Raw genomic sequence first — 230,686 nt, 5'->3', positions numbered from 1 at the left:
CAACCGTCGATTTACCGGAGCCGGACAGCCCGGTAAACCACAGCACAACCCCACGGTGACCGTGGAGTTGCTCGCGCTGAGCGACGGTGACCGGATGAGGATGCCAGACGACGTTCTCATCATGGGCGGCCATTACTTGCCTCCCAGCAGATCGCGCGCACCCCAGTGCGGGAAGTGCTTACGCACCAGCGCATTCAGTTCAAGCTCAAAGGCGCTGAATTCCGACACCGCTGTCGCCTGTTGATTAGGCTCGCGCACCATGCCAGCACCGACGGTGACGTTGGTCAGGCGATCGATAAAGATAAGCCCTCCCGTTACCGGGTTTTGCTGGTATTTGTCCAGCACCAGCGGCTCGTCAAAGGTGAGATCCACCAGGCCGATACCGTTCAACGGCAACTCGCTCACTTCACGCTGGGTCAGATTATTGATGTCCACCTGGAACTGGATACCGTCCACGCGGGCGCGTGTTTTCTTACCGGCAATTTTGATGTCGTAGCTTTGACCTGCCGTCAGCGGCTGTTCAGCCATCCACACCACATCCACAGCAGCACCCTGCACCGCTGCCAGCGTTTCGTGCGCATCCACCAGCAGATCGCCGCGGCTGATATCAATCTCATCTTTCAGCACCAGCGTTACCGCTTCACCGGCGCCGGCTTCCTGCAGATCGCCATCAAAGGTGACGATACGGGCAATGGACGATTCCACACCGGACGGCAACACTTTGACGCGCTGCCCCACCGTGACGGAGCCCGAGGCGAGGGTGCCGGAGAAGCCGCGAAAATCGAGGTTCGGGCGGTTAACGTACTGCACCGGGAAGCGCATTGGCTGGGTATCCACCACGCGCTGAATTTCAACCGTTTCCAGCACTTCCAGCAGCGTCGGGCCGCTGTACCACGGCATGTTGGCGCTCTGGGAGGCGACGTTGTCCCCTTCCAGCGCGGAGAGCGGTACAAAGCGGATATCGAGGTTACCCGGTAGCTGTTCAGCAAAGGTCAGGTAGCTCTGGCGGATCTCCTCGAACGTCTCTTCGCTGAAGTTCACCAGATCCATTTTGTTCACCGCCACCACCAGGTGTTTGATCCCCAGCAGCGTGTAGATGAAGCTGTGACGACGGGTTTGATCCAGCACGCCTTTACGGGCATCGATGAGCAGGATCGCCAGCTCACAGGTTGATGCACCGGTGGCCATGTTGCGGGTGTACTGCTCATGCCCCGGCGTGTCGGCAATAATAAATTTGCGTTTTTCGGTGGAGAAATAGCGATACGCAACATCAATGGTGATGCCCTGCTCGCGCTCCGCCTGCAGGCCGTCCACCAGCAGCGCCAGGTCGAGCTTTTCGCCCTGGGTACCATGACGTTTGCTGTCGTTATGCAGGGAGGAGAGCTGGTCTTCATAGATCTGACGCGTGTCGTGCAGCAGACGACCAATCAGCGTGCTTTTACCGTCATCAACGCTACCGCAGGTCAGAAAGCGCAGCAGGCTCTTGTGTTGTTGCGCATGCAGGTATGCTTCTACGCCGCCTTCATTGGCAATTTGTTGGGCAATCGTGGTGTTCATGGCGGCTCCTTAGAAATAACCCTGACGTTTCTTCAGTTCCATCGAGCCTGCCTGGTCGCGGTCAATGACGCGGCCCTGTCGCTCGCTGGTGGTCGATACCAGCATCTCTTCGATGATCTCTGGCAGCGTTTGCGCGTTGGACTCCACCGCGCCGGTCAGCGGCCAGCAGCCGAGAGTACGGAAACGCACCATCTGTTTTTTGATCACTTCCCCAGGCTGCAGGTCGATACGATCGTCATCGATCATCATCAGCATGCCGTCGCGCTCCAGCACCGGGCGCTCAGCCGCCAGGTAAAGCGGAACGATTTCGATATTTTCCAGATAGATGTACTGCCAGATATCCAGCTCGGTCCAGTTGGAGAGCGGGAAGACGCGAATGCTTTCGCCTTTGTTGATCTGGCCGTTGTAGTTGTGCCACAGCTCGGGACGCTGGTTTTTCGGATCCCAGCGGTGGAAGCGGTCACGGAAGGAATAAATACGCTCTTTGGCGCGGGATTTCTCCTCGTCACGGCGCGCGCCGCCGAAAGCGGCGTCAAAACCGTACTTGTTTAGCGCCTGCTTCAGCCCTTCGGTTTTCATGATGTCGGTGTGTTTAGCGCTGCCGTGAACAAACGGGTTAATGCCCATCGCCACCCCTTCCGGGTTTTTATGCACCAGCAGTTCACAGCCGTAGGCTTTGGCGGTACGGTCGCGGAACTCGTACATCTCACGGAATTTCCAGCCGGTATCAACATGCAGCAGCGGGAACGGCAGCGTGCCCGGATAAAACGCTTTACGCGCCAGATGCAGCATCACGCTGGAATCTTTGCCGATGGAGTACATCATTACCGGGTTAGAGAACTCGGCGGCCACTTCGCGGATAATATGGATACTTTCCGCTTCGAGCTGTCGCAGGTGAGTAAGTCGTTTTTGGTCCATAACCGTTCCTTAAGCCAGATTCACCACAGAGGAGCCAAACCCCTCTGAGTCTGTTGTATGTTGAAACCAGGCGAGCGTGCTGTGCAGCTGTACCACTTCGCCCACCACGATAAGCGCGGGCATCGGGGCGTCTTTCGCCAGGATTGCAAGGTCTTGTAGCGTACCGGTCACCACACGCTGATCGACGCGGGTGCCGCGAGAAATAACAGCCACCGGCGTTGTCGCCTCGCGACCGTGCTGAATAAGTTGTTCACTGATATCCGCCGCCTTCATCGTGCCCATATAGATAGCCAGCGTCTGTCGGCTCTGTGCCAGATGCGACCAGTCAAACGGGGTGCTGTCGGCCTTATAATGGCCAGTCACAAAGGTCACGCTCTGGGCGTAATCGCGGTGCGTAAGCGGAATACCGGCATAGGCCGTAACCGCGGAGGCCGCCGTAATGCCCGGCACCACCTGGAACGGCACGCCCGCTTCGGCGGCCGCCTGCAGCTCTTCGCCACCGCGACCAAAGATGAACGGATCGCCCCCTTTAAGGCGCACCACGGTTTTACCCGCTTTTGCCGCGGCAACCAGCATCTGATTGGTATCGTGCTGCGGTACCGAGTGCTCGCCTGCGCGTTTACCCACGCAGATTTGCTCGGCATCGCGACGGATTAGCTCGCGCACGCCATCGGTGACCAGATGGTCATAGAACACCACATCCGCATCCTGTAGCACCTGCAGGCCGCGTAAGGTCAGTAACCCGGCATCACCCGGCCCGGCACCCACCAGAATGATCTCCCCGCCCGTGCTGCCGGGATTATCCAGTTCGTCTTCCAGGAGCTGCTGCGCCGCCGTTTCATTACCGGCATGCATCAGGCTGGCAAAGCGGCCACGGAATACCCGCTCCCAGAAGCGACGGCGCTCCGTTACGCTGGTCAGGCGGGTTTTCAGATGGTTGCGCCAGTAGCTCGCTTTCTCTGCCATACGGCCGAGACTGGTGGGTAACAGCGCTTCGATCTTTTCCCGCAGCACGCGCGCCAGCACCGGCGCGGTACCGCCGGAGGAGATCGCCACCAGCAGCGGCGAGCGGTCGACAATCGACGGGAAGATAAACGAACACAGCGGCTGATCGTCCACGACGTTCACCAGCCGGTGACGGGCCTGAGCCGCGTCGGAAATCCGGCGGTTGAGTGCGCTGTCTTCCGTTGCCGCAATCACCAGCACGACGCTGTCGATTTGTGACTCGTCGAACTCCGCCTCGTCCACGACCCGCACTTGCGCCCCTGCACGCTCAAGAAACGCGATTTTGCGATCGGCGATCTCACCCGTTCCGACAACCAGTACGGGTCTCTCTTTTATCGCGGCAAACAGGGGCAGATAGTCCACAAACGCACACTCACTCAAAATCAGGAATAGTGGGACTATAGGTGGCGGTTTAGACCGAATGAAATTACGAATTGGAATGAGTAGTTACTCAATGGAATAACGCTCTGGAAAAGCAAATATCAAAAAGTGCTTAACACGCGAAATTTCGGGCATTTAAGAGCAATTCAAATTGTGTCCAGGCGATCACAGTTTCATACTAAGCGGGTTAAAATTTTGCTCTGTTTTTAAGGACTCACTATGTTTTCCGCAACGCGCCACCGTATTGCAGCCCTGGCGCTCGGCGTTTGCTTTATCCTTCCGGCTCAGGCAAAAAATCAACCGTATGGTGAAATCGCCAATATGCAGGCGCGGCATATTGCCACCGTTTTTCCCGGCCGCATGACCGGCTCACCCGCGGAAATGCTCTCCGCTGACTATCTTCGCCAGCAGTTTGCCGATATGGGCTACCAGAGCGATATCCGGTCGTTTCACAGCCGCTACATCTATACCTCACGCAATAAAACCAAAAACTGGCATAACGTGACCGGCAGTACGGTGATTGCGGCACACGAAGGTAGCTCGGCTGAGCAGATCATTATTATGGCGCACCTGGACACCTACGCCCCCTTGAGTGACGCCGATACCGATAACAATCTGGGTGGGCTGACGCTGCAGGGCCTGGACGATAACGCGGCAGGTCTCGGTGTGATGCTTGAACTGGCCGAGCGAATGAAAGACATCCCGACAAAATACGGTATTCGCTTTGTGGCCACCAGTGGTGAAGAGGAAGGCAAACTCGGCGCTGAGAATCTCCTTAAGCGCATGAGCGCGGAGGAGAAGAAAAATACGCTGCTGGTGATTAACCTCGATAATTTAATCGTTGGCGATAAGCTCTATTTTAATAGCGGACAGAGTACGCCGGGTACCGTGCGTAAACTGACCCGTGACCGTGCGCTGGCGATTGCGCGCAGCCATGGTGTCTATGCCACAACCAATCCGGGTGGCAATCCTGCTTATCCGCGCGGAACGGGCTGCTGTAACGACGGCGAAGTGTTCGATAAAGCGGGTATTCCGGTGTTGTACGTCGAAGCCACAAACTGGGCGCTGGGCAAGAAAGATGGCTATCAGCAGCGGGCGAAAACGAAAGCCTTTCCTGACGGCACGAGCTGGCATAACGTGATGCTGGATAATCAGCAGCACATTGATAGCGCGTTGCCGCAGCGGATTGAGCATCGCAGCCGCGATGTGGTGAAAGTGATGCTGCCGCTGGTGAAGGAGCTGGCGAAAGCGGGGAAAGCTTGACGTCGTGCGGCCTGATGCCCTCACTCTAACCCTCTCCCACCGGGAGAGGGAGGAAAAATCATTACCCTTCGTGCAACCCGCACTCGCGCTTCAGCCCAAAGAATCGCGTCTCTTCTTCCGCCATTCCCGGTTCCCATTTACGCGTGGTATGGGTATCCCCCACTGACAGATAACCCTGGTCCCACAGCGGATGGTATTTCAGCCCGTGTTTTTGCAGGTACTGGTACACCGTCCGGTTATCCCAGTCGATGATCGGCAGCACTTTAAACACGCCGCGCTGCACTGCCAGCACCGGAAGCGTGGCCCGGCTGCCGGACTGTTCGCGGCGAAGACCGGCAAACCAGGTCTGCGCGTTCAGCTCTTTCAGCGCACGGTTCATCGGCTCGACTTTGTTGATCTCATTGTATTTCTCAATACCCTCAACGCCCTGCTCCCACAGTTTGCCGTAGCGTGCCTCCTGCCAGGCCGCGCTCTGCTCTGCGCGGTACACTTTCAGGTTCAGCTTAAGCTTGTCCGTCAGCTCATCGATAAACTGGTAGGTTTCCGGGAACAGATAGCCGGTATCGGTGAGGATCACCGGAATATCCGGGCGGATCTGATTCACCAGATGCAAACTGACCGCCGCCTGAATGCCAAAGCTCGACGAGAGCACGTAGTCACCCGGCAGATTTTCCAGCGCCCACGCCACGCGCCCTTCGGCGTCGAGCTTTTCCAGCCGGGCGTTAGTTTCTGCGAGCGCCAGAATACGTTCGACTTTTGGCAATGCGTTAAGCGCGTTTAGATCGAGTACGGACATAATTACCTCTCGTGGTTACTCCCAGAAATCCCTTGCGGGATCGAGCACCGGGCGAATAATGCCCGCACGCACCGTAAAGTCGCCGAAGCCTTCACCCGCTTCGCGCTCTTTCGCCCAGCGCCCGACAAGCTCGTCGATGGAATCGAGAATTTCTGGCTCAGTGATGTTCTCGCGGAACATACGCGGAATACGTGTACCGATACGGTTGCCGCCCAGATGCAGGTTATAGCGACCCGGCGCTTTCCCCACCAGTCCCAGTTCGGCCAGCATCGCGCGGCCGCAGCCGTTCGGACAACCGGTAACACGCATAACAATATGCTCGTCCGGAATGCCATGTTTTTCCAGGATCGCTTCCACCTTATCGGTGAAGGACGGCAGGAAACGTTCCGCTTCCGCCATCGCCAGCGGACAGGTCGGGAACGACACGCAGGCCATGGAGTTTTCACGCTGCGGCTTCACCGCATTCATCAGCCCATGGTCACGCGCCAGTTTCTCGATCTTCGCCTTCTGGCTCTCCGGCACGCCGGCAATAATCAGGTTCTGGTTGGCGGTAATGCGGAACTCACCTTTATGGATCTTCGCGATTTCCAGCAGACCGGTTTTCAGCGGACGCCCCGGATAATCCAGAATACGCCCGTTTTCAATAAACAGCGTCAGGTGCCATTTATTGTCGATGCCTTTGACCCAGCCGATACGATCGCCGCGACCAGTGAATTCGTAAGGGCGAATCGGCTCAAATTTGATCCCCGCGCGACGCTCCACTTCCTCTTTGAACGTGTCAACGCCCACGCGCTCCAGGGTGTATTTGGTTTTCGCGTTTTTACGGTCGGTACGGTTGCCCCAGTCGCGCTGGGTGGTAACCACCGCTTCCGCCACGGCCAGCGTGTGCTCCAGCGGCAGGAATCCGAACTCGCTCGCGGTGCGGGCATAGGTCTTCTTGTTACCGTGTTCAATGGACAGACCGCCGCCCACCAGCAGGTTAAAGCCCACCAGCTTGCCGTTTTCGGCAATCGCCACAAAGTTCATGTCGTTGGCGTGCAGATCGATGTCGTTCTGCGGTGGGATCACTACCGTGGTTTTGAACTTACGCGGCAGATAGGTCTGACCGAGGATCGGCTCTTCATCCGTGGTGGCCACTTTTTCCTGATCGAGCCAGATCTCCGCATAGGCGCGGGTACGCGGCAGCAGGTGCTCAGAGATCTTCTTCGCCCACTCATAGGCTTCAGCGTGCAGCTCAGACTCATACGGGTTAGAGGTGCAGAGCACGTTACGGTTCATGTCGTTGGCCGTCGCCAGCGCGTCCAGCCCGACGGAGTGGAGCATCTGGTGTACCGGCTTCACGTTCTTCTTCAGAATACCGTGGAACTGGAAGGTCTGACGGTTGGTCAGACGGATGCTGCCGTAAATCGTGTTTTCGCCGGCAAATTTATCAATCGCCTGCCACTGTTTGGTGGTGATCACTCCACCCGGCAGGCGGCAGCGCAGCAGCATCGCGTGACGCGGCTCCAGCTTCTGTTCAGCACGCTCGGCGCGGATATCGCGATCGTCCTGCTGATACATACCGTGGAAACGGATCAGCAGAAAGTTGTCGCCTTTGAAACCGCCGGTGAGACCGTCATTCAGATCTTCAGCAATGGTGCCGCGCAGATAGTTGCTTTCCAGCTTCATGCGCTCGGCGTCGGTCAGTTTACCTTCGACCACCAGGGGTCCTGGATGTTTTTCGCTCATTAGTAGACATCTCGCTGATAACGGCGCTCAACGCGCAGCTCACTTAAAAATTCATCCGCCGCTTCGGCATCCATACCGCCGAATTCGGCAATCACTTCCAGCAATGTCTGCTCAACGTCTTTCGCCATGCGATTGGCATCGCCGCAGACATAAATGTGGGCACCGTCATTGATCCAGCGCCACAGCTCTGCGCCCTGTTCGCGCAGTTTGTCTTGTACGTATACTTTTTCTTTCTGATCGCGCGACCAGGCCAGATCGATGCGGGTCAGCACCCCTTCTTTCACGTAGCGCTGCCACTCAACCTGGTAGAGGAAATCTTCGGTAAAGTGCGGGTTGCCGAAGAACAGCCAGTTTTTGCCCGGAGCCTCGTCCGCCGCACGCTGCTGCATAAAGGCGCGGAACGGCGCAATGCCGGTGCCCGGACCAATCATAATCACCGGTGTTTCCGGGTTCGCCGGCAGACGGAAGTTGTCGTTGTGCTCGATAAAGACGCGCACTTCACCCTCTTCCTCCACGCGGTCAGCCAGGAAACCTGACGCACCACCCGTACGCGGGCGGCCTTCGATGTCGTAGCGCACCACCCCCACGGTGATATGGACTTCGCTCTCGACTTCAGCCTGCGACGACGCAATGGAGTACAGGCGCGGCGTCAGCGGACGCAGCAGGCCGATCAGCGCATCAGCATCCAGCTGTGCCGGAGAGAAACGCACCATATCGACAATTGGCGTGGTCGCCGCGTAATGCTGCAGCTTCGCCTTATCACCAACTAACGGCAGCAGCGATTCGCTACGCGTTAAGGTGGCATAGTTCTCAACGATATTGGCGGTATTCACCGTCAGCTCGAAGTGCCACTGCAGCGCTTCAGAGAGCGGCTGCGTTTTGCCTTCGACGGTGACAGGCTCGTCGCCTTTCAGCCACAGCAGTTCAACCAGCTCCTTGACCAGCGCCGGATCGTTTTGATACCAGACACCTAACGCATCGCCCGGCTGATAGCGCAGACCGGAGTCGCCCAGATCGATTTCGATATGGCGAACATCTTTTTCAGAGTCGCGGCCGGTAATTTTTTGATTAACCGACAGGCTTGCTGCCAGCGGTGCCTCTTTGGTGTACGGGCTGGTGTGGATCTCGTTGACCACGCCGGTCGCGGTGATCGCAGCCTGCGCTGGCGTCTCTTTCGGTACGCGTGCTTTCAGCACGTCAACAATGCGCGCACGCCATTCGGCAGCGGCAGTCTGGTATTCCACATCCGCATCAACGCGGTCCAGCAGACGCTCTGCGCCCAGCTCCGCCAGTTTGCTGTCGAAATCTTTACCGGACTGGCAGAAGAATTCATAAGAGGTATCGCCCAGGCCGAACACGGCAAACGCAGTGCCATCGAGTCTGGGCGCTTTTTTCGAGAACAAGAATTTATGCAGCGCGACCGCCTCTTCAGCGGGTTCACCCTCGCCCTGCGTTGAGGCCACAACCACCAGCAGTTTTTCTGACGCGATCTGTTTGAATTTATAATCCCCGGCGTTCACCAGGTTCACGTTCAGTTTGGCGGCCAGCAGGTCGTCACGCAGCGCTTCTGCCACGCGGCGGGCATTGCCCGTCTGGGAAGCGGAGATAAGCGTAATGGCAGGAATTTCTACCGCCGTTGCCGGAGCCGCAGCCACAGCGCCAGGCTGCTGGTTGAGCATTCCCCAGAAATAGCCGGAGACCCAGGCAAGCTGGGTGGGAGAAAAATCAGAGGTGGCAGCCTGAAGGCGCGCCAGTTGCTCCGGGTTCAGGGGAAGCAAATTTGAAGGTGGGGCCTGTGTTGTCATGCGTCGTTATGTTCCAGTAGCCAAGCGGACTTTAAGCGAATAAATCCAAACTGAAGATAAGGTTAACGGCGAGGATAATAACAATTAAAGAAGGGATGGAAATAATAAATAACCAAATGGACTAACCTGTTTTAGTTATCGTTCTTAACGGTAAAAGCGATAAATTAAACCACTGTAATCTAAAGATAAAAATGGCATCAACGCGCCATTTTTGCCGGAGTGAAGGTAAAGACCGTTTTAGTTAATGCTAAAAATTGTGCTTTCCGGTACTATGCGGCGGTTTTTTCCGCATTACTGAGAGCGATCATGTCCACCACACTGTTTAAAGATTTCACCTTCGAAGCCGCCCACCACCTTCCGCATGTTCCTGAGGGGCATAAATGCGGCCGTCTGCACGGGCATTCGTTTATGGTGCGTCTTGAGATCACCGGTGAAGTTGATCCGCATACCGGTTGGATCATGGACTTTGCCGAGCTGAAGGCAGCATTTAAGCCAACGTACGATCGTCTGGATCACTATTACCTGAACGATATCCCGGGACTTGAAAATCCGACCAGCGAAGTGCTGGCAAAATGGATTTGGGATCAGATGAAACCGCTGGTGCCACTGCTGAGCGCAGTGATGATCAAAGAGACCTGCACGGCAGGCTGCGTGTATCGCGGCGAGTGATACTTCCCGGGTGGCGGCTTCGCCTTACCCGGCCGACAAAAGCCTCGAACCGTAGGCCCGGTAAGCGCGAGCGCCACCGGGCTTTTTTTAGGCAATATTCAGGTATTTGTGCGTCTGCATCGACAGGCGCCAGTTACGCGCGATACAGGTTTCAATGCACAGGCGCGTGGCGTCTTCTTTCTGGCTGATCGGCTGCAGCGCAATCACGCGCTGTTTTTCATCGGTCAGCGTGGCCAGCAGTTCATCCAGCGCTTCGATATCCCGCACTCGCCCTACCGGGTGTTTAATCTCATCAGCACGTTCCAGCGCCTGAGAAAGGACGTCGTAGCCGCCGCGCATGTTCACTTTAGGCGATACCGTCACCCAGGTGGTATGGGAGCAGCGCACTTCATGGGTGCCGCTGGTTTCAATCTGGCAGCTGTAGCCGTTCTTTTCGAGCAGTTCGGTCAGCGGCGTCAGATCGTGGATGCAGGGTTCGCCCCCGGTGATCACCACGTGGCGCGCCGTCCAGCCCTGGCGACCAATAATGGCCAGCAGATCTTCCGCACTGGCTGCGCCCCACTTATCGCTCTCTTTGGTTTTCGCCAGAACACTGAACAGTGACACTTCCCGATCTGCGAGTTTATCCCACGTATGTTTGGTATCACACCAGGCACAGCCAACCGGGCATCCCTGTAAACGAATAAAAATAGCGGGAACGCCGGTAAAGTAACCCTCGCCTTGCAGGGTCTGGAACATCTCGTTAATCGGGTACTGCATAGTCATCTCAGTTAAGGGGATAAACGATAAGTATCGCAGATCCCCGTGAGATGGTCATGCTCGATCGGTGCTTTGCGCGTCAATTGCCGCCATAAAACGCCCGGTAATCTGCTGCGGGCGGGTGATTGCCCCACCCACCACCACCATGTGCGCCCCCAACGCCAGACATCTGGCGGCGCGTTCCGGGGTGTCCACGTTACCTTCGGCCACCACCGGTACCGTGACGGCTGCCAGTACCGCTTTCAGAAACTGACAGTCATCCTCGGGTAAGGCGTGTCCGGTGGTCTGCGCGGTATAGCCGTAAAGCGTGGTCCCGACACAATCAAATCCCAGCGCCTGCGCCGTGACGGCCTCATCAACAGTGGCTATATCAGCCATAAGCAGCACCGAGGGGTAACGGGTCCGAATGCGCGATACCAGCGTTGCCAGAGACTCCCCGCCAGGCCGCGCCCTGTTGGTCGCGTCAAGCGCAATGATTTCCGGGGAGACGGTCATCAGTTCATCCACCTCTTTCATCGTCGCGGTGATAAACACCGCGCTGCCGGGATACTCCCGCTTGATGATGCCGATAACCGGCAGCGTGACCTGCTCTTTTATCGCCTCGATATCCACCACGCTGTTGGCACGGATGGCCGCGGCCCCTCCTTGCTGTGCGGCCAGCGCCATCCGCGACATAATAAACGGGCTATGCAGCGGTTCATTCTCCAGCGCCTGACAGGAGACGACCAGTTTTCCCTTCAGGGTATCCAGTACAGTTTTCATTACGATAAGATCTCTTCCACTTCGTTTTTGATAATCGTGACATGCGGGCCATAAATGACCTGAACGCCGTTCCCGCGCACAATCACGCCGCGCGCGCCGGTGGCTTTCAGCGCCGCGTCATTCACTTTGCTGCCGTCTTTGACCGTGACGCGAAGACGCGTGGCGCAGCAGTCCACTTCTTCCAGATTGCCTTTTCCGCCCAGTCCAGCGATCACTGCCGCTGCGCGCTCGCTCTGCGCAAAGGTCGCTTCATTGGCCATCGGCTCTTTTTCCCGACCCGGCGTGGCAAAATCAAAGCGATTAATCAGATAGCGGAACGTGAAGTAGTAGAGGAAGAACCACGGTACGCCCACCAGCGGCACTAACATCCAGTGGGTTTTGGCCTCCCCCTGCAAAATGCCGAACAGTACGAAGTCGATAAAACCACCGGAGAAGGTCTGCCCAATGGTGATGTGTAAAATATGCGCGAGCATAAACGCCAGCCCGTCGAAAATCGCGTGAATGACGTACAGCACCGGCGCGACAAACAGGAAGGAGAACTCGATGGGCTCGGTGATCCCCGTAAGGAAGGAGGTTAATGCCGCTGAAAGCAGCAAGCCCGCGACGCGTTTTTTGTTCTCCGGTTTAGCCGTGTGATACATCGCAAGGCAGGCCCCGAGCAAACCAAACATCATTGTGATAAAGCGCCCGGACATGAAACGCGACGTCCCTTCATAAAACTGGCGCGTCGAGGGATCGGCCAGCTGGGCAAAGAAGATCCGCTGCGTGCCTTCAACCAATTGCCCGTTGACGATCTCGCTGCCGCCAAGCGCGGTGGTCCAGAACGGAAGATAGAAGATATGGTGTAAACCGAACGGGCCCAGCATGCGCAAAATGAAGCCATACAGCAGTGTTCCCAGATAACCGGTCGCATCCACCAGCCCGCCCAGACCAAAGATCAGCTTCTGGAAATGTGGCCAGACTACGGTCATTAAGGCTCCGACCAGGATCGCAGCCAGGGAGCTGATAATCGGCACAAAGCGTGAGCCGCCAAAGAATCCCAGGAATTGTGGCAGCGCAATTTTATTAAACCGATGATGCAGCGCGCAGGTCACAAGACCAATGACCACCCCACCAAATACGCCGGTCTCCAGCGTCTGGATCCCCAGCGTCATGCCTTGCCCGACCGCCCCCGGATTCTCGTGCGCCAGTTTTCCGGTGAGGATCAGCAGTGCGTTAATGGTGGCATTCATGACCAGAAACGCGAGTAACGCCGCCAGCCCTGCCGTACCTTTATCATTTTTTGCCAGCCCGACGGCGACCCCAACGGCAAACAGCACCGACAGATTCGCGAATACAATCGAACCGGCACTGCTCATGATGGTGAAAATAGCCTGTAACCAGCCCACATCTAAAAACGGATATGCCGTAAGCGTATTGGGATTCGATAACGCGCCGCCAATCCCCAGCAGCAGACCCGCCGCAGGCAACACGGCGATGGGCAACATAAAGGATTTGCCAAAGCGCTGCGCTTTTTCAAACCATCCGCCGGACGAAGCACCACTGAACATTTGCATCATTTTTTCATCCCCTCTGTTAACGATGAATATTTTTTACCATAATTATTGTTGTTAGTGAAAATTACCACCAAAAACCAGGAGGACGATCATACTTTTTCGAAATGACTGGCATCCCTGCCCCGCTTTCCGCCACACTAGGACGCAGAGAAACGCATTAAGGATCTAGCATGTCAGACCATGAAAACCTGCTGCTGAAGCTGCGCCAGGAGGCCTCCGGGTACAGCCCCACGCAAAAAAAACTGGGCGAGTTTGTGCTCAACGATCCTGCCCGGGTGCTCTACCTGACGATCACCGAACTGGCACGGGAGAGCCACACCAGTGAAGCCAGCGTGACGCGTCTTTGCCGGACGCTCGGTTGCAAAGGCTATAACGAATTCAAGATGGCACTGGCGCTGGATATCCAGCAGGGCCAGCCTGCACGCGCGGCCGGAGACGATATTGATAACGTGGTCGATGAGTCTGTTCAGGCGTTGCAGGACACCGCCAGGCTGCTCGACAGAGCGCTGCTGGAACAGGCCGCTCAGGCACTGCATCAGGCACACGCCGTGCAAATTTATGGCGTGGCGGCCAGCGCGATCCTCGGTGAGTATTTGCATTACAAGCTGATGCGGCTCGGCAAACCCGCGCAGCTGTTTAGCGATATGCATCGTGCTGCCATGAATGCGACAACGCTTTCTGCACAAACGCTGGTGGTCGCCATCTCCAGTTCCGGTTCAACGCGGGATTTGCTCCACGTCGTAAAACTTGCACGCAAACGCGGCGTTAAGGTGTTATCCCTCAGCAATACGCCCCGCAGCCCGCTGGCTTCGCTTAGCGATATACAGCTGGTTGCCGCAAAACCGGAAGGCCCCCTCAGCGCGGGTGCGCTCAATGCTAAAGTTGGCGTAATGTTACTGGTCGAGTTGCTTACCACTTCCCTGATTGCGATTGATGCTCACTACAGTGACGTTAGCCAGCAAACCGCGAGCGCAACCCTTCCCTTATTACTGTAAAACCCTGCGCAGGTTATTAAAAAATAGCCTGCGTCTGAGTGAGGTTGATTTTACTTAAGCACGCAGGGCGTTATTAATGATGAAGAATGATGGTGTAACAAATTATTTTATTTATTACATTTTGAATTAGCATGGAAACATGAAAAATAAACATTAAAATCATAATGTTAAAATAAATTTATTTTAAAATTGAATTTTATCCATTGGGGCAATGTCCAATATCTCCACCTGATTTCCTTACCTTAAAATAAGCTTAAGACGCCGTCAGCGTTGCCATTTTTCTATTTAAATGCCGTTTACTTTTCCCTGCCTACAATCCGCCTCATCAATCATTATGAGACGGAATAGATTAATATGTTATTTATTACAGGCGTAACTGGTTTTCTGGGCGGTGCGGTACTTGAAAAAATACTTACCAGCAATAGTTCAGTAAAATTACTGCTGCTTGCGCGCGCCAGTGACCCGCAACAGGGGCTGGAACGCGTGCGGGACAACATGCGTAAATTCAAGGTTGCAGAGGAGACGCTGGCCGCGTTGAGCGAGGAGAATATCCTTATCGGCGATCTCAGCCAGCCGGAGGGGTTCCTGAACGACCCGCGTCTGGAACAGGTGACGCATGTTCTTAACTGCGCAGCCGTCGCGTCATTTGGTAACAATCCCCTGATCTGGAAAGTGAATGTGGAGGGGACGCTGGCGCTCGCCAGACGCATGAATCAGGTTGCCGGTTTGCAGCGCTTTCTGCATGTGGGAACAGCCATGTCGTGCACGCCGGAGCAGGATTCGCTGGTCGCCGAAAGCGCGGAGTTCAGAGAGAACGCTGAGCATCTGGTGGAATACACGTATTCGAAATCCACCATTGAACAACTGATGCGCCAGCACTGCCCCGACCTGCCGCTGCTCATCGCCCGTCCGTCCATCGTGGTCGGCCATACCCGTCATGGCTGTACGCCGTCGAGCAGTATTTTCTGGGTCTTCAGCATGGGGCTGATGCTGCAAAAATTCATGTGTTCAATGGAAGACAAAATAGATGTTGTCCCGGTGGATTACTGCGCCGATGCGCTGCTGATGCTGCTTAACAGCGCTGCGCAGCCGGGAGAAGTGGTACATATTTCTGCCGGAGAAGAAAACAGCGTGCGCTTTGCGGATATCGATAATGCGATGGCACAGGCGCTGGAGAAAGCCCCGGTCGGTGATAAGTATGCCCAGGTAAGCTACGAAACGCTGGTCAGAATGCGCCGTGAGTTGAAGGATATTTTTGGCCCCTGCAATGAACGTCTGATGCTGAGAGCAATGCGCTTGTACGGGGCCTTTGCCACGCTGAATGTACGTTTCAGCAACGATAAGCTGCTCAGTATGGGCATGCCTAAACCGCCGCGTTTTACGGACTATATTGCCCGCTGCGTACAAACTACCCGGGGGCTAAGCATCCCGGAGCAAATGGCGGTTGATTTCAAATAACCAAAAAAAATGCCAGTCTTTCGACTGGCATTTTTATTTTAAGGCTTAAGCAATTATGCCTGGCCTTTGATCTCTTTACGACCGTTGTATGGTGCTTTTTCGCCCAGCGCTTCTTCGATACGAATCAGCTGGTTGTATTTAGCAACACGGTCAGAACGGCTCATAGAACCGGTTTTGATCTGGCCAGCAGCGGTACCAACAGCCAGGTCAGCGATGGTAGCGTCTTCAGTTTCGCCAGAACGGTGAGAGATAACAGCGGTGTAGCCAGCGTCTTTCGCCATTTTGATCGCTGCCAGAGTTTCGGTCAGAGAACCGATCTGGTTGAATTTGATCAGGATGGAGTTAACGATGCCTTTCTCGATGCCTTCTTTCAGGATCTTGGTGTTGGTTACGAACAGATCGTCACCAACCAGCTGGATTTTGTCGCCCAGTACTTTAGTCTGGTATGCGAAACCATCCCAGTCAGACTCGTCCAGACCGTCTTCGATAGAAACGATTGGGTACTGTTTGGTCAGGTCTTCCAGGAAGTGAGTGAACTCTTCAGAGGTGAACGCTTTGTTGCCTTCTCCAGCCAGAACGTATTTACCGTCTTTGTAGAATTCAGATGCTGCGCAGTCCATCGCCAGCGTGATGTCTTTGCCCAGCTCATAGCCAGCGGCTTTTACTGCTTCAGCGATAACAGCCAGTGCTTCTGCGTTAGAACCCAGGTTTGGCGCGTAGCCACCTTCGTCACCCACAGCCGTGTTCATACCTTTCGCTTTCAGCACTTTAGCCAGGTTGTGGAACACTTCAGAACCCATACGTACTGCTTCTTTCAGGGTTTTCGCGCCAACTGGCTGAATCATGAATTCCTGAATATCAACGTTGTTGTCTGCGTGCTCACCACCGTTGATGATGTTCATCATTGGTACAGGCATGGAGTATTTGCCTGGGGTGCCGTTCAGTTCAGCGATGTGCTCGAACAGTGGCATACCTTTCGCTGCCGCAGCGGCTTTGGCGTTCGCCAGGGAAACCGCCAGGATTGCGTTCGCACCGAAGTTAGATTTGTTTTCAGTACCGTCCAGATCGATCATGATCTTGTCGATGCCAGCCTGGTCTTTAGCGTCTTTGCCAATGATTGCCTGAGCAATAGGACCGTTTACAGCGCCAACAGCTTTCAGTACGCCTTTGCCCATGAAACGGGATTTGTCGCCATCGCGCAGTTCCAGCGCTTCGCGGGAACCAGTAGAAGCACCTGATGGAGCAGCTGCCATACCGACGAAACCACCTTCCAGATGAACTTCGGCTTCAACGGTCGGGTTACCACGGGAGTCGATGATTTCACGACCGATGACTTTAACGATTTTGGACATTAGATTTTCCTCAGTACAAGTTAAACTAAAACTCCAGACAAACAACGCGTACCGAGGGTACGCGTTGCCGTTCTAACTTTTTTACTTCGCCTGACGCTTCTGATACTCGCTGGCGGCTTTCACGAAACCTGCAAACAGCGGATGCCCGTCACGTGGCGTTGAAGTAAATTCCGGGTGGAATTGGCAGGCGACAAACCACGGGTGGTTTGGCACTTCGATGATCTCGACTAACTGATCATCCCCGGAGCGGCCCGCAACACGCAGACCCGCAGCTTCAATTTGTTTCAACAACATGTTGTTGACTTCATAGCGGTGACGATGACGCTCAGTGATGACCGGTTCGCCGTACAGCTTACGAACCACGCTATCGTCAGACAGCTGGCAGGCCTGTGCGCCAAGACGCATAGTGCCACCCAGATCGCTCTTCTCGGTACGGACTTCGACGTTACCGTCTTCGTCGCGCCATTCAGTGATAAGCGCCACTACAGGGTACTTACAGTCTGGCACAAATTCCGTAGAGTTCGCGTTTTCCATTCCCGCTACGTTGCGCGCAAATTCGATCAGCGCAACCTGCATACCCAGGCAGATGCCGAGGTATGGAATATTGTTTTCACGCGCATAGCGTGCAGTGGCGATCTTGCCTTCTACACCACGGTAGCCGAAGCCGCCAGGGATGAGAATCGCATCCAGATCTTTCAGAATTTCGACGCCACGTGTTTCAACATCCTGCGAATCAATCAGCTTGATGTTCACGGAGACGCGGTTCTTCAGACCACCGTGTTTCAGCGCTTCGATAACGGACTTATAGGCATCCGGCAGTTCGATGTACTTGCCGACCATACCGATAGTCACTTCACCTGCCGGATTGGCTTCTTCATAAATAACCTGTTCCCATTCAGACAGGTTAGCTTCCGGACAGTTCAAGCTGAATCGTTTACAAATATAATCGTCCAGGCCCTGTGATTTCAACAGGCCCGGGATTTTATAAATGGAATCGACATCTTTCATTGAAATAACGGCTTTTTCCGGCACGTTACAGAACAATGCAATTTTCGCACGTTCGTTCGCCGGAACCGCGCGATCGGAGCGGCAAACCAGAATGTCAGGCTGAATACCGATGGAGAGCAGCTCTTTCACGGAGTGCTGAGTCGGTTTGGTTTTCACTTCACCTGCGGCTGCCATGTAAGGCACCAGCGTCAGGTGCATGAACAGCGCGTGTTCACGACCGATATCAACCGCCAGCTGGCGAATCGCTTCCAGAAACGGCAGGGATTCGATATCACCCACGGTACCGCCGATTTCAACCAGCACCACGTCGTGGCCTTCGCCACCCGCAATGATGCGTTCTTTGATAGCGTTAGTGATGTGCGGGATAACCTGAACGGTCGCACCCAGATAATCACCACGGCGCTCTTTACGCAGAACGTCGGAGTAGATACGGCCAGTCGTGAAGTTGTTACGACGGGTCATTTTGGTACGAATGAAACGCTCGTAGTGGCCAAGATCCAGATCGGTTTCAGCGCCGTCTTCAGTAACGAACACTTCCCCGTGTTGGATTGGGCTCATGGTGCCCGGATCGACGTTGATGTACGGATCCAGTTTCATCATGGTCACATTGAGGCCACGGGCTTCAAGAATGGCTGCGAGGGAGGCTGCGGCAATGCCTTTACCCAGAGAGGATACGACCCCGCCGGTCACAAAAATATAGTTCGTTGTCATGCTGAACCTGAGAAGTTAGGGTGAAACGATGGAATAACCAGGACGGGAAAGTAGTATACCCGAACACGGCGAGCGCCACAAACTTTCATTCTCCGTCTCCATTCCAGGCCATGACAAACATAAGGAGTGAGAAAATAGCCCCTTTTGGGTAAATGTTTTTGACGCAAATCAAGCGCTTGTCATTTAAAAAATCACACAAATTGCGCTTGATCGCAAAATTCCGTTAGAGATCAGATTCCTGGCGTTTTACTTCCTGCCAGACTTCTTCCATCACATCGAGGTCAATTCCGGTCATTTCCAGGCCGCGCGAGGCCACAATGCGCTCGACTTCGCGAAAGCGTCGCTCGAACTTAAGGTTGGCTTTTTGCAGGGCCGTTTCCGCTTTTACACCCAGGTGGCGCGAAAGGTTGACGGTGGCAAACAGCAAATCGCCCACCTCTTCTTCAAGCTTTGCTTCATCCACCACGGCCTGCTGCGCTTCGTGCATCACTTCGTCAATTTCTTCGTGGACTTTATCCAGTACCGGACCAAGTGAGTGCCAGTCAAACCCCACTGCCGAGCAGCGTTTCTGGATCTTATGGGCACGCATCAGGGCGGGCAGGCTCAGCGGGATGTCATCCAGCGCAGAGTGCTGGGATTTCTCAGCCCGCTCAGCGCTTTTAATCTGCTCCCAGCGCGCCAGTACCTCCTCGCTGTTGCCCGCTGTGGCATCGCCAAAGATATGCGGGTGACGACGCTCAAGCTTGTCGCTAATGGCGGCGCAGATATCGTCAAAATTAAAGCGCCCCTCTTCCTGCGCCATCTGCGCGTAGAACACCACCTGGAACAGCAGGTCACCGAGTTCGCCGCGCAGGTCGTCGAAGTCCTCACGTGAAATGGCGTCCAGCACTTCGTAGGTCTCTTCGAGGGTGTACGGGGCGATGGTCGCGAAGGTCTGCTCTTTATCCCACGGGCAGCCGTTTTCCGGGTCGCGCAGGCGTTTCATGATGCCGAGCAGGCGGTCGATTTGAGTCATAGTACTGTCCTGATGAAAAAATGCCGGGTGGCGGCGTTGCCTTACCCGGCTTACAGAAGAGGATGTTTAACCGCCGTGGAGACGACGCGCGTCAATCACATCCGGGACCTGGTTCAGTTTGCCAAGCACGCGGCCCAGCACCTGCAGGTTGTAGATTTCGATGGTCATATCGATGGTGGCAAGCTGCTCGCGGGTATCGCTGCGGCTGGCGACGCCCAGCACGTTGACCTTCTCATTGGCAAGAATGGTCGTAATGTCGCGCAGCAGTCCACTGCGATCGTTGGCGGTGACGCGCACCACCAGCGAGTAGCCGGCAGAGTAGCTTTCACCCCAGACCGCTTCAACGATACGTTCCGGCGCATGCGACTGCAGCTCAGCGAGCTGGTCACAGTCGGAGCGGTGAATCGAAATCCCGCGCCCCTGGGTGATAAAGCCAACGATATCGTCGCCCGGGATAGGCTGGCAGCAACGGGCAATGTGGTGCATCAGATTGCCGACGCCTTCCACCACCACGCGGCCATTGTCTTTGCTGCGCTGCTGCGGGGCGTAGGTTTTCTGCTGCAGCTGTTTCAGCGCCGCCGCATCCTGCTCCGCCGCACTTGGCTTGTTGAACTGCGCCTGCAGGAAATTTACCATCTGGTTGAGACGAATATCGCCGCCGCCAATCGCCGCCAACAGCTCATCGAGCTCGTTAAAGTTGTAGCGCGGCAGCAGGAACTTCTCCGCCTCTTTCAGGCTGATGCCAATATGCTCCAGCTCATCATCCAGGATCTGGCGACCAGCAAGGATGTTCTTGTCACGATCCTGTTTACGGAACCAGGCGTGAATTTTGGAGCGTCCGCGGCTGGTGGTGACATACCCGAGGTTCGGGTTCAGCCAGTCGCGGCTCGGGTTTGGCTGCTTCTGGGTGATGATTTCGATCTGATCGCCCATCTGCAGCTGGTAGGTGAACGGTACAATGCGCCCGCCGATTTTCGCGCCAATGCAGCGGTGCCCGACATCGCTGTGGATGTGATAGGCAAAGTCGAGCGGCGTTGACCCGGCCGGCAGGTCAACCACGTCCCCTTTCGGGGTAAAGACGTACACCCGGTCGTCGAAGACCTGGCTGCGCACTTCGTCGAGCATCTCGCCGGAGTCGGCCATCTCTTCCTGCCACGCAATCAGCTTACGCAGCCAGGCAATGCGGTCTTCGTGACCGGTGCGCGCTCCGCCCGAGGTCCCCTCTTTGTATTTCCAGTGCGCGGCGACACCCAGCTCGGCGTCTTCGTGCATCTGTTTGGTACGGATCTGGATTTCAACCGTTTTGCCGCCGGGGCCCAGCACCACGGTATGAATAGACTGGTAGCCGTTAGGTTTCGGGTTGGCGACATAGTCATCGAACTCATCCGGCAGATGGCGGAAGTGCGTATGCACGATCCCCAGCGCGGCGTAGCAGTCCTGCAGACGCTCCGCCACAATACGCACGGCACGCACGTCAAACAGCTCGTCAAAGGCGAGGTGTTTCTTCTGCATTTTGCGCCAGATGCTATAGATATGCTTTGGCCGACCGTACACTTCGGCGCGGACGTTCTCTTCCTTCATCGACTGGCGCAACCCGCTGACAAATTCTTCAATATAGTGTTCGCGGTCGATACGGCGTTCATGCAGCAGTTTCGCAATGCGCTTATATTCCGCCGGGTGCAGGTAACGGAAGCAGTAGTCTTCCAGCTCCCATTTGAGCTGACCAATCCCTAAGCGGTTCGCCAGCGGCGCATAGATGTTAGTACACTCTTTGGCGGCGAGTACGCGTTCGTCTTCTGGCGCGTCCTTCACTTCACGCAGGTGAGCGATACGCTCGGCAAGCTTGATCACCACGCAGCGGAAATCATCCACCATGGCCAACAGCATGCGGCGAACGTTATCGACCTGTTCAGAGGAGACGGAATCGGTATGCGCCGCTTTGAGCTGACGAATGGCCGCCATATCGCGTACGCCGTGGATCAGCGCCACGACCGATTTTCCGACGCTTTCGCGCAGCACGTCTTCCGTGACGACGTCCGCATCGGCAAGCGGGAACAGAAGCGCGGCCTGCAGCGTTTCGATATCCATATTGAGCATGGATAAGATTTCGACCATCTCCACGCCGCGCCACAGCAGCAGTTCGGCGTCCGGATGCCCCAGCGTGGTGCGCTGACAATAGGCCCAGGTTTCGGTTAAGCGTTCACACGACTGCTGGCTGGAAATTCCCAGACTTGCGATCCATTTTTGAGGGTCAAACTCACCAGCTTTATTAAGATGTGCACTTCTTACCGCAACCATCGTCCTCTCCTTTAGGGACCAGGGCCTGTCGAAGTCGACAAGCCAAACAAATTAGATGTGCTCGAACAACACCATCGATTCCAGATGCCCAGTGTGCGGGAACATGTCCAGCATTGCCAGACGCTGAATCTGGTAACCCGCGCTGAGTAATGCCTCACTATCCCGGGCAAGCGTTGCCGGGTTACAGGAAACGTAGACCACGCGTTTCGGGGCGAGTTTAATTATATGCTGCATCACGCCCGGTGCGCCTGCGCGTGCAGGGTCGAGCAGAATTTTGTCAAAGCCCTGTTTCGCCCAGGGCTGCTGCGTGACATCTTCCTCCAGATTTTGATGAAAGAATGTCACATTTTGCAAGCCGTTCTGTTGCGCGTTCTCCTGGCCTTTCGCCACCAGCGCCTCGACGCCTTCCACCCCCACCACACTTGCCGCTTTACGGGCCAGCGGCAGCGTGAAATTGCCCATGCCGCAGAAGAGATCAAGCACGCGGTCAGTCGGCTGGACATCCAGCCACGTCAGCGCGGTTTCGATCATCTGCTGATTGACGCCGTCATTAACCTGGATGAAATCTCGCGGACTGAACGTTAAGCGTAGTCCGTTTGACGCATACCAGGGCGCTTCACCTGTAACCTGCTCCAGTATCTCGCTTTGTGGGGCGAGAAAAAGCGCCAGCTCGTGGGAATGCGAAAAGCGTTCCAGTTTTTCGCGGTCTTTTTTTGACAGTGGCGCGGTGTGGCGCAGCACCATCAGCGGACCATTGTTTGCCAGGACCAGTTCCACGTGACCGAGGTGGCGAACATTGTCCAGCCCGGACAGACATGCGTGCACCGCCGGGAGCAACGCCTCAAGACGGGGCACCAAAATGGGGCACTGCCTGATATCGACGATATCGCTGGAGCCCGCTTTGCGAAATCCCATCTCCAGCCGCTCGTTTTTGGGCTGATAGCTGAGACTCAGCCGCGCGCGACGACGATAGCCCCAGGGTTGGTCGTCAATGATGTCGTCAACGTCATGCCTGAGCAGGCGTGCCAGGGCGTGACTCTTACTTTTTTGCTGTAAAACTACGCTGGCATGTTGTTGCTGGCAGCCTCCGCAGACGCCAAAATGAGGGCACCGGGGCTCTGTGCGCTCCGGGCTGGTGGTCAGACGGCGCGATACTTTCCCGCGTGCGTACTGGCGTTTATCTTCCGTCAGCGTAATTTCTGCTCGTTCTGTGGGCAGCAAACCTGTTATAAACAGTGTCTTACCATTGTGGCGCGCCACTCCCTGACCAAAAGGATCAAGGTCCGTGGCTTCGACAGTAATGATCTGACGCGTCGTCACGCGTCGCTTTGCAGAGTAGAATTGCGCCATCGCCGGGAATTTTCTCAAATATACATAATTATCTTAATTGTCCCATAACGGAACGCCATGACCAACTACAGCCTGCGCGCGCGCATGATGATTTTGATCCTCGCCCCCACCGTTCTCATCGGTTTGCTGCTGAGTATCTTCTTCGTTGTGCACCGCTATAACGACCTGCAGCGACAGCTGGAAGATGCCGGAGCCAGCATCATCGAACCGCTGGCCGTGTCCAGCGAATACGGGATGAACCTGCAAAACCGCGAATCGATTGGTCAGTTAATCAGTGTGTTGCATCGCCGCCACTCGGATATTGTGCGTGCGATCTCCGTCTATGACGAGCATAACCGCCTGTTCGTCACCTCTAATTTTCATCTTGACCCGGCAGCATTAAAAATTCCTGACGGTACGCCATTCCCGCGCCACCTCACGGTGATGCGACGCGGCGATATTATGATCCTGCGCACGCCGATTATTTCGGAGAGTTATTCGCCGGATGAGTCCGCGCAATCCGACGCCAAGTCCAGCAGCAATATGCTCGGATATGTGGCGCTGGAGCTGGATCTCAAGTCGGTGCGGCTGCAGCAGTACAAAGAAATTTTTATCTCCGGCGTGATGATGCTGTTCTGTATCGGTATTGCGCTTATCTTTGGCTGGCGCCTGATGCGCGATGTGACCGGGCCCATCCGCAACATGGTCAACACCGTTGACCGCATCCGCAGGGGCCAGCTCGATAGCCGCGTGGAAGGGTTTATGCTGGGCGAGCTGGACATGCTGAAAAACGGCATTAACTCGATGGCGATGTCGCTGGCGGCCTATCACGAAGAGATGCAGCATAACGTGGATCAGGCCACCTCGGATCTGCGCGAAACGCTGGAGCAGATGGAGATCCAGAACGTCGAGCTGGATCTGGCGAAAAAGCGGGCCCAGGAAGCGGCGCGAATTAAATCGGAGTTCCTTGCCAATATGTCGCACGAGCTGCGTACGCCCCTCAATGGTGTGATTGGCTTTACCCGTCTGACGCTGAAAAGCGAGCTTAACCCCACCCAGCGCGATCACCTGCACACCATTGAACGCTCGGCCAACAATCTGCTGGCCATCATTAATGATGTGCTGGACTTCTCCAAGCTGGAAGCCGGCAAGCTGATTCTGGAGAGTATTCCGTTCCCGCTGCGCAGTACGCTTGATGAGGTGGTCACGCTGCTGGCGCACTCGTCGCATGACAAAGGGCTTGAGCTGACGCTGAACATTAAAAACGACGTGCCGGATAACGTCATCGGCGATCCGCTGCGCCTGCAGCAGGTCATCACCAATCTTGTCGGTAATGCCATCAAATTTACCGAAAGCGGCAATATCGACATTCTGGTGGAAAAACGCTCCATCAGTAATAACAAGGTCCAGATTGAAGTACAGATCCGCGATACCGGCATCGGCATTCCTGAGCGGGATCAATCCCGTCTGTTCCAGGCGTTTCGTCAGGCGGATGCGAGTATCTCAAGACGTCACGGTGGTACGGGCCTGGGCCTGGTTATCACGCAAAAACTGGTTAAAGAGATGGGCGGCGATATCTCTTTCCACAGCCAGCCAAACCGGGGGTCGACGTTCTGGTTCCATATCAACCTGGATCTCAACCCAAACGTGCTGACGGACGGTCCGGTGACGGATTGCCTGAAAGGCAAGCGCCTCGCTTACGTGGAGCCGAACGCCGCGGCAGCCCAGTGCACGCTGGATATCTTAAGCTCCACGCCGCTGGAGGTGGTCTACAGCCCGACCTTCTCTGCATTGACCGTTGAGCATTACGACATCCTGCTGATGGGGATCCCAGTGACGTTTACCGGCGAACTCACGATGCAGCAGGAACGGCTGGCGAAAGCCGCGTCGATGACCGATTACCTGCTGCTGGCGCTGCCGTGCCATGCCCAGATCAATGCCGAAGAGTTGAAAAATGACGGGGCGGCTGCCTGTCTGCTTAAACCCCTCACCGCCACACGTCTGCTACCCGCACTGACGGCATATTGCCGTCTGAATCAACATGCCGTGGCGCTGGAGAATGATGAACAGAGGCTGCCGATGAGCGTCATGGCGGTGGATGATAACCCGGCAAACCTGAAGCTGATTGGCGTGCTGCTTGAGGATCAGGTCCAGCATGTTGAGCTGTGCACCAACGGTGCTGAGGCGGTTGAACAGGCTAAACAGATGCAGTTCGATTTAATCCTGATGGATATCCAGATGCCCGGGATGGATGGCATTCGCGCCTGCGAGTTAATCCGTCAGCTTCCTCATCAGCAGCAAACGCCTGTCATTGCCGTGACAGCGCACGCCATGGCCGGTCAGAAAGAGAAGCTGCTCAGCGCCGGAATGAACGATTATCTGGCGAAACCTATCGACGAAGAGAAACTGCATAACCTGCTGTTGCGCTACAAACCGGGACATATCGGCGGAACGTACACCTTATCAGCCGAGCCGGTTGAGATAAGTGTGAATCAGAACGCCACCTTCGACTGGCAGCTGGCGTTACGCCAGGCGGCGGGTAAGCCCGATTTAGCCCGTGAAATGCTCCAGATGCTGGTCGCATTCCTGCCGGAAATTCGTAATAAGGTTGAAGAACAGCTGGTGGGTGAAAACCCGGAGGATCTGCTGGAGGCTATCCATAAGCTGCACGGTAGCTGCGGTTACAGCGGCGTGCCACGGCTCAAAAATCTCTGCCAGCTGCTGGAACAGCAGCTACGCGCAGGGACTTCAGAATCTGAACTGGAACCGGAGTTCCTGGAATTGCTGGATGAGATGGATAACGTAACGCGGGAAGCGATGAAAGTGTTAGGAAACTGAGGTATAAGCCCGGTTGCGCTACGCTTACCGGGCCTGCACCCTCACCCCGCCCGTCTCCCACAGGGAGAGGGAGAACTACATCCCCTGCCCGACTTTCAGCACCGCCGCGATATTCCTTGCGGTCATCCTGACGTTCTCGCTGGCATTTTCCAGCGCATCTTCCAGCGAGCAGATGGTGTAAATCACGCTAAACACCGCATCAATACCATGATCGTGTACCACGCCAACGTCCGCCGTCAGGCTACCTGCAATGCCGATGACGGGTTTGTTAAAGCGTTTCGCTACTTTCGCCACGCCCACCGGGACTTTACCGTGGATCGTCTGGCTGTCGATGCGACCTTCTCCCGTGATCACCAAATCCGCATCGGCCACCTGGTCGGCCAGGTGTAGCGCATCGGTCACGATCTCAATGCCCTGGCGCAACTGCGCGCCGCAAAAAGCGTACAGCGCGGCCCCCATGCCACCCGCCGCGCCGCCGCCAGCAAGGTTCAGCACATTGATATCCAGATCCCGGGCAATCACTCTCGCATACTGTGCAAGCGCGTTGTCCAGGGTAACGATCATCTCGGAGGTAGCCCCCTTTTGCGGACCAAATACGGCTGACGCACCATCCTTTCCGGTGAGCGGATTCGTCACATCACACGCGACTTCTATCCGGCACTCCGCCAGACGTTTGTCCAGCCCGCCAAGGTCGATACGGGCAAGTTTCCCCAGCTCGCTCCCGCCCTGTCCAAGGGGTTGTCCACTGGCATCCAGCAGTTTTGCCCCCAGCGCCTGCACCATGCCCGCACCGCCGTCGTTGGTCGCGCTGCCGCCAATGCCAATAATGATGTGTTTAACCCCGGCATCCAGCGCATGGCGGATCAGTTCTCCGGTTCCCCAGGAGGTGGTTTTCAGAGGATTGCGTTGCGAAGGGACGACCAGTTCCAGGCCGCTTGCGGCCGCCATTTCAATAAATGCGCTCTGCTCATCACCGGATAGCCCATAAAATCCTTCCACACGCTCGCCCAACGGGCCGGTCACCGGGACATGCACGATTCGCCCTTGTGTTGCGGCGACCATGGCTTCTACGGTCCCCTCCCCACCATCCGCGACCGGTAGTTTGACGTAAGTCGCCTCGGGAAAGATCTCGCGAAAACCACGCTCTATGGCCGTCGCGACCTCAAGTGCACTCAAACTTTCCTTATACGAGTCCGGTGCGATAACAATTTTCATAAGCCATCCTTACGCAAATTCACTACTTTAAGCATACACCCACCGGGCTCCCGAAAATGCCGACTCCCGCAGGAACCGGCACGTCGCTTAACGCACCATGCAGGGGCGTTTGTTGTTAAAGGTCCATTCCGGAATTAAGTATTGCATCGCCATCGCGTCATCGCGCGCGCCCAGCCCGTGTTTCTGGTACAGCTCGTGGGCTTTCATCACCTGATCCATATCCAGCTCTACGCCCAGACCCGGTGTCGACGGAACCTGCACCATGCCCCCTTTGATTTCAAACGGCTCTTTTGTCAGGCGCTGATTGCCTTCCTGCCAGATCCAGTGGGTATCGATCGCGGTAATCGTGCCCGGCGCGGCGGCTGCCACGTGGGTGAACATCGCCAGCGAGATATCGAAGTGGTTGTTGGAGTGCGAGCCCCAGGTCAGGCCAAACTCATGGCACATCTGCGCCACGCGTACTGAACCCTGCATCGTCCAGAAATGCGGGTCAGCCAGCGGGATATCCACGGACTGCAGGGACAAGGTGTGCCCCATCTGACGCCAGTCGGTGGCGATCATATTGGTCGCGGTAGGCAAACCGGTGGCGCGGCGGAACTCCGCCATCACTTCACGACCCGAGAAGCCTTGTTCAGCCCCGCACGGATCCTCCGCGTAGGCCAGCACGCCTTTCAACTGCTTGCCGATGGCGATCGCTTCATCAAGCGACCAGGCCCCGTTCGGATCCAGCGTCACGCGCGCCTGCGGGAAACGTTTAGCCAGGGCGGAGATAGCTTCCGCCTCTTCTTCCCCGGCCAGCACCCCACCCTTCAGTTTGAAATCATTAAAACCATATTTTTCATACGCGGCTTCCGCCAGGCGCACCACCGCATCCGGCGTCATCGCTTCATCGTGGCGGAGCCGGTACCAGTCGCATTTCTCGTCCGGCTGGCTCTGGTACGGCAACGGCGTCAGTTTGCGGTCACCAACAAAGAACAGATAGCCCAACATTTCCACTTCACTGCGTTGCTGCCCCTCACCCAGCAGGGAAGCAACGTTAACCCCCAGGTGTTGGCCTAACAGATCCAGCATGGCGGCTTCGATGCCGGTCACCACGTGGATGGTGGTGCGCAGATCGAACGTTTGCAGCCCGCGGCCACCCGCATCGCGATCGGCAAAGGTATTCCGCACGGTATTTAAGACGTTTTTATATTCGCCCAGCGTTTTTCCCACCACCAGCGGGATGGCGTCTTCAAGCGTTTTGCGGATCTTCTCACCGCCCGGGATTTCCCCCACGCCGGTATGCCCGGCATTATCTTTGATAATGACAATATTGCGGGTGAAGAACGGCGCATGCGCCCCGCTCAGGTTCATCAGCATGCTGTCATGGCCGGCAACCGGAATGATCTGCATGGAAGTAACAACAGGGGTGGTCAACGTGCTCATGGTGCAATCCTTTTATCAGTGACGTCCAAAAACAGGGCGCTTACGGTCAAATGTCCAGCCGGGGATCAGGTACTGCATCGGCCCGGCATCATTACGCGCGCCGCCCGGCAGTTTTTTATACGCTTCATGAGCCTTGTGGACCTGATCCCAGTCAAGCTCCACGCCCAGCCCCGGCGCATCCGGTACGGCAATGGTGCCATTTTTGATTTCCAGGGGATTTTTCGTCAGGCGGGCCTCACCCTCCTGCCAAATCCAGTGTGTGTCGATAGCGGTTGGGTGACCCGGTGCCGCCGCGCCAACGTGGGTAAACATCGCCAGCGAAATATCGAAATGGTTATTGGAGTGACAACCCCAGGTGAGCCCCCAGTCATCACAGAGCTGCGCCACACGCACCGCGCCGGAAAGCGTCCAGAAGTGCGGGTCTGCCAGCGGAATATCGACCGCGTTCAGCATGACCGCATGGCCCATTTCGCGCCAGTTGGTGGCGATCATGTTCGTGGCGACTGGCAAGCCGGTGGCGCGTCGGAATTCCGCCATCACTTCGCGACCCGAGAAGCCTTGTTCAGCCCCAACCGGGTCTTCCGCATAGGTCAGGACATCCCCCAGCCCTTTGCACAGGGCGATCGCTTCGTCCAGCAACCATGCGCCGTTAGGGTCAACGGTGATGCGGGCATCCGGAAAACGTCTCTTAAGGGCACGCGCGGTTTCAATTTCCTGCTCGCCAGGTAATACGCCGCCTTTGAGCTTGAAGTCTTTAAAACCGTAGCGGTCCTGTGCCGCCTCGGCCAGCCGAACCACCGCGTCACTGGAGAGCGCCTCCTGGTGACGCAGGTGATACCACTCATGGTGACCCGGTGAGTGCGCCAGATAAGGCAGATCGGTTTTGTGGCGATCGCCAACGTAGAACAGATAGCCCAGTACCGTCACCGCATCACGCTGTTTGCCCGGTCCCAGCAGTTCGCAGACCGGAACGTTCAGCGCCTTTCCGAGTAAATCGAGCAGCGCGGCCTCCAGCGCGGCGACCGCATTGACGCGCAGTTCAAACGTCCAGGCGCCTTTGCCGAAGGTATCAAAGTCCGCCGACTGGTTGCCTTTGTGGACACGCTGAACCACTTTATTCAGACGGGCGACCTCCTGGCCGACTACCTGTGGAATGGCATCTGACAACGTCTGGAAAATCACCTCACCCCCCGGCGCTTCTCCAACACCGGTGTTCCCTGCGCTGTCGGTCAGCACCACGATATTGCGGGTAAACCAGGCGTTATGCGCGCCGCCAATGTTAAGCAGCATACTGTCCTGTCCGGCCACCGGGATGACCTGCATATCGGTGACGACCGGGCTCGATTGTGTTGTCATCAGCCACGCTCCCCTACAGGTTTGAGTTCAATACGTTTGATATCACCCACCAGCACCAGATAGCTCAGGACCGCCACCAGGGCGTGCACACCCACATAAATCAGCGCACCGTTGAATGAGCCCGTGGTCCCGACGATGTAGCCAATGGCAATCGGGGTGACAATACCGGAGATGTTGCCGAACATGTTGAACAGCCCACCGCTCAGGCCGCTGATCTCTTTTGGCGCGGTATCCGCCATGACCGCCCAGCCCAGGGCACCAATGCCTTTCCCGAAGAAGGCCATCGCCATAAAGCCGATGATCATCCACTCCGCGCTGACGTAGTTACAGAACACCATGGTCATCGAAAGCAACATGCCGAGCACAATTGGCGTTTTACGGGCGATGTTCAGCGAACCGGTACGACGCATCAGCCAGTCGGAAATCACCCCGCCCAGCACGCCCCCGACAAAGCCGCAGATAGCCGGTACAGAGGCGACAAAGCCCGCTTTCAGAATCGACATACCGCGCGCCTGCACCAGATATACCGGGAACCAGGTGATGAAGAAGTAGGTTAAGGCGTTGATACAGTACTGTCCCAGGTAGATGCCGATCATCATGCGTGAACCGACAAGCTGCTTGATCTGCGCCCATTTCTGGCTGAACGGGACTTTTGCTTTTTGGGTTTTCTGATCCATGTTGATCAGCGCCCCGCCTTCCGCAATGTACTCCAGCTCTTTCTTGTTTACGCCCGGATGTTGGTTCGGCTCGTGGATCACTTTCAGCCAGATAAAGCTGATGACGATCCCCAGTCCCCCCATGAAGAAGAAGACGTGTGACCAGCCCACTTCATGCGTCAGCCAGCCCATAATCGGCGCAAAGATCACCGTCGCGAAATACTGGGCAGAGTTAAAAATCGCCACCGCCGTTCCTCGCTCCTGTGCCGGGAACCAGGCGGCCACGATGCGGCTATTACCGGGGAATGAAGGCGCTTCCGCTAACCCCACCAGGAAACGGAGGGTAAAGAGCGCAATGATAATGCCGAAGCCGCTGAAGATATCGACGAAGCCCTGCAACAGGGTAAACATCGACCAGATAAAGATGGACCAGAAGTAGACGCGCTTGGATCCAAAACGATCGAGCAGCCAGCCTCCCGGGATCTGACCGATAACATAGGCCCATGAAAATGCGGAGAAAACATACCCCATGCCAACCGGATCAAGCCCAATGTCTTTCGCCATTTCAGAGCCGGCAATCGACAGCGTGGCGCGGTCACCATAGTTAAAGGATGTGACGATAAACAGCATCACCACTATCCAGTAGCGAGCATTAGTGCGCTTCTCCGCGCTGCTCGCCGCGTGGCTTAATGTACTCATTGTTGCACTCCTGAAACATAGCTTTCGCCTGGTTCACTCTGTACAGCACCGGTAGGGTAATCAGAATGAGATTGGTGTTTGTCGTTTTGGTACGGCCTGAAGCCGTTTTATTGTGACCGGGAAAGTATATGAAGGAGTGACACGTTCTCTCACCGTGCAAAAACACAACATTGAGGGGCATGAGAACGGTTGTTTGTGGCAAAAGCCTAAGAGAGTGGAAGATGGTTCACGGAATTGGCGTTTAGGGCGGACGTTATCGCCGGGTGGCGGCACCGCCTGACCCGGCCAGGAAAACCCGTAGGCCCGCGCAAGCGAAGCGCCGCCGGGCAGGATGTTATTTGAGAAGTGTGGCCCAGTTCTCAACCCACGGGTTTGACTCGCTTTCGGGTTCCGGGTGTTCACCGGCGTCAATCAGCAGCATCTCGCCCACGCGCTGGGCGCTCTGTTCCTGAAGGAGCGCGTCGAACTGCTTACCGCCGCCGCAGAAATTGGCGTAAGAACTGTCGCCCAGGGCGATGATGCCGTAGTGCACGTTCGGCTGATAGCCAAGCCGGTCTTTAATGCCCTGGAACAGCGGCACGATGCTGTCCGGCAGATCGCCCTGCCCGGTCGTGGAGGTGACCACCAGAATGTATTTATCTTGATACTTTTCCCAGTCTGCCAGCTCCGGGTCTTCATAAACCGTGGCTTTATGCCCGTGGCTTGCGAGTATCGCTTCAGCCTCTTCCGCTACCAGCAGCGAGTTGCCGTACATTGTGCCGACAAAAATGCCTACTTCAGCCATGATGTGTTCCCTTAATTATTGCGCTTGCTGTTCATCCTGAACGTTGCCTGAGACAAACTCAACCCTTTCATTTTTGGGGAGTTGCCCCCGCCAGCCAAACTGTGACAGCGCCTGCATCCAGACATCATCCAGACCCGCATGGATCGTCAGCGGTTCACCGGTAAACGGGTGCGTCAGGCTCAGTTCGCTTGCGTGCAGCATCAGACGATCGCAACCAAAATGTTCGGCCGCGCTGCGGTTCTGCCGCAGATCGCCATGCTTGCTGTCGCCGATAATCGGATGACGCAAATGCTTCAGGTGTCGGCGGAGCTGGTGTTTACGCCCGGTTTTGGGCAATAGCTCAACCAGGCTGTAGCGGGTGGTGGGAAATTTGCTGGTTGCCACCGGCATTTCGGTGGTCGCCATACCGCGATACCCGGTCACCGCGGGTTGCGGACCTTTGTCATCGCGGGCAAATTTATCGGCGATTTTGTCCAGCTCTTCCACCAGAGGATAGTCAAGCGTCGCGGCTTCTGTCAGCCAGCCACGCACAATCGCATGGTAGCGTTTCTGGATCTGATGCTGCTCAAACTGCTGCGCCAGCAGACGACCGGCTTCGCTGGACAATCCCATCAGCAGTACACCGGAAGTGGGTCGGTCCAGGCGATGGGCGGTAAACACATGCTGACCAATCTGGTCGCGCACGGTCTGCATCACGACCACCTTCTCGTCACGATCCAGCCAGCTGCGGTGCACCAGCCATCCCGACGGTTTGTTCACTGCCACCAGCCACTCATCCTGATAGAGGATCTCAAGCGTCATGCGTCATCACCGGCAAACAGCGCATCCAGCTTTTCCAGCTCAGCCAGCATGACAGCACGCGCCGGGTGGGTGGCCTCCAGCGCCATTTCATAGTAAGGCGAGACAGCAAACGCCTGCGGCAGCGGGTGTCCCCCTTCCAGCAGCGCATGCATACGGGGAATTAACACCCACTGAAGCCACTCAAACGGCGCCAGCGTATCCAGGCAGAACGGCTGGGTGCTTGCGAACGCTTCTGGCTGCGGCGCGGTCTCCTGCCACAGCTGATGTTGGCGCAAAAGAGCTTCGATGGCGTGCAACCGGGCACGAACGCTATCGTGTTGCGTCATAATAACCTCAACTGAAAAAATGAACGGCGCGCAGCATAGCATTGCAGGCAGCAGAAATAAAAAAAGGGAGCACTGTAAAAACAGTGCTCCCGGTTCGTTTCGCAGCATTCCAGCTACAATTCATGCTCCCTGCTCATCCGTGACAACTTTTCCTGAAGCCCGAAGGCCTGGTCATCCGTAAACCTTTTGCATCCCGCGCACATCGTCCTGATGTGTCTGTTTCATCCTGAAACGTCCTGGCCATCCTGACCCACCGTTCTTCCTGACCGGCTCTCGTTCTCCTTCCTGGAGGTGTCCCTTACGCATCCTGCGTTATCCTTTTGCTTCATCCTGAAGCCTTCCTGCAGCGCCATCCTGACGTGTCCAGTTTGAGTAACGCCATCATCCTGATGTTCGTTTCTCGTGTCGGCATCCTGTCGACAGAGATAGAATCCGCTATTCCGCTTCGTCTTACAACCCACCCTGTGAGGGTTGTAAGCTTAAGGATCGCAGGGATGATGAGTCAGAAACAGACTAATACCTTGATAGTTATAATAATATTATTCTTAATTCCGTAAGGTAATACTGAATGTTGCGGCGATCTCTCACAAACCGTGTAAGAGATCTCTCACACGCGCTGTAGCATGATGGATTACAGAAGCGGCTCAAGTCGGGTAAGGAAATCCGCAAGAGAGGGGGCGAGCGTCTCGCGATTGCGGGTGCCGATAGTCTCTTTGATCACCTCACCGGACAAGTTGCAGACGGAGATAACATCCAGTTCACTGTCCAGAGTGCCAATAAAGAGTGTCGGAGAAAGCTTAAGGCGTTTTTGCGTGACCAGATGACCAATCAGGTTTTCCTGAACACGCTGCAGATCGTCTTCGCTCCAGGTCTGCAACAGCGTCAGCGCCACATCACCAAAGCGGGCAGGCATATCCCCTGCAAACTGCGTGGTGTAAAACGCGTGAATCGCTGGTTGTACCACAAGGTCCATTGCGCGTTCAACCGCATTTACATTTTGCTCGCCACTCCAGGGCTGCGGTTGCCAGATAACGTAGTCATCCACCGAAGAGATAATGCAGGGCGACGGTACACCATATAAATCAGCACTTTGCGGCCACGTTTCGCGCGCATCATGCCAGGCGTCGCAGTAGCGGGTCGTGAAGGTCTTAAGGGCATTTGCAGTTTCGATATCCACCGATTTCTCTCTTCTGGTAAGACAGGATAAACTCAGCCCATAAGTGTACCTGTAAAGTGACTATGAAACATGTCTTACGAAAATCATCAGGCGTTAACCGGCTTAACGCTGGGCAAATCGACCGATTACCGCGACACCTACGATGCCAGCCTGCTGCAGGGTGTTCCACGCAGCCTCAACCGCGATCCTTTAGGATTACGTGCAGACGCGCTGCCGTTTGTCGGCGGTGATATCTGGACGCTGTATGAACTCTCCTGGCTTAATGCTCGCGGTCTGCCGCAGGTGGCGGTGGGCCAGGTTGAGCTGGACCACGCCAGCCAGAACTTGGTGGAATCCAAAAGCTTTAAGCTGTACCTCAACAGTTTTAATCAGACCAAATTCACCAGCCTGGAAGAGGTTCAGCACACGCTGGAGCGTGATTTACGCGCCTGCGCCCAGGGCGACGTGAGCGTTGCGCTGTATCGCCTGAATGAGCTGGAGGGACAGCCCATCGCCCACTTTAACGGCACCTGCATCGACGATCAGGATATCGAGGTGGATAACTACGAATTCAGCACCGAGTACCTCGAAACTGCGGCGAGCGGGAAGATCGTGGAGGAGACGCTGGTCAGCCATCTGCTGAAGTCCAACTGCCTGATTACCCACCAGCCGGACTGGGGATCCGTGCAGATCCAGTATCGCGGCCCGAAAATTGACCGGGAAAAGCTGCTGCGCTATCTGGTGTCGTTCCGTCACCACAATGAATTTCACGAGCAGTGCGTGGAGCGCATTTTTAACGATATCCAGCGCTTCTGTCAGCCAGAGACATTGAGCGTGTACGCGCGCTATACCCGTCGTGGTGGGCTGGATATTAACCCGTGGCGCACCAATACCGATTTTGTGCCTGCAACCGGTCGACTGGTACGTCAGTAATATAAATATTTTCACAATATGGGCGAGTAATGACGCGCTTTAGGTTGTGAAACGTCACACGCCAGGGCTATTGTAATCAACAGGGAATGACGATAATCGTCCCATAAGGAGCTCACTTGATTACACATATTAGCCCGCTTGGCTCAATGGATATGTTGTCGCAGCTGGAAGTGGACATGCTTAAGCGCACGGCCAGCAGCGATCTTTATCAACTGTTTCGTAACTGTTCACTTGCCGTACTGAACTCCGGAAGCCTGACTGACAACAGTAAAGAACTATTATCCCGCTTCGAAAGCTTTGATATCAACGTACTGCGCCGCGAGCGCGGTGTGAAACTTGAAGTCATTAACCCGCCGGAAGAGGCCTTCGTCGACGGGCGGATTATTCGTTCCCTGCAGGCCAACCTGTTTGCCGTGCTGCGTGACATCCTGTTTGTTAACGGGCAGATCCACAACGCGGGCCGCTTCCAGCATCTTGACCTGGAAAGCTCGGTTCATATCACCAACCTGGTGTTTTCTATTCTGCGTAACGCCCGTGCCCTCCACGTTGGCGAAGCACCGAATATGGTCGTCTGCTGGGGCGGTCACTCGATTAACGAAACCGAATATCTCTACGCCCGTCGGGTGGGGACCCAGCTTGGTCTGCGCGAGCTGAATATCTGCACCGGCTGTGGTCCAGGCGCGATGGAAGCGCCAATGAAAGGTGCCGCCGTGGGTCATGCCCAGCAGCGGTACAAAGAGGGACGCTTTATCGGCATGACCGAGCCGTCAATCATCGCCGCTGAACCACCTAACCCGCTGGTTAACGAACTCATTATCATGCCGGATATCGAAAAACGCCTTGAAGCGTTTGTCCGTATCGCCCACGGCATTATCATCTTCCCGGGCGGGGTAGGAACGGCGGAAGAGCTGCTCTACCTGCTGGGGATCCTGATGAACCCGGCCAACAAAGATCAGGTTCTGCCGTTAATCCTGACCGGGCCGAAAGAGAGTGCCGACTACTTCCGTGTGCTGGACGAGTTTATCGTTCATACGCTGGGTGAAGCCGCACGTCGTCACTATCGCATTATCATTGACGATGCCGCAGAAGTGGCGCGTCAGATGAAAAAGGCGATGCCGCTGGTGAAAGAGAACCGTCGTGATACCGGAGACGCTTACAGCTTTAACTGGTCAATCCGTATCGCGCCGGATCTGCAGATCCCATTCGAGCCTTCGCATGAGAATATGGCGAACCTGAAACTCTATCCGGACCAGCCGGTGGAAGTGCTGGCCGCCGACCTGCGACGCGCCTTCTCCGGCATTGTGGCGGGTAACGTGAAAGAGGTGGGGATCCGCGCCATTGAGCAGTATGGCCCGTATAAGATCCACGGTGACCCGGAGATGATGCGCCGCATGGATGACATGCTGCAGGGCTTTGTCGCCCAACACCGCATGAAGCTGCCGGGCTCAGCTTACATTCCTTGCTACGAAATCTGTACGTAACGTTTCAATCGTTCATCTGAGGGCCGGGTCGCGTTCTGTCGCTACCCGGCTTTTTTTCGCATCAATTCATAGCCATCTCTTATACGATTTACAAACAGGCAGCGAACGCAAACGATTACCTGGATTTTGAAACCATAAATTATAAGCCTTAAAGCAAATTACTTATCAGAAAATCCTAAAACCCACCGTCTTTACAGCGTAAGACACCTATCTTAGGGGCCACTCTTTCAGGTCACATGTTGTTAATGGTAGCCTTCGCGCCCGTAAATTCTCTTTGATGTTTTTTTAACAGAGAAATGGTCTAAATATACCCACATCATGAGTGGATTATTGCATTTGGGATCGCGATCACTGATACATTCATAAGTAGAATGTATCTTTCCGCCCGCCAATAGTTACGGGTGAAAATTATTAAAAAACCGTCACTGAACGAATTTCATATTACCGTCAGGCATTTTTTCATCGGATTTGACTACAAACCTGACAATTTGCTTCCTCCAGGAGATACAGATGGAAACCACTCAAACCAGCACCGTTGCTTCGATTGAATCCCGAAGTGGTTGGCGCAAAACGGATACCATGTGGATGCTTGGCCTTTACGGCACAGCAATCGGCGCTGGTGTACTGTTCCTTCCTATCAACGCAGGTGTCGGCGGTCTGATCCCGCTGATCATCATGGCCATCATCGCGTTCCCGATGACCTTCTTCGCACACCGCGGTCTGACCCGCTTTGTGTTGTCTGGTAAAAACCCGGGCGAAGACATTACTGAAGTGGTTGAAGAACACTTTGGTATCGGCGCAGGTAAACTGATTACCCTGCTCTACTTCTTCGCGATTTACCCGATTCTGCTGGTTTACAGCGTGGCGATCACCAACACCGTTGAAAGCTTCATGACGCACCAGCTGCAGATGACGCCGCCACCGCGTGCCATTCTGTCTCTGATCCTGATCGTCGGTATGATGACCATCGTGCGCTTCGGCGAGCAGATGATCGTGAAAGCGATGAGCGTTCTGGTGTTCCCGTTTGTTGCCGCCCTGATGGTGCTGGCCTGCTACCTGATCCCACAGTGGAACGGTGCAGCGCTGGAAACCCTGTCCCTGAGCAGCGCATCTGCGACCGGTAATGGTCTGATGATGACCCTGTGGCTGGCGATTCCGGTGATGGTCTTCTCCTTTAACCACTCCCCGATCATCTCTTCCTTCGCCGTGGCGAAACGTGAAGAGTACGGTGCAGGCGCAGAGAAGAAGTGCTCCAGCATCCTGGCACGTGCACACATCATGATGGTGCTGACCGTGATGTTCTTTGTCTTCAGCTGCGTACTGAGCCTCTCCCCGGCGGACCTGGCGGCAGCGAAAGAGCAGAACATCTCTATTCTGTCTTACCTGGCAAACCACTTTAACGCTCCGCTGATTGCCTGGATGGCGCCAATCATCGCGATTATCGCTATCACTAAATCCTTCCTGGGCCACTATCTGGGCGCACGTGAAGGCTTCAACGGTATGGTGATTAAATCTCTGCGTGGTAAAGGCAAGAGCATTGAAATCAGCAAACTGAACAAAATCACTGCGCTGTTTATGCTGCTGACCACCTGGGCCGTTGCAACGCTCAACCCAAGCATCCTGGGCATGATTGAAACCCTGGGCGGCCCGGTTATCGCGATGATTCTGTTCCTGATGCCGATGTACGCGATTCAGAAAGTCCCTGCGATGCGTAAATACAGCGGCCATATCAGCAACGTGTTCGTTGTGGTTATGGGTCTGATTGCCATCTCTGCCATTTTCTACTCACTGTTCAGCTAATACCTCCAGCGCCGTCTTAGGGCGGCGCACTTCTCCTCTCTGACTGAAAGCAATGGACGCATCATGATTAGCGTATTCGATATTTTCAAAATCGGTATTGGTCCTTCCAGCTCTCACACTGTCGGACCAATGAAAGCCGGTAAACAGTTCACGGATGACTTGATTGCACGCGGTATTTTGCACGACGTTACCCGCGTGGTTGTCGATGTATACGGTTCCCTTTCCCTCACCGGTAAAGGCCACCATACCGATATCGCCATTATCATGGGCCTGGCGGGTAACCTGCCGGATACCGTAGATATTGATGCGATCCCTGGCTTCATCCAGGACGTTAATACCCACGGTCGCCTGCTGCTGGCAAATGGCGAACACGAAGTGGAATTCCCGGTTGATCGCTGCATGAATTTCCATGCCGACAACCTGTCACTGCACGAAAATGGTATGCGTATTACCGCCCTGGCAGGTGACACCGCGGTTTACAGCCAGACGTATTACTCTATCGGCGGCGGGTTTATCGTCGACGAAGACCACTTTGGTCAAACCAATACCGCTTCTGTCGAGGTGCCGTATCCGTACAAAACGGCGGCGGATTTACAGCGTCACTGCCAGGAGACGGGCCTCTCCCTCTCTGGCCTGATGATGAAAAACGAACTGGCCCTGCACAGTAAAGCGGAGCTGGAACAGCACTTTGCTAACGTCTGGGAGGTGATGCGCGGCGGGATTGAACGCGGTATCACCACCGAAGGCGTTCTGCCTGGTAAGCTTCGCGTACCGCGCCGTGCAGCCGCCTTGCGCCGTATGCTGGTGAGCACCGACAAAACGACAACCGACCCGATGGCGGTGGTGGACTGGATCAACATGTTCGCCCTGGCGGTAAATGAAGAGAACGCCGCGGGTGGCCGCGTGGTCACCGCGCCAACCAACGGAGCCTGCGGTATTGTTCCGGCGGTGCTGGCGTACTACGACAAGTTTATCCGTGAAGTGAATGCGAACTCGCTGGCGCGCTATATGCTGGTCGCCAGTGCGATTGGGTCACTGTACAAGATGAACGCCTCCATTTCCGGCGCGGAAGTGGGCTGTCAGGGTGAAGTCGGCGTGGCCTGTTCCATGGCCGCAGCGGGTCTGGCAGAGTTGTTGGGTGCAAGCCCGGCGCAGGTATGCATTGCCGCCGAAATCGGCATGGAGCATAACCTGGGGCTGACCTGTGACCCGGTTGCCGGACAGGTTCAGGTGCCGTGTATCGAGCGTAACGCGATCACCTCCGTCAAGGCAGTGAACGCCGCACGTATGGCGCTGCGCCGCACCAGCGAGCCACGCGTCTGCCTCGATAAGGTTATCGAAACCATGTACGAAACCGGTAAAGATATGAACGCCAAATACCGTGAAACCTCTCGCGGTGGTCTGGCAATGAAGATCGTCACCTGCGATTAAGCCGCTCAGGAAGCCTCGTTTTGCGAGGCTTCTTCCTGTTTTTCCTCACGCTATTCGTTTCATCCTGCCGACAGTGATACCCTTTAGCCATGAGAGTTAAGGGAGAATATCTGTGGCTGTTCATTTGCTTATCGTCGACGCGCTCAACCTGATTCGCCGGATCCATGCAGTGCAAGGTACGCCCTGTAAGGACACCTGTCTGCACGCGCTGGAGCAACTTATTCGCCACAGCGAACCGACGCATGTCGTGGCCGTGTTTGATGATGAGGCGCGTAATTCCGGCTGGCGACATCAGCGTTTGCCGGACTATAAAGCCGGACGCGCCCCGATGCCGGACGATTTGCATTCAGAAATGCCGATGATTCGCACGGCATTTGAACAGCGCGGCGTGCCCTGCTGGGGCGCCCAGGGCAATGAAGCCGACGATCTGGCGGCGACGCTTGCGGTCAAAGTGGCCAGCGCCGGGCATCAGGCAACCATTGTATCGACGGATAAAGGCTACTGTCAGCTGCTCTCTCCCACTATCCGCATTCGTGATTACTTCCAGAAACGCTGGCTCGACGCCCCGTTTATTGCCAGTGAATTTGGCGTCTCGCCTGAACAGCTTCCTGACTACTGGGGGCTGGCGGGGATCAGCAGTTCTAAGGTGCCGGGCGTTGCCGGTATTGGACCCAAGAGTGCCGCACAACTCCTGACGGATTTTCAGGATCTGGAAGGGATCTACGCCCGGCTCGATGAGGTCCCGGAAAAATGGCGCAAGAAGCTGGAGGCACATAAAGAGATGGCCTTTATCTGCCGGGATGTGGCGACGTTACAGACGGATTTACAGCTGGACGGGAATTTGCAGCAGTTGAGGTTAGAGCGTTAAGAGTCCCCTCTCCCCGTTGGGGAGAGGGTTAGGGTGAGGGGCCTATCGCTCGTCGCGACGCCCACCCACGGCCGCCCACCAGCGACGAATATGCACCGTCACCTCTTCGCGATCGTGATACAGCTGACGCGCCTGGATCTCCACGTTAATGCCGTGTTCATCCAGTTGCTGCTGAATATAGGCCAGGTTCTGAGAGACCTCCTCATAGCGCTTTTTCATTGGCAGTTTGAGGTTAAAAATCGTCTCACGGCACCAGCCGTTCACCAGCCAGGAGGCCATCAGTGCCGCCACTTTCGCTGGTTTTTCCACCATATCGCACACCATCCAGGAGATGTTATTGCGGGTTGGACGATAGCGGAAACCGTCTTCACGCAGCCAGGTGACCTGCCCGGTGTCCATCAGGCTTTGCGCCATCGGGCCGTTATCAACAGACGACACCCACATGTTGCGTTTCACCAGCTGATAGGTCCAGCCCCCGGGGCATGCCCCGAGATCGACCGCGTACATGCCGTTGGCCAGACGCTCATCCCACTCATCCGCCGGAATAAAGACGTGAAACGCCTCCTCCAGCTTCAGGGTTGAACGGCTCGGCGCATCAGCCGGGAACTTCAGACGTGGGATCCCCATAAAGAACGGAGAGTTGTTGTTGGTGTAAGAATAACCGGTGTAGCAGCAGCCCGGGGCAATAAAGAAGATATGCACCACCGGACGCTTTGGCGTTTCGTAATTTGTCAGCACGCCGGCATCACGCAGCGCCACGCGCAGCGGTACGGTGAACTTACGGCAGAACTTCATCAGCTCTTTGCTTTCATTGGTGTCGGCCACCTCAACGCGCAAATCACCGCCCTTCTCGACCACGCCCTGCAGCATGCCCACAATCGGGGTGATGCGATCTTCTGGCGGAAGATCTTTCAACAACTCACCCGCGACAAACATCTGGCGTGCAAAGATCAGTGAACTGAACGGCAGCTCGCGTGCCAGCTTGTCCGCATCGTCAGGCTGGTAGCATTCGAACACCACATAGCCCGCATTATCCTTAACGCGCGCAAAACCGAAGACTTCTCGCTTCGCCGCTTTATCCGTAATTTCCGCGGCGCACTCTTTCTCAAACCCCGGGCGACAATATAAAACAACCTTATTCATGAACAACGCCCTTGCGTTTCAGACGGATAGCTCCGATAAACATTAATACCCACCCTGCCAGGAAGCTGACGCCGCCGACAGGTGTAACAAACGCCCACAGGCGCAAATGCGAGAGTGCAAGGCAGTAAAGGCTGCCGCTGAACAGCACCGTGCCCAGCGCCAGAAATACACTGCTCCAGTAAAACCAGATGCTGATCCGGCGCTGCATCGCCACCGCCAGCCCAAAAATAGCCAGGGTATGGAACGCCTGATATTCAAGGCCGGTCTGGATCCAGCCCATCTCAACGACGCCCAAAGACTTGCTTAAGACATGTGCGCCAAAGGCGCCCAGTGCAACAAAAATAAAGCCACTCACCGCGGCAAAAATCAGCATGAATCGGCTGGTCATGTTTCAGTCCTAAAGTAATGCGTGCCCCGGCACACAAAAGTTATTGTTCATACCTGAAGCGGAATTTTTCTTGCTCGCTCGCCGCTTTCGCCAGTATCCACTGCCGGAAAGCGGCTATTTTACCCAGTTCTGCCTGACTGTCATGACAAACCAGATAAAACGCATTCTTGCTGACCAGTACATCATTAAAAGGGCAAACCAGACGGCCAGCCTCAATTTCGGACTGCGCCATGACGTTGTTCGCCAGCGCCACGCCCTGTCCGTGAATGGCAGCCTGTAGCACCATCGCACTGTGGCTAAAAATGGGCCCCTGCTGCACGTTTATATGATTAAGACCTAATTGACGGGTATAAGTTTGCCAGTCGCGGCGAGAAGCATCGTGTAATAGCGTATGTTGTGCCAGATCGGCGGGCGACTTTAACGCTTTATCACCTGTTAAAAGCAGCGGCGAACAGACCGGTAGCAGATATTCTGCGTATAATTTCTCGACACGCAAGCCTGGCCAGTTACCGCGACCATAAAAAATGGCGACATCCACATCGTCCGCCAGTTTGTCTTCCTGACGATCCACGGCCTGGATTCGAACGTCAATTCCCGGATAAGCTGAGTTAAAGCTTGAGAGTCTGGGTACCAGCCATTGAATGGCAAAACTGGGCAATAAACTTACCGTTAGTGCGCCTTTTGCACTCCTCGCCTGCAGCTTACGCGTGGCTTCCGTGAGCTGGGAAAAAATCTCTTTAATATCCTGAAAATAGCTCTGCCCCTCTTCCGTCAACAACAGTGAACGGTTGCGCCGGCGGAACAGCTTGAGGCCCAGAAAATCCTCCAGGGACTTGATTTGGTGACTTACTGCGGCCTGTGTCACAAAAAGCTCATCTGCTGCACGGGTGAAGCTCAGGTGACGTGCTGCTGCATCAAAAACGCGTAATGCATTAAGGGGTGGCAATCGCTTGGACATGGTTATCTGGCTTAGATGTTAACAAGATTTAACAAATAGGAAACAACGTTTAACCTATTAGTTTTTTTTATCTGAGCCATTATAATTTGTCCGTTGAGGAACTACCAGCAAATACCTATAGTGGCGGCACTTCCTGAGCCGGAACGAGAAGCTTTTTTTGGAATGCGTGTTCTGAAGGGCTTTTGGCTTACGGTTGTGATGTTGTGTTGTTGTGTTTGCAATTGGTCTGCGATTCAGACCACGGTAGCAACGCTACCAATTTTTCACTTCCTGTACATTTACCCTGTCTGTCCATAGTGATTAATGTAGCACCGCCAATTTGCGGTGCTTTTTTTTGCTTATCGATCTGTTAATGCTCGATCTCTTTCATCTCTTTCACGTCCGTGCGGTTGATCTGCTGCTTGTTCCCGTTAGCATCTTTATATGAAATCATCCCGGTATCGTTATCGGTTGTCGGTTTCCCTTCCGAAACAATGGAACGACCATCGTTAGTGTGCATGACGTAGTTGTTACCAGAACAGGCGCTCAGGGCAAAAGTAAACGCACAGGCAGAAATGATTGCAGCTGTCTTATTCATGATTCTTCTCCTTTAGCAATTAATGCTATTCAAACCTCGATTTATAACAGGCTAAAACATCCGCCTAACACTATTTAGCATAACCTGCTTTTTCAGGGGCGTTGGGATAAGCAGACAATTCTGATAGATATCAACCTCCTTGCCCTGCCGCTGAAATTGCGCGACGATCTCAGTAATGCAATGAGGAATTCCATGAACGCTTTCAGTCCTGCGCAGTTTCGCGCACAGTTTCCGGCGCTGGCCGATGCCGGTATTTATCTTGATAGCGCTGCCACCGCCTTAAAGCCACAGGCGGTGATTGAGGCAACGCAGCAGTTCTATAGCCTGAGCGCAGGCAATGTGCATCGTAGCCAGTTTGCCGAGGCCCGGCGCTTAACCGCTCGCTATGAAGCTGCACGCGATCAGGTTGCACGCCTGATCAATGTCGGCAGCGGAAAAAACATCGTCTGGACACGAGGCACCACCGAAGCCATTAACATGGTGGCCCAGTGCTATGCCCGCCCCCTGCTCCAGCCAGGAGACGAAATCATCGTCAGTGAGGCGGAACATCACGCCAACCTGGTACCCTGGCTAATGGTGGCAGAACAAACCGGGGCACGGGTGGTGAAACTCCCGCTGGGGGCAGATTATCTGCCGGACGTGGCACAGTTACCGGAGCTGATTACACCGCGCAGCCGCATTCTGGCGCTTGGGCAGATGTCGAATGTCACTGGTGGCTGTCCGGATCTGGCGCAGGCTATCCGCATCGCGCATGCCAGCGGCATGGTAGTGATGATCGACGGTGCGCAGGGTGTGGTCCATTTCCCGGCCGATGTGCAAAAACTGGATATCGATTTTTATGCCTTCTCAGGACATAAGCTTTACGGACCAACCGGTATCGGGGCGTTGTACGGTAAGCCTGAGTTGCTGGCGCAAATGACGCCGTGGCTCGGTGGCGGCAAGATGATCACAGAAGTCTCTTTCGAGGGCTTTAAAACGCAGGACGTTCCTTACCGTCTGGAAGCAGGAACGCCGAACGTGGCGGGCGTCATTGGCCTGAGCGCCGCCCTCGAATGGCTCGCTGAAACGGATATTGCCCAGGCTGAAAGCTGGAGCCGGGGTCTGGCGACGCTGGCTGAAGAGGAGCTTAAAAAGCGTCCTGGCTTTCGTTCGTTCCGCGTGCAGGATTCAAGCCTGTTAGCTTTTGATTTTGCAGGCGTACACCATAGCGACATGGTGACGCTGTTGGCCGGATATGGCATTGCCCTGCGTGCCGGACAGCATTGCGCCCAGCCGCTGCTGGCGGCACTTGGCGTGAGTGGTACACTGCGCGCCTCGTTTGCGCCTTACAATACCCAAAGCGATGTCGACGCACTGATTTCCGCGGTTGACCGCGCCCTTGAACTCCTGGTGGATTAATGACTAGCTCTGCTTTAGCCGGACACCCGTTTGGCACAGTGATCACAGAAGAAACGTTAAAACAGACCTTTGCGCCGCTCACGCAATGGGAAGATAAATATCGTCAACTGATCCTGCTGGGTAAGCAGCTTCCGGCCCTTTCTGACGATCTTAAAGCACAGGCAAAGGAGATCGCGGGGTGCGAAAACCGCGTCTGGCTTGGGTTCAGCGTATCCGGAGAGAAACTGCATTTCTTTGGCGACAGCGAAGGACGCATCGTTCGCGGGCTGCTGGCGGTGCTGTTAACCGCCGTCGAGGGTAAAAGCGCGGCGACGCTACTGGCGCAATCGCCGCTGACCCTGTTCGATGAACTGGGTTTGCGCGCGCAGCTGAGCGCCTCGCGCGGCCAGGGCCTGGTCGCCCTTAGTGAAGCGGTACAGGACGCCGCCCGTCAGGCTCAGGCCTGACGTTCTGCCTTCGCCATCATCTTCTTCAGGGCGTGAGATACCGCCACAAAGCCAAAGGAGGCGGTCACCATGGTGGCCGCACCAAATCCTGAGGCGCAATCCATCCTTTTAGGCCCTTCCGCCGTGCTTTTCATGGCACAGACCGAGCCGTCAGCCTGCGGATAAACCAGCGCTTCAGTCGAGAAAACGCAGTCGACGCCCAGCTTACCTTTGCTGTTTTTCACCACGTTGAAGTCGCTTTTCAGCCGTTCACGCAGTTTGGCCGCCAACGGATCCTGAATGGTTTTCGCCAGATCGGCCACCTGGATCTGTGTGGGATCGATTTGTCCGCCTGCGCCACCGGTGGTCACCAGTGGCACCTTGTAACGACGACAGTACGCAATAAGCGCCGCTTTTGGACGCACGCTATCAATCGCGTCAATCACGTAGCTGTAGCCTTTACTCATATAGTCTGCGACATTATCCGCCGTCACAAAATCATCAATCACCGTGACCCGACATTCCGGGTTGATCAGGCGGATACGCTCTGCCATGACCTCAGATTTTGCCAGGCCGACGTTGTCACGCAGGGCATGGATTTGACGGTTGGTGTTGGTGACGCACACATCATCCATATCAATCAGTGTGATTGCGCCAATACCGGTTCTCGCCAGCGCTTCTGCCGCCCACGAGCCCACACCACCAATGCCCACGACGCAGACATGCGCATCCGCAAACAGCTGCAGGGCTTTTTCACCATAGAGACGTGCCGTACCACCAAAACGCTGGCGCCACGCGTCGCTGATTACCACAGACATAAAACCTCAGATGTAAAAAGGGTGAGGTTTTTCCTCACCCTGAACAGTAATCCGTATTCCGCTCAGAATACCACAATCAGCCGCTGAATACGTTTCCGGCGCCAGGCGCTGTCTTCAGCACCCATACGCGGCCATAGTGGTTATACCAGCCTGCACGGTGGCCGGCGTCCGGGCCAATCCCCTGATAAATATCAAAGTGCTGGCCTTTGATTGCCCCACCGACATCCAGCGCCACCATCAGACGTAACTCGTACTGTCCGTTAAATTTACCGTTATTGTCCAGCAGCGGCACTTCTGCCAGCAGCGTGGTACCCGCAGGAATGATGGAACGATCCGATGCCACCGACGCACGGCCAATCAGCGGCACGGCGCTCGCCCCTTTCACCGGCGCAAAGTTTTGCGGTTTAAAGAAGACGAATGACGGGTTCTGCTCCAGCAGCTCACGCACCTCGGCTTCACTGTGTTTTTCGCCCCACTCGCGGATCGCCTGCATCGACATATCTTCTTTTTTCACTTCGCCCCGGTCGATCAGCACTTTACCAATGCTGCGGTAGGCATGGCCGTTTTTGCCGGCGTAGCTAAAGAAGTTCAGCGGAGAACCGTCACCAAAATCGATGTAGCCACTGCCCTGAACATCCATGATGAAGTTGTCCATCAAGGAGTTGCTGTAAGCCAGGACGTAGTTTTCGCTAAGCGCACCGGCGTAGATCTCCGCGCGGGACGGCAGGCGGCCACGTTTTGGCGGCATACGATAAATGGGATACTGGAATTCGCCCTGACGCGTATGGCGCGCCTGGATAACCGGAGTGTAATAGCCGGTAAACTGCACGTTGCCGTAGTTGTCCGCCCCTTCCATCTGCCAGGCGTCGATACCAAACTGGCGCATGTTGCGCGTATCACCGCCCGCACGCAGCCAGTCCTGCACGGCGTTATAAACGCTACTCTGTGAGCCATACAGGCGCGGCGACGCATTGCGGATCTGGTAAACCTGCTCGGAGAAATCACCGGCGTTGATCGGTGCGCCGACAGCATCCGGCTGGTTAACTAAAGAGAAAGGCTGGGATAGCTTCCCGTCTTTATACTGTTGACCGCGATCGGTCGGTTTAGAAGAACAGGCGGCAAGAATCGCTACCATTGCGCCCGTGATCAGATACTTTGCCCAACGTCCTTTCATTATATCTCGTCTTTAAGTTGCCCATTTCCGCGTGATGAAGATAACAAACCCACTGTTCTAAAGAAACGGAATCACATGCCCTTTGGCAAATTCTGAGCAAAAAATAGTCCAAAGGTTTCGATGCCGTTCAATTTACATACAAAATTAATGAATTATGTGAAAAAGGGGTTGCATCACAAACCTAACCGAGTATAGTGCGCATCCACGGACGCGGGGTGGAGCAGCCTGGTAGCTCGTCGGGCTCATAACCCGAAGGTCGTCGGTTCAAATCCGGCCCCCGCAACCAATTAAAATTTGATGAAGTATCTTCTACGAGAGTAGAAAGACGGACGCGGGGTGGAGCAGCCTGGTAGCTCGTCGGGCTCATAACCCGAAGGTCGTCGGTTCAAATCCGGCCCCCGCAACCAATCAAATTTGAAGAAGTAAGTTTCTACACAAGTAGAAAGACGGACGCGGGGTGGAGCAGCCTGGTAGCTCGTCGGGCTCATAACCCGAAGGTCGTCGGTTCAAATCCGGCCCCCGCAACCAATACTTCTAAAAACAATCAACACCCTTAAGGGTGTTTTTTTGTATCTGTCGTTTGTGAATTTGCCGGGCGTTAACCCGGCGGGCAGCATTATCCACGTCTTGCCAGCGTCGCCCCGTCAGAGAAATACGCCCTGATCCCTGCCAGAATCGACTCCGCCACTTCCTGCTGGAATTTGGCCGTCTTGAGCTTCCGCTCCTCTTCCACGTTACTGATAAACGCCGTTTCAACCAGGATAGACGGGATATCTGGCGCTTTCAGTACCGCAAACCCGGCCTGCTCAACGCTGTTTTTGTGCAGCTTGTTGATATTGCCAAGCTTACCCAGCACCGCTTTACCAAACTTCAGGCTGTCGGTAATGGTCAGCGATTGCACCATATCGAACATGGTGTGATCCACATAGCGGTCGCCGCTTTTGCTCACACCACCGATGAGATCCGAGGCGTTCTGCGTGTCCGCGAGGTAACGCGCCGCGGTACTGGTCGCCCCTTTGGTTGAGAGGGCAAATACTGACGATCCACTTGGCTGACGGCTGGTAAACGCATCAGCGTGGATAGAGACAAAGAGATCCGCACGCTGCTTCTGGGCTTTTGCCACACGCACTTTCAGCGGAATAAAGACATCTTCATTGCGCGTCATATAGGCGCGCATGTTGCCCTCTTTATCGATTAACGCTTTAAGACGGCGGGCAATCTGCAACACCACATCTTTTTCCCGCGTCCGGTATTTGCCTATCGCGCCTGAGTCTTCGCCTCCATGGCCAGGATCGAGCATGATCACAATCGGGCGATCGCGCCCTGCTTTCCCGGGCTGCGGGCCACTTTGCGCAGGTGGAACCTGTTTCTCAAGATTGCCCTGGTTGTAGTCTTCCAGTAATGCCAGAAGGGGATCCTGAATGTCCGTTGCATTTGCCGGATAGAGATCCATCACCAGACGTTCTTTGAACGTCGCAACTGGCGCAAGGGCAAACAGCTGCGGTTTCACATTCTGCTTCAGTTCAAACACCATGCGCACGGTTTGCGGATCAAACTGCCCTACGCGCGCCGATTTGATAAACGGATCATCACCTCGGATCTGCGCCGCCATCCCCTTCAGAACGGAGTTCAGGTTAACGCCTTCGAGATCCACCACCACACGCTCAGGGTTGCTGAGGGCAAACTGCTTATATTTCAGCACCCGATTGGATTCCACCGTGACGCGCGTATAGGTTGACGACGGCCAGACGCGCACCGCCACCACCTGACTTGTGGCGGCAAGACCCACCTGGCTGACGCTGAGCAGCCACATCGCCCCGGCCCCTTTTAACAAACGGCGGCGGCTTATTGCTGAATTGGATCCCGACATGCTTCTCCCGAGCAAGAAATCTGATTGACAGACAAAACATCAAAATTGACCGAAAACTTTAACGAATGACGCATAAACTGTCATCTATAAAAGGGTAAACAATCATACGTTAACGCACGGATTACTTATTAATTTCTGTGGGTCGCAGAAAATTTAGGCTTGCACATGCGACCACAATCGAATAAAAATACAGAAATTACGAATAAACATTCATTAAGGGTTGTGCCATGGTGAAGGAACGTAGAACCGAACTGGTCCAGGGATTCCGCCATTCTGTTCCCTATATCAACGCCCATCGGGGAAAAACGTTTGTCATCATGCTTGGCGGCGAAGCCATTGAGCATGAAAACTTTTCCAGCATCGTCAATGACATCGGCCTGCTGCACAGCCTCGGTATCCGCCTGGTGGTGGTGTATGGCGCGCGTCCACAAATCGATGCGAACCTGGCCGCGCACCATCACGAGCCGATTTATCACAAGCATACCCGCGTTACGGATGCCAAAACCCTGGAGCTGGTGAAACAGGCCGCGGGTCTGCTGCAGCTGGATATCACCGCGCGCCTGTCCATGAGCCTGAACAACACGCCGCTGCAGGGGGCGCATATCAACGTCGTCAGCGGTAACTTCATCATTGCTCAGCCTCTGGGCGTGGACGACGGTGTGGACTATTGCCACAGCGGACGTATTCGTCGTATTGATGAGGAAGCCATTCACCGTCAACTGGATAGCGGTGCCATCGTACTGATGGGGCCGGTGGCCGTTTCCGTCACCGGCGAGAGCTTTAACCTCACGTCTGAAGAGATTGCCACCCAGCTGGCGATCAAACTGAAAGCAGAAAAAATGATTGGGTTTTGCTCTTCCCAGGGCGTGGTCAACGATGAGGGCGTGATTGTGCCAGAACTCTTCCCTAATGAGGCTCAGGCCCGCGTCGAAGCGCTGGAAGCCGAAGGGGATTATCATTCTGGTACCGTCCGTTTTCTGCGCGGTGCGGTGAAAGCCTGCCGCAGCGGCGTGCGTCGTAGCCACCTGATCAGCTATCAGGAAGACGGTGCCCTGCTGCAGGAGCTATTCTCCCGCGACGGTATCGGCACCCAGATCGTAATGGAGAGTGCGGAGCAAATCCGCCGCGCCACCATTAACGATATTGGCGGCATTCTGGAGTTAATTCGCCCGCTGGAGCAGCAAGGGATCCTGGTGCGCCGTTCCCGCGAACAGCTGGAAATGGAGATCGACAAATTCACGATTATCCAGCGCGATAACCTGACAATCGCCTGCGCCGCGCTCTATCCGTTCCCGGAAGAGAAGATCGGCGAAATGGCCTGCGTCGCCGTCCATCCAGACTACCGCAGCTCTTCACGCGGCGAGATGCTGCTTGAGCGCGTGGCGGCCCAGGCGCGCCAGATGGGCCTGAGCAAGCTGTTCGTCCTGACCACGCGCAGCATTCACTGGTTCCAGGAGCGCGGTTTTACGCCTGTAGATATTGATTTGCTGCCTGAAAGTAAAAAAGAGATGTACAACTATCAACGCCGCTCGAAGGTGCTGATGGCCGACCTGGGATAATTCAACCTTCGCCGGGTGGCGCTGCGCTCACCCGGCTTACATTTCTGACGTCCTTCAGAGGGACTCAAATATCGCGCTCAGGCCGCTTCGCCGTTCCGTACGGGTGGCAATCGCCTGCACCAGCACACGCTCATCGGTATAGAGCGACAAGCGCTGACGCGCACGGGTGATGGCGGTGTAGATCAGCTCGCGGGTAATGACGGGTGAAAGCTGGGTGGGCAGGATCAGCGCCGCATGGTTGAACTCGGATCCCTGAGATTTGTGTACCGTCATCGCCCATGCTGTTTCATGTTCAGGCAAGCGGCTGGGCTGTACGGACTTCACGCTACCATCCGGCATCAGGAACCAGACGCGAAGCCCCTGTCCACGATCAAGCGCAATGCCAATATCCCCGTTGAACAACCCCAGCGCGCTATCGTTGCGGGAGATCATGACTGGCCGACCTTCATACCAGCGTGAATGCGGCGTGCGGGTGATTTTGCGCTTTTGCGCAAGCAATTGCTCAAGCCTGTCGTTAAGGCCGCTGACGCCAAAAGGCCCTTCCCTCAGCGCACACAGCAACTGATATTCGCCAAACGCGGCAATGACCTGCGCAGGCGTATGTTGCTGCTGCACGCTCGTCAGGAAGTGCTGATAGCCCAGCAGGGCATCATCCAGCATCGCCTGATACTCTTCCCCGGTTTGCAGCGATTTCTTCTCAATATCATTGAAGCTGCCGTCAAAAACAGCACTGGTCGCATGCCGATCCCCTCTGTTCACGGCCGCCGCCAGTTGGCCAATGCCGGAATCACTCCCGAAACGGTAGCTTTTTTGCAGCAGACAGAGGCTGTCGCGCAGCGCTGCCGCGAGAGAGTGGCTTTCAGCTGCGAGCGAACAGCCGGTGAGGCGGGCTAACTCTTCAGCACGTTCCGCGGTATACCCAAGACTCGCATAGGTGCAGATATCGCCCAGCACGGCACCGGCTTCCACCGAGGCAAGCTGGTCACGATCGCCAAGGAAAATCACGCGCGCGTGGGGAGGTAAGGCGTCAATCAGCCGCGACATCATCGTCAGGTCGATCATCGACGCTTCATCCACGACCAGCACATCGAGATGCAGCGGGTTTCCGGCATGGTAACGCAGGCGCTGGCTGCCCGGCTGGGCACCCAGTAGCCGGTGCAGGGTGCTGGCTTCATTGGGGAAAAGCGCAAGCTGTTCCCGGGTGAGCGGCAGTTTTTGCAGCGCGCCACCTAACGACTCCGTCAGCCTGGCCGCCGCTTTGCCGGTGGGTGCTGCCAGGCGAATACGGCATTTTTGCTCACCCGACAGCTGAATCAGTGCGGCAAGCAGTTTGGCCACGGTGGTGGTTTTACCCGTGCCCGGTCCGCCCGAGATCACCGAGATCCGCCGCGTTAAGGCGACGGCCGCCGCCACTTTCTGCCAGTCTGTCGCCTCATCTGAGGTAAACAGGGCATCCAGCGTTTGCCGGAGCTGCGCTTCTTCACAGGGAAGCGGCGCGTTTGTCTCGCTGAAAAAGCGCGCTACCGTCAGTTCATTACGCCACAGCCGGTTAAGGTACAACCGCTCGCCGATAAGGATCATGGGCGTCTGGGTATCGGCTCTGCTGACAGCTGGAGAGCTCAGCAAAACGGTCTGCCAGTCCACGGATTCGCCCAGCAGGGCAAAACAGGACTGAAGGGCCACAGGCATTTTTTCATCAATCGCCAGACGCGAAAGCGGCAGACAGACATGCCCTTCCCCCGCATCTTTGCTCAGGATAGCGGCAGCGAGCATCACGGCCGGCTGCTCGCCAGCCACCATCATGGCGAACTGCACATCAAGATGGCGCAGCAGTCGTTGTTCTACGGCTTCCAGCAGTAATTCCTGCATCGTCATGCCACCTCCTCCGTGCCTGCGGCAAACAAGCTGTCCATTTTTTCAATCAGTGCCTCGTCCGGGCGCGTACAGAAGATCCCCGAGCGCGGATCGGCGGCATCCACCCCGCGCAGGAAGAGGTAAATCACCCCGCCAAAATGGTCTTCGTAGCGGTAATTTGCAATGCGATGACGCAGATAACGATGCAGCGCCAGGGTATATAACTGGTATTGCAGATCGTAACGATGCATCTGCATGGCAGAGGCCATCGCCTGTTGAGTGTAGGCTTCGCTGTTTTCACCCAACCAGTTCGATTTGTAATCCAACAGGTAGTAACGCCCTTCATGGCGGAACACCAGGTCGATAAAGCCCTTCAGCATCCCCTGAACCTGACGGAAGTTAAGTGGCGGGCAACCGGCGGATAACGGGTCATACTCGCGGATCAGCGCATCCAGCGCCTCGGCCTTTAGCGGGCTGGCGATGGGAAGATAAAACTCCATCTCCACCTGCTTATCTTTAGCCGTCAACTGGCTGAGCGATATACCCTGTGCCGTCAGCGGGGCGTGAAGGATTGCACTGATCCATTCGGTGAGCACCGGCTGCCATTGTGCGTCGTAGCCCCCACTTTGCAACATTTTCAGTACCCACTCCTCAGAGACAGGTTGGGTGAAATCCAGCTCTTCAAACAGGCTGTGTAAAAATGTGCCCGGTGACGCGCCGCGCGGAAATTGATGAGGAGTCAGCACCGGTTCATCCGGCACACTTCCGGTTCCTGCGGCATCCACGTCAAGCTTAGGCATCAGATCCTGCGCAATGCTCTGCCCGTGCTGCTGTAAACCGGAGTAGCTGGTCACACGCCAGTCGTCTGCAACGGTTCGCGTAATCTGCCGGGCATGCAGCTCAGACGCCTGCTGCTCTGGCAGTTGCCAGCGGCTGTTATCGGGTTGCGACGGAATATGCAGGGCAATATGTTCCCCGCAGAGTGAGTCGATACACAGACGCAACCCTGCTGCATCTTTGGGTTCGCCGAGCTGAATCAGCCTGCCCAGCGCGCTCAGATGAAAATCGGTCTCACCTGTCTTTTCGCCACGGCGGCGGAATAGCGGCGCGACACCCAGACTACAGTGCCAGACCGAGCGGGTCAGTGCCACATAGAGCAAGCGTAAATCTTCGGCCAGGCGCTCGGCCTCGGCCAGTTCAACGCTGGACTCTGCTTTACTGAGATCGAGCACCGCTTCGAAGGACTCACGATCGTGGTAAAAGGCCTGATCCTGCACCCGGTAATTGGCGATAAACGGCAGCCAGACCAGCGGATACTCCAGGCCTTTCGACTTGTGAATGGTGACGATTTGCACCAGGTGTTTATCACTCTCGAGACGCATCTGCTGGCTCGACGAGTTACTGTTCGGATCGGCAATTTGCTGCGCGAGCCAGCGCACCAGGGCATGCTCACTTTCCAGCTGCGTGCCCGCCTCCTGCAACAGTTCGCTGATATGCAAAATATCGGTCAGACGGCGCTCACCGCCTGCCGTGGCGAGCATATTCTCAGCAATGTGACGCTGCCTCATCAGTTCACGCAGCATCGCCATCACGCCGCGTTTTTGCCAGCGCTCGCGGTAATGCACAAACTCTTCGACCACCGCATCCCAGGCGGCTTCGTCGTTATTTAGCGCATCAATATCGCGCGCGTTCAGTCCCAGCATGCTGCTTGCCAGCGCGCTGCGAAGGGTGCTTTCCCGCTCCGGCGCCAGCACGGCCTGCAGCAACCACATCATCTCCTGCGCTTCCAGCGTTTCAAAGACACTATCGCGGTTAGAGAGATACACAGACGGGATATTCAGTGACGTCAGGGCATCACGGATCAGCGCCGCCTCCTGACGACTGCGCACCAGCACCGTAATATCGGATGCCTTTACCGGGGTGGATTTATCCCCCTTCCACAGCAACGCCTCACCGCGCGTGCCTGCGCTGAGCCAGTCCCGGATCTGCGCGGCACAGTACTGAGCCATGGCATGTTGATAGTCCGCAACGCCACACCCCTCACCGTCCAGCAGCCAGAAATTCATCGCGGGTTGGGTCACGCCGTTGAATTCAAAGCGTAACGCGGCATTTCTGGCAGCGAATTTTACCGGTTGAAAGGGAATTTCCCGGAACATAAACGCCGACTCCATGCGGCTGAAAAGCGCGTTGACGCTCTCCACCATCCCCGGTGAGGAACGCCAGTTGGTGTCCAGGGTGTAGTGCGCCGCCACCTCGCTACGGGCTTTCATGTAGGTGAAAATATCCGCCCCACGGAAGGCATAAATGGCCTGCTTTGGATCGCCAATCAGCAACAGCGCGGTGTCGGGCTGCTGTCGCCAGATACGGCGGAAAATGCGGTACTGCTGGGGATCGGTATCCTGAAATTCGTCAATCATCGCCACCGGAAAGCGCGTGCGGATGGCGGCGGCAAGCGCCTCGCCGTTTTCACTGCACAACGCCGCGTCCAGGCGACTTAGCATATCGTCAAACCCCAACTCTCCCCGGCGGCGTTTCTCACGCGAGACCGCTTCACGGATCTCCGTCATGGCGCGGGTGATCATCAGGTCGTTGAGGGTTAACGGCTCTGCCAGCAGGGTTTCGATCTCAACAAACAGCGGGTGCTCCGGAACTATGCCATCGGCTTTGGTGCGCTCAACCAGAAAACGCCGGGAAAATTTTTCCAGCGCGTCCGGAAGCTGATAACCGCGCGTCTCCTCCTGCGCCCAGGCAGTGATCCTGTCGATCCATTTCCCCTGATTGCCACGGTTAAACTTGCGCCTGTCGATGCCGGAATTTTCGATAATGGCGTCAATCTCGCTGACAGACTCGAGCCATTTTTGCTTCAGGGCGGCAATCTTCGCGACAATTTTTTCATGGCGCGAGGCCAGCGTTTCATCTGCAGGCGGTGGGGATTTAATGACCGGGGCTTCCCCCTGGAGGTAGCGGTCAATGGCACGCAGAAGCTCCTCAGGCCCTTTCCACAACGCATGTACCGCTTCTGCGATATCTCGCTGTAAGGGGTAGCAGTGGCGACGCCAGAAATCTGCACAGGCCTGATAGCGAAGCTCAGATTCATCTTCAATAAGCTGCTGTTCAAACAGCATGCCGGATTCAAACGCATTCAGGCTCAGCATGCGCTGGCAAAAACCGTGAATGGTGAAGACGGAGGCCTCATCCATTTGCCGTTCAGCCAGAAGCAGCCACTGTGCGGCCTGCTGTTTATCAGCAATCTCTTCCAGCAGGCTCGCGTAGAGCGGGTTATCCGTGCTTTCGCGCAAACAGGCGATGCGCAGTTCATGAATATTGGCACGGATACGGCCGCGCAGCTCTGCGGTGGCGGCCTCGGTGAAGGTCACCACCAGCAGCTCCTCCACGCTTAGTGGACGTGGAAAAGCGGCATGACCGCCCAGCCCCAGCAACAGGCGCAGATACAGTGCGGCAATGGTGAATGTTTTTCCCGTTCCCGCTGAGGCTTCAATCAATCGTTCACCCTGTAGAGGTAAACGTAAGGGATCAAGAGGCTCAGCGGTATCGGTCATTCTTTCTTACTCCAGGGCATAGATTGCTGCAGGGCGCTGACGCTCTTCCAGATTTTCCAGCCTTTCGGGTTAACGTAGTCCGTTTTCCCGCTCTGGCTACCAGAAACCTGAGACAGAATGGCCATTCCCTGCGGTTTAACCACCGCCTGATGGAAGAAGTCGGCAACCTTCTGAGGCGTCAGCTGTTTTATCTCGGCCACTACTTTATCACGCGAATCAAATTTCAGATTACCGCGATCAAAATCTTTGCTCAGCTGGGATGCTTCTTCACCCAGCGTCTGCGGCGGTTGCATCACCTGCGCAATCACGGCCTGCTGGATCTGGGCGAACTCTTCCGGCTTCATGGCTCGCAGTCTGGCTTCCGCTTGCGGGAAGAATGCCTGGTAACGCTGCCAGAGATAAGCGGGTTGTTTATCGCTGCTCTGCAGCAGGAAACCCAGCCCCCACTGACGGCCGACGTTCATGGAGAACGCAAAGACCGCGTAACCAAGCTGCTCTTCTGTGCGCAGTTGATTGTAGAACCACGGCTGAATAATTTGTCCCAGAACGGCACTCTGCGCAGAACTGGTGAATTCATCATAGCCCGTAGGCACAAACACGGCGGCCAGCGCGGAATCCGTGCTGTTGCCTGCTTTTTCGAAAATCACATTCTGTTTTTTCTCAACCAGCACATCCTGGTTGCGGCACCACTCGTCGCCTTTTGAACCGAGCTGCTGACGTACGTTCTCTGCCAGCGTTTTGGCCTGCTCCTCACTCATATTGCCGACGATAAGAAACTCCGGACGCGTGTTCGTTTTCAGCGCGTCGCGATAAGCCAGCACCTCTTTTAAAGAGAGGGATGGCAGCAGCGCCCGGCGATCTTCACGCTGGAAATAGGGGATTTGCGACAGCATTTGCGCCGGCATGATCGCCTGATCGTACGCTTTGCCTTTCTCAGCAGAATCCATCATCTGCGCATACCAGGACTTAGCCTGCTCAAACTGTTCTTCCGTTGGCGTGTAGCTGAAATAGCCCTCCAGCAACGCCTGGAACAGCTGAGGCAGACGCTGGGTATAGCCGTTTGCATTGACCATCAGACCGTTATTGGCGTTGGTAGAGAAGCTGATCCCACCCACGGCGGCCTGGTTGCTGAGCTGGTCAAGCGCGATACCGGCCAGATAGTCATTGAGCGCAAACATCACCTGATTTTTGGCGCTATCCATCGCTTTCGGGTTGCGAAGGACAACGCTGACATCGGCTTTTGGCTCACTGGCAAAATAGTGGCTTGGGGTGTACACCACGCGCAACGTCGGCTCATCAACAATAAGCTGCGGATGTGGATACGCTTTCGTGGTTTTAATCAGGGAGAAATCATCCGGGATATAGGGATTCAATTCCGGCAGCTTCAGGGCAATCTCTCCGGCCTTTTTCTGCCAGTCCGCGAAGGTTTGCGCACTGATTTTATCCACCTGATAAGGGGCATCCACAAAATAGGCCGTTTTGTTATGCGGCTCGTTCGGGCTGATGTACCAGATACGGGCATTCTGCGGGGTCATCATCGCCAGGCGCGCTTTTATCGCCTCAGCGTCGTACCGGTCGGCAATGTTGACCGCGTCCAGCGTATGTTCCACCGGCACGCGGATCATGGTGTCCGCCAGCCACTCAACGTAGTCCATGTCGCGGGTAATGGACGGATAACGGAAATCGAGGTCCAGCACGTGTGCCAGTTCGTCAAAGTAGCGTTTATCAACGCCTTTATCACGCAGCAACGAGAGATAGCTGAAGATAGCCGCCACCACTTCATCACGGTGCGCCAGCCCTTTGTCGGTCAGGGTGGCGGAGATGGCCAGCACACCGCTGTTGCCGTTCACCACAGGATCGGAATCGGCACGGATCCCTTCCACCAGCCCCTGCTTTTGCAGCCAGTCAGAAAGCGTACCCGGACTACGGTTACCAATAAGATAGGTGACCAGTTCATCCGTTTTACTGCGGAACTGTGCCGTATTGTTATCAATGCGGAACTCAACGCGTAACACCTTGCGCGGCAGTGCAGGCACGTAGTGGATCACGATCCCTTTCTGCGCGTCGGTAACAACCGGTACGTTTATCTGCGGCAGGTCGATGTTTTTATTTGGTACCCGTCCAAAGGTCTGCGCCGCCATGGCAGCCAGTTCTGGCAACGGTTTGTTGCTGTAGATAACCGCTTTCATCAGGTTAGCGGAGTAATATTTATCGCGAAACGCATGCAGCGCATCAAGCACCGGGCTGTTTGGTTTGTCACTCAGCGTCTCAAGATTCCCCCCGGAAAAACGGGAGCCAGGGTGCGCCGGGTTGATGGTTTCGGCGCTCACTTGCGCCATGCGCATACCGTCACGCGTGCGGGCCAGAGTCAATTCAGCGTTAACGGCGTTGCGTTCGCGGTCAGCATATTTTTTATCCAGCAACGGCGCGGCAATGGCATCAGCGAGGCGGTCCACCGCCCCTTCCAGCGCATCATTTTCAACTTCAAGATAAAATGCCGTCCGATACGGTGCCGTACTGGCGTTGTGGCTGCCGCCATGCATTTTCAGAAATTCGGAGAGGCTATCCGGCTGGGGATATTTTTTTGAACCCATCAGCGTCATATGTTCCAGATAGTGAGCAAGACCCGGGTGCGCTTCGGGATCTTCCAGCGACCCCACAGGCACCACTAACGCTGAAAGGGATTTCACCGCCTGCGGGTCGGAAACCAGCAGCACGGTCATCCCGTTATCAAGGCGTACAGCCTGATACTGACGGGTATCTTTTTCGCTCTTACGGATAGTTTCCTGAACGGGTTGCCAACCGGAGCCTGCCTGAGTGATGGGAGCCCAAAGGGCGACAAACAAAACAAACGCTTTGAACAAGGTGCTGCCTGGCATTAACGACCTCTTTATCACGGCTACATCATTAACAAACTGCGTGCTGGACACGCCAGCATCTCTTTCTTTCGGTACATCAGTCCGTGATAGCAGGTGCATCATAAATGAACACCCTTTGCTGCGCAATTTTTATACAGCAGTCAGGACTGATTAAATTTGAACAACGGTAACAGGTAACGTTGTGCCTCTTCCGTGATAGTCTCAAAGTATTCTGGCTCAAGCGTTCGCCATAAACGTTGATACCAGACATCATCACCTTCACCACGGACCATCATGTTACCTTCCCAGGCCTGAACAAATTTACTCCGCGCTTTCTGCAGTGAAGCGTCATCCGTTAACATCGCATCATTCTGCGCGTCATAACAGGCTTTTATCCACGCCCCGCCACTTTCAGGCAGTAACAGCAGCGGTTTGTTCATACCCTGACGATAGCCTTCTATGTACAGGGACAAGTAATGTAACGCCTGCTCCGGGTCCATCGGCGGGAAGCGCCACTCGCCCTCCTTGCGTACAAACATCCGGCTTTCACCTTGATTACCGCCAGCACTGTAGACAAGATGTTCGAGCCAGAGTTGCAAACCCTGCGAAACGCTCAGCATGGAAGGCCGCCAGCGCAGCAGCCCGTCCGGCTGAACCTGGGTCAGCCATCCCGTTAACTGGATACCGTTGCAGTTGAGGTCGATTTCAAGACTCGTGCCCGGCTGTCGGCATTCGATAACACGCTCAGCAAGCGCCTTCATCTCTGTACACTGCGCCTCCCAGACGATCTCCCCGAACGCACCATACGGTAATTGTCCCGCAGCGCGATAGCGGCGGAACAGTTTGTCAGCGTCTTCCTGCTCCACCAGCGCATTCAGCAACTGGAGGTTTAACTGATAGCGCTCCAGGCCGTCCAGCGTAAACGGTTCTGCATCAGGGATTTCGCTCTCTTCAGAGCGGAAGTTAACCTGCAAACGCTGCTGGAAGAAGGCGCGTACCGGATGCGCCCAAAACCGCTGCAGTTGTTCGAAGGTCAGGGTTTCAATGGGCCGTGGGTCGAGCTCCTGAATGAAATCGCTGTGCGCTCTCCCCTCTTTCTTCGCCGCGGGCAGCCACTCCTGGGCATAGCTCTGATATTCGCTGGCGACGTAGTTCATCGGGTCAAACGGCATTCGGCTGTGACAACAGGTGATATGCGCTTTCACCCGCAGGTCGCTCTCATCGCAGTTACGTTCTTCATCCCCCGGCAGGTAGTGGCTCTGTCCGATATAGTCCACCAGTTCCTGCACCAGAACGGAGGGGAAACGCGCGCTGTTGTCCTGAATCGACCGACCGATATAGCTGATGTAGAGCTTGTTCTGCGCGGAAATCAGCGCCTCAAGGAAGAGGTAGCGGTCATCATCACGACGGCTACGGTCGCCCCGCTTCGGTGCCGGGCTCATGAGATCAAAGCCCAGCGGCGGCAGGGCGCGTGGATAAATACCGTCATTCATGCCAAGCAGACACACCACTTTGAAGGGGATGGAACGCATGGGCATCAGGGTGCAGATATTGATTGGGCCGGCAAGGAAGCGCTGGCTGATACGCTCCTGATCGAGACGCTGGGTCAATTCATCACGCAGAAGCGACAGCGGGATCGCTTCGTTATAGTGGGAGTTTACCCCCTCATCGACTATCGCCTGCCACTGCGTTTCGATCAGCGCCATCGCGGCTTCCGTGTCACTGTCCGGCAGGAAGAAATCATTGAGCACTTCCCGGCAAACCGGCAGCCATTCCTCCAGCGGACGCGGCTTCATCAACGCACGTCGCCAGCGGTTAAGCTGCATCAGCAATGAGGCTAAATGACCCACCAGCTCTGCGATTAACCCGCTGGACTCATCGTACGGCAGGACCTCATTCCATTCGCCCAGGCTGCTTTCCATGGCGTACCCCAGCAGCATACGCGTCAGACCAAACTGCCAGGTGTGCTGTCCGGTAGGGGGAAGCTCGAACTCCTGTACGTTGTCATCATCTATCCCCCAACGGACGCCAGATTCGTTCACCCACTGACGGAGGTAGCGCAGCCCCTCTTCGTTAATGTTGAAACGTGCGGCCAGCACAGGGACATCGAGCAATGCCAGTACATCTTCGGAAATGAAGCGACTATCAGGCAGTGACAGCAGGGTGACAAATGCCTGCAAGGCCGGGTGAGACTGGCGAGCCCGGCGGTCAGAGATAGCGTAAGGCAGGTAGCGCTCTCCCGTCGCACTGCCGAAAACAGCCTGAATAAAGGGACTGTAGCTGTCGATATCCGCCACCATCACCACGATATCACGCGGTGTCAGTTCCGGATCGTCCTGCAGCATGGCGAGTAATTGATCGTGCAGGACTTCGACTTCACGCTGCGCACTGTGGCAAACATGCACCGTGATACTGCGATCTTCTGGATCCAGTCTCCGCTTCGTGTCGCTGCGTTCAAATTCTTCGGCCGTCACGCCCATTACGGCACGATTTTCCAGATCCAGAATATCTGACTGGATATTGTGCAGCAGGCTGTCCGGCGTGATTTCAACAAACGCATCCACGTCGCCTTCGCCTGACGAGGTGATATCAGAGAGCATATGAATGTAGTCGCGACCCAGCTTGCCCCATGAGGCGAGCAGCGGGTTTGGCAGGTTCTGAATGCCCTGTTCATCAAAAAGCTGCGCGGCAGAGGCGCTGTCTTTAAACAACGGTACGGTACGCTCTTCAAAGAGGCGTCGCCGCTGGCGCGTCACGAGCCGTGAAAGCCACCGGTCATCCTGAATGTCGCCCCAGTAGTGGCGGCATGGATTGGTGAAGAGAATATGGATGTCGGTGTGTTTACCGAGCGCCTTCAGCGCATCCAGGTAGACGGGTGGCAGGGCTGAAATACCACAGATGAACACGCGGGAAGGCAAGCGGGCCGGTCGTTCAGCGCTGTTTTCCAGTATGGAGATGAACCGTTGGTAGAGGTTCGCACGATGCCACTTAGGTTGACCAAGTTTTTCGGTATGCTCCACCAGCGCTTTCCACAGCGGTGCTTGCCAGACCTGTGCCTCCGGCAGGCCTTCCACCTGCTCACCCGCTTCCCAGCGAGTCAGCCATTCCGGACGATACACTAAATACTGGTCATAGAGATCCGCGGTACGCGATGCCAGCTGGAACAGCTTGCGTTTGTCGGTATCGTCATTCAGATAGTGGCGCAGCATGGCAAACTCATCATGCGTGAGCATTTCTGGCAAAAGCGCCATCAGCTTCCAGCTCATGCTTTGTTTGTTGAACGCGCTCTGCTCGGGGATGTCAGGCAACACGCGGACAAACATCTCCCAGATAAAGCTCGCGGGAAGCGGAAAATCGATATTCGCTGCGATGCCAAATTTACGGGAAAGTGACATCTGCAGCCACTGTGCCATACCGGTGCTCTGCACCAGCACCATTTCAGGCTCAAAAGGATCGTCAAGCCGCTCGCGCTCAACGATAAATTCCATCAGCGCTTCCAGCACATCCAGACGATTTGAGTGGTAGACCCTTAACATAGACGCTCCCGACTACTGGCTAACCGGGCAATGCAAACGCGTCATCTCACCGCGCCGCCCCAGAGGAGAAATAAGTGTAACCGTGATGCTGACACATCCGGACTGTGTTGTCTGCACCCGGTTTATCTGCCAGCCTGCGGGCAGCGCACTGGCGTCCCGCTGCGACTGCGTCCAGGCGATATGCCAGAGCTGGCGATACTGACTAAACAGTTTAAACCGGGAGGCCAGCGCCCGGTGATAGCCAGACAACGCTGTCACCATCACCACCAGTAACATTATCGACAGCAGCACTTCAACCATGCTGAACCCTTTTTCTTTCTTCATGGCAGTTGGCATAACGCGCTCTCCTTGAGAGGACAAAAATCACTCCAGCCATGAGGTAAAAAACGTATGCGCCCGTCGGTAATCTCCCCGCCACGCCAGAGCAACTGTTCGCCTTCCCCGGCGATAAGTAACACCCGGGTCTCATTCAGAACACGCAAACATACACGTTGCGTTTGTCTCTGTTTGCACTGCACATCTGGCTGCAACGACCAGCGCTGAACGCGCCCCCACTCCAGCGCCGACTGCACCGCTGCCTGCTGCTGGATCGAATGGCTCTCACCGCCCACCAGTATGCTAAACGTTGTCAGCTGCTGGTTGAGACCGGTGAGGATTAGCGTGCCTAGCACCAGTAACAGCAGAACCAGCGCCAGCGATGCGACCCCACTCTCGCGGTTCACAAGTTAAATCCCATAACGGCATGGTGTGCCTGATAAGGGACGGCCAGCTTATCGTTATCCGTAGCGGTCAGATCTATATATAACGCAGGCGCAAACCCCGGATGTTCATGTTTACGCACCACAAAGGTGTGGATCACCAGCCTGTCCGGGTCTGTCAGCTTCTCCCATCCTTTTCCTTCACATGTCGCAGCCCCACGCAGGGTTTCCAGCGCGCCAGACTCCAGACGAAACCCCGTACTTTCATTTTCGGAAGCCGAGGTATCCCAGACGCCGTTACTGTTGGCATCCCATCTGACAATCACGCAGCTTCCCTCCCTGCCGATGGTCAGGCTCTGCCCCTGGCAGTCTCCCGCGCAATACCCCGCGCGCTGTAACTGCTTGCCAATGGCGAACAGCCGTTGCCAGATCTCTTCTTCACGTTCCAGCGCCCGGGATTGCAACAAAACAGCCCGTTGCAGCCCCGGTAAAAAACGCGACGTGCTCAGTAACAAAATGCTGCTGATCGCCATCGCAATCAGCACCTCCGTGAGTGAGAAACCGTGCTGCTTCATCGGCATGAATTTTCCCCTGCAAAACTACAGATCCTGATACGTCCTCCATTTGACACGACGATCAACCACTCCCCTGCACCACTTTGTACCCGTATCCGCCCAGCCCACGCCGTATCTCTTAATCCGTAGAATCCTAATGAAGGCGTAACTTCGCTTAGCACGACCTCAGGCCACAGTGGTCTGAGGACAAGCGGATTGTGATTCTCACATCCCTGTATGACAGAGCTCGCCAGGCAGGCTCCTTTTCCATCCTGCTGAAGCATAATCACGTGGTCACGGTTGTAACGATTGGCATCGTTTCGCAGAAACACGAGGTAATCGCGGACCTGACAGGCGGCCTGCCACAACCTCTGACGCTGCTGCCAGTTGTCCCAGCCGTATAGCCCTGTGGCACTCAGGATGATGACTAGCGAGATGGCAACCAGCGTTTCGATAAGCGTAAAGCCGTTCTCTTTTTTCATGCCGGGAGTGTGGCGAAACGCCGTGAACGTGACGAGCGACAATTCGAGGTTTTACGAGGCGTTATCCAGAGAATGTCATTCGTTGCAGCGTGTTGCACGCTGGCTGGACAACGCCTCGGAAAACAGAGTGAAGACGAAAAAAAACCGGCGCGTAAGTGCGCCGGTTGTGTAACGATTTGCCGTATCAGATAGCGACAGGGGCTTTGATGCCAGGATGCGGGTCGTATCCCTCAATCTCGAAGTCATCAAAGCGATAATCGAAGATCGATTCCGGTTTGCGTTTGATAATCAGCTTCGGCAGCGCACGCGGCTCGCGGGTCAACTGCAGATGCGTCTGTTCCATGTGGTTGCTGTAGAGGTGAGTATCCCCACCGGTCCAGACAAAATCACCGACGTCCAGATCGCACTGCTGGGCCATCATATGCACTAACAGCGCATAGCTGGCGATGTTAAACGGCAGGCCGAGGAAGACGTCGCAAGAGCGCTGGTAAAGCTGGCAGGAGAGTTTGCCATCCGCCACATAGAACTGGAAGAACGCATGGCACGGTGCCAGCGCCATTTTATCCAGCTCACCCACGTTCCAGGCAGAAACGATGATACGGCGCGAGTCCGGGTCGTTTTTTAGCTGGTTCATCACGGTGGTGATTTGGTCAATATGGCGGCCATCAGGCGTTGGCCATGCACGCCACTGCTTGCCGTAAACCGGACCCAGGTTGCCGTTTTCATCTGCCCATTCGTCCCAGATAGAGACGTTATTTTCGTGCAGATACGCAACGTTGGTATCGCCTTGCAGGAACCAGAGCAGTTCATGAATGATCGAGCGCAGGTGGCAGCGCTTTGTCGTCACCAGGGGGAAACCTTCTTGCAGGTTGAAGCGCATCTGGTGGCCAAAAATGGAGAGCGTGCCGGTACCGGTACGGTCATTTTTCGGCGTGCCCTCGTCGAGCACTTTTTTCATCAATTCAAGATACTGTTTCATGGTTCCTCAGGAAAGTTGTTGCTGTGGACGACGACGATACGCCCAAATCATCATAATGGCACCCGCTACGATCATCGGAATGGAGAGGATCTGCCCCATGCTGATGTACTGTACCCACTCGCCGGTGAACTGTGCATCCGGCTGGCGGAAGAACTCGACGATGATACGGAACGCACCGTAGCCAATCAGGAACAGGCCGGAGACAGCCCCCATCGGGCGCGGTTTGCGGATAAACAAATTCAGGATGATAAACAGCACCACGCCTTCCAGCGCCAGCTCATAGAGTTGGGACATATGGCGCGGCAGAACGCCGTACGTATCGAAAATGGATTGCCACTCTGGATGCGACGGCAGCAGCGCCATGTCTTCCGCACGCGAGCCCGGGAACAGCATGGTAAAGGAAACGCTCGGGTCGACACGTCCCCACAGTTCGCCGTTGATGAAGTTGCCCAGACGGCCAGCCCCCAGACCAAACGGGATCAGTGGCGCGATAAAATCTGATACCTGGAAGAAATTGCGTTTGGTGCGTTTGGCAAAAATCACCATCACCAGGATCACACCAATCAGGCCGCCGTGGAAGGACATGCCGCCATCCCAGACGCGGAACAGATAGAGCGGATCATTGAGGAACACCGGGAGGTTATAAAACAGGACATAACCAATACGGCCCCCCAGGAACACACCAAGGAAGCCCGCATAAAGCAGGTTTTCGACTTCGTTTTTGGTCCAGCCGCTGCCAGGACGACTGGCGCGACGGCCGGCAAGCCACATCGCAAAAATGAAGCCCACCAGGTACATCAGACCGTACCAGTGAAGCGAAACAGGTCCTACTGAGAAAATGACCGGATCAAATTCCGGAAAATGCAGATAACCACTGTTCATCTGTCACCACAAGATGTTGTTATTCCGCTGAAAGTGGACAGCGGCAGAGATGCGCCCCGGCAGTCAGCAGAGGCTCCAAAGTTGCGAATCATAGCATAAGGCAGAGGCAGAGGATGCGTCAGAGATGTAAAAGATGTGTATAGAGGATGGTGCGGGTTGTTGCCCTCTCCCACGGGGCTGAGGGATCCCCACAGAAAAAGTGCGCACGAACGGCTCCCTCTCCTCAGGGAGAGAGATAAAGGCTTCAGCGGCCACCGCGGATCAGACCGCCCATGCCACGTCGTTCCATAAATGCGGCGACCTGATGACGAACCTCTGTTGCCAGCTGCGCTTCAAGACTGCGCTCGGCCAGCTCACGGGCATCTCCGATGTCGATATGGCGTAGCAGGTACTTCACACGTGCGACAGCGCGACCGTTCATCGACAGATGTCGGTACCCCAGGCCAATGAGGATCGCAACGCACATTGAATCTCCGGCCATTTCACCACACAAACGTAAATCGATGCCGTACTGCTCCGCTTCGCGGGCAATCATCGCTAACGCCCGAATGATGGCCGGATGCAGGCTGTCATAGATACTGGCGACACGCGTGTTGTTACGATCGACGGCCAGAATATACTGCGTCAGATCGTTGGTCCCGACAGAGATGAAATCGACCCGGTTTGCCAGCTGCGGCAGCATAAAGACCATGGAAGGTACTTCGAGCATCACCCCGATCCGCGGTTTGGGGATCGCATAGCCGATCATCTCTTCAACTTCGCGGCCTGCACGTTCGATCAACCGTCGTGCTTCGTCGATCTCATCGATGCTGGTGACCATAGGCAATAAAATGCTGAGGTTCCCGGTCGCCGCATTCGCGCGCAGCATGGCGCGCACCTGGATCAGGAAGATCTCAGGCTGATCGAGCGTAATGCGGATCCCGCGCCAGCCCAGGCACGGGTTTTCTTCACTGATCGGCATATACGGCAGCTGTTTATCCGCCCCAACATCCAGGGTACGCAGTGTGACCGGTTTATCGTTAAACATCTGCAACATGCCCTGATACTGCGCGACCTGCTCCTCTTCAGAGGGGAAGCCGCTTTGCAGCATAAACGGGATTTCGGTGCGATATAAACCGATGCCATCAATGCGGCTACCGAGCTTCTCTTCATGCTCGGGGCTTAAACCCGCGTTGAGCATGACTTTGATCCGCTCACCGCTTTTGAGCTGCGCAGGCAGATTAACGTCATCTTCCGCCAGCTTGCTTAATTCGTTCTCTTCACTGATAAGACGCTGGTATTCCTGGAGCAGAACCGGCTCAGGATCGACCAGGAGCTCACCGCGATAGCCATCCACCACCAGCGTGCGTCGGTGCAGCACCGAGGGCTGAATGTCTGCCCCCATAACGGTGGGGATACCCAGGGCACGTACCATAATGGCCGCATGGGAGTTGGCGGCGCCATCGCGCACCACCACCCCTGCCAGCCTGTCCTGCGGCAGCTCCGCCAGCGTCGTCGCGGACAGTTCATCGGCAACCAGCACAAACCGTTTTGGCCAGGCATTCGGCCCCTGGATCGTGTCATCAAGGTGGAACAGCAGTCGCTGACCGAGTGTACGTAAATCTCCCGCACGCTCTTTCAGGTAACCGTCTGTCAGTGCGGCAAATTGCTCAGCAAATTTTTCGATGACCTTTTTAACGGCCCATTCCGCAACGAAGCCTTTATCAACCTCGGCAAAAAGCTCACGGCGCAGACGCGCATCGGAGAGCAGGTGCGAATAGAGGTCAAAAATGGCCGCCGTCTCTTTTTGCGCCCCGGCGGCAAAGCGTTTGCTGTAACGCCGAAATTCGTTAGCCGCCTCTTCCAGCGCTGCGGTGAGGCGCTCGCGCTCAAGCGCTTCATCAAGGGTTGAGGCTTCGTAAACCTGCTCCATCAGCGGCAGGGTGGCGTCCATCCAGCCTTCAGCGATCGCCACACCCGGCGACGCCGGAAGCGCGCGAATACGTGTATGGCGATACTGACCAAACAGGGCGGCAAGCTGAGACTGGGAGAGGATCGCAGCCATCTGCGTGGCTAGCGTCACGAGGAAAGACTCTTCGCTTTCGTCATACTGACGCAGTTCGCGCTGCTGCACCACCAGGACGCCAAGCAGTTGACGACGCTGGATGATCGGTACGCCCAGGAAGGCGCGGAAACGCTCTTCTTTGACGGAGGGAATGTATTTAAAGCTGGGGTGTTTTTGCGCGTCGGCAAGGTTGATGGGCTCAGCCAGTCGCCCCACCAGGCCTACGATACCTTCATCAAAGGCGAGCGTAACGGTACGACCGCGTGGTTTTTTTAAACCACGGGTTGCCATCAGGTAATAGCAGCGCCGGTCATGGTCGGCCAGATATACCGAACAGACTTCGGTCTCCATCGCAAGACAGATGTCAGTGACCAGTATATTCAGCGCCTCGTTCAGACGAGGCGCACTGGCCACTTTCTCGACTATTTCTCGCAAGCGGGTGAGCATGATTTGCGTAGCTTAACCTCTTTTACGTCGCCAGGCAGGTGCGCTCTGCGGCTTAGGCGGGATCTCCTGAAGCTGCATGACAACACTTGCGAACTCTTTCATCACCCTTCGGTAAACATCGCGCTTAAATGACACGACCTGACGAACAGGATACCAGTAACTCACCCAGCGCCAGCCATCAAACTCCGGCGTACTGCTGGTTTGCATATTGATATCTGAATCGTTGCCCACCAACTGCAACAGAAACCACTTCTGTTTCTGGCCGATACAAACCGGCTTTGTGTCCCAACGCACCAAACGTTTCGGTAACTTGTAACGCAACCAGTTGCGGGTCGAAGCCAGGATGCGAACATCTTTTCGGCTTAAACCAACCTCTTCAAACAGCTCCCGGTACATCGCTTGTTCTGGGGACTCCCCTGGGTTGATCCCGCCTTGCGGGAACTGCCAGGAGTGCTGACCATATCGCCGGGCCCACATTACCTGGCCCTGACGATTACAAATTACTATTCCTACGTTCGGGCGGTAGCCATCGTCATCAATCACCGGACTACCCCAAACTAAACCTTATATATGAATGATTGTTTCACACTACAGGGAGGCGGTAAACCACTCTCTTACAGGCCTGCAACCTAATAACATTTGAATAACTCACAAATATGCGCAGAGTTATAAACAGATATGCGGCAACAAGGGCAATTTTATTCACCTTTTCTGTGGATATAGTTGTGAAGAAGTATGGAATTACCGATGAACAACCTGAAACGCCTTGCGCCACACCACTCCCCCGCCAGAAAACAAAAATAATCTTTTCATTAAGTTAGCTCTGTTTTTGGCGTTGCAGGAAGGAATAACGTGACGATCGTCACACCCATGATCATCATGCTGATGAAAGATCGAACAGCGTCGGTTTTATCCACAGATTGTGCCAATAACTTAGGCACAATTTGTGTGAAAATTGGATTTTCGTCGCACGTCAAGGCTGTAAATTGAAACAGTAGTCAGGGTTATTCCCAGTTATCCCACTTTTCTGTGGATAACATGGTGTAAGATCCTGTTTATTGTCAGTGACCAGAATTGAACAACCTGTTTTTCAGCTCAGACAGAACGCCAGACGATCAATAAAATAACAGATAAATCATATACATGGCATATTCGTACAGAAAAAGTTAAACTCTATCCACAGGGGACAATTTCTTAGTTTATTTTTTAATCAAAAGGTTACCACCATGCTTGCGCTCTCACCCATGCTTTCACCGCCAACAAGCGAAGCCCAGTTGCTTGAGCAGGCGCAGCGCCTGGCGGGCTTTTCGCTTGGTGAGCTGGCAGCGATGGCAGGCTTGCCGATCCCAAAGGATCTGAAGCGGGATAAGGGCTGGATCGGCATGCTGCTTGAACTGTGGCTGGGGGCTAGCGCGGGGAGTAAACCCGAGCAGGATTTTGCAGCCCTGGGCGTCGAACTGAAGACGATCCCCATAGACCGTCTGGGAAAACCCCTCGAAACCACTTTTGTCTGCGTGGCACCGTTAACCGGTAATACCGGCGTAACGTGGGAAACCAGCCATGTTCGCCATAAACTGAAACGCGTGCTGTGGGTACCGGTTGAGGGTGAGCGCCAGATCCCGCTGGCTGAACGCCGCGTAGGGGCACCGCTGCTCTGGAGCCCGGATGAAGACGAAGAGAGACAGCTACGGCTGGACTGGGAAGAGTTGATGGATATGATCGTCCTCGGACAGGTAGAACGCATCACGGCCCGACACGGAGAAGTTTTGCAGCTGCGCCCGAAAGCGGCCAACAGCAAAGCCCTCACTGAGGCTATCGGTGCCCAGGGCGAACCGATACTGACGTTGCCGCGCGGCTTTTATCTCAAAAAGAATTTTACCGGTGCACTTCTGGCTCGTCATTTCTTACTAAAAACATAGTTTTTTACTCATTTTGCGAACTATCAAACATAATCGTCTGCTATTTAAGATTTTCCCCCTTTCTCCTTTCGATATATCAGGTTAATACTACACTATGATTTGATACGAGCCAGGTGAGGACGATAACGATGAAAAAATGGGCAGTGTTGATTTCAGCAGTGGGTTTAGCGTTTGCGGTATCGGGCTGTAGCAGCGATTACGTTATGGCGACGAAAGATGGCCGGATGATCCTGACCGACGGTAAACCTGAAGTCGACGATGATACCGGTCTGGTCAGCTACCATGACCAGCAGGGTAATAAAATGCAGATCAATCGCGACGAGGTTTCGCAGATTATCGAGCGATAAACCGATAAAGGTCAGTGGCTTGCTGGCCTTTTTGATTTTTTCCTTCCCCTTTTGCTTTCCCTCTGCCATGTTTATATTCCTTTGTCGGGAGATTCCTGACGCGGTCTGTATTTCTAATGAAGGAAGCCGGCTATGCATTATCACCGTATCCCCCACAGCGCTCTGGAGATAAGCCAACTGGGGTTGGGCACGATGACATTTGGTGAACAAAACAGCGAAGCCGATGCCCATGCACAACTCGATTATGCCGTCAGCCAGGGCATTAACCTGATTGATGTTGCAGAGATGTACCCTGTTCCTCCACGTCCGGAAACGCAGGGCCTTACCGAAACCTACGTCGGCAACTGGCTCGCCAAACGCGGGAATCGCGAAAAGCTGATTGTTGCGTCAAAAGTCAGCGGCCCCGCACGCAACAACGATGCCGGGATCCGTCCAAACCAGATCCTCGATCGCAAAAATATCCGCGCCGCGCTGGATGCCAGCCTGAAGCGCCTGCAAACCGACTATCTCGATCTCTATCAGGTTCACTGGCCGCAGCGTCCCACTAACTGCTTTGGAAAGCTGGGCTATAGCTGGAATGAGAGCGCCCCGGTCGTTACGTTACTGGAAACGCTGGAAGCCCTGGCCGAATGCCAGCGAGCGGGAAAAATCCGCTACATCGGTGTCTCTAACGAAACGGCCTTTGGCGTGATGCGCTATCTGCATCTGGCGGACAAACATGACCTGCCGCGCATTGTCACCATCCAGAACCCGTACAGCCTGCTCAACCGCAGCTATGAAGTGGGTCTGGCCGAAGTGACGCAATACGAAGAGGTGGAATTGCTCGCCTATTCATGTCTGGGCTTTGGTACGTTGACAGGGAAATACCTTAACGGCGCGAAACCTGCCGGGGCGCGTAACACCTTGTTCAGCCGCTTTACCCGCTACAGCGGTGAGCAGACACAAAAAGCCGTGGCGGCCTATGTGGATATCGCGAAACGTCACGGTCTTGATCCAGCTCAGATGGCCCTGGCCTTCGTGCGTCGTCAGCCGTTTGTTGCCAGCACTCTGCTGGGCGCAACGACCATGGAACAGATGAAAACGAATATCGAGAGTTTCCATCTGAATCTGAGTGAAGAGGTATTAGCAGAGATTGAAGCGGTGCATCAGGTATACACCTACCCGGCACCGTAATAAAAGCCTACGGCAACCTGGTTGCCGTTTTTAATGTTTGCGCCCTCTCCCGTGGGAGAGGGATGGGGTGAGGGCGTCAGGCCGCACTTATCGACGGCGACGCTGCCAGAGCCATAATCCGGCAATCGCCAGCGCAAACAGCGCGCCGAATCCTACGCCAATGCCCACGACCGGCACACCGACTTTAACTGCCAGCGAATAGAGCCCCAGCATTAACAGCATCGCCAGGTTTTCACCGAGGTTTTGCACCGCAATGGCATTCCCTGCGCCGACGGTCTGCTTGCCGCGCTCCTGCAGCAACGCATTAAGCGGCACAACGAAAAAGCCCCCCAGAATACCGATCAGGACAAGCAGCGCGTAGGCGGGTAGCAAGGCGTGCTGCAGCGAGAAGATAAGCACCACCACGCCAATCAGGATCCCCGCAGGCATGCAGCGCGCAACGGTCTCAAGCGTCACCAGCTTCGCCGCCGCGCCAGCCCCAACGACAATCCCAATCGCCACCATTGCGTTAAGATAAGTCGGTGTCGCATTGTCAGTAATCCCCAGCGCCACCGGCACCCATAGTACCAGCAGGAAACGCAGCGTGACGCCTGCGCCCCAGAACATGCTGGTGCCCATCAGGGAGAAGCGCGTTTCACCGTTACGCCACAGCACGCGGCAGGCGTTGAAGAAACTGCCTGTCATAGGCGTAAAGCGCCAGGATTGCCCCGGGCGAGCCACCGGCAGTTTTGGGATAAACAGGTTGGCTACCACCGCCCCGCCATACACTACCGCACACACGCTCAGCGCCGCCAGCACGTGCCAGTCAGCGAGTACGCCCCCCGCGACAGAGCCGAGCAGGATCGCCGCAATGGTGGAAGACTCCATTAGCCCGTTGGCCTTCACCAGCTTATCGCCGGTCGTGAGTTCCCCCAGGATGCCATACTTCGCCGGGGAGTACGCCGCTGCGCCAATGCCCACCAGCGTGTAGCCGATAAACGGGTTGATACCAAAACAAATACTGGCGGCGCCCAGCAGTTTCAGGCCGTTCGCAAACATCATCACCCGGCCTTTCGGGAAGCTGTCCGCCACCTGCCCAACAAACGGCGCAAAAATAATGTAAGCACCCACAAACACCATCTGCAGGATGGGCTGGCTCCAGTCCGGATAAAACTCGGCCTTCAGCAATGCCAGGGTGGCAAACAGTAACGCATTGTCACCGAAGGCAGAGAGAAACTGGGCGGCAATGACCGCCATCATGCCCTTCGACCAGAGTGAGGTGTTAGTGTGTACTGACTCACGCATTTTGCTGTTCCGCCTCGTCAACCATACCCTTCAGGGTCACGAAATCGGGCTTACCGCTGCCCAGCACCGGAAGCTGCTTCAGGTAACGAATATCGCGCGGTACCGCCAGCTCAGGAATGCCATGTTCACGCGCATGCTGTAGCAACCGATCGCGTTTCAGTTCGCTGTCGGTGGTGAACAACACCAGCGCCTCGCCTTTGCTGGCATCACTCTTCACGACCGTAGCATGCAGCTTGTCAGCGGATACCGCCGTCGCCAGTTGTTCAACCATTTCCAGCGAGACCATCTCGCCCGCAATTTTGGCGAAGCGTTTTGCCCGCCCCTGGATCTGCACGAAGCCCTGTTCATCGAATCGGACAATATCCCCGGTGTCATACCAGCCGGTCTCCATCTCGCCATTGACGTTTTCCGCCGTCGGCGCTTCCAGCCGGCCTGGGTTTTCCACACGCAGATAACCGTTCATCACGTTTGGCCCCTTGAGCTGCAGACGGCCACCGTCCTCGATGCCAGGTACCGCCAGCAGACGCGCATCCATCCCCGGCAAAATACGGCCTACCGTCCCCGGTTTCGCCGCCATCGGCACGTTGATCGAGACTACCGGCGCACACTCGGTGACGCCATAGCCTTCCAGGATACGCAGACCAAACTTGTCCTGCCAAATCTGGCGCGTACTCTCCTGCAGCTTTTCCGCCCCGGCCACCACATAGCGCACGCGGTAAAAGTCATACGGATTGGCAAAGCGCGCGTAATTACCGAGGAAGGTAGACGTGCCAAACAATACGGTGCAGTTACGGTCATACACCAGCTCCGGCACAATGCGATAATGGAGCGGGCTTGGATAGAGGAACACTTCGGCACCGGTCAACAGCGGGGTAAAAAGCCCCACCGTCAGGCCAAAGGAGTGGAACAGCGGCAGCGCCGACATGAACCGGTCATTGGCGGTAAAGTCAGCAATGCTTTTAATCTGCTCCACGTTTGCCAGAATGCTCTTGTGACTGTGAACCACCCCTTTCGGGTTCCCCTCTGAGCCAGAGGTAAAGAGGATAATGGCGTCATCTTCCGGCTGCTGTTTAACCTGGGCCAGACGTGGCATCAGCAGGTGAGCGAAAATCCACAGCTTGTCACCCGTTGTCACGTCTGCTTTCAGATCTTCCAGGAAGACCCAGCGCACCTGAGTCAGTTGCTCCGGCAGGTGCCACAGTTTGCCTTTGTCGAGGAACTGGCGCGAGGTAAAGACGGTATTGATTTGAGCCGCGGTGATGGCGCTGGTCAGTCCTTTTACGCCTGCCGTGTAGTTCATCATCGCCGGAATACGGCCCCGGGAAACCGCACCAAAAATCACCGCCGCGCTGATCCCCGCGTTAGGCAGCATCAGGCCTATCTTTTCGCCTTTCTTACTGTATTTTTCAAGGATACGTCCCACGAACAATGTCTTGGTCAGCAGCTTACGGTAGGTGTCCGGTGTGAAATTAATGTCTTCGATACAGTTTTTCTTCGCGCCATAGCGGTACTGCGCCGACAGCAGAGACTCATACAGCGTTTCACGCGGGCGAACGGCCATGCGCGCTTCCATCATGATCTGGTGCAGCATTTCACCGGCAATTTTACGGCGATCACGCGCACGCGGCGCGTCGGGCATCGGTAAAGAGGTTGGCGGCAGAATATGCAGGGTGATTTTCGGGAACAGGCGCTGCTTCACCAGCCCTTTCAGGCGACTGAAATGGGTAAGCTCTGCCCCTTCAATCCGCAGTGGCACAACGGTCGCTTTTGACTTCGCCGCCACAAACCCTGCCCCGTCGTAGATTTTCATCAGCGAGCCGGTGACCGAGATCCGCCCTTCCGGGAAAATCACCACCGGACGTCCCTGCTCAACCAGACGTACCAGATGTTTAATCATCATCGGTTTTGTTGGGTCGAGCGGCACAAAGTCAATCAGCGGAGTGAGCCAGCGCATGTACCACTGCTGGCTGATCGAGGTATACACCGCAAACACCGGACGCACGGGCAGAAACAGCGCCAGCAGGATGCCGTCGATAAAGGAAACATGGTTTGGTGTAATGAGCACCCGTTCGCCACGAAGCGCCGTTGCATCGCCCGTTAAACGGATGCGAAAGAGGATACGGAAAAGTGTGCGGAAGAACCCAAAAAGCATCTCAACTCCCTTTGCCAGCCAGTGTGAAGGGTTAGTAAATGGTGGCAGATTACACGAGAAGTGGTACAGGAGCGACAGCAAATATGGAGGCGAAAAAAAACCTGCGCATCCGCGCAGGTTGGTGCAAGAGATGAGTACGAAACCGTACTAAGAAATCTCACCAATCAATACCTCTGGGATCTCAACTTTAGCAACGTCGCCATCTTCCCCGCTATCGGACAATCGCAACAGCCTGAGGCAAAGTGTAACTAAAGGTTCAGATTGACATTATTCCGACATGTCTGTCCGTGTAACGATTACACCGCAGGGGTTGTTCTGCATCACGTTTGTGGAGAGGGAGAGCCCGCTCCCCTTGAATGCGCGGCGCTTTTCCGCAACACTTATTGGCGTGTAAACGCTTACCCCCACTAAGAAGGTAATTAATGGCGACAATAAAGGATGTGGCCCGTCTGGCAGGTGTTTCCGTCGCGACCGTATCGCGCGTGATCAACGACTCTCCAAAAGCCAGTGACGCATCACGCCAGGCGGTGCAAAACGCCATGGAATCCCTGAACTACCATCCTAACGCTAACGCCCGTGCGCTTGCCCAACAGTCAACTGAAACCATCGGGCTGGTTGTGGGTGATGTCTCTGATCCTTTTTTCGGCGCCATGGTGAAAGCGGTTGAGCAGGTTTCTTATCAGACCGGGAATTTTTTGCTGATCGGCAATGGCTATCACAATGAACAAAAAGAACGCCAGGCTATTGAGCAACTGATCCGCCACCGCTGCGCGGCGCTGGTTGTCCATGCCAAAATGATCCCCGACGCCGAACTCATTCATCTGATGAAGCAGATCCCCGGTATGGTGATCATCAACCGCATCATTCCCGGGTTTGAGAAACGCTGCGTGGCGCTCGACGACCGTTACGGTGCCTGGCTTGCCACCCGCCATCTGATTCAACAGGGTCACACCCGCATTGGTTATCTCTGCTCAAACCACCCGATTTCCGACGCTGAAGATCGCCTGCAGGGGTATTACGATGCCCTGCGTGAAAACGGCCTGCCGTGCAATGACCGGCTGGTGGCCTACGGTGAACCCGACGAAAGCGGCGGCGAACAGGCGATGACCGAGCTGTTAGGACGTGGAAGGAATTTCACGGCGGTCGCCAGCTATAACGACTCAATGGCAGCCGGTGCAATGGGGGTGTTAAATGACAACGGGATTGAGGTGCCGGGAGAAATTTCCCTCATTGGCTTCGATGATGTGCTGGTCTCCCGCTATGTACGCCCTCGCCTGACCACCGTCCGCTACCCGATTATCACAATGGCCACGCAGGCCGCCGAGCTGGCGTTAGCGCTGGCCGAGCAGCGCCAGCCGCCGGATATCACTCATCTGTTTAGTCCAACCTTAGTGCGCCATCACTCTGTGGGTTCACCCGCCGAGGCCCCGGACGAATAGCGATAGAGATGTACCGTTTTATCCGGATACTCCAGCGCATCGCCAATATACTGCCAGCCGTAACGCTCATAGAAGTCACGGCAGGCAGACCAGAGATGCAGCGTCTCATACCCGGCCTGGGCGGCATACTGGATAACATGCTGTTGCAGCAGCCGCGCCAGCCCTTTGCCTCGCACCGCGTCATCAACATACAGGGCAGCCAGCCAGGGGCAAAGATCCTGTCGGGTGATCAGATCGCAGCGCCAGAGCCCCACGGTGCCCACAAGTTGTTCGTTTTCTACGGCAATAAAGGTCAGCGGTAATGCGCCCGGTGTCTGGCTGTGCTCAACAATACTGTTGAAAAATTCCCGGGATAACCCGTCGCCAAAGGCCTGCCAGATCCAGTCGGTCACCTGCTCAGCATACTGCGGTGCGGCGTAAAGAGGCAGAATAGTCATACCAGTTTCCCCTGGAAAATGGGCACGGATTCGAAGAGATAGCCGTCAAAATCTGGGGCATCTTCGTCAGAGAGTTCAAGTAAACTTTTTTTCACGTTTTCAAGATGCTGGAACATTGCCTGCCAGGCGCCCATAACGTCACGGCGGCGCAGCGCAGCCAGGATGGTTTGCCGGTCCCCCAGCCATTTCAGGCGGTACGCGCGACTGGCGATATGACCATTAAATTGCTGCCACAGCGGACTGCTGTCCATGTGATGCCAGATACTCTCCACCGTCGCCAACAGCATCTGATTTTGCGTTGCGCCAGCCAGCACCAGATGGAACATCTTATTGTTGTCCTGACTATTATCGTCGGCGGCAATCGCGCGTTGCTCCTGCTCGATAATACGGCGCAGATTGTCGATGTCTGCACGGGTCGCCATTTTGGCGGCAAACGCGGCAATATTGCTTTCGAGCAGTTGGCGGGCCTGTAAAATCTCAAACGGCCCTACGTCGCTATTGAGAAAACGCTCTTCTTCATCTTCGTGTTCTTCGGGGATGCGCATCACATAAACACCGGAGCCCTGGCGAATATCCACCGTGCCCTGCAACTCCAGCATCAGTAAGGCCTCACGCACGATGGTGCGGCTTACGCCGTACTTCTCGGCAATATTGCGCTCAGGAGGAAGACGCGAACCAACGGGATAGTGCCCCTGGATAATTTGCGCCCGTAAATCCTCGCCAATTTCCTGGTACTGTTTTTTTTCCGGCAGGATGACAGCCTTATCCACGTTTTCACCTGTTTTTTCAGTTAATGCGCAGACCGGGCGTCCTCCCGGCCAGTGTGTGCGCTATTTTACCAGAACCAGCATGCTTTTCGCCTACTTCCATTCATCATCTACCTGAAGCGTGAGCACCCGCGTATCGCGTAGTTGCCGGAACCAGGAGGCCGATTTTTTTGCGCGTCTGGCACGCTGGTTATCCAGATCGATCTCAATCAACCCGTAGCGGTTTTTAAACGCGTTCATCGGCGAGACGTTGTCGGTAAATGCCCACAGCATATAGCCATGGCAGTTCGCCCCCACCTCCCGCGCCAGCAGCGTGTAGTAGAGGTGCTCGCTGATGAAATCGATGCGGTAAGTGTCGTCGATAATCCCATCGCCATTGCGAAATTGCGCTTCGTTTTCCACGCCCATTCCGCTTTCCGCCACGAACCAGTCGATATTGCGATAGTCATTTTTGATCCGCATCGCCATGTCGTAAATAATGCGCGGGTAGATCTCCCAGCCGCGGGAGCGGTTCATTCGCCGCCCCGGCAGTTCAAACGGCTCGTAGTAGTATGCCGGGTGGAATGGCGTGTCCGGGTGCCAGGCGCGGGAAGGTGCCTTCACGCGGTGCGGGTAGTAGAGGTTAATCCCCAGTTCGTCGACGGTGTTATCCGCAATCAGCGCCAGCTCGTCCGCAGTATAATCCCACTCAACCTGATGCTGCTCCAGCAGGGTAAAGAGCTCAGCGGGATAGCGCCCGTGTACCAGCGGGTCGAGGAAGACACGGTTGTAGAACAGGTCGTACATCTCAGCAGCCCGCAGGTCATGCGGGGCGCGGGAGCGGGGATAGGTCACCTCCGGGTTGAGAATGCAGCCCACAGAACCGCGATAGCCTTTCTCACGAAACAGCTTCACCACCTTTGCTGTCGCCAGCACCTTATGGTGATTCCACTGCATCCACGTGCCGGTATTCTGCTCATACGGCCAACGCAGCGCGTCCAGATACACACGGGTCTGCACGACAATCGGCTCATTGAAGGTAAACCAGCGGGTCACTTTGCCGTGATAGCGTGCAAATACCTTTTCCGCATAGCGGACAAACAGCTCAACCACATGCTTTGACGCCCAGCCGCCGTAGGTTTCCAGCAGCACACCCGGCAGTTCGTAATGCTCGAGGCAGATCATCGGCTCAATGCCCTGACGATGCATCTCATCGAAAAGTGCGTCGTAATACGCTGCGTACTCTTCATCCACCGTCGCGTTTTCATAATCGGTTAAAAAGCGTGACCAGTTGATCGAGGTACGGTAGTGCGTCAGCCCCGCCTGCTTCATCAACGCCACATCTTCGCGAAAACGGTTGATAAAATCGGTCGCCAGCGCCGGGCCATAGCCGTTGTGCCAGACGTGACGGTCGTTCTTGTACCAGAGGTCGATCCATGAATCCTGGCCCGCTTTTTTACCGCTCCAGCCCTCTGTCTGCCAGGCCGATGCGGCCGCGCCGAGAATAAAATCCTGCGGTATGGCTATCTGTTTTGTGCTCATCGCATCCTCACGGGTTGTCAGTGGCCTGCTGCAGCGCGGCCTGCTCTGCGCGGCGTGAAGCGATTTTCACAAACGGCAGATAGATAATGACGGCAGTCACAATGCAGATAAGCTGGGTGATCACCGCCCCCATCGAACCCGCCGTAGAGAGCCAGGCGTTGATCAGCGGCGGCGTCGTCCACGGCACCATCACCACCGCTTTACCGGCAAACCCGGTCACGGTGGCGAAGTAGCCGATGGAGCCTGTCACCAGTGGAGTCATAATGAAGGGAATGGCGAGGATCGGGTTAAGCATGATTGGCATACCGAAGATCACCGGCTCGTTGATATTAAAAATCCCCGGGCCGATGGAAAGCTTGGCGATCTCTTTCATCTCCTTGCGTTTGGTGGCAATCATCACCGCGATCAGCAGGCCGATAGTCAGGCCCGAACCGCCGATGCTCATATACACATCCCAGAACGGCATGGTGATAATGTTCGGCACCTCTTTACCCTGCTCAAACGCGCTCATGTTGACGGTGATCGCCCCCAGCAGCAGCGGCTCGCGGATCGGCTTGATCATCTGGTTGCCGTGGATACCAATCACCCAGAACAGCTGTGCAACGAACATCAGCAGCAGGATCCCCGGCAGACTTTGCACCACCCGCTCCAGCGGCTGTTGCACCACCTGATACACCGCATCGTAGAGATACATCCCGGTGATTTGATGAAAAACAAACCCCAGCGTGGCAATGGCGGTGGTGGTGATAATCGCCGGGATCAGCGCGGAGAACGATGCAGCCACGTTAGGCGGCACGGTGTCAGGCATTCGGATCTTCAGCCCCTGGCGGTTCTCCAGCCAGCAGTAGATTTCAACGGACAGAATGGCGATAAACATGCCCAGGAACAGGCTGCGGGTATCCGAGAACTGGCGCAGCAGCACATCTTTCACCACGTGCATTTCGCCATCCACCAGCATCTCTACGGTGGTTGGCGTCACACAAATAAAGCAGATCACCGCCAGCAAGCCCGGGAAAAGGGATTTGATGCCGTTGATGCGCCCCAGCTCAATGCCAATCAGGAATACCGCCCCAATGTTGAGGAAGTTCAGGGTGGCGTAATTCAGCGCGCTGGTGATCGGTTTTAGCGTGGCAAGAAACGACAGCGACTGGAAGCTCGCCAGGCCGTTTTTCGGATCCAGCACCATATTGGAGATCAGCACAGAGAACGCCCCGACGATGATCACCGGCATTAAGGTAATGAAGGCTGACTTGATCGCCATAATATAGCGATAACTGTTGAATTTAGTGGCGAAACTGCCCAGAGCGTCGATCAGTTTTTCCTGCAATGCCATAGGGTATTACCTCAGTAAAAGGGCTTTTATTGAATAAGGTGTACAGCCGGATACTATTGGCATACCAAAAATAGCTTTATGAGGGTAATGGTTCTGTGATTAAGCTCTCAACACCACTATCGGTATTCCAGATTGTGATTTATGACCTATTTGGCATACCAATTTTAGCCGATTATTCCGTGCCGACGGATCGTTACCAAAAAGCGTGATCGTGATGGGCGTTTTGTCCTTCCCGCGTCGCTTATGCGCCGGATGGTCTGTGTTAAACTGCAGATCGTTACGTGGAATCAGGAATGTCTAATGGCAACAATGCTGGATGTCTCACTGCGCGCGGGTGTGTCGAAAGCCACGGTATCGCGCGTGCTGAACGGCACAGGTCAGGTGAAAGAGAGCACCCGTCAGCTGGTGTTCGCGGCAATGGAAGAGTTAGGGTATCGCCCGAATTTTCTCGCGCGTTCGCTTGCTAACCAGACCAGCAACAGCATTGGTCTGGTGGTCTCGACCTTCGATGGTTTTTACTTTGGTCGCCTCCTTCAGCAGGCCTCCCGGCAGACCGAAACGCACGGGAAGCAACTGATTGTTACCGATGGTCACGACGCGCCGGAGCTGGAAGAACAGGCGGTGCAAATGCTGGCCGATCGTAAGTGCGATGCCATTGTGCTTTACACGCGCTACATGAGCGAAAAAGCGATCATGAAGCTGATCCACTCTGTGCAAACCCCGGTGGTGGTCATTAACCGGGAAGTCAGTCAGGCTCCCGATCGCTGCGTCTTCTTCGAACAGCAGGATGCCGCCTTTAAGGCCGTGGATTACCTGATAAATCAGGGCCACCGGGAGATCGCCTGTATTACCGTCCCCATCCACACGCCCACCGGGAAAGCCCGCCTGATGGGCTACCGTAAGGCGCTGGAAAAGCACGGCATTCGTCTGGATGAGCGTCGGATAAAGTACGGCGATGCGGGTATGACGCGGGGGTATGAACTGTGCAAGGAGCTGATTGCCGACGGTGTGCCGTTTAGCGCCCTGTTTGCCTGTAACGATGATATGGCGCTGGGGGCGTCCAAAGCATTGCACCAGGCAGGGCTGAAGATCCCGCAGGATATTTCGCTGTTTGGTTTTGACGATGCGCCCAGCGCAAAATGGCTGGAGCCGGCGCTCTCATCGGTCTATCTGCCGATAGACAATATGATTGTCACGGCCATCGATCAGGCGATCCGGCTGGCCAAAAACCAGCCGGTGGAGGCGATCCCGCCGTTTACCGGCACGCTGGTATTGCGTGACTCGGTTACCACGGGGCCGTACTTCTCTCAAACGAGTTCCAGAGCCAGCAGCTCCTGAATGGTCTGGCGGCGACGGATCAGTCGCGCCTTGCCATTATCAAACAGCACTTCAGGCAGCAGCGGGCGGCTGTTGTAGTTAGAAGACATCGACGCGCCGTAAGCCCCGGTATCATGCAGCACCAGATAATCCCCAGGTTTGACGTCCGGCAGCGCGCGGGTTTCCACTTTACCGCCTTCCTGCTGGGTGAAGACATCGCCCGATTCACACAGCGGGCCTGCAACGACCGTATCAATACGTGGAGCGTTGGTTAAATCGCGGCCATCGGCGGCGAGCGCTGAAATATGGTGATAGCTGCCATACATGGACGGACGCATCAGGTCATTGAAGCCGGCATCAATCAGCACGAAGTGGCGCGATCCCATCTCTTTCACGCTACGCACCTGTGCGACCAGCACGCCGGATTCCGCCACCAGGAAACGACCCGGCTCAATTTCGAGTTTCACCGGATGCCCTAAATGCGCGGCAACGTTGTCGCGTGCGGCACTCCACAGGCCGTAATAGTGATCGGTATCGATCGCCTCTTCCCCTTCACGGTAAGGAATGGAGAGGCCACCGCCGGCGGAGATCGCCTCCAGATCTTGTCCGAAGTCGATAACCTGACGCACCATCGCACCACACACCTGCTCCAGGTGGCCATAATCCACCCCCGAGCCAATGTGCATATGAATGCCCACCAGCTTCAGGTCGTAACGCTGCAATACCTCCAGCGCCGCTGGCATATCGGCATACCAGATGCCGTGTTTACTGTTTTCACCGCCAGTGTTGGTTTTCTGGCTGTGACCATGGCCAAAGCCGGGGTTCACACGGAGCCAGACGCGGTGGCCGGGAGAAACCTGTCCAAGCTGTTCCAGCATATCAACAGACCCTGCGTTAACCGGGATCTGCAGTTCATGCACGCGGGCAAGCGTCGCGTCGTCGATCAGATCCGCAGTAAAGACAATTGCATCAGGATCGGTTTTAGGATCAAAACCAGCCGCCAGCGCGCGCTCGATCTCACCCAGCGACACGGAGTCAACCTTCACGCCCTGCTCGCGCATCAGGCGCAGGATATGGATATTGGAGCATGCTTTCTGGGCAAAACGCACCACGTCAAACTGATGCAGTGCGGCAATCTTCTCGCGAACGATCTGCGCGTCGTAGACCCATACCGGGCAGCCAAACTCGGCAGGCAGGCGCAGCAGGTTGTCGGCATTCAAATCGGTATCAGTCTGATTAAGCGGGCGTGGCATGGTCATCTCCGGGTCGTCACATTTTTTATGATTACGCCACAGCAGAAAGAGAATAAAAAATATCGTTTTATCGCGAGTCTATGCAAAAATGATATGGACAGTTCTCTGCTTTCAGGTGCCCTATGCCCGCCGTCAACTTACGCCATATCGAGATTTTTCACGCCGTGATGACCGCCGGCAACCTCACCGAAGCCGCGCAGATGCTGCATACCTCACAGCCTACGGTCAGCCGCGAGCTGGCACGGTTCGAGAAAGTGCTGGGACTGAAGCTGTTTGAACGCACCCGGGGCCGGCTGCACCCGACGGTGCAAGGGCTGCGTCTGTTCGAGGAAGTTCAGCGCTCTTGGTATGGGCTGGACAGAATTGTCAGTGCGGCGGAAAGTCTGCGCGAGTTTCGTCAGGGCGAGCTGTCAATTGTCTGCCTGCCCGTCTTTTCACAGTCCTTTTTGCCGACGCTGCTCCAGCCCTTTCTTGCCCGTTATCCGGAGGTCAGTCTCACTATCGTGCCGCAGGAATCTCCGCTGCTGGAAGAGTGGCTTTCAGCACAGCGTCACGATCTGGGGCTGACCGAAACACTCGCCACCCCCGCAGGCACGGAGCGCACAGAGCTATTCTCTTTAGATGAAGTTTGCGTTTTGCCCGCCGGACACCGGCTTGCCAGTAAAGCGGTGCTCACCCCTGCCGATTTCCATGGGGAAAACTACATCAGTTTGTCGCAGACCGACAGCTATCGCCAGCTGCTGGATACGCTGTTTTCCGAGCATCAGGTGAAACGCAGAATGGTGGTAGAGACCCACAGCGCCGCATCGATTTGCGCGATGGTACGGGCGGGCGTCGGCGTTGCCGTGGTCAACCCGCTGACGGCACTGGACTATGCTGAAAACGGGATTGTCATCCGTCCATTTAGCGTGTCCGTTCCGTTTACCGTGAGCCTGATCCGTCCCCTGCACCGCCCGGCATCAGCGCTGGTAGACGCGTTTTCTCAACACCTTATCGAAGGAATACCTGCACTGAAAATCCAGTTATCAACATTCAAATTACGCAATTAAATGTTTATTATTGGTAAAATAAACCTCACAGCCCTTCCCCTTAGAAATATTAAAAATTATTTTTAATATTTATGATTTCCTGCCGTTCTCTGCCATCGCTATACTTCCCCTCAGTTAATTCACTTAATTAATATCAGCGCCCCCCGCCTTATTCATTACGGAATTGAATGAGGTTTGATTGACATTGACAGGATGTTATTAATATGAAAATCACACCATTTTTGTGGAGTGCTCTGTTTATCAGCATCACTCCTGTTTGTCAGGCCAATATGTCTGTTTACCCAATGGCCGTTGATATGAACGATCAGGGAGAAGGCAGCGTCCGTGTTATCTCCCGCACTAACGATGTTCAGTATATCAAAACGACTGTCCTCAGCGTTTCCGGACGTAACACCCCACAGGAAAAAGAGACCGAAGTGTCTGTCGGTGGCGACAGTGGCCTCGTTGTCATGCCTCCCAAATTCGCGCTGCCTGCGGGTTCCAGCAAAATGGTTCGCCTGGTTTCGATGGCGCCCGTGCAGGAAGAAACAACCTGGCGCGTGAAGTTTGAAGCCGTGCCGCAACTTGATGACGAATCGATTGCCAATAAAGGCGTCAAAACGCAACTGACACTTAATCTGATTTGGGGCGTTCTGGTCAGCGTCCCTCCTGAACATCCGCGGTTGAATATGAGTTTGCAAACCGGCGGTAAAATTAAAAACGACGGTAATCAGCGTTTTAAAATACTTAAAGTCGGTCTGTGTAAAAAAGCACAGAGCGAAAAAGCGTGTACATGGCATGAGGTAAACGAAAACATCTACCCTCGAGCCAGCTACACGCCAAAGAATATATTGAATTACGATCGCATCGTTGTTCAGTATTGGGATTGGATTAGCAAGTCGACAAATAAAAAAGACTTTGCAATTCATTAATTAATTACTTACATGGAATATTAGTAAATGAAACGTATTATGACCAAATCCTTGCTCGCACTGGCCATGGTTTCTGTAATGGGTTCTGCGATTGCTGTTCAGAAAGATATTACTGTTACCGCAACCGTTGATGCTGCCCTGGACATGACCCAGGCTGACGGTTCTGCACTGCCGAAGAATATCGACATGCAATATTTCCCAGGCACCGGTCTGTCTCCGGCTTCTCTCCAGACTAAAATCTGGGCGAACGATGTCACGAAAGACGTGAAAATGAAGCTGGCTAGCGATTTCTCCCTGGTGAATAACCTGGGTGGCGCAACCGTACCCATGACCGTGAAATGGGGTACTCAGGCGCTGACCACGACCGATGCGACCCTGAAAGCAACCGACCTGTTCCCTAACACCACCACTGCCCTGAAAACCGGCTCCGTCGCAAAAACGCTGCTGATCTCCCAGGCCACACAAGAAGCACTGGAAACCGGTACTTACCAGGGTGTGCTGAGCATCTATCTGTATCAGTAATCGCCGTTACGTAAGGTAATGAATCGAAGGGGAAACCTTCGATTCATTTTTTCTCATCAGGGAACGATGAATGACTATGAAAAAGACGATTCTGGGCCTCTTGATTTTTAGCCTGCTTAATAGCGCAAATGCGCGCAATGAGAAGATCCCGCCAGGATTTGAACTCATCGTTCTGGGTCAGAAAGAGTATGTCGATGTCTGGTTAGCCGGACGTAATCTTGGAAAGTTTTACGCCACTGTTAACCTCGATACCGTGAAATTTGAGCGCCCCGATCAAATTATTGACGCGATGGCGTTGGATGCCGACACCGGTATCAAAAAGAAAATTACGGCAAAACTGAGCCAGCCTCTGGAACGGCACGGAGAATTAGCCTGTACCGCGATTAATACCAGCGCGGGCTGCGATTACCTGAAAACCGACGATGTGGCGCTGATTTATAACGACGAAAAAAATGCCGTTAACCTTTTTCTTAACGATCGGTGGTACCCGGACGATCGCCACAACGCCTTATACCTCAAGCCAAACAGTGATGATGATGTGGTGAACGCATTTATTCATCAGCAGGATATTAATGTCGCGGCGCAGGAAGACTTTAAATCCGTTTATCTCCAGGGAACGGGCGCGCTGGGTGTAACTGAAAACAGCTACCTCGGCGCTTACTGGAACTTTAACGGTAATGAAAACGACGGTGAAACTGAAACCAGCGCTGACGTCAGCGAACTCTTTTATCGTTACGACTATCTGAGCCGCTTTTATATTCAGGGTGGTCGCATGGATAGCCGAAGCCTGTTTAGCCTGGACGGCGGAAACTTTAACTTTTCCTTCCTGCCCCTGAACACATTCGATGGCGTGCGGGCGGGTACGACCTTAAGCTATCTCAACCGGGAGCAGATGAATCAAGGTACGCCGGTCAACGTGCTGCTTTCGCGCAGCTCACGCGTGGATGTGTATCGTGATAACCAGCTTCTCGGTTCCTTCTACCTGGCAGGCGGAAACCAGTCGCTGGATACCTCGTCGTTTCCGGCAGGTAGCTATACCCTTCAACTGAAAATCTACGAAAGCAACCAGCTTTCCCGAACAGAAGTGGTGCCGTTTACGAAGACCGGTAGCATTGGGGATGGTCACATTCAGTGGTTTATTCAGATGGGACAACTGGTGGATGACAGCTCATCTTATGCCGACAATAAAAATGCCTCTACCGCTCAGGCAGGGATCAGAGTACCAGTAACCGCACAAAGCGAGGCTACGCTTGGTGTCGCCAGTGTGGATAACGACTTTTCAGCTGAATTGGGTGGACACCTGACTCCCGCACTTGGCGCATTCGGCAATGCTGATCTGCAGGGCGGAGTCTACTATAACGACCAGGGCGGGCGCGGCAATATGCAGCAACTGAGCTGGCACGCTGATGGATGGCCTTCATTGAGCGTCTACCGCAAAGACACCAGCGGCGGGCAATGCTCAGGTGACACAGACGCGAACGACTACGATCTGAGCTGTTTTGAAAGTATCAGCACGAGCGCATCTCAAAACGTGTTGAACTGGAATATTGCGTTGAACTGGAACAGAACCCGTAATCATGCGGATTATCATACCCGCTGGAACAACAGCGACAGCTTTACTGATAATTTCTTTAACCAGACCGACGCTAACACCACCACCGACAGTGTTCAGTTGAGTGCCACCCGCGCGTTTAGCCTGAATAACTGGATGGTGAATACCAACCTGGGGCTGTTCACTCGCGACGACAGCAACAGCAATAACGATCGTGGTGCCTACATCATGTTGACGTTCAGCGAAACGCCGCACATGGATGCTAACGCACGCAGTCGCACCACGACGATTAGCGCTGATTACCGTACCAGCAAGGAATCACAGGATCAGACCTCCTGGAATCTGTCCCGCACCTGGTATGATGACAACGTTAACCACCGTGAAGTGGGCATCAATCTTGGCGGAATCAACACCGACACGCTGGACTCCGGGATTAATGGCCGTATTGATGGTCTGTATGGCAATCTGAGCGCCAACCTGACGGACAGTTACGATCGTCAGAATCAAGAACATTTCACCGCTTTCACGGGGAGCTACAGTTCAACGCTGGCAATCAGCCGCCACGGCGTTCAGCTTGGTCGTGCAGGATATGGTGAACCGTCTGCGGCGGTGCTCGTAGCAGTCAATAATATTGATGACGAATCAGCTGAACAGCTCTCCGTTGATGCCTCTGCTAACGGCAGCAAAGCCAGCCTCACGGGAAATGGCTCGGTACTCTTCCCGTATACGGGCTATGAAATGGGCTATATAGAGGTCAGCGACAGCGCGCGTAAACACCAGAGCGGGACCACCAACCTGATTGCCGGTTCAGGCAAGCAAAACCTGATGCTTCTGCCGGGCAAGCTGCGCTATCGCGAAGTGTCCGCATCATTTAGCTATAACTATATTGGCCGCCTGATCCTGCCGGAGACAGTCAAGCGCTTCCCGGTAATTGGCCTGAACAGTTCAATGTTACTGCTGGCGAAAGATGGCGGCTTCACGCTTGAAATGCCTGGGGCTTCGCGCGATTTATACGTGCTGGCCGGACAGTCATTCCTGAAATGCCCCCTTAAAGTATTGAAAAAACGCGCCAGTATTCGTTACGCCGGGGAAGTCAACTGCGCCACCATAACCTACAACCAGCTTCCGCCCCAGATTCAGGTGCAGGCACAGCTGAAGCAGTCCCTGCGTAAGCAGGCGCTGGAAACGGCACAAAGGGAGAATGTGCAATGAGATTAAAAGCAGGGTTAATAGTATGCGGGTTATTGGCGGCTATCAATGTACAAGCAAAGATGTACTATGGTCCAACGCCTAATGTCTCTACTCAACAAGAATATGAACTCCCTTCTGGAGCACCCGCTGACGTATATTTATGGAAAGAGGATTATCCCGGTACTTCAGGGTATTACGATGCTGTTGGCACCTATAAATGCGCCTATTCAGATGTGCAGCAAACCTGCAGCCATCAAAGCGGGCGTTCAACGATCACTATCGTTTTAAAAGAAAAGCGAAGTGGCATGACACATTCGCTTAAACTACAAGCCTACATGACCGGAATAAAATATAACAACGCTGACCCCAGCCAGTCTGAAAGTTGCAACGCACGATACGCACTCAATAACCAAACCTATTTAAGTTGCTCGACAAGTTCATGGAGTATTGTTGACAACGCCAGGGTTCTTACAGCCTGGATACCACAGAGCGAAATGAATAATCTTCCAGTCGGTGGTGTGTGGGAGGGTGCTCTTAAGTTGCAATATAATGCGGCCGGGAGAACCCCCGTGAATTTTGTCGCCAATATCACCCTGAAAGGCAAAGCCACTGGCAAGCAGGATATTTTTTTCCCGGAGTTTAATAACGCCAATCCGCTGGTCCAACTCGATCTTCATCCTACAGGCGCGATCACCGGAAACAGCTTTGCTGAAGATGTTACCACGCTGGATATGTGCCTGTATGATGGTTACAACTCTAACAGCGACAGCATGAAGCTCTCCTTCGCCGATGAGAATAAAGGCGGGGCATCGCGTAAAAATGGTTACTATTCCATCTACAACACGGGTACCGCTGGGACAGGCGAAAATGAGCGCATCGACTATCGTCTTGAAATGTTTAATCCTCATACTAAAAGCTGGATGAGGGTCGATAATGGCCAGGGGTATGACATCTCTGCTGGCGTTAACGGCCAGGATCAGGTTCGCCCGGTGCACCTGCCCTCGATCAGTTATCCTGTTCTGTGCGCGCCAGCCCCACTACGACTGATTGTGGATAAATTCAGGGTTACCGACAAAACAGCGGGTTACTACAAAGGGACTCTACAGGTCTATTTCTCCCCCAGCCTGAACAGTATTTAACGCCTCCGGGCGGCGCTTACCGCCCGGCACTGCGCGTTATGACAGCATAAACTCTACCGCATCGGCAGCGTGAATGGCGGCAGTGTCGAATACCGGGATCGGGCTTCGCTCAACCGGCACCAGCAGGCCTATCTCGGTACAACCGAAGATCACCCCTTCAGCCCCCTGCCGGGCGAGCTTTTCAATTACGCTGACGTAACAGGCCCGGGAAGACTCGCTGAAGGTGCCGAGGCAAAGCTCATCAAAAATAATCTGATTAATGCGCGCCCGGTCGGCCTCATCCGGGATCAGGCTTTCGATACCAAACTCACTGCTTAACCGACCACGATAAAAATCCTGCTCCATGGTGTAACGCGTTCCCAGTAGCGCCACTCGTCGCATCCCTGCCGCGCCGATCGCGCGTCCGGTCGCATCCGCAATATGCAAAAACGGCAGCGAACAGCGTGTTTCTATGTGCGAAGCCACCTTATGCATGGTGTTGGTGCAGAGCAAAATCCCTTCGGCACCGGCACGCTGGAGCCCAAGTGCCGCCTGCGCCAGTATTTCCCCGGCTTTATCCCATTCACCGCTCGACTGACACGCTTCGATCTCATGAAAATCGACGCTGTGCAGCAGCAGGCAGGCCGAATGCAGTCCCCCCAGGCGTTGCTTCACCCCTTCATTAATCAAACGATAGTAGGGAATCGTCGATTCCCAGCTCATGCCACCCAGCAGGCCGATTGTTTTCATTATCCCTCCTTATCTGTTGATCCCAGTGAAGCAAACTTGTGATCGTGTTTCCAGTTCTTTGTCACACCGTTTCTTTTTCGCGCTACGTGATATAAATTAAATGAAACGATATTTCATTTAATGATGAGGGAAGCGATGTTTATTTTCCACCGCGAGACCACACTTGACGATTTGGGTAACGGCGTGACGCGTCGGATCCTGGCGCATAACGGTAAGATGATGGCGGTTGAAGTGAATTTTGAGCAAGGCGCAATCGGCCCGATGCACAACCACCCGCATGAGCAGTTAACCTATGTGTTGTCCGGCGAGTTCGAATTCACCATTGGTGAAGAGAGGCATGTCGTCACGGCCGGGGATACACTCTACAAAGCACCGCATGTGATGCACGGCTGCGTCTGCCTCAAACCCGGCACGCTGCTGGATATCTTTACCCCTATACGGGAAGATTTTCTGCAATAAAAAAGGGCGCTGATTTCAGCGCCCTTTTCATCTGCATCATTTATTCTGTTATCGGCTCTGGCAGGGGATTGCGGCTAAGCATCGCTTCACGCAGCAGAACGCTACCACAGGCAAACAGCCCACCGAGGATCCCCGCCAGCAGAACAATCAGCGCTTTCCCCGGGCCATCTTTTTTCACCGGCATAGAAGGTGAAAGTTGATACTTAAAGGGTTCAAGTACAACATCTTCAACGGACAGTTTTTTCAGCTGCGCCAGATAATATTCCCGGTTCTGGAAATCGGCATTCAGCTCAGCCACGTCCTTGAGATTCTTTTCAATCTGCAGTTTCTGCGCAATACCGTCAGCGCCGAGCGCCACGGAGTAATCCGGATCGTCTTTTACGGCCTGTCCGTTGCTGTAGACAGGTTTCTTAATGCCCGCCGCGTTAGCCACTTCCAGGGAATAGTTAAGACGCTGCAGGTTGGTGTTGTGAATATTGGTCAGACGCACCCGATCCAGGTCCAGCTGCTGCTCTACCACCTTCGTTTTCAGGGCGAGCTGGTTACGGATATTCAGCATGATCTCTTGCTCAACAATCGCGGCAATATACTTGATATACCCTTCCAGAACGGTTTGCGCATCTCCCGCCGTGGGGGCGGTGAAGCTGAGCGTCCAGGAGACGTAAGGCGCTTTATCGGCGTCTTTTACCTGAGTGTTATCGATCGCTTTCATCTTCTCAGAGATATTGACCACCGCACGATGCAGCTCAAGCGGATCCACGTTGGTCCCCTCAAGCTGAGACATAACGTAAGGGGAGGATTTCATATACTCTTCAAGCAAGGACTGCGACTGAAACTTTTTGATAAACAGCCCAAAGACTTCATCACGGGACACTTTCACGTCCACGTCCAGCACCTGCAATGCAACCATCATCTGGCGCAGCGGGTTCCACTGCGTCTGTTCGGCTGGCGTGATCACCGCTTTACTGGTCCATTTCTGCGGCAGTAAAAACGCAATCGCCAGGCCTGCCAGCGCAAACGCGAACGTAATGGCGACGATGCGTTTTTTAGCGGCAAGCAGTACGTCTAACAGTCCCAGAAGGTCGATCTCTTTAGCGCTGACTGCCGGGGGGGCATAAGAAGGAAAATCGAGGTCCGTGTTTTTTTTGAAATCCATCGCTGACATAGCCGTTCTTCTGTTAAGAGTGCAGTTAATTTCTGCCTGGTGAGTTCAGGTGGTCCGATGATACAAGAAAGTAAGAATAATCTGAACGCGATATTGATCTATCTGTGTACTGGCTATCAAAGTTAGTAGTTAGTACCTTCCCGGTATTATTGTTATTAATCATTCGCTTTACCTGCTCCCTTCGCTGACGGCCTGCCCTGATTGCCTGAATTAGCGTCAAAATGCCACCCTCATCACTTTATTGAAACAGCGTTTCGACACCGATCACATTTCCATCATTGCGCGAATGACGCGGGCCTAAATAACCATAATATAAAATAAAACACTGTTTTATTATTTAAGAACACCGGTTCTTATGACCTGAAACTCATACCGTCATCTAACTCCCTTGATTGCCAGGTAGGTATGTATGAATGAAAACAAGCTGTTGGGGCTCGCATGGATATCACCCTACATAATTGGGTTGATACTCTTTACGGCTTTCCCCTTCGTCTCATCGTTTTTCCTCAGTTTTACGGATTACGATTTGATGAGCCCGCCGGTGTTTAACGGCATCGAAAATTATCGCTACATGTTTACTGAAGACACGCTCTTCTGGACATCAATGGGTGTCACGTTTGCGTATGTATTTTTGACCATTCCGCTGAAGCTCGCCTTTGCATTAGGGATCGCGTTTGTTCTGAACTTCAAATTACGGGGGATCGGCTTTTTCCGTACCGCCTACTATATTCCGTCGATCCTCGGCAGCTCCGTGGCAATTGCCGTTTTGTGGCGCGCGTTATTTGCGATTGATGGTCTGCTGAACAGTTTTATTGGGGTGTTTGGTTTCGACCCGGTGAACTGGCTTGGTGAGCCATCGCTGGCGCTGATGTCCGTCACCCTGCTGCGGGTCTGGCAGTTCGGTTCTGCGATGGTCATTTTCCTGGCGGCACTGCAAAACGTACCGCAATCGCAATATGAGGCAGCGATGATCGACGGCGCCTCCAGGTGGCAGATGTTCACGAAAGTGACCGTCCCGCTGATTACGCCGGTGATTTTCTTTAACTTCATCATGCAAACCACCCAGGCGTTTCAGGAATTTACCGGGCCGTACGTCATTACCGGCGGCGGGCCAACCTATTCGACCTATCTGTTCTCGCTCTACATCTACGACACGGCGTTCAAATACTTCGATATGGGTTACGGCGCGGCGCTGGCCTGGATCCTGTTCCTGGTGGTGGCCGTCTTTGCCGGTATCGCCTTTAAGTCGTCGAAATACTGGGTGTTCTACTCCGCCGATAAAGGAGGCAAAAATGGCTGATATTCAACAGCTTTCCGCGGCAAGAAGCGTCGCAGAGCGCGAGGTTGCCCGTACGCAGCGCAGAGAGAAAATCAACGCCACCGTGCGCTATGTCATCCTGCTGTTTGTCGGCCTGCTGATGCTCTATCCGCTGGTGTGGATGTTCTCTGCATCGTTCAAACCGAACCACGAGATCTTCACCACCCTGAGCCTGTGGCCTGCGCATGCCACCTGGGACGGGTTTGTGAACGGCTGGAAGACCGGTACCGAGTACACCTTCGGCCATTACATGCTGAACACCTTTAAGTATGTGATCCCCAAAGTGATCCTGACCATTATCTCCTCCACCATCGTGGCATATGGTTTTGCGCGCTTTGAGATCCCGTGGAAGAAATTCTGGTTCGCCACGCTCATCACCACCATGCTGCTGCCGAGCACCGTGCTGTTGATCCCGCAATACCTGATGTTCCGTGAAATGGGCATGCTGAACAGCTACATGCCGTTGTACCTGCCGCTGGCCTTTGCCACCCAGGGGTTCTTCGTCTTCATGCTGATCCAGTTCCTGCGCGGCGTACCGCGTGACATGGAAGAGGCGGCGCAAATCGACGGCTGCAACTCCATCCAGGTGCTGTGGTACGTGGTGGTGCCGATCCTGAAACCGGCCATTATCTCCGTCGCCCTGTTCCAGTTTATGTGGTCAATGAACGATTTCATTGGACCGCTGATTTACGTCTACAGCGTGGATAAATACCCGATTGCACTGGCGCTGAAAATGTCCATCGACGTTACCGAAGGTGCGCCATGGAACGAAATTCTGGCAATGGCGAGCATCTCCATTCTGCCATCCATCATTGTCTTCTTCCTGGCACAGCGCTACTTCGTACAGGGCGTCACCAGCAGCGGAATTAAAGGTTAAGAGGGAAATATCATGGCTGAAGTTATCTTCAACAAACTGGAAAAGGTCTACTCCAATGGCTTCAAGGCGGTACATGCTATCGACCTGAAAATCGCCGAAGGGGAATTTATGGTGATCGTCGGTCCATCCGGGTGCGCCAAGTCCACCACCCTTCGCATGCTGGCCGGCCTGGAAACCATCAGCGGCGGTGAAGTGCGGATCGGCGATAAGATCGTGAACAACCTCGCCCCGAAGGAGCGTGGTATTGCGATGGTGTTCCAGAACTACGCGCTCTACCCGCACATGACGGTGCGCGAAAATCTGGCCTTTGGTCTTAAGCTGAGCAAACTGCCGAAAGAGCAAATTGAGTCGCAGGTGAACGAAGCGGCCAAAATCCTGGAGCTGGAGTCGCTGCTTGACCGCCTGCCGCGCCAGCTTTCCGGTGGACAGGCCCAGCGTGTAGCGGTTGGCCGCGCGATTGTGAAAAAGCCGGACGTGTTTCTGTTTGATGAACCGCTGTCAAACCTTGATGCCAAGCTCCGTGCCTCGATGCGTATTCGTATTTCAGATCTGCATAAGCAGCTGAAGCAGTCCGGTAAACCGGCCACCACCGTCTACGTCACGCATGACCAGACCGAAGCGATGACCATGGGCGACCGTATCTGTGTGATGAAGCTGGGCCATATCATGCAGGTCGATACCCCGGACAATCTCTACCACAAGCCCAAAAACATGTTCGTCGCGGGCTTTATCGGCGCACCGGAGATGAACATTCGTAAAAGCCAGCTGGTGGAACAGGCCGGGCAACTGCACATTACCATCGGCAGTGAAACCATGCCGTTAACCCCACAAACGCAGGAGAAAGTCGCCGCTTACGCCGGCCAGGACGTGTTCTACGGCGTGCGCCCGGAATTTGTGTCGCTCTCTGACGCCCCCTTCCCCGACGGTGGCTGCAGCGGCGAAATGGTGCGCGTGGAGAACATGGGCCACGAATTCTTCGTGTACCTGAAGGTAGCGGACCATGAACTGACCGCCAGAATCCCTTCGGATGACGCTAAGCCAATGATTGATAAAGGTCTTAACCGTAAAGTCTATTTCCGCTTTGACATGAATAAGTGCCATATTTTTGACGCAAAAACCGAACTGAACCTCTCTCTCTGATGGAGTCATAAAAATGAAAAATGTGCTTTTAAGCGCAGCAATCTCCGCGACCCTGGGCCTTACCGCGTTGCCATCGATGGCGCAAAATACCGATTTACGTATGTCCTGGTGGGGCGGTAATGGCCGTCACCAGGTGACGCTGAAAGCGTTAGAAGAGTTCCATAAACAGAACCCTGACATTAACGTTAAGGCGGAATACACTGGCTGGGATGGCCATCTTTCCCGTCTGACCACCCAGATCGCAGGCGGCACAGAGCCGGATGTGATGCAAACCAACTGGAACTGGCTGCCGATCTTCTCGAAAACCGGCGACGGTTTTTACGATCTGAATAAAATGAAAGACGTGATCGACTTAAGCCAGTTCGATGCCAAAGAGCTTCAGTCCACGACCGTCAACGGCAAGCTAAACGGGATCCCAATCTCCGTGACCGCGCGCGTGTTCTACTTTAATGACGAGACCTGGAAAAAAGCGGGCATCGACTACCCGAAAACCTGGGACGAGTTGATGGCCGCCGGTAAAACGTTCGAAAGCAAACTCGGTAAGCAATATTACCCTGTCATTCTGGAACACCAGGACACGCTGGCGCTGCTGAATTCTTACATGATTCAGAAATACAACATCCCGGCCGTGGACGAGAAAACCAAAAAGTTCACTTACAGCAAAGCGCAGTGGGTGGAGTTCTTCCAGACCTATAAAAAACTGATTGATAGCCACGTAATGCCAGACACCAAATACTATGCGTCGTTTGGCAAGAGCAACATGTATGAAATGAAGCCGTGGATCCAGGGGGAATGGGGCGGCACCTATATGTGGAACTCCACCATCAATAAATACTCCGATAACCTCAAACCACCGGCAAAACTGGTGCTGGGCAGTTACCCCATGCTGCCGGGCGCCACGGATGCGGGCCTGTTCTTCAAACCGGCGCAGATGCTCTCGATTGGTAAATCGACCAAAAACCCGGAAGCGGCGGCGAAGCTGATTAACTTCCTGCTGAACAGTAAAGAGGGCGTGGATACGCTGGGACTGGAGCGTGGCGTGCCGTTGAGCAAAGTGGCGGTTCAGTACCTGACTGAAGCCGGGACCATTAAGGAAAACGACCCGTCGGTTGCGGGCCTGCGTCTGGCGCAGTCTCTGCCGTCAAAACTCTCCGTCTCACCTTACTTTGACGATCCGCAGATAGTGGCGCAGTTCGGCACCTCGCTGCAGTATATCGACTACGGTCAGAAATCGGTGGAAGAGACAGCGGCGGACTTCCAGCGTCAGGCAGAGCGTATTCTGAAGCGGGCGATGCGTTAACCCTCACCCCGGCCCTCTCCCTTAAAGGGAGAGGGCGCAAACCATTCCCTCTCCTTTGGGTAAGGGGATAAATCACACGCCAATATTACGTAGTTTCTCCCCGCTCATCAGTTTGCGTTCAATATGCTCCAGCGTCACGCCTTTGGTTTCAGGAATAAGCCAGAAGGTCACACCGATAAACACCACGTTCAGTACCGTGTAGAGCCAGAACGTTCCTGCTGCGCCAATAGCATCCAGCAGCGTCAGGAAGGTTGCGCCGATGATCATGTTCGACACCCAGTTGGTGGTGGTGGAACAGGTGATACCAAAATCGCGACATTTCAGCGGCTGAATTTCAGAGCACAGGATCCACACCACCGGTGCGGCGCTCATGGCATACCCGGCGATACACATCATGGTCATCCCGACAGAGAGCCAGGAGAGACCGCTTGAGGCGGTGCCGTTATCAAACTGCATCAGACAGTAACCGAGGATCAGCGTACCGAGCGCCATTACGCTAAAGCCAATCTTCAGCGCCGGTTTACGACCGGCTTTATCCACGGTAAATACCGCGATAAACGTGGCAAACATAAAGGTCAGCCCGACCACCAGGGTTGCAATCATCTGCTGTTCGGTGGTGGTGAATCCGGCCATTTTGAAGATACGCGGCGCGTAATACATGATGATGTTCATCCCGGTGAACTGCTGCATCGCCTGCAGCAGCATGCCGAGGAACACCGCGCGACGCACGTTGCGGTTGGCTTTAAACAGCGACCAGCCGCCCTGCTTCAGCTTCAGGCTTTCGCGGATCTCGTTCAGCTCTTCACGCGCTTTCTCTGAGGTATCACGCAGCATGCGCAGCACCTCTTCTGCTTCCACGTGACGGCCTTTCTGCGCCAGCCAGCGCGGGCTGTTCGGCAGGAAAATCACCAGCACAATCAGCAACAGCGCCGGCAGCGCCAGCACGCCCAGCATGGCGCGCCAGTTACCACTGTAGCTGAAGTAAGTATCCGACAGAAACGCCAGTACGATACCCAGCGTGACCATCAACTGGTACATACTGATCATCTTGCCGCGCACGTTCTCGCTCGCCATCTCCGAGAGATACAGCGGCGCGGTGTAGGAGGCAATCCCGACCGCCACGCCCAGCAATACGCGGGAGAGCAGCAACACTTCCACGTTGGTGGCAAACGCAGAGCCAATGGAGCCTGCCACAAACAGGATCGCCCCAACCATCAGGCTATATTTGCGCCCGAGACGGAACGAGAGCCAGCCGTTGAACAGCGCGCCGATGGCCGCGCCGAGCATCATGCTGCTCACCACCCACTCCTGCAGGCGACTGCTCAGCGTAAAGTGATCGGTAATAAACGGTAATGCGCCAGCAATGACGCCGATATCCAGTCCAAATAATAAGCCTGCCACTGCCGCCGCAATGGAGACAAACTGGTTCATGCGGCGAGTATCGCGCAGCGCCGCGGGCATGAGGGTAGAGTCATTTATAGATGTCATAGTTTCCTGCCTGAACAGAGAAATTCGTTAAGTGAAATTACGAGATAGGGAAGAAAAGTGTCAGGCCGGAATTCGCGAAGATATGGATTATTTCGCTATGGCATGGCGATCTGTGATGGACATTACAATTTCAACTCGCGGTGAAATATCGCCATATTTTACTAATTGATTAATATTTAAGTAATAAAACTGTGATTCGCGTCATTTATGATTTTTTAGTATGGATTTTTCATCTTTGTCGATATGGATAATGACAATTTTTGAGCAAAAAAAACCTCCACCCGCAGGCAGAGGCTCTATCGTCAGGGCGAATTAACGCGCCAGCCAGCCGCCATCAACCGCCACGGTATAACCGTTGATGTAGTCCGATGCCTTCGATGCCAGGAACACCACCGGCCCTTTCAGATCGTCCGGCAGTCCCCAACGCCCTGCCGGGATCCGGTCAAGGATTTCCGCGCTGCGCTGCTCGTCGGCACGCAGCTGCTGGGTGTTATTGGTGGCCATGTATCCCGGGGCAATGGCGTTAACGTTGATATTGTGCTTCGCCCATTCGTTCGCCAGCAGACGGGTGACCCCCATCACTGCGCTTTTTGACGCGGTGTAAGACGGCACCCGGATCCCCCCCTGGAAGGAGAGCATGGAGGCGATATTGATAATCTTGCCGCCGTTCCCCTGAGCGATGAAGTGTTTCGCCGCCGCCTGAGACATAAAGAACACGCTTTTGATATTCAGGTTCATCACGTCGTCCCAGTCGCGCTCGCTGAAGTTAATGGCATCTTCACGGCGGATTAAACCGGCATTGTTGACCAGAATGTCGATATGGCCGAATTCCGCCACCGCGCGATCCAGCAGGTCAGGAATGGCGTCGATTTTACGCAGATCCGCCGTCAGGCTCAGAAAGCGGCGGCCCAGCGCGGTCACGCGCTCGATGGTTTCCGTAGGCTCGACGATGTTGATGCCCACGATATCGCAGCCCGCTTCTGCCAGCCCTAACGCCATGCCCTGGCCCAGACCGGTGTCACAACCGGAAACCACAGCCACTTTACCTTGCAGAGAGAATGCATCCAGAATCATGTTTGTTCCTTACTCTTTCGATGCCTGTCAGCAACAGGCAGATTTATGCTTAACTGCCCGCGACTAGCGCAGATCTTTTACCGCGACGTGGTCCATGTCATCAAAGACCTGGTTTTCACCGACCATTCCCCAGATGAAGGTGTACGCCTTCGTCCCCACACCGGAGTGAATTGACCAACTCGGAGAGATAACCGCCTGCTCGTTATGCATCACGATATGGCGTGTTTCCTGCGGTTGCCCCATCATGTGGAATACGCAGGCATCCTCATCCATGTTGAAGTAGAAATAGACCTCCATGCGACGCTCATGGGTGTGGCACGGCATGGTGTTCCACAGGTTGCCAGGCGCCAGCTCGGTCAGCCCCATGCTGAGCTGGCAGGTCTCCAGCACATCCGGAACGAAGTATTTATTGATGGTGCGACGGTTGCTGGTGAGGTTATCGCCCAGCGTCACCGGGGCTACGTCTGCCGGGGTCACTTTTTTGGTAGGACAGGTGGTATGAGCCGGGGCGCAGTTGTAATAAAACTTCGCTGGCGTGCTGCCGTCAACGCTGGCAAAGACCACCTCTTTCGCGCCCTTGCCGACATACAGCGCGTCGCGGTGACCAATCTCGTAGCACTGACCGTCAACCGTAATGGTGCCCGGCCCGCCAATGTTAATCACGCCCAGTTCACGCCGTTCCAGGAAATAGCTCACGCCGAGTTGTTTACCCACTTCACCGCCCACGGAGACGGTTTTGGCCACCGGCATAATGCCGCCCACAATAATGCGGTCAATGTGGCTGTAGACCATAGTGTAGCGATCGGCTTCGAACACCTGCTCAACTAAAAACTCACTGCGCAGCCCCTGCGTGTCGAGGGTTTTGGCATGCGCACTGTGGATGCTTTGTCTGACGTCCACGATAACCTCCAGATGGATCGTGCCCGAAGGCAGAAAATTAACGAAACGACGTTCCGTTTTAAGGATAAGCACAGTGTAAACGCCAGTAAGGGGGTTTTCAAATACATTTAAAACATCGTTTCATTTTTTATGATTCTTTATATCAGAAATGGTGTTTCGATCACGATAACGCCAGGACTCCATCATCCTTATCCATTAAACCGATAAACTGCGTGATAAGTCACACACAATGAAACATCGTTTTGATATTTTAACACCCAGTTTTTAATCTGATTTTATCGCCGAAAGGAGCGCAATATGGCTAAAGGTATGCGGGTCAAGCTGAACTATGAGATCGCCCGCGATCCGGATACAGGCGTGGAAGTCACTCGCCTGACCCCGCCTGAAGTAACCTGTCATCGCAACTACTTTTACCAGAAGTGCTTCTTCAATGACGGCAGCCACCTGCTGTTCGCGGGGGCGTTCGATGGTCACTGGAACTATTACCTGCTGGATCTGCAGAACGGCGAAGCCGTTCAGCTGACGGAGGGCGCAGGCGATAACACCTTTGGCGGATTCCTCTCCCCGGACGATCGCGCCTTCTACTATGTGAAGAACGATCGCACGCTTATGGAGGTCGATCTTCAGACGCGAGTGGAGCGTGAAGTGTACCGCGTCCCGGATGACTGGGTCGGTTACGGCACCTGGGTGGCGAACAGCGACTGCACCAGCCTTGTGGGCATAGAAATTGCGAAGCGCGACTGGACGCCGCTGAACGACTGGAAAATTTTCCACGACTTCTTCCATAAAGGGCCCCACTGCCGACTGCTGCGCGTGGATCTGAAAACCGGCGCGAGCTCAACCATTCATGAAGAGAAAAACTGGCTGGGGCATCCCATCTACCGTCCGTTTGATGACCACACGGTGGCGTTTTGTCACGAGGGGCCACACGATCTGGTCGATGCCCGAATGTGGCTGGTCAACGAAGATGGCACCAACGTACATAAAGTTAAAACGCATGCACAGGGTGAAAGCTGCACCCACGAATTCTGGGTCCCGGATGGCTCCGCGCTGGTTTATGTCTCGTATCTGAAAGGCCAGCAGGGCCGCAGCATCTGCCGCTTTAATCCGGATTCAGGTGTGAATGAGGCGGTGATGCAGATGCCATCCTGCTCGCATTTGATGAGTAATTTCGACGGCACGTTGCTGGTGGGCGACGGTTCCGGCACACCGGTGGATGTAAAAGACACCCACGGTTACACCATCGACAACGATCCTTATCTGTACGGGTTTGACGTGGCGAAAAAAAGCTACTTCCGCATCGCCCGCCATGACACCTCCTGGGCGACGGTGGAAAATAGCCGCCAGGTCACCCATCCGCATCCCTCCTTTACACCGGACGAGAAAGCGGTGCTGTTCAGTTCCGATAAAGACGGCAAACCTGCCCTCTATATCGCGAAACTCCCCGCGCAACCGGACATGTTGTCTGCATGATTTAAATACGTGTTTCTGTAACTGGCCTTGCCCTCCTTACGGAGGGCTTTTTTTTGTTCTGAACGTTTTGCCCGGTGGCGCTGCGCTCACCGGGCCTGGAGGGAAATATCAGAAGGAATACGCCACGCCTACACGGAAGCGGGTCTGACGTTCATCGCTTTCTTTTACACCCACGTTACCCACCTCAACATACGGCGCCCAGTTTTTATCCCATTTATACGCCAGCTTCGCGTTATATTCGGTGGAATAATCTTTATTATTATTACGGACCATCCCTTCCGTACTTTTTGCATAAACATAATTCAGCTCGCTACGCCAGTCTCCCATTACCCAGCCGACCCAGGCATCACCGCGGTTAACTTTGTCATCGTCTTTATTTGAGCTTGACGGATAACGGGTGTATTCATAGCGGTAACGTGCGGCTACGTAAAAGCCATTATCGAAACTGTATTGCAGGTGCAGGTTGGGTTTATAAATGGTGCGACTGTCATTACTCTCAAGCGTGAACGCAGGCGTCAGCGCAATATTCTCTGTCGCTTTCCAGCGCCAGCTAATTTGATCTTCATGACCGTTCCCCACCACATCCGCGAAGGGCTGATCGGCCTTATCGCCGCCCGATTTCCATTTTGCTTCAACAGAAAAACCGACGCCATTGGCAAAGCGATGCGACACAGAGACACGGTCAGCATTCGCGCCATTGTCGATATATTCATGACGCAGATCGACGGTAACCGCCTGCGCCGCGAAAGAGGTACCAATGAGAGAAGCAAGGACCAGAGATTTGTTAAACATAAAAAACCCTCAACTAAAATAACGTTTCATTTTTATGAAACAGCAGTTTATTTTTTAATAATTGCTATTTTAGTGAGCAAGATCGTAATTATTTGTTTCATTTTTTTCGGTACAAATCGGCGTGATATTCGTCAACAAACACGAGGTATTTAGGCGAAATTAGCGGAGGGAGATCACGTCAGCGCAGAATAACACGCATAAAAAAACCTCCCGACGGGAGGTTCATTTACGAAGGAAGTCATTAACGTTCGATAGCCAGCGCCACCCCTTGCCCACCGCCGATACACAGCGTGGCAATGCCTTTACGGGCGTTACGCTTTTTCATCTCGTGAACCAGCGATACCAGAATGCGGCAGCCAGAAGCGCCGATGGGATGACCGAGCGCAATCGCGCCACCGTTGACATTCACCCGCAGGGGATCCCACTCCAGCATTTTGCCCACCGAGATCGCCTGAGCGGCAAAGGCCTCGTTGACTTCAATCAGATCCACATCGGAGAGCTGCCAGCCCGCGCGCTCCAGGCAGCGACGTGTCGCGTACACTGGCGCGATCCCCATTAACGCAGGATCAACGCCCACGCTGGCAAAGGCCCTGATACGGGCCAGCACCGGGAGATCCAGCTCCTGAGCTTTGCTTTCGCTCATCATCATCACAGCCGCCGCACCGTCGTTAATGGAGGAGGCATTTCCCGCCGTCACTGAGCCCTGCGTCTCAAAAGCAGGGTTGAGCATGGCCAGCCCTTCTGCGCTGGCATCGGTACGCGGCTGTTCATCGGTGTCGACGACAAGAATCTGACCATCCTGGCGCTGGGTGCTTACCGGAACAATTTCATCGCGAAAACGCCCCGAATCAATCGCGGCACGCGCTTTATGCTGCGAGCTTAACGCGTATGCATCCTGCAGCTCACGGCTGATGCCATACTCACGCGCCAGGTTCTCCGCCGTCACGCCCATATGGTAATCATTAAACGCATCCCACAGCCCGTCATGCACCAGGCTGTCGAGCAACTGGCTATTTCCCAGCTGTGCGCCGGTGCGGCTGTCGGTGAGAACATGCGGCGCACGGCTCATGTTCTCCTGCCCGCCGGCGATGACCACATCCGCTTCGCCACACTGGATGGCCTGCGTGGCAAGATGCAGCGCCTTTAATCCTGAGCCACAGACGTCGTTGATGGTGATGGCAGAGACGGTGTTGGGCAGGCCGCCTTTTAGCGCCGCCTGACGGGCAGGGTTTTGCCCGGCGCCGGCCGTCAGGACCTGTCCGAGGATCACCTCATCGACTTCATGTGCTGCGATCCCGCTGCGCTCCACCAGCGCTTTAACCACCACGCTCCCCAGATCAACAGCCGAGTGACGCGCCAGCGCTCCCTGAAAACAGCCGATAGCTGTACGCAACGCACCCACTATAACGACATCTTTCATCACCACCTCTGTGTTAAAGGACATGACGATAGTAGAGGATTGTTACTGGCATTTATCTTAATTGTTTAAAAATAGTGAGTTTAATCACAAGGATTAGCGTGCGTCCTGCAGATACTGTCGCAGCCAGCTTCCGGCGACGCCGGGAGGGGATCGTTTATTCCACAGCAGATCGATGCCGATTGCCCGGGGCCAGCCAGGGACATTCAACGGCACCAGCGATTTCGCGGGCGCAAATTCATCCACCAGCGCACACGGCAACACGCACCAGCCAAATCCCTGCACCGCCATACTCAAGAGTAACAGGTAATTCGGTGCTGACCAGACCGGCCCCCGGGCGAGCGTCGCCTCGCGCTCAAGGTAGGTGCTGAGCCGCAGTTCCCGCCAGCCGTGCAGTTCATCGGCCTGCACGTCATGTTGTCCGGCAAGTGGGTGGGTGGTCGCGACATAAATTGCCATTCGCGTTTGTATCGGCAGTCGGGTAACGCCGATATCGGTCGGGTAACTGTCGCGTGCCTCCGTCAGGCCAACCTGCGCCCTCTCCTTTTGCAGCAGATCGATGACGTCCTCTTCCTCGCCAATCAGGCACTCAAATTCCGTATGGGGAAAACGCTGGTCAAACTGGTTCATCAGATCTTCCAGCACGTCAGGGTTAAGCGTATCGGAAAGCACAAAGGTCAGACGCGCCTCCGTTTGCGCGGTTAACGATACCGCCAGCTCGTCCAGCCGCGAGCTGGCGGCGAGGATCGCCTGGACATACCCCAGCACCTGCTCCCCCTGAGCGGTGAGTACCGGCTGGCGGGCGGAACGGTCAAACAGCTCAAAGCCGAGATCGGCTTCGAGGTTGGCAATCGCGGTGCTGATCGTCGACTGGCTTTTGCGTAACCGACGAGCGGCGGCAGAAAAGGAGCCTGCCGCCACGGTTTCAACAAACGCGGTAAGGGCTTCAGGTGAGTAGCGCATGACCTATCTATTTTATCGATGGATACCATCTTTAATATATCACGTTTAGCGATAAAAATAGGTTCCATCAACGCCCATACTGGCGAGTTAATGAGGTCGAAAGCTATGCAACATCAGGATGCACTCCAACGTAAACTGCCGGAGCGGATCTTCCACGCGGTCTGTTTTGAGGGGATTGCCACGGCAATTCTCGCCCCGACAGCGGCGTGGCTGATGCAGCGCTCCGTGGTGGAGATGGGCGGGTTAACCATTGTCCTGGCCACCACGGCCATGCTCTGGAACATTATTTATAACTTCGGTTTCGACCGTTTCTGGCCTGTTCAGCGCGTAAAACGCACGGCAAAAGTTCGTGCGCTGCATGCCCTGGGGTTCGAATGTGGGTTTATCGTGATCGGTCTGTCGATTGTGGCCGCGGTGCTGGGCGTCACGCTGCTTGAGGCATTCACGCTGGAAATAGGTTTCTTCCTGTTCTTCCTGCCCTACACCATGTTCTACAACTGGGCGTATGACACCTTACGTGAAAAATTCCTTAAGCGTCGCCAGCAACGACGCGCCCTGGCAGGCTAACGCCCCCCTGGCCGGACGACTGGTCCGGCCAAACTCCGTCGAAGCAACTGCGCTCTCCACGCATAACTATGGTAAATTGCACTCCATTCTGATGGTTTGATAGTTGATACGTTGCTCTAATGTCGAAAATTTGGTCAAAAGATGAGACTCTCTGGAGTTTCGCTCTCTATGGCACGGCCGTGGGCGCAGGAACGCTGTTCTTGCCCATTCAGCTTGGCTCCGCAGGCGCTATTGTCCTGTTCATTACTGCCCTTGTGGCCTATCCATTAACCTACTGGCCGCATAAAGCACTGGCGCAATTTATTCTGTCGTCAAAAACACGAGGCAATGAAGGGATCACCGGCGCGGTCTCTCACTATTACGGCAGGAAAATAGGGAATCTGATCACCACGCTCTATTTCGTCGCCTTCTTCGTGGTGGTGCAGATTTATGCCGTGGCCATCACCAACTCCCTGACGGAGCAGCTGGCAAAAAAGATGACGGTGGATACCGCCATTCGTGTGCTGGTCAGCTTTGGCGTGGTGCTGGTATTGAATCTGATCTTCCTGATGGGACGGCATATCACAATCAAAGTGATGGGCTTCCTGGTGTTCCCGCTGATCGCCTATTTCCTGTTTGTCTCTCTGTACCTGACCGGCAGCTGGCAACCTTCACTGCTCACCAGCCAGATGGCGTTTGATCGCCACACTTTGCATCAGGTGTGGATCTCAATTCCGGTGATGGTGTTTGCGTTTAGCCATACGCCGATTATCTCGACGTTCGCCGTCGATCGTCGCGAGAAGTTCGGTGACGCTGCCATGGATAAGTGCAAAAAAATCATGAAGGTGGCGTATCTGGTTATCTGCCTGAGCGTGCTGTTCTTCGTGTTCAGTTGCCTGCTGTCGATTCCGCCGTCCTATATTGTGACCGCAAAAGAGCAAGGGGTGACGATCCTGTCAGCGCTGTCGATGATGCCCTCTTCTCCGGCCTGGCTCGGCATTTCCGGGATTATTGTGGCGATTATTGCCATGTCGAAATCGTTCCTGGGCACCTATTTTGGGGTGATTGAAGGAGCGACGGAAATCGTGAAATCGTCGCTGAATCAGGTGGGCGTGAAAAAGAGCCGCGCCTTTAACCGTGCGATTTCTATTCTGGGCGTGTCGCTGATTACCTTTGCGGTCTGCTGCATTAACCCGAACGCCATTTCGATGATTTACGCCATCAGCGGTCCGCTTATCGCCATGATCCTGTTTATCATGCCGACGCTGTCGACGTACCTGATCCCCTCCCTGAAGCCGTACCGCTCCATTGGCAGCCTGCTGACGCTGATTGTCGGCGTCCTGTGCGTGTCGGTGATGTTTGTCGGCTAATCCTACCGTGCCCGGCCTTCTGCCGGGCGCGTCTGATTTTTACAGCGGAAACGGTCTGTCCTGCACGACCGTTTTCATCACCAGCGTAGAGCGAAGATGCTGTACGCCAGGCATGGCAGAAAGTTTCTCGTCATACAGTTTCTGAAAAGCTGACAGATCGCGGGTAACAACATGCATCAGATAGTCCGGATCGCCAAATAAGCGCTGGGCCAGCACGATTTGCGGGATCTCTTCCACCGCCTCTTCGAACGCGCTGACCGCTTTCTTATCGCCCTCTTTCAGGGTGGCAAACACAATCGCCAGGAAATTAAACCCCATTTTGGCGGGATCGAGATTGGCGCGATACCCCGTAATGGCTCCGCTCTGCTCCAGCGCACGCACGCGTCGGTGACACGGAGAGAGGCTCAGGTTCACCCGCTCTGCCAGCTCCGTAAGAGATAAACGGCCATCAGCCTGCAGCTCAGCAAGAATTTTTCGATCAATGCTATCCATGTGGAAGATTTTCTCAATTTTAGCGTTTTATGAGCATAACATTGAAAACTCATTTCGTACCGATACCGATATTCTTTCTCTCCAGGTAATACAGGTACGGGAGTTTCACAGACGATGGAAATGAGTATTGTGGCCGGTTTTTGGGTGGTGTCCTTCCTGCTCATCATGACGCCGGGTGCAGACTGGGCCTATGCGATCAGCGCCGGGATCAACGGGCGGCGCGTAGTGCCGGCGGTGATGGGGCTGATGTCCGGGCATCTGCTCGCCACGCTGGTCGTGGTGGCGGGTGTGGGTGTGTTGATTGCTCAACATCCGCTGGCATTATCAGGGCTGACAATTGCGGGGGCGGTTTATCTGCTGTGGCTCGGCATCACGCTGTTACGCCATCCTGCCGCGCCGGAAAGCACTGTGCAGCATGCAGGAAACTGGAAACAGTGGGCGGTGAAAGGATTGTGTATCAGCGGGCTTAACCCAAAAGTCTTCTTGCTGTTTCTGGCGTTGCTTCCGCAGTTTACCGATCCAAAGGGAAGCTGGTCGATTGCCACACAGATGTCAGCCCTGGGAATAATGCATCTTATCACCTGCACACTGGTCTATTTGCTGGTGGGGTATGGTTCGAAAGCGGTGCTGGCGACCCGTCCGCAGGCGGCACGTGCGGTGAGCATGGCCTCCGGAGGGATTATGGTGGCGATCGCGCTGGGGTTACTGCTGGAACAGGTGAGATAAAAAAACACCGGCCATCGCCGGTGTGTTTTACGCCCGAATATCGTCATATTCCCGCGTGTTATCAAACTCATGCTTCGCAAACGGGCACAGCGGGATAATTTTGCGATTCTCACCGCGCATTTTCTCCACCACCTTCGCCACCAGCTGCTTGCCCACACCCTGCCCCTTCAGGCTCGGATCAACATCGGTGTGCTCAATAATACTCAAGTGCTCACCTGTGGGGACGAAGACAATCTCAGCGACCTGATTGCCATTCGCATCGTTCACGTAAAACTTGTTATGGCCTTCCAGAATATCCATGGTTCCTCGCTTATTTTTGGCGATACTTCAGCGCACCGCTCGGGCAGGTATCAATCACGCGGACAACCGTATCTACATCCACTTCATCGGGAATGATCCACGGTTTACGTTTCAGATTAAACAGCTTTGCGCTGCCACGCACGCAGTTACCGGAGTGTTTGCAGATCCCGGTGTTGAAGTAAACGTCAATTTTCTCGCCGGTATAGGCCCGGTAACCCGCATCCAGTAGCTCTTTATCCATGACATTGCCTCTGTAATTATTTTACTGCTGAATGAAGCATAGCCTTACGGGATCCTGATAGCTATAACGTTGAAAACGAAAAGCCAGGTCACAACTCTTTTGTTGCCGGATTGCGTCCCCCATTGGCGCATGTCAGGCTCCCCCCATGTCTCCCTTTTCCATGACTGGCGCAGGTTGAATGAAACGCAGACTTTCATTTCAGGTTAAGCTTTTTTTAGCGCTGGTGTGCTTCTCCTGCCTGCTGTTAGTACTGCTGGGAACCATCCTGTTTCATTTTATCGACCGGCAACTGCATCACGATCTCGGCCAGCGCGCCAGGGTTCAGGCCAGTGAAATCGCCCTGATGCCCGGCCTGGCGGAAAAAGTCGCCGCCAGAGATATCCCCGGTATCGCCCGTTTAATCCAGCCGCTGCGCGCGGAAAGTGATGCCAGCTACATCGTGATTGGCGATACCCGGGAGCAACACCTTTATCATTCGGAATCCCCGGAGCGCATCAATTTACCGATGATCGGCGGGGATAATACAGAGGTGTTAAAAGGCAAAACCATTATTTCCGTGCGTAAAGGGGGCATTGGCGTGTCATTACGCAGCAAAGCGCCCATCTTTAATGCGCAACACCAGGTGATTGGCATTGTCTCTGTCGGTTATCTGACCTCGTATATTGCCAATATTAACGCCCGCATTCTCTGGCAGTCCGGGTTATACGGTATGGGGCTGTTACTGCTGCTGTTTATTTTCTCATGGTTGTTCACGCGTAACCTTAAAAAGCAGATGTTCCGTCTGGAGCCGAAAGATATTGCTCAGCTGGTGTTGCAACAAAAAGCCCTGCTGGAGGCCATGTATGAAGGGGTATTTGCCGTCAATGCAGAGAAGCAGCTGATTTTAATTAACCGTGCTGCCCGTGAGATGCTGGATATTCACCAGAGTGAGGAGGCGCTTATTGGCAAACCGCTGGAGGCTATTGTGCAAACCTCGCCGGGCTTTTTATCCCAGCGCTATGCGTCGATAAGCAGCGGCAGTCACGACCAGATTGCCGTGCTCAACCAGCGCGAGGTAATCGTCAACCGCGTGGCGATTGAGGTTGAACCCGGTGTGGAGAGCGGCTGGGTCTACAGTTTTCGCGATAAAAATGACATTAACACCCTCAGCAGCCAGCTAAGTCAGATAAAACGCTATGCGGATAACCTGCGCATCATGCGTCATGAACAGCTGAACTGGACGGCAACGCTGGTGGGACTGCTGCAAATGAAGCACTACGACGAGGCGATCCGCTACATCCAGCTGCAGTCGGAAGGCGCCCAAAAAGTGCTGGACTTTGTCTCGGCCCATTTTGCCTCTCCGGCACTGTGCGGACTGCTGTTAGGGAAATATGTCAGCGCACGGGAAAAAGGCATTGAACTGCAGTTTGATCCCGCCTGCCAGCTCACCCGCATGCCGGCCTCCATCAACGAAACAGAGCTGATGTCGGTGATCGGCAATTTGCTGGATAACGCCGTGGACGCCACCCTGAAGGCGTCGGTTCACGCGCCAGTGGAGATCTACATTTCCGACCGCAACCAGGAGCTGTTGATTGAGGTGGCCGACAGGGGCTGCGGCGTGGATGACACGCATAAACCGCATATATTCCGCCAGGGGTATAGCAGCAAACCCGAGAGCGAGAACGACATTGTGGGAACAGAGCACGGTATTGGCCTGTTTCTGGTGGCAGGCTATATCGAGAAAGCGGGCGGCAGCATAGAGATCGCCGATAACACGCCACAAGGCACTATTTTTTCTGTGTTTATTCCTAATGGGCAACAGCATGACCCGACCACTTGATGTTGTGATAGTTGAAGATGAGCCGCACCTGGCGGAGTTGCATCGCGAGTATATTGAGCAGAATTTTCATTTGCGCGTGGTGGGTATTGCCGCGTCGATTGAGCAGGCGTGCAGCCTGATCCGCCAGCATCAGCCGCGACTGATTCTGCTGGATAACTATCTGCCAGACGGCAAAGGCGTGGAGTTAATCGATAACCCGCTGCTGAAAAGCTACGAATGCTCGGTGATCTTCATCACCGCCGCCAGCGATATGCAAACCTGTAGCCACGCCATGCGCAGCGGCGCCTTTGACTATCTGATTAAACCGGTCTTTTTTCAGCGCCTGCACGCCTCGCTGGAGCGCTTTATGCGTTTTATCCACACCGTGCAGCAGGTCAAGGTTGTCGATCAGCATGCGCTGGATCGCCTGTTTAACCTGCCTGCTGCGGAATCTTCGCTCACGCCGTCGACAAAGGGCATTGAGCCCCAAACGCTGGAGCGGATTAAACGCCTGTTCGCAGAACATCCCGACAATGCCATGTCGGTTGAAGAGGTGGTGGAGAACGTCGGGATCAGCAAAACCACGGGGCGTCGCTATCTGGAATACTGTGTGGAGAGTGGGTTAATCAGCGTCGAAATGCTGTATGGCAATATTGGTCATCCGCGAAGGTTATACCGCAAAGCCGCCGACAAAGCGTAATCCTCAACCGTTCGTTTGCTAACGTTCGCGGTTTTTATGGTGTTAATTGCTGAAACGACGCCGACAATCACACTTCGGAATCATGGCCCGCTTCCGCCTGTTGTGGCGGCGGTGCTATACGCTATGTTGACAATTAGTTCCTCAAATGTAACTAAAAGGTTAACTATAATGTCGAACACATTCCGAATTTCTCTGATTACCGCTACCGTACTGTTCTCTGCTTCTGCACTGTCTGCCCTGCCGCAGGGCTACCCTGCCGACTATCAAAAAGTTGTCGATGCCGCGACCAAAGAGGGCAAGGTCGTCATCTATTCCACCACCGATACCAAAGCCGCCGGGCCGCTGATCGAGGGTTTCGAAAAGAGCTATCCGGGCATTAAAGTTGAATACAACGATATGAACAGCACCGAGCTGTACAACCGTTTTATCAGCGAGCAGGCCTCCGGTGGCGGTAGCGGCGATGTGGTCTGGAGCTCCTCGATGGACACCGGGCTGAAGCTCGCCACTGACTACGCCATGGAGTACAAATCGCCCGAGCAAAGCCAGCTGCCGAAATGGGCGGTATGGAAAGATAAAGCGTACGGCACCACCTATGAGCCGGTGGTGTTTATCTACAACAAACGCCTGATCCCGGCTGGCGACGTGCCGGATTCTCACGTTGCGCTGGCGAAGCTGATTGCCAGCCAGACGGACAAATTCAAAAGCAAAGTCACGACCTACGACATCGAAAAATCGGGACTGGGCTTTATGCTCTCCGTGCAGGATCACAAGGCCGATCCAAACTACTTTAAAACCCTGGCCGATGTCGCCAAAGGCGGCCTGGCGGTGCAGTCGTCTACCGGCACGATGATGGAGAGGGTGTCATCCGGCGAAAACCTGATCGGCTTTAATATCCTCGGCTCCTACGCGGAAGCCCGCGCGAAGAACGATCCGTCGCTCGGGATCGCTTATCCGAAAGATTACACCCTGGTGTTATCGCGCGTGTCCTTCATCAGCCAGCAGGCGCAAAACAGCAATGCCGCGAAGCTGTGGCTCGACTATGTCCTGTCTGAAAAAGGGCAAAGTATCCTGGCTAATCAGGCGGATATCCCCTCCATTCGCAACGATATCGAAGGCAAAAATGATATCGATGGCCTGACCAAAGTCCTCGGCAATGCGCTGAAGCCGATCCCGGTTGATGAAAGCCTGCTGGAATACCTGCAGCCGAAAAAACGTCTGGAGTACATCAAACAGTGGCGTGCTGCCGCCGGCAAATAAAACGGTGTGCGCGGCGCAGGTCGCCGCGCGCCTGTTCATCTGACTGAATTCGTTTTGCTGGGCTGCAATACCAGGGATACCCCATGAATACATTACGCAGAAAGTGGCAAAGCCTGCCGCGCGGTATTGTCGTGTTGATAACCGCGCTGGTTATCTATACGCCGCTGTCGTTTATCGTGATACAGAGCTTCCTGTCCGCCCCGTTCTTTTCTCCGGCAAAAGAGTGGAGCCTTGAATCATTTGGTTTTATTTTCACAGACCCTGATTTCTACAAGGCATTGAGAAGCGGTTTTATCCTCGCTTTCGGGCTGGTGATCATCGCCATTCCGCTGGGCGGCGTGCTGGCCTTTTTGATGGTGCGTACCGATCTCCCCGGTCGGCGGTTGATTGAACCGCTGATCCTGGTGCCAATCTTCGTTTCCCCCATGGTGCTGGGGTTCGGCTACGTGGTGGCCGCCGGTCCGGTGGGCTTTTTATCCCTCTGGGTGGAAGCCCTGATCGGCTTTGTACCGTGGAATATTTATGACATGTCGAGCATCGTGGTCATCGCGGGCCTGACGCATGTCCCGCACGCCTATCTCTATATTTCGTCGGCGCTGCGCAGCGTGGGGTCGGATGTGGAAGAGGCCGCGCGTACTGCAGGCGCGTCTCCCCTGCAGGTGATGACCTCCGTCAGTCTGCCCATGGTGCGCCCGTCGATCCTGTACGCCATCGTGCTGCTGTTCTTCCTCGGGCTGGAAGTGTTTGGTCTGATGCTGGTGCTTGGCGATCCGGAAGGCAACATGGTGCTGGCAACCTATCTCTACCAGCTGACCAACAAACTGGGCACCCCGTCCTATCACCTGATGGCCGCGGTTGCCGTGGTGCTGATCTGCATCACCATCCCGCTGGTGATGCTGCAGCGTCGCCTGATGCGTACCGCCAACCGCTTCGTGACCATGAAAGGCAAAGCCTCTCAGGCGCGGGCGTTACCGCTGGGCAAATGGCGCTGGGTGGCTGGCGCGGTGGTCGCCTTCTGGCTCACCGTCACCATCGGCGTTCCACTGCTTGGCGTGGTATTGCGCGCGTTTATCTCCAACTGGGGCGTGGGCGTTTCCGTTTGGGACCAGCTTTCGCTCAGCACGTTCCGCACTATCTGGGCACAGCCGAACCTGCTGCGCGCCATCGTCAACTCGATGTCCATCGGCGTGATTGGCGGTGCGCTGGCCGTGGCGTGCTACCTGTTTGTCGGCATTGCCATGCACCGTAAACCGGACAACACCACACGCTTTCTGGATTACAGCGTGCTGGTGCCGCGCGCCGTGCCTGGTCTGCTGGCGGGCCTGGCCTTCCTGTGGGTGTTCCTGTTCCTGCCGATGTGGCTCGATAACGCGCTGAAATCGGGCTGGCTTTCCGGGTTCACCTGGAGCGACTGGATGCGGGAAAACCTGATCGTCTGGCTGCGTTCGCTTCGCAGCACCATTTTCAGCGTCTGGCTGGCCTATACCGTCGTGTGGATGGCCTACGGACTGAGGCTGATCTCGTCCACGCTGCTGCAGGTAGGACCGGAACTTGAAGAGGCCGCGCGTAGCACAGGGGCAACGCGTGGCCAGATCACCCGCCATGTGACGATCCCGCTCTCCCGCTATGGCCTGATCGGCTCATGGCTGCTGATGTTCCTGATCTTTGAACGCGAATACTCAACGGGTGTGTATCTGCTCTCCCCCGGCACAGAAACCATCGGCTCGATGCTGGTTTCCCTCTGGGCGACGGGTGCCATTGATATTGTGGCAGCGCTCTCTTTTATTAACATCCTGCTGGTGGTGGTAGGTCTGGGCATTGCCCTTCGTTTCGGAGTCAAAATACATGATTGAATTAGCGGTTGACGATCTGCACTTAACCTACGGCGACAATCCTGTTTTGAAAGGGGTCTCCATGAACCTGAAACGCGGCGAAGTGGTCTCCCTGCTGGGCCCCTCCGGCAGCGGCAAAACCACCCTGCTGCGCGCGGTAGCGGGTCTGGAAAAACCGACTCAGGGCTCTATTGTCATCGGCAAAAACAAAGTTTACGACGGTACACCGCGCAGCGAGGTCCCGGCGGAGGAGCGTAACCTGGGGCTGGTGTTCCAGTCCTACGCCCTGTGGCCGCACAAAACCGTGTTTGAGAACGTGGCCTACCCGCTCAAGCTGCGTAAAGTCCCGGCCAAAGAGATCCAGCAGCGCGTGCAGGATGTGCTGGACCAGCTGGGGCTGGGCCATCTTGGCAAGCGTCACCCGCACCAGCTTTCCGGTGGACAGCAGCAGCGCGTGGCCATTGGCCGGGCGCTGGTCTACAACCCGCCGGTGATTTTACTGGATGAGCCCCTCTCTAACCTCGACGCCAAATTACGCGAAGAGGCCCGGGTGTTCCTGCGCGAGCTGATCATCAAACTCGGCTTATCCGCGCTGATGGTGACCCACGACCAGAACGAAGCGATGTCCATTTCCGACCGTATCCTGCTGCTTAACAACGGCAAAATTGAGCAACAGGGCACACCGCAGGAGATGTACGGCTCGCCGAAAACGCTGTTTACCGCCGAGTTTATGGGCAGCAATAACCGCCTGCACGGCAAGGTTACTGAACTGCGCGACGGCAAAGCGCGTATTGAAGGAAAAGGCTGGGTGCTCTGGGGTCAGGCCGGTGAAGGGGTGCAGAGCGGAGATGACGCCACGGCGGTGATCCGCGTCGAGCGCGTGGCAGTGGTTGACGGACCGGGGGAAAACCAGCTTGAGCTGCCGCTGCTTACCAGCATGTATCTTGGCGACCGCTGGGAGTATCTGTTCCGCACGGCGGGGGATGATTTTGTGATCCGTGCCTATGGGCATGAGGTTCGGGATCCGCAGCAATGCCATCTCTCACTGCCTGAGAAGCATGTGTGGATATTCCCGAAAAGCTGAGCAAACAGGCTGCGTCATGCAGCCTGTTTTCTTTTAAACCGTGAGCAGGCGTTAATGCTTTTCCTGTCACGACGCAGGCGCGAGGATATATTTAAAATTAAACAAGTTTAATCTGAAGATGTTGCTGTTGTTTACGATAATGTCCGTTCCGCTTATTTACCCTGAGTTATCCAATGAAGAAACGGTCATTATTGCTGACTCTGCTCAGCCTCACGTTATTAACCGCCTGCAACACCTCCCATCCGGATAAGGTTGAACAAATCCACCATCTGCAGGTCCCGTTAGTTTTACCGGGAGAAAAATCCCCTGTCATTCCGGCATCGCATATTGCTGCACTTTATCAGGAGAATAAAGCGCAGATTGACAAATTAACAACGCAACTAAAATCAGACTATTTACAGCATGCGACCGCAAAGGATGTTTTTACTGAAGATAGCGCTGTTCAGCCCGTCTACGCCTCGCTGACAAAACTGGAACAGCTGGACATGATTAATCAGCAATACCTGAAAGATAAAAATGTCACAGGCCTGCAAAAAATTAAATCGGTCCTTCAACCTTTAGTCACCGGTTAAATGCCAAAAGCCCAACTGCTGAACAGTCGGGCTTTTTTCGTTGAAAGGATGACAACGTTTAATCGTGCTGGCCAAATCGCCATGTCAGGCCTGCCGTTACGGAGCTCACGTCACTGCTGACGCCAATCTGGTTGGCGTTACCCACATTGCTTACCCACTGATATTCGAGGCGGCCCGCCAGATTTTTGTTGAACGCATACTCCGTCCCTACCGCGGCAAGCGGGCGAACACCTGTATCAAAACGGTTGTGACCACTCACATCAGACTCAGCGCGATACGCCATCGCCCCGGCACGTCCATAGATATCCCAGCGGTCAGTCACGGCATAGCTGGCTTTTAAAGACATCTGCAGACCCTGGCTTTTCATTTGTGCGCCCGCACTGTGATGGCCTTTCATCTGCATATTACCTAAATAATCGTACCCGCCTTCCAGTGCAAGCCACGGAGTCATCTGATAACCCGCGTATACCCCACCACCGACATTATCATGATCGATATTATACTGGTTCGAGCCGCTGTTATTATCGCTCGCTTTAGAGCCGGTGCTGGCGTCAAAATAGTGTGACCAGCCAAATTTAGCACCGCTATACCAGGTGCCGGCATCCGCTGCTGCAAATGCAGTGGTTGCAGTAAAAGCGTTAGCCAGAATTAATGCGACAAGTGTCTTTTTCATAAGAATCCCGTTTACTCTGTTGAATATTTCAGTGAGCAAACGATATCGGCAAAAGCGCACAACGTGAAATCATTTTCTGTTTAATTTTAAATTTTAAAATGACTCCGGCAAATGCCCTACTTCCAGTAAATATCCGCCGCGTTTAAACGCTATATATTGCCCTTGTTTGAGCGCAGATAATACGTTGAGAATACTGCTGCGTGAAAGAAGCGTACGATCCTGAATATATTCCAGAATGCTCGTGCGCATACGCGTTTCGTCGGGCAGTAATATCATTTCCTGCAGATAGCTGCGAATCACAGAATAGGTACGTTGCTGCACGACCTGGGCATCACGATAAATCAGATACGCCGTGTGATACGACAGTAAGGCGGCAACATCTTCCCAGACGCCCTGTTCACGAAATAGGGCGGCGGCTTCATCGGCATCAGCACGCAGAATCGTAGACTCCCGTTCAGCACGTAAAATATGTCCTTGCGTCGGCTGGATCATCTCGGCAATGCCAAACAGATGCGGCTCGAATACGGTGACTAAAAGCAGCCCATCAGATGCCCGCAGCAGTGAAAGCTCCCCGTCCTGAAAAAGGTACATCTGCTGGCGACCTTTGTGTTTCCAGGTGATCCGCTTACGCGGCGCGAGCTTCACTTTCTCTGCGACTGGCTCAAGGATCGCCGTCAGACGTTCAATGGAATGTTCAGGGCGAACAGGAGGCAATATATGCATGACACCACCTTTTAGCGTTGGGTACTGGCCAGTATAGACCACCGAGGTCAATGCTCAGACCGGTATGAGGGAAGGAAGGTATATCAGGGGGCACTGCATGGGTAAAAAGATAATTTGTTTATTTTTAAACTTGACCCGCGTAACAGGTGATAAGTGTGCCAGATTTCCTGACGTACTTACATGAATATCAATGTAAACGATGGGGAGAATAAACTATTACAAACCTGACGTATTTATCTCCTCCCTCCTTAAGATTATTCCTATTTCGGCAATAATTATTTTATTATTTTTAAGTGATTACAAAATCGCAACCCTTAATAAAGCGTTTCGCGTTTTGAATTGTATATACCACCTGACTATTCTCATTCCAGCCGATAACAACCGGGTAATGAATATGAGAAGTGTGTGCTTCTCATGAGATCATTTATTCTGATTATCAGGCGGTTAGCTGAATTGAGTGATTAAAATCACGCATTTCGTCAGGACTATCTTTCAATGGCGAATGTATTCGCCACGCTGTCACAGGAGTCAGACATGAGCGATAATTTAATCTGGTCGGGAAAAGTTGACGCTAAAAATGCCGAAGGAACAAATACAGGGATATCCCTCAAAGCGGGAGAGATAATTACCATTCTGGCCAGTGGTTGGGCCAGGAATGGAAGTGAAAATTTTGCCCTTACCGCACCACAGGGACGTATTCCCAGAGAGGGCGAAACGTTAGCCTTACGCAATCCTTCGCTTCAGGCACGCATTGGTAACGAAAATTATCCGGTAGGTAATCATAAATACCGCTGGTCGGTTCCTGCTGAAGGAACGCTAACGCTGATTTTTGCCGACGGCAAAGACCAGTACAAAGACAACGCCGGTGAATTCAGCGTTGAAGTCTATCGCGAGGCGGATATTTCTGCCGCGGCGGCAGCTCCGTTTGAAGATTTCACCAACTTTGAGCGTGATAACTGGAATAGCTGGCAGGCAGGACCTGCCGGGCACGATCTTTACCTGGTTGACGCCAGCGCGCGGGCCGTCGAGTTTATTACCAACCCCAATAAAAATCATGCCGGCGAAATCCTCAAAAAGACGCTGACAGGTCTGACTGCCGGGCATGAATATACCTGGACGGTGAAAGCGGCACGCATTATTGGAAAATATGAGGCGCCAAAAATATCACTCCGTGCGGATGGCAAAGACATTTCCGCCCCCCTGGAACTGAAGCAGGCGAATGAATGGGTAACCCTGAGTGGAAAATTCAAAGCCGCGGGCAGTCAGGCTGAACTCGCGGTAGTCAGCCATGTTGCAGCGAGTATGGGGAATGATTTCCGCATCAAAGAGCTCAGGATAAAGGGTTAATCTACAGAAATGTCGGTCTGCTATTCTGTGAGAATGCTGGATGGCAGTTTGATGTTCAAAAAATTGTGTAGCGCACATGTTCAACATATGCGCTACACCAACAGGCAATAAACACACACGGCATTACTCTTTGTTATGTTGTATATCCTCTCAATATCGGCAGCGGTTTGAAACAAGACGCGTCTTGATTAACGCCATCCAGAAACACAGCACGCTTTCGGTTAGGGTACCTGAGTGGAAGCAGCACACTCATTTCATGCCAAATAAACACCAGTGGGGTAATATCGGTTCTGAATACGCATTCAGGGCTGCATATTCACGTAATTTAAAAGATCATGGTGCCTGAAAAAGCGCACCATGGAAGAGCCACAACCTGCAATTAGCAAAGCACATCCCTGTTTAATTAAAAGGCAACGTAATTGTAATACCGCTATATCGTTAAACGATACAAGACCTGTCTGGTTAATTCAGGGGTAAGCGAGAAAGTTGGTACTGACTGATTATGCCGTACACAGGAAATGTGCGCATACAAGGCTTACGCGTTATGAGAGGCTCTCCAGCAATGGCTCAAGACAGGCTGGCTCTCAGCAAAACTACCTTCTATCGACGAAAGACCTTCTGACCCATCTTACTGATATTTAAGGATTATGCCAGTTACAAGTGGGAGCCTTCGATCAGGTTGTTAAGCGGCTTCAGCAAGCGTGATAGACTATATGCATTAAAAGATATATACGCGCATTAAACGCTTACTTGATCACGTACGTGCGTTGAAATGAATATAAAGGGGCAGTTTGCCCCTATTCTTTAGGGTAAGAAAGTTCAGCGGTGACTAAATGTGATTCTGACGTATCAGATTGGACGTCATACGCGAAGTTATACCGCTCCCCAGACGTAAACTTAAATCCAAATACAGGAAGACACTCCCCCTTCGGTACATAAACAGGCTTGTCATCGAAAATCTTGTGAAGAGAGTCGCTATTATCGCTTTTGATTTGAATAGCAGTGATCCGTTCCTGCGGCTCCAGTGGTGACAACACACAAACTTGATTATCTTTGATCAATGCCGTTGTAGATTCACGATCTACCATTCGATCACCTGGCCCAGGGCATCCCGTTAAGAGGAATACAACACCCAGCAACATTTTGTTTTTCATGTTTAACGCCCCTTCCCTGTTACGATTTTCTGGTAAAGCGAAGGGACATCCTGCAACAAATCTACGCCCCGGTACATCCCCATGCGCCCTGGTCTCTGATAGTAAGACCACTTACTGATCCCATAAACCAGCAGTAACCAGTAATCAGCTAAAATAGGGCTTGCTGTTCAAGAGAGTAATCAGTGAGCTTTTCTTTATCCAGCCTGTAGGTATATTCAGCAGCCCAGCTAAAAGCTCCCCGCATTCTCACCCATTGCCCGTGTTGGTGTTTGGACTGACCCCACAACAGTAGACATTTCCTGTCCTCACGACGAGGCCTGTTCGAAGGCCTCCGGACTGACGCCGCCGAGGTGACTGTAGCGCCGGGCCCGGTTGTAGAACACTTCAATGCAATCGAAGATATCCGCCCGGGCCAGATCCCGGGTTTTGTATATTCTCTTCCTGATGCGTTCTTTTTTCAGTGAACTGAAGAACGATTCGGCCACCGCATTATCCTGGCAGTTGCCACGCCGGCTCATGCTCGGTGCCAGGTTATTGGCCCGGAGTTTCAGGATCTCGCTTTTAGCTTCCAGTAAATCCCGGGCATGCTGCTCGTTGTTATCAGGTTTGATAGCCCGTAGCCACTTGTAGAGGCTGTGTGCAGAGACGCCCAGACGGTCAGATACTTCGGCGACGGAATAACCGCGTTCCGTTATCTGACGGACGGCTTCTTCCTTAAATTCAGGTGTAAATCGTGGTGTGCCCATACGCTCCTCCTATGCTCAAACTATAGGGCAGGATCGTCTACCGGGGCGGGGTCAGTCCATAAATGACTCTGAGGTGTCTGTTAAACCCGTGGCGATTCAATATTTGCTCAGGGTTTAATTAAAAAAACTGTAAAAGGATTTTTTTTGAAAGTTATAGATAAGACGCCGTACAGTAACGTATCCGGAGCCGGGCTGGGGGATACCTGTGGCCCTTCTGGCGGCAGTAATTGTGGTGGCTCATCCGGTTCTGCTGGTCATAATGGGGGAAGTTCAGACAAACAGCACCGTGATTACCAGACCTCAAACCGCTGGAGTGGCAGTCAGGCGAATCATTTCGAACAAGGCGGTGGTTCGTTTGGTTCATCCGGTGGCTGTTCCGGAGGAGCCAGAGGACGGACCTCTGCTGATGGCCGTTAATCACTGAGTTCCTTTATCCACGCAGGGGAAGCCCTGTGTTTAAGGCCCGTTAAATATGACCAAAGACAGCAGCACAGATAAACTGCAGAGCCAATACAGCGAGCATGTGGGAAGCAAGTATTGACTGCTCTTCTTGTGATACAGACAGTGATACTGTTTTTCACCGGTCTGAACTGGACCTCTCCCGTTAACGAAATCAGTACTGGCTCTTCTGAGGTCGCTCATTTTTGCAAAAGGAATTCAAATGAAAGAAATCCATTCTTCACAATACAGTACGGTAGCAGGAGCCGGGCTGGGCGATACCTGTGGTCGTTCAGGCGGCAGTAATTGTGGTGGCTCATCCGGTTCTGCAGGCTCAAAGGGGGGAAACTCGGCAAACAGAACCGTGATTACCAGACTTCAAATCGCGGGAGTGGCAGTCAGGCGAATCATTTCGGACAAGGCGGTGGTTCGTTTGGTGGAGGCGGTGGATGCACCGGAGGCGGACGTGACCATGTTGGTACCAACCGTTAATTGATGAGAAAACCTGCAGCAATACCCAGGCTGCAGGTTTAAGGAAGATCTATGCCTAAGTTTGTCTTTTTTAAAAGTAGTGCGGATATTGTTACTGCCGTAAGTCAGTCGGTTTACGCCGACCAGTTATCCACATCGTCAGAATACGAAAAAATCGATTTTGAAACAGAGGCGACAGACAAGCAGGCAGCAGTGCTGAAACTGAAAGCATATCTGGAAACCAATACCAATGCCCTGAAGGACTTTAGTGGAGATATTACTTTCAGTAGCGTTATTGAATCTTTGCTGAGGTAAGTTCTGTTAAGCTAATAATGGGGTTCTTGAGAAACTCTATGCTTCAGTGTTACCTGGCGACATCCATCTCGAATGCTCTACAGTGGAAATACCAGACGCAGGAAGTTCTGCGTCTGGTTGCATTACCTGGCGAGGCTTGTTAACCGCGACCTTTTGCAACTACTTACCGAGCGTATTAAGTATATATTCCGGTTTAACATTCCCGGTGAATACAACAGGTGTAGGTTGCATTACAACCATTACCGGCGTCACCTCTATTCCCACACGGTGTGCGAGTTCTGATTGTTGCACGATCGTGTGTTGACAGGCCGGAGTACTGTCATTGTCAGGTAAAAAACCTTCCATGGCCATACGCAGGCTTTCCCGGGGTAAGCCAGAGCACCAGACTCTGGCCATATCCTCGATCACCGAGTCTCTGATAGATGCCGGGGCGACAGTCAGAAATGACATGGTCAGCCCGGCGTCTGTATAGTGCTGAACATGTTTGACCACATCAGAGCAGTAGCTGCATTGATTATCAATAAATACCACCAGATGATATTTTTCTGCCGGAGCAACCCAGGTTATGGGTTTAAGTTCTTCAAGGTGATCGGCGATTTCTTTTACTGATTCCTCCGGTGTCAGGGCAAACGAACTGTTAGCAGCCCCCAGAACCAGCAAAGCAAGCAGAGAACTCATAAAGCCAGTTTTCATAGATGGATCCCCTTTGATTCATGCCCTTCGTTACTGTGTTCCGGGCTGTGATGTGTTCCCAGGCAGATAACTCTGTCAGCAGAAGCGATGGTCGACGGACGGTGTGCAATGATAATGCGGGTCATATCAAGGCCGGATATGGCGCGGTTGATAAGTTTTTCATTTTCTTCATCCAGATGGCTGGTTGCTTCGTCCATGAACAGTTTCCCGGCTGTAACGGACGTTCATTAACTTCTTATGTTCCATCAGGATGATGAACCAAGCCGGATCGATAAGCAGTGCCAGCTCCGCCACCGGAATATCTTTCTCAGTCAGGAATCGATTAACAGCAGCTTTACTTGAATACTTCGGCAGCTCTTGGAGAGTCAATGTTATGTGCAAGTGCATTCCGCAACTTGTTCAATTTATCCAAAGCAGCCCAAACATTTTTAGGGAATTCCACGCCCGGTAAATGAGATCCAAACATAGCATGCACTAGGCTCAGCTTATGGCTAAAGCCGAGCTTAATATTCTCAATCGGGACGCTATTCCGGCAACGCAATTTCAGAATATCAAAAAGCAATTCCTCAACGAAAAGATGCCCTTTCAGTATGATTGAGGTGGTATCCATACCAGCGTGCAGGTGCTTCTCGTACCTTGCGCATCTGGCTTCATAAATGTCTTTAAGACTTTTCTGTGTGCGCATCGTGTTCCATCCAGCAGTACTTGTTTTTATGCAGTGTACCAAAGCTATCACATACATGATTCCATACACATACCGCAATAGAATCCATAAAACCCCGTTGGTGGTAAGACAACAAGCGGAGCATCTGGGGACTTCATCAGGGTTATGTCAGTTAGGGATGTTTATCAGGATGACCATGTACCCAAGGGGAGCGAGGCCGAACCGCTGGCAGAGCTTGCATATGGTCTGCAAGTACCGTGACCACCATTAACCTGTTTATCCCCTGCGGCGTCTCGCGACGGCGACAGAACGGGGGCATCGGGCTAAAATGCGCTTCACTAAAAGTCTTCGGGATTATGCCGAGTAGGCGGCTTTTGTTCGTTGTTGGGCTGTCGCAGTAAGAACGTTGAAACCACTGCCAGCGCGGTGATGTGCTCCCGACTACCACACACCAACCACGCGACAGGCGCGGCGATTGTGCAATGTGTAGTTACGGCTATACCTGCATTAGCGGGGTAAAGTAACTAGCTGATAAATAACAATGTGCTTATTTATCAGTGATCTGGAGCGGGCGAAGGGAATCGAACCCTCGTATAGAGCTTGGGAAGCTCTCGTTCTACCATTGAACTACGCCCGCTTTGAGGTGCGTAAGGCATTATAGACCTTACGCTTCTTCATACAAGCCTCTTCGCAACTAAATGGCGATAAAATAATCACTTAGCACTTCGGCTTGCTGCCCTGCGCCGGGAGATAACGCTGTGGATCGATGGCGGTGGCCTTATAACGGATCTGGAAGTGCAACTTCACCGTATCCGTCCCCGTGCTGCCCATGGTGGCGATCTTCTGCCCCGCCTTCACGTTCTGACCATTGTTAACCAGCATTGTGTCGTTATGCGCATAAGCCGTGATGTAGTCTTCACCATGCTTAATCATGATCAAATTACCGTAACCGCGCAGCTGATTGCCCACGTACACCACCTTCCCTGCGCCGGATGCATAAACCGGCGTACCGCGCGCGGCTGCAATATCGATACCTTTGTTACCCCCTTCGGACAAGGAGTACGGCAATACCACTTTGCCGCTGGCCGGCCAGATCCAGCAGCGCTGCCCGACAGGCGGCCAGGAGGACTGCGGCACCGCGTAAGAGGGCGTCACTTTGGCTGTTTTGCCTTTCGACGAGGATTTTCTGCCCGAGGACGAACTGCCGTTAACCTTCAGCTTCTGCCCCACTTCGATGGTGTAAGGCGGAGAGATGTTATTCAGACGCGCCAGATCCTTCACGCTGGTCCCCGTCGCGCGCGAAATCCGGTACAGCGTATCTCCGCGCTTCACGGTATACACCGCGCCGGAATAGCTGCCCATGTCTGAAGATTTGCTCCCTGAACAGCCTGCCAGTATTAGCGCCAGCGTCAGGCAGAAAACAGCAGTGATGGGGTTTCTCGTCAGGCTTCCTGCAAACAAAACAGATCCTCGGTCAGCGTGAATGGCGCCCTATGATACCAGCCCAAACAGAAATGGGTCAGCCCTTTTCCGCTCTGTGGGTCAAACCGTTCGTATAAGAATGCAGTATAATGGCGTCGCTGATGGTGCTTAACCATCCGCATGGTTAGCACTGGAGCATCAATGAGTATTCAAGAACACGTTATTTTGGTAAATGACCAGGGAATGGTGATTGGCACTCAGGAAAAGTACGCAGCACATACCTCCCACACTCCGCTACATCTGGCGTTCTCCTCCTGGCTGTTTAACGCCAAAGGGGAGTGTCTGATCACCCGTCGCGCATTAAGCAAAAAAGCCTGGCCGGGTGTGTGGACGAACTCAGTCTGCGGACATCCGCAATCTGGCGAAGAGATTGAGCAGGCTATTGTTCGCCGTTGTCGCTTCGAAGTGGGTGCGGAAATTACCGATATCACCCCTGTCGCCGCTGAGTTTCGCTACTGCGAAACCGATCCTTCCGGGATCGTCGAAAATGAGATTTGCCCGGTCTTTGCCGCCAGGATCACGAATGGGCTGACGATCAACAGTGATGAAGTGATGGCATACGAATGGGTTGATCTGGACGCATTGTTCCAGGCCCTGGATGCCACACCGTGGGCCTTTAGCCCCTGGATGGTGATGGAAGCGACGACCGCACGCGAAAAACTGCGGGCCTTCGCCGCCAAATAAAAAAGCCCCGGCGACTATCGCACGGGGCTTTTTCAGTCTGGACGACGTTATTTCACCGGACGCATCGCCGGGAACAGGATCACGTCGCGGATGGTGTGGCTGTTGGTGAACAGCATCACCATACGGTCGATACCAATACCCAGACCCGCCGTTGGTGGCAGGCCGTGCTCCAGGGCCGTCACGTAGTCTTCGTCGAAGAACATCGCTTCGTCGTCGCCTGCCGCTTTCGCGTCAACCTGATCCTGGAAGCGCTGCGCCTGATCTTCAGCATCGTTCAGCTCGCTAAAGCCGTTGCCGATTTCGCGGCCACCGATGAAGAATTCAAAGCGGTCAGTGATCTCCGGGTTCTCGTCATTACGACGCGCCAGCGGGGACACTTCAGCCGGGTATTCAGTAATAAAGGTCGGCTGAATCAGGTGCGCTTCAGCCACTTCTTCGAAGATCTCAGTCACGATACGGCCCAGACCCCAGCTCTTCTCGACTTTAATACCGATGCTTTCAGCGATCGCTTTCGCAGAATCGAAGTTATCCAAATCCGCCATGTTGGTTTCCGGGCGGTATTTTTTGATGGCTTCGCGCATGGTCAGTTTTTCGAACGGCTTGCCGAAGTCGAACACTTCTTCACCGTAAGGGACCTGCGTGGTGCCCAGAATGTCCTGCGCCAGGGTGCGGAACAGGGATTCGGTCAGCTCGATCAGATCTTTGTAATCGGCATACGCCATATAGAGTTCCATCATGGTGAACTCTGGGTTATGACGCACGGAGATACCTTCGTTACGGAAGTTACGGTTGATTTCGAACACGCGGTCGAACCCACCCACCACCAGACGCTTCAGGTACAGTTCCGGCGCGATACGCAGGTACATGTCCAGATCCAGGGCGTTATGATGGGTGATGAACGGACGCGCAGATGCGCCGCCAGGGATCACCTGCATCATTGGGGTTTCTACTTCCATAAAGTCGCGGTTAACCATGAACTGGCGGATACCGGCCATGATCTGAGAGCGAATTTTGAAGGTCTTGCGGGATTCATCGTTAGAGATGAGATCCAGGTAACGCTGACGGTAGCGCGCTTCCTGATCCTGCAGGCCGTGGAATTTGTCCGGCAGCGGGCGCAGGGCTTTGGTCAGCAGACGCAGTTCGGTACAGTGGATAGACAGTTCACCGGTCTTGGTTTTGAACAGTTTACCTTTCGCGCCGAGGATATCGCCCAGGTCCCACTTCTTGAACTGCTCGTTGTAGATGCCTTCCGGCAGATCGTCACGGGAAACATACAGCTGAATGCGGCCGCCCACGTCCTGCAGGGTAACGAAAGAGGCTTTACCCATGATACGACGGGTCATCATGCGGCCCGCAACGGCCACTTCGATGTTCAGCGCTTCCAGCTCTTCGTTTTCTTTAGCGTCGAAGTCAGCGTGCAGTTGGTCTGAGGTGTGATCACGACGAAAATCGTTCGGGAACGGCACGCCCTGCTCGCGCAGCGCTGCCAGCTTCTCGCGGCGTGTTTTCAGTTCGTTGTTAAGATCGACTACCGCGTCAGCGCCCTGTGCTTGTTGTTCAGACATGTTGGTTCCTCATAACCCTGCTTTCAAACTTGCTTCGATAAATTGGTCCAGGCTGCCGTCCAGCACCGCCTGCGTGTTACGGGTTTCAACCCCGGTGCGCAGGTCTTTGATGCGGGAGTCATCAAGGACATAAGAACGGATCTGGCTGCCCCAACCGATGTCGGACTTGTTGTCTTCCATCGCCTGTTTCTCAGCATTTTTCTTCTGCATCTCCAGCTCATAAAGCTTCGCTTTCATCTGCTTCATGGCCTGGTCTTTGTTCTTATGCTGGGAACGGTCGTTCTGGCACTGTGTTACCAGCCCGGTTGGAATGTGGGTAATACGTACCGCCGATTCCGTACGGTTAACGTGCTGTCCGCCCGCGCCAGATGCGCGATAAACGTCGATACGCAGATCCGCCGGGTTGATTTCGATATCGATATCTTCATCAACTTCGGGGTAAACAAACGCGGAGCTGAAGGAGGTATGACGACGGCCACCGGAGTCGAACGGGCTCTTACGTACCAGGCGGTGAACGCCGGTTTCGGTACGCAGCCAGCCGTAGGCGTAGTCACCAATGATCTTGATGGTGACGGACTTAATGCCAGCCACTTCACCTTCAGACTCTTCGATAATTTCGGTTTTGAAACCACGCGCTTCTGCCCAGCGCAGGTACATGCGCATCAGCATGCTGGCCCAGTCCTGTGCTTCAGTACCGCCAGAACCCGCCTGAATGTCGAGATAGCAGTCAGCGTTATCGTATTCGCCGGAGAACATACGACGGAACTCAAGCTGCGCCAGCTTCTCTTCCAGCACGTCGAGCTCTGCCACGGCTTCGTTAAAGGTTTCTTCGTCGTCGGCTTCTACAGCCAGCTCCAGCAAACCGGAAACGTCTTCCAGTCCCTGAGCCATTTGATCCAGCGTATCTACGATAGCTTCGAGAGAGGAACGCTCTTTACCCAGCGCCTGCGCGCGTTCTGGCTCGTTCCAGACGTCCGGCTGTTCCAGCTCGGCGTTTACTTCTTCAAGACGCTCTTTCTTGGCATCGTAGTCAAAGATACCCCCTAAGAACGTCAGAGCGCTCCGTGAGGTCCTGAATACGGTTTTTTACCGGATTAATTTCAAACATGGTCTGTTTTCTTTTATGGACTTGTCAAAATGCGGTGATAAGAGCGGGATTGTACCGAATCCACGCCCTTTTTTATAGAGATTACTGCCGCTAAATTGGCCAGATATTGTCGATGATGATCTGAAGGGAGCGGTTACCGCGAAACTCGTTGATATCCAGTTTGTAGGCCAGTTCGACCTCGCGTACGCCATTGTCCGGCCAGACAGAGGTATCGACGTTAAAGGCGATACCGTCCAGCAGCGGGCCGCCGCCCACCGGTTCCACCATCACCTTCAAGTGACGTTCGCCTACAAGGCGCTGTTGCAGCAGACGGAAGCGGCCATCAAACAGCGGCTCCGGGAACATCTGCCCCCACGGGCCTGCATCGCGTAGCATTTGCGCCACGTCCATGGTCATCTCCATCGGTGCGAGCTCACCGTCGGAAATCACTTCACCCTGCAGCAGAGCGGGGTCGATCCAGTCGGTCACCAGCTCGCCAAACAGACGCTGGAACTCCTCGAATTTCGCCTCTTCCAGCGACAAACCTGCCGCCATCGCGTGACCACCGAATTTGAGCATCAGGCCCGGGTAAAGTGTATCGAGACGCTCCAGCGCATCGCGCATGTGCAGCCCCTGAATCGAACGACCGGAGCCTTTCAGCGTGCCATCGCCTGCGGGTGCAAACGCAATCACCGGACGATGGAAACGCTCTTTAATGCGCGACGCCAGAATCCCCACCACCCCCTGATGCCACTCAGGGTGGTACATAGCCAGCCCACCCGGCAATGTGTCACCGCTGCGTTCAAGCTTTTCGCACAAGGTCAGCGCTTCAGCCTGCATTCCCTGTTCAATCTCTTTGCGGGTCTGGTTCAGCGCATCCAGTTCATTCGCCAGCACGCGCGCTTCACCAATGTTATCGCACAGCAGCAGTGCGACGCCGACGGACATATCGTCCAGCCTGCCGGCCGCGTTCAGGCGCGGGCCGAGGGCAAAGCCCAAATCGCTGGCGGCGAGCTTGAGCGGATCGCGGTTCGCAATCTCCAGCAGCGCCTTAATGCCAGGACGACATTTGCCCGCACGTATGCGGCTTAACCCCTGCCAGGTGAGGATACGGTTATTGGTATCGAGCGGTACCACGTCCGCAACGGTACCGAGCGCGACAAGATCGAGGTACTCGGCCAGATTGGGCACGGCAATCCCGCGGGATTCGAACCAGCCTTTATCTCGCAGCAGCGTGCGCAGCGCCAGCATCAGATAAAACGCCACGCCCACGCCCGCCAGTGATTTCGACGGGAAATCGCAGTCGCGCAGGTTCGGGTTAATAATGGCTTCAGCGGCCGGCAGCGTTTCACCCGGCAGGTGGTGGTCAGTGACCAGCACCGGGATCCCCAACTGATGCGCGTGATCGACACCCGCATGGGAAGAGATCCCGTTATCAACGGTCAGGATCATCTGTGCGCCGCGGGCATGCGCCTGATCGACCACTTCCGGGCTGAGACCATAGCCATCTTCGAAGCGGTTGGGCACCAGATAGGTTACATTTTCGCAGCCCAGCGCGCGCAGGCTGAGCACGCTCAGCGCGGTACTGGTGGCGCCGTCGGCGTCGAAATCCCCCACCACCACAATGCGCGTTCCTTCACGAAGCGCGTTGTAGAGCATCTCTGTGGCTTTTTCGATGCCGTTCAGCTGCTGCCAGGGCAGCATCCCTTTGACGCTGCGCTCAAGATCGTCTGCACTCCGCACGCCGCGGCTGGCATAGAGCCGCTTTAACAGTGGCGGAAGATCGGCTGGCAAATCAACCTGTTCAACCGCGTCACGGCGGCGCAATTTTATTGGGGCTTTCACGCGGATTATTTACCACCAAACTGTTTCTGGTGCGCGTCGAGGAACTCTTTCATCTCTTTTGGCCCCTGATAGCCCGGCACAACGTAGCCGTTGCTTAAGACAATGGCTGGCGTACCGGTCACGCCAAACTGCACGCCCAGCGCGTAGTGGTTGGCGATATCAATATCACAGGAAGCCGGCTGCACGCCTTTACCGTTCATCGCGTCATCAAACGCTTTGTTACGATCTTTCGCACACCAGATGGCCTTCATGTCCTGCTCAGGCTGGCTCTGCACGCCCGCGCGAGGGAAAGCCAGATAACGCACGGTAATACCCAGCGCGTTGTAATCTTTCATCTCTTCATGCAGCTTGTGGCAGTAGCCACAGGTGATGTCGGTAAAGACGGTAATGACGTGTTTTTCCTGCGCCGCCTTATAAACGATCATCTCTTTTTCGAGCGCATTCAGGTTTTTCATCAGCAGCTGGTTGGTCACGTTCACCGGCTGCGCGCCGCTTACGTCGTACATCGGCCCCTGAATAATGTGTTTACCGTCTTCGGTTACGTACAGCACGCCGCTGTTGGTTAAAACGGTTTTCATCCCCGCCACCGGTGCAGGCTGAATATCGCTGCTGGTCACGCCGAGTTTCGTCAGCGACTGTTTGATAGCGGCGTCATCCGCATGGGCAAAACCGGTAAAAGAGGCTGCCAGCAGGGTGAACAGCGCAAAAGACTTTTTCATATAAGATCCTGTAACAATTCGTCGGCACTCACGCACGAGGGTGGTGCTGTTGGTGTAGCTGCCGCAGGCGTTCCGTCGCGACATGGGTGTAAATTTGCGTCGTGGAAAGATCGCTGTGTCCCAGCAGCATCTGCACCACGCGCAGATCGGCGCCGTGGTTCAGCAGATGTGTCGCGAAGGCATGTCGCAACACATGCGGCGACAGCTTTTCACTGTCAATACCCGCCAGTGTGGCGTAATGCTTGATGCGATGCCAGAACGTTTGTCGCGTCATCTGCTGCGCACGCTGGCTGGGGAACAAGACATCGATAGAAACGCCATTCAGCAACCACGGACGTCCGTGCTCCAGATACGTTTCCAGCCAGTACACCGCCTCTTCTCCCAGCGGGACCAGCCGTTCCTTGTTCCCTTTACCGATCACACGAACCACGCCCTGACGCAAGCTGATGTCGCTCATCGTCAGGCCAACCAGTTCCGAAACGCGCAAGCCGGTAGCATACAATAGCTCAAGCATGGCTTTATCGCGTAACTCCAGCGGCAGGTCAACTGCGGGTGATTGTAATAATCTCTCAACTTGTGCTTCGCTGAGATCTTTCGGCAGCCGCTGCGGGAGTTTAGGCGATGCCAGGAGAGCACTGGGATCGTCTGCGCGAATTTTCTCGCGGTACAAATGCTGGAACAGTCGACGCATTGCACTGAGCAGACGCGCGGAACTGGTGGCTTTGTAGCCCCCTTCCATACGCTCGCCCAGCAGCGCCTGCAAGTCGTCGCTTTGTGCGCTCTCCAGCGACAGTTCCCGGCGTGCCAGCCACTCCACCAGCATGGTGAGATCTCGCCGGTAGGCGCTCAGCGTATTCTCGGCCAGGTTTTTCTCCAGCCACAGCGCGTCAAGAAACTGCTCGATGAGTGCGAGATCCTTTTCCACATCAGCCCCTTTGATTCTGCAATCCGGGCATTATGCCTGATTGCGACCGGTTTCTGGTACACTACGCGCAAAGTCATAGCAAGAATTGAGATAGATACGCGATGAATATTGGTCTGTTTTATGGTTCCAGCACCTGCTACACCGAAATGGCAGCAGAGAAAATTCGCGACATCATTGGCCCGGAACTGGTGACGTTGCATAACCTGAAAGATGATGCGCTCACGCTGATGGAGCAATACGACGTATTGATCCTCGGCATCCCGACCTGGGATTTCGGCGAGATACAGGAAGACTGGGAAGCCATCTGGGAGCAGCTCGATACGCTCAACCTCGACGGCAAAATCATTGCCATGTACGGTATGGGCGACCAGTTCGGTTACGGTGAATGGTTCCTGGATGCGCTCGGCATGCTGCATGATAAGCTGGCCCCGAAAGGCGTTACGTTTATCGGCTACTGGCCAACGGAAGGTTACGAGTTCACCAGTAAAAAGCCGGTTATCGCAGACGGCCAGCTGTTTGTCGGGCTCGCGCTGGATGAAACCAACCAGTACGATCTGAGTGATGAACGTCTGCAAACCTGGTGCGAACAGATTCTGGGCGAAATGGCTGAGAAGTTCAGCTAACGCGTATCACTCCTGCGTCGGTTGCTGCTGCAATATCATCCGGCGCAGATCCCGCCACTCCGCAATATCCATACTGTCGGCGGCCAGCCACAGATGCTGGCACTTACCGCCGCCCACCTGGCGTAACCGTAGCATCATGCCGGAACTGAGCATCCAGGGCATACCGAGGATATCCCACTCCTGCCCCTGCCAGCGCAGGCGGGAGTCCATCAGTAATTTAATCTCACCCTGGCGGGCATTGATCCGGCGCTGGCTGCGCACGCTGTCGAAAACGACGAACGACAACAACAACAGCCACAGAGGCGTATAGCTAAGCGGCCACGGCATCAGTAAAACAAAGGCCGCGACCAGGCCGTGGAGCAATAACGACATCCACTGCGAGCGCCATGAGACGCGAAGATCAGATTGCCACAGGACCACGTTCCCGATTCCGTGTTTGAATTAATTGCACCATCCGTTGCAACTCGGTGTCGGCGGGCTTGCCGTGGTTCATCAGCCAGTTGAATAAATCGGGATCGTCAGACTCAAGCAGGCGAACAAACAGACGCTTATCCTCATCGCTTAAGCTGTCATACTCATATTCGAAGAAAGGCATGATGGAGATATCAAGTTCACGCATGCCGCGTCGGCATGCCCAGTGAATACGGGCCTTGTTGTTAATATCCATGTTCTGTTTCCTGCATTACGTTTGGCACAGTCGGTACCCCGTTCAGTCTTCTTTATTTCTCTGCGGGGACACTCGCTAGTGTAACGTGTTTTTGACCGTTTCTTTACTGGAATATTGCGAAGCTGAAGCGGGCTTCCAGAATAAACCCTATAAAGACAGCGGATTACACTATTTTGCGTGGCGCTACGCATTGCTGCGTTATGGCACGAATGGTCTGCTGAAAGCGCTTGCAATGGCTGTAGTCTCTTTTACCATTAGGCATTATCAAAGCGTTAAGCAATTCAGGATACCGTTATGGCATTTACACCATTTTCTCCTCGCCAGCCCGCCGCCTCTGCGCGTCTGCCGCTGACGCTTATTTCTCTTGATGACTGGGCGCTGGCCACACTCGTGGGTGCCGACGCCGAAAAATACCTGCAGGGCCAGGTCACGGCAGACGTCAGCCAGATGACCGAACATCAGCACCTGCTGGCTGCGCATTGCGATCCAAAAGGCAAAATGTGGAGCAACCTGCGTCTGTTCCGCCGTCAGGATGGCTTTGCCTTTATTGAGCGCCGCAGCCTGCGTGATGACCAGCTTAAAGAGCTGAAGAAATACGCGGTCTTTTCCAAAGTCACGATTGTACCAGATGACGAGCACGTGCTGCTGGGCGTGGCCGGTTTCCAGGCGCGTGCTGCGCTGAAAAACCTGTTCAGCGACCTGCCGGATGCAGAAAAACAGCTGGTCAGCGAAGGTGAAACCTCCATCCTGTGGTTTGAACACCCTGCAGAGCGTTTCCTGCTGGTGACCGACACCGCGACCGCCGAACGCGTTACTGAGGCCCTGCGCGGTGAAGCCCAGTTCAATAACAGCCAGCAGTGGCTGGCGCTGAACATTGAAGCGGGTCTGCCGGTGATTGATGCGGCCAACAGCGCGCAGTTTATTCCGCAGGCGACCAACCTGCAGGCGCTGGGCGGTATCAGCTTTAAAAAAGGCTGCTACACCGGCCAGGAGATGGTCGCGCGAGCGAAATTCCGCGGCGCGAATAAGCGTGCACTGTGGACCCTGGCGGGTCACGCCAGCCGTGTACCGGAAGCGGGTGAAGATTTAGAACTGAAGATGGGCGAAAACTGGCGCCGTACCGGCACTGTGTTAGCCGCCGTTCAACTGGATGATGGCCGTCTGCTGGTGCAGGCGGTGATGAACAACGACATGGAAGCCGACAGCGTGTTCCGCGTGCGTGATGATGCCAATACACTGAGTATTGAGCCGCTGCCGTATTCTCTGGAAGAGTGATGCTGTATCGCCCGGTGGCGCTGCGCTTACCGGGCCTACGGTTTTGGTGTTCTCCCTCTCTCTGTGGGAGAGGGTTGGGGTGAGGGCAACAGACCGCAAGATGTAAAAACTACACCTGCCCCACATACAAATAAATTGCCAGAAAGTGGCACACGCTGCCCCCAAGCACAAAGCCGTGCCAGATGGCATGGTTGTAAGGGATGCGCTTGCAGACGTAGAAAATAACGCCCAGCGAGTAGACCACACCGCCGACGGCAAGCAGGGTCACGCCCCCCACCGCCAGCTTAATCGCCAGCTGATAAACCACTATCAGCGACAGCCAGCCCATCGTCAGATAGGTCACCAGCGACAGCACCTTAAACCGGTGCGCGATGGTCAGCTTAAACAGGATCCCCAGCAATGCCAGGCTCCAGATCACAATCATCAGGCCACGCGACAGCGGTGAGTTCAAGCCCACCAGCAGGAACGGCGTGTAGGTGCCTGCAATAAGTAGATAGATAGCGCAGTGGTCAAATTTTTTGAGCCATATCTTCGCCCGCTGATGCGGAATGGCGTGATACAGCGTCGACGCCAGAAACAGCAGGATCATACTCCCGCCATACAGGCTGTAGCTGGTAATGGCCATGGCACTGGCGTTGGTGTCCACCGCCTGCACCAGTAATAACACTAAACCGACAATACCAAACACCAGGCCAATGCCGTGGCTGATGCTGTTGGCTACTTCCTCAGCCAGTGAATATCCCTGTGCGATTAATGGTCTGCTCACCATACAAAACTCCGGGAAAACGAAAGATGATTATTCATCGCATGACTATGCTAACTGAGAATGATTCCAGTGAACACCTGTTAGCTAAAATAATTTCAATCCATAATTTATATATAAAAATCATATATATAAAAAACCATTTCACCTTACATTTGTTCACATTAAAATTTAATCATTATAAATCAAAGGCATAAAAATGGATCCTGCCCTCCGGCTGCATGTTATGATGGATCAATGAAGTCTGAATGAGAGTTATGCCACTGTGAGTATGTTCACCCACGCCGCCATTGCCAGTCTCAATAATCTGGAGATGATGGTCTACAACTATGTCATCAAAAATCGTGACAAAGTGATGTACATGACTATCCGTGAACTGGCGGACGCGGCGGGTGTCTCCACCACCACTATCCTGCGCTTTTGCCGCAAACTCAACTGCGAAGGCTACTCTGAATTCCGCGTACGCTTTAAGCTCTATCTGGAGCAGAATGAGCCTCAGCAGGTAAATTTTGGTGCCAGTGAAATTATCAGCTTCTTTAAAAGCGTTAATAATGAAGAGTTCGATACATTATTAGATGAAGCGGTGGAGATAATATTATCGTCCGAGCGAATTATCTTTGTCGGCGCGGGGACCTCAGGCTCGCTGGCAAAATATGGCGCACGCTTCTTTTCTAATATCGGTAAATTCAGCAACCATATCGACGATCCTTATTTCCCGGTAACCAATGACATGGCCAAAAATGCGCTGGCGATTGTACTGTCGGTATCCGGTGAAACGGAAGAGATCCTGCGCTTTGCCAGCCAGTTCAGCCTGCATCACTGCAAGGTACTTTCCATTACCAGCCATGAGCATTCGCGGCTGGCAAAACTGGCCGATTTTAATCTTTCCTGGCATGTTCCACAGACACGTATTGCAGGCGTGTATGATATCACCACCCAAATCCCCGTTATTTATATTCTGGAGTCGCTCGGGCGTAAACTGGCGAAGAAATTAACAGAATAAAACATCCTGTTTTTTGCATGTAACAAATTACAATTCAGGCAAATTGTTATATCGTGACATTTAATGTCGCTTTGCTAGACTCGATTCCAATAAGTCATGAATTGAGAATAGCAACGATGAAAAAATTAACCTTACCAAAAGATTTTTTATGGGGCGGCGCGGTTGCTGCTCACCAGGTGGAAGGCGGCTGGAACAAGGGCGGCAAAGGGCCGAGCATCTGTGACGTGCTGACCGGTGGTGCACATGGCGTCCCCCGTGAAATCACTCAGGAAGTGGTACCGGGTAAATACTACCCCAACCACGAGGCCATCGATTTTCACGGCCACTACAAAGAAGACATCAAGCTGTTTGCCGAGATGGGCTTCAAATGTTTCCGCACCTCTATCGCGTGGACGCGCATCTTCCCGAAAGGTGATGAAACGCAGCCTAATGAAGAAGGGCTGAAGTTTTACGACGATATGTTCGATGAGTTACTGAAGTACAACATCGAGCCGGTGATCACCCTCTCCCACTTCGAAATGCCACTGCACCTGGTGCAGGAGTATGGCGCCTGGACCAACCGTAAAGTGGTCGATTTCTTTGTCCGTTTCGCGGAAGTGGTCTTCGAGCGTTACAAAAACAAGGTCAAATACTGGATGACCTTCAACGAAATCAACAATCAGCGTAACTGGCGTGCCCCGCTGTTCGGCTACTGCTGCTCCGGTGTGGTCTATACCGAGCACGACAACCCGGAAGAGACCATGTACCAGGTGCTGCATCATCAGTTTGTGGCCAGCGCCCTGGCAGTGAAAGCTGCGCGTCGTATTAACCCGGAAATGAAGGTCGGCTGTATGCTGGCGATGGTGGCGCTCTATCCGTTCTCCTGTAAACCGGAGGACGTGATGTTTGCCCAGGAGTCCATGCGTGAACGCTACGTCTTTACCGACGTTCAGCTGCGCGGTTACTACCCGTCTTACGTACTGAATGAATGGGAGCGCCGAGGTTTCACCATTAACATGGAGCCGGGTGATGAGCAGATCCTGCGCGAAGGTACCTGCGACTACTTAGGTTTCAGCTATTACATGACGAACGCTGTCAAAGCCGAAGGCGGTACCGGCGATGCAATTTCAGGCTTTGAAGGCAGCGTGCCCAACCCGCACGTGAAAGCCTCTGACTGGGGCTGGCAGATTGACCCTGTGGGTCTGCGCTACTCTCTGTGTGAGCTATACGAGCGTTATCAGAAACCGCTGTTTATCGTCGAGAACGGTTTTGGCGCCTACGATAAAGTGGAAGAAGACGGCAGCATCAACGATGACTACCGCATCGACTATCTGCGCGCTCACGTGGAAGAGATGATCAAAGCCGTGACGCACGATGGGGTTGATCTGATGGGTTACACACCGTGGGGCTGTATCGACTGCGTCTCTTTCACCACCGGCCAGTACAGCAAGCGCTATGGCTTTATCTATGTGAACAAGCACGACGACGGCACAGGTGACATGTCGCGCTCCCGTAAGAAAAGCTTCGAGTGGTATAAAGGTGTGATTGCCAGTAACGGTGAGACGCTTTAACTCTGTAACACCGGGCGGGCGCTACGCTTGCACCGGCCTACGATTGCTCCCCTCTCCCTTTTGGGGAGAGGGTTAGGGTGAGAGGTTTACTTCCCGCCCGCTAACTCAATAAAACTGCCCGTCACGTACGACGCCTTCTCGCTCAGCAGCCAGACAATCGCCTGGGCCACCTCTTCCGGCTGGCCACCGCGCTGCATCGGCAGCAACGACTTAACGCGATCCACACGTCCCGGCTCTCCACCGTCGGCATGGATGTCGGTATAGATAAGCCCAGGGCGCACGCAGTTAACGCGGATACCTTGCGCCGCCACTTCCAGCGCTAACCCGGTTGTCAGTGAATCCACCGCCCCTTTGGACGCCGCGTAATCCACATACTCACCCGGCGCGCCCAGTCGTGACGCCGCGGAGGAGACATTCACAATCGCCCCACCCTTGCCGCCATGTTTGTGCGACATACGCTTTACCGCTTCACGGCAGCAGAGGAAATACCCCGTGACGTTGGTTGCCAGCACACGATTGATGCGTTCAGCCGAAAGATTTTCGATGGTGGATTGCTCAAACAGGATCCCGGCGTTATTTACCAGCGCGGTCAGCGGCTCCGCTTCGCGGTCAAGACTGTCGAACATCGCCAGTACCTGCGCTTCATCGCTGATATCCGCGCGCAGGGCAAAGGCTTTACCGCCCGCCCCGACGATCTGGTTGATAACGTCCGTCGCGGCCTTAATGTTATGGTGATAATTCACCGCCACGGTGTAGCCTTCGTTTGCCAGCTGCAGCGCGGTGGCTTTACCGATACCGCGGCTGGCGCCGGTGACAAGTGCAATACCCATTCTTTTCTCCCAATAAAAAAGCCGGGTATGGCGGCTTCGCCATACCCGGCCTACGTTACTACATCAACACGATTACTGGTATTCGCTCATTGGTACGCAGGAGCAGAACAGATTACGGTCGCCGTAGACGTCATCAAGACGTTTCACGGTTGGCCAGTATTTGTTTGCCACACCGGCCGGGAAGACCGCCAGTTCACGGCTGTAACCGTGATTCCACTCCGCCACCATTTCATGCTGCGTGTGCGGCGCATTGACCAGCGGGTTGTCTTCCAGCGTCCATTCGCCGTCCTGCACGCGGTCGATCTCCATGCGGATGGCCAGCATCGCATCAATAAAGCGGTCCAGCTCGGCTTTGCTCTCGGACTCCGTTGGCTCCACCATCAGCGTACCCGCAACCGGGAAGGACATGGTTGGTGCATGGAATCCATAGTCGATAAGACGTTTGGCAATATCCAGCTCGCTAATGCCGGTCTGCTCTTTCAGCGGACGAATATCCAGAATGCACTCGTGCGCCACGCGGCCATCGCGGCCGGTGTAGAGCACCGGGTAGGCCGACTTGAGGCGGGTCGCGATGTAGTTAGCATTCAGGATCGCCACCTGGCTTGCCTTTTTCAGCCCTTCCGCGCCCATCATGCGGATGTACATCCAGCTGATTGGCAGGATTGAGGCGCTACCAAACGGCGCCGCTGACACCGCGCCCTGACGGGTCAACATCCCTTCGATCTGCACCACGCTGTGGCCCGGAACAAACGGTGCCAGGTGCGCTTTCACGCCGATTGGCCCCATACCCGGGCCGCCACCGCCGTGCGGAATGCAGAAGGTTTTATGCAGGTTCAGGTGCGAAACGTCCGCGCCGATGAAGCCCGGCGAGGTAATGCCCACCTGCGCATTCATGTTCGCGCCATCAAGATAAACCTGGCCGCCGAACTGATGTACTACTTCGCAGACTTCACGGATGGTCTCTTCGTACACGCCGTGAGTCGACGGGTAGGTCACCATGATGCAGGAGAGCTTATCGCCCGCCTGTTCGGCTTTCGCACGCAGGTCAGCGAGGTCAATGTTGCCGTTCTTATCGCACGCCACCACGACCACTTCCATACCCGCCATCTGGGCGGAGGCCGGGTTGGTGCCGTGGGCAGAGCTTGGGATCAGGCAAATATCACGGTGGCCTTCGTTACGGCTCTCGTGATAGTGGCGGATCGCCAGCAGCCCGGCGTATTCACCCTGCGCGCCGGAGTTTGGCTGCATGCAGAGCGCGTCATAACCCGTCAGTTTCACCAGCCAGTCGGAGAGCTGGTTGATCATCAGGTGATAGCCTTCCGCCTGCTCGGCCGGGCAGAACGGGTGCAGCTCAGCAAACTCAGGCCAGGTGATAGGGATCATCTCGGCCGCCGCGTTCAGCTTCATGGTGCAGGAGCCCAGCGGGATCATCGCCTGGTTCAGCGCCAGATCCTTGCGCTCCAGAGAGTGCATATAACGCATCATCTCGGTTTCGCTGTGGTAGCGGTTAAAGACCGGGTGCGTCAGGATCGCATCGTCACGCAGCATACCGTCCTGAATAGAACGGCTGTCGAGCGCGACCTCTTTGTCCAGCGTATCGATGTCCAGACCGTGCGCGTCGCCCAGCAACACGTTAAACAGGTTGACGATATCTTCACGGGTGGTGGATTCATCGAGGGTGATGCCGACCGCGTTATGGATGTCGCTGCGCAGGTTGATTTGCGCCGCATCAGCACGTGCCAGCACCGCCGCTTTGTCCGCCACGTCAACGCACAGGGTGTCGAAGTAGTGAGCGTGACGCAGTTTGAGGCCTTTCTGCTGCAGACCACAGGCCAGAATATCGGCCAGACGGTGAATGCGGCTGGCGATGCGTTTCAGGCCAACCGGACCGTGGAACACCGCATACAGGCTGGCGATGTTTGCCAGCAGAACCTGTGAGGTACAAATGTTGGAGTTCGCTTTCTCGCGGCGGATATGCTGCTCACGCGTCTGCATCGCCATGCGCAGCGCAGTGTTACCGGCAGCGTCTTTTGACACGCCAATAATACGGCCCGGCATGGAGCGTTTGAATTCATCTTTTGCCGCAAAGAATGCTGCGTGCGGGCCGCCGTAGCCCATCGGCACGCCGAAGCGTTGCGCAGAGCCGAAGACAATATCCGCACCCTGTTTGCCAGGCGCCGTTAGCAGTACCAGCGCCATAAAATCAGCGGCGACGCTGACAACGACTTTGCGGGATTTGAGTTCGGTCATCAGCGCGCTGTAGTCATGCACTTCGCCGGTGGTACCCACCTGCTGCAGCAGCACGCCAAAGACGTCCTGGTGATCCAGTACTTTGTCGGCATCATCGACAATGACGTCGAAGCCAAAGGTTTCCGCACGGGTGCGTACCACATCCAGCGTCTGCGGATGAACATCCGCCGCCACAAAGAAGCGGTTGGCGTTTTTCAGCTTGCTCACGCGCTTCGCCATCGCCATGGCTTCTGCCGCAGCAGTGGCTTCATCCAGCAGAGAGGCGGAAGCGATATCCAGTCCGGTCAGATCCAGGGTCACCTGCTGGAAGTTCAACAGCGCTTCCAGACGGCCCTGGGACACTTCCGGCTGATAGGGGGTATACGCGGTATACCAGCCCGGGTTTTCCAGCATGTTGCGCAGGATCACCGGCGGTAACTGCACGTTGGTATAACCCATGCCAATGTAAGACTTATAGCGCTTGTTAAGGGCTGCAATGGCCTTTAATTCTGCCAGCGCAGCAAATTCAGTCGTCGCCTCACCCACCTGTGGTGGCGTGGCAAGCTGGATGTCTTTTGGCACGATCTGGCCGATCAGTGCGTCTAATGAATCCGCGCCAACTGTCTTCAGCATCTCCTGCTGTTGCTGAGCATCCGGCCCAATGTGACGTTCAATGAAGGCGCCACGGTTTTCAAGCTGGCTTAAAGTCTGTGTCATGAGCGATGGTTCCTGAAACGTGCAGTGAATTTAAGTTCCCTCTCCCTGTGGGAGAGGGGTAGGGTGAGGGGAAGATGGGCACTCTCACCCCTGCCCTCTCCCGAAGGGAGAGGGATAATGGCTTACTCGTCTTCTAACAGGGCTTCGTATGCGGTGGCATCCAGCAGCGCAGCAACCTGCGATTCGTCGCTGGCTTTGATCTTGAAGATCCAGCCGCCTTCATACGGCTCGCTGTTAACCAGTTCCGGGGAGTCGCTCAGCGCGTCATTAACGGCAATGATTTCACCGCTTACCGGTGCGTAGATATCAGATGCCGCTTTAACGGACTCCGCGACAGCGCAGTCGTCGCCCGCGCTGACGGTCGCGCCCACTTCCGGCAGGTCAACAAACACCATGTCGCCCAGCAGCTCTTGCGCGTGCTCGGTGATCCCAACGGTATAAGAGCCGTCCGCCTCTTTGCGCAGCCACTCGTGTTCTTTGCTGTATTTCAGTTCTGCTGGCACATTGCTCATTGAAGTTCTCCTGATAAAAATGATTAGGCGACCGGTTTACCGGCGCGAACAAAAATCGGTTTGGTCACGTGGACAGGCATTTCGCGGTTGCGGATCTGTACCACCGCCGTTTCGCCAATGCCGGCCGGCACGCGTGCCAGTGCAATACTGTAGCCCAGCGTCGGGGAGAAGGTACCGCTGGTGATCACGCCTTCACGCGGATTGCCGTCTGCATCGGTAAAACGTACCGGCAGCTCGCCGCGCAGCACGCCTTTTTCCTTCATCACCAGGCCAACCAGCTGATCAGTGCCCTTTTCGCGCTGCATCTCCAGCGCTTCACGGCCAATAAATTCGCGGTCAGCCGGTTCCCACGCGATGGTCCAGCCCATGTTAGCGGCCAGTGGAGAGACGCTTTCATCCATCTCCTGACCGTAGAGGTTCATGCCCGCTTCCAGACGCAGCGTATCGCGCGCGCCCAGTCCTGCTGGCTTGACGCCCGCTTCCACCAGCGCACGCCAGAAATCGGCGGCTTTTTCATTCGGCATGGCAATTTCATAGCCCGCTTCACCGGTATAGCCGGTGGTGGCGATAAACAGATCGCCTGCCTGCACGCCGAAGAACGGCTTCATGCCAGCGGTGGCCTGACGCTGCTCGTCGTTGAACAGCGTGGCGGCTTTCGCCTGCGCGTTCGGCCCCTGCACCGCGATCAGCGACAGATCATCACGGACGGTGATGTCGATGGCATACGGTTCGGCGTGTTGGGTAATCCAGGAGAGGTCTTTTTCGCGGGTGGCGGAGTTTACAACGAGGCGGAAGAAATCTTCAGTGAAATAGTAGACGATGAGGTCATCAATCACGCCGCCGGAGGCATTTAGCATGCCGGTGTAGAGCGCTTTACCTGGCGTCTTCAGTTTTGCGACGTCGTTTGCCAGCAGATAACGCAAAAACTCCCGGGTGCGGCTACCGCGCAGATCGACAATCGTCATGTGGGACACGTCGAACATACCGGCATCGGTGCGTACCGCGTGGTGCTCATCAATCTGTGAGCCGTAATGCAGCGGCATCATCCAGCCGTGAAAGTCCACCATACGTGCACCGCATAACACGTGTTGTTCGTACAAAGGAGTCTGTTGAGCCATCTTTTCCTCGTTGAAAAATTCACCGTGAATCCCGGTATCGGCCCCGTTCCCCGGCGCCGACGCAAACGTTCTCTTTTACCTGAACTTACCACCGAAACCGGCGATTAACCATAAGGTAAAACAGGTCATCACATTAGCTTATGACCAAAAAACGCTGAAAAGCCTACAGAGTTATTCACTGGTAAAATGCGATTCAACCCGCATAAAATTAACAACGATCTAACAAGATTTAGCACATGGTGATATTTCGTGCGGAAAAACGGGCCGAATTTCCGCAACACAAAAATAGCCAGATTAGATTATCTAATGCGAAAAATGACGTGAAATTAGAATATTTCAAACGAGCATATTTACCCGGCGCAGAGGCCGGGTAAATAAAGTGTGACGGGGGTCTAAATCAGCGTAGCCAGTCAGGCAGGTCGTTAAGACCCATCGCCTGGCGAAGAAGTTGAGGTTTTACGCCCGGAAGGGTGTCGGCCAGTTTGAGGCCGATGTCGCGCAGCAGTTTTTTCGCCGGGTTTGCCCCGGCAAACAGCTCGCGGAAGCCCTGCATGCCTGCCAGCATCACCGCCGCGCTGTGCTTGCGGCTGCGTTCGTAGCGACGCAGGTAAAGATGCTGGCCGATGTCTTTACCTTCGCGGTGCAGACGGCGCAGCTCATTCACCAGCTCTGCCGCATCCATAAAGCCGAGGTTAACCCCCTGCCCGGCCAGCGGATGAATGGTATGCGCCGCGTCACCCACCAGCGCGAGACGGTGCGCCGCAAACTGGCGCGCGTAGCGGCCGGTCAACGGGAACACCAGACGTTCGCTCTCAAGGGTGCACAGACCAAGACGGTTATCAAACGCCATGCACAGCGCCTGATTAAACGCCTCTGGCGTCGCCTCGCGCATCAGCTGTGCTTTTTCCGGCACCAGAGACCAGACGATCGAGCACAGGTGCGGATCGCTCAGCGGCAGAAACGCCAGAATGCAATCGTTATGAAAAATCTGGCGCGCAACGCCACCGTGCGGCTCTTCAGTACGGATGGTTGCGACCAGCGCATGATGACGATAGTCCCAGAAGGTCAGGGGAATATCCGCCTTGTTACGCAGCCAGGAGTTTCCACCATCTGCCCCCACCACCAGACGCGCGGTCAACATATCGCCGCTCTGCAGGGTGATAAACGCTTCATTTTCCCCCCACGCCACCTGCTGGATTTGCGCGGGCGCGATCAGGGTGATATCGCTGCAGGATTGCGCTTTTTGCCATAACGCATGGTGAATGACGGCATTTTCGATGATATGACCCAGATGGCTATAGCCCATACTTTCATCATCAAACGCGATATGGCCAAAGCTGTCTTTGTCCCACACTTCCATCCCGTGATAGCAGCTGGCACGCTGCGCCACGATATCTGACCAGACGCCAAGGCGCGTCAGTAGTTTTTCGCTGGCGGCATTGATTGCCGAGACGCGCAGTTCCGGTGGCGCATCGTGCGCAACGGGCTGAGGCAGATTTTGCTCCAGCACGGCCACGCGCAGACCGCTGCCCTGTAAACCACAGGCCAGCGCCAGCCCTACCATTCCGCCGCCCACAATGGCGACATCAACATTTTGCACGATGATAACTCCTTAACGCGCGACCCAACCAAGGGTCCGCTGCGCCAGCACGTCACGTGCCGGAATGAATAATTCCATCGCCATCAGCCCAAGGTTGCGGCCTGCAACCAGCGGTGCCCAGCGATTGGCAAACAGATGCACCAGGCCATCGGTGACGCCGATAGTCGCTTCTTTATCCGCCCGGCGTCGCTTCTGATAATGGCTGAGCACCGGATACGCGCCGCAATCTTTTTGCTCATGCCACGCCTGGGACAGAGTCTCTGCCAGGCTCATCACGTCGCGCAACCCAAGGTTGAAGCCTTGCCCGGCGATTGGGTGCAGCGTTTGTGCGGCATTGCCCACCAGCGCCACGCGATGGGAGATGGACTGAGATGCCGTGGTCAGCGACAGCGGGTAAACAGCGCGTTTTCCCGCATGGGTAATACGCCCCAGCCGCCAGCCAAAGGCTTTTTGCAGCTCGGTACAAAAACGTTCGTCGGACCAGGCCTCAACGTCAGCCGCTTTATCCTGGGGATGACACCACACCAGCGAGCAGCGTCCGTTTGACATCGGCAGCATGGCCAGCGGGCCGTGCTGGGTGAAACGCTCAAACGCTCTGCCATTGTGTTCTCCCGCCGTGGAGACGTTAGCAATAACGGCGACCTGCCCGTAAGGCTGCGAGCGCCATTCCACGCCGCACTGGGTGCCAAGCGCAGAACGTGAACCATCGGCGGCGACCAGAAGCTGGCCATCGAGAACCGTGCCGTTTTCCAGCGTCACGCTGACCGCCTCTTCGCTACGGCTAAAGCTGGCGACGCGCGCCGGGCAATGCAGCGTCACGCCCGGGGCATCCTGCAATAAACGGAACAGACGCAGCCCGACGTCGTGAAGTTCGACCACCCTGCCTAACGCATCGATGCGGTAATCCTGGGCGTCCAGCGTCACAAACCCGGCATGGCCACGATCGCTGACGTGAACGGTGTTGATTGCCGTCGCACAATCCGCAATCGCCTGCCAGATGCCAATGCGCGCGAGCTGCTGGCATGTCCCCTGTGCCAGCGCAATGGCGCGGGCATCAAAACCGGGATGATCGGACGCCTCTGGCGCCACGGCCTCCACCAGATGGACCGGGAGTTGCCCTTTCGTCAAATGCGAGATGGCCAGTGCCAGCGTCGCTCCCGTCATCCCCCCACCCACGATAATCACGCTCATGGGCGTGCCGCTGCCATCAGCGCCTCAATGTCATCGGCGCTTTTCACCACGCCCGCGGTCAGGTTTTCGTTACCGGTTTCGGTGATGACAATGTCATCTTCAATGCGAATGCCAATCCCACGGTACGCTTCCGGCACGTCGGCATCCGGCGCAATGTAGAGCCCCGGTTCAACGGTCAGCACCATCCCCGGCTCCAGCACGCGAGAACGTTCTGCACCATACGCGCCCACATCATGCACATCCAGCCCCAGCCAGTGGCTCAGGCCGTGCATAAAGTAGGGGCGATGCGCATTTTCAGCAATCAGGGTATCCACATCACCGTTCAGGATCCCGAGCCTTACGAGGCCGGTAATCATGATGCGCACCACTTCGCCGGTCACTTCCTGGATGGAGGTGCCGGGGCGATACAGCGTCAGCGCCGTCTCAAGGGATTCAAGGACGATGTCATAAATCTCGCGCTGCGCGGGTGAGAACTTACCGTTCACCGGGAACGTACGGGTAATGTCGCCCGCATAGCCCTGGTATTCGCAACCCGCATCAATCAGTACCAGATCGCCGTCACGCAGCTCACTTTCGTTTTCGGTGTAGTGCAGAATACAGCCGTTTTCGCCGCCGCCGACAATGGTGTTGTAGGAGGGATAGCGGGCACCGTGGCGGTTAAATTCGTGGTGGATCTCGCCTTCCAGCTGATATTCAAACATGCCAGGACGGCACTTCTCCATCGCCCTTGTGTGTGCCAGTGCGCTGATTTCGCCTGCACGACGCATCACGTCCAGCTCTTCCTGCGATTTGAACAGGCGCATCTCGTGGACCACCGGACGCCAGTCCGTCAGCGTGGCCGGGGCAGAGAGATTCTGACGGGAGCCTTTACGCAGCTTGTCCAGCGCGGTAAAGACTATCTCATCGGCATACGCATACTCGCCCTGCGCGTGGTAAAGCACATCCAGCCCGTTCAGCAACTGATAGAGCTGCTGGTTGATTTCGCTGAACGCCAGTGCACGGTCCACACCCAGTTTTGCTGGCGCGGCCTCTTGCCCCAGACGTCGACCGAACCAAATTTCCGCCGTGAGATCCCGAACGCGGTTGAAAATCACGCTGTGGTTGTGGGTGTCATTGCTCTTGATCAGCACCAGTACCGCCTCCGGTTCATTGAACCCGGTGAAGTACCAGAAATCGCTGTTCTGGCGATAGGGGTATTCACTGTCGGCGCTGCGCGTCACTTCGGGCGCGGCAAAAATCAGCGCTGCGCTTCCTGGCTGCATTTTTGCCAGCAGCGCCTGACGACGACGGGAATACTCTTGATTCGAGATAACCATGACACCCTCCTGTGCGTTATTTTTCTTAATGTAAGGTTGGCTTACGGACTTCCGGTGCGGTTGGCTTTGAGCGCGTAAAGTTGTCGTGGCACAGCAGTGCCGCCACGCGAACGTACTCGATGATCTCTTCGAGAGACATCTCCAGCTCTTCCTGATCTTCTTCTTCGTCGTAACCCAGTTGCGCGATGTTACGCAAATCGTCGATCGCTTCACCCGCTTCGCCGGTGACTTTATCAAGCTTAGGCTGCGTGACGCCCAGCCCCAGCAGATAGTGGTTTACCCAACCGGCCAGCGCATCGGCGCGATCGAACACGCTGACATCGTCGCCTTCAGGCAGATAAAGCTGAAAAAGGAAGCCATCGTCTTCCAGCGAATCGCTGATTGCCGAGTGCATTTTTCGCAGCGCTTCCGCCAGTTCATGACCAAACGCCAGCCCTTCGTTCGTGAGGTCGTGGATCAGCGGCTGCCATGAGCTGTCGCTGTTTCCGCCGCATAGCATGCCACTGATCAGACCGTGCATTTCGGCAGGGGTTAAACCCACACCCTGCTGGTTCAGTAACTGGTTTAAATCGTTGTAACCAGGCATTTCGTTCTGTATAGACATGAGCTTTCGTCATCAAAGGGAGGAATATTCATGATATGCTACCACTTTGGACCCTGGTGATACCAGAAAAGGGCTTGTATCTTCACATCAGGGTAGCTATAGTGTCGCCCCTTCGCAGCCCCCGGGGCAGTAAGCGAAGGCAGCGCAGTCAATCAGCAGGAAGGTGGCATGTCTGCACAACCCGTCGATCTCCAGATTTTTGGCCGTTCACTGCGAGTGAATTGTCCTCCTGAACAAAGGGATGCTTTGAATCAGGCTGCGGACGATTTGAATCAGCGGTTGCAAGATCTTAAAGAACGCACTAGAGTCACAAATACTGAGCAGCTGGTTTTTATCGCCGCGTTGAACATCAGCTATGAACTGACTCAGGAAAAAGCGAAGACCCGCGACTACGCGGCAAGCATGGAGCAGCGCATTAAAATGCTCCAGCAGACCATAGAACAGGCGTTGCTTGATCAAGGTCGCAATCCCGAAAGACCGGGACCAAAGTTTGAATAACACTTCTCAGTTGACTATGGTAGAGTAACTGTGAAGACAAAATTTCTCTGAGATGTTCGCAAGCGGGCCAGTCCCCTGAGCCGATATTTCATACCACAAGAATGTGGCGCTCCATGGTTGGTGAGCATGCTCGGTTCGTCCGAGAAGCCTTAAAACTATGACGACACATTCACCTTGAACCAAGGGTTCAAGGGTTACAGCCTGCGGCGGCATCTCGGAGATTCCCTCACTCTTCTTCTACCCACTACCATGACCCAATTCCCTGAAGTTTTTGCCTCACGCCAGGACATTCGTCAGTTAATTCGTCAACGTCGCCGGGCGTTAACCCCTGAACAGCAAACGCATTTTGCCCAACAGGCCGCCGCACGCATGATGGCGTATCCGCCGGTGGTGATGGCGCATACCGTCGCGCTGTTTCTCTCATTTGATGGTGAGCTGGATACGCAGCCGCTCATCGAACAACTCTGGCGAGCCGGAAAGCGGGTTTACCTCCCGGTGCTGCATCCGTTTAGCGCGGGGAATCTGCTGTTTCTGCACTACCACCCGCACAGCGAACTGGTTGTGAATCGTCTGAAAATCACCGAGCCGAAGCTGGATGTACGCGACGTGCTGCCGCTGTCACAGCTGGACGTACTGATTACGCCGCTGGTGGCGTTTGATGAACAGGGCCAACGTTTAGGAATGGGCGGGGGCTTCTATGACAGGACGTTGCAAAACTGGCGGCAGTACGGGTTGCAGCCGGTGGGTTATGCGCATGATTGTCAGGCGGTAGAAGCTTTGCCGGTCGAGAAGTGGGATGTGCCGTTGCCGGCGGTGGTGACGCCATCGAAGTTGTGGGAATGGTGAAACAGGCGTGCAGCCTGATGCCCTCACCCCAGCCCTCTCCCACAGGGAGAGGGAGAAAACATAAAAAACGGTAACTCTCGTTACCGTTTTGCATTTACCTCACACCCTCAGTACAGCAGACGCGCGCGAATCGTCCCCGGAATGGCCTTCATGCTCTGCAGCGCTTTCTCGGCCACATCTTCATCTGCTTCGATATCAATCACCACGTAACCCATCTGCGAGTTCGTCTGCAGATACTGCGCGGCAATGTTGACGCTCTGCTCAGCAAAGATCTGGTTGATGGCGGTCAGCACGCCCGGACGGTTTTCGTGAATGTGCAGCAGACGACGACCACCGTGCAGCGGCAGCGACACTTCCGGGAAGTTAACGGCCGAGAGCGTTGAGCCGTTATCGGAGTATTTGCTCAGTTTACCCGCCACTTCCAGGCCGATGTTCTCCTGCGCTTCCTGAGTAGAACCACCGATGTGTGGCGTCAGGATCACGTTGTCGAACTCGCACAGCGGAGAGTTAAACGGATCGCTGTTGGTCGCAGGCTCCGTCGGGAAGACATCGATAGCCGCCCCCGCCAGATGCTTACGCTTCAGGGCATCGCACAGCGCGGGAATATCGACAACCGTACCGCGTGCGGCATTGATCAGCAGTGAACCCGGTTTCATCAGCGCCAGCTCTTCTGCGCCCATCATGTTTTTGGTTGAGGCGTTTTCCGGCACATGCAGGCTCACCACGTCGCTCATGTTCAGCAGGTCAGAAAGATGTTGAACCTGAGTCGCGTTCCCCAGCGGCAGTTTGCTTTCGATGTCGTAGAAGTAAACATGCATACCCAGGGATTCAGCCAGGATACCCAGTTGGGTACCAATGTGGCCGTAACCGATGATACCCAGTTTTTTACCGCGCGCTTCATAAGAGCCTGCGGCCAGTTTGTTCCACACGCCGCGGTGGGCTTTGGCGTTAGCTTCCGGAATACCGCGCAGCAGCAGCAGCAGTTCGCCAATCACCAGCTCCGCCACGGAACGGGTGTTGGAGAACGGGGCGTTGAAGACCGGGATACCGCGTTTTGCGGCAGCATTCAGGTCAACCTGGTTGGTACCGATGCAGAAACAGCCGATAGCGACCAGCTTTTCCGCCGCAGCAATAACATCTTCAGTCAGGTGAGTACGGGATCGCAGGCCGATGAAGTGGGCATCACGGATGGACGCTTTCAGCTCTTCAGTATCCAGCGCGCCTTTGTGAAATTCGATGTTGGTGTAACCTGCCGCGCGAAGGCTATCGAGTGCTTTTTGATGCACGCCTTCTACTAGCAGGAATTTAATCTTGTCTTTCTCCAGTGATACCTTTGCCATTTACCCGACCCTGTTTTTTTGTCTGAACTGATGTTGTGCTGGATTGAAATCCGCTTAGCCAACATATCAAAAAAAACTATTGCAGCAATATGAACGTTTGCGTCGGCACTCTGAAGAAAAGTCATACAGCGCAAAATAGCAGAGTAAAATGCTGTGGATATTTATGAATGCGGAAGGATCGGCAAGAGAGGGGCGAAAAACGTGACACAAGTCACCGAATTTAGCTTTTCAAAAATTTTTTAGCGGGGGGAGTGCTCCCCCCGTCAGATCATTTTACGATGGTTTTCACGCCATCAGCCGTGCCGATCAACGCAACATCCGCACCACGGTTGGCAAATAACCCTACGGTGACAACGCCCGGGATGCCGTTGATGGCATTTTCAAGCGCAATCGCGTCGAGAATTTCCAGGCCATGCACGTCGAGGATCACGTTACCGTTATCGGTGACCACACCCTGACGGTATTCCGGACGGCCACCCAGTTTTACCAGCTCACGTGCCACGGCACTGCGCGCCATCGGGATCACTTCAACCGGCAGCGGGAATTTACCCAGAATATCGACCTGTTTGGATGCATCTGCGATACAGATGAATTTATCCGCGACAGAGGCGATGATCTTTTCACGCGTCAGCGCCGCACCGCCGCCTTTGATCATCTGCATATGCCCGTTGATTTCATCCGCGCCATCAACGTAGATCCCCAGACGGTCCACTTCGTTCAGATCGAAAACGGTAATGCCGAGGCTTTTCAGCTTTTCCGTGGAAGCATCGGAGCTCGAAACCGCGCCCTCGATCTGCCCCTTCATCGTGCCCAGCGCATCGATAAAGTGTGCCGCCGTCGACCCCGTACCCACACCGACGATAGTACCCGGTTGCACGTACTGGAGCGCGGCCCATCCTACTGCTTTTTTCAGTTCATCCTGCGTCATGATCGTTTTGCCTGTGGTATGAAAACTTAGGGCGCATTATAGAACACGTGAGGTGGAATTCGTCTGCCACAAAGGGAAAATTGTGTCATAGTGCAGATTAAGCAAAATTAAGGAGTAAGCCAGAGCAATGAAACGTCCGGACTACAGAACACTACAGGCACTTGATGCAGTTATTCGTGAACGCGGTTTTGAGCGCGCAGCGCAAAAGCTGTGTATTACTCAGTCCGCCGTATCACAGCGTATCAAACAGCTTGAAAATATGTTCGGGCAGCCACTGCTGGTGCGTACCGTGCCACCGCGTCCAACAGAGCAAGGACAAAAGCTCCTCGCCCTGCTGCGTCAGGTCGAGCTGCTGGAAGACGAATGGCTGGGTGATGAACAAACGGGTTCTACGCCGTTGCTGCTGTCGCTGGCGGTGAACGCCGACAGTCTGGCAACATGGCTGCTGCCCGCCCTCGCCCCGGTCCTGGCCGACTCCCCTATCCGCCTGAATCTGCAGGTTGAAGATGAAACCCGCACTCAGGAACGCCTGCGCCGTGGTGAAGTGGTTGGAGCGGTTAGTATCCAGCCTCAGGCACTGCCAAGCTGTCTGGTGGATCAACTGGGTGCGCTGGATTACCTGTTTGTCGGTTCAAAAGCCTTTGCTGAACGTTACTTCCCCAATGGCGTCACCCGCGCCGCACTGCTTAAGGCGCCTGCGGTGGCGTTCGACCATCTGGACGATATGCATCAGGCTTTCCTGCAACAAAACTTTGACCTGCCGCCGGGCAGCGTGCCGTGCCATATCGTGAACTCGTCCGAGGCCTTCGTGCAGCTTGCGCGTCAGGGGACCACCTGCTGCATGATCCCACACCTGCAAATTGAAAAAGAGTTGAAAAGCGGTGAGCTGATTGATTTGACGCCGGGGCTGTATCAGCGCCGGATGCTCTACTGGCACCGTTTTGCACCGGAAAGCCGCATGATGCGCAACGTCACCGACGCGCTGCTGGCTTACGGGCACAAGGTGTTGAGACAGGATTAATCGCTTGAATTCCCTCTCCCTGTGGGAGAGGGTTAGGGTGAGGGCAAATTACTGCGCCTTAGCCGCCTCAGTTTGCTGAGTTTGAGTCGGTTCCAGCTGGAACACCACATCCACCTGATCGTCGAACTGAATGGTCGGCTGCTCATAGGTTTCCTGAGCAGATACCGGTGCCGCATCGGCTTTCATCATCCGTACCATTGGGCTTGGCTGATAATTAGAGACGTGGTAACGCACGCTATACACCGGGCCGAGTTTACTCTTAAAGCCAGCGGCCAGCTGCTGCGCCTGATGCATTGCATCATCAATTGCCGCTTTACGCGCTTCGTCTTTATATTTCTCCGGTTGCGCAACGCCCAGTGAGACGGAACGGATTTCGTTCAGACCTGCCTTCAGCGCGCCATCCAGCAGGGAGTTCAGCTTATCCAGCTGGCGGACGGTCACTTCAACGGTGCGCACGGCACGGTAACCTTTCAGGATACTTTTGCCGTTCTGGTAGTCGTAATCAGGCTGAGTACGCAGGTTCGCAGAGCTGATGTCTTTTTTGGCAACACCATTCTGCTCCAGGAAAGAGAGATATTGCGCAACACGATCGTCAGCCTGCTTCTTGGCGGAAGCGGCATCCTTCGCGGCCACATTCACTTCAATTGCCAGCGTCGCAACATCCGGTACCGCATCCACGCTGGCGGTACCTGAAGTGACGATGTGCGGGCCATTTGGCAATTCATTCGCCTGAACAGACACCGCACCTAAACTTACTAATGCCGCCAGGGCCATCACGTTAAACTTCACTGTCATTCCTCCATGTTGCGAAGAGTGCCCCAACAACAGGGCGCATGCCAGCAAGCTTAGCGGGTCTTGCTCAGTTGTCCATAAGACAACGCTTAGTTGAGCAATCCCTGAACATGATGAATCCCCTCTTTTGCCAGCTGAAAGGCAATGACCCACATCACCACGCCCACCAGCGTGTTGATGATCCGCTGGGCTTTGGCGGTACGCAGACGGGGTGCCAGCCACGCCGCCAGAACGGCGAGGCCAAAGAACCAGAGGAAGGAGGCGCTCACCGTACCCAGCGCAAACCAGCGCTTCGGTTCAACCTCCAGTTGCCCACCCAGGCTACCCAGCACCACGAAGGTGTCGAGATAGACATGCGGATTAAGCCACGTTACCGCCAGCATGGTGACGATAATCTTCCAGCGTCCCTGCTTCATCACTTCGGCGCTCGCCAGCGCCAGGTTGCTGCTCATCGCCGTTTTCAGCGCACCGAATCCGTACCACAGCAGGAAGGCGACCCCACCCCAGGTCACCAGCGCCAGCAGCCAGGGGGACTGCATCAGCAGCGCGCTACCACCAAAAATCCCGGCACAGATCAGCAGCAAATCGCTTACCGCGCACAGCAGGGCAATCATCAGATGATACTGGCGGCGAATCCCCTGGTTCATCACAAACGCGTTTTGCGGACCAAGGGGAAGGATCATGGCTGCGCCTAACGCAAGCCCCTGAAAATAGTACGATAACATGACATCAATCTCGCAGAATGGTCTTTGGTGCAGACTATACTTTGAGAATAACATTAGAGGAAATTGATAATATTAATTGGGTATTAGCAGGTCTAATGAAGAAAAAGCCCGGTGTCGCCAGCGCTTACCGGGCTTGCAGGAGACGTTATTCGACTTCTTTGACTTTTTTGACGTTTACGTCCATCTGCGGATACGGGAAGCTGATGCCGTTGGCGTCAAACTCACGTTTGATCCGCTCCAGCACATCCCAGTACACGTTTTGCAGATCGCTGCTTTTGCTCCAGATGCGCACCACGAAGTTAATAGAAGATGCCCCCAGTTCGTTCAGGCGGACGGTCTGCTCTTTATCTTTCAGAATGCGTTCGTCAGAGGCAATGATGTTAGCAATCAGCGATTTCACCTGATCGATATCAGAATCATACGCCACGCTGATAATTAACTCGTTACGGCGCACCGGCTCGCGGGAGAAGTTAATAATGTTACCCGCAATGATTTTCCCGTTCGGAACCACAACGATACGGCCATCGACGGTACGCAGAGTGGTAGAGAAAATTTGTACCTGCAGCACGGTTCCGGCAATGCCGCCCAGATCAACATACTCACCGGAGCGGAACGGACGGAAGGTGACCAGCAGTACGCCTGCCGCCAGGTTCGAGAGCGAGCCCTGTAACGCCAGACCAATCGCCAGACCCGCGGCACCAAGCACGGCGATCACCGATGCCGTCTGCACGCCAACGCGCCCCAGTGCAGCAATCAACGTAAAGGCGATAATGCCATAGCGCACCAGCGCAGAGAGGAAGTCAGCCACCGTGGCGTCAATATGTCGCGCCACCATCACCCGGTTGACCGCGTTCGATACGATACGCGCCACAATCATCCCGACGATGATGATGGCAATCGCGGCAACGATGTTCACCGCATAACTCAACAGCAGTGCCTGGTTGCGCACCAGCCAGTTGCCAGCATTATTGATGCTGTCTACAACATCGAGTTGTTCCATTTATTCTTCCTTTTGTTAAACCAAAACACAAAATCCATCCCCCATGGAGACAGGCAGGTCAGTAAAGGGTAAACAAAAAGCGCAAGTTTTGCCAAACAGATCACAAATCCAGATGTTGCAGCATGTTGAAAACGCATAAAAAAAGGCCCGCATATGCGGGCCTTCTGGTGCTGTCAGCCGTTCAGATTACAGAACGTCGATTGCGTTCAGCTCTTTGAATGCCTGTTCCAGACGGGTCACCATGGATGTCTGCGCTGCGCGCAGCCATACGCGTGGATCGTAGTATTTCTTGTTCGGCTGGTCTTCGCCTTTCGGGTTGCCCAGCTGGCCCTGCAGGTAAGCTTCGTTTGCTTTGTAGTACTGCAGGATACCGTCCCAGGTTGCCCACTGGGTGTCGGTATCGATGTTCATTTTCACTACGCCGTAGCTTACGGAGTCTTTGATTTCCTGAGCAGAAGAACCGGAACCGCCGTGGAAGACGAAGTTCAGGCTGTTGTGCGGCAGGTTGTGTTTCTTGGACACGTATTCCTGAGAGTCACGCAGGATGGTTGGGGTCAGAACCACGTTACCTGGTTTGTAAACGCCGTGTACGTTACCGAAGGACGCTGCAATGGTGAAGCGTGGGCTGATTTTGCTCAGCTCGGTGTAAGCGTAATCAACGTCTTCTGGCTGAGTGTACAGAGCAGAAGCGTCCATGTGGCTGTTGTCCACGCCGTCTTCTTCACCGCCGGTGCAACCCAGTTCGATTTCCAGGGTCATGTCCATTTTGGCCATGCGCGCCAGGTACTTAGAGCAGATTTCGATGTTTTCGTGCAGTGACTCTTCAGACAGGTCGATCATGTGAGAAGAGAACAGTGGCTTACCGGTAGCCGCGAAGTGTTTTTCACCCGCGTCCAGCAGACCGTCGATCCACGGCAGCAGTTTCTTCGCGCAGTGGTCAGTGTGCAGGATAACTGGAACACCGTAGTGTTCAGCCATCTGGTGTACGTGGTGCGCACCAGAGATAGCGCCCAGGATTGCTGCACCCTGAGGGATGTCAGTTTTCACGCCTTTACCTGCGATGAACGCAGCGCCGCCGTTAGAGAACTGTACGATAACCGGTGCTTTAACTTTTGCAGCGGTTTCCAGTACGGCGTTGATGGAGTCAGTACCCACGCAGTTAACTGCTGGCAGAGCAAAGTTGTTTTCTTTAGCTACCTGGAACACTTTCTGAACGTCATCACCAGTGATCACGCCAGGTTTTACGAAATCAAAAATTTTAGACATGTTGCTTAGTCCTGTATCTTCGGCCGTTAGAAAAGGTGCGAGCTCTTAAAGCGCGCTGAAAATTGGGCAGGTTTCCCTGCCCTTGAATGGCTTACTTCTTAGCGCGCTCTTCGAGCATTGCTACTGCTGGCAGAACTTTGCCTTCCACGAATTCGAGGAATGCGCCGCCACCAGTGGAGATGTAGGAGATTTTGTCAGCAATACCGAACAGGTCGATTGCTGCCAGGGTGTCACCACCGCCTGCGATAGAGAACGCTTCGCTGTCTGCGATAGCGTTAGCAACAATTTCAGTCCCTTTACGGAAGTTCGGGAATTCGAACACGCCAACAGGACCGTTCCACAGGATAGTTTTAGCGTTTTTCAGGATTTCAGCCAGTTTCTGTGCAGAAACGTCGCCCAGGTCCAGAATCTGCTCTTCATCTTTGATGTCGTTTACAGATTTCAGGGTAGCAGTCGCCGTTTCGGAGAACTCAGTGGCAACGCGAACATCGGTTGGAACCGGGATATCACAGGTGCCCAGCAGGCGTTTGGCTTCGTCAACCAGGTCTGCTTCATACAGGGATTTACCAACGTTGTGGCCCTGAGCGGCAACGAAGGTGTTCGCGATACCACCGCCAACGATCAGCTGGTCAGCGATTTTAGACAGGGAATCCAGAACGGTCAGTTTGGTAGAAACTTTAGAACCACCAACGATAGCAACCATTGGACGAGCGGGCTCTTTCAGTGCTTTACCCAGCGCTTCCAGTTCGTCAGCCAGCAGAGGACCTGCGCACGCAACGTCTGCAAATTTACCGATACCGTGGGTAGACGCCTGTGCACGGTGAGCCGTACCGAATGCATCCATTACGAATACGTCGCACAGTGCCGCGTATTTTTTGGAGAGTGCTTCGTCGTCTTTCTTCTCGCCTTTGTTGAAGCGAACGTTTTCCAGAACCACCAGTTCACCGGCAGCCACTTCCACGCCGTCCAGGTAATCTTTCACCAGGCGAACCGGGTTGGACAGTTTGTCTTTCAGGTAATTAACAACCGGCAGCAGAGAGAACTCTTCGTTGTACTCGCCTTCAGTTGGACGACCCAGGTGGGAGGTCACCATCACTTTTGCACCCTGCTTCAGAGCCAGTTCGATGGTTGGCAGAGATGCACGGATACGCGCGTCACTGGTCACTTTGCCATCTTTAACTGGCACGTTCAGATCCGCACGGATGAAAACGCGTTTACCAGCCAGATCCAGATCGGTCATCTTAATTACAGACATGGTGAATCCTCTCGTTGATTCTTAAAGTTTTGCAGACGCACGATGCGTCTTACCTGAAACCTTTGGCGGCCATTGCTAACGTGGTGTCGAGCATACGGTTAGCAAAGCCCCATTCGTTATCACACCAGACCAGCGTCTTGATAAGGTGTGCGCCACTGACGCGCGTTTGCGTGCCATCAACAATGGCGCTGTGCGGGTCGTGGTTAAAATCCACTGAGACCAACGGTAATTCCGTATAGTCAACTATACCATGAAATGCCCCCTGTGCCGCTTTTTGCAGCAACAGGTTGACTTCACAAGCTTTTACCGGTTTTTTTACCGTCACGCTGAGGTCAATTGCGGTGACGTTTATCGTCGGTACGCGCACGGCAATCGCTTCAAAACGGTCATTAAACTGCGGGAAAATTCGGGTGATCCCCGCAGCCAGTTTTGTGTCCACCGGGATGATTGACTGGCTCGCGGCACGCGTGCGTCGTAAATCCGGGTGGTAGGCGTCGATGACCTGTTGATCGTGCATGGCGGAGTGAATCGTAGTCACAGTACCGGATTCAATGCCATATGCATCGTCTAACAGTTTGATGACCGGAATAATGCAGTTGGTGGTGCAGGAGGCGTTGGAGACAATACGGTGTTCGGCTTGCAGCTCATGCTGATTGACGCCGAAAACGACCGTCGCGTCGAGGTCGTTACTGCCGGGGTGGGAGAACAGGACTTTTTTCGCGCCGGCGGTGAGATGCGCTTCGCCGTGTTCGCGGTTGCCATATACGCCGGTGCAGTCAAGCACCACATCCACACCCAGTTCACGCCACGGTAGCGCGGCAATACTGCGCTCATGCAGTACGCGGATCGTATCGTCACCGACAAACAGCTGATCCCTTTCCTGGCGCACGTCCCAGGCAAAGCGTCCGTGGCTGGTGTCATATTTCAATAAATGCGCCATGCCCGCAGCATCCGCCAGTTCATTGATTGCCACCACGGTAATTTCCGCCCGACGCCCGGATTCATATAAAGCACGAACCACGTTGCGCCCGATGCGACCGAAGCCATTAATCGCTACGCGTACGGTCATAGATCTCCTGCAAAGCTATCCCTGAGTTTGAGGTGGCTGAAAGAGTAATCCAGCTACGCCCGAAGGGGAATCTTTGCTATCACAAACTGCGATTGATTGGTCAATTGTCGAACATTTAATCGACTGAAACGCTTCAGCAAGAATAAGCGAATCGGGGAATAAAAGGAATGTCTGTCCAGATGAATAAGCGAGCTATATGACTTGCGTCACATTTTGGATGGAATAATTTACAGAGCAGTTACATGTCTGAGGAATAGTGCCTACAAAAAAGCCGGGTGACGCTTACGCTTACCCGGCCTATATTTTGTGCCATATGTAGGCCCGGTAAGCGTAAGCTTCACCGGGCAAAACGGCAATTACAGCAGTTCTTTCGCCTTAGCGACCACATTCTCAACGGTGAAGCCGAACTCTTCGAACAGCTGCTCTGCCGGAGCAGATTCACCGAAGGTGGTCATACCGACGATAGCGCCGTTCAGACCCACGTATTTGAACCAGTAGTCAGCGATACCCGCTTCAACCGCCACGCGTGCGGAAACGGCTTTAGGCAGTACGGATTCACGGTAAGCAGCATCCTGCTTGTCGAACGCATCGGTAGACGGCATGGAAACCACGCGCGCTTTAACGCCTTCGGCAGTCAGTTTGTCCCAGGCTGCAACAGCCAGCTCAACTTCAGAACCGGTTGCGATGAAGATCAGCTCTGGCTGACCCGCGCAATCCTTCAGTACGTAGCCACCGCGCGCGATGTTCGCCAGCTGCTCTTCGGTACGATCCTGCTGTGCCAGGTTCTGACGGGAGAGGATCAGCGCGGTTGGACCGTCCTGACGCTCAACGCCGTATTTCCATGCCACGGCAGATTCCACCTGGTCGCATGGACGCCATGTGCTCATGTTCGGGGTGACACGCAGGGAAGCGACCTGCTCTACCGGCTGGTGAGTTGGACCATCTTCGCCCAGACCAATGGAGTCGTGGGTATAAACCATCACCTGACGCTGTTTCATCAGCGCCGCCATACGCACGGCGTTACGGGCATATTCCACAAACATCAGGAAGGTAGAGGTGTACGGCAGGAAACCACCGTGCAGGGAGATACCGTTCGCGATAGCGGTCATACCGAATTCACGTACACCATAATGGATGTAGTTACCGGCTGTATCTTCGTTGATTGGCTTAGAGCCAGACCACAGGGTCAGGTTAGACGGTGCCAGGTCAGCAGAGCCGCCCAGGAATTCCGGAAGCAGCGGACCGAACGCTTCGATCGCATTCTGAGACGCTTTACGGCTGGCGATTTTAGATGGGTTCGCCTGCAGCTTAGCGATGAACTCGTTCGCTTTCGCGTCGAAGTCAGACGGCATTTCACCTTTCATACGACGGGTGAATTCAGCCGCTTCCTGTGGGAAGGCTTTAGCGTAAGCCGCGAACTTCTCGTTCCAGGCGGCTTCTTTCGCCTGACCCGCCTCTTTGGCATCCCACTGAGCATAAATATCAGATGGAATTTCGAAAGCAGGGTATTTCCAGCCCAGCGCTTCACGCGTCAGTGCGATTTCCGCGTCGCCCAGTGGCGCACCGTGAGAATCGTGGGTGCCCGCTTTGTTCGGTGAACCGAAACCGATGATGGTTTTGCACATCAGCAGGGACGGTTTGTCCGTTACCGCACGCGCTTCTTCAATTGCACGTTTAATCGAGTCAGCATTATGACCATCAACACCACGCACAACGTGCCAGCCGTAGGCTTCGAAACGTGCCGCAGTGTCATCAGTGAACCAGCCTTCAACATGACCGTCGATGGAGATACCGTTGTCGTCATAGAACGCCACCAGTTTGCCCAGCTTCAGGGTACCTGCCAGGGAGCACACTTCATGAGAAATGCCTTCCATCATGCAGCCGTCGCCCATGAACGCGTAGGTGAAGTGGTCAACGATGTCGTGGCCAGGACGGTTGAACTGTGCCGCCAGGGTCTTCTCAGCAATCGCCATACCCACCGCGTTCGCAATACCCTGACCCAGTGGGCCAGTCGTGGTTTCAACACCCGCGGTGTAACCCACTTCCGGGTGACCTGGAGTTTTGGAATGCAGTTGACGGAAGTTTTTCAGCTCTTCGATTGGCAGATCGTAGCCAGTGAGGTGCAGCAGGCTATAGATCAGCATTGAGCCGTGGCCGTTAGACAGCACGAAACGGTCGCGGTCAGCCCATGCCGGGTTCTGCGGGTTGTGGTTCAGGAAATCACGCCACAGGACTTCGGCGATATCAGCCATACCCATAGGGGCCCCTGGGTGGCCGGATTTGGCTTTCTGTACTGCGTCCATGCTCAGCGCACGAATAGCATTAGCAAGCTCTTTACGTGAGGACATTTTAACTCCAGATCGGACTGTTAAAGGCCATGCCCTTGACGACAGCGCGTTTTGGGCTACGCCGGAAAAAAGTGCCAACAATGTAACCCAAGCGGCATGCCATGTACATGGAGCATTCTTTTGCCGCTTAAGAAATCTCTGGATCATGCTCGCATGTTGCGCAATCTGCTCGCCCGGGCGCGTCGATATTCCTTATACTTAGCCCGACCCCGGCTTCGCTGTCGGTGTACTTTTCGGATTTTATTCAGATTAACGAGTACGGAAGCAATCTCATGAAAATGCGTGCATTAGTGCTGGCCCTGGGTACAACGTTCCTGCTGAGCGGTTGTCAGAGTATGGATTCTAACGGCCTGATGTCCTCAGGCGCAGAAGCCTTTCAGGCCTATTCCCTGAGCGACGCGCAGGTTAAAGCGCTGAGCGACCAGGCCTGTAAAGATATGGATGGAAAGGCTACGATTGCCCCGGCCAACAGTCCCTACACGCAGCGTCTGAATAAAATTGCCTCTGCGCTTGGCGATAACATCAACGGTCAGCCGGTGAACTACAAAGTCTACGTCGCAAAAGACGTGAACGCCTTTGCCATGGCGAACGGCTGTATCCGCGTCTACAGCGGGTTAATGGACATGATGACCGATAACGAAGTGGAAGCGGTGATCGGCCATGAGATGGGCCACGTTGCCCTCGGCCACGTGAAGAAAGGGATGCAGGTCGCCTTAGGCACCAACGCCCTGCGCGCAGCGGCGGCCTCGGCGGGCGGTATTGTGGGCAGCCTGTCCCAGTCACAGCTTGGCGATGTGGGTGAAAAGCTGGTCAACTCGCAGTTCTCTCAGCGTCAGGAGTCCGAAGCGGATGACTACTCCTACGATCTGTTGCGCAAACGCGGTATTAATCCAGCAGGCTTAGCCACCAGTTTTGAAAAGCTGGCCAAACTGGAAGCCGGACGTCAAAGTTCCATGTTTGACGATCACCCGGCCTCAGAAGAGCGTGCACAACATATTCGCGACCGTATGGCCGCAGACGGAATTAAATAATTTTGGAAGGAGGCAAATTGCCTCCTTTTTATTTCGCATGAATTGCTAAATTAACCGCACATATCGATAACATCCACAGAAAGCCCGTCACACCTGCCCTTCACCATTGAAATGTCTGGTCACATAATTATTGCAATCGGTTACTTTTCGGGTAATTATCGAATCCGCAGTAATTCAAATTAATATATTAAGACAGAGACGTTCCCTCCGTGAAAAAAGAATTATCGTTAATTGCGTTAAGCTTATTCGCCACATTCCCTGCCGTTGCGAGCCAACAATCAGACAGCCAGGGTTTTATTAATGACAGCCATTTAGATCTGTTTTTACGCAATGCGTATATCAGCCGTGATTATCACCAGGGCCAGCAGGATAAAGCAGAATGGGGCCAGGGTATCATCGCCACCTTTGAATCCGGCTATACCGAAGGAGTGGTTGGCTTTGGGGTGGACGGCATTGCGCAGTATGGTGTGCGTCTGGATGGCGGGCGCGGCAAGAGCGGCGCGGGCGGCATTGACTTCTTTAAACAGGAAGACGATGGACGCGCAAAATCCGATCTGGCGAAATTTGGCGCGACCGCCAAAATGCGCATCTCGAATACCGTACTCAGTTACGGTAATCAACGTCCCGAGCTGCCAATCATTACCGCCGACAGCTCACGCCTGCTGTTTGAAAGCTACACCGGCACCCTGCTGACCTCGAAAGAGATCGACGGTCTTGAAATCAACGCCGGTTACTTCACCGACGAGCAGCGTAAAAGTGACGATCGCCACGACAGCGGTCTGAAAAGCCTCACCTTCGGCGGCGCGAGCTACCAGTTCAATGACCAGTTCAGCGGCGCGCTGTACGCCTCCCATAACGAAGAGGTGATGAACAAGCAATATCTGGGCATGAATTTCAAACAGCCGTTCAGCTCCGGACAACAGCTGGTACTCGATTTTAACGGCTACAACTCACGTCTGGACCAGGGTTACGCTGACAGCCTCAATACGGGCCGCAGCAACACCATCTGGAGCCTGGCGGCGAGCTACATCTGGGATATCCATACCTTTAAAGTGGCGTACCAGCAGAGCAGCGGCAGCACCGGCTACAACTATGGTGGCTACCGTGACCAGGGCGGTGTAGGTGACGGCGGCAACACCATCTGGCTGGCGAACTCCTACTGGTCTGATTTTAACGGTGAAGACGAACGTTCATGGCAGGCGTCTTACGGGCTGGACTTTGGCGGTCTCGGCTTGCCAGGCCTGACCTGGACCACCGCCTACGTGCGTGGCGACAACATTAAAACCGCTGAAACCAGTAACGGCAAAGAACATGAATGGTTTAACCAGATTCAGTACCAGGTGCAGGATGGCCCGGCGAAAGATCTGAAGCTGAAACTGCGCTATTCCGTACTACGCGTCTCCAGCAACGCCAGTGATTACAACGTGGGCGGGGATGAGATCCGCGCGTACGTGGAATACCCGTTTAACGTGTTCTGAGTTTATCCCCTCACCCTAACCCTCTCCCAAAGGGAGAGGGAATATGATCACCCTCTCCCTTTGGGAGAGAGCCAGGGTGAGGGAAAAACAGCTAGTAAAGCGTCTTCTGCGGCGGCCCGGCAAACTTCAGCGCGCCAATTTGGCCCATCCGCACTTCCACTACCGACGGTCCCGGCATCGACAGCGCTTCCGTCATCACCGCATCAAAATCCTCTGCCCGCTCAATGCTCCATGCCTGCAGGCCAATTGCCTGTGACAGCAGGGTAAAGTCCGGCGTATGCAGCTCGTTATAGTACTGACGGCCACCGAAATACTTGTCCTGTATACCGCGCATGACGCCGTAGCCGCCGTCATTCATGATCAGCAACGTCACGTTGGCCTTCTCCTGCGCCAGCGTCGCCAGTTCGCCCAGATTCAGGCTCAGACCACCGTCCCCCACCAACCCCACCACTTTACGCTGTGGGTTGGCAATCGCGGTGCCGATCGCCATCGGCAGGCCCATGCCAATTGCCCCGGCCAGAGAGTGGATATTCATCAGCGGCCCCCTGGCGCGGAACAGTCGGCTGCCCCACAGGCTGCCGGAAACGGTAATATCGCGCACCAGCAGTCCATCTTCAGGTAGCGCTTTCTCTATGGCATCGTTGAGTTGCGCATAGGCGCCGCACTGTTCACGCAGCCCACGTTCGGCCTGTGTCACCGCCTCCTGAACCAGACCATCCCACTGAGCATTCCCCCATTCACGCCCCTGTGCTTTTTCAGCCAGCGCGTTCAGCAACGCGGAGCAGTCGGCTACCAGCGTGTTATCCATCAGATAGTTACGGCTGGCCGCCGCCGGGTCGATATCAATCTGCACCCGCGGAGAAGGCAGCTCGAGCGTCCATGAACGGGTCTCATTGCTGCGAAGACGTGAACCGGCGATCAGCGTAAAGTCACACTGCGAAATGAGCGCCTCGACCGATGGCGAGTTGTGGAACGCCCGCAGGCTGGCGCGATGGCTGTCCGGCAGCACGCCGCGCGCGTGAGTACTGGAGATCACGGTGATACCCGCATCCGCCAGCTTTTTCACCGACTCAGCGCTGCCCAGCGCACCACCGCCCAGCCACAGCAGCGGCTGTTTCGCCTGCTTGAGCTGCGCCCACAGCGTATCGATAACGGTCGCATCAACGCTCACACCCGGCGCCGGTTTCACCGGTGCGGTCACCAGCGACAGCGGAATTTTCGCCCCCTGAATATCAATCGGGATCTCTACGGAGACCGGCCCGCACGGCGGCGTCTGCGCGTCCTGAATCGCTTTATGCAGAATCGCTATCGCCTGACTGGCATTGCTGATGCGATACGCCCGTTTTGAGCTGGCCTTCAGGAAGGTCAGCTGGTCGCGGGTTTCATGGATAAATCCGGTGTCGGCATCCAGCCAGGCTTTTTCTACCTGCCCGGTTAAGTGCAGCAGCGGCGTGCAGGCGTTCATCGCTTCCACCAGCGCGCCTACGGCGTTACCCGCACCCGCGCCGGTGCTGGTCAGCGCCACGCCGAGGCCGGAAAAGCGCCCGTGGGCATCGGCCATGGTGACGGAACCGGCTTCACCGCGTGCCGGTACAAAGCGGATGTTACCGCGCTGTCCTACCGCATCCGCGATGGGCAGGTTGTGAATGGAGATGACGCCGTAGATGGCCTCTACCTGATACTGCTCCAGCGTTCTGGCGATGGCGTCGCCGACGGTTATCATTTCGCTCATTGCTCACCCTTTCTCAGTCGCACCAGTGGTTGACGCTGTTACCCGTCGCCAGATAAATGCTCTTTTGCTGCATCCAGGCTTTCAGCCCCTGAATGCCCTTTTCGCGGCCCAAACCGCTCTCTTTAAAGCCCCCGAACGGGGTCGAAATCGCAAACACTTTGTAGGTGTTGATCCACACCGTGCCCGCCTCAAGCTGCTCGCTTAAGCGCAGCGCGCGCCCGGTATCGCGCGTCCAGATCCCGGCGGCCAGACCGTAAACCGAGTCGTTGGCCTCGCGGATAAGCGTGGCTTCATCGCGAAACGGCATCGCCACCAGCACCGGGCCGAAGATCTCCTCCTGGCAGGTGCGGGCGCTGTTGTTCAGCCCTTCGATAATCGTGGGCAGGAAGAAGCTGCCGTTTGCAAGATTAGGATCGGCCGGGATCTCCCCGCCGCACAGCACGCGGCCCCCTTCACGCTTCGCCAGCTCAACGTAAGCCAGCACGCTCTGACGATGGCTGGCGCTGATCAGCGGCCCCACGTGGGTACCCGGCGCGAACGGGTGTCCGACGCGCAGACCGCGGGTTAACTCCAGCAGCCGCGCCATCAGCGGGGCGTAAAGGCTCTCATGGATAAACAGCCGCGAACCCGCGATGCACGCCTGTCCCGCCGAGCTGAAAATGCCGTAACAGATCCCGCGCGCGGCCTGCTCAATATCCGCATCCTCCAGCACGATAGTCGGCGATTTTCCGCCCAGCTCCAGCGATGCCGGGATCAGTTTTTCCGCTGCCACGTGCGCCAGGTGACGGCCCGTGGTGGTGCCGCCGGTAAAGGAAATTTTGCGTACCTTAGGGTGGCGTGCCAGCGCATCGCCAATCACCGAGCCTTTGCCCGGCAGCACACTCAGCAGCCCGGCGGGCAGCCCGGCCTGTTCAAATATCCGCGCCAGCTCCAGCGCCATCAGCGGCGTGGCTTCGGCGGGCTTGAGGATCACCGCGTTACCCGCGGCAATGGCCGGCGCGACCTTCTGCATCTCGCTGGCAATCGGCGAGTTCCACGGCGTGATGGCCGCCACCACGCCGAGCGGCTCATAGCGGCTCAGGGTCAGTAAATCCGGCTGGCGCGGCGTCGGCAGTTCCCCTTCCAGCAGCTCGCAGGCGGAGGCGAAGTAGCGCGCCGTGCCCGCCGCGCTCATTACCAGCCCGCGGGCCTCCGCCAGCGGCTTGCCGTTATCGCGGCTCTGCATCTGAGCCAGATCGTCGACGCGGGATTCAATGAGATCCGCCACCTTGTGCAGGATCTTTGCCCGAATATGCGGCAGACTGTGGCGCCAGGCGGGATCTCGCCACGCACGCTCACCGGCCTCGATCGCGTCCTGCAGGTCGTCCAGACTTGCCGCATTCAACGTCGCGTTGATCGACCCGTCAGCCGGAAACTGGCTCTGCATCGGGTTGCCGCTGCCGTGTCGCCAGTGGCCGCCGATAAATATCTTCAGATCGTCCATCGTCACTCCTCAGCTCAGGGCCAGCTCGCGGCAGGCGCGTACCGCGCTGAGTGCCGCCAGGGTGGAGGTTTTCGGGTTAGAGGCAAGCGGCAGGCCGCTTAGCTCCAGATGGAATTCACCAAACGCGCCCTCCACGTGCAGCGTGTGGGTGTTACGTTTCGTTGACGGGTCGACCATCAGCTGTACGCGCGTGTCGTCCATTCCCACGCCGCCGAGCGCCACGGTGGCCGCCACGTTGGCGTTGGCCGGGAACAGACGCGCCGCCTCGCGGGCGCTGCCTTCAAAAAAGACCTGCGCAACAGCCACCGAATTCAGATCGATAAGCTGCTCGGCATAGCTGCCGCGCCAGCTGGCCGGGCTTTTACGCGACTGGTAGGTCACGCGTGCCAGCCCGCCCTCTTTCGCCGCCGACAGCCCGTCAATGCCGGCCACCGCCCCGGAGAGCAGCGTCAGCCTGCCGCCTGCGTTGAGCAGGCGCTGTTCGAGCGCGCTGTCCGCCAGTGCGCCGGTCGAAATGACCGCCAGATGCCAGCCACGACGTAAAATGTCCTCACCGTACTGCGCTACCGCCTGCTGGCTGGCGCACTCGAGCACCAGGTCGGGCGTTTGCACGCATTGCAGCGGTGAGGTCAACGCCACTACCGCATCACCAAACTGCGCGTGAATCGCCGCATGATGGGCCTCGCGCGCCACAATCCAGCCGATAGCCACGCCAGCGGGCAGGCGCTCAATCACCGCCTGCGCCATGGCACCAAAACCAATCAACATAACCTTTTTCATGATGTGTCCTTACAGATGGCGGCAAAAGCCGCCGGAAACGTCCAGCGCCGCACCGGTGGTAAACGAGGCCAGCGGTGAGGCGAGAAACAGTAGCGCCTGCGCGGGCTCCTGCGGCTTGCCGAGGCGCGCCATCGGAATACCGCGTTTGCGGGCGATCTCCGCCGTCCACTCCGGCCAGCTCTGGCTTTTGTCTGTCCGGTTTTCAAAGCGACGCTGCCACTGTCCGGATTCGACCATGCCAAGCAATATCGAATTCACGCGAATGCCTTTACCCACCAGCTCTTTTGAGAGCGTCAGCGTCATGTTCAACAGCGCCGCGCGGGCGGCAGAGGTGGCAATCATGTGCTCCTCCGGCTGGAGCGCCAGCAGGGAGTTCACGCAGGTGATGGAAGCGATGTCGGACTGCTCCAGCAAAGGCTGAAACGCCTGCACCGGGTTGATCACGCCAAACAGTTTGAGTTCGGCTTCATGCAGCCACGCCTCGCGCGGGGTGTCATGGAAATGCGCCACGTATCCCTGCCCGGCGTTATTGATCAGCATGTCCACAGCACCAAAGCGCGCCTGAACGGCAGCCGCGAAGGCCTGCATCTCGTCAGCGTTCAGTACGTCACAGCGATAAGAGAAAACCTCCCCGTCGGGGTATTCGTTGTGCAGCGCGGCATGGGCGCTGGCGAGGCGATCCGGATCGCGGCCACAGAAGGCCACTTTTGCCCCCTCGCCCAGCAACAGGCGCAGCGTTTCGAAGCCAATACCAGAAGAACCGCCGGTGACGACCGCTACGCGTCCGTCAATTTGTGCATTCATCGCGCACCTCTTCGTTAATACGTAAAAGCTGTTGGTTAAAAAACGCATCGTTATCGAGATAGCTGGCGTGACCGGCCTGGGCAATGGCGATAAACGGCATGCCGTAGCGCAGCGCCAGCCCCTGCACCAGCTCGGGTTGCGTGATTGCATCCTGCTCGCCGCACCACACTTCAAAGTTGCCGGAATAGCGCTTCAGCCAGCCATGAATATCGTCGTGCGCCAGCATCCACGCGGCGGCGAGGTAGCCCTCGGGGCGAAGCCTGCGCATGCCTGCTGCCACAGTGGCGATATCCGCTTCACGTGCGCCGGGACGCAGCAGTTTTGCGGCGCGGGTCTGCGCGAGGATTTCACCGCCGAGGGCCATCTGCTGCTCGCGGCTGCGCCAGACCTGCTCGCGCTGCTCCGGCGCGGCCTGGCCGTAACCCTGCGCGGCGTCCGCCAGCACCAGATGCAGCACACGATCCGGATATTTCGCCGCAAAGGCGCTGGCAACCAGTGCCCCGAGTGAATGGCCCACCAGCACCGTCTGCCAGACGCCAGCCCGATCAAGCATCGCCGCCAGCGCGTCGGCGTAATCCCCCGCGTTCACCCGTTCCGCGGCCAGCATCGGGCTTTCGCCATAACCGGGCATGTCCCACGCCAGCACGCGAAAACCGTTCAGCGCCATCTGCTTGTGCCAGGAGGCTGCACCAGAGCTAATCCCGTGCAGCAGCATCAGCGGAACGCCGCTTCCCTGTTCACGAAAACCCGTCATCATGCCCCCTTAGTTCCGCTTCACTTTCGAGAGCGGATGGTCCGCCGGGTAGGTCGGAATTTCCGGCTTGTTGGTGCCCAGCATGACGCACATCAGCGCCTCTTCTTCGCCGTGGTTAAACAGCCCGCGATAGATCCCCGGCGGAACGGAGATCAGGTCGCGCTCGCGCAGCACGGTTTCGGTGTAGTTATCGCCGTCCTGGATCATCAGCGTGATCTGCCCTTTGAGCATGAAGAACACCTCTTCCACATCGTCGTGCAGGTGCAACGGTCCTTCGCACTTCGACGGCAGCACCATGGTGGAGAAGGTAAAATGGTCCGCCTGCACGGTGTTGGTGTCGCTCGCCACACCCGTGGCGCCGGTGCCGATATAGCGCATCTGCGCGCGGCGGTATTTCGGGTCAAAATCGGCCTGGAACTTCAGCGCGTTCCAGTCGTATTTGCGACCCTCAAAGCGCGCAATACGCGACTCGACCCACTCTTCCATCGTCAGGTGGTCAGGTTTGATGCCAGATGTATTGGTTACGGTTGAATCAGTCATGACACTCTCCTCAGTAACGTCTCAGCAGCGGCAGTAACAGTACGCAGCCCACCGCCGCCATCACCGCCAGAAAAATCAGCCCGGAATCCATGCTGTGGGTGAAGGCGATAAGCGCGCCCATCACCGCCGGCGACAGCGCGCCCGCAAAGTTTCCCAGCCCGTTGAAAATGCCGCCCGCCGTGGCGCTCACCCGTGGATGGGTGGCCTTTGCCAGCAGGGCGAAAATGTTGGGTGCCCCGGTGCCCCACATGAATGTGCTGAAGCTCATCGCCGCAATGATGGTCAGCGGGGTGTCGAGGTGCATTACGGCCGTGAGCCCGACAGCGGCCCCCGCCATGGAGATAAAGCAGGCCGCCGCACGCTTATCGACCCGATCGGAGAGCCACGCGCCAATCACTTCCCCCGCCAGCATGGCGATAAACGGCATCGACGACAGCCAGCCCGCGTGCTCAAGATGGATCCCTTTGCCTTTGATCAGATAGCCCGGCAGCCAGCCGTTGATGCCCCACAGGTAGGTCAGGAAAGCGATGTTAAAGATGCAGATGATCCAGAAGTGCGGGCTGACAAACAGCTCGCGCCGTGCAGCACGCCGTTCGTCCCGGGAGGTCTGTGACGTACCGCTCTTCGCCTCCAGACGGATCCCGCGCAGACCCACGCGCACGAAGATCAGCACCGGCACGGTCAGCATCGCCATCACGAAGAAGGTGCTCTGCCAGCCGAAGGTGTTCAGCAGCCAGAGGGAGAGCGGGAAGCCAATCGCCGCCCCCACCGGCGTGCCCAGCAGCCAGAGCATGGTGGCGCGCGCCTGCAGATGCTGCGGGAAGTTGTGGCGCACAATGGCGAAGGCCAGCGGGAACAGCGGCCCCTCCGCCACGCCCAACAGAATGCGCAGCACGATCATCAGCGTGTAGTTATGGGTAAAGCCCATCGCCACCATCAGTACACACCACACCACCATCATTCCGGTGAGCAGGCGCAGCGGGGCAATTTTGTCCCCCAGCCCACTGAGAAAGACCGATGAAAAGCCGTAGCTCAGCAGGAAGGCGCTCATCAGAATGCCGAGGCGCGTGGTGTCAAAATCGATGCCCATCGCCTGCTGAAAATGGCCGTCAGAAAACAGCGCCGCAATGCTGATTTTGTCGAAAAACGCCAGCAGCACGCAGGCCAGCAGCGACAGCGGGATGGCCCAGCGTACCGCTTTTTCAGGCGTGCGGGTCCCCTCACCGCTCGCCTCAACGGGCGCGGTGTTGGTCTCTAATGTGGTCATGTCTCCCCCTACGGGTGCGGGTTAGCTATCGCAATGACATCAGTGAAAAAGTCGGGTCGGCGAGCGGCACGTCTGATAAATCCCGCCCGGCCGCCATCCAGCGTTTCGCCAGCTTGACGGTGCGCGCATCGTTGAACGCCACCAGCTGCGTCAGGCGCCCGTTTTCGTCCAGCGAGAAGTACAGCGCGTCTTCACGCACTATGGTGCGGCTGCCCGGCTGCGGAATGCCGAGGATCTGAATATTGTGCTGGTATTGATCCGACCACAGCCACGGCGCGTCGTCATAGCCCGGCGCATCGGGGTTGAGCATCGCTTTTGCCGCCACCACCGCCTGATTCTGAGCGAAGGCCCAGGACTGAATGCACAGGCCGTAATGATGATGCTGTGCCACATCCCCGGCAGCGAAGATGGACGGATCCGACGTGCGGCCCTGCGCATCCACCACGATCCCGCGTTCGGTTTGCAGCCCCGCGTCGCGCGCCAGCTCCAGATTGAGATCGACGCCGATCCCTACCACCACCGCATCAACGGTTTCACGCAAGCCGTCGCAGTGAATGACCGGCAGGCCGCCGTCGTCTTCCAGCTCCAGCGCGCCGCTGCCGGTACGGATATCCACGCCCTGCTCGCGGTGAAGGGCCTCTAAGCGCTGCGATACCTCGCCGCTCACCGAGCGCATGCACAGCGCGGGCTGCTGTTCGAACAGGGTGACCGCCACGCCACTTTTGCGCGCAGATGCGGCAATCTCCAGACCTATCCAGCCGCCGCCCACAATCGCCAGGGTTTGGCTTTCCGCCAGCCGACGTTTCAGGCGCTGCGCGTCCTGCCAGTGGCGGAGGGTGTAGACCTGCGGATGCACAGACCATGCCTCACCCGGCAGGCGCGCCCGCCCTCCGGTGGCAATTAAAAGTATGTTGTAACTAAGATGCTCGCCGTTGCTCAAACGCACCGTTTTCGCCTTGCGGTCAATCTGCTCCGCGCGCAGCGGACGGTACCAGGTCAGATTCAGCGCCTGCTGAGCCTCTTCAGTAAAGAGTCGCGGAAGCGTCGCGTCCGTCTCCAGCAGAGCCGCTTTCGACAGCGGCGGACGTTCATAGAAATCCCACGCCTCTTCCGCCACTACGCAGATCTCACCGTCAAAGCCCTCATCGCGCAGGGTTTTCGCCGCCCAGCCCCCCGCCTGACCGCCACCAATAATGACAATGCGCGACGTCATACCGCCTCCGGTTTTTTCTGCTGGCGGCGCGTATCGTGGTCGATACCGCCTTCCACCGCCCACTCGGTAAAGGAGACCAGCGAATGCTCCAGCTCGCGCGGCTGCCAGTTTTCCGTCAGGTAGTCGTCATTGGTGTAATACTCGAACGCCCCGCCGGTCGGGCTGTTGACGTACCAGAAGTAGGCTGACGACACCGGATGGCGGCCGGGTCCGATAAATGTGCTCCAGGCGTTTTTGTTCATCGCGATCCCGCCGCCGATCACTTCGTGAATATCGCGCACGGTAAAGGCCACGTGGTTCAGGCCGCGCTTACGGTTCGGCAGCTGCAGCAGGAACAGGTTGTGATGGCCGCCACGCACGCCGCAGCGCAGGAACACAGCGCGGTTGATGTAGCGGTCAGAGACCTGGAAGCCGAGCACCTCGCGGTAGAATTTCTCCACCGCCGCGAGCTCCTCCACGAAGAACACCACGTGCCCCACGTTAATGGGCTGGGCGCGATCGTAAACCGGGCTGGGGGTGTCGATACGTCGAGCGTCGCCCCACTGGTTGATCGGCTCAACGTTTAGCTCCACTTCGGTCTGCTGGCTGACCTGCACACGCAGCGTCATGCCGTTCGGGTCAAGACACTCCAGGGCGTCACCCACTTCGCGAAAGCCGGGCTGCTGCGCAAGCTTCGGGCGCAGCGCATCCAGATCTGACTGTGCGGCAACCGCCCATGTCATGCGGCGCAGGGTGTTGCCCGCTTCAAACGCCGGGGGCAGGTCGGGGCTGTCGATCGGGTTAAGTTCCACGCGCGCGCCGCTCAGGGTGGTAAAACGCTGGCCGCTGGCATCGCCCGTCAGGCCAAAATCACGCATAAATTTGGCGCAGTGCGTCAGGTCTTCAACGCCAAATTCCAGCTTTTCAATTCCGGTTACACTCATCGTTCGTTGCCTCATCTGGCCCAAATTGGGCGTAAAACATGCCCGACGCAGCAAAGCGCCTGACGTTAACTCACTGATTTAACTGGCCTGTGATAAATACCCTAAGAAGCCAGAAATTTTGTCCGCCGCCAGACGAACCTCGTTTTGCAGTCGCTCGCGGTCGGCTTGTGGGATCTCTTCCGACGGCACCAGAATGCTCACAACCGCCGCCACGCGATGGCTTCGGTCAAACACCGGATAAACGATGGAGGAGATACCGTGGCGGAAGAAGGATTCACCGATCACGTATCCGCGGACTTTGTCCTGCTGCACCATCTGCCACAGGGCTTCACGGTCATGAAGCTGACCCGGTGTGTTGCCCGGCAGGCGCTCCTGCGGGAACAGCTGTTCGAAATCGGCGCGGGAAATATCGGTCAACAGCATGCGGCCGAGCGAAGTACAGTGCACCGGCAAACGGGTGCCAATGCTGACCTGGTTGATGCGTGACCCGGCGGCGCTGACGCGGGCGATGTAGATGATGTCGCGCCCGTCGCGGATCGCCAGATGGCTGCTGCACTGGCTTACGTCGCGCAGATGTTCAATCACCGGCTGACCCACCTGCGCCGCATCCAGCGAGGCGATGTACTCAAAACCCAGACGCAGCACGTTCATGCCGAGCGAGAAGGTATTGGTACGGGTGTTGCGCTCCAGAAAGCCCATATACTCCAGGGTCTGCACCACGCGGTAGGCGGTGGCCTTCGGCATCTCCACCAGCCGGTGCAGCTCGGCAAAGGTCAGTTCGCGATGCTGCTCGCCAAAGGCCAACAGCAGCTGCAGGCCACGCTCCAGCCCCGGTACCAGATACTTCACTTCCTGATCGTTTGCCATCATCGCCCTACCTTAGTTAAAGACAAAACCGCCGTTGACCGGGATCAGCTGCCCGGTGATAAACCGCGACAGATCGCTTAACAGCCAGACCACGCTGCCGGTGACATCTTCCGGCTGCTGTGCCCCCGTTAACGCCCGGCCGTTTTCGTAGAGCTGATGCCGCTCGGCGGGCACATATTCGGTGGCCTCAACCCGGGTCAGTCCCGGCGCGATGGCGTTAATACGAATACGCTTTTCACCAAGCTCGCGCGCCATTGAGCGGGTCATGGCAATCACGGCCCCTTTGCTGGCCACGTAGGCCATCAGGCGCGGCGCACCCCACAGGGCAGTGTCGGACGCCACGTTCACTATCCCTGCCCCCTCGCGCAGAAGGGGTACCGCGGCCCGCGTCACCAGCCAGGTGCCTTTGACGTTCACGCTCATCACGCGGTCCCACAGGTCAGGATCGTAATCGAGCATGTTTTTGCCGCCCACGCCGGTCGCCATCGCCGCGTTATTCACCAGCCCATCAATCTGCCCCTGCTCGCCAATCGCGTTGAACACCTGCTCAATGGAGGCCGGATCGGCGAGATCGATAACGTGCGATTCGATCGTAAAACCCTGTGCCCGCAGAGCGTGTGCGCTTTCGGCCAGCTCACCTTCGAGGATGTCGCACATCACCACCGCGGCACCCTGCTCCGCGCAGGCGCTGGCGAAGTGATAGCCCAGCCCGCGCGCGGCGCCGGTCACCACGATGCGTTTCCCGCTCAGCAGCGCATTCATCAGGCGGCTCCCTGCTGCGCGTCACGCATCGCCAGTTGCTCTTTAGCGGCCTTTTGCATCATGCGGCGCAGGCGCGAGAGACCGACATCGTGCTGGTACAGGTATTCGTGGTCGCGGGCGTTGGGCGCCAGGCTTTCCAGCACCACGCGGTCCTGCTCCAGCACCTCCCAGTGCAGTTTTTCCAGGCGGTTGCGGTACATAAAGCGCCACATGTCGCGCTGCCAGCCCTGCACGCGGCGGATACGCCAGAAGAAGACGCGGCAGTTGTCGTTATCTTCCGGCACCACCATACCAACGATGAAGAAGTGACCGCCCGGCCCAAAACGCTTCTTGTACGGAATGGAGAGTCGCATCCAGCAGGTGCCGCTGTTGCCCAGCTCCACCCAGTCGAAGTTGACGCCGCTCTGCCCTTTTTTCTCGAAGATAAAGCCGGTCTTCGTCGGCTGCAGGACCATGTCGGCCTTGCGATCCCCTTCCGCCATCGAGTGCGAGGAGGAGTGCAAATAGGTGCCGTGCATCGGATCCATCACATTTTCCAGCGCGTACTGGTAGTTACATTTCCAGGCCGCGGTGCAGAGGAAGTTGCTGAAATGTTCCGTGTCGGCGAGTTCATCCGGGAAGCTCAGTTCATCCGGCTGCTGATCGGCAGTGACGCCAAACCACAGGAAAATGGCGCCGTGCGCCTCCTGCACCTGATAGCTGCGCACGCACTGCTGGCCGACCAGCGGACATTTGTCCACGGCGGGCACGTCTTTCACTTCACCGTTGCCCGCCACTTCCACGCCGTGATACCAGCAGGCGATGCGGTCGCCGAGATTCCAGCCCATCGACAGACGCGCGCCGCGGTGCGGGCAGCGGTCTTCCAGCGCCTGCACCTGACCATCTTTGTTGCGCCAGACCACAATCTGTTCGCCCAGACGAGTAATGCCCACGGGCGCAGACTGCACTTCCCAGCTCGCCAGCACCGGATACCAGAGGCCACGCAGACCTTTATCGAGATAGTTTTGTACGGTAGTTGTCATCGCGTCGTCCTCAGTAGCCGTTAACCTGTAAGAATGCCTGGAAGCTGGCGTCGCTCCACGGCTCGCCCTGCTGGTCGTGCATGCGCACCGCGTTCAGCCCGTTGACCAGCTCCGGCAAGGTTTCAACGCCCTGTTCAAAGAGATCTTCCAGCGTGGCGATAAGGCTCATTTCCCAGTTTTCCGGCATCCGGCTGCGGGTCTGCCAGATCAGGTTCTGATACTCACCCGGTTTATGAATGGCGCCGTTCCCGCCTTCTGCCGGGGGCGTAAACTGGCGGCTTTCGGGCAGCGCCGGGTTGAAGTTCAGGATGTCGCTCATGCCACGGTCTCCTCGACAAAAGTAATCTGGATTTGATTTTCAAAGACCCGAACCGGGTAGCGGTTAAGGTTTCGGCCGCCGGGGCCGTGCAGGCACTGGCCGGTTTTGACGTCGAACACCGCCTCGTGCAGCGGACATTCCACTTTGCCGTCCTCGACAAAGCCCTGACTCAGCAGCGCATAGGCGTGCGGGCATACGTCTTCCAGCGCGTAATATTCGCCGTCGATTAAATAAACGCCGATCTCTTTACCTTCTACGTTGCCGCTAAAAGGGAAATCTTCCTGTACTTGTTCTGCGTCACATACGCCTATCCAGCTCATCACGATCCTCCAGGCTTTTGTTTCATATATGAAACTCTGTTTCTTATTTAATACGGTCAATATAAAAGCGATGAATGTTTCGTCAAGCGTCAATGTGACGAATTTGTTAATTGATCGGCAATTAATAAGCTAAGTGTGCAAGGGATCACGAAAAAATGCAGCGATATGAAATTTTCATTATTGAGGCGTGAAAGAATACGTTTTAGTGATGAGCTAAAAGAGTAAATGAAAAATATTGACTTCTTTTCTTTTTCTTCCTTAAAAATAAAGCAAAGAAAAAGCGACAGGTTTCACCTGTGAAACACATTTTCAAACAACCTTTTAAAAACAACGAGTTTCACAGGTGAACCATTTTAGCTCCGTGACAATCACATTGATAAAAATATAAATTCTCGAACGCATAAGGCGGGCAATATGACGGCAAGATGGCAAGGCACAATTGCACTGTTATTTCTCATTATTATTTCCTACGTTGACCGGGTAAATATTTCGGTGATGATTTTAAATCCGGAATTTGCCGAACATTTTCAGTTAAATGAAAACAGAATGTTACAAGGAATGTTAATAACCTGCTTTCTGCTGGGTTATGGATTCTCGGCTTTATTATTAACACCGGTTATCGAAAGCAAACTGCATTATCGACATGGATTATTAAGCAGCATTGCGATTTGGGCTCTGGTCTGCGCCATTTCTCCCTTACTCGGCTCGCTGATGGGGATGCTCATCGCACGCGTGATTCTGGGCGTCGCGGAGGGGCCGCTCTTTTCACTGAAAACCCGCTTTATCAGCGATAACTTTGGTGCAGAAGAGATTGGCAAACCCAACGCCGTGACCGCGCTGGGCGTCTCGCTCGGGCTGGCCGTGGGCTTTCCGCTGGTGACCTGGTTGATGGCCCATCTGGGCTGGGCCGGATCGTTTTATGCGCTGTCGGCAATCAACCTGCTCCTTGGCGGCGGTCTCATCTGGCGTTTCCTGCCGGCACCGCGCAGTACGGTAAAAATGCACAAACGGGGGCTCGCAGAGACAGTGACGCTTGCCTGGCAAACCCCGCTGTTGGGCTGGATCCTGCTGGTTGAAATCGCCACGCTGAGCTATCTCTGGGGGAGCAGCGCCTGGCTCCCGGCGTGGCTACGCGACGAACATCACTTCTCGCTGCACGCCACGGGCATGCTCGCTGCCATCCCCTTCCTGTTGAGCCTGGGCTCAAAATTCCTTGGCGGGGTACTGCTCGATAAAATGCGGCCTGAACAGGCACCGGTGCTGTTTGTGGCGGGCGGGGCGCTGACGGCGTTATCCGTGATCGCGCTGATGCTCAGCCATCAGCCTGCCTGGCTGGCGCTGTTTATGCTGTCGGCTAACGTCTTCTGGGGACTTCAGGGCGCGGCCATTCCGGCGGTGATCCAACATCACGCCGCGCGTGAGGCGGTGGGGAGCGCGTACGGCATCATTAATGGGATCGGCAATATTTGTGCCGCCTTTATTCCGCTGCTGATGGGAATGGTGATGAGATCGGTGGGGTCGGTCAGCTCTGGCTTTTCCGTGCTGGTGGTGTCGCAGATTATCACCCTGCTGGCGGGGGGAATGTTGCTGCTGCGCATGCGTCGCGCAGCAGCACTCAGCGCGTAAGGCTTATTCGCCTTTTTTCGCGGCCTGTATATAGAGCATCTCCAGTGCCAGGGTCGCCGCGGCCAGCGCGGTGATCTCGGACTGGTCATAGGCAGGCGCCACTTCCACCACGTCCATCCCGACAATGTTCAGATCCTTCAGGCCGCGCACCAGTTTGATGGCGCGGTCTGAGGTCAGCCCGCCGATCACCGGCGTACCGGTACCCGGGGCAAACGCCGGATCCAGACAGTCGATGTCGAAGGTCAGGTACACCGGCATATCACCGACGATCTGCTTAACCTGCGCGATGATGTCATCCACGCCGCGATCGTTGACCTGGCACGCGTCCAGCACGGTGAAGCCGTTGTCTTTGTCAAACTCGGTACGGATACCGATCTGCACGGAGTGGTTAGGATCGATCAGACCTTCGTTCGGTGCGGTGTAGAACATGGTGCCGTGGTCGAACTCGCAGCCGTTCGCGTAGGTGTCGGTGTGCGCATCGAAGTGCACCAGCGCCATTTTACCGAAGTGCTTCGCGTGGGCGCGCAGCAGCGGCAGGGTCACGAAGTGGTCACCACCGAAAGAGAGCATGCGCTTACCGGCAGCCAGCAGTTTCTCGGCATGCGCCTGCAGCTTTTCGCTCATTTCACGCGCGTCACCGAAGGCGTACACCAGGTCGCCGCAGTCCACCACGTTCAGGCGTTCGCGCATGTCGAAGTTCCACGGGAAGCGGTTATGCTCCCAGGCCAGGTTGGTGGAAACCTGACGGATCGCCGCCGGGCCGTGACGACCGCCCGCACGGCCTGATGTGGCCATATCAAACGGCACGCCGGTGATCACCCAGTCTGCGTCGCTGTCGTACGGCTGGAAGTTCATCGGAAGGCGTAAAAAACCAAACGCGTTAGAAACCAGAGAGTTGTCGTACTGATGACCTAAAGTGCTCATGTCCTGACCTCTTTTAAAGTCGATACATTAAAAACAGATGAAAAAAAATCCCCTCCGCGTCGTTAAACCCGACGAGGAAGGGATTGATTCGTAAATCGCTTATTGGGGCGAATTATCGCCGGTAATTCATACGGGTTCAAGTGAGTATAAGGCATTGTGCGGCCTTTGCCCCTCACCCTAACCCTCTCCAACCGGGAGAGGGTGGTTTGCCTTATTCGTCTTCCAGGTAGGTGTACCCGTACAGACCCGCTTCAAACTCTTCCAGGAACTGCTGCTGCAGCGCATCATCCAGACCGGTGTTTTTCACCTGATCGCGGAATTGCGTCAGCAGGGTTTTCGGATCCAGTTGCACATATTCCAGCATGTCCGCCACGGTGTCACCTTCATCGGACAGCTCCACTTCCACGCTGCCGTCAGGGAAGACAAACACGTCAACCGCTTCGGTATCACCGAACAGGTTATGCATGTTGCCAAGGATCTCCTGATACGCGCCGACCATAAAGAAGCCCAGCATTGGCGGGTTCTCAGGGTCGTACTCCGGCATGGGCATGGTGGTGGCGATACCGTCGCCGTCAACATAATGGTCGATAGCACCGTCGGAGTCACAGGTGATGTCCAGCAGCACCGCACGACGCTCCGGAGCGTGATTCAGCCCTTCCAGCGGCAGAACCGGGAACAGCTGATCGATACCCCAGGCATCCGGCATCGACTGGAACAGCGAGAAGTTGACGTAAATCTTGTCCGCCATACGTTCCTGCAATTCGTCGATAATCGGACGGTGCGCACGGTTGCTCGGGTCCAGCTGTTTCTGCACTTCATGGCACATGTTCAGATAAAGCTGCTCCGCCCACGCGCGCTCCTGCAGGCTAAAGGTGCCTGAAGAGTAGCCGACGTGGATATCATGCAGATCCATCTGGCTGTCGTGCAGCCATTCGCGCAGCGAACGACGCGTGCCCGGCTCGTGCATCTCCTGCCAGGTTTCCCACATGCTTTGCAGCGAACGCGGGGCATCGTCTTGCGGTGGCGTCGCTTCGGTGATTTCGCTGCGCTCAACGCCGATGATGTTAGAGACCAGCACCGTGTGGTGCGCGGTCACCGCGCGGCCAGACTCGGTGATCACCGTCGGGTGCGGCAGGCCGTGCTCTTCACAGGCATCGCCAATCGCCCAGATAATGTTGTTCGCGTATTCGTTCAGGCCGTAGTTCACGGAGCAGTCGGACTGCGAGCGGGTACCTTCGTAATCCACGCCCAGGCCACCGCCCACGTCGAAGCACTGAATATTGACGCCGAGCTTGTGCAGCTCAACGTAGAAACGTGCCGACTCACGCACGCCGGTGGCGATATCGCGAATGTTAGCCATCTGCGAACCGAGGTGGAAGTGCAGCAGCTGAATGCTGTCCAGACGACCACGCTCGCGCAGAATTTCCACCAGCTGCAGTACCTGGTTTGCCGCCAGACCGAATTTGGATTTTTCGCCGCCGGAGGACTGCCATTTACCGGACCCCTGCGAGGCCAGGCGCGCACGCACGCCAAGACGTGGCACCACGTTCAGGCGCTCGGCTTCTTCCAGCACGATGGCGATTTCCGTCATCTTCTCGATAACCAGATAGACCTTATGGCCCATCTTTTCGCCAATCAGCGCCAGACGAATGTATTCACGGTCTTTATAGCCGTTACAGACGATCACTGAACGGGTCATGCCCGCATGCGCCAGCACGGCCATCAGTTCTGCTTTTGAACCCGCTTCCAGGCCCAGCGGTTCGCCGGAGTGGATCAGGGATTCAATCACGCGGCGGTGCTGGTTCACCTTGATGGGGTAAACCAGGAAGTAGTCGCCTTTGTAACCGTAAGATTCACGCGCGCGTTTGAACGCGGCGTTAATAGAACGCAGACGGTGTTGCAGGATCTGCGGGAAGCAGAACAGTGCAGGCAAACGCTGGCCCTGCGCTTCACGGGCTTTCACCAGTTTGGCGAGATCCACGCGCGCTTCAGGGACGTCAGGATCCGGGCAGACGCTGATGTGGCCCAGTTCGTTGACGTCGTAGTAGTTATTGCCCCACCAGGCAATATTGTATGTGCGCAGCATCTTGCTGGCTTCCTGGGAGCTCATCGCAACCTCCTGCATGGAACGTAGTACACCCTGTTCGCCCGCTGACGAAGGCGAAAAAGAAGACATGTCGTCAGACATAGCGAACCTCAACTCTTTGTATTAAGTGTAAAACAGTTGACTACTATCGCAGCGTTGTACGGCGATAACAACCCATAAACGGCTCTGTTTCCCAGCAGAGTATGCTGAAATCCAGACCGTGCGACCGGTTTCTTATTCATATCATTGTAAAACACGTATCCGAACTCTGTATGACAAGGTTCGGCGAAACCACGAGAAAACTCTTGTATTAACAAGAGCGCCCTTGTTCAGTTTTCACAAAGCGTGACCGGCCCTGGAATCCTGAGAAGCGCCGAGATGGGTATAACATCGGCAGGTTTGCAGACTAGAAATGCGGGTTGCGGGAATCAAATGCGCGCCAGAACGGCTGCGCTGAATTAGCGGAAAACGATGGTTCATTATCTCGTATCACCTCCACGGCCGCCTCTGCTGAAACGGACCACAAGCCAAAGCTAAAAGTTCACTGCTTAACCCGGCTGGAAGTGGCGACACGATGAGTTCATCGAGCGCTTTTTGTGTATGAGCCGCGCGCCGCGTTTTATACCGAGAAGGGGGCTAAAAAGCAAAACAAAAATGCGCGGGTTGCCAGTACCGTCAGGAAAAATTTCCAGCAGCCATTTCAACGCAGTGAGAGGTTAGTCAAAAAAAACTGGAAATCGGGCGAAGAAGTGACCTAAAATAGCCATCCAGATGTTAATCCATCTATACTGATTAACACTCATACTGCCAGTGTCAAAAACCTGCGGCCTTGGTAGAATTATCTCCTTTGGCTATTCCACACAGCAGCTTGAGCTAACCAAATTCCTCTTAGGTGAAATAAAACATGGCAAAACACCTGTTTACGTCCGAGTCCGTATCAGAAGGACATCCTGATAAAATTGCTGACCAAATCTCCGATGCGGTGCTGGATGCGATCCTGACTCAGGATCCGAAAGCGCGCGTAGCGTGTGAAACCTATGTCAAAACCGGCATGGTTCTGGTTGGCGGTGAGATCACCACCAGCGCATGGGTTGATATCGAAGAGATCACCCGTAACACGGTACGTGAAATCGGTTATGTCCATTCTGATATGGGCTTTGATGCCAATTCCTGCGCGGTCCTGAGCGCGATTGGCAAACAGTCTCCGGACATCAACCAGGGCGTTGACCGTGCCGATCCGCTGGAACAGGGCGCGGGCGACCAGGGCCTGATGTTCGGTTATGCAACCAACGAAACCGACGTGCTGATGCCAGCACCGGTGACCTACGCGCACCGTCTGGTGCAGCGCCAGGCTGAAGTGCGTAAAAACGGCACACTGCCATGGCTGCGCCCGGATGCGAAAAGCCAGGTGACCTTCCAGTACGACGACGGCAAAATCGTCGGTATTGATGCGGTGGTTCTGTCTACCCAGCATGCCGAAGATATCGATCAGAAATCCCTGCAGGAAGCAGTGATGGAAGAGATCATCAAGCCTGTTCTGCCAACCGAATGGCTGAGCAGCGCAACCAAATACTTCATCAACCCAACCGGACGCTTTGTGATTGGCGGCCCAATGGGTGACTGCGGTCTGACCGGTCGTAAAATCATCGTTGATACCTACGGCGGCATGGCACGTCACGGTGGCGGTGCATTCTCCGGTAAAGATCCATCAAAAGTGGACCGTTCTGCTGCCTACGCTGCACGCTATGTGGCGAAAAACATTGTTGCTGCAGGCCTGGCTGACCGCTGTGAGATCCAGGTTTCCTACGCAATCGGCGTGGCGGAACCCACCTCCATCATGGTTGAAACCTTCGGTACTGAAAAAGTGCCTTCAGAACAGCTGACCCTATTGGTGCGCGAGTTCTTCGACCTGCGTCCATACGGCCTGATTCAGATGCTGGATCTGCTGCACCCAATCTACAAAGAAACCGCTGCATACGGTCACTTTGGTCGCGAACATTTCCCATGGGAAAAAACCGACAAAGCCGCTCTGCTGCGTGAAGCTGCCGGTCTGAAGTAATCGACCACCCGCAGCTTAAACAGGCCAGCCTTTGTTTATATACAGTTAACTTAAACGTGTATAAAGTGTACTAAAGCAGATGGATCTGCTTTTTTTTCACCCCAAAACTAAGCAAAGTATACAGTGTGTATTGTGTATTCTACTTAAAGGAAAACATGATTTGTCATCAGTTAAAGTCAGGGCAACGATTGTAGAAGATAACACTGGTATCAAAAGCCAAATCCCTATCCTTCTGACAGAGCAGGGAGAGTTGAGTGTGGTAACAGATTACCTGCTTAAGTTAGAAGCCGACGATGTAAGCCACTCGGTAATGAATGGGGTCCTCCAGGCTGTGTCCTTATTGCTGGATTACATGGAGGCAAATAGAGGCGACTTTGACGACCCAATGCTGCTCTTCCAGACTTTTTCTAAGCGTTTATATACCGGAACGATTGGCGAGAATGGGATTGACCCTTCAGGTTTGTATTGGGTGCCGGCCTCAACCAGTAACGTGAATAAACATATTCAACGACTGACTGCCTTCACCGACTGGCTGGCACACAAACAAGGTGTAGAGTCTGTGAATCCGTTGTGTGAAGCGACCCGGCATGAACAGAGGTTAAATTACGCCGCATGGTATCGCAAAAATCAGAACGATTTTTTAGGTCATATTGAAGATAAAACTGTTAACAAAACCATCCGTAAGGCGAGAACGATCAAAGGCCGTACTCCTCTCACAATAGCTGAACATGATGCTATCGCATTTCCCGAAATGCACTGGGAAAAATTCTATATGTGTGGTGTTGGTGGCTCTGGCGATCCACGAGTGGCACTAAGAGATAAATTAATTCTTCTGCTTATGCACGGTGGTGGGGTGCGCGAAAGTGAGGCGTTAACACTTTGGGTGACGGATGTATTTGAAGACCCGTATAACCCAGACAGTGCTGTGGTCAGGATCTATAACGAGACTGATGGTAAGGCCCCTGAAGGTTGGCGTAATCGCTCTGGTGCATCAACCAGAGCGGCATATTTAAAAGAACAATATGCCCGGATACCACGACAGCGAATGAAAGGAACTGCCCGACTTGGCTGGAAGAACCGCGTGGTTGATCATAAAGATAATTACCTACAGGTTCAGTGGTTTCCTGCCGACTATGGAAAAGTGTTTATGTCACTCTGGAAAAACTATCAAAAGTATCGCGCCAGTATCGACTGTCACCACCCTTATGCATTCATTTCTTTTCATCACAGCGCCCTCGGTAACCCTTACACAATTTCCGCTTTTCATGACAACTACATCAATGGATTAAAACGAATTGGTTTAGAACCAAACAAGGCAGAAGGTTTAGGCCCTCACGGACATCGACATAACTACGGAAGACGATTAGAGCGTTCAGGGCTGAGCCCGCTTGTGATCCGCCGTTGCATGCATCACAAGTCTCTGGATTCACAAATCCCATATACAGGCAAAGGTCAGAAAGAAATTTCGGACGAACTCACTAAAGCTACACTGCTGCTGGCAAACCCTGATTCGAAAGTCAAAATTCTTGACTGGAAAGCTCTAACTGAACATGGCTTTAATGACATTGACCCGCAGGGTTATTTCACAGGCCGGAATCCAAAGCTGAGAGGTAAATAATGTTGCCACCAAAAAGCAAAAAAAATGATGGGCGTACATCCGACTTAGCTTTCTTATGGATGCTGACTACGCTTGGCGCAGAATGGCGGCAATGGCAGGAGCTGGCAGCAAAGTGGATGGCAACACAAACCCTCGGTATAAGTGATAAACGCGAGGCCCTGGGACGTTTCTTTGAGTCCTATATTGCTGTGTACGCCCCGTATGCAATAAGTGATTTGTCATTATTTTTTAAAGGCTACCAGGGACATAAGTGCTCCAGTGAAGAGTTTGAGCAAATTATAAGGAGCACTGTTGCCGCATCCGCGAACATTCAAAAAGGCATGAACTATGCTTATGAATTCATTGATTTTGTTGTCAAAGACGTTTTTTCGGAAAAAGATAACTATGGCAATTTAGTTCCATTGGTTTTAAATCCACTCCGAAAAATTAAAAAAGGATATGTTGCTACAGAAACAGTGCGCAACCCCTTACCATATCGCTATATTCAGAACCTGCGCCAGATCCTTTGTCCATTACCGGATAAAACTGAACTCACCATTATCGGTCAGAATCTTAAACAGGAAGAAAAATTACTTCCTGCTTGGCATTACCGTCACTTTAAATACTGGGTTTGGGCGCAGCATGCTGGGAGCGACTGGTTTGAAGTCGGGCCAGAACTGATTGATAAAAATGACCCCGACTGCGTATGGCGTACCAGAGAAGTGACCCGTAAAGGTAAAAAAATCACCCTTTATCAAATCTGGTCGCCTGTAAAAGCAATGATGATTTTCATTAAGCTCCACCTGCCACTTCGTTCCTCGCAGGTTCGTATGCTGGACAGCGGAGAAGCCGATACGTGGCGCTATGAAAATGGTCGATGGATTCTTAACACTCGACATGATTTCGCCCTTGGCAGTGCAAAGCGCCCATTTGGAAAAGGCATATTCCGTCGGATTTACGATACCATGACTGGACTATACTCGACGGGGTTGTACATCAATACCAACAAGACTGCTGACCAGAATAAAAATGAACTGGAACGTGGTTACATCATACCGTGGCAAAACGAAGAAGTGCTGTACTGGCTGGAGAAATTGAGGAACTGGCAAGAAAAATACAATCCGATTGCGAAGCCTACCGAATGTACTTTGCTGCTGAGAAAGCATATACACCACCAGGGATCAGACAGACAACTGAAAAGTATGGGAGAAATCGCTTTTCTGTTCCGTGACGCATCTGCCAGAGGCGAGGATAAACAAAAACCTATTCCTTATAACGCGTCAGATTCATTCTGGTATCAATTGCTGCTTGAATTAGAAAATCAACTCGCAGCCCGCGGGGATACCCTGGATAACGACGAGCGTTTGAAGCTGGTTGTGGATTATCCCGAGGGAAGAATGAAAGGTACAGCCACGCTGTTTCCTCTTCACAGCCTGCGTGTCTCTCTGATCACTGCGTACACAATGGACACACAACTGCCATTACCTGTGATTTCAAAACTCCTGGCAGGCCATACTCGCCTGTTGATGACCATCTATTACAACAAAATCACACCTTCTGTCATGGCAGATAAAATGAGCGAGGCACATGACACTCTGGATGTTAAATCCAGGCTGTCGGTTCGCAACTTTCTCAAAGATGCTTCAATGGAGCAGATTCAGTGCAGGATGGCATATCACAGCGAGGGGAGTATCCAGACAGCTCTGGTTAATCGTAACCCGATTGGCTGGGAAGAGCGTTCGTGTGGGCTGTGCCTGATGGGAGGTAACACCGTGAAGCCTGATGAAATTAATACCCTAGGAGGATGCTGGAATGGTGGGGTATTGATAAAAGACTCAGGCTCCGCTGCCAGCCGTATTTATGAAAGTGTCCCCCATGGCCCTCAAAACTGTATTCGTTGTCGATGGGTTATCACCGAGGCCCGGTTCCTTCCTGCGCTCAATGCCCAATTTAACCAGCTGAGTTACAGGGCACACCAGGCTTCTGCCTTATCTGTGGAAATTGAAGGTGAACTGGACATACTTAAAGATGAACAGTTTTTCTTTGAGGAACAAGGAAAACCCTTTATCAGACATGATGAGCTAAAGGCACTACAGCGCCGTTATGAAATACAGCAAGCAGAAGCAGATGAGTATACGAAAGACTGGATTGCGTGTTTTGAACTTATTAACAAAATCATTCGTGTCGAAGAACTCAGGAAGGACGGCGACCTCAAAGATAAATTGATTGCGGTTGGCTCAGAGCAGGACGTTTGTCATGCTCTGAAGTTTATCGAAACTGACTCGGAATTATTGCATCTGTCTTTATTGTGCGAGGATGCTGAGTTCTATCCAGATTTGCTGGATGAACTTCGCAAAACTCCGGTCATTCAAAAGCGTTCGGTGCAGCTGAGTCGGGTATTAATGAAAAAAGGTTTTGAGCCTGTTTTCATGGAAATGGACGATAAACAGCAGCTTATTGCTGCCAACGCAATGCTGCGTCAGATGGCTAAAATAGCTGATCCTGACGATAAACTTGAAGGATACCGCAAGGTGGTCGGTTATATTGAGGCAGGTGAATACCTGACTAATAATAACCTTTTTTCTGAGGGGATTCAGTCCCTTACCAGCAAAGCCATTCACCTTAGTCACATTGCCCTGCCTGACTTACTGGAGAACTAATGGAATTAAATATTGATATCATTCTTGCTGATTTGAAAGAAGGCAAAGTAAAGCGGACTCAGCAGAACCTTGAAAAGCTTAATGACACCTTGAAGAAATATGCTGAATCAGGCCAGCGAGACTTCTCCATCACAAAGATTGGGTTGGTGTCCGCTGCCGATGGCGGTCTTGCTTATGAAGCCCTGCGGGCTACCCGTAACGAGCATTACCGCACACTGATAAAGGCCTGGGCAGCCACTTGTAATACCAGTATCCAAAAGCCATTATCCGGTACCTCCCGGTCTAAATCTGTTCCCGCAGACTATAAACTTTTAGAGCGCATCCCGGACCTGGCGGTACGCGCCTTGTTTGGCCAAATCATTGCCGAGCGTAACCGCTACCGCAATGAAGTAAATCTGCTCAAACAACATGCCAATATCATCATCGACAAACGCCCCGTGCGGCAGTTTCAAACGACACCAGAATCTACGGTGGAGGTATTACCGTCCCTGTCAGGAATTCTCACCCACTCAGAAAAGAAAGCCCTGGCGTATTCCATATCTGAGGAATGCATGGATAAGAACAACTGGCAGATTACCCAGGCCGGGCAAGTAAAAGACACGGACTACAACAGTGAAGTTTTTCCACGAGGTTTTGTCACAGGGCTTCGAAAGTTATTGGATGTGGCAGATGAATAACGGCAAATGGCTATGTAAGCATCCCACATAATTGTCACCATTTTTCCCGTCTGGCGGGAGAAAATTCATATTTGTCTTTCTCTTCTGTTGAGGAAGCTGGAGTTGAAGGTTTGTTCGAAGATAAGGAAAGCTCAATCCCTAAAACAGTAAACACTCTGAATAGCCTTTCAAAACTGGCACTCGATGGATTGGATTCAAAACGTGCATAAGCTTGCTGTGACACTCCTAATCGCTCTGAAATAGCTTTCTGTGTGAGTCCATTAACTTTGCGAAAACCAATCAATATTGGACGTAAATGATCAAGATGCTTTATCGGATACCGAGGGAGTATTCAGAGGTGTTGTAGAAGGGGTATTCAGCGGTTGAGCGCAGAATGGTATCCAGCTCAACATCGGCATCCTTGAAAGCGTCATGCGCTTCTCTCACCGCCTCGCGGGTCGGGTCCAGCGCACACTCCAGGCGGCGCAGCAGGGTAAACGGCAAAATGATCTTGCCAAAGTCCGTATGCTTGAAGTCCCCCCAAAGGTCTTCCGCATTCTTCCAAATAAAGTCAGCCTGTGAAGCTGCCGATCCCGTAAATTCGCTCATTCTGGACTCCAACCACTTTTTGCACAGAACGGTACTGGAGTCAATCTGCGAATGTCAACCAGATTTTGCACAAAAGGGGATGGATTTAAATTCTTGGCTAAATTTGCGATCCTACCTCAGAATGCAAATAGCCGAAATTTCTAGGAAGAAAATCGTACACACCGCTATACACAGTGTGTACATCTTAAGATGTAGGCCAAAACATTAATATGTAATCATTATTTTCAAGTCACAATCAATAAACACCCTATTAACTGTATACTCAAGTATGCTGGCCTTTTTTATGTCGGGTGGCGGCAATGCCTGGAACCGTTTACACCTCACTCTCTATACCCCGCTTTCAGAAAAATCTCTTTGCATGATCGGCTTTCTTCTGCTGTTACATTTCCTTTCAGTTAAGTCTGAAATTCATGCAAACGCGATGCGCATCACCTCATTTACCTCTATATTTTCAAAGCTTTATTAATATTTACAGTTACACACTGGTGTAACCGATTACACCTATGTGATTTATCTCACATATTTTTACGGGTCGCTCACCTACCCTTAACATCAATAAAACTGATAACCCAACTGGAGGGCATAATGCCTGACAATAATAAACAGGGGCGTACGTCCAACAAGGCGATGACATTCTTCGTCTGCTTCCTTGCCGCCCTGGCAGGATTACTCTTTGGCCTAGATATCGGCGTGATTGCCGGCGCCCTTCCCTTTATCGCAGACGAATTCCAGATTAACGCACATACCCAGGAATGGGTGGTCAGCTCCATGATGTTCGGTGCGGCCGTCGGGGCCGTCGGCAGCGGCTGGCTCTCTTTCAAACTGGGACGTAAAAAGAGCCTGATGATTGGCGCGATCCTCTTCGTCGCCGGTTCCCTCTTCTCTGCCGCCGCCCCTAACGTTGAAGTGCTTATCCTGTCCCGTGTGCTGTTGGGGCTGGCCGTAGGCGTCGCGTCTTATACCGCGCCGCTTTACCTGTCAGAAATCGCGCCGGAGAAAATCCGCGGCAGTATGATTTCGATGTACCAGCTGATGATCACCATCGGGATTTTGGGCGCTTACCTGTCCGATACCGCCTTTAGCTACAGCGGCGCATGGCGCTGGATGCTGGGTGTGATCATCATTCCGGCCATTCTGCTGCTGATTGGCGTCTTCTTCCTGCCGGACAGCCCGCGCTGGTTTGCCGCCAAGCGCCGTTTCGTCGATGCCGAACGCGTGCTGCTGCGTCTGCGTGATACCAGTGCGGAAGCTAAAAACGAGCTGGAAGAGATCCGCGAAAGCCTGAAGGTGAAACAGTCTGGCTGGGCGCTGTTCAAAGAGAACAGCAACTTCCGTCGGGCGGTCTTCCTCGGCGTGCTGCTGCAGGTGATGCAACAGTTCACCGGGATGAACGTCATCATGTATTACGCGCCAAAAATCTTTGAGCTGGCGGGGTATACCAATACCACCGAGCAGATGTGGGGCACCGTGATCGTGGGGCTGACCAACGTGCTGGCGACCTTCATCGCCATCGGTCTGGTCGACCGCTGGGGACGTAAGCCAACGCTGACCCTGGGCTTCCTGGTGATGGCCGCCGGTATGGGGATCCTCGGTACGATGATGCACATGGGCATTCACTCCCCAACCGCGCAGTACCTGGCGGTAGGTATGCTGCTGATGTTTATCGTCGGGTTTGCAATGAGTGCCGGCCCGCTGATTTGGGTGCTGTGCTCTGAAATCCAGCCGCTGAAAGGACGTGATTTCGGTATCACCTGCTCTACCGCGACCAACTGGATTGCCAATATGATCGTCGGTGCCACGTTCCTGACCATGCTCAACACGCTGGGCAATGCGAACACCTTCTGGGTCTACGCCGGTCTGAACCTGTTCTTTATTGTTCTCACCGTCTGGCTGGTTCCTGAAACCAAACACGTTTCACTGGAACACATTGAACGTAACCTGATGAAAGGTCGTCCGCTGCGCGAAATCGGCGCACACGACTAATCCTCTTGCGGGAGGCGCCTCTTGCGCCTCCCCGCTTCGCGCTTTATGCTCTGCCCCATGAAAGCACCCCGTCTCCCCATCGCCATTCAGCAAGCCGTTATGCGCAGCCTGCGGGAAAAACTCGCCCAGGCCAACCTGAAGCTCGGCCGTAATTATCCGGAACCGAAACTCGTCTACCAGCAGCGAGGAACCGCGGCGGGTACCGCGTGGCTGGAGTCCTATGAGATCCGCCTGAACCCGGTACTGATGATGGAAAACCAGCAGGCGTTTATCGAGGAAGTGGTGCCGCACGAACTGGCACACCTTCTGGTATGGAAACACTTCGGCCGCGTGGCTCCGCACGGCAAAGAGTGGAAATGGATGATGGAGTCGGTGCTCGGCGTTCCGGCACGCCGTACTCATCAGTTCGAACTGGAATCGGTACGCCGTAATACCTTCCCCTACCGCTGCCAGTGCCAGCAGCATCAGCTCACCGTTCGTCGCCATAATCGTGTGGTACGCGGCGAGGCAACCTACCGCTGCGTGAAGTGCGGCGAGCCACTGGTCGCAGAATAACCAACTGAACTTTCAGGAACTTTCCTGATCTGGCTGATTGCATACAGGAACAACTTTCGCTACGTTGCGGGCTCGTTTTGACACGGAGTGTAAGATGTCCCGTAATTTCTCTCTCGCGGTTGCCTTTCTGACAACGGCGCTCTCCGGCCAGGCTCTGGCCGACGGTATCAACAGTTTTTCCCAGGCCAAAGCGGCAGGCGTGAAGGTCAACGCTGACGTGCCGGGCGACTTCTACTGTGGCTGCAAAATTAACTGGCAGGGTAAAAAAGGGGTCGTTGACCTTGAATCCTGCGGCTATAAGGTGCGTAAAAACGAAAACCGCGCCAGCCGCATCGAGTGGGAACATGTGGTTCCGGCATGGCAGTTTGGCCATCAGCGCCAGTGCTGGCAGGATGGCGGACGTAAAAACTGCGCCAAAGATCCGGTCTATCGTCAAATGGAAAGCGATATGCACAACCTGCAGCCCGCCGTGGGTGAAGTGAATGGCGACCGCGGCAATTTTATGTACAGCCAGTGGAACGGTGGCGAAGGCCAGTACGGCCAGTGCGGAATGAAGGTGGATTTTAAAGAGAAAGTCGCCGAGCCCCCTGCCCGGGCACGCGGCAGCATTGCCCGCACGTACTTCTATATGCGCGATCGTTACAACCTCAACCTTTCCCGCCAGCAAACCCAACTGTTTAACGCCTGGAATAAACAATACCCGGTCACCGAGTGGGAATGTCAGCGCGACGAACGCATCGCCAGGGTCCAGGGGAATCATAACCCTTACGTCCAGCGGGCTTGCCAGGCGCAAAAGAGCTAACCTACACTAGCGGCAATTCGCTTACACAGCATGACACATGGAATTTTTGACTATGCGTATTCCTCGCATCTATCACCCTGAACTGATTACCGCTGGCCGCGAAATCGCCCTGTCTGACGATGCCGCCAATCACGTTGGCCGCGTGCTGCGCATGGGGGCAGGCCAGGCGATTCAGCTGTTCGACGGCTCCAACCAGGTTTTCGACGCGGAAATTACGCGGGCGGATAAAAAAAGCGTGCACGTCAATGTGCTGCGCGGCGAAGTCGATGACCGTGAATCGCCGCTGCACATTCATCTGGGCCAGGTGATGTCGCGCGGGGAAAAGATGGAGTTCACCATTCAGAAATCCATTGAACTGGGTGTAAGCCTCATTACGCCACTTTTTTCTGAGCGCTGCGGCGTTAAACTGGATGCGGAACGTCTGAACAAGAAGATCCAGCAGTGGCAGAAAATTGCCATTGCTGCCTGTGAACAGAGTGGCCGCAACCGTATTCCGGAGATCCGCCCGGCGATGGATCTCGAAGACTGGTGTGCAGAAGAGGAGAGCGGGCTGAAGCTCAATCTCCATCCGCGCGCCAGCGCCAGTATCAATACGCTGCCGCTGCCCGTTGAACGTGTACGCCTGCTGATTGGCCCGGAAGGCGGCCTGTCGGCAGATGAAATTGCCATGACGGCGCGTTACCAGTTTACTGATATTCTGTTGGGACCTCGCGTTCTGCGCACTGAGACAACGGCACTCACAGCCATCACCGCGCTACAGGTGCGGTTTGGCGATCTGGGTTGACCCATTAACGGAGAAGAACATGATCAAGCTCGGCATCGTGATGGACCCCATCGCAAACATTAACATCAAGAAAGATTCCAGCTTCGCTATGCTGCTGGAAGCGCAGCGTCGCGGCTATGAGCTCCACTATATGGAGATGAACGATCTTTATCTGATCAACGGTGAAGCCCGCGCACGCACCCGCATCGTTAACGTCGAGCAAAATTACGACAAATGGTACGAATTCGGCAGCGAGCAGGATATTGCGCTCGCCGATCTCAACGTCATCCTGATGCGTAAAGATCCTCCGTTCGACACCGAATACATTTACTGCACCTATATCCTCGAGCGCGCAGAAGAAAAAGGGACGCTTATCGTCAATAAACCGCAGAGCCTGCGTGACTGCAACGAGAAGCTCTACACCGCCTGGTTCTCCGATCTGACGCCGGAAACGCTGGTGACCCGCAGCAAAGCCCAGTTGAAGGAATTCTGGCAGAAACACGGCGATATCATCATGAAACCGCTGGACGGCATGGGCGGCGCGTCGATTTTCCGCGTAAAAGAAGGCGACCCGAATATCGGCGTGATTGCCGAAACGCTGACCGAACTGGGCACGCGTTACTGCATGGCACAGAACTATCTGCCCGCGATTAAAGATGGCGATAAACGCGTTCTGGTGGTGGATGGCGAACCCGTGCCTTACTGCCTGGCACGTATCCCGCAGGGGGGCGAAACCCGTGGCAATCTGGCGGCCGGTGGCCGTGGCGAACCGCGTCCGTTAAGCGAAAGCGACTGGGAAATTGCCCGCCGCGTCGGCCCAACGCTGAAAGCCAAAGGTCTGATCTTTGTTGGCCTGGATATCATTGGCGATCGTCTGACCGAAGTGAACGTCACCAGCCCGACCTGCATTCGTGAAATTGAAGCGGAATTCCCGGTCTCGATCACCGGAATGCTGATGGACGCCATCGAAAAACGTATCCAGAAATAACTTACCAATACTATTAGTGACAGCACCCCGGTTTGTCCGCATACTGGGGCTGTCGCTTTTTAAACCAGGAAACAGTACCTCTGACAATGAATTTACAGCATCACTTTCTTATTGCCATGCCTGCTCTCCAGGACCCGATTTTCCGCCGCTCCGTGGTTTATATTTGTGAATACAATGAAGACGGCGCGATGGGTATTATCATCAACAAGCCGCTGGAGAACCTGCAGGTTGAAGGGATTCTGGAAAAGCTGAAAATTACAGCTGAAGCGCGCCTGCCGGAAATCCGTCTTGATAAACCGGTGATGCTGGGTGGCCCTCTTGCAGAGGATCGCGGTTTTATCCTGCATACGCCGCCCATTTTCTCTTCCAGTATTCGTATCTCTGACAACACGGTGATCACCACCTCCCGCGATGTGCTGGAAACGCTGGGCACCGCAGAGCAGCCTTCCGAAGTGCTGGTGGCACTGGGTTACGCCTCCTGGGAGAAGGGCCAGCTTGAGCAGGAGATCCTGGATAACGCCTGGCTCACCGCCCCTGCTGACATGAATATCCTGTTCAAAACCCCTATCGCCGACCGCTGGCGTGATGCGGCGAAACTGATTGGCATTGATATTCTGACCATGCCTGGCGTTGCGGGGCACGCCTGATGAGCGGAACACTTCTGGCCTTCGATTTTGGCACGAAAAGCATTGGCGTCGCCGTCGGCCAGCGTATTACCGGCACCGCCCGTCCGCTCACGGCCCTTAAGGCGAACGACGGCACCCCGGACTGGAACCTTATTGAGCGTCTGCTTAAAGAGTGGCAGCCGGACGACGTGATTGTCGGTTTACCGCTCAACATGGACGGCACTGAACAGCCACTTACCGCCAGAGCGCGTAAATTTGCTAATAAAATCCACGGTCGCTTTGGCGTCTCCGTGAAGCTCCACGACGAACGACTGAGTACCGTCGAAGCGCGTGCCGGCCTTTTTGAGCACGGGGGCTTCCGCGCACTCAACAAAGGCAGCGTCGATTCGGCTTCCGCCGTCATCATCCTCGAAAGCTATTTCGAACAGGGTTACTGAGCGCCGGGGCCTACAACCGCCCCTGCGCCCGTCGCTCTGCCAGGCTCCGATCAAAATTCTGCATCCCCGCCTGCTGACCGGTTTGAATAATACCGGGCAACTGCCACGTTTTACCTTCGCGGATAAGGTTCGCTGCCGCTGGCGTATTCACCAGCAGCTCATACAGCGCGACGCGCCCACCCTGCAGATCGGGGAGTAGCCTCTGCGCCAGCACCGCCCGCAGGCTCCCGGCCAGCTGATTACGTACCGGGTCTTTCTCCTGCGCCGGGAACGTATCGACCAGCCGTTCAATCGCCTGCGAGGCACCGCGGGTGTGCAGCGTCGCCAGCACCAGATGCCCGGTTTCCGCGGCGGTCAGCGCCAGGCGGATCGTTTCGCTGTCGCGCAGTTCTCCCAGCAGGATGACATCGGGATCTTCCCGCAACGCACTGCGCAGCGCCTCGGCAAATGAGGGACTGTGCAGGCCGATCTCCCGCTGCTGAATCAGACAACGTTCGCTCTGATAGACAAACTCCACCGGATCTTCGAGCGTCAGAATATGCCCATCCGTCTGGTGATTAAGAAAATCCACCATTGCCGCAAGGGTTGTGGATTTGCCGCTGCCGGTTGCGCCTGTCACCAGTATCAGCCCGCTGTCGTGGGACAGGAGTTCCGGGATAGCCTGGGGAGCGCCCAGGGCGGAGAGCTGCGGGCAGACCCGGGGTAACAGGCGCAGCGTGATGGAGTTGCCCTTCATCTGTTTAAAGGCGCTTGCGCGCAGGCGCTGGTTTCCCGCAAGGGTCACAGCAAAATCTACCTGCCCGCTTGCCCACCATGTCCCCTGCTGCTCATCGTTGAGCCACGTTTTCAGTAACGCATCCACATCGGGAGAGGGAAAGGGAGCCGGTTCAAGGCGGCCTGCTCTGCGCCAGCGCGGTGGCGAATCACTGCACAGGTGTAGATCGGAGACATTATGCTTTACACTAAGGGCCACAATTTCTTCCACATCCATATATTACTCCTCGGAAAATGAACGACATTGCGCATAACCTGGCACAGGTCCGGGACAAAATCTCAGCCGCAGCAACACGTTGCGGCCGTGCTTCAGAAGAAATTACGTTACTTGCAGTGAGCAAAACCAAGCCTGCGAGCGCCATCGCAGAAGCGATTGATGCAGGCCAGCGTGCATTTGGTGAGAACTACGTGCAGGAAGGCGTGGATAAAATTCGCTATTTCCAGGAGCAGGGGAATACCGGCCTGCAATGGCACTTTATTGGCCCACTGCAGTCGAATAAAAGCCGTCTGGTGGCAGAGCACTTTGACTGGTGCCATACCATCGACCGTCTGCGGATTGCCACCCGTCTGAACGATCAGCGCCCGGCAGAGATGCCAGCGCTCAACGTACTCATTCAGATCAATATCAGCGATGAAAACAGTAAATCCGGTATTGCGCTGAATGAGCTGGAGGCTCTGGCAGCCGAAGTGGCGGCCCTGCCGCGCTTAACCCTGCGCGGTTTGATGGCCATCCCGGCGCCTGAGTCAAGTTATGAAAGGCAGTTTGCCGTGGCACAGCAAATGGCTGTAGCATTTGAGGCGCTTAAAGCGCGCTATGAAACGGTAGACACGCTTTCTCTGGGCATGTCGGATGATATGGAAGCCGCCATCGCGGCAGGCAGCACTATGGTGCGCATCGGCACGGCAATTTTCGGTGCGCGCGACTACACCCAATAATAAGGAAACCTGAGGAACGCCATGAAGACGTTGACTTTCCTGCTCTCAACGGTCATTGAGCTGTATACGATGGCGCTTTTGCTGCGCGTCTGGATGCAGTGGGCCCGCTGTGATTTTTACAACCCGTTCTCGCAGTTTGTCGTGAAAATCACCCAACCTGTTGTGGGACCGCTGCGCCGTATTATTCCGGCGATGGGCCCCATTGACAGCGCGTCTCTGCTGGTGGCGTTTATTCTGAGCGTTATCAAAGCGATTGTGCTGTTTATGGTCATCACTTTCCAGCCGATCATCTGGATTGCTGCCGTCCTGATCCTGATTAAAACCATCGGCCTGCTGATCTTCTGGGTGCTGCTGGTCATGGCCATCATGAGTTGGGTCAGCCAGGGCCGTAGCCCGGTGGAGTATGCCTTGATTCAGCTGGCCGAACCGCTGCTGCGTCCCATTCGTAACCTGCTCCCGTCAATGGGCGGCATCGACTTTTCCCCGATGATCCTGGTTCTGCTGCTGTATGTCGTTAATATGGGCATTGCCGAGCTGTTACAGTCCACGGGCGATATGCTGCTGCCGGGGCTGTGGATGGCGCTATGAGTGCCGTAAGCACCTGCGCTGATGGGCTGGTTTTACGGCTGTATATTCAGCCGAAAGCCAGCCGTGACAGTATTGTTGGACTGCATGGCGACGAGTTAAAAGTCGCCATCACCGCCCCACCGGTAGATGGCCAGGCGAATGCGCATCTGACCAAATATCTGGCAAAACAGTTTCGCGTTGCCAAAAGCCAGGTCATCATAGAAAAAGGTGAACTTGGGCGACATAAACAGGTAAAAATCCTTAATCCGCAATCCATCCCGACGGACGTCGCGGCTCTGATTTAACAGGATAAAACGATGCAGAAAGTTGTTCTCGCTACCGGCAACGCCGGTAAAGTGCGCGAGCTGGCCTCGCTATTAAATGATTTTGGGCTGGATGTAGTGGCGCAGACCGAGCTTGGCGTGGAGTCCGCCGAAGAGACCGGCCTGACGTTTATCGAAAACGCGATCCTGAAAGCACGCCATGCCGCGCAGGTGACCGGCCTGCCCGCGATTGCCGATGATTCCGGCCTGGCGGTTGATTTTCTGGGCGGTGCTCCGGGCATTTACTCTGCCCGCTATTCAGGCGTGGACGCCACCGACCAGCAGAATCTGGAAAAGCTGCTTGTCGCCCTGAAGGATGTGCCAGACGAACAGCGTACCGCGCAGTTCCACTGCGTGCTGGTCTATATGCGTCACGCGGAAGACCCTACGCCTGTCGTCTGCCACGGCAGCTGGCCGGGGGTGATTACCCGTGAAGCAGCCGGTAACGGCGGCTTTGGCTACGACCCCATCTTCTTTGTCCCGACTGAGGGCAAAACCGCCGCGGAACTGACCCGCGAAGAGAAAAGCGCGATTTCCCACCGTGGACGCGCCCTGAAACTGTTACTGGAAGCGCTGCGTAATGGCTAATTTGCCACCCCTGAGTCTTTATATTCACATCCCGTGGTGCGTGCAGAAATGCCCGTACTGCGATTTCAACTCGCACGCGCTGAAAGGTGAAGTGCCGCACGATGATTACGTTGCGCATCTGCTGGCCGACCTGGATGCCGATGTACCTTACGCGCAGGGACGTGAAGTTAAGACCATTTTTATTGGTGGCGGTACGCCGAGCCTGCTATCAGGCCCGGCGATGCAGACGCTGCTGGACGGCGTGCGTGCGCGCCTGAATCTGGCAGCGGATGCTGAAATTACGATGGAAGCCAACCCCGGTACCGTTGAGGCCGACCGTTTTGTCGAGTATCAGCGGGCGGGCGTGAACCGGATTTCCATCGGCGTGCAGAGCTTTAGCGAGCCGAAGTTAAAACGACTGGGGCGTATTCACGGCCCGGAAGAGGCGAAGCGGGCGGCAAAGCTGGCTACTGGGCTGGGTCTGCGCAGTTTTAACCTCGATCTGATGCACGGCCTGCCGGATCAGTCGCTGGAAGAGGCGCTGGACGATTTGCGTCAGGCGATTGCCCTGAACCCGCCGCATCTTTCGTGGTATCAGCTGACCATCGAGCCCAATACGCTGTTTGGCTCTCGTCCGCCGGTGCTGCCGGATGACGATGCGCTGTGGGATATCTTCGAGCAGGGCCATCAGTTGTTGACCGCCGCAGGCTATCAGCAGTACGAAACGTCGGCCTATGCGAAGCCGGGCTACCAGTGCCAGCACAACCTGAACTACTGGCGCTTTGGCGACTATCTGGGCATTGGCTGCGGCGCGCACGGTAAAGTCACCTTCCCTGACGGGCGAATTCTGCGTACGGCTAAGACGCGCCATCCGCGCGGGTATATGGAAGGTCGTTATCTTGAACGTCAGCACGATGTCGAGGCGGTGGATAAGCCGTTTGAGTTCTTTATGAACCGCTTCCGCCTGCTGGAAGCCGCACCGCGTAAAGAGTTTGCCCTTTATACCGGGTTGCCGGAAGCCGTGATTCGCCCACAAATAGATGAGGCGCTGGCGCAGGGGTATCTCACGGAATGTGAGGAATACTGGCAGATCACCGAGCACGGCAAACTGTTCTTAAACTCCCTTCTCGAGTTGTTCCTCGCCGAAGAATCTGAAGGCTGATTCAGAATTTTGCATCCCGTTCTGCCGGCTGAGGGAAAGGCTGGCATGTCATTCGATTCTGGAATAACGAACTCTGGAACAACGAAGAGGCGGTATTAGAAAAAATACGGGAAACCCTGTAAATGCTACCCTCACCCCGGCCCTCTCCCTGAAAGGGAGAGGGAGCAAACCATCCCCTCGCCCCTTTGGGGAGAGGGTTAGGGTGAGGGGGGAATATTAATTACTTCAGCGTCCCCACCAGCGCCTTACGGCTATCTTCCAGCGACACCACACGTTTACACACGTCTTTACCGAACTGCTGGAAATCGGCTTCCTGATTCTTCCACTCGTTCTGAATCGAGGTCTGCAGACCGCCCAGGCTACCCAGCACGCCCTGCAGCGGGTTACCGCCGCCTTTCAGTACCGCTTTGGCGCCCATCTCGTTAATGCTGTCCTGCAGGATACCGCCCATGGCCTGATTCACCAGCTGCTGGCCGTCAGCACGCACCTGATCGATCGCTTTGTAGTGGAACGTCAGGCCGTCGGTACGATGCTCGATAATCCGGTTCATCTGCTCTTTCAGCTGCTTGTCGAGCTTCGTCAGGCGGGTGCGCATGTTGCTGCTCTCACCCACCTCTTTGGTAATGATCTTGTCCAGTGCGACGCGGCCTTTCTCAACGCGCGTCAGAGCGCCTTCGTCAATCCACGGCAGCGCGGTACGCAAATCGGCCTGATAGTCTCTCGCCTGCTCACGCTGCGCGGCAGTCAGGTTGTACTGTTTGCCATTGAACGTGACATCACCCTGCGGCGTGATGACCAGATTGCCGTTCTCGCCTTTAACCTGCACGGTTTGCGGGCTTAACACCACGTCATCACGCGGGGTGACGCTACATTTATATTCCGCATGGGCGGTGAATCCGGTTGCCATTAAGGCAACAGCCAGCAACGTTTTGCGCATTTTTAACACTCCCTCAGACAAAATGGGCCAGCATTAGCTGGCCCCTGACTTCTTTATTAGTCCCACCAAACGTCGAAAAGTTCGCTGACGCGGACATCTTCCAGTTTGTGGTCTTCAAGCCATTTGCGTACCAGTGCCTGATGTTCTTCGGTGCATTTACCCACTTCCTGGGTGCAGATAAGACCTTCCCACGCCAGATAGCCGCTACCGTCGAAGGCCAGCTTGTTTGGCTCGATCACCTCGTTGATGAACGCATCAACGTCCTGATCGATCTGCTCAACGCTGGTGCCTTCCGGGAAACGCCAGGCAACGGAGAAGCCCACTTCCTGGAATTCTTCGATGTGCATCTTTTTACGCAGACGACGGCTACGATTCTTTGCCATTATTTCACCCTCTCGAACATTAAGTCCCATACGCCGTGACCAAGACGATGGCCACGCTGTTCAAATTTTGTTACCGGACGCGAATCCGGACGCGGTACATAGTCGTTGCTCTCTGACTGGTTTTTATACCCGTCCAGAGACGACATCACTTCCAGCATATGTTCCGCATAAGGTTCCCAGTCGGTCGCCATATGGAAGACACCGCCCAGTTTCAGCTTACTTTTTACCAGCTCAGCAAACGGCGCCTGAACGATACGGCGCTTATTATGACGTGCTTTGTGCCACGGGTCAGGGAAAAAGAGCTGAACCATGTTCAAAGAATTGTCAGGAATCATTTTGTGCAGCACTTCGACCGCGTCATGACACATCACGCGCAGGTTCTCTACCCCCTCTTCATGGGCCGTGGCCAGACACGCGCCAACGCCCGGGGAATGCACTTCAATGCCGAGGAAGTTCTGCTCCGGGCGGGCTTTCGCCATGGTCACCAGTGAGGTACCCATACCAAAGCCGATCTCCAGGGTCACTGGCGCATCGCGACCGAACAGGTCGGCAAAGTCGAGCGGCTGCTCGCTGAACTCAACGCCCATCACCGGCCAGTAGTTGTCCAGCGCGTGTTGCTGCCCTTTTGTCAGGCGACCCTGACGGCGGACAAAGCTGCGAATACGGCGCAGCGGGCGACCGTTTTCATCAAATTCCGGTGAAATGACGTCGTTTTTCATAAAAGAGTTGTCTGCTTGTGAGAATGTTCGGGAAACGGGCATTATCCAAAGTTAAGGCTTCTATGCAAGCATGGGAAAGATCCGGTTTACAGCAGATTGACGCTGTGCTGCAATCGGCGTCCCTGATTATACGAATCGATGACCATGCAAGCCTCTCAATTTTCAGCCCAGGTGCTGGACTGGTACGACAAATACGGGCGTAAAACCCTGCCCTGGCAAATTGAAAAAACGCCTTACAAAGTATGGCTCTCCGAAGTGATGTTGCAACAAACGCAGGTTGCCACGGTGATCCCTTACTTTGAGCGTTTTATGGCGCGCTTTCCCACGGTGACCGATCTGGCCAACGCACCGTTAGACGAGGTGCTGCACCTGTGGACGGGGCTTGGTTACTACGCCCGCGCGCGCAATCTGCACAAAGCCGCACAGCAGGTTGCGACCCGCCACAACGGCCAATTCCCGGAAACCTTCGACGAGGTGGCGGATTTACCCGGTGTCGGACGATCCACCGCGGGTGCCATCCTCTCACTGTCCCTCGGCAAGCATTTCCCGATCCTTGACGGTAACGTGAAGCGCGTGCTGGCACGTTGCTATGCGGTTGACGGCTGGCCGGGGAAAAAAGAGGTCGAAAAGCGGCTGTGGGAGATCAGCGAAGCGGTAACCCCGGCAAAGGGCGTGGAGCGGTTTAACCAGGCGATGATGGATCTCGGTGCGATGGTCTGCACGCGCTCGAAACCAAAATGCGAGCTCTGCCCGCTCAATAACCTGTGCGTGGCGTACGCAAACCATTCCTGGGCGCAGTATCCCGGTAAAAAGCCGAAGCAGACGCTGCCGGAGCGCACGGGCTACATGCTGCTGATGCAGCACGGTGACGAGGTCTTCCTGGCCCAGCGCCCACCGAGCGGCCTGTGGGGTGGTCTATACTGCTTCCCACAGTTTGAAGATGAAGCCACGCTGCGGGCCTGGCTTAAACAGCGCGGCATTGCTGCCGATAACCTGACGCAGCAGACCGCGTTTCGCCACACTTTCAGCCATTTCCATCTGGATATAGTGCCGATGTGGCTTCCCGTGTCCACCCTCGCCTCGTGCATGGATGAAGGCACCGCTCTCTGGTATAACTTAGCGCAACCGCCATCAGTCGGACTGGCGGCTCCCGTGGAGCGCCTGTTACAACAATTACGTGCCGGTGCAATGGTTTAGCATCGGTTAAAAAAGAGGAATAAGTATGGCCAGAACCATTTTTTGTACTTTCCTGCAGCGCGACGCTGAAGGCCAGGACTTCCAGCTTTACCCGGGCGAACTGGGTAAGCGCATTTATAACGAGATCTCCAAAGAAGCCTGGGGACAGTGGCAGAAAAAACAGACCATGCTGATTAACGAGAAAAAGCTCAGCATGATGAACCCGGAACACCGCAAGCTGCTGGAGCAGGAGATGGTGAGCTTCCTGTTCGAAGGTAAAGACGTGCACATCGAAGGCTATACGCCGCCGGAAAAATAACAGCGCGCGGGGGAAACCCCGCCGTTAAAGCAAACACAACACGCACTCCCGGAATGATGAAAAAAATTTTAGCGCTAGCCCTTGTTGCGCCGTTGCTTGTCTCGTGTTCATCCAAAAAAGGCGATGAATACAACGAAGCCTGGGTTAAGGACACCAACGGTTTTGATATTTTGATGGGGCAGTTTGCCCACAACATCGAGAACATATGGGGATTTAACGAAGTTCTTATCGCCGGACCTAAGGACTACGTTAAGTACACCGACGCCTACCAGACCCGTAGCCACATCAACTTCGATGACGGTACGATCACGGTTGAAACCATCGCGGGGACTGACCCTGCGGCGCATTTACGGCAGGCCATTATCAAAACCCTGCTGATGGGCGACGATCCGGGTTCTATCGATCTCTACTCCGACGCCGACGACATTACCATTTCTAAAGAGCCGTTCCTGTACGGTCAGGTCGTGGACCAGACCGGTCAGCCTATCCGCTGGGAAGGCCGCGCCACGAAATTTGCCGACTATCTGCTGCAAACGCGTCTGAAAAGCCGCACCAACGGCCTGAAAGTGATTTATAGCGTCACGATTAACCTGGTGCCGAACCACCTCGACAAGCGTGCACATAAGTATCTGGGCATGGTGCGTCAGGCGTCACGTAAATATGGCGTGGATGAGTCGCTGATCCTGGCGATCATGCAGACCGAATCGTCCTTTAACCCGTACGCCGTGAGCCGTTCCGACGCGCTGGGGCTGATGCAGGTTGTCCAGCACAGCGCCGGTAAAGACGTGTTCCGCGCACAGGGGAAATCGGGCACGCCGAGCCGCAGCTATCTGTTCGATCCGCAGAGCAACATTGATACCGGCACCGCCTATCTGGCGATGCTCAACAATGTCTATCTGGGCGGGATTGATAACCCAACGTCGCGTCGCTATGCGGTCATTACCGCCTACAACGGCGGTGCCGGCAGCGTGCTGCGCGTCTTCTCGAATGACAAAGTGCAGGCCGCAAATATCATCAACAGCATGGCACCGGGAGATGTTTATTCCACGCTCACCACCCGCCACCCGTCTGCGGAATCCCGTCGCTATCTGTATAAAGTGAACACGGCGCAGAAGAACTATCGTCGCCGCTAGAAAATCATCCCTCACCCTCTCCCACAGGGAGAGGGCCAGGGTGAGGGCATCAGGCCGCCCCCATCTCACCCCATCCATACGAAAATGTTATTTGCATCACAATCCAAACTGCAAATTAATGTGGATTGCATTTTTTTGCGGGAGGTAACAAAACATATCGTTGCCAACTGATAGAATTGCATCAAATAACAACCCTGAATGTTCCTATAACAACATATCTCCCGCTCACTTGTGAGGAAAGTAACATGAACCTTAAGCTGCAGCTTAAAATATTGTCGTTTCTGCAGTTCTGCCTGTGGGGTAGCTGGCTGACTACACTCGGCTCCTATATGTTTGTGACGCTCAAGTTCGATGGCGCGTCAATCGGTGCCGTCTACAGCTCGCTGGGTATCGCGGCGGTCTTTATGCCAACGCTGCTGGGGATCGTGGCGGATAAATGGTTGAGTGCGAAATGGCTGTACATGCTTTGCCACCTGGTGGGCGCGGGGACGCTGTTTATGGCAGCCCAGGTCACCACGCCGGGGGCGATGTTTATGGTGATCCTGCTTAACTCGCTGGCCTATATGCCAACGCTTGGCCTGATCAACACCATCTCCTACTACCGCCTGAAATCTGCGGATATGGATATCGTGACCGATTTCCCGCCAATCCGTATCTGGGGCACCATCGGTTTTATTATGGCGATGTGGGGCGTGAGCTTCGCGGGCTTCGAACTGAGCCATATGCAGCTCTACATCGGTGCGGCGCTCTCCGTGGTGCTGGCGCTGTTCACGATGACGCTGCCGCATATTCCGGTATCTAACCAGCAAAAAAACCAGAGCTGGAGCACCATGCTCGGCCTGGACGCTTTCGCGCTGTTTAAAAACAAACGCATGGCGATCTTCTTTATCTTCTCCATGCTGCTGGGTGCGGAACTGCAGATCACCAACATGTTCGGCAACACCTTCCTGCACAGCTTCGATAATAACCCGCTGTTCTCTGGCAGCTTTATCGTTGAACACGCCTCCGTGATGATGTCCATCTCGCAGATCTCTGAGACGCTGTTCATCCTGACCATCCCGTTCTTCCTGAGCCGCTACGGCATCAAGAACGTCATGCTGATCAGTATTGCGGCGTGGATGTTGCGCTTCGGTCTGTTCGCCTACGGCGACCCAAGCCCGTTCGGCACCGTGCTGCTGGTTCTGTCGATGATTGTTTACGGCTGCGCCTTCGACTTCTTCAACATCTCTGGTTCGGTGTTTGTGGAAAAAGAGGTGAAACCTGAAATCCGCGCCAGCGCACAGGGTATGTTCCTGATGATGACCAACGGCTTCGGCTGTATCCTGGGCGGTGTGGTGAGCGGTAAAGTGGTTGAGATGTATACCACCAACGGCATTACCGACTGGCAGCCAGTGTGGCTTATCTTCGCCGCATACTCGCTGGTGCTGTTCTTCGCGTTTATCGTGCTGTTCCAGTACAAGCATGTACGCGAACCGCACGGCGCACAGCCAGTCGCGCATTGATTATTGTGCCGGGTAGGCGAAGCCGCCACCCGGCTATTTTATTGCAGCAAGCACCCACCCCACCGACAGCAAATCCGCGCTACCACCCGGGCTCAAATTTCGCTTTATCAATGCGTTATCCATTCTACGCAACGCTTCATTATCCCAGCCGTCAGCCAGCAGTTCCCGCGCATAGCCCTGAACATAGCCTAGCCCCTCAATGCCGCCGCGCGACACCAGATTGCTGTCCTGATTGATTGCCATCAGGCGTAACAGCAGGCCGTGAAGTGAATGTCCGTTCCACTGCGCCAGCGCCTTACGCACCGTCGCAAAACCGCTCTCCGCCTCGCCGCGCGCGCCGGTTAAGCCGTACTGCCGGAACTGCCGCTCCCCCGCCGTCGCCTGCCCGCTGCGTGTGGCCAGCTCTCGCGAAACCAGCCCGTTGCAGATGTTACTCACCTCACAACAGAGGCTTTCTGCGGAGATATTTTTCACACGCCCGGCGGCAAAGCACAGTAACCCCTGGGCAAAAATGCCCCCTTTGTGCGTGTTCACCCCGTTCGTCGCGGCATACATCGCCTGCTCACAGGCCATCCCCATCGGGCGGAGGATCCGTAACTGTTCGCCAGCGGGTTTCTCGGCATGCGCGTTACCCAGCTCAGCAAAGCGCGAAAACCACGGCGTAATCGCCATAATGCTGCGGACAAACAGCGCGTGATCCATATCGCGATGGGAGCCGTTATTGAGCCTGTCCACCAGCCCCGGTTTCGGTGTCAGCTCCAGCTCCTGCCACAGCGCTTCTGCGGCAAGCGCGGGGACGTCAAGCGGGCGCGGTTTAGTCGCGAGCAAACCAGTCATCGATCATCTTCTCCACGCGCGCCACCACCTGCTCCACAGGATGTTTGCGCGAACGGGAACAGGCGTGGGCAGGTTCATCGCAAATCAGGCAGCGTCTGAGATGTGAGCCCAGCGACTGGCGTCCAACGTGGCCGTTTTCAGGGCAAATCACATCCAGATCCCACAGCCTGCCAAGCGGATGCGTCTGCTCCAGCTCCGCACAGTGGGCTTTGATTTCTGCCGCGGGATGGGCCACGCACCACAGCGCTTCGGGCCCGGTCGGAAGCCACAGCACCTGGCGGTCCAGCACCTGCCAGCGGTTTTCCCACAGCAGCTGATCGCACATCTGTAACGCCACGCCCATGGTGTTGCGATAACGCAGGCTGTCTTTGATCTCCCCGGGTGTTACCAGCGTGAGGGAGATCACCGGTTGTTGATAGTGCGTGAGCCAGTCAGCCTGACGGGCTGCGCGGCGCTCTTTCGCCGCCAGCAGCGCGTCCAGGCTGACACCCGCTCGCACGGGTGTCGCAATGGTCATATTCACTCCTTTACCTGTCGAACGGTGTCGATCACGCTGCCGTCGCGGTAGCGGATCACCCCGACAATTTTGTCTGTGAACTCAATCGGTTTCGGTACGCCTGTCAGCGAAATTGCCCGCTCATAGAGGGCGTTGATATCAACAACCTTCAGCCCTGCTTCCATGAGGCGTTCGCGGATCTCCGGGCGTGCCGGGTTAACCGCAATGCCATGATCGGTGACCAGCACGTCGATGCTCTCCCCCGGTGTAAGGTGTGTGGTAACGCGCTTCACCACGGTCGGAATGCGGCTACGCAGCAGCGGCGCAACGACGATGGTCAGGTTCGCTGCGGCGGCCACGTCGCAGTGCCCGCCGGACGCGCCACGCATCACGCCGTCGGAGCCGGTAATGACGTTAACGTTGAAATCGACGTCAATCTCCAGCGCGCTGAGGATCACCACGTCCAGCTGATCGCAGCTTGCCGCCTTACTGCCGGGGTTGGCGTAGACGTTAGTGGAGATCTCCACGTGGTTCGGGTTGCGCGCCAGCGAGGCCGCCGCCTGGCCGTCAAAGCACTGGGTATCGAGCAGCTTTTCGATCAGCCCCTTCTCGTGCAGATCCACCAGGCTGCCGGTGATGCCACCCAGCGCAAAGCGTGCCTTCACGCCGCTGCGCTCCATCTTCTCTTCCATAAAGCGGGTGCAGGCCGTGGCCGCCGCGCCGGAGCCGGTCTGCATCGAGAAGCCCGGTTTGAAGTAGCCGGAGTGCTCAATCACATCCGCCGCATAGCGGGCAATCATCAGCTCGCGCGGATTGCTGGTGACGCGCGCCGCGCCGACGCTGATTTTCGCCGGATCGCCCACGCTCTCCACCTGCACGATGTAGTCCACCTGATCCTGCACCAGGCTGGCGGGCATATTGGGGAACGGCACCAGTTCTTCCGTCAGCAGCACCACCTTGCGGGCAAAATGGGCGTCCACCATCGCATAGCCCAGCGAGCCGCAGCACGATTTGCCGTGCGTGCCGTTGGCGTTACCAAACTCATCGCTGCACGGCACGCCGAGGAACGCCACGTCAATGTTCAGCTCACCGTCCTGCAGCAGCTTCACGCGCCCGCCGTGGGAGTGAATTTGCACCGGCTCGTCCATCAGCCCGAGGGAGATGGCCTCCGCCAGCCTGCCGCGCATGCCGGAGGTGTAAATCCGGGTGATGACGCCGCTCTCAATATGTTCGATCAGCGCGTCGTTGCAGGTCATCAGCGAGCTGGAGGCGAGGGTCAGGTTTTTGAAGCCCATCCGCGCCAGCAGCGCCACGACGGTGTTGATCACCCGGTCGCCTTCGCGAAACGCATGGTGGAAGGAGATGGTCATGCCGTCCTGCAGGCCGCAACGCTTAACCGCCTCTTCAATGGAAGCGCAGAGTTTGCGGTTGTGTTTCGTGTCGCTGTCCGCCAGCCACGGCGTGGCGCTGTGGGCGGTATCAAACGGTTTTAACGCCCGCAGATGGGGAAAATTCACATGGAGAAGTTCTGTCTGGTTCATTGTGTCATCCTTACCGACGCACGCCGGAGGCCGCCGCGCGTTCAAGCACCACCTGCGCGTGGTTAATAATCGGTGCATCCACCATCTTGCCGTTGAGCGACACCACGCCAAGGCCGTTACGTTCGCCCTCTTCTGCCGCTTCAATCACCCGCAGGGCGTGATCCACCTCTTCCTGGGTTGGCGCATAGGCGTTATGCAGCAGGTCTATCTGGCGCGGGTTGATCAGCGATTTGCCGTTAAAGCCCATCTTGCGGATCAGATCGACCTCGCGCAGGAATCCGGCCTCGTCGTTAACGTCTGACCACACCACGTCGAAGGCGTCGATGCCTGCCGCGCGGGCGGCGTGCAGCACGGCGCAGCGGGCGTAGAACAGCTCGGTGCCGTCGCCGCGCTCGGTCTGCATATCCATCACGTAGTCAAAGGCCGCCAGTGCAATACCAATCAGGCGCGGCGAGCTGCGGGCAATCGCCACGGCGTTGATGACGCCAATAGCCGATTCAATCGCCGCCATCACGCGGGTAGAACCAACCTCGCGCCCGCACTCCTGCTCGATACGCTCAAGGTGGCCTTCCAGTTCGTAGATGTCGTCCGGGGTGTCGGTTTTCGGCAGGCGGATCACGTCCACGCCGGCGCGCACGGCGGCTTCCAGATCCAGCAGGCCAAACGGCGTGCTCAGCGGGTTAATGCGCACCACGGTTTCGATGTCCTGATACATCGGGTGCTGCAGGGCGTGGAACACCAGCATTCGCGCGGTGTCTTTCTCGCGCAGGGCAACGGCGTCTTCAAGGTCAAACATGATGGAGTCTGGACGGTAGATAAACGCGGTTGAAAGCATGGCGGCGTTGGCGCCGGGCAGGAACAACATACTGCGGCGGAGTTTGCTCATTTCAGCGCCTCCCAGTTGATAGCCTGTTCATCGGCGGCACGCAGAAGCGCACTTTGCAGGCGGGCGCGGATCACACAGTCCAGCGCCCCTTTGTCTTCAATAATGATCAGTCCCTGGTGCACGTTCATGGCGTGCAATGTCTCGTTGACCACCTGGCGAATTTGCTCGCCAAACTGCTTAATCACTTCACTGTGGATGACTATCTCCAGCTCGCCGTGAGCGGGAGCAATTTTCACCATCAGGTCGCTGGACTCCTGCGTTCCGGCCAGCGCCTCCCTTACAATTTTCATGATAAATTCCTGGTAGTTAAGCGACTTCGGCACTCGCACGGTAGTGTGCTTCGAGATGCGCGAAGGTGGAGTCCGGGACAATCTCCCGGATCCGGGAAAACTGCTGAGTCTTGAGCAAGCGGCGCACTTCCGACGCCGAAATGGCGTTGCCGGTGGCCTTGATGCGCGGCATTTCCACCACCTCAATCTGCGGGCTCAGCAAGGCGTGCAGCGTCTGGTTGTACTGACGGGTGATATCGCAAAACGGCTCAGAGCCGATAAAACGATGGGTAATGCCCAGCGCCGGTGCGATAAAGTCCCGGAAGATCAGCACGTCGATTTCGCTCCACGCCTGCTGCACTTTGCCGGTCTCTTTCAGGAAGTAGGCCGGGAAGGTGGCGCGGGAGATGATGTACTGCGAGCCTTCGTGCACGGTCACATTTGGCAGATGCGCGACGCCCGCACGCACCATTGCAAGGCGCGCGCTGAACGGGAAGAACGAGGCATCTTCACGCACCACAAACAGGTGCAGGGCGTCACACTGCATCGCCGCCTGCTCCACCAGATGACGGTGGCCGAGGGTGAACGGGTTGGCGTTCATCACTATCGCGCCAGTCTTCTCCCCGCCCTTGCGCATCCTGCCCAGGGAACGGCAGTAACGCTCGATCCCCTGCGGAGTGTTCTCCATCAGCACGGCGTTGTTGCCGCTCTGGGCAATTGGCCAGAAGCCGCTGCGGGCAAAACGCGCCTTATTGCACGGGCGCGTGCAGAGGAAGAGGTGAAAATGTCCGCGTTCCAGCGCCGCATTCTGCACCTCCGCCAGCAAGCGCGCGCTAAGGTTCTCGCCGCGAAGCTGCTCGTTGACCGCCACGCATTTGATAACGTTGGCGGCCAGCCCGGCGCAACCCACCAGCTGCGCGCCGGACCAGGCTTCGACAAACAGCGTGATGTCGTTGTCCAGGCCCAGGCCGCTGTCTGCCAGCAGGTAACGGATCTGGCTTAAGCGTTCCGGGTGTTTCGCCACCAGCGTGTGGCGAAAATCGATGGGTTGACTGTTCATGCCGCCTTTCTCAGTGTGCCGCCGCAAGCCCGGTAGCTGGCGCTTCCACAATCACGTTGCTCAGATGACCGATATGCTCGATCTCCACTTCAATGCGATCGCCCTCTTTCATAAACAGCGGCGGATTACGCTTTTTCCCCACCCCGCCCGGGGAGCCGGTGATGATCACATCGCCCGGACTTAAGCGAGTAAAGGTGCTGATGTACTCGATCAACTCCGCAACCTTGTGGATCATGCTGCTGGTGTTGTCTTCCTGCACCATGCGGCCGTTCAGCCAGGTGCGGATCGCAAGCTGATGCGGGTCCGGGATCTCATCGGCCGTGGCCATCCACGGGCCAAACGCGCCGGTCTGACGCCAGTTTTTACCGGCAGTGAACCAGGTGTGCTGCCAGTCGCGGGCGGAGCCGTCCATGTAGCAGCTGTAGCCCGCCACGTGGTGCAGCGCCTCATCGCGGCTGATATTCTCTCCGCCTTTGCCGATGATCACCGCCAGCTCGCCTTCGTAGTCGAATTCGCTGGAGTGGCGCGGCTTCAGCACCGGTTCGTTGTGGCCGGTCTGAGAATCCGGGAAGCGCACGAACAGCGTCGGTGCCGGGTTGTGCTGGTCAAACTCCTTGCGCTTGTCGGCGTAGTTCATGCCCACACAGAGGATTTTTTCCGGCTGCTCAATCACCGGTAAGAAGGTGATGGCGCTCATCGGCACGTCCACAGCATCGTTCAGGTAACGGGTGGCCTGCGCCAGCCCGTTGCCCTGCAGCAGCGCTTTGAGGTCGCTGTAGCGGTCGCCGAGACGGCGACCTAAATCAATCACACCTTCGGCCTGGACGATGCCGTAGCTGCGTTTTCCCTGGTATAAAAAGCTTGCGAGTTTCATTGTTCTTTCCTGAAAACTTAAACGAGGAAGTTGCCCAGAATCAGCAGTGAGATAGAGACGTTAATCGCGCCGCCGATACGGGTAGCAATCTGGGCGAAGGGCATCAGGCTCATACGGTTGCCTGCGGTCAGGATCGCCACGTCACCGGTGCCGCCCTGGCCGCTCTGGCAGCAGGAGACGATGGCGACATCAATCGGGTGCATACCAATCTTTTTGCCGACGAAGAAGCCGGTCGCCACCAGCGAAGAGACGGTACTGATAATCACCAGCAGGTTAGTCAGCGTGAAGGCCGCGACCAGTTCATGCCATGGGGTGATCGCCACACCCACCGCGAAGAGAATGGGATAGGTCACCGAGGTCTGGAAGAATTTGTACACCACCTGAGAGCCTTCCAGCAGACGCGGAGAGGCACCGTTGCAGAGCTTCACCAGCACCGCCATAAACAGCATGCCAACCGGCGCAGGCAGACCAATCAGCTTGTGGCCGAGCATGCCCAGCATGTAGAGCAGCACCGCCAGCAGCGCACCGGAGGCGATGGTGGTGACGTCCGCTTTGCCGGAGAACGCCGGTTGAGAAACGGTGGCATCGGCATTCGCGCGGTTCGGCATCAGCTGACCTTCACCGGTCAGGTGTGGATAACGCTTGCCCAGCTGGTTCAGACAGCCGGAGATGATGATGGCGGTCAGTCCGCCGAGCATCACCATCGGCAGCACGCGGCCGAGCGCCACGCCCTGATCCATGTGCAGCAGGGTGGCATAGCCGATGGAGAGCGGGATTGCCCCTTCGCCCACGCCGCCCGCCATAATCGGCAGAATGATAAAGAAGAAGATCTGGAACGGCTCAAGACCCAGTGCCAGACCCACGCCCATCCCCACCAGCATGCCGACGAGCTCGCCGCACAGCATCGGGAAGAAGATGCGCAGGAAGCCCTGAATCAGCACCGTGCGGTTCATGCTCATGATGCTGCCGACGATAATGCAGCAGATGTAGAGGTAGAGAATGTTGGTGGATTTGTAGAACCTGGTGGTGGACTCGACCACCACGTCCGGCAACAGGCCGTAATAGACCAGCGCGGAAGGGATAAAGGTGGCGCAAATTGCCGCCGCGCCGAGCTTACCGACAATCGGCAGGCGTTTGCCAAACTCACCGCAGGCAAAGCCGAAGAACGCAAGCGTGGCCACCATCACCACGATATCGCTTGGCAGTTTTCCGCCCAGACAATCAATGGCAATCAGCGCGCCCGCCAGAACGAACAGCGGCAGAGGAATAATCCCGATTTTCCAGGTATCCATAATATGCCACCAGCGCTCTTTGAGCGATGGCCGCTGAATATCAATCGGGTCGTGGGTAACAGAGAAAGAATCGTCAGTTGTGCTCATAATAAGCCCCTTGGTTATTTTGTGCGTTCAGCTTAGAGTCACAAAGGCTTACTTTATGTGAGGAATGGCATATTAAAAGCGAAGTTTTAATGGCAGCTATGGTTTTAATGGTTTCTTTTATTTAATGTGATTTGCCCCTTATTTATTGCCGTGGTTTTTATGGTTTCTTTTCTAAATTGAACAAACAAATAACATTTAACTGTGCGCAGTTAAGCGCGAAAGCCTTTCAGATAAATCTTTTACAGCCCTTGCTGTGCAAGGGATCACAAGTTTTCTGCAAAGCGGGCATCCGCATGAAAAAAGATGATATATTGGCGATCTTCGTTGATACCACGCGTGATAGTTATGAAAGTATCGTTTCAGATTAAGCTGTTTGTTTCGCTGGTTGTCTTTTTCTCAGTGCTTTTTGCGCTACTGGGCGGATATTATTATGTCGACGTTGGCCGACAGCTTTATCAGGAAATGAGTGCACGCGCAAAAATACAGGCTGAAGAGATCGCGCTTATTCCGTCATTGCGAAAAGAAGTCGAACAAAAAGATATCAACGCCATTCACGATTTTATGCAGAAAATAGCCACCCACAGTGACGCCAGTTTTATTGTGATTGGCGATAACAAGGGGCTGCATCTGTTTCATTCCGTTTTTGCAGACAGAGTGGGTCATACGCTGGTCGGAGGCGACAACGAAGAGGTGCTGCACGGCAAAAGCACCACCACCATCCGCAAGGGAGGACTGGGCATTTCGCTGCGCAGCAAAGCGCCCATTTTTAACGATGCCGGTCAGGTGGTGGGGATTGTCTCGGTGGGCTATCTCACCAGCTACCTTGATACCATCACCGTCAGTAAAGTGGTCAACATCCTGATTGCCGCCGTACTGCTACTGCTTGCCCTCTTTATCTTCTCCTGGTTCTTTACCCGCAGTATCAAGAAGCAGATTTTCTCCCTGGAGCCGAGAGAAATTGGTCTGCTGGTGCGCCAGCAGAAGGCGATGATGGAGTCCATTTATGAAGGGGTGATCGCCATTGACGATGAACGGCGAATTGAAGTGATCAACCAGGCGGCGCGCAAACTGCTGGGCCTGAGCCAGCCTGCCCGGGAACTGCGCGGGCAGTTGATAAACGAGGTGATCGATCCGGTGCCGTTCTTCGAAACACAAACCATGCTCGCCAAAGACACCCATGACGAGATTTGCCGCTTTAACGATCTCACGGTGATCGCCAGCCGGGTGCGGATCATGCTGGAGGACTCGCTGCAGGGCTGGGTGATCACCTTCCGCGATCGCAACGAGATCGACTCGCTCAGCGCCCAGCTCAGCCAGGTCAAACGCTATGTCGATAACCTGCGCATCATGCGTCACGAGCAGCTAAACCGGATGACCACCCTCTCCGGTCTGCTGCATATGGGCCGCTATGAGGAGGCGATTGGCTACATTCAGGCGCAGTCGGAACACGCCCAGGAGCTACTCGACTTTATCTCTTCGCGCTTCAGCTCCCCGACCCTGTGCGGCCTGCTGCTGGGGAAAGCCGCGCGGGCGCGAGAGAAAGGGGTGGAGCTGAATTTCGACCCGGCCTGTCGGCTGGACAGACCGTTCCTCGCGCTGCCTGAAGAGGCGCTGATTTCTATCATTGGCAACCTGCTGGATAACGCCATTGAAGCGACCCAGCGCTCGCCGCTTCCGCATGCTCCTGTGGAAGTGCTGATAAAACTGAGCGAACAAGAACTCATCATCGAAGTGGCCGATCAGGGCGTGGGCATTAAACCGGAGATCCGTGACAGGATATTTGAGCGCGGCATCACCACCAAAACGCGCGGCGATCACGGCATTGGTTTGTATCTGATCGAAAGCTATGTCACACAGGCAGGCGGTGCAATTGAGGTTGCCGATAACACGCCGCGGGGGGCGATTTTCTCACTGTTCATCCCCGCCACGGGAACCGCCCGGCATCCCGCACAGGAACAGGAAAATACCGATTATGCAACATGAACTTATCGACGTACTGATTGTTGAAGACGAGAACGAACTGGCGCAACTGCACGCAGAGCTGATCGGCAAACATCCGCGTCTGAGACTGGTGGGGATTGCCTCGTCGCTGGCGCAAGCGCAGGTTGAACTTGAAAGTAAACAGCCGCAGCTGATGTTGCTGGATAACTACCTGCCGGACGGGAAAGGTATCACCCTTATCAGTAACCCCATGCTCGCCCGCGCCAACTGTTCGGTAATTTTCATCACCGCCGCCAGCGATATGGACACCTGCAGCCAGGCCATTCGTAACGGGGCGTTTGATTACATCCTGAAGCCGGTTTCCTGGAAGCGGCTCAGCCAGTCGCTGGAGCGTTTTGTGCAGTTTGCTGAGCAACAGCGGGTCTGGAAGATTGTCGACCAGCAGAACGTCGATTCCCTCTATCAGCTACAGGCGAAAAACTACCGCCAGGACAACGGCAGCAAAGGCATTGAGGAAAATACGCTGGCGCGGGTGCAGGCGCTGTTTAACGACAAGGCGACGCACTGTTTTACGGTGGATGAGGTGGTAAGCGAAACGGGGTTGAGTAAAACCACCACCCGGCGCTATCTGGAGCACTGCGTGGAGGCAGGTTTTCTGACGGTGGAGATGCTGTACGGCAAGATTGGGCATCCGCGGAGGATGTATAAACGTAGTGCGGTTTGAAGAAAAGTTCCCTCTCCCTGTGGGAGAGGGTTAGGGTGAGGGCAACAGCCCGCACTATCTCAATACATACCCATAAAGCCGCTTAATCCCGTCGGCATCCTTTTCGCTGTATACGCCCTGCAGCTCCGGCGAGAAGCCCGGCAGCAGGTTAATCCCCTCTTCCAGCGCCAGGAAGTAGCGCTGCACCGCCCCGCCCCAGACTTCGCCCGGCACTACGCAGAGCACGCCTGGTGGATATGGCAGCGCGCCTTCGGCGGCAATACGGCCTTCTGCATCACGGATGCGCACCAGCTCCACGTTCCCGCGAATATACGCCTGATTGGCATCCTGCGGATTCATTACCACCGCGGGCAGGCTCTCCTTGCGGAACATCGCTTTCTGCAGATCTTTCACATCAAAACTGACGTAAAGATCGTGCATCTCCTGACACAGCTGGCGGAGTGTGTAATCCCTATAGCGCACCGGGTATTTCTGGTAGATGGTCGGCAACACGTCCGCCAGCGGCGTATCGTCTTCAATATGCTGTTCAAACTGGCCAAGCATCGCCACCAGCTGCGCCAGCTTCTCGCTGCTTTCGGCAGGCGTCAGCAGGAAGAGGATCGAGTTGAGATCGCACTTCTCCGGCACGATGCCATTTTCCCGCAGATAGTGCGCAAGGATGGTCGCCGGAATACCGAAATCAGTATATTCCCCGGTTTCAGCATCGATGCCCGGCGTGGTCAGCAGCAGCTTGCACGGATCGACAAAATACTGATCGCGGGCATAACCCTCAAATCCGTGCCATTTCGCGCCCGGCTCAAAGCTGAAGAAACGACGTTCGCTGGCGATGGCCTGAGTGGGATGATCCTGCCACGGACGGCCTGCCACCACTGGCGGAATAAACGGTTTGATCATATGGCAATTTGCAATGATCGCCTTACGCGCTTCAATCCCCAGCTCGACGCACTCCGCCCACAGCCTGCGTCCGCTCTCCCCTTCGTGAATTTTTGCGTTCACATCCAGTGCCGCAAACAGGGGATAAAACGGGCTGGTGGAGGCATGCAGCATAAACGCGTTGTTCAGGCGCTTGTGTGGACAGAAACGCGCCTGGCCCCGGATATGGTTATCCTTTTTATGGATCTGCGAGGTTTGCGAGAACCCGGCCTGCTGTTTATGCACCGACTGGGTCACGAAAATGCCCGGATCGTTCTCGTTCAGCTCCAGTAACAGCGGGGAGGTTTCCGCCATCATCGGAATGAACTGCTCGTAGCCCACCCAGGCGGAGTCAAACAGAATGTAATCGCACAGATGGCCGATCTTGTCGATCACCTGACGGGCGTTGTAGATCGTGCCATCGTAAGTGCCAAGCTGGATCACTGCCAGGCGGAACGGGCGGGTCTCGTCTGCCTTCTCCGGCGCCACGTCGCGGATCAGATTGCGCAGGTACGCGTCGTCAAAGCAGTGTTCGTCAATCCCACCGATAAAGCCAAACGGGTTACGCGCCGCTTCCAGATACACCGGCGTCGCGCCTGCCTGAATCAGGGCCCCGTGATGGTTGGATTTGTGGTTATTGCGATCAAACAGTACCAGATCGCCACGGGTCAGCAGCGCGTTGGTCACCACCTTGTTGGCCGCCGACGTACCGTTCAGCACGAAGTAGGTTTTATCCGCATTGAACACTTTCGCAGCGAACTTTTGCGCATGCTTGGCGGAACCTTCGTGGATCAGCAGATCGCCGAGCTTCACGTCGGCATTGCACATATCGGCGCGAAAAACGTTCTCACCAAAGAAGTCATAGAACTGTCGTCCCGCCGGGTGTTTTTTGAAAAACGCCCCGTGCTGGTGGCCCGGACAGGCAAAGGTGCTGTTGCCCATTGCAACATACTGGCTCAGGGTGTCGAAAAACGGCGGTAATAGGTTCTCTTCGTAACGACTGGCGGCAGATTCCAGTTCCAGGAACTCCTGCGCTTTACCCGAGATGACAGCCGTGGCGCCCTCGGGCACGTCCATCAGCTCTTGCGAGAATAGATAGACCGGTAAATGAAAGCCCGTGCGTTTCAGCAACGCAAGAATGCCGCTGCGACTCTCCGCGAGCGTAATGACGACTGCCGCCACATCGGTGAAATCAGTGTTATCCAGCGTCACCTTTTCGCGATGCGTGGACACAGTGGAAACCAGCTCACGGCTGACGGCGATTTTCATGGTTTTCATAGGCGCTATTACCCTCACCGAACGGTGAGACAGGGAGGAGAAAATTCGCGCAATAATGTCACCTTTTATTTTGAGGTGCAAGAAGGAATCAGTATGCACTTCACCACCCAAAGCTAAGCCTAAATGAGCGCTGGCGTGTCATAATCATGCAATACCAATGATTAAGTAACAGGAGTTTTCCGTGGTTATCGGGCCATTTATCAACGCGGGTGCCGTATTGCTGGGCGGCGTACTCGGTGCAGTGTTAAGTCAGCGATTACCGGAGCGTATTCGCGTCTCTATGCCCTCCATTTTCGGCCTGGCCTCACTCGGGATTGGTATTCTGCTGGTGATCAAATGCGCTAACCTGCCGGTTATGGTGCTGGCCACCCTGCTCGGGGCGCTGATTGGCGAGTTTTGTTATCTGGAAAAGGGGATTAACAACGCGGTCAGCAAAGCGAAAAACCTGATAGCCCGGCCGGGCAAAACCAAACACGGTACCCACGAGACGTTTATTCAAAACTACGTTGCCATCATTATTCTTTTTTGCGCCAGCGGCACCGGGATTTTCGGCTCGATGCAGGAAGGGATGACCGGTGACCCCAGCATCTTAATCGCGAAGGCGTTTCTCGATTTCTTCACCGCTACGATTTTTGCCACCACGCTCGGTATCGCGGTGGCCGCGATTTGTGTGCCAATGCTGCTGATTCAGCTGGCGCTCGCCACCTGCGCCACCCTAATCCTTCCGCTGACCACGCCCGCGATGATGGCGGATTTTACCGCCGTTGGCGGTCTGCTCCTGCTGGCAACAGGGCTGCGCATCTGCGGGATCAAGATGTTCGCGGTGGTGAATATGCTACCTGCCCTGCTGCTCGCCATGCCGCTTTCCGCGCTGTGGACCCACTTTTTCGCTTAGGATTACGACGAACTGGTGAGAGATTGTGCAGTCTGTAACGAAAACAACATTTTTCGTTGACGACGGAGAGTGAATCGGGTTTAATGCGCCCCGTTGCCCGGATAGCTCAGTCGGTAGAGCAGGGGATTGAAAATCCCCGTGTCCTTGGTTCGATTCCGAGTCCGGGCACCAAATTCATATCAACGGACCTCCACGGAGGTCCGTTTTTGCATTCTGAGCCCGCCAAAACCAACGCTTCAATAATCCCTTAATTCCACCCAACTCAATCAACTTCAACCCGCATCAAGTCCCTTGCGAGGGTACAACTGAGGGTATAGTCTGATTCGATAAAATTTATACCCCTTTTACTATCAGGAGATACCGCCAATGGCGCTCACTGACGCTAAAATCCGTGCAGCCAAACCGGTTGAAAAACCTTATAAACTTGCCGACAGCGGCAACATGTTTTTGCTTGTTCACCCTAACGGCTCACGCTACTGGCGGCTCCGCTACCGGTTTCTGGGCAAAGAGAAAACGCTCGCTCTGGGTGTCTATCCTGAAGTCTCGTTATCAGAAGCAAGGGAAAAACGCGATACGGCGAGGAAGCTGATAGCTGAGGGAACTGACCCGTGCGAACAGAAACGGATCAAAAAATCGGTACCCGAAACAGCTCAGACATTTGAAGGCATCGCAAGGCAGTGGCATAAGAGCAACAAAAAATGGTCAGCTTCACATAGTGAGAAAATACTGAAAAGCCTCGAAACTCATGTGTTTCCCTTTATTGGCTCACGTGACATTACCACCCTCAGGACTCCCGATTTACTTGTTCCAGTAAAGGCTGCCGAAGCCAAAGAGATCTATGAGATTGCAGCACGCCTTCAGCAGCGTATCACTGCAATCATGCGCTATGCTGCCCAGTCAGGCATTATCACCTATAACCCTGCCGTGGATATGGCTGGCGCGTTAACCACGGTGAAACGCCAGCACCGCCCGGCCCTCGCCTTAAATCGCATTTCAGAGCTTCTTGAACGACTGGATGCATACAGAGGACAACCTCTCACCCGGCTGGCAACTAAACTCACCCTGCTTATCTTCATCCGTTCCAGTGAACTACGCTTTGCCAGGTGGTCTGAGATCGACTTTGAGAAAGCCATGTGGACCATTCCTCCTGAGCGGAAACCTATAGAAGGGGTCAAGTATTCCCATCGTGGCTCAAAAATGCGTACAGAGCATCTGGTTCCACTGTCAACCCAGGCACTGGATATTCTGCAGCAGATCCACACTATCAGCGGAGAACATGAACTGGTTTTCACCGGCGATCATAATCCATGGAAACCCATGAGTGAAAATACAGTAAATAACGCACTACGCCTGATGGGCTACGACACGAAAGTGGATGTATGTGGTCACGGCTTCCGGGCAATGGCCTGCAGTTCGTTGATTGAGTCAGGGTTATGGTCAAGGGACGCTGTTGAACGCCAGATGAGTCATCAGGAGCGAAATGGTGTTCGCGCAGCCTACATACATAAAGCAGAGTTTATGGATGAGCGCAGGCTGATGCTGCAATGGTGGGCTGATTTTCTTGGTGCAAATGAGGAGAAACCAGTAAGCCCCTTTGACTATGCCAAACAGTGCTCTAGATAGTTGCCATCCAATACCGAACCAAAATTGAACTGGAAGATGTGAGCTTCAGCCTGGCAGAGTGAAGGTGCAAAAATAGCATTCACGCCCTTCCTCATATTGAGCGGGGCAGTGTCTAAACAGCACAGAGAGTGGATCCTCTTCACTTACAGTAAGCTATATTTTTACTTAATAACAAAACGTGCCAGTGAAATGTTCGATGAAATTGGCATCGCATATGGTTTCCGTCAGTGATGGTCATCATACTACTGAACCCATTTTTTATGAAATGGAATTGAATTTACCCTTAATAAATATATGATACATGCATGTAAAAAAATTAAATATATCTAATATCTCCTTCAGGATTGGTTTTCTTTGTTGCCGTTATAAACAATAGCGGCAACATACAACCAACGACAATTGGTTGTTTTAATTGATTTAATATCACCAGTCACATTCTTGCTGCAAATAATTCACAGAGATATCTTTACTAACCATAATATTAAGTCTATTTATTTACTCACTGGAGATTATGCGCATCATGACATAATTCAGTTTTTTTACGCTGACATCTTTCAACAGGATCACATCAATCGTTTACGCACTTTTTAATACGGGGGAGCCATGTCATTTGAATTAATATCACCTCAGTTACTGACGGAGTTCAGAACCAGAAAAATAAGTAGCGCTACCGTTATTGATATTCTTGATGGCCTGCAGGCCGGTAATGCGCTGACGCACAAAATACAGGCAATGAATGCGCACGACCATTATTTTGCTGCCCAGGCTTATACCGTTAGCTGGAAAATGGTGCGTAAAAGCAGTGACATCATGCAGGCACAGCCCGCTACCTGGGCTCAGGTCAGTCGTTTTCTGGTGCCCGAGCTACACAGCGGAGCGGGTCTGGTCTACGTGGCCGGTGCAGGTCCGCTGTTGACCCATGCCGCGCTGGCGGGAGGTATGAGCTGCACTTATTTCGAACAACTGGGCTTCGCCGGCGTGATTCTGGGGGGGGCAGTGCGCGACCTGCGTGAAATTAAGCAACTGTCGATGCCAGTGCTCGCCAGTAATCCCATTCCCACCGATACCCAGGGCGCTTACTGGGTGGCCGAAACCGGCACCCACTGCCAGATAGAACAGGTCACGGTGCAAAGCGGTGATTTGATGGTCTCGGACATCAACGGCACGGTGGTGGTACCCCAGGCACTGACAGCACAACTGCTGCAGCAGGCACTCTCTGTCGACAGTACAGAAAACGCCATGCTGGAGAAAATCAGACAGGGCGCACGCCTGCCCGAGCTGATTAATATCACCGGCCGAATTTAACCCCCCCTTTATTAACGAGATAAATCATGATAACTGTCCATACCCTGGGGCCAGCAGGCACCAATTGCGAAAAAGCGGCTCATCTGTGGCTGAAGAATAACGGTCATCATGGCGAGGTTAAATTACATCAGACGCTTGAGGATGCAGCTCAGTATATGAGAAATACCAACGGTGCTGATATTTTATTGGGGTGTATCGTTTATCCGCATCTCCATCACCTGGTGTTTAAAAACCTCAGTTATTTAAAGCTAATCGATTGCTTTGTCATGAATACCCATAATATGGTTTTCGCTGGCAAAAACCTGGACCCGGGTGAGATCAAAACCGTAGGTTCTCACCCGGCACCACAGGATTTAATTCACCAGGTACCCGGCATCAGTAAACAACTGTCCATCAAACTGTTTAATTCCAACAGCGAAGCAGCACGTCAATGTGCAGCGAATGCGGTCGATGCATGCATTTCCACCGATATATCTGCCCGCAGCAGCGGCCTGACCATACTGACCGACTTCGGCCCGGTACCGATGGGGTTTTCCATCCATGCAAAAATCGGCTGATACAGGTAATGAGTTTTAACGTAAACCAAACCCAAAAAACAGGTATCCCTATGAGCTTACATTTAGGCAGCGAAATGATCCCTTACGATATGGATTTACAGCGTCCGGAAGGAACCGAAAGCAAAATTACCGCCAGATTCGTGCACGGTGTGGGTTTTACCCTGGCGTTCTGGAAATTTAAACCCGGAGCTAAAATTCCCGAACATAAACACTTACATGAAACAGCCACCTCTGTTCTGCAGGGCTCGCTACGCCTGACCGTCGATGGACGCACCCTGTATCTGCATGCGGGCGATACCTTCATTATTCCCTCCTGGGCTGTTCACCATGCTGAAGCACTGGAGGATTCTGAGGTGCTGGATGTCTATACGCCGGTGCGTGAGGATTACGTGGCCAGGCAAAATGGTGTGACCGAAACCTACCTGACCCGGTCACAACGTGCCGACCAGATTGACGGTGAGCCGTAATCATCCTGTTTGTGGCCCGATTCTGCTGTTCCTTCTGGAGTGAGCATTATGATATTCGCCCATGATATAGACGTGCTGACCGGTGAGTTCAGCCGGGAAAGAGAATTGTCCTGTCGTAACCCCAGCATGCCGCCGGCAAAGCATGAGGACTAGTCACCCGCGTCATGGCGGCATTTTCCCGCGAAACAGCTGCCGGTTTATCCGGATGTATGCGCGCTGCAATACTGTGAGAAACAACTTCAGCTGAGCCCGCCGCTGGTGCTGGCCGGCGAAATACGCCACTGTCAGCAACAGTTTGCCCAGATCGCCGAAAGGCGTGGCGTTCTGCTGCAGGGCGGTGACTGCGCCGAATCGTTCGCTGATTGCCAGGCTACCGCTGTCCGCGATCACGTTCTGACCATGACGCAAATGGCAGTATTGATTCAGCAGGCTACCGGGCTGCCGGTGCTGAAAATAGGCCGTATTGCCGGACAGTTCGCCAAACCTCGCAGCCAGCCGGAAGAAACTGTTGGCGAACTCACCCCACCCAGCTTCCGCGGCGAAATTATCAATGATCGCGAATTTAGTCCCCATGGCCGCACGCCGGATCCGATGCGCATGCTACACGCCTATCACCACTCGGCCTCCACCCTGAATCTGTTACGCGCGCTGGATAACGCCGTCTTTACATTTTACACCACACAGCAGCAGGAATGCCTTCACCCCTGCGTGACCGAGCAATACTACCGGACGCTGCGCACACAGCTACAGGACAGTTGCCGCCGTGTCAACGATCAGCGGCCACGCCAGCCGCTGTTTACCAGCCACGAAGCGCTATTGCTTAATTATGAGGAGGCGTTAACCCGCCGGGATCTCGCCTGTGGCGGCTGGTATAACTGTTCGGCGCATATGTTGTGGCTGGGGGAACGTACCGGTGATATCGATTTCGCTCATGTCGAATATCTGCGCGGTATCGCCAACCCCGTCGGCATCAAGTGCGGGCCGGCAATGACACCGGACAGGCTGCTCGACCTGCTGAAGCGGTTAGACCCGCACTATACACCGGGGAAAATCGTGCTGATCGCACGAATGGGCCTGACGCAGATAAACACCAGACTCCCCGGGCTAATCCAGGCTGTTAAGACCTCCGGTCATCCGGTGATTTAGCTGGTCGATCCGATGCACGGCAATACCCGGGGTCTGATGCTCAGAGGAACGAAAACTCACGTTAAGGAATTTTGGTAATGAGATGATAAAAAAGGATCCGGAGCCCCCTTTAGTGAGTTCTTGTGTTTCATCGTAATAAACATATGCATCGAGTCTAGTGGGAGCGAAGCTGAAAAATGCAACATAAGTTTTTTGTGAACTGAAACTGAGTAAAAATCACGAATGTATGAAATGATTTTAACAGAGCTTACCCATTGACAATTCATGGAGTTGAAATGTTGTCGCAGGCTTAACGTTTTGATGACTGGAGAATTGAATGCAAAGCTAAGGAAAAGTTGTTCCAAAAGGAGAGCGTCATGAAACTAGTACACACTAAAAGTTATCCAGGCATGAACCACTGTTGTAAGTTACCGTCGACACCGTTGATCGTTCCTGATATTCAGTTTCCTTTCACCGCCCCTCCTCCGCGTTCCGACAGTGATCAGTTGCGGACGTGTGCACTCACTTGGGCGCAGCGTTACGGTTTGATCGGCCGCCGCGGGGCACATCGGCTAAGTACTACGCCATTGCTTGAACTGGGGTTCGCGTTATGTGGGAGAGCTCCCACAGAACGTGCCGAAATTCTGGTGTGCTGGTATCTCTGGGCACTCATTCTTGATGACCGTATTGATGACGGACCATGGGCGGAAAACGGGGCGTTGGAGCATTTTGTCACCTCGGTGCAGGCTGTGATCGGGAACGACGAGAGTGCTAATCTTTCGGGAAAAATCAGTCAATTTGATGACCCAATGCTTGTTGTCTTGGTCGATGATTTGTGGCCGCGAACCCGGAACTTAGGAGACGATCGTTGGCGGCATCAGCTCGTGCAAAATTTAGTCCGGCATCTCCGTGCACAAACGACGCTGGTACGAATGCGGGAAATAGACGCGGCGGTTACGTTGGCCAAGTATTTGCCTTTGCGGCGAGATTCATTTGGAGCACTGTTCTTCTTTGATCTCATCGACGCGGCAGAAACTCTCGACCCGTACCAACATTCAGCGGACATCGAATGGTGGAACACACTGCGTGAACACTGTGCTAACATCATTGCATGGACGAACGATATCCATTCGGTTGCCAAAGATGTGGTTTGTGGTGAGCGCTTCAACCTGGTATCAATACTGGCGGACACCACAGGCATCGACTGGTCTACCGCGATTGAATCCGCTCATCAGATGGTGAAAACAGCTGTTGCAGAATTCACTGCAGCTGCTACGCAGCATACAAGTTACGGGCTGTCTAAAGCGACTGACCCTGATCGCCTACGTTATATTGTCCGTGCAGCAGGCGACTGGCATCGGACCGTTTCTCGCTATCACCTGCAGAACACAAATTCTACAGCACAGTCCACTCGACAGGTGGACCTGAAACTTACTCCTCCCACGCTTAAATCCCGACAATTCGAAATCGACCCTTATCCCTTGTATGAGCGTCTACGGACCACCATGCCAATCGTATACGACGAGCCCACGGATGTGTGGCTTATCAGTCGGTACGTGGATGTCAAAGCCGCATTGACTCACCCAAATGTGAGCAATAACAATTACACATGGCAGATTGGACCACTGCTGGGACGCACTATTGTCGCTATGGACGGTTGTGAACACGCTCAACACAGAGCGTTGCTTAGCCCGGCATTTCGCGGCAAAGCACTTGAAGTACTCAGAGACTCCATCACGTCAGTTACTACCGACCTGCTGGCGCAGATGCATGGTCGAACTCAGGTTGATCTCATTGCTGATTTTACCTCAGTGTTGCCGGTTCGCGTGATGGCTCGTGCGCTGGGTCTCCCGGCTAACACTTCCCAGGAGCTGGAACAGCTAAAAAACTGGTGCGCCATCGGCTTCTCTTATTTGGGCAACTATCGACAGGATCCGGCACTGTTGACTGGGGGCTTATCCAACCGGGATAGTTTTTATGAATTCATTCAACCATATATCGACGCCCGCCGTGCTCAACCTACAGACGATTTGATCTCGCATTTACTGGCGGCACGAATCGACAATAAGCCTTTATCCGAGACGTTCATCAGGGCTTACTGTGCAATCCTGATGACAGCGGGTAGTGAGACCAGCCACGGAGCCTTAGCTAATCTTATTGCCAATCTGTTGAGTGAGCCAGGTGTCAAAGATGCGGTGATGACCAATCCCGACCTGATGGATAATGCGCTCACCGAAACTTTGCGGCGTAATCCTCCTCTGCAACTCGTTCTCAGGGAAGCGAATGAATCACTAGATTTACCGTCAGGAACACTCCCTTCTGGTGCGACCTTTGCATGTCTAATCGGCTCAGCCAACCGTGATCCAGATAGATTTCCCGATCCCGACACCTTCAATATGTCACGCCCCAATCAGACGACAAGCCATTTTGCTTTCGGTGCTGGACGTCATTTTTGCTTGGGGGCGATGCTGGCACAGATGGAGATTACGACTGCCAGCCGTATGTTATTACAGACGTTTCCGGGCGTGCGTTGGGCGCCGGGGTTTCAGCCTACAGAACACGGATTTCTCAACCGTTGTCCTCATCGACTGGAGGTAACATTATGACCGTCACCGCCCCCTCAGGGAAAACCTGTTATACCCAAAGTTATCTCGGTGACCAGTGCGCCAGTCAATTAGCACGACTTCGTACCCTGGAATATGCCTTTGACCCGTTAAGTAAAACGGTTTTTGACCAGATGACTCTTCCGGCCAGGTCTAGCATCCTTGATCTTGGTGCTGGTGCGGGATCTCTGGCAGGCTGGCTGGCCAAGAGATATCCCGATGCTACAGTCACCGCCACCGACATTGACACCCGATTCCTTATAGATATACCTGGTATTCGGGTGATAACCCATAATGTTGTGGCCGATGATTTCCCTGCTGCTTCCTTTGACGTGGTGCACGCTCGGGCGCTCCTGTGTCACCTCACCGATCGTGAAGACGTATTGACTCGAGCCGTCAGTTGGGTTCGTCCGGGCGGTTGGTTAGTGATAGAAGATGTGAGTCTACAACCAAGTTTGAGAACTACGAACCCGTTGTTCCGAAAAGTCGCCCAAGCTGGTATCTCTCTTTTGGAGCGGTCAATTGGTTCCGATATGCTCTGGGCCGATACTCTCCCCAGCCGGTTACGTGCCAGAGGGCTATCCCAAATAGAGAGTCGCACCCTTGAAGGCCACATCGGCGACAACAGTCCAGCCGATACCTTTTGGGCTGCAACCACCGCCCAAGCTGGACCAGCGCTGCTGAAACTTGGGCTACTCACCCAAAACGACCTTGATGCCATGGCAAACCTGCGTGCCGATCCTGAGTTCACTGACGCTGCTTTGACATTCGTCAGCGCCTGGGGACAAGTCCCCGAACATGGGTTGACGGCATAGTGCTGTCCCCACACATTGCCCCCGGGGGGCAATTGCACAAAAGGGAATACAAGAATGCTCAACGATGTCGTATTAGTTAACTCACAAGATGTACAAATCGGTGTCTGTAATAAACGAATCGCGCACCAGGGAACGGGAAAGCTCCACCGCGCATTTTCGGTGCATCTAATCAACAGCGCCGGGCATCATTTACTTCAGTGTCGTGCTGCAGGAAAAATGCTTTGGCCAGGTTTCTGGTCGAATGCTTGCTGCAGTCATCCGGCACCTGGTGAAACGATTATGGACGCTGCGTCTCGTCGCCTGCGCGAAGAATTAGGGATATCTGCCTCCTGCCGCTACATATATAGTTTTGAGTACCATGCTCTTTATGGCTCGATTGGTGCGGAAAATGAATTATGTCATGTATTAGTTGCGCAATCTGATGATGTGGTCTGTCCTTCGACTGAAGAAGTCAGCGATACCACGTGGCTGACCCGGACTGAAGTATCAGCCCGGCTTTCAGAATCAGAAGCTCAATTCACACCCTGGTTTCGAATGGAGTGGCGTTGTCTTTTATCTGAGTACCCTTCGTTCGATACTGTAACGGCTAACTAAAACGTTGCACTAATTCAGTGCGCATTGTTGTGCTCAATGTTCATATTCATCCCGTGCATGTAGCGCTACCTCTTCCCCTGGGACCTGGAGGTATTTTCAGGCCCAAGGGATGGCTTTGTAGTCTTTCCCAAAGACGAACCGCAAGCAGTTAAGGCTCCACGTGCATTTCCTCGAAAAGTGCCACGCGATCTCTAAAAAACCATTATTATCATAATATTGACCTATAAAATAGACTCTACTGTGTGACCTTGTCGTCTTCCAGAATTTTATAAACCGTGGAGCGGGTTATGCTGAGCTGCCGGGCTATCGCCGTAGCGCCATTACCTTCCTGGTGAAGCACCAGCACGGCTTTACGGTCGATGGTGCGCCGGCGCCCGAATCGGACGCCTTTCAGTTTCGCTTCCTCCCGGCCTTCATTGGTGCGCTCCAGTATTCTTCGCCTTTCGGCCTGCGCAACGGCTGAAAGAATGGTGACCACCATCTGGCCCATTTCTCCGTCGGTACTGATCCCGTCATCGATAAACCGGACAGCCACGCCCTGGGCGTCGAATGCTTTAATCAGCTGGATCATATCGGCGGTGTCACGGCCAAGACGGTCGAGCTTCTTCACAAGGATGACATCTCCTTCCTCCACCGTCATCCGCAACAAATCCAGCCCTTCCCGATCGGTTGAACTGCCGGATGCCTTGTCGGTAAAGATGCGGTTGGCTTTCACCCCCTCGTCATTAAGGGGTCAGTTTGGATATCGAAAATTATTGTACGTTAAGGTTATTTTTTGTACCTCTGAGCTATGGTAAAGCTTGACCACTTTGACAGGCAGCTTTGAGCGAGGAGCGGACGTCGGTTATCACGAAACAAGTCTCGAAGATCATTTCGGAAAATATAAACAATTCGGAATATACCGGCCTGATAATCTCAACCAGACTCAAGGCCAAGAGTTTCCCTACGCAGCAGGGCCCATTCAATCAATGCCGCCATAGATGGACCCAGTGCTGTTCCCAGTTCCGTGAGGGAATATTCAACACGAGGCGGGACTTCAGGATAAAGCGTTCGTAGTACAATCCCATCTTTTTCCAGCTGCTTAAGCTGCTGAATGAGCATCTTTTGATTTACACCCTCTATCTTACGTTCAAGTTCAGAAAAGCGCAGTGGGACTTTAGCGGCGAAAAGCTGGCATAAAATTATTGTCTTCCATTTACCTTCAATAATCTTCAGGGCTTCGCTGGTAGCCTGCGCCCATACGAGTCGTTGTTCAGGTACATCACAATGCCAGTCTCTTTCCATACTTACCTCCAGGTAAGCAACCCACTATTTTGTAGGTTCTTGTCGTTATCACAGTATGGGATTAGTGTACCCCCTATTGCTTACAACTTCAGGAGTTAAATATGAAAATCGGCGTAATTGGTACAGGCAATATTGGCGGTACGCTTGCACGTAAGTTAAGCGAAGCTGGGCATGAGGTAAAAGTGGCAAATTCACGCGGTTTAGACGCTGTAAGGAAATTTGCCGGTGAAATTAACGCAGTGCCGGCGGACATTCATGGTGTAGTTACTGACATAGATGCCGTTATTCTGTCAATTCCATTCCCTGCGGTGAGTAGTCTGCCTGATGGGCTTTTCTCGGGTTTACCTCCACATGTCCCTGTCATTGACACGAGCAACTATTATCCAGGTCTGCGTGATCCGCAGATTGCTGCGCTGGATGCAGGTCAGACGGAAAGTGAATGGGTTCAGGAGCAGATTGGGCATCCAGTTATCAAAGCCTTCAACAATATACTCGCCGACTCTCTGGCAGGACTGGGACTGCCTGAAGGGAGCCGCGGTCGCCTGGCGGTTGCAGTAGCAGGAGATAATTCAGCCGCCGTACAGGTCACTATGTCGCTGGTTAACGATACCGGCTTTGACCCCGTATTTTCCGGATCTATCGCTGAATCGTGGCGTCAGCAGCCGTGCACACCATCCTATTGTTGTGACTGGGAGGCTGCCACCATGCTTCGCGCTTTCCCTCTGGCGAAAAAGGGAGAAGGACGGGCCCGTCTGCCCTCACTTTATGCCAGCTTCGGTAAGCTGGGTGAGGCACCGACTCATGAAGATATCATTGATAACAATCGATCCATCAACTGGCCTGTATAACGTGGCTGCCGGTGATTAAGAAAGTTGCGCCTGTCAGAGTAACGGCAATATGTCTATTCTTTAGAATAATCAATGGTCAGAAGCTGGATTAACAAATCCGTTCCAGGGATGCTTTTGGTTTGCGTTGGCGTCTGATCATTAATTTATCCTCGAAATCCATACCTCATTGATAACGAACCAGCTCCGTGAACGTCCGCTGTTGGCACACAGCGGACTTTACTTACATAGATGATGTGTCAGTCTGCTAGTCACAGGGAGTTAACTATTACGCCATGACTGCAAATAAACACGGTTATTTCAGCTTTTTAGGTTTTATGAAGCGCTTGTATCCGGCAAACCTGTGACGCGCTGTAGCCCGTAGCATCAGCCGTTTCCTGGATACTCAGTTTCTTTACCTGTCGGTAGTACAGGACTTTCTGATGTCGCTCCTGATCGGCCTGTTTACCCCGGTATTTCCCCAGTGTATGTGCCCGTTCAATTCCCTGTTTTTGCCGCTGGCGGCGGCTCAGCCAGTCCTTATGCGACATCGCGGCCATCAGGTCGATAAGCATGTTATTGATGGCTGTTATCACGGCGCGGGTGATTGGGTCAGCCTGCTGAATCTGCTGCTGACGCTGCGGAGAGTCTTCAGGGAGCAGTCTCAACTGCCGAAGCTGTTCTTCCACCGGCACGGTCTGCCGGAAGCTTGTCAGCATGCCAAAGACCTGCGATTTAAGTTCACTGACGGTGATGTATTTTCCCTTCTGGCCATCAAGTGCATTCAGTTTATCGGCAAGAGCCTGAAGCTGCGTCATACCGTCATGCCAGCCGTTCGTTTTATCGACAGGAAGTACTGAGATATTAATCTGCTGTTGCCACTGCTGTACCAGGGCCTTAGCCTGTTCCGGCCACAATACCTGAACCTGTTCGATGAGCTTTCTGCTGTATGCAATATC

The 230,686-nt window shown here is 54.8% G+C and carries 209 protein-coding genes, 5 tRNA genes, 1 other RNA gene and 8 pseudogenes (1 of these 223 cut by a window edge); 92 read left to right on the top strand and 131 right to left on the bottom strand.

Annotation, left to right across the window (positions count from 1 at the left end; translation table 11 throughout):
* The 4 genes in view from cysC to cysG are tightly spaced (at most 9 nt apart) and all read right to left on the bottom strand, a layout consistent with a single transcriptional unit that may run on beyond the window.
* A protein-coding gene (gene cysC, locus EKN38_RS07235) for an adenylyl-sulfate kinase (RefSeq protein ID WP_013098503.1) crosses the window boundary here: on the bottom strand, positions 1 to 133 show its 5' end (the start). The gene continues 473 nt to the left of window position 1, outside the view; the window shows 133 of its 606 coding nt (coding positions 1-133); its start codon is at positions 131 to 133; its stop codon lies off the left edge, out of view.
* Positions 133 to 1,557 (bottom strand): sulfate adenylyltransferase subunit CysN, encoded by a 1,425-nt coding sequence (gene cysN / locus EKN38_RS07230; RefSeq protein ID WP_126521852.1) that lies wholly within the window; start codon positions 1,555 to 1,557, stop codon positions 133 to 135. Before cysN ends, cysC begins: the two co-directional genes overlap by 1 nt.
* A gap of 9 nt (positions 1,558 to 1,566) precedes the next feature.
* Complete coding sequence (gene cysD, locus EKN38_RS07225) at positions 1,567 to 2,475, bottom strand: sulfate adenylyltransferase subunit CysD (protein ID WP_008499613.1); 909 nt, start codon at positions 2,473 to 2,475, stop codon at positions 1,567 to 1,569.
* A 9-nt stretch (positions 2,476 to 2,484) separates the two neighbouring features.
* Positions 2,485 to 3,834, bottom strand: coding sequence for a siroheme synthase CysG (gene cysG / locus EKN38_RS07220; RefSeq protein WP_172666385.1), 1,350 nt, complete (start codon positions 3,832 to 3,834; stop codon positions 2,485 to 2,487).
* Positions 3,835 to 4,080: 246 nt separating this feature from the next.
* Here cysG and EKN38_RS07215 point away from each other — a divergent pair, with 246 nt between their 5' ends.
* Positions 4,081 to 5,124: an aminopeptidase gene (locus EKN38_RS07215; protein WP_014833084.1), complete on the top strand. Its 1,044-nt coding sequence runs from the start codon at positions 4,081 to 4,083 to the stop codon at positions 5,122 to 5,124.
* A gap of 61 nt (positions 5,125 to 5,185) precedes the next feature.
* On the opposite strand, the gene cysH is transcribed toward EKN38_RS07215, so the two are convergent.
* From cysH to cysJ, 3 genes are read right to left on the bottom strand one after another with little or no spacing between them, the layout of a single operon-like run.
* On the bottom strand, positions 5,186 to 5,920 hold the full coding sequence (gene cysH, locus EKN38_RS07210) for a phosphoadenosine phosphosulfate reductase (RefSeq protein ID WP_014833085.1): 735 nt from the start codon (positions 5,918 to 5,920) through the stop codon (positions 5,186 to 5,188).
* Between the two features lie 15 nt (positions 5,921 to 5,935).
* On the bottom strand, positions 5,936 to 7,648 hold the full coding sequence (gene cysI / locus EKN38_RS07205; protein WP_014833086.1) for an assimilatory sulfite reductase (NADPH) hemoprotein subunit: 1,713 nt from the start codon (positions 7,646 to 7,648) through the stop codon (positions 5,936 to 5,938).
* The gene (cysJ, locus tag EKN38_RS07200) at positions 7,648 to 9,453 is read right to left on the bottom strand and encodes an NADPH-dependent assimilatory sulfite reductase flavoprotein subunit (RefSeq protein ID WP_014833087.1); all 1,806 of its coding nucleotides are present in this window, start codon (positions 9,451 to 9,453) and stop codon (positions 7,648 to 7,650) included. The genes cysI and cysJ overlap by 1 nt, the downstream gene beginning before the upstream one ends.
* A 306-nt stretch (positions 9,454 to 9,759) precedes the next feature.
* On the opposite strand from cysJ, the gene queD reads away from it, so the two are divergent.
* Entirely contained in the window at positions 9,760 to 10,122 is a 363-nt protein-coding gene (gene queD, locus EKN38_RS07195) for a 6-carboxytetrahydropterin synthase QueD (protein ID WP_010434567.1), read from the top strand.
* Positions 10,123 to 10,209: 87 nt separating this feature from the next.
* Here queD and queE read toward each other — a convergent pair whose 3' ends face one another.
* The 3 genes from queE to EKN38_RS07180 are packed head-to-tail and all read right to left on the bottom strand — an operon-like array spanning position 10,210 to position 13,202.
* Entirely contained in the window at positions 10,210 to 10,881 is a 672-nt protein-coding gene (queE, locus tag EKN38_RS07190; RefSeq protein ID WP_014833088.1) for a 7-carboxy-7-deazaguanine synthase QueE, read from the bottom strand.
* A 54-nt stretch (positions 10,882 to 10,935) separates the two neighbouring features.
* Positions 10,936 to 11,643 carry an N-acetylmannosamine-6-phosphate 2-epimerase gene (locus tag EKN38_RS07185; RefSeq protein ID WP_014833089.1) on the bottom strand — a complete coding sequence of 236 codons (708 nt, stop codon included), beginning with the start codon at positions 11,641 to 11,643 and terminating at the stop codon, positions 10,936 to 10,938.
* Positions 11,643 to 13,202: a maltose/glucose-specific PTS transporter subunit IIC gene (locus EKN38_RS07180; protein WP_014833090.1), complete on the bottom strand. Its 1,560-nt coding sequence runs from the start codon at positions 13,200 to 13,202 to the stop codon at positions 11,643 to 11,645. Before EKN38_RS07180 ends, EKN38_RS07185 begins: the two co-directional genes overlap by 1 nt.
* Positions 13,203 to 13,369: 167 nt before the next feature.
* On the opposite strand from EKN38_RS07180, the gene EKN38_RS07175 reads away from it, so the two are divergent.
* The gene (locus EKN38_RS07175; protein ID WP_126521850.1) at positions 13,370 to 14,194 is read left to right on the top strand and encodes a MurR/RpiR family transcriptional regulator; all 825 of its coding nucleotides are present in this window, start codon (positions 13,370 to 13,372) and stop codon (positions 14,192 to 14,194) included.
* Between the two features lie 348 nt (positions 14,195 to 14,542).
* Positions 14,543 to 15,652: an SDR family oxidoreductase gene (locus tag EKN38_RS07170; RefSeq protein ID WP_043951689.1), complete on the top strand. Its 1,110-nt coding sequence runs from the start codon at positions 14,543 to 14,545 to the stop codon at positions 15,650 to 15,652.
* 53 nt (positions 15,653 to 15,705) lie between these two features.
* Here the strand turns inward: EKN38_RS07170 and eno are convergent, their stop codons facing one another.
* The 5 genes from eno to rlmD all read right to left on the bottom strand — a co-directional run bounded on the left by eno (position 15,706) and on the right by rlmD (position 23,386).
* Positions 15,706 to 17,004 (bottom strand): phosphopyruvate hydratase, encoded by a 1,299-nt coding sequence (gene eno, locus EKN38_RS07165; RefSeq protein ID WP_013098515.1) that lies wholly within the window; start codon positions 17,002 to 17,004, stop codon positions 15,706 to 15,708.
* Positions 17,005 to 17,085: 81 nt separating this feature from the next.
* Positions 17,086 to 18,723: a glutamine hydrolyzing CTP synthase gene (pyrG, locus tag EKN38_RS07160; protein WP_013098516.1), complete on the bottom strand. Its 1,638-nt coding sequence runs from the start codon at positions 18,721 to 18,723 to the stop codon at positions 17,086 to 17,088.
* A gap of 223 nt (positions 18,724 to 18,946) precedes the next feature.
* Positions 18,947 to 19,738: a nucleoside triphosphate pyrophosphohydrolase gene (mazG, locus tag EKN38_RS07155; protein ID WP_014833093.1), complete on the bottom strand. Its 792-nt coding sequence runs from the start codon at positions 19,736 to 19,738 to the stop codon at positions 18,947 to 18,949.
* 66 nt (positions 19,739 to 19,804) lie between these two features.
* Positions 19,805 to 22,036 carry a GTP diphosphokinase gene (gene relA / locus EKN38_RS07150; RefSeq protein WP_013098518.1) on the bottom strand — a complete coding sequence of 744 codons (2,232 nt, stop codon included), beginning with the start codon at positions 22,034 to 22,036 and terminating at the stop codon, positions 19,805 to 19,807.
* 51 nt (positions 22,037 to 22,087) lie between these two features.
* Positions 22,088 to 23,386 carry a 23S rRNA (uracil(1939)-C(5))-methyltransferase RlmD gene (gene rlmD / locus EKN38_RS07145; RefSeq protein WP_014833094.1) on the bottom strand — a complete coding sequence of 433 codons (1,299 nt, stop codon included), beginning with the start codon at positions 23,384 to 23,386 and terminating at the stop codon, positions 22,088 to 22,090.
* A 57-nt stretch (positions 23,387 to 23,443) separates the two neighbouring features.
* Here rlmD and barA point away from each other — a divergent pair, with 57 nt between their 5' ends.
* Entirely contained in the window at positions 23,444 to 26,203 is a 2,760-nt protein-coding gene (gene barA, locus EKN38_RS07140; RefSeq protein ID WP_063426807.1) for a two-component sensor histidine kinase BarA, read from the top strand.
* A 75-nt stretch (positions 26,204 to 26,278) separates the two neighbouring features.
* Here the strand turns inward: barA and EKN38_RS07135 are convergent, their stop codons facing one another.
* The 8 genes from EKN38_RS07135 to syd form a co-directional block, all read right to left on the bottom strand.
* Positions 26,279 to 27,418 (bottom strand): glycerate kinase, encoded by a 1,140-nt coding sequence (locus tag EKN38_RS07135; protein ID WP_014833096.1) that lies wholly within the window; start codon positions 27,416 to 27,418, stop codon positions 26,279 to 26,281.
* Positions 27,419 to 27,505: 87 nt separating this feature from the next.
* Positions 27,506 to 28,843, bottom strand: coding sequence for a glucarate dehydratase (gene gudD / locus EKN38_RS07130; RefSeq protein ID WP_014833097.1), 1,338 nt, complete (start codon positions 28,841 to 28,843; stop codon positions 27,506 to 27,508).
* Positions 28,844 to 28,858: 15 nt separating this feature from the next.
* The gene (locus tag EKN38_RS07125) at positions 28,859 to 30,199 is read right to left on the bottom strand and encodes an enolase C-terminal domain-like protein (RefSeq protein WP_014833098.1); all 1,341 of its coding nucleotides are present in this window, start codon (positions 30,197 to 30,199) and stop codon (positions 28,859 to 28,861) included.
* A complete protein-coding gene (gene gudP, locus EKN38_RS07120) occupies positions 30,199 to 31,554 on the bottom strand; it encodes a galactarate/glucarate/glycerate transporter GudP (protein ID WP_014833099.1) in 1,356 nt (451 codons plus the stop codon). Before gudP ends, EKN38_RS07125 begins: the two co-directional genes overlap by 1 nt.
* Before the next feature lie 334 nt (positions 31,555 to 31,888).
* Positions 31,889 to 32,338, bottom strand: a complete 450-nt coding sequence (locus tag EKN38_RS07110) for a flavodoxin (protein ID WP_014833100.1) — start codon at positions 32,336 to 32,338, stop codon at positions 31,889 to 31,891.
* Positions 32,339 to 32,353: 15 nt separating this feature from the next.
* The gene (truC, locus tag EKN38_RS07105) at positions 32,354 to 33,139 is read right to left on the bottom strand and encodes a tRNA pseudouridine(65) synthase TruC (protein WP_047361410.1); all 786 of its coding nucleotides are present in this window, start codon (positions 33,137 to 33,139) and stop codon (positions 32,354 to 32,356) included.
* Positions 33,136 to 33,465, bottom strand: coding sequence for a YqcC family protein (locus tag EKN38_RS07100; RefSeq protein WP_013098527.1), 330 nt, complete (start codon positions 33,463 to 33,465; stop codon positions 33,136 to 33,138). The genes truC and EKN38_RS07100 overlap by 4 nt, the downstream gene beginning before the upstream one ends.
* Positions 33,466 to 34,096: 631 nt before the next feature.
* Positions 34,097 to 34,642 carry a SecY-interacting protein gene (syd, locus tag EKN38_RS07095; RefSeq protein ID WP_014833102.1) on the bottom strand — a complete coding sequence of 182 codons (546 nt, stop codon included), beginning with the start codon at positions 34,640 to 34,642 and terminating at the stop codon, positions 34,097 to 34,099.
* A gap of 69 nt (positions 34,643 to 34,711) precedes the next feature.
* Here syd and queF point away from each other — a divergent pair, with 69 nt between their 5' ends.
* From queF to xni, 5 genes are all read left to right on the top strand, one after another.
* Entirely contained in the window at positions 34,712 to 35,554 is an 843-nt protein-coding gene (gene queF, locus EKN38_RS07090; protein ID WP_014833103.1) for an NADPH-dependent 7-cyano-7-deazaguanine reductase QueF, read from the top strand.
* A gap of 116 nt (positions 35,555 to 35,670) precedes the next feature.
* Complete coding sequence (ppnN, locus tag EKN38_RS07085) at positions 35,671 to 37,035, top strand: nucleotide 5'-monophosphate nucleosidase PpnN (protein WP_008499641.1); 1,365 nt, start codon at positions 35,671 to 35,673, stop codon at positions 37,033 to 37,035.
* A gap of 510 nt (positions 37,036 to 37,545) precedes the next feature.
* Positions 37,546 to 38,835, top strand: coding sequence for an HAAAP family serine/threonine permease (locus EKN38_RS07080; RefSeq protein ID WP_014833104.1), 1,290 nt, complete (start codon positions 37,546 to 37,548; stop codon positions 38,833 to 38,835).
* A 63-nt stretch (positions 38,836 to 38,898) separates the two neighbouring features.
* Positions 38,899 to 40,266, top strand: coding sequence for an L-serine ammonia-lyase (locus tag EKN38_RS07075; RefSeq protein WP_126521848.1), 1,368 nt, complete (start codon positions 38,899 to 38,901; stop codon positions 40,264 to 40,266).
* 112 nt (positions 40,267 to 40,378) lie between these two features.
* The gene (xni, locus tag EKN38_RS07070; RefSeq protein ID WP_014833106.1) at positions 40,379 to 41,134 is read left to right on the top strand and encodes a flap endonuclease Xni; all 756 of its coding nucleotides are present in this window, start codon (positions 40,379 to 40,381) and stop codon (positions 41,132 to 41,134) included.
* Between the two features lie 42 nt (positions 41,135 to 41,176).
* On the opposite strand, the gene rlmM is transcribed toward xni, so the two are convergent.
* The 4 genes from rlmM to EKN38_RS07050 all read right to left on the bottom strand — a co-directional run bounded on the left by rlmM (position 41,177) and on the right by EKN38_RS07050 (position 44,200).
* Complete coding sequence (gene rlmM, locus EKN38_RS07065; RefSeq protein ID WP_014833107.1) at positions 41,177 to 42,277, bottom strand: 23S rRNA (cytidine(2498)-2'-O)-methyltransferase RlmM; 1,101 nt, start codon at positions 42,275 to 42,277, stop codon at positions 41,177 to 41,179.
* Complete coding sequence (locus EKN38_RS07060; RefSeq protein ID WP_003862756.1) at positions 42,270 to 42,665, bottom strand: DUF423 domain-containing protein; 396 nt, start codon at positions 42,663 to 42,665, stop codon at positions 42,270 to 42,272. Before EKN38_RS07060 ends, rlmM begins: the two co-directional genes overlap by 8 nt.
* Before the next feature lie 40 nt (positions 42,666 to 42,705).
* Positions 42,706 to 43,623, bottom strand: coding sequence for a glycine cleavage system transcriptional regulator GcvA (gene gcvA / locus EKN38_RS07055; RefSeq protein ID WP_014833108.1), 918 nt, complete (start codon positions 43,621 to 43,623; stop codon positions 42,706 to 42,708).
* 349 nt (positions 43,624 to 43,972) lie between these two features.
* Positions 43,973 to 44,200 (bottom strand): YgdI/YgdR family lipoprotein, encoded by a 228-nt coding sequence (locus tag EKN38_RS07050; protein ID WP_008499648.1) that lies wholly within the window; start codon positions 44,198 to 44,200, stop codon positions 43,973 to 43,975.
* A gap of 192 nt (positions 44,201 to 44,392) precedes the next feature.
* Between EKN38_RS07050 and csdA the strand changes: the two genes are divergently transcribed.
* Together csdA and csdE are read left to right on the top strand one after the other, a co-directional pair.
* Positions 44,393 to 45,598, top strand: a complete 1,206-nt coding sequence (gene csdA / locus EKN38_RS07045) for a cysteine desulfurase CsdA (RefSeq protein WP_014833109.1) — start codon at positions 44,393 to 44,395, stop codon at positions 45,596 to 45,598.
* Positions 45,598 to 46,044, top strand: coding sequence for a cysteine desulfurase sulfur acceptor subunit CsdE (gene csdE / locus EKN38_RS07040; RefSeq protein ID WP_014833110.1), 447 nt, complete (start codon positions 45,598 to 45,600; stop codon positions 46,042 to 46,044). Before csdA ends, csdE begins: the two co-directional genes overlap by 1 nt.
* Here csdE and tcdA read toward each other — a convergent pair.
* On the bottom strand, positions 46,035 to 46,841 hold the full coding sequence (gene tcdA, locus EKN38_RS07035; RefSeq protein WP_014833111.1) for a tRNA cyclic N6-threonylcarbamoyladenosine(37) synthase TcdA: 807 nt from the start codon (positions 46,839 to 46,841) through the stop codon (positions 46,035 to 46,037). The two genes, csdE and tcdA, sit on opposite strands and share 10 nt — an antisense overlap.
* A gap of 76 nt (positions 46,842 to 46,917) precedes the next feature.
* Positions 46,918 to 48,015 (bottom strand): murein transglycosylase A, encoded by a 1,098-nt coding sequence (gene mltA / locus EKN38_RS07030; RefSeq protein ID WP_014833112.1) that lies wholly within the window; start codon positions 48,013 to 48,015, stop codon positions 46,918 to 46,920.
* Positions 48,016 to 48,224: 209 nt separating this feature from the next.
* On the opposite strand from mltA, the gene EKN38_RS07025 reads away from it, so the two are divergent.
* The 3 genes from EKN38_RS07025 (at position 48,225) to EKN38_RS07015 (ending at position 48,543) form a co-directional block, all read left to right on the top strand.
* Positions 48,225 to 48,301: transfer RNA gene (locus tag EKN38_RS07025), tRNA-Met, on the top strand.
* Between the two features lie 44 nt (positions 48,302 to 48,345).
* Positions 48,346 to 48,422, top strand: a tRNA-Met gene (locus EKN38_RS07020).
* Positions 48,423 to 48,466: 44 nt separating this feature from the next.
* Positions 48,467 to 48,543: transfer RNA gene (locus EKN38_RS07015), tRNA-Met, on the top strand.
* Positions 48,544 to 48,631: 88 nt separating this feature from the next.
* On the opposite strand, the gene amiC is transcribed toward EKN38_RS07015, so the two are convergent.
* Entirely contained in the window at positions 48,632 to 49,885 is a 1,254-nt protein-coding gene (gene amiC / locus EKN38_RS07010; protein WP_014833113.1) for an N-acetylmuramoyl-L-alanine amidase AmiC, read from the bottom strand.
* A 227-nt stretch (positions 49,886 to 50,112) separates the two neighbouring features.
* Here amiC and argA point away from each other — a divergent pair, with 227 nt between their 5' ends.
* Positions 50,113 to 51,444 carry an amino-acid N-acetyltransferase gene (gene argA / locus EKN38_RS07005; protein ID WP_014833114.1) on the top strand — a complete coding sequence of 444 codons (1,332 nt, stop codon included), beginning with the start codon at positions 50,113 to 50,115 and terminating at the stop codon, positions 51,442 to 51,444.
* 54 nt (positions 51,445 to 51,498) lie between these two features.
* On the opposite strand, the gene recD is transcribed toward argA, so the two are convergent.
* The 12 genes from recD to rppH all read right to left on the bottom strand — a co-directional run bounded on the left by recD (position 51,499) and on the right by rppH (position 69,881).
* Positions 51,499 to 53,319 (bottom strand): exodeoxyribonuclease V subunit alpha, encoded by a 1,821-nt coding sequence (recD, locus tag EKN38_RS07000; protein ID WP_014833115.1) that lies wholly within the window; start codon positions 53,317 to 53,319, stop codon positions 51,499 to 51,501.
* Positions 53,316 to 56,858 (bottom strand): exodeoxyribonuclease V subunit beta, encoded by a 3,543-nt coding sequence (recB, locus tag EKN38_RS06995; RefSeq protein ID WP_014833116.1) that lies wholly within the window; start codon positions 56,856 to 56,858, stop codon positions 53,316 to 53,318. The genes recD and recB overlap by 4 nt, the downstream gene beginning before the upstream one ends.
* Positions 56,855 to 59,737 (bottom strand): pitrilysin, encoded by a 2,883-nt coding sequence (gene ptrA, locus EKN38_RS06990; protein ID WP_014833117.1) that lies wholly within the window; start codon positions 59,735 to 59,737, stop codon positions 56,855 to 56,857. The genes recB and ptrA overlap by 4 nt, the downstream gene beginning before the upstream one ends.
* A 140-nt stretch (positions 59,738 to 59,877) precedes the next feature.
* Complete coding sequence (gene recC, locus EKN38_RS06985; RefSeq protein WP_014833118.1) at positions 59,878 to 63,252, bottom strand: exodeoxyribonuclease V subunit gamma; 3,375 nt, start codon at positions 63,250 to 63,252, stop codon at positions 59,878 to 59,880.
* Positions 63,253 to 63,264: 12 nt separating this feature from the next.
* The gene (locus tag EKN38_RS06980) at positions 63,265 to 63,588 is read right to left on the bottom strand and encodes a prepilin-type N-terminal cleavage/methylation domain-containing protein (RefSeq protein WP_014833119.1); all 324 of its coding nucleotides are present in this window, start codon (positions 63,586 to 63,588) and stop codon (positions 63,265 to 63,267) included.
* On the bottom strand, positions 63,573 to 63,974 hold the full coding sequence (locus EKN38_RS06975) for a DUF2509 family protein (protein ID WP_014833120.1): 402 nt from the start codon (positions 63,972 to 63,974) through the stop codon (positions 63,573 to 63,575). Before EKN38_RS06975 ends, EKN38_RS06980 begins: the two co-directional genes overlap by 16 nt.
* On the bottom strand, positions 63,971 to 64,531 hold the full coding sequence (locus EKN38_RS06970; protein WP_014833121.1) for a prepilin peptidase-dependent protein: 561 nt from the start codon (positions 64,529 to 64,531) through the stop codon (positions 63,971 to 63,973). The genes EKN38_RS06975 and EKN38_RS06970 overlap by 4 nt, the downstream gene beginning before the upstream one ends.
* On the bottom strand, positions 64,522 to 64,986 hold the full coding sequence (locus EKN38_RS06965) for a prepilin peptidase-dependent protein (RefSeq protein WP_014833122.1): 465 nt from the start codon (positions 64,984 to 64,986) through the stop codon (positions 64,522 to 64,524). Before EKN38_RS06965 ends, EKN38_RS06970 begins: the two co-directional genes overlap by 10 nt.
* A 184-nt stretch (positions 64,987 to 65,170) precedes the next feature.
* On the bottom strand, positions 65,171 to 65,965 hold the full coding sequence (thyA, locus tag EKN38_RS06960; RefSeq protein ID WP_014171447.1) for a thymidylate synthase: 795 nt from the start codon (positions 65,963 to 65,965) through the stop codon (positions 65,171 to 65,173).
* 6 nt (positions 65,966 to 65,971) lie between these two features.
* Positions 65,972 to 66,847 carry a prolipoprotein diacylglyceryl transferase gene (gene lgt / locus EKN38_RS06955; protein WP_014833123.1) on the bottom strand — a complete coding sequence of 292 codons (876 nt, stop codon included), beginning with the start codon at positions 66,845 to 66,847 and terminating at the stop codon, positions 65,972 to 65,974.
* Positions 66,848 to 67,091: 244 nt separating this feature from the next.
* The gene (gene ptsP, locus EKN38_RS06950) at positions 67,092 to 69,338 is read right to left on the bottom strand and encodes a phosphoenolpyruvate--protein phosphotransferase (protein WP_046889788.1); all 2,247 of its coding nucleotides are present in this window, start codon (positions 69,336 to 69,338) and stop codon (positions 67,092 to 67,094) included.
* 12 nt (positions 69,339 to 69,350) lie between these two features.
* Entirely contained in the window at positions 69,351 to 69,881 is a 531-nt protein-coding gene (gene rppH / locus EKN38_RS06945) for an RNA pyrophosphohydrolase (protein ID WP_013098553.1), read from the bottom strand.
* Between the two features lie 442 nt (positions 69,882 to 70,323).
* Between rppH and EKN38_RS25965 the strand changes: the two are divergent.
* The 4 genes and pseudogenes from EKN38_RS25965 to EKN38_RS06920 form a co-directional block, all read left to right on the top strand.
* A pseudogene (locus EKN38_RS25965) lies at positions 70,324 to 70,410 on the top strand (hypothetical protein); the annotation flags it as partial.
* A 154-nt stretch (positions 70,411 to 70,564) separates the two neighbouring features.
* Positions 70,565 to 71,257, top strand: a complete 693-nt coding sequence (gene mutH / locus EKN38_RS06930; RefSeq protein WP_014833124.1) for a DNA mismatch repair endonuclease MutH — start codon at positions 70,565 to 70,567, stop codon at positions 71,255 to 71,257.
* Between the two features lie 128 nt (positions 71,258 to 71,385).
* On the top strand, positions 71,386 to 71,604 hold the full coding sequence (locus tag EKN38_RS06925; protein WP_013098555.1) for a YgdI/YgdR family lipoprotein: 219 nt from the start codon (positions 71,386 to 71,388) through the stop codon (positions 71,602 to 71,604).
* A gap of 132 nt (positions 71,605 to 71,736) precedes the next feature.
* A complete protein-coding gene (locus tag EKN38_RS06920) occupies positions 71,737 to 72,777 on the top strand; it encodes an NADP(H)-dependent aldo-keto reductase (protein WP_014833125.1) in 1,041 nt (346 codons plus the stop codon).
* A gap of 87 nt (positions 72,778 to 72,864) precedes the next feature.
* Here the strand turns inward: EKN38_RS06920 and lplT are convergent, their stop codons facing one another.
* A complete protein-coding gene (gene lplT, locus EKN38_RS06915; protein WP_014833126.1) occupies positions 72,865 to 74,061 on the bottom strand; it encodes a lysophospholipid transporter LplT in 1,197 nt (398 codons plus the stop codon).
* Positions 74,054 to 76,213: a bifunctional acyl-ACP--phospholipid O-acyltransferase/long-chain-fatty-acid--ACP ligase gene (gene aas, locus EKN38_RS06910; RefSeq protein WP_014833127.1), complete on the bottom strand. Its 2,160-nt coding sequence runs from the start codon at positions 76,211 to 76,213 to the stop codon at positions 74,054 to 74,056. Before aas ends, lplT begins: the two co-directional genes overlap by 8 nt.
* Before the next feature lie 422 nt (positions 76,214 to 76,635).
* Here aas and galR point away from each other — a divergent pair, with 422 nt between their 5' ends.
* Positions 76,636 to 77,652: an HTH-type transcriptional regulator GalR gene (gene galR, locus EKN38_RS06905; RefSeq protein ID WP_126521846.1), complete on the top strand. Its 1,017-nt coding sequence runs from the start codon at positions 76,636 to 76,638 to the stop codon at positions 77,650 to 77,652.
* On the opposite strand, the gene EKN38_RS06900 is transcribed toward galR, so the two are convergent.
* The 4 genes from EKN38_RS06900 to EKN38_RS06885 form a co-directional block, all read right to left on the bottom strand.
* Complete coding sequence (locus EKN38_RS06900) at positions 77,613 to 78,089, bottom strand: GNAT family N-acetyltransferase (RefSeq protein WP_014833129.1); 477 nt, start codon at positions 78,087 to 78,089, stop codon at positions 77,613 to 77,615. The two genes, galR and EKN38_RS06900, sit on opposite strands and share 40 nt — an antisense overlap.
* A complete protein-coding gene (locus EKN38_RS06895) occupies positions 78,086 to 78,859 on the bottom strand; it encodes a GntR family transcriptional regulator (protein WP_047024525.1) in 774 nt (257 codons plus the stop codon). Before EKN38_RS06895 ends, EKN38_RS06900 begins: the two co-directional genes overlap by 4 nt.
* 90 nt (positions 78,860 to 78,949) lie before the next feature.
* Entirely contained in the window at positions 78,950 to 80,377 is a 1,428-nt protein-coding gene (locus EKN38_RS06890) for a glycoside hydrolase family 1 protein (RefSeq protein ID WP_014833131.1), read from the bottom strand.
* 7 nt (positions 80,378 to 80,384) lie between these two features.
* A complete protein-coding gene (locus EKN38_RS06885; RefSeq protein ID WP_014833132.1) occupies positions 80,385 to 81,710 on the bottom strand; it encodes a PTS sugar transporter subunit IIC in 1,326 nt (441 codons plus the stop codon).
* Positions 81,711 to 82,010: 300 nt separating this feature from the next.
* Between EKN38_RS06885 and EKN38_RS06880 the strand changes: the two genes are divergently transcribed.
* On the top strand, positions 82,011 to 83,048 hold the full coding sequence (locus EKN38_RS06880) for a LacI family DNA-binding transcriptional regulator (protein WP_014833133.1): 1,038 nt from the start codon (positions 82,011 to 82,013) through the stop codon (positions 83,046 to 83,048).
* Here EKN38_RS06880 and lysA read toward each other — a convergent pair.
* On the bottom strand, positions 83,018 to 84,280 hold the full coding sequence (gene lysA / locus EKN38_RS06875; protein WP_014833134.1) for a diaminopimelate decarboxylase: 1,263 nt from the start codon (positions 84,278 to 84,280) through the stop codon (positions 83,018 to 83,020). The genes EKN38_RS06880 and lysA overlap by 31 nt on opposite strands.
* A gap of 122 nt (positions 84,281 to 84,402) precedes the next feature.
* Between lysA and EKN38_RS06870 the strand changes: the two genes are divergently transcribed.
* The 5 genes from EKN38_RS06870 (at position 84,403) to EKN38_RS06850 (ending at position 90,644) form a co-directional block, all read left to right on the top strand.
* Positions 84,403 to 85,329, top strand: a complete 927-nt coding sequence (locus EKN38_RS06870) for a LysR family transcriptional regulator (RefSeq protein WP_014833135.1) — start codon at positions 84,403 to 84,405, stop codon at positions 85,327 to 85,329.
* A 203-nt stretch (positions 85,330 to 85,532) separates the two neighbouring features.
* Positions 85,533 to 86,240 carry a fimbria/pilus periplasmic chaperone gene (locus EKN38_RS06865; protein ID WP_014833136.1) on the top strand — a complete coding sequence of 236 codons (708 nt, stop codon included), beginning with the start codon at positions 85,533 to 85,535 and terminating at the stop codon, positions 86,238 to 86,240.
* A gap of 27 nt (positions 86,241 to 86,267) precedes the next feature.
* Positions 86,268 to 86,762: a CS1 type fimbrial major subunit gene (locus EKN38_RS06860; RefSeq protein ID WP_014833137.1), complete on the top strand. Its 495-nt coding sequence runs from the start codon at positions 86,268 to 86,270 to the stop codon at positions 86,760 to 86,762.
* Between the two features lie 76 nt (positions 86,763 to 86,838).
* Entirely contained in the window at positions 86,839 to 89,526 is a 2,688-nt protein-coding gene (locus tag EKN38_RS06855; RefSeq protein WP_043951797.1) for a TcfC E-set like domain-containing protein, read from the top strand.
* A complete protein-coding gene (locus EKN38_RS06850; protein WP_080019577.1) occupies positions 89,523 to 90,644 on the top strand; it encodes a CfaE/CblD family pilus tip adhesin in 1,122 nt (373 codons plus the stop codon). Before EKN38_RS06855 ends, EKN38_RS06850 begins: the two co-directional genes overlap by 4 nt.
* Before the next feature lie 36 nt (positions 90,645 to 90,680).
* Here the strand turns inward: EKN38_RS06850 and EKN38_RS06845 are convergent, their stop codons facing one another.
* Positions 90,681 to 91,373, bottom strand: a complete 693-nt coding sequence (locus tag EKN38_RS06845) for an aspartate/glutamate racemase (RefSeq protein WP_014833141.1) — start codon at positions 91,371 to 91,373, stop codon at positions 90,681 to 90,683.
* A gap of 135 nt (positions 91,374 to 91,508) precedes the next feature.
* On the opposite strand from EKN38_RS06845, the gene EKN38_RS06840 reads away from it, so the two are divergent.
* Positions 91,509 to 91,832, top strand: a complete 324-nt coding sequence (locus EKN38_RS06840; RefSeq protein ID WP_014833142.1) for a cupin domain-containing protein — start codon at positions 91,509 to 91,511, stop codon at positions 91,830 to 91,832.
* A gap of 40 nt (positions 91,833 to 91,872) precedes the next feature.
* On the opposite strand, the gene wzz(fepE) is transcribed toward EKN38_RS06840, so the two are convergent.
* On the bottom strand, positions 91,873 to 92,997 hold the full coding sequence (gene wzz(fepE), locus EKN38_RS06835; protein ID WP_014833143.1) for an LPS O-antigen length regulator Wzz(fepE): 1,125 nt from the start codon (positions 92,995 to 92,997) through the stop codon (positions 91,873 to 91,875).
* A gap of 409 nt (positions 92,998 to 93,406) precedes the next feature.
* On the opposite strand from wzz(fepE), the gene EKN38_RS06830 reads away from it, so the two are divergent.
* From EKN38_RS06830 to EKN38_RS06815, 4 genes are read left to right on the top strand one after another with little or no spacing between them, the layout of a single operon-like run.
* Entirely contained in the window at positions 93,407 to 94,297 is an 891-nt protein-coding gene (locus tag EKN38_RS06830) for a carbohydrate ABC transporter permease (protein WP_014833144.1), read from the top strand.
* Positions 94,290 to 95,192, top strand: coding sequence for a carbohydrate ABC transporter permease (locus EKN38_RS06825; protein WP_014833145.1), 903 nt, complete (start codon positions 94,290 to 94,292; stop codon positions 95,190 to 95,192). The genes EKN38_RS06830 and EKN38_RS06825 overlap by 8 nt, the downstream gene beginning before the upstream one ends.
* 12 nt (positions 95,193 to 95,204) lie before the next feature.
* Entirely contained in the window at positions 95,205 to 96,332 is a 1,128-nt protein-coding gene (locus EKN38_RS06820; RefSeq protein ID WP_014833146.1) for an ABC transporter ATP-binding protein, read from the top strand.
* 13 nt (positions 96,333 to 96,345) lie between these two features.
* Positions 96,346 to 97,632, top strand: coding sequence for an ABC transporter substrate-binding protein (locus EKN38_RS06815; protein WP_014833147.1), 1,287 nt, complete (start codon positions 96,346 to 96,348; stop codon positions 97,630 to 97,632).
* Between the two features lie 72 nt (positions 97,633 to 97,704).
* On the opposite strand, the gene EKN38_RS06810 is transcribed toward EKN38_RS06815, so the two are convergent.
* The 3 genes from EKN38_RS06810 to kduI form a co-directional block, all read right to left on the bottom strand.
* A complete protein-coding gene (locus EKN38_RS06810) occupies positions 97,705 to 99,138 on the bottom strand; it encodes a sugar porter family MFS transporter (RefSeq protein WP_286012102.1) in 1,434 nt (477 codons plus the stop codon).
* Positions 99,139 to 99,432: 294 nt separating this feature from the next.
* Positions 99,433 to 100,194, bottom strand: coding sequence for a 2-dehydro-3-deoxy-D-gluconate 5-dehydrogenase KduD (gene kduD / locus EKN38_RS06805; RefSeq protein WP_013098575.1), 762 nt, complete (start codon positions 100,192 to 100,194; stop codon positions 99,433 to 99,435).
* A 63-nt stretch (positions 100,195 to 100,257) separates the two neighbouring features.
* Positions 100,258 to 101,094 (bottom strand): 5-dehydro-4-deoxy-D-glucuronate isomerase, encoded by an 837-nt coding sequence (gene kduI, locus EKN38_RS06800; protein ID WP_014833149.1) that lies wholly within the window; start codon positions 101,092 to 101,094, stop codon positions 100,258 to 100,260.
* A gap of 297 nt (positions 101,095 to 101,391) precedes the next feature.
* On the opposite strand from kduI, the gene EKN38_RS06795 reads away from it, so the two are divergent.
* Entirely contained in the window at positions 101,392 to 102,567 is a 1,176-nt protein-coding gene (locus EKN38_RS06795) for an oligogalacturonate lyase family protein (RefSeq protein WP_126521844.1), read from the top strand.
* A gap of 108 nt (positions 102,568 to 102,675) precedes the next feature.
* Here EKN38_RS06795 and EKN38_RS06790 read toward each other — a convergent pair whose 3' ends face one another.
* The 3 genes from EKN38_RS06790 to EKN38_RS06775 all read right to left on the bottom strand — a co-directional run bounded on the left by EKN38_RS06790 (position 102,676) and on the right by EKN38_RS06775 (position 105,739).
* Positions 102,676 to 103,359, bottom strand: coding sequence for an oligogalacturonate-specific porin KdgM family protein (locus EKN38_RS06790; protein ID WP_014833151.1), 684 nt, complete (start codon positions 103,357 to 103,359; stop codon positions 102,676 to 102,678).
* 241 nt (positions 103,360 to 103,600) lie between these two features.
* On the bottom strand, positions 103,601 to 104,779 hold the full coding sequence (locus EKN38_RS06780) for an acetyl-CoA C-acetyltransferase (protein WP_014833152.1): 1,179 nt from the start codon (positions 104,777 to 104,779) through the stop codon (positions 103,601 to 103,603).
* 93 nt (positions 104,780 to 104,872) lie between these two features.
* The gene (locus EKN38_RS06775) at positions 104,873 to 105,739 is read right to left on the bottom strand and encodes a LysR family transcriptional regulator (RefSeq protein WP_014833153.1); all 867 of its coding nucleotides are present in this window, start codon (positions 105,737 to 105,739) and stop codon (positions 104,873 to 104,875) included.
* A gap of 105 nt (positions 105,740 to 105,844) precedes the next feature.
* Here EKN38_RS06775 and EKN38_RS06770 point away from each other — a divergent pair, with 105 nt between their 5' ends.
* Positions 105,845 to 106,306, top strand: a complete 462-nt coding sequence (locus EKN38_RS06770) for a multidrug/biocide efflux PACE transporter (RefSeq protein ID WP_014833154.1) — start codon at positions 105,845 to 105,847, stop codon at positions 106,304 to 106,306.
* Between the two features lie 119 nt (positions 106,307 to 106,425).
* Positions 106,426 to 107,655, top strand: a complete 1,230-nt coding sequence (locus EKN38_RS06765; RefSeq protein ID WP_014833155.1) for an amino acid permease — start codon at positions 106,426 to 106,428, stop codon at positions 107,653 to 107,655.
* Positions 107,656 to 107,694: 39 nt separating this feature from the next.
* Here EKN38_RS06765 and EKN38_RS06760 read toward each other — a convergent pair whose 3' ends face one another.
* Positions 107,695 to 108,147, bottom strand: coding sequence for an Lrp/AsnC family transcriptional regulator (locus EKN38_RS06760; protein ID WP_013098583.1), 453 nt, complete (start codon positions 108,145 to 108,147; stop codon positions 107,695 to 107,697).
* Positions 108,148 to 108,261: 114 nt separating this feature from the next.
* On the opposite strand from EKN38_RS06760, the gene EKN38_RS06755 reads away from it, so the two are divergent.
* Positions 108,262 to 108,873, top strand: a complete 612-nt coding sequence (locus tag EKN38_RS06755) for a LysE family translocator (RefSeq protein ID WP_014833156.1) — start codon at positions 108,262 to 108,264, stop codon at positions 108,871 to 108,873.
* A 27-nt stretch (positions 108,874 to 108,900) separates the two neighbouring features.
* On the opposite strand, the gene EKN38_RS06750 is transcribed toward EKN38_RS06755, so the two are convergent.
* Both EKN38_RS06750 and yjdI read right to left on the bottom strand, forming a co-directional pair.
* Positions 108,901 to 109,173: a GNAT family N-acetyltransferase gene (locus tag EKN38_RS06750; RefSeq protein ID WP_013098585.1), complete on the bottom strand. Its 273-nt coding sequence runs from the start codon at positions 109,171 to 109,173 to the stop codon at positions 108,901 to 108,903.
* Between the two features lie 10 nt (positions 109,174 to 109,183).
* Positions 109,184 to 109,414 (bottom strand): 4Fe-4S mono-cluster protein YjdI, encoded by a 231-nt coding sequence (gene yjdI, locus EKN38_RS06745; protein WP_014833157.1) that lies wholly within the window; start codon positions 109,412 to 109,414, stop codon positions 109,184 to 109,186.
* Between the two features lie 178 nt (positions 109,415 to 109,592).
* On the opposite strand from yjdI, the gene EKN38_RS06740 reads away from it, so the two are divergent.
* From EKN38_RS06740 to EKN38_RS06715, 6 genes are all read left to right on the top strand, one after another.
* Complete coding sequence (locus tag EKN38_RS06740; protein WP_014833158.1) at positions 109,593 to 111,233, top strand: sensor histidine kinase; 1,641 nt, start codon at positions 109,593 to 109,595, stop codon at positions 111,231 to 111,233.
* Positions 111,217 to 111,912: a response regulator gene (locus EKN38_RS06735; protein ID WP_014833159.1), complete on the top strand. Its 696-nt coding sequence runs from the start codon at positions 111,217 to 111,219 to the stop codon at positions 111,910 to 111,912. The genes EKN38_RS06740 and EKN38_RS06735 overlap by 17 nt, the downstream gene beginning before the upstream one ends.
* A gap of 168 nt (positions 111,913 to 112,080) precedes the next feature.
* Entirely contained in the window at positions 112,081 to 113,169 is a 1,089-nt protein-coding gene (locus EKN38_RS06730) for an ABC transporter substrate-binding protein (protein WP_014833160.1), read from the top strand.
* Between the two features lie 83 nt (positions 113,170 to 113,252).
* Positions 113,253 to 115,022 (top strand): ABC transporter permease, encoded by a 1,770-nt coding sequence (locus EKN38_RS06725; RefSeq protein WP_014833161.1) that lies wholly within the window; start codon positions 113,253 to 113,255, stop codon positions 115,020 to 115,022.
* On the top strand, positions 115,015 to 116,085 hold the full coding sequence (locus EKN38_RS06720; RefSeq protein ID WP_014833162.1) for an ABC transporter ATP-binding protein: 1,071 nt from the start codon (positions 115,015 to 115,017) through the stop codon (positions 116,083 to 116,085). Before EKN38_RS06725 ends, EKN38_RS06720 begins: the two co-directional genes overlap by 8 nt.
* Before the next feature lie 191 nt (positions 116,086 to 116,276).
* Complete coding sequence (locus EKN38_RS06715; RefSeq protein ID WP_014833163.1) at positions 116,277 to 116,657, top strand: hypothetical protein; 381 nt, start codon at positions 116,277 to 116,279, stop codon at positions 116,655 to 116,657.
* A gap of 58 nt (positions 116,658 to 116,715) precedes the next feature.
* Here the strand turns inward: EKN38_RS06715 and EKN38_RS06710 are convergent, their stop codons facing one another.
* Together EKN38_RS06710 and EKN38_RS06705 are read right to left on the bottom strand one after the other, a co-directional pair.
* Positions 116,716 to 117,330, bottom strand: coding sequence for an outer membrane beta-barrel protein (locus tag EKN38_RS06710; RefSeq protein ID WP_014833164.1), 615 nt, complete (start codon positions 117,328 to 117,330; stop codon positions 116,716 to 116,718).
* A 93-nt stretch (positions 117,331 to 117,423) separates the two neighbouring features.
* Positions 117,424 to 118,053, bottom strand: a complete 630-nt coding sequence (locus EKN38_RS06705) for a helix-turn-helix domain-containing protein (protein WP_014833165.1) — start codon at positions 118,051 to 118,053, stop codon at positions 117,424 to 117,426.
* 534 nt (positions 118,054 to 118,587) lie between these two features.
* Between EKN38_RS06705 and EKN38_RS06700 the strand changes: the two genes are divergently transcribed.
* Positions 118,588 to 119,400 carry a LecA/PA-IL family lectin gene (locus EKN38_RS06700; RefSeq protein WP_014833166.1) on the top strand — a complete coding sequence of 271 codons (813 nt, stop codon included), beginning with the start codon at positions 118,588 to 118,590 and terminating at the stop codon, positions 119,398 to 119,400.
* Positions 119,401 to 120,197: 797 nt separating this feature from the next.
* Here EKN38_RS06700 and EKN38_RS06695 read toward each other — a convergent pair.
* The 3 genes and pseudogenes from EKN38_RS06695 to EKN38_RS26150 all read right to left on the bottom strand — a co-directional run bounded on the left by EKN38_RS06695 (position 120,198) and on the right by EKN38_RS26150 (position 121,300).
* Complete coding sequence (locus EKN38_RS06695; protein WP_014833167.1) at positions 120,198 to 120,554, bottom strand: putative T6SS immunity periplasmic lipoprotein; 357 nt, start codon at positions 120,552 to 120,554, stop codon at positions 120,198 to 120,200.
* A 2-nt stretch (positions 120,555 to 120,556) separates the two neighbouring features.
* A pseudogene (locus EKN38_RS25960) lies at positions 120,557 to 120,825 on the bottom strand (type IV secretion protein Rhs); the annotation flags it as partial.
* A 34-nt stretch (positions 120,826 to 120,859) separates the two neighbouring features.
* On the bottom strand, positions 120,860 to 121,300 hold the full coding sequence (locus tag EKN38_RS26150) for a transposase (protein WP_014833168.1): 441 nt from the start codon (positions 121,298 to 121,300) through the stop codon (positions 120,860 to 120,862).
* 144 nt (positions 121,301 to 121,444) lie between these two features.
* Here EKN38_RS26150 and EKN38_RS06680 point away from each other — a divergent pair, with 144 nt between their 5' ends.
* The 3 genes from EKN38_RS06680 (at position 121,445) to EKN38_RS06670 (ending at position 122,524) form a co-directional block, all read left to right on the top strand.
* Positions 121,445 to 121,717, top strand: a complete 273-nt coding sequence (locus tag EKN38_RS06680) for a hypothetical protein (protein WP_126521840.1) — start codon at positions 121,445 to 121,447, stop codon at positions 121,715 to 121,717.
* A gap of 244 nt (positions 121,718 to 121,961) precedes the next feature.
* Positions 121,962 to 122,234, top strand: coding sequence for a hypothetical protein (locus tag EKN38_RS06675; RefSeq protein ID WP_043951692.1), 273 nt, complete (start codon positions 121,962 to 121,964; stop codon positions 122,232 to 122,234).
* Between the two features lie 47 nt (positions 122,235 to 122,281).
* Positions 122,282 to 122,524, top strand: coding sequence for a hypothetical protein (locus tag EKN38_RS06670; RefSeq protein WP_014833170.1), 243 nt, complete (start codon positions 122,282 to 122,284; stop codon positions 122,522 to 122,524).
* A 159-nt stretch (positions 122,525 to 122,683) separates the two neighbouring features.
* On the opposite strand, the gene EKN38_RS06665 is transcribed toward EKN38_RS06670, so the two are convergent.
* From EKN38_RS06665 to actS, 6 genes and pseudogenes are all read right to left on the bottom strand, one after another.
* Positions 122,684 to 123,217, bottom strand: coding sequence for a thioredoxin fold domain-containing protein (locus EKN38_RS06665; protein ID WP_014833171.1), 534 nt, complete (start codon positions 123,215 to 123,217; stop codon positions 122,684 to 122,686).
* A pseudogene (locus EKN38_RS06660) lies at positions 123,214 to 123,420 on the bottom strand (hypothetical protein); the annotation flags it as partial. The gene EKN38_RS06665 and the pseudogene EKN38_RS06660, both read right to left, overlap by 4 nt.
* Positions 123,419 to 123,562, bottom strand: a pseudogene (locus tag EKN38_RS26145) (capsid protein); the annotation flags it as partial. The pseudogenes EKN38_RS26145 and EKN38_RS06660, both read right to left, overlap by 2 nt.
* Entirely contained in the window at positions 123,552 to 123,902 is a 351-nt protein-coding gene (locus EKN38_RS06650) for a hypothetical protein (RefSeq protein ID WP_014833173.1), read from the bottom strand. The pseudogene EKN38_RS26145 and the gene EKN38_RS06650, both read right to left, overlap by 11 nt.
* Positions 123,903 to 124,444: 542 nt before the next feature.
* Positions 124,445 to 124,518 (bottom strand) — tRNA-Gly (locus EKN38_RS06645).
* A gap of 80 nt (positions 124,519 to 124,598) precedes the next feature.
* Positions 124,599 to 125,342 (bottom strand): amidase activator ActS, encoded by a 744-nt coding sequence (actS, locus tag EKN38_RS06640; protein WP_043951693.1) that lies wholly within the window; start codon positions 125,340 to 125,342, stop codon positions 124,599 to 124,601.
* A 162-nt stretch (positions 125,343 to 125,504) separates the two neighbouring features.
* Here actS and idi (EKN38_RS06635) point away from each other — a divergent pair, with 162 nt between their 5' ends.
* Complete coding sequence (idi, locus tag EKN38_RS06635) at positions 125,505 to 126,047, top strand: isopentenyl-diphosphate Delta-isomerase (protein ID WP_014833175.1); 543 nt, start codon at positions 125,505 to 125,507, stop codon at positions 126,045 to 126,047.
* 47 nt (positions 126,048 to 126,094) lie between these two features.
* On the opposite strand, the gene lysS is transcribed toward idi (EKN38_RS06635), so the two are convergent.
* The 5 genes from lysS to xerD all read right to left on the bottom strand — a co-directional run bounded on the left by lysS (position 126,095) and on the right by xerD (position 132,188).
* On the bottom strand, positions 126,095 to 127,612 hold the full coding sequence (gene lysS, locus EKN38_RS06630; RefSeq protein ID WP_013098608.1) for a lysine--tRNA ligase: 1,518 nt from the start codon (positions 127,610 to 127,612) through the stop codon (positions 126,095 to 126,097).
* Positions 127,613 to 127,621: 9 nt separating this feature from the next.
* A protein-coding gene (gene prfB / locus EKN38_RS06625; protein WP_096927693.1) for a peptide chain release factor 2 occupies positions 127,622 to 128,720 on the bottom strand; the annotation gives its coding sequence in 2 pieces (ribosomal slippage) (positions 127,622 to 128,644 and positions 128,646 to 128,720; 1,098 coding nt in all).
* A 90-nt stretch (positions 128,721 to 128,810) separates the two neighbouring features.
* On the bottom strand, positions 128,811 to 130,544 hold the full coding sequence (recJ, locus tag EKN38_RS06620) for a single-stranded-DNA-specific exonuclease RecJ (protein ID WP_014833178.1): 1,734 nt from the start codon (positions 130,542 to 130,544) through the stop codon (positions 128,811 to 128,813).
* 5 nt (positions 130,545 to 130,549) lie between these two features.
* Positions 130,550 to 131,263, bottom strand: coding sequence for a bifunctional protein-disulfide isomerase/oxidoreductase DsbC (gene dsbC / locus EKN38_RS06615; RefSeq protein WP_013098611.1), 714 nt, complete (start codon positions 131,261 to 131,263; stop codon positions 130,550 to 130,552).
* Positions 131,264 to 131,291: 28 nt separating this feature from the next.
* Entirely contained in the window at positions 131,292 to 132,188 is an 897-nt protein-coding gene (gene xerD / locus EKN38_RS06610; protein ID WP_014833179.1) for a site-specific tyrosine recombinase XerD, read from the bottom strand.
* Between the two features lie 101 nt (positions 132,189 to 132,289).
* Here xerD and fldB point away from each other — a divergent pair, with 101 nt between their 5' ends.
* Complete coding sequence (gene fldB / locus EKN38_RS06605; protein WP_014833180.1) at positions 132,290 to 132,811, top strand: flavodoxin FldB; 522 nt, start codon at positions 132,290 to 132,292, stop codon at positions 132,809 to 132,811.
* A 6-nt stretch (positions 132,812 to 132,817) separates the two neighbouring features.
* On the opposite strand, the gene EKN38_RS06600 is transcribed toward fldB, so the two are convergent.
* Both EKN38_RS06600 and sdhE read right to left on the bottom strand, forming a co-directional pair.
* Positions 132,818 to 133,231, bottom strand: coding sequence for a protein YgfX (locus EKN38_RS06600; protein ID WP_014833181.1), 414 nt, complete (start codon positions 133,229 to 133,231; stop codon positions 132,818 to 132,820).
* Positions 133,212 to 133,478 (bottom strand): FAD assembly factor SdhE, encoded by a 267-nt coding sequence (gene sdhE / locus EKN38_RS06595; protein ID WP_013098615.1) that lies wholly within the window; start codon positions 133,476 to 133,478, stop codon positions 133,212 to 133,214. The genes EKN38_RS06600 and sdhE overlap by 20 nt, the downstream gene beginning before the upstream one ends.
* Before the next feature lie 294 nt (positions 133,479 to 133,772).
* Here sdhE and ygfZ point away from each other — a divergent pair, with 294 nt between their 5' ends.
* Positions 133,773 to 134,753 (top strand): tRNA-modifying protein YgfZ, encoded by a 981-nt coding sequence (gene ygfZ, locus EKN38_RS06590; protein WP_014833182.1) that lies wholly within the window; start codon positions 133,773 to 133,775, stop codon positions 134,751 to 134,753.
* 109 nt (positions 134,754 to 134,862) lie between these two features.
* On the opposite strand, the gene trhA is transcribed toward ygfZ, so the two are convergent.
* Positions 134,863 to 135,522, bottom strand: a complete 660-nt coding sequence (trhA, locus tag EKN38_RS06585) for a PAQR family membrane homeostasis protein TrhA (RefSeq protein WP_003863433.1) — start codon at positions 135,520 to 135,522, stop codon at positions 134,863 to 134,865.
* A 265-nt stretch (positions 135,523 to 135,787) separates the two neighbouring features.
* Here trhA and EKN38_RS06580 point away from each other — a divergent pair, with 265 nt between their 5' ends.
* Positions 135,788 to 136,519, top strand: coding sequence for a MurR/RpiR family transcriptional regulator (locus EKN38_RS06580; RefSeq protein WP_014833183.1), 732 nt, complete (start codon positions 135,788 to 135,790; stop codon positions 136,517 to 136,519).
* 116 nt (positions 136,520 to 136,635) lie between these two features.
* Positions 136,636 to 138,069, top strand: a complete 1,434-nt coding sequence (gene bglA / locus EKN38_RS06575; RefSeq protein ID WP_014833184.1) for a 6-phospho-beta-glucosidase BglA — start codon at positions 136,636 to 136,638, stop codon at positions 138,067 to 138,069.
* Positions 138,070 to 138,155: 86 nt separating this feature from the next.
* On the opposite strand, the gene EKN38_RS06570 is transcribed toward bglA, so the two are convergent.
* From EKN38_RS06570 to EKN38_RS06535, 8 genes are all read right to left on the bottom strand, one after another.
* A complete protein-coding gene (locus tag EKN38_RS06570) occupies positions 138,156 to 138,899 on the bottom strand; it encodes an SDR family oxidoreductase (RefSeq protein WP_013098620.1) in 744 nt (247 codons plus the stop codon).
* Between the two features lie 72 nt (positions 138,900 to 138,971).
* Positions 138,972 to 141,845 (bottom strand): aminomethyl-transferring glycine dehydrogenase, encoded by a 2,874-nt coding sequence (gcvP, locus tag EKN38_RS06565; RefSeq protein ID WP_014833185.1) that lies wholly within the window; start codon positions 141,843 to 141,845, stop codon positions 138,972 to 138,974.
* A gap of 122 nt (positions 141,846 to 141,967) precedes the next feature.
* Positions 141,968 to 142,357, bottom strand: a complete 390-nt coding sequence (gene gcvH, locus EKN38_RS06560) for a glycine cleavage system protein GcvH (protein WP_013098622.1) — start codon at positions 142,355 to 142,357, stop codon at positions 141,968 to 141,970.
* A 23-nt stretch (positions 142,358 to 142,380) separates the two neighbouring features.
* Complete coding sequence (gcvT, locus tag EKN38_RS06555; protein ID WP_047361357.1) at positions 142,381 to 143,475, bottom strand: glycine cleavage system aminomethyltransferase GcvT; 1,095 nt, start codon at positions 143,473 to 143,475, stop codon at positions 142,381 to 142,383.
* Between the two features lie 397 nt (positions 143,476 to 143,872).
* Complete coding sequence (ubiI, locus tag EKN38_RS06550) at positions 143,873 to 145,075, bottom strand: FAD-dependent 2-octaprenylphenol hydroxylase (protein ID WP_014833187.1); 1,203 nt, start codon at positions 145,073 to 145,075, stop codon at positions 143,873 to 143,875.
* 12 nt (positions 145,076 to 145,087) lie between these two features.
* Entirely contained in the window at positions 145,088 to 146,266 is a 1,179-nt protein-coding gene (gene ubiH / locus EKN38_RS06545) for a 2-octaprenyl-6-methoxyphenyl hydroxylase (protein ID WP_014833188.1), read from the bottom strand.
* Positions 146,263 to 147,576 carry a Xaa-Pro aminopeptidase gene (gene pepP, locus EKN38_RS06540; RefSeq protein WP_096927754.1) on the bottom strand — a complete coding sequence of 438 codons (1,314 nt, stop codon included), beginning with the start codon at positions 147,574 to 147,576 and terminating at the stop codon, positions 146,263 to 146,265. The genes ubiH and pepP overlap by 4 nt, the downstream gene beginning before the upstream one ends.
* A gap of 31 nt (positions 147,577 to 147,607) precedes the next feature.
* Positions 147,608 to 148,186 carry a YecA family protein gene (locus tag EKN38_RS06535; RefSeq protein ID WP_014833189.1) on the bottom strand — a complete coding sequence of 193 codons (579 nt, stop codon included), beginning with the start codon at positions 148,184 to 148,186 and terminating at the stop codon, positions 147,608 to 147,610.
* Positions 148,187 to 148,354: 168 nt separating this feature from the next.
* Here EKN38_RS06535 and zapA point away from each other — a divergent pair, with 168 nt between their 5' ends.
* The 3 genes from zapA (at position 148,355) to EKN38_RS06520 (ending at position 149,530) form a co-directional block, all read left to right on the top strand.
* Entirely contained in the window at positions 148,355 to 148,684 is a 330-nt protein-coding gene (zapA, locus tag EKN38_RS06530) for a cell division protein ZapA (RefSeq protein WP_006811891.1), read from the top strand.
* Positions 148,685 to 148,725: 41 nt separating this feature from the next.
* Positions 148,726 to 148,909: non-coding RNA, 6S RNA (gene ssrS, locus EKN38_RS06525), on the top strand.
* A gap of 24 nt (positions 148,910 to 148,933) precedes the next feature.
* Positions 148,934 to 149,530: a 5-formyltetrahydrofolate cyclo-ligase gene (locus EKN38_RS06520; protein ID WP_014833190.1), complete on the top strand. Its 597-nt coding sequence runs from the start codon at positions 148,934 to 148,936 to the stop codon at positions 149,528 to 149,530.
* 107 nt (positions 149,531 to 149,637) lie between these two features.
* Here the strand turns inward: EKN38_RS06520 and serA are convergent, their stop codons facing one another.
* Together serA and rpiA are read right to left on the bottom strand one after the other, a co-directional pair.
* Positions 149,638 to 150,870: a phosphoglycerate dehydrogenase gene (gene serA, locus EKN38_RS06515; protein WP_013098629.1), complete on the bottom strand. Its 1,233-nt coding sequence runs from the start codon at positions 150,868 to 150,870 to the stop codon at positions 149,638 to 149,640.
* Positions 150,871 to 151,138: 268 nt separating this feature from the next.
* Positions 151,139 to 151,798 carry a ribose-5-phosphate isomerase RpiA gene (rpiA, locus tag EKN38_RS06510; RefSeq protein ID WP_013098630.1) on the bottom strand — a complete coding sequence of 220 codons (660 nt, stop codon included), beginning with the start codon at positions 151,796 to 151,798 and terminating at the stop codon, positions 151,139 to 151,141.
* A 127-nt stretch (positions 151,799 to 151,925) separates the two neighbouring features.
* Between rpiA and argP the strand changes: the two genes are divergently transcribed.
* A complete protein-coding gene (argP, locus tag EKN38_RS06505; RefSeq protein WP_008499727.1) occupies positions 151,926 to 152,819 on the top strand; it encodes a DNA-binding transcriptional regulator ArgP in 894 nt (297 codons plus the stop codon).
* 48 nt (positions 152,820 to 152,867) lie between these two features.
* Here argP and EKN38_RS06500 read toward each other — a convergent pair whose 3' ends face one another.
* The 7 genes from EKN38_RS06500 to tkt all read right to left on the bottom strand — a co-directional run bounded on the left by EKN38_RS06500 (position 152,868) and on the right by tkt (position 161,274).
* Positions 152,868 to 153,608 carry an oxidative stress defense protein gene (locus EKN38_RS06500; RefSeq protein WP_014833191.1) on the bottom strand — a complete coding sequence of 247 codons (741 nt, stop codon included), beginning with the start codon at positions 153,606 to 153,608 and terminating at the stop codon, positions 152,868 to 152,870.
* A 92-nt stretch (positions 153,609 to 153,700) separates the two neighbouring features.
* Positions 153,701 to 154,336 (bottom strand): arginine exporter ArgO, encoded by a 636-nt coding sequence (gene argO, locus EKN38_RS06495; RefSeq protein ID WP_014833192.1) that lies wholly within the window; start codon positions 154,334 to 154,336, stop codon positions 153,701 to 153,703.
* A gap of 145 nt (positions 154,337 to 154,481) precedes the next feature.
* Positions 154,482 to 155,336, bottom strand: a complete 855-nt coding sequence (mscS, locus tag EKN38_RS06490; protein ID WP_014833193.1) for a small-conductance mechanosensitive channel MscS — start codon at positions 155,334 to 155,336, stop codon at positions 154,482 to 154,484.
* Between the two features lie 186 nt (positions 155,337 to 155,522).
* Entirely contained in the window at positions 155,523 to 156,602 is a 1,080-nt protein-coding gene (fbaA, locus tag EKN38_RS06485) for a class II fructose-bisphosphate aldolase (RefSeq protein WP_008499731.1), read from the bottom strand.
* 91 nt (positions 156,603 to 156,693) lie between these two features.
* Entirely contained in the window at positions 156,694 to 157,857 is a 1,164-nt protein-coding gene (gene pgk / locus EKN38_RS06480; protein ID WP_014833194.1) for a phosphoglycerate kinase, read from the bottom strand.
* Positions 157,858 to 157,906: 49 nt separating this feature from the next.
* Positions 157,907 to 158,926 (bottom strand): erythrose-4-phosphate dehydrogenase, encoded by a 1,020-nt coding sequence (epd, locus tag EKN38_RS06475; RefSeq protein ID WP_014833195.1) that lies wholly within the window; start codon positions 158,924 to 158,926, stop codon positions 157,907 to 157,909.
* A 356-nt stretch (positions 158,927 to 159,282) separates the two neighbouring features.
* Positions 159,283 to 161,274: a transketolase gene (gene tkt / locus EKN38_RS06470; RefSeq protein ID WP_014833196.1), complete on the bottom strand. Its 1,992-nt coding sequence runs from the start codon at positions 161,272 to 161,274 to the stop codon at positions 159,283 to 159,285.
* Between the two features lie 272 nt (positions 161,275 to 161,546).
* On the opposite strand from tkt, the gene EKN38_RS06465 reads away from it, so the two are divergent.
* Both EKN38_RS06465 and EKN38_RS06460 read left to right on the top strand, forming a co-directional pair.
* Positions 161,547 to 162,305 (top strand): M48 family metallopeptidase, encoded by a 759-nt coding sequence (locus tag EKN38_RS06465; protein WP_014833197.1) that lies wholly within the window; start codon positions 161,547 to 161,549, stop codon positions 162,303 to 162,305.
* Positions 162,306 to 162,514: 209 nt separating this feature from the next.
* Complete coding sequence (locus tag EKN38_RS06460) at positions 162,515 to 163,783, top strand: OprD family outer membrane porin (RefSeq protein ID WP_014833198.1); 1,269 nt, start codon at positions 162,515 to 162,517, stop codon at positions 163,781 to 163,783.
* Between the two features lie 91 nt (positions 163,784 to 163,874).
* On the opposite strand, the gene EKN38_RS06455 is transcribed toward EKN38_RS06460, so the two are convergent.
* The 14 genes from EKN38_RS06455 to EKN38_RS06390 form a co-directional block, all read right to left on the bottom strand.
* Positions 163,875 to 165,515 carry a thiamine pyrophosphate-binding protein gene (locus EKN38_RS06455; protein ID WP_014833199.1) on the bottom strand — a complete coding sequence of 547 codons (1,641 nt, stop codon included), beginning with the start codon at positions 165,513 to 165,515 and terminating at the stop codon, positions 163,875 to 163,877.
* A gap of 13 nt (positions 165,516 to 165,528) precedes the next feature.
* Complete coding sequence (locus tag EKN38_RS06450; protein ID WP_014833200.1) at positions 165,529 to 166,998, bottom strand: aldehyde dehydrogenase; 1,470 nt, start codon at positions 166,996 to 166,998, stop codon at positions 165,529 to 165,531.
* 9 nt (positions 166,999 to 167,007) lie between these two features.
* Positions 167,008 to 167,778, bottom strand: coding sequence for an aspartate dehydrogenase (locus EKN38_RS06445; RefSeq protein ID WP_014833201.1), 771 nt, complete (start codon positions 167,776 to 167,778; stop codon positions 167,008 to 167,010).
* A 9-nt stretch (positions 167,779 to 167,787) separates the two neighbouring features.
* Entirely contained in the window at positions 167,788 to 168,582 is a 795-nt protein-coding gene (locus tag EKN38_RS06440; protein WP_014833202.1) for an SDR family oxidoreductase, read from the bottom strand.
* A complete protein-coding gene (locus EKN38_RS06435) occupies positions 168,566 to 169,336 on the bottom strand; it encodes an alpha/beta fold hydrolase (RefSeq protein WP_014833203.1) in 771 nt (256 codons plus the stop codon). The genes EKN38_RS06440 and EKN38_RS06435 overlap by 17 nt, the downstream gene beginning before the upstream one ends.
* 9 nt (positions 169,337 to 169,345) lie before the next feature.
* On the bottom strand, positions 169,346 to 169,876 hold the full coding sequence (locus tag EKN38_RS06430; protein WP_014833204.1) for a cupin domain-containing protein: 531 nt from the start codon (positions 169,874 to 169,876) through the stop codon (positions 169,346 to 169,348).
* Positions 169,877 to 169,886: 10 nt separating this feature from the next.
* Entirely contained in the window at positions 169,887 to 171,143 is a 1,257-nt protein-coding gene (locus EKN38_RS06425) for an MFS transporter (protein WP_014833205.1), read from the bottom strand.
* Positions 171,144 to 171,168: 25 nt separating this feature from the next.
* Complete coding sequence (locus EKN38_RS06420) at positions 171,169 to 172,356, bottom strand: NAD(P)/FAD-dependent oxidoreductase (protein ID WP_014833206.1); 1,188 nt, start codon at positions 172,354 to 172,356, stop codon at positions 171,169 to 171,171.
* Positions 172,353 to 173,279: a VOC family protein gene (locus EKN38_RS06415; protein WP_014833207.1), complete on the bottom strand. Its 927-nt coding sequence runs from the start codon at positions 173,277 to 173,279 to the stop codon at positions 172,353 to 172,355. Before EKN38_RS06415 ends, EKN38_RS06420 begins: the two co-directional genes overlap by 4 nt.
* A 78-nt stretch (positions 173,280 to 173,357) precedes the next feature.
* Positions 173,358 to 174,146, bottom strand: a complete 789-nt coding sequence (locus EKN38_RS06410) for an IclR family transcriptional regulator (protein ID WP_014833208.1) — start codon at positions 174,144 to 174,146, stop codon at positions 173,358 to 173,360.
* 12 nt (positions 174,147 to 174,158) lie between these two features.
* Positions 174,159 to 174,908 (bottom strand): SDR family oxidoreductase, encoded by a 750-nt coding sequence (locus EKN38_RS06405; RefSeq protein WP_014833209.1) that lies wholly within the window; start codon positions 174,906 to 174,908, stop codon positions 174,159 to 174,161.
* Positions 174,908 to 175,930, bottom strand: a complete 1,023-nt coding sequence (locus EKN38_RS06400) for an aromatic ring-hydroxylating oxygenase subunit alpha (protein ID WP_014833210.1) — start codon at positions 175,928 to 175,930, stop codon at positions 174,908 to 174,910. Before EKN38_RS06400 ends, EKN38_RS06405 begins: the two co-directional genes overlap by 1 nt.
* A 10-nt stretch (positions 175,931 to 175,940) precedes the next feature.
* Positions 175,941 to 176,249 (bottom strand): recombinase-like helix-turn-helix domain-containing protein, encoded by a 309-nt coding sequence (locus tag EKN38_RS06395; protein WP_014833211.1) that lies wholly within the window; start codon positions 176,247 to 176,249, stop codon positions 175,941 to 175,943.
* Positions 176,246 to 176,569 carry a Rieske (2Fe-2S) protein gene (locus EKN38_RS06390; protein WP_013098654.1) on the bottom strand — a complete coding sequence of 108 codons (324 nt, stop codon included), beginning with the start codon at positions 176,567 to 176,569 and terminating at the stop codon, positions 176,246 to 176,248. Before EKN38_RS06390 ends, EKN38_RS06395 begins: the two co-directional genes overlap by 4 nt.
* A 414-nt stretch (positions 176,570 to 176,983) precedes the next feature.
* Between EKN38_RS06390 and EKN38_RS06385 the strand changes: the two genes are divergently transcribed.
* Positions 176,984 to 178,195 (top strand): MFS transporter, encoded by a 1,212-nt coding sequence (locus EKN38_RS06385; RefSeq protein ID WP_126521838.1) that lies wholly within the window; start codon positions 176,984 to 176,986, stop codon positions 178,193 to 178,195.
* A 3-nt stretch (positions 178,196 to 178,198) separates the two neighbouring features.
* Here the strand turns inward: EKN38_RS06385 and speB are convergent, their stop codons facing one another.
* From speB to yqgB, 3 genes are all read right to left on the bottom strand, one after another.
* Positions 178,199 to 179,119 (bottom strand): agmatinase, encoded by a 921-nt coding sequence (gene speB / locus EKN38_RS06380; RefSeq protein WP_002434404.1) that lies wholly within the window; start codon positions 179,117 to 179,119, stop codon positions 178,199 to 178,201.
* A gap of 211 nt (positions 179,120 to 179,330) precedes the next feature.
* Positions 179,331 to 181,307: a biosynthetic arginine decarboxylase gene (speA, locus tag EKN38_RS06375; protein ID WP_014833212.1), complete on the bottom strand. Its 1,977-nt coding sequence runs from the start codon at positions 181,305 to 181,307 to the stop codon at positions 179,331 to 179,333.
* An 8-nt stretch (positions 181,308 to 181,315) separates the two neighbouring features.
* Complete coding sequence (gene yqgB / locus EKN38_RS06370; protein ID WP_139795425.1) at positions 181,316 to 181,447, bottom strand: acid stress response protein YqgB; 132 nt, start codon at positions 181,445 to 181,447, stop codon at positions 181,316 to 181,318.
* Between the two features lie 662 nt (positions 181,448 to 182,109).
* Between yqgB and metK the strand changes: the two genes are divergently transcribed.
* From metK to gmtX, 4 genes are all read left to right on the top strand, one after another.
* The gene (metK, locus tag EKN38_RS06360) at positions 182,110 to 183,264 is read left to right on the top strand and encodes a methionine adenosyltransferase (protein WP_013098658.1); all 1,155 of its coding nucleotides are present in this window, start codon (positions 182,110 to 182,112) and stop codon (positions 183,262 to 183,264) included.
* A gap of 160 nt (positions 183,265 to 183,424) precedes the next feature.
* Entirely contained in the window at positions 183,425 to 184,882 is a 1,458-nt protein-coding gene (gmtY, locus tag EKN38_RS06355; protein WP_014833215.1) for a gamma-mobile-trio recombinase GmtY, read from the top strand.
* Entirely contained in the window at positions 184,882 to 187,521 is a 2,640-nt protein-coding gene (locus tag EKN38_RS06350; protein ID WP_126521836.1) for an integrase family protein, read from the top strand. The genes gmtY and EKN38_RS06350 overlap by 1 nt, the downstream gene beginning before the upstream one ends.
* Positions 187,521 to 188,198: a gamma-mobile-trio protein GmtX gene (gmtX, locus tag EKN38_RS06345; RefSeq protein ID WP_014833216.1), complete on the top strand. Its 678-nt coding sequence runs from the start codon at positions 187,521 to 187,523 to the stop codon at positions 188,196 to 188,198. Before EKN38_RS06350 ends, gmtX begins: the two co-directional genes overlap by 1 nt.
* A 34-nt stretch (positions 188,199 to 188,232) precedes the next feature.
* Here gmtX and EKN38_RS06340 read toward each other — a convergent pair whose 3' ends face one another.
* Together EKN38_RS06340 and EKN38_RS06335 are read right to left on the bottom strand one after the other, a co-directional pair.
* A complete protein-coding gene (locus EKN38_RS06340; protein ID WP_071841861.1) occupies positions 188,233 to 188,529 on the bottom strand; it encodes a helix-turn-helix domain-containing protein in 297 nt (98 codons plus the stop codon).
* Positions 188,517 to 188,786, bottom strand: a pseudogene (locus tag EKN38_RS06335) (type I restriction-modification system subunit M N-terminal domain-containing protein); the annotation flags it as partial. The gene EKN38_RS06340 and the pseudogene EKN38_RS06335, both read right to left, overlap by 13 nt.
* 585 nt (positions 188,787 to 189,371) lie before the next feature.
* Here EKN38_RS06335 and galP point away from each other — a divergent pair.
* The 7 genes from galP (at position 189,372) to ruvX (ending at position 194,940) form a co-directional block, all read left to right on the top strand.
* The gene (gene galP, locus EKN38_RS06330; protein ID WP_014833219.1) at positions 189,372 to 190,769 is read left to right on the top strand and encodes a galactose/proton symporter; all 1,398 of its coding nucleotides are present in this window, start codon (positions 189,372 to 189,374) and stop codon (positions 190,767 to 190,769) included.
* A gap of 57 nt (positions 190,770 to 190,826) precedes the next feature.
* Positions 190,827 to 191,324 carry a SprT family zinc-dependent metalloprotease gene (locus EKN38_RS06325; protein ID WP_014833220.1) on the top strand — a complete coding sequence of 166 codons (498 nt, stop codon included), beginning with the start codon at positions 190,827 to 190,829 and terminating at the stop codon, positions 191,322 to 191,324.
* A gap of 94 nt (positions 191,325 to 191,418) precedes the next feature.
* On the top strand, positions 191,419 to 192,126 hold the full coding sequence (gene endA / locus EKN38_RS06320; protein ID WP_014833221.1) for a deoxyribonuclease I: 708 nt from the start codon (positions 191,419 to 191,421) through the stop codon (positions 192,124 to 192,126).
* Positions 192,127 to 192,178: 52 nt separating this feature from the next.
* Positions 192,179 to 192,910: a 16S rRNA (uracil(1498)-N(3))-methyltransferase gene (gene rsmE / locus EKN38_RS06315; protein ID WP_014833222.1), complete on the top strand. Its 732-nt coding sequence runs from the start codon at positions 192,179 to 192,181 to the stop codon at positions 192,908 to 192,910.
* Positions 192,911 to 192,929: 19 nt separating this feature from the next.
* Positions 192,930 to 193,877 (top strand): glutathione synthase, encoded by a 948-nt coding sequence (gene gshB / locus EKN38_RS06310; RefSeq protein WP_014833223.1) that lies wholly within the window; start codon positions 192,930 to 192,932, stop codon positions 193,875 to 193,877.
* A gap of 86 nt (positions 193,878 to 193,963) precedes the next feature.
* Entirely contained in the window at positions 193,964 to 194,524 is a 561-nt protein-coding gene (locus tag EKN38_RS06305) for a YqgE/AlgH family protein (protein ID WP_013098664.1), read from the top strand.
* Entirely contained in the window at positions 194,524 to 194,940 is a 417-nt protein-coding gene (gene ruvX / locus EKN38_RS06300) for a Holliday junction resolvase RuvX (RefSeq protein WP_006811925.1), read from the top strand. Before EKN38_RS06305 ends, ruvX begins: the two co-directional genes overlap by 1 nt.
* Positions 194,941 to 194,950: 10 nt before the next feature.
* Here the strand turns inward: ruvX and EKN38_RS06295 are convergent, their stop codons facing one another.
* The gene (locus EKN38_RS06295; RefSeq protein WP_014833224.1) at positions 194,951 to 195,931 is read right to left on the bottom strand and encodes a type IV pilus twitching motility protein PilT; all 981 of its coding nucleotides are present in this window, start codon (positions 195,929 to 195,931) and stop codon (positions 194,951 to 194,953) included.
* 17 nt (positions 195,932 to 195,948) lie between these two features.
* Here EKN38_RS06295 and EKN38_RS06290 point away from each other — a divergent pair, with 17 nt between their 5' ends.
* The 6 genes and pseudogenes from EKN38_RS06290 to EKN38_RS06265 all read left to right on the top strand — a co-directional run.
* Positions 195,949 to 196,650, top strand: coding sequence for a YggS family pyridoxal phosphate-dependent enzyme (locus EKN38_RS06290; RefSeq protein WP_014833225.1), 702 nt, complete (start codon positions 195,949 to 195,951; stop codon positions 196,648 to 196,650).
* A gap of 21 nt (positions 196,651 to 196,671) precedes the next feature.
* On the top strand, positions 196,672 to 197,238 hold the full coding sequence (locus EKN38_RS06285; RefSeq protein ID WP_013098667.1) for a YggT family protein: 567 nt from the start codon (positions 196,672 to 196,674) through the stop codon (positions 197,236 to 197,238).
* Positions 197,235 to 197,522, top strand: coding sequence for a DUF167 family protein YggU (yggU, locus tag EKN38_RS06280; protein WP_014833226.1), 288 nt, complete (start codon positions 197,235 to 197,237; stop codon positions 197,520 to 197,522). The genes EKN38_RS06285 and yggU overlap by 4 nt, the downstream gene beginning before the upstream one ends.
* Before the next feature lie 12 nt (positions 197,523 to 197,534).
* A complete protein-coding gene (locus tag EKN38_RS06275) occupies positions 197,535 to 198,128 on the top strand; it encodes an XTP/dITP diphosphatase (protein WP_013098669.1) in 594 nt (197 codons plus the stop codon).
* A complete protein-coding gene (gene hemW, locus EKN38_RS06270) occupies positions 198,121 to 199,269 on the top strand; it encodes a radical SAM family heme chaperone HemW (protein WP_014833227.1) in 1,149 nt (382 codons plus the stop codon). The genes EKN38_RS06275 and hemW overlap by 8 nt, the downstream gene beginning before the upstream one ends.
* A 35-nt stretch (positions 199,270 to 199,304) precedes the next feature.
* A pseudogene (locus tag EKN38_RS06265) lies at positions 199,305 to 199,391 on the top strand (DUF559 domain-containing protein); the annotation flags it as partial.
* 98 nt (positions 199,392 to 199,489) lie between these two features.
* Here EKN38_RS06265 and EKN38_RS06260 read toward each other — a convergent pair.
* From EKN38_RS06260 to trmB, 3 genes are read right to left on the bottom strand one after another with little or no spacing between them, the layout of a single operon-like run.
* On the bottom strand, positions 199,490 to 200,206 hold the full coding sequence (locus EKN38_RS06260) for a DUF2884 domain-containing protein (RefSeq protein WP_014833228.1): 717 nt from the start codon (positions 200,204 to 200,206) through the stop codon (positions 199,490 to 199,492).
* A gap of 56 nt (positions 200,207 to 200,262) precedes the next feature.
* Positions 200,263 to 200,589 carry a YggL family protein gene (locus tag EKN38_RS06255; RefSeq protein WP_003862421.1) on the bottom strand — a complete coding sequence of 109 codons (327 nt, stop codon included), beginning with the start codon at positions 200,587 to 200,589 and terminating at the stop codon, positions 200,263 to 200,265.
* Entirely contained in the window at positions 200,589 to 201,308 is a 720-nt protein-coding gene (trmB, locus tag EKN38_RS06250) for a tRNA (guanosine(46)-N7)-methyltransferase TrmB (RefSeq protein ID WP_014833229.1), read from the bottom strand. The genes EKN38_RS06255 and trmB overlap by 1 nt, the downstream gene beginning before the upstream one ends.
* A gap of 138 nt (positions 201,309 to 201,446) precedes the next feature.
* Here trmB and mutY point away from each other — a divergent pair, with 138 nt between their 5' ends.
* From mutY to EKN38_RS06230, 4 genes are all read left to right on the top strand, one after another.
* Positions 201,447 to 202,505, top strand: coding sequence for an A/G-specific adenine glycosylase (gene mutY, locus EKN38_RS06245; RefSeq protein ID WP_043951695.1), 1,059 nt, complete (start codon positions 201,447 to 201,449; stop codon positions 202,503 to 202,505).
* 25 nt (positions 202,506 to 202,530) lie between these two features.
* Complete coding sequence (locus EKN38_RS06240; RefSeq protein ID WP_008499765.1) at positions 202,531 to 202,803, top strand: oxidative damage protection protein; 273 nt, start codon at positions 202,531 to 202,533, stop codon at positions 202,801 to 202,803.
* Positions 202,804 to 202,859: 56 nt separating this feature from the next.
* Complete coding sequence (gene mltC, locus EKN38_RS06235; protein ID WP_014833231.1) at positions 202,860 to 203,936, top strand: membrane-bound lytic murein transglycosylase MltC; 1,077 nt, start codon at positions 202,860 to 202,862, stop codon at positions 203,934 to 203,936.
* A gap of 245 nt (positions 203,937 to 204,181) precedes the next feature.
* Entirely contained in the window at positions 204,182 to 205,438 is a 1,257-nt protein-coding gene (locus tag EKN38_RS06230; RefSeq protein WP_014833232.1) for a nucleoside permease, read from the top strand.
* Between the two features lie 33 nt (positions 205,439 to 205,471).
* On the opposite strand, the gene citG is transcribed toward EKN38_RS06230, so the two are convergent.
* The 8 genes from citG to EKN38_RS06190 are packed head-to-tail and all read right to left on the bottom strand — an operon-like array spanning position 205,472 to position 212,780.
* A complete protein-coding gene (citG, locus tag EKN38_RS06225) occupies positions 205,472 to 206,275 on the bottom strand; it encodes a triphosphoribosyl-dephospho-CoA synthase CitG (RefSeq protein ID WP_126521834.1) in 804 nt (267 codons plus the stop codon).
* On the bottom strand, positions 206,253 to 206,792 hold the full coding sequence (gene citX / locus EKN38_RS06220) for a citrate lyase holo-[acyl-carrier protein] synthase (RefSeq protein ID WP_013098679.1): 540 nt from the start codon (positions 206,790 to 206,792) through the stop codon (positions 206,253 to 206,255). The genes citG and citX overlap by 23 nt, the downstream gene beginning before the upstream one ends.
* A 2-nt stretch (positions 206,793 to 206,794) precedes the next feature.
* Positions 206,795 to 208,312, bottom strand: a complete 1,518-nt coding sequence (citF, locus tag EKN38_RS06215) for a citrate lyase subunit alpha (RefSeq protein WP_014833234.1) — start codon at positions 208,310 to 208,312, stop codon at positions 206,795 to 206,797.
* Positions 208,313 to 208,322: 10 nt separating this feature from the next.
* Positions 208,323 to 209,198, bottom strand: a complete 876-nt coding sequence (citE, locus tag EKN38_RS06210; RefSeq protein WP_013098681.1) for a citrate (pro-3S)-lyase subunit beta — start codon at positions 209,196 to 209,198, stop codon at positions 208,323 to 208,325.
* A complete protein-coding gene (gene citD / locus EKN38_RS06205; protein WP_014833235.1) occupies positions 209,195 to 209,488 on the bottom strand; it encodes a citrate lyase acyl carrier protein in 294 nt (97 codons plus the stop codon). The genes citE and citD overlap by 4 nt, the downstream gene beginning before the upstream one ends.
* A gap of 16 nt (positions 209,489 to 209,504) precedes the next feature.
* Positions 209,505 to 210,527 carry a [citrate (pro-3S)-lyase] ligase gene (gene citC / locus EKN38_RS06200; RefSeq protein ID WP_046888619.1) on the bottom strand — a complete coding sequence of 341 codons (1,023 nt, stop codon included), beginning with the start codon at positions 210,525 to 210,527 and terminating at the stop codon, positions 209,505 to 209,507.
* Positions 210,528 to 210,537: 10 nt separating this feature from the next.
* On the bottom strand, positions 210,538 to 211,401 hold the full coding sequence (locus EKN38_RS06195) for a fumarylacetoacetate hydrolase family protein (RefSeq protein ID WP_014833237.1): 864 nt from the start codon (positions 211,399 to 211,401) through the stop codon (positions 210,538 to 210,540).
* 17 nt (positions 211,402 to 211,418) lie between these two features.
* Positions 211,419 to 212,780 (bottom strand): 2-hydroxycarboxylate transporter family protein, encoded by a 1,362-nt coding sequence (locus EKN38_RS06190; protein WP_014833238.1) that lies wholly within the window; start codon positions 212,778 to 212,780, stop codon positions 211,419 to 211,421.
* Between the two features lie 345 nt (positions 212,781 to 213,125).
* Here EKN38_RS06190 and EKN38_RS06185 point away from each other — a divergent pair, with 345 nt between their 5' ends.
* Positions 213,126 to 214,763, top strand: a complete 1,638-nt coding sequence (locus EKN38_RS06185; protein WP_014833239.1) for a sensor histidine kinase — start codon at positions 213,126 to 213,128, stop codon at positions 214,761 to 214,763.
* Positions 214,753 to 215,445: a response regulator gene (locus tag EKN38_RS06180; protein ID WP_014833240.1), complete on the top strand. Its 693-nt coding sequence runs from the start codon at positions 214,753 to 214,755 to the stop codon at positions 215,443 to 215,445. Before EKN38_RS06185 ends, EKN38_RS06180 begins: the two co-directional genes overlap by 11 nt.
* A 54-nt stretch (positions 215,446 to 215,499) precedes the next feature.
* On the opposite strand, the gene EKN38_RS06175 is transcribed toward EKN38_RS06180, so the two are convergent.
* Positions 215,500 to 217,635: an ornithine decarboxylase gene (locus EKN38_RS06175; RefSeq protein WP_014833241.1), complete on the bottom strand. Its 2,136-nt coding sequence runs from the start codon at positions 217,633 to 217,635 to the stop codon at positions 215,500 to 215,502.
* Positions 217,636 to 217,816: 181 nt separating this feature from the next.
* On the opposite strand from EKN38_RS06175, the gene EKN38_RS06170 reads away from it, so the two are divergent.
* The 10 genes and pseudogenes from EKN38_RS06170 to idi (EKN38_RS06125) all read left to right on the top strand — a co-directional run bounded on the left by EKN38_RS06170 (position 217,817) and on the right by idi (EKN38_RS06125) (position 227,619).
* A complete protein-coding gene (locus EKN38_RS06170; protein ID WP_014833242.1) occupies positions 217,817 to 218,530 on the top strand; it encodes a DUF554 domain-containing protein in 714 nt (237 codons plus the stop codon).
* Between the two features lie 95 nt (positions 218,531 to 218,625).
* Positions 218,626 to 218,701 (top strand) — tRNA-Phe (locus EKN38_RS06165).
* Positions 218,702 to 218,896: 195 nt separating this feature from the next.
* Positions 218,897 to 220,153, top strand: a complete 1,257-nt coding sequence (locus EKN38_RS06160) for an integrase arm-type DNA-binding domain-containing protein (RefSeq protein ID WP_126521832.1) — start codon at positions 218,897 to 218,899, stop codon at positions 220,151 to 220,153.
* A 603-nt stretch (positions 220,154 to 220,756) separates the two neighbouring features.
* Complete coding sequence (locus EKN38_RS06155) at positions 220,757 to 221,458, top strand: RraA family protein (RefSeq protein ID WP_126521830.1); 702 nt, start codon at positions 220,757 to 220,759, stop codon at positions 221,456 to 221,458.
* Between the two features lie 26 nt (positions 221,459 to 221,484).
* Positions 221,485 to 222,015, top strand: coding sequence for a prephenate dehydratase domain-containing protein (locus tag EKN38_RS06150; RefSeq protein WP_126521828.1), 531 nt, complete (start codon positions 221,485 to 221,487; stop codon positions 222,013 to 222,015).
* A 50-nt stretch (positions 222,016 to 222,065) separates the two neighbouring features.
* On the top strand, positions 222,066 to 222,482 hold the full coding sequence (locus EKN38_RS06145) for a cupin domain-containing protein (RefSeq protein ID WP_126521826.1): 417 nt from the start codon (positions 222,066 to 222,068) through the stop codon (positions 222,480 to 222,482).
* Between the two features lie 168 nt (positions 222,483 to 222,650).
* Positions 222,651 to 223,628, top strand: a pseudogene (locus tag EKN38_RS06140) (3-deoxy-7-phosphoheptulonate synthase); the annotation flags it as partial.
* Between the two features lie 356 nt (positions 223,629 to 223,984).
* Complete coding sequence (locus EKN38_RS06135) at positions 223,985 to 226,213, top strand: cytochrome P450 (protein WP_126521822.1); 2,229 nt, start codon at positions 223,985 to 223,987, stop codon at positions 226,211 to 226,213.
* The gene (locus EKN38_RS06130; protein WP_126521820.1) at positions 226,210 to 227,025 is read left to right on the top strand and encodes a class I SAM-dependent methyltransferase; all 816 of its coding nucleotides are present in this window, start codon (positions 226,210 to 226,212) and stop codon (positions 227,023 to 227,025) included. Before EKN38_RS06135 ends, EKN38_RS06130 begins: the two co-directional genes overlap by 4 nt.
* Before the next feature lie 54 nt (positions 227,026 to 227,079).
* The gene (idi, locus tag EKN38_RS06125; RefSeq protein ID WP_126521818.1) at positions 227,080 to 227,619 is read left to right on the top strand and encodes an isopentenyl-diphosphate Delta-isomerase; all 540 of its coding nucleotides are present in this window, start codon (positions 227,080 to 227,082) and stop codon (positions 227,617 to 227,619) included.
* Between the two features lie 235 nt (positions 227,620 to 227,854).
* On the opposite strand, the pseudogene EKN38_RS06115 reads toward idi (EKN38_RS06125), so the two are convergent.
* Together EKN38_RS06115 and EKN38_RS06110 are read right to left on the bottom strand one after the other, a co-directional pair.
* Positions 227,855 to 228,349, bottom strand: a pseudogene (locus EKN38_RS06115) (recombinase family protein); the annotation flags it as partial.
* A gap of 185 nt (positions 228,350 to 228,534) precedes the next feature.
* Positions 228,535 to 228,903, bottom strand: coding sequence for a winged helix-turn-helix transcriptional regulator (locus EKN38_RS06110; protein ID WP_126521814.1), 369 nt, complete (start codon positions 228,901 to 228,903; stop codon positions 228,535 to 228,537).
* 101 nt (positions 228,904 to 229,004) lie between these two features.
* Between EKN38_RS06110 and EKN38_RS06105 the strand changes: the two genes are divergently transcribed.
* Positions 229,005 to 229,751, top strand: coding sequence for an NADPH-dependent F420 reductase (locus tag EKN38_RS06105; RefSeq protein ID WP_126521812.1), 747 nt, complete (start codon positions 229,005 to 229,007; stop codon positions 229,749 to 229,751).
* Between the two features lie 305 nt (positions 229,752 to 230,056).
* Here EKN38_RS06105 and EKN38_RS06100 read toward each other — a convergent pair whose 3' ends face one another.
* Positions 230,057 to 230,683 carry a VasL domain-containing protein gene (locus EKN38_RS06100; protein WP_126521860.1) on the bottom strand — a complete coding sequence of 209 codons (627 nt, stop codon included), beginning with the start codon at positions 230,681 to 230,683 and terminating at the stop codon, positions 230,057 to 230,059.
* Positions 230,684 to 230,686 lie beyond the last annotated feature (3 nt).

Origin of the sequence: Enterobacter sp. WCHEn045836, from assembly GCF_003965585.1 — a bacterium.
Classification (GTDB): domain Bacteria; phylum Pseudomonadota; class Gammaproteobacteria; order Enterobacterales; family Enterobacteriaceae; genus Enterobacter; species Enterobacter dissolvens.
Note: the sequence above shows the minus strand (reverse complement) of the source record. Positions and strands in the feature narration are given on the sequence as shown.

Bases quoted from the DNA above. Each gene is read 5' to 3' on its own strand.
- EKN38_RS06305 (WP_013098664.1), top strand. From the start codon at position 193,964: ATGAATTTACAGCATCACTTTCTTATTGCCATGCCTGCTCTCCAGGAC.
- EKN38_RS06410 (WP_014833208.1), bottom strand. From the start codon at position 174,146: ATGGCAAACGATCAGGAAGTGAAGTATCTGGTACCGGGGCTGGAGCGT.
- gmtX (WP_014833216.1), top strand. From the start codon at position 187,521: ATGGAATTAAATATTGATATCATTCTTGCTGATTTGAAAGAAGGCAAA.
- ygfZ (WP_014833182.1), top strand. From the start codon at position 133,773: ATGGCATTTACACCATTTTCTCCTCGCCAGCCCGCCGCCTCTGCGCGT.
- EKN38_RS06900 (WP_014833129.1), bottom strand. From the start codon at position 78,089: ATGACTATTCTGCCTCTTTACGCCGCACCGCAGTATGCTGAGCAGGTG.
- EKN38_RS06665 (WP_014833171.1), bottom strand. From the start codon at position 123,217: ATGAAAACTGGCTTTATGAGTTCTCTGCTTGCTTTGCTGGTTCTGGGG.
- kduD (WP_013098575.1), bottom strand. From the start codon at position 100,194: ATGATTCTGGATGCATTCTCTCTGCAAGGTAAAGTGGCTGTGGTTTCC.
- relA (WP_013098518.1), bottom strand. From the start codon at position 22,036: ATGGTTGCGGTAAGAAGTGCACATCTTAATAAAGCTGGTGAGTTTGAC.
- EKN38_RS06825 (WP_014833145.1), top strand. From the start codon at position 94,290: ATGGCTGATATTCAACAGCTTTCCGCGGCAAGAAGCGTCGCAGAGCGC.
- ubiH (WP_014833188.1), bottom strand. From the start codon at position 146,266: ATGAGCGTGATTATCGTGGGTGGGGGGATGACGGGAGCGACGCTGGCA.
- mutY (WP_043951695.1), top strand. From the start codon at position 201,447: ATGACCATGCAAGCCTCTCAATTTTCAGCCCAGGTGCTGGACTGGTAC.
- EKN38_RS06795 (WP_126521844.1), top strand. From the start codon at position 101,392: ATGGCTAAAGGTATGCGGGTCAAGCTGAACTATGAGATCGCCCGCGAT.
- amiC (WP_014833113.1), bottom strand. From the start codon at position 49,885: ATGTCGGGATCCAATTCAGCAATAAGCCGCCGCCGTTTGTTAAAAGGG.
- EKN38_RS06430 (WP_014833204.1), bottom strand. From the start codon at position 169,876: ATGACTGATTCAACCGTAACCAATACATCTGGCATCAAACCTGACCAC.
- EKN38_RS06790 (WP_014833151.1), bottom strand. From the start codon at position 103,359: ATGTTTAACAAATCTCTGGTCCTTGCTTCTCTCATTGGTACCTCTTTC.
- queD (WP_010434567.1), top strand. From the start codon at position 9,760: ATGTCCACCACACTGTTTAAAGATTTCACCTTCGAAGCCGCCCACCAC.
- EKN38_RS06405 (WP_014833209.1), bottom strand. From the start codon at position 174,908: ATGAATGCGCTGCTGAGCGGGAAACGCATCGTGGTGACCGGCGCCGCG.
- lgt (WP_014833123.1), bottom strand. From the start codon at position 66,847: ATGAACAGTGGTTATCTGCATTTTCCGGAATTTGATCCGGTCATTTTC.
- EKN38_RS06925 (WP_013098555.1), top strand. From the start codon at position 71,386: ATGAAAAAATGGGCAGTGTTGATTTCAGCAGTGGGTTTAGCGTTTGCG.
- rpiA (WP_013098630.1), bottom strand. From the start codon at position 151,798: ATGACGCAGGATGAACTGAAAAAAGCAGTAGGATGGGCCGCGCTCCAG.
- gcvT (WP_047361357.1), bottom strand. From the start codon at position 143,475: ATGGCTCAACAGACTCCTTTGTACGAACAACACGTGTTATGCGGTGCA.
- EKN38_RS06720 (WP_014833162.1), top strand. From the start codon at position 115,015: ATGATTGAATTAGCGGTTGACGATCTGCACTTAACCTACGGCGACAAT.
- lysA (WP_014833134.1), bottom strand. From the start codon at position 84,280: ATGCCACGCCCGCTTAATCAGACTGATACCGATTTGAATGCCGACAAC.
- EKN38_RS06295 (WP_014833224.1), bottom strand. From the start codon at position 195,931: ATGGATGTGGAAGAAATTGTGGCCCTTAGTGTAAAGCATAATGTCTCC.
- EKN38_RS07075 (WP_126521848.1), top strand. From the start codon at position 38,899: ATGATTAGCGTATTCGATATTTTCAAAATCGGTATTGGTCCTTCCAGC.
- citG (WP_126521834.1), bottom strand. From the start codon at position 206,275: ATGACTGGTTTGCTCGCGACTAAACCGCGCCCGCTTGACGTCCCCGCG.
- EKN38_RS06440 (WP_014833202.1), bottom strand. From the start codon at position 168,582: ATGAATGCACAAATTGACGGACGCGTAGCGGTCGTCACCGGCGGTTCT.
- EKN38_RS06240 (WP_008499765.1), top strand. From the start codon at position 202,531: ATGGCCAGAACCATTTTTTGTACTTTCCTGCAGCGCGACGCTGAAGGC.
- eno (WP_013098515.1), bottom strand. From the start codon at position 17,004: ATGTCCAAAATCGTTAAAGTCATCGGTCGTGAAATCATCGACTCCCGT.
- EKN38_RS06435 (WP_014833203.1), bottom strand. From the start codon at position 169,336: ATGACGGGTTTTCGTGAACAGGGAAGCGGCGTTCCGCTGATGCTGCTG.
- EKN38_RS06395 (WP_014833211.1), bottom strand. From the start codon at position 176,249: ATGAGCGACATCCTGAACTTCAACCCGGCGCTGCCCGAAAGCCGCCAG.
- EKN38_RS06195 (WP_014833237.1), bottom strand. From the start codon at position 211,401: ATGAAACTCGCAAGCTTTTTATACCAGGGAAAACGCAGCTACGGCATC.
- gudP (WP_014833099.1), bottom strand. From the start codon at position 31,554: ATGAGTACATTAAGCCACGCGGCGAGCAGCGCGGAGAAGCGCACTAAT.
- EKN38_RS06760 (WP_013098583.1), bottom strand. From the start codon at position 108,147: ATGGATAGCATTGATCGAAAAATTCTTGCTGAGCTGCAGGCTGATGGC.
- EKN38_RS06885 (WP_014833132.1), bottom strand. From the start codon at position 81,710: ATGGCATTGCAGGAAAAACTGATCGACGCTCTGGGCAGTTTCGCCACT.
- pyrG (WP_013098516.1), bottom strand. From the start codon at position 18,723: ATGACAACGAACTATATTTTTGTGACCGGCGGGGTCGTATCCTCTCTG.
- EKN38_RS06650 (WP_014833173.1), bottom strand. From the start codon at position 123,902: ATGCGCACACAGAAAAGTCTTAAAGACATTTATGAAGCCAGATGCGCA.
- yggU (WP_014833226.1), top strand. From the start codon at position 197,235: ATGAGTGCCGTAAGCACCTGCGCTGATGGGCTGGTTTTACGGCTGTAT.
- gshB (WP_014833223.1), top strand. From the start codon at position 192,930: ATGATCAAGCTCGGCATCGTGATGGACCCCATCGCAAACATTAACATC.
- EKN38_RS06865 (WP_014833136.1), top strand. From the start codon at position 85,533: ATGAAAATCACACCATTTTTGTGGAGTGCTCTGTTTATCAGCATCACT.
- metK (WP_013098658.1), top strand. From the start codon at position 182,110: ATGGCAAAACACCTGTTTACGTCCGAGTCCGTATCAGAAGGACATCCT.
- EKN38_RS06150 (WP_126521828.1), top strand. From the start codon at position 221,485: ATGATAACTGTCCATACCCTGGGGCCAGCAGGCACCAATTGCGAAAAA.
- EKN38_RS06230 (WP_014833232.1), top strand. From the start codon at position 204,182: ATGAACCTTAAGCTGCAGCTTAAAATATTGTCGTTTCTGCAGTTCTGC.
- EKN38_RS06130 (WP_126521820.1), top strand. From the start codon at position 226,210: ATGACCGTCACCGCCCCCTCAGGGAAAACCTGTTATACCCAAAGTTAT.
- mutH (WP_014833124.1), top strand. From the start codon at position 70,565: ATGCTTGCGCTCTCACCCATGCTTTCACCGCCAACAAGCGAAGCCCAG.
- EKN38_RS07080 (WP_014833104.1), top strand. From the start codon at position 37,546: ATGGAAACCACTCAAACCAGCACCGTTGCTTCGATTGAATCCCGAAGT.
- EKN38_RS07175 (WP_126521850.1), top strand. From the start codon at position 13,370: ATGTCAGACCATGAAAACCTGCTGCTGAAGCTGCGCCAGGAGGCCTCC.
- EKN38_RS06415 (WP_014833207.1), bottom strand. From the start codon at position 173,279: ATGAGTGTAACCGGAATTGAAAAGCTGGAATTTGGCGTTGAAGACCTG.
- citF (WP_014833234.1), bottom strand. From the start codon at position 208,312: ATGAACCAGACAGAACTTCTCCATGTGAATTTTCCCCATCTGCGGGCG.
- EKN38_RS06870 (WP_014833135.1), top strand. From the start codon at position 84,403: ATGCCCGCCGTCAACTTACGCCATATCGAGATTTTTCACGCCGTGATG.
- EKN38_RS06710 (WP_014833164.1), bottom strand. From the start codon at position 117,330: ATGAAAAAGACACTTGTCGCATTAATTCTGGCTAACGCTTTTACTGCA.
- EKN38_RS06180 (WP_014833240.1), top strand. From the start codon at position 214,753: ATGCAACATGAACTTATCGACGTACTGATTGTTGAAGACGAGAACGAA.
- EKN38_RS06145 (WP_126521826.1), top strand. From the start codon at position 222,066: ATGAGCTTACATTTAGGCAGCGAAATGATCCCTTACGATATGGATTTA.
- cysD (WP_008499613.1), bottom strand. From the start codon at position 2,475: ATGGACCAAAAACGACTTACTCACCTGCGACAGCTCGAAGCGGAAAGT.
- EKN38_RS06750 (WP_013098585.1), bottom strand. From the start codon at position 109,173: ATGGATATTCTGGAAGGCCATAACAAGTTTTACGTGAACGATGCGAAT.
- serA (WP_013098629.1), bottom strand. From the start codon at position 150,870: ATGGCAAAGGTATCACTGGAGAAAGACAAGATTAAATTCCTGCTAGTA.
- EKN38_RS06110 (WP_126521814.1), bottom strand. From the start codon at position 228,903: ATGGAAAGAGACTGGCATTGTGATGTACCTGAACAACGACTCGTATGG.
- hemW (WP_014833227.1), top strand. From the start codon at position 198,121: ATGGCTAATTTGCCACCCCTGAGTCTTTATATTCACATCCCGTGGTGC.
- citD (WP_014833235.1), bottom strand. From the start codon at position 209,488: ATGAAAATTGTAAGGGAGGCGCTGGCCGGAACGCAGGAGTCCAGCGAC.
- EKN38_RS26150 (WP_014833168.1), bottom strand. From the start codon at position 121,300: ATGGGCACACCACGATTTACACCTGAATTTAAGGAAGAAGCCGTCCGT.
- EKN38_RS06705 (WP_014833165.1), bottom strand. From the start codon at position 118,053: ATGCATATATTGCCTCCTGTTCGCCCTGAACATTCCATTGAACGTCTG.
- trmB (WP_014833229.1), bottom strand. From the start codon at position 201,308: ATGAAAAACGACGTCATTTCACCGGAATTTGATGAAAACGGTCGCCCG.
- mltA (WP_014833112.1), bottom strand. From the start codon at position 48,015: ATGAAAGGACGTTGGGCAAAGTATCTGATCACGGGCGCAATGGTAGCG.
- truC (WP_047361410.1), bottom strand. From the start codon at position 33,139: ATGACGCTTGAGATCCTCTATCAGGATGAGTGGCTGGTGGCAGTGAAC.
- argO (WP_014833192.1), bottom strand. From the start codon at position 154,336: ATGTTATCGTACTATTTTCAGGGGCTTGCGTTAGGCGCAGCCATGATC.
- EKN38_RS06570 (WP_013098620.1), bottom strand. From the start codon at position 138,899: ATGGGTATTGCACTTGTCACCGGCGCCAGCCGCGGTATCGGTAAAGCC.
- csdE (WP_014833110.1), top strand. From the start codon at position 45,598: ATGACTAGCTCTGCTTTAGCCGGACACCCGTTTGGCACAGTGATCACA.
- EKN38_RS07110 (WP_014833100.1), bottom strand. From the start codon at position 32,338: ATGGCTGAAGTAGGCATTTTTGTCGGCACAATGTACGGCAACTCGCTG.
- EKN38_RS06450 (WP_014833200.1), bottom strand. From the start codon at position 166,998: ATGGACGATCTGAAGATATTTATCGGCGGCCACTGGCGACACGGCAGC.
- EKN38_RS07050 (WP_008499648.1), bottom strand. From the start codon at position 44,200: ATGAATAAGACAGCTGCAATCATTTCTGCCTGTGCGTTTACTTTTGCC.
- gudD (WP_014833097.1), bottom strand. From the start codon at position 28,843: ATGAGCACGTTGACCACCCCTGTTGTTACTTCCATGCAGATCATTCCG.
- EKN38_RS07100 (WP_013098527.1), bottom strand. From the start codon at position 33,465: ATGACGCAACACGATAGCGTTCGTGCCCGGTTGCACGCCATCGAAGCT.
- EKN38_RS06350 (WP_126521836.1), top strand. From the start codon at position 184,882: ATGTTGCCACCAAAAAGCAAAAAAAATGATGGGCGTACATCCGACTTA.
- EKN38_RS06820 (WP_014833146.1), top strand. From the start codon at position 95,205: ATGGCTGAAGTTATCTTCAACAAACTGGAAAAGGTCTACTCCAATGGC.
- EKN38_RS06770 (WP_014833154.1), top strand. From the start codon at position 105,845: ATGCAACATCAGGATGCACTCCAACGTAAACTGCCGGAGCGGATCTTC.
- EKN38_RS06850 (WP_080019577.1), top strand. From the start codon at position 89,523: ATGAGATTAAAAGCAGGGTTAATAGTATGCGGGTTATTGGCGGCTATC.
- gcvA (WP_014833108.1), bottom strand. From the start codon at position 43,623: ATGTCCAAGCGATTGCCACCCCTTAATGCATTACGCGTTTTTGATGCA.
- tcdA (WP_014833111.1), bottom strand. From the start codon at position 46,841: ATGTCTGTGGTAATCAGCGACGCGTGGCGCCAGCGTTTTGGTGGTACG.
- EKN38_RS06275 (WP_013098669.1), top strand. From the start codon at position 197,535: ATGCAGAAAGTTGTTCTCGCTACCGGCAACGCCGGTAAAGTGCGCGAG.
- galP (WP_014833219.1), top strand. From the start codon at position 189,372: ATGCCTGACAATAATAAACAGGGGCGTACGTCCAACAAGGCGATGACA.
- EKN38_RS06105 (WP_126521812.1), top strand. From the start codon at position 229,005: ATGAAAATCGGCGTAATTGGTACAGGCAATATTGGCGGTACGCTTGCA.
- rlmD (WP_014833094.1), bottom strand. From the start codon at position 23,386: ATGGCGCAATTCTACTCTGCAAAGCGACGCGTGACGACGCGTCAGATC.
- EKN38_RS07215 (WP_014833084.1), top strand. From the start codon at position 4,081: ATGTTTTCCGCAACGCGCCACCGTATTGCAGCCCTGGCGCTCGGCGTT.
- EKN38_RS06860 (WP_014833137.1), top strand. From the start codon at position 86,268: ATGAAACGTATTATGACCAAATCCTTGCTCGCACTGGCCATGGTTTCT.
- galR (WP_126521846.1), top strand. From the start codon at position 76,636: ATGGCGACAATAAAGGATGTGGCCCGTCTGGCAGGTGTTTCCGTCGCG.
- aas (WP_014833127.1), bottom strand. From the start codon at position 76,213: ATGCTTTTTGGGTTCTTCCGCACACTTTTCCGTATCCTCTTTCGCATC.
- EKN38_RS06420 (WP_014833206.1), bottom strand. From the start codon at position 172,356: ATGACGTCGCGCATTGTCATTATTGGTGGCGGTCAGGCGGGGGGCTGG.
- EKN38_RS06535 (WP_014833189.1), bottom strand. From the start codon at position 148,186: ATGTCTATACAGAACGAAATGCCTGGTTACAACGATTTAAACCAGTTA.
- cysN (WP_126521852.1), bottom strand. From the start codon at position 1,557: ATGAACACCACGATTGCCCAACAAATTGCCAATGAAGGCGGCGTAGAA.
- EKN38_RS06390 (WP_013098654.1), bottom strand. From the start codon at position 176,569: ATGAGCTGGATAGGCGTATGTGACGCAGAACAAGTACAGGAAGATTTC.
- speA (WP_014833212.1), bottom strand. From the start codon at position 181,307: ATGTCTGACGACATGTCTTCTTTTTCGCCTTCGTCAGCGGGCGAACAG.
- EKN38_RS06695 (WP_014833167.1), bottom strand. From the start codon at position 120,554: ATGAAAAACAAAATGTTGCTGGGTGTTGTATTCCTCTTAACGGGATGC.
- EKN38_RS06765 (WP_014833155.1), top strand. From the start codon at position 106,426: ATGTCGAAAATTTGGTCAAAAGATGAGACTCTCTGGAGTTTCGCTCTC.
- trhA (WP_003863433.1), bottom strand. From the start codon at position 135,522: ATGGTGAGCAGACCATTAATCGCACAGGGATATTCACTGGCTGAGGAA.
- sdhE (WP_013098615.1), bottom strand. From the start codon at position 133,478: ATGGATATTAACAACAAGGCCCGTATTCACTGGGCATGCCGACGCGGC.
- rsmE (WP_014833222.1), top strand. From the start codon at position 192,179: ATGCGTATTCCTCGCATCTATCACCCTGAACTGATTACCGCTGGCCGC.
- fbaA (WP_008499731.1), bottom strand. From the start codon at position 156,602: ATGTCTAAAATTTTTGATTTCGTAAAACCTGGCGTGATCACTGGTGAT.
- EKN38_RS06890 (WP_014833131.1), bottom strand. From the start codon at position 80,377: ATGAGCACAAAACAGATAGCCATACCGCAGGATTTTATTCTCGGCGCG.
- EKN38_RS06260 (WP_014833228.1), bottom strand. From the start codon at position 200,206: ATGCGCAAAACGTTGCTGGCTGTTGCCTTAATGGCAACCGGATTCACC.
- citC (WP_046888619.1), bottom strand. From the start codon at position 210,527: ATGAACAGTCAACCCATCGATTTTCGCCACACGCTGGTGGCGAAACAC.
- EKN38_RS06670 (WP_014833170.1), top strand. From the start codon at position 122,282: ATGCCTAAGTTTGTCTTTTTTAAAAGTAGTGCGGATATTGTTACTGCC.
- queF (WP_014833103.1), top strand. From the start codon at position 34,712: ATGTCTTACGAAAATCATCAGGCGTTAACCGGCTTAACGCTGGGCAAA.
- EKN38_RS06700 (WP_014833166.1), top strand. From the start codon at position 118,588: ATGAGCGATAATTTAATCTGGTCGGGAAAAGTTGACGCTAAAAATGCC.
- pgk (WP_014833194.1), bottom strand. From the start codon at position 157,857: ATGTCTGTAATTAAGATGACCGATCTGGATCTGGCTGGTAAACGCGTT.
- ruvX (WP_006811925.1), top strand. From the start codon at position 194,524: ATGAGCGGAACACTTCTGGCCTTCGATTTTGGCACGAAAAGCATTGGC.
- EKN38_RS06190 (WP_014833238.1), bottom strand. From the start codon at position 212,780: ATGAGCACAACTGACGATTCTTTCTCTGTTACCCACGACCCGATTGAT.
- lysS (WP_013098608.1), bottom strand. From the start codon at position 127,612: ATGTCTGAACAACAAGCACAGGGCGCTGACGCGGTAGTCGATCTTAAC.
- argA (WP_014833114.1), top strand. From the start codon at position 50,113: ATGGTGAAGGAACGTAGAACCGAACTGGTCCAGGGATTCCGCCATTCT.
- csdA (WP_014833109.1), top strand. From the start codon at position 44,393: ATGAACGCTTTCAGTCCTGCGCAGTTTCGCGCACAGTTTCCGGCGCTG.
- queE (WP_014833088.1), bottom strand. From the start codon at position 10,881: ATGCAGTACCCGATTAACGAGATGTTCCAGACCCTGCAAGGCGAGGGT.
- EKN38_RS06855 (WP_043951797.1), top strand. From the start codon at position 86,839: ATGAAAAAGACGATTCTGGGCCTCTTGATTTTTAGCCTGCTTAATAGC.
- EKN38_RS06325 (WP_014833220.1), top strand. From the start codon at position 190,827: ATGAAAGCACCCCGTCTCCCCATCGCCATTCAGCAAGCCGTTATGCGC.
- gcvP (WP_014833185.1), bottom strand. From the start codon at position 141,845: ATGACACAGACTTTAAGCCAGCTTGAAAACCGTGGCGCCTTCATTGAA.
- fldB (WP_014833180.1), top strand. From the start codon at position 132,290: ATGAATATTGGTCTGTTTTATGGTTCCAGCACCTGCTACACCGAAATG.
- yjdI (WP_014833157.1), bottom strand. From the start codon at position 109,414: ATGGATAAAGAGCTACTGGATGCGGGTTACCGGGCCTATACCGGCGAG.
- EKN38_RS07060 (WP_003862756.1), bottom strand. From the start codon at position 42,665: ATGACCAGCCGATTCATGCTGATTTTTGCCGCGGTGAGTGGCTTTATT.
- argP (WP_008499727.1), top strand. From the start codon at position 151,926: ATGAAACGTCCGGACTACAGAACACTACAGGCACTTGATGCAGTTATT.
- barA (WP_063426807.1), top strand. From the start codon at position 23,444: ATGACCAACTACAGCCTGCGCGCGCGCATGATGATTTTGATCCTCGCC.
- EKN38_RS06740 (WP_014833158.1), top strand. From the start codon at position 109,593: ATGAAACGCAGACTTTCATTTCAGGTTAAGCTTTTTTTAGCGCTGGTG.
- EKN38_RS06285 (WP_013098667.1), top strand. From the start codon at position 196,672: ATGAAGACGTTGACTTTCCTGCTCTCAACGGTCATTGAGCTGTATACG.
- EKN38_RS06970 (WP_014833121.1), bottom strand. From the start codon at position 64,531: ATGCCGATGAAGCAGCACGGTTTCTCACTCACGGAGGTGCTGATTGCG.
- EKN38_RS07125 (WP_014833098.1), bottom strand. From the start codon at position 30,199: ATGACAACACAATCGAGCCCGGTCGTCACCGATATGCAGGTCATCCCG.
- ptsP (WP_046889788.1), bottom strand. From the start codon at position 69,338: ATGCTCACCCGCTTGCGAGAAATAGTCGAGAAAGTGGCCAGTGCGCCT.
- EKN38_RS07185 (WP_014833089.1), bottom strand. From the start codon at position 11,643: ATGAAAACTGTACTGGATACCCTGAAGGGAAAACTGGTCGTCTCCTGT.
- idi (WP_126521818.1), top strand. From the start codon at position 227,080: ATGCTCAACGATGTCGTATTAGTTAACTCACAAGATGTACAAATCGGT.
- cysH (WP_014833085.1), bottom strand. From the start codon at position 5,920: ATGTCCGTACTCGATCTAAACGCGCTTAACGCATTGCCAAAAGTCGAA.
- idi (WP_014833175.1), top strand. From the start codon at position 125,505: ATGAGTATTCAAGAACACGTTATTTTGGTAAATGACCAGGGAATGGTG.
- EKN38_RS06965 (WP_014833122.1), bottom strand. From the start codon at position 64,986: ATGAAAAAAGAGAACGGCTTTACGCTTATCGAAACGCTGGTTGCCATC.
- EKN38_RS06290 (WP_014833225.1), top strand. From the start codon at position 195,949: ATGAACGACATTGCGCATAACCTGGCACAGGTCCGGGACAAAATCTCA.
- EKN38_RS06755 (WP_014833156.1), top strand. From the start codon at position 108,262: ATGGAAATGAGTATTGTGGCCGGTTTTTGGGTGGTGTCCTTCCTGCTC.
- EKN38_RS06135 (WP_126521822.1), top strand. From the start codon at position 223,985: ATGAAACTAGTACACACTAAAAGTTATCCAGGCATGAACCACTGTTGT.
- EKN38_RS06880 (WP_014833133.1), top strand. From the start codon at position 82,011: ATGGCAACAATGCTGGATGTCTCACTGCGCGCGGGTGTGTCGAAAGCC.
- rlmM (WP_014833107.1), bottom strand. From the start codon at position 42,277: ATGAATAAGGTTGTTTTATATTGTCGCCCGGGGTTTGAGAAAGAGTGC.
- zapA (WP_006811891.1), top strand. From the start codon at position 148,355: ATGTCTGCACAACCCGTCGATCTCCAGATTTTTGGCCGTTCACTGCGA.
- EKN38_RS06580 (WP_014833183.1), top strand. From the start codon at position 135,788: ATGTTCACCCACGCCGCCATTGCCAGTCTCAATAATCTGGAGATGATG.
- EKN38_RS06920 (WP_014833125.1), top strand. From the start codon at position 71,737: ATGCATTATCACCGTATCCCCCACAGCGCTCTGGAGATAAGCCAACTG.
- speB (WP_002434404.1), bottom strand. From the start codon at position 179,119: ATGAGCACTTTAGGTCATCAGTACGACAACTCTCTGGTTTCTAACGCG.
- EKN38_RS06735 (WP_014833159.1), top strand. From the start codon at position 111,217: ATGACCCGACCACTTGATGTTGTGATAGTTGAAGATGAGCCGCACCTG.
- citX (WP_013098679.1), bottom strand. From the start codon at position 206,792: ATGACCATTGCGACACCCGTGCGAGCGGGTGTCAGCCTGGACGCGCTG.
- EKN38_RS07180 (WP_014833090.1), bottom strand. From the start codon at position 13,202: ATGATGCAAATGTTCAGTGGTGCTTCGTCCGGCGGATGGTTTGAAAAA.
- mazG (WP_014833093.1), bottom strand. From the start codon at position 19,738: ATGACTCAAATCGACCGCCTGCTCGGCATCATGAAACGCCTGCGCGAC.
- EKN38_RS06980 (WP_014833119.1), bottom strand. From the start codon at position 63,588: ATGCCAACTGCCATGAAGAAAGAAAAAGGGTTCAGCATGGTTGAAGTG.
- EKN38_RS06385 (WP_126521838.1), top strand. From the start codon at position 176,984: ATGACGGCAAGATGGCAAGGCACAATTGCACTGTTATTTCTCATTATT.
- EKN38_RS06840 (WP_014833142.1), top strand. From the start codon at position 91,509: ATGTTTATTTTCCACCGCGAGACCACACTTGACGATTTGGGTAACGGC.
- EKN38_RS06445 (WP_014833201.1), bottom strand. From the start codon at position 167,778: ATGAAAAAGGTTATGTTGATTGGTTTTGGTGCCATGGCGCAGGCGGTG.
- cysI (WP_014833086.1), bottom strand. From the start codon at position 7,648: ATGAGCGAAAAACATCCAGGACCCCTGGTGGTCGAAGGTAAACTGACC.
- gcvH (WP_013098622.1), bottom strand. From the start codon at position 142,357: ATGAGCAATGTGCCAGCAGAACTGAAATACAGCAAAGAACACGAGTGG.
- EKN38_RS06815 (WP_014833147.1), top strand. From the start codon at position 96,346: ATGAAAAATGTGCTTTTAAGCGCAGCAATCTCCGCGACCCTGGGCCTT.
- recB (WP_014833116.1), bottom strand. From the start codon at position 56,858: ATGACCGATACCGCTGAGCCTCTTGATCCCTTACGTTTACCTCTACAG.
- EKN38_RS06775 (WP_014833153.1), bottom strand. From the start codon at position 105,739: ATGCGCTACTCACCTGAAGCCCTTACCGCGTTTGTTGAAACCGTGGCG.
- mscS (WP_014833193.1), bottom strand. From the start codon at position 155,336: ATGGAACAACTCGATGTTGTAGACAGCATCAATAATGCTGGCAACTGG.
- bglA (WP_014833184.1), top strand. From the start codon at position 136,636: ATGAAAAAATTAACCTTACCAAAAGATTTTTTATGGGGCGGCGCGGTT.
- EKN38_RS06845 (WP_014833141.1), bottom strand. From the start codon at position 91,373: ATGAAAACAATCGGCCTGCTGGGTGGCATGAGCTGGGAATCGACGATT.
- EKN38_RS07135 (WP_014833096.1), bottom strand. From the start codon at position 27,418: ATGAAAATTGTTATCGCACCGGACTCGTATAAGGAAAGTTTGAGTGCA.
- EKN38_RS06255 (WP_003862421.1), bottom strand. From the start codon at position 200,589: ATGGCAAAGAATCGTAGCCGTCGTCTGCGTAAAAAGATGCACATCGAA.
- EKN38_RS06185 (WP_014833239.1), top strand. From the start codon at position 213,126: ATGAAAGTATCGTTTCAGATTAAGCTGTTTGTTTCGCTGGTTGTCTTT.
- EKN38_RS06425 (WP_014833205.1), bottom strand. From the start codon at position 171,143: ATGACCACATTAGAGACCAACACCGCGCCCGTTGAGGCGAGCGGTGAG.
- cysJ (WP_014833087.1), bottom strand. From the start codon at position 9,453: ATGACAACACAGGCCCCACCTTCAAATTTGCTTCCCCTGAACCCGGAG.
- dsbC (WP_013098611.1), bottom strand. From the start codon at position 131,263: ATGAAAAAGTCTTTTGCGCTGTTCACCCTGCTGGCAGCCTCTTTTACC.
- EKN38_RS06675 (WP_043951692.1), top strand. From the start codon at position 121,962: ATGAAAGAAATCCATTCTTCACAATACAGTACGGTAGCAGGAGCCGGG.
- yqgB (WP_139795425.1), bottom strand. From the start codon at position 181,447: ATGAATAAGAAACCGGTCGCACGGTCTGGATTTCAGCATACTCTGCTG.
- EKN38_RS06465 (WP_014833197.1), top strand. From the start codon at position 161,547: ATGAAAATGCGTGCATTAGTGCTGGCCCTGGGTACAACGTTCCTGCTG.
- thyA (WP_014171447.1), bottom strand. From the start codon at position 65,965: ATGAAACAGTATCTTGAATTGATGAAAAAAGTGCTCGACGAGGGCACG.
- EKN38_RS06780 (WP_014833152.1), bottom strand. From the start codon at position 104,779: ATGAAAGATGTCGTTATAGTGGGTGCGTTGCGTACAGCTATCGGCTGT.
- EKN38_RS06730 (WP_014833160.1), top strand. From the start codon at position 112,081: ATGTCGAACACATTCCGAATTTCTCTGATTACCGCTACCGTACTGTTC.
- EKN38_RS06520 (WP_014833190.1), top strand. From the start codon at position 148,934: ATGACCCAATTCCCTGAAGTTTTTGCCTCACGCCAGGACATTCGTCAG.
- epd (WP_014833195.1), bottom strand. From the start codon at position 158,926: ATGACCGTACGCGTAGCGATTAATGGCTTCGGTCGCATCGGGCGCAAC.
- EKN38_RS06160 (WP_126521832.1), top strand. From the start codon at position 218,897: ATGGCGCTCACTGACGCTAAAATCCGTGCAGCCAAACCGGTTGAAAAA.
- EKN38_RS06400 (WP_014833210.1), bottom strand. From the start codon at position 175,930: ATGACAACTACCGTACAAAACTATCTCGATAAAGGTCTGCGTGGCCTC.
- citE (WP_013098681.1), bottom strand. From the start codon at position 209,198: ATGAGCAAACTCCGCCGCAGTATGTTGTTCCTGCCCGGCGCCAACGCC.
- endA (WP_014833221.1), top strand. From the start codon at position 191,419: ATGTCCCGTAATTTCTCTCTCGCGGTTGCCTTTCTGACAACGGCGCTC.
- recD (WP_014833115.1), bottom strand. From the start codon at position 53,319: ATGACGATGCAGGAATTACTGCTGGAAGCCGTAGAACAACGACTGCTG.
- EKN38_RS06155 (WP_126521830.1), top strand. From the start codon at position 220,757: ATGTCATTTGAATTAATATCACCTCAGTTACTGACGGAGTTCAGAACC.
- recC (WP_014833118.1), bottom strand. From the start codon at position 63,252: ATGTTAAGGGTCTACCACTCAAATCGTCTGGATGTGCTGGAAGCGCTG.
- lplT (WP_014833126.1), bottom strand. From the start codon at position 74,061: ATGCGTGAGTCAGTACACACTAACACCTCACTCTGGTCGAAGGGCATG.
- EKN38_RS06455 (WP_014833199.1), bottom strand. From the start codon at position 165,515: ATGAGCGAAATGATAACCGTCGGCGACGCCATCGCCAGAACGCTGGAG.
- mltC (WP_014833231.1), top strand. From the start codon at position 202,860: ATGAAAAAAATTTTAGCGCTAGCCCTTGTTGCGCCGTTGCTTGTCTCG.
- EKN38_RS06725 (WP_014833161.1), top strand. From the start codon at position 113,253: ATGAATACATTACGCAGAAAGTGGCAAAGCCTGCCGCGCGGTATTGTC.
- EKN38_RS06830 (WP_014833144.1), top strand. From the start codon at position 93,407: ATGAATGAAAACAAGCTGTTGGGGCTCGCATGGATATCACCCTACATA.
- EKN38_RS06175 (WP_014833241.1), bottom strand. From the start codon at position 217,635: ATGAAAACCATGAAAATCGCCGTCAGCCGTGAGCTGGTTTCCACTGTG.
- ptrA (WP_014833117.1), bottom strand. From the start codon at position 59,737: ATGCCAGGCAGCACCTTGTTCAAAGCGTTTGTTTTGTTTGTCGCCCTT.
- tkt (WP_014833196.1), bottom strand. From the start codon at position 161,274: ATGTCCTCACGTAAAGAGCTTGCTAATGCTATTCGTGCGCTGAGCATG.